A 230,686-nucleotide genomic window follows, 5' to 3' on the forward strand; every position below is an offset into this window, starting at 1 on the left:
CGCAACTGATCGGCCTCGACCCGTTCAATCTCAACCAGTTGCGCGCCATCGTGCAGGCGACCGTTGCCGCGAACAAACCTGCCAGTCTCGCCGGTGCCGAACTCGCGCCCGGTTCTCATGCCAGCAAAGCGGTGAGCAATGCCTATTCGGCGTTCGAAGTGGCGTTTCTCGATTTGCAGGCGCATTACCTGAATGTGCCGCTGGTGGACCTGCTCGGCGGCGCGATTCGCGATGAAGTGCCGTTCAGCGCTTACCTGTTTTTCAAGTACGCGCAGCATGTCGATTCGCCTTACAAACCGGACAATTGGGGCGAGGCGCTCAGCGAGCAGCAAATCGTCGCGCAAGCTGCGCGCATGATCGAGGCGTACGGGTTCAAAAGCATCAAGCTCAAGGCCGGCACGTTGCCGCCGGAGCATGAAGTGGCGTGCATCAAGGCGCTGAAAAAAGCCTTCCCCGGCTACCCGCTGCGCATCGATCCGAATGGCAACTGGTCGCTGCAAACTTCGATTCGCATGGCCGAATTGCTCGGCGATGATCTGCAATATTACGAAGACCCAACCCCTGGCCTCCACGGCATGGCCGAGTTGCACAAGCGCACCGGGCTGCCGCTGGCGACCAACATGGTGGTTACCGATTTCGACGAGTTCCGCCGCAGCGTCGCGCAAAACAGCGTGCAGATTGTTCTCGCCGACCATCATTACTGGGGCGGTCTGCGCGACACGCAGACGCTGGCGAAGATGTGCGATGTGTTCGGCGTGGGCGTGTCGATGCATTCCAATTCCCACCTGGGCATCAGCCTGATGGCGATGGCGCATGTGGCGGCAGCCGTGCCGAATCTGGATTACGCCTGCGATACGCATTACCCGTGGCAGGAACCGGATGAAGAGGTGATCAAGGGCGGCAAACTGCCGATTGTCGATGGTTGCGTGAAGATCACGCGAGCGCCGGGGCTTGGGCTGGAGCTCGATCATGAGCAGTTGGCCAAGCTGCATGATCAGTACCTGACGTGCGGGATTCGTCAGCGTGATGATGTGCGGCAAATGCAGCGCTACAAGCCGGACTGGAAGGCGGTTAAACCACGGTTTTGAGGTGTCTGCATTGACGCCATCGCGAGCAGGCTCACTCCTACAGGGAGGCGCATTCCAACTGTAGGAGTGAGCCTGCTCGCGATGGCGTCCTCACGGTTACAACGTTTCCAGCAGCCAATCCCGAAACGCTTTCAGCGACGGCAGGTTCTCATTGCGCGGCGGATACACCAGGTAGTAGCTGCGCCGGCTGGTAATCGGCTGCCCCAGTTGCAGCAATTCACCGCTGAGCAACTCATCCTCAACCAGAATTCGCGGCACCAACCCCACACCGATATTCGCCCGCACCGCTTGAATCAAGTGCGAGGTCATTTCAAAACTCGGGCCGATGCGCATGCTGCGGTGTGGCAAGCGGTGATGACTGAACCATTCCGCCCACGCCTGCGCATTGCTGCTGACATTGAGCAGCAGTTGCCCGGCGATATGCTGTTCGGCGTCATCGCGCTCAGCATCGGACAGCTGCGCACTGGCGATCACCACCAGTTCTTCCGTGTGCAGGGGCAGGGCGGCCAGCCCCGGCCAGTCACCACCGCCGACACAGATTGCCGCATCGATTTCGCTGGTATCGAAGTCGATTGCGGCGATACGCGAATGCAAGTGCACGGTCATGCCCGGGTGCGCGGTGTAGAAATCCTTCAGCCGTGGCAGCAGCCATTTCGAACCGAACGTTGGCAGCGTCGCCAGGCGCAAGCTGTGAATGCCCGAGCCGAACGCCATGGCCTGCAAGGTCGCACTGCGAATCTGCCCAAGCGCTTCGGCGAGTTCACGTTGATACATGCGCCCGACATCGGTCAGCACCACTTGCCGACCTTCGCGGCTGAACAAGCGCATGCCGAGCATCTTCTCGAGAATCTGCACCTGCCGGCTGACCGCACTCTGCGTCAGCGACAGTTCGTGGGCGGCGCGGGTGTAGCTTTCGTGGCGCGCGGCGGCCTCGAAAGCCAGCAATAACGACATGGAAGGGGTGAGCGTGCGCGGATTCATTCGTAAAAGTCATCAATAGCGGGTCGAATTTACGGTTGTCCCAGGGTCTGCCAGCAATGAACATGGGCACCATTAGATGGCGGAGCCTGACGCAATCATTCGTTGCGTACAACTGTTCACCGCCACGCGGCCCGATTTGACCGAGATAACCTGACCGATGATTGCCCAGCTGTCCCCCGCGAAAGTCCTGACCCGCGATTACCAACAATTCCTCGATGCCCTGAAGAACAGTGGCTTTCGCGGTGAAATCAGCGCCGATTACGCCAGCCGCGTGGTGCTGGCGACCGACAATTCGATCTATCAGCGCCTGCCGCAAGCAGCGGTATTTCCGCTGGATACCGATGACGTGGCCCGGGTCGCACGGCTGATCGCCGAACCGGCGTACCAGCAAGTGGTGATCACGCCGCGCGGCGGTGGCACCGGCACCAACGGCCAATCGCTGACTGACGGCATCGTCGTCGACCTGTCGCGGCACATGAACCGCATCCTCGAAATCAACGTCGAGGAACGGTGGGTGCGGGTGCAGGCCGGGGTGGTCAAGGATCAGCTCAACGCTGCGCTGAAATCCGCCGGGCTGTTTTTCGCCCCGGAATTGTCGACCTCCAACCGCGCCACCGTTGGCGGCATGATCAACACCGACGCCAGTGGCCAGGGCAGTTGCACCTATGGCAAGACCCGCGATCATGTGCTTGAACTCGATATGATTCTGCGCGGCGGTGAGCGTCTGCACGGTTTGCCCCTTGAGGACACTGAGCTTGATGCACTGTGCGCCCGCGAAGACCGCGTCGGTGAAGTCCATCGTTGCGCGCGGCAGATCATCGATGAGCAGGGCGAGCTGATCAAAGCGCGCTTTCCCGATCTCAATCGCTGCCTGACCGGTTATGACCTCGCGCATCTGCGTGAGGCGGACAACCGTTTCAACCTCAACAGCGTGCTGTGCGGCGCTGAAGGCTCGCTGGGTTTCGTGGTCGAAGCGCGGCTGAATGTATTGCCGATCCCCAAACACACGATGCTGGTGAACATCCGCTACGCCGGGTTCATGGATGCACTGCGCGACGCCCGCGCCTTGATGGCGCTCAAGCCGTTGTCGATCGAAACCGTTGACTCGAAAGTGTTGTTGCTGGCGATGCAGGACATCGTCTGGCACGGCGTTGCCGAGTATTTTCCAGAAAGCGCCGAGCGCCCGACCCTGGGTATCAACCTTGTCGAGTTCTGCGGTGATGACCCCGAAGCATTGCAACGCCGGGTCGAGGCGTTCGTCGGCCACTTGAGCAGCGACCGCACTGTCGAGCGTTTGGGCCACACGCTGGCGGTCGGCCACGCAGCGGTGAACAAGGTCTATGGCATGCGCAAACGTGCGGTGGGCTTGCTCGGCAACGTCGCCGGTGAAGCGCGGCCGCAGCCGTTTGTCGAAGACACCGCCGTGCCGCCGCAACACCTGGCCGAGTACATTGCCGAGTTGCGCGACCTGCTCGACAGCCATGGTTTGCAGTACGGCATGTTCGGTCACGTCGATGCAGGCGTGCTGCACGTACGGCCGATCCTTGACATGAAAGATCCGCAGCAAGCGGCGCTGGTACGCCCGGTGTCCGATGGCGTCGCAGCGCTGACCCAGCGTTACGGCGGGCTGTTGTGGGGTGAGCATGGCAAAGGCTTGCGCTCGGAATACGCCCCGGCATTTTTCGGGGAGTTGTATCCGGCCCTGCAAGCGCTGAAGGCCGCATTCGACCCGTTCAATCAATTCAACCCGGGCAAGATCGCCACCCCGGCCAACACCGGCGCGGCGCTGCTGAAGATCGACGAAGTCACTTTGCGCGGTGAACTGGATCGGCAGATCGACGAAAAAGTCTGGCAGGACTACGGCGCGGCCATGCATTGCAACGGCAACGGCGCCTGCTACAACTTCGATCCTGATGACGCCATGTGCCCGTCGTGGAAAGCCACCCGTGAGCGTGCGCAATCACCCAAGGGCCGCGCCTCGTTGATTCGCGAATGGCTGCGCTTGCAGGGCGAGGCGGGCGTCGACGTGTTGTCCGACACGATTCGCAAGCCTGCCTTTTTCAGCACGTTGTGGCAGCGCTGGCGCAACAGCCGTGCGCAGTCCGAGGACTTTTCTCACGAAGTCTATGACGCCATGGCTGGTTGCCTGGCGTGCAAGTCCTGCGCGGGGCAGTGCCCGGTGAAGGTCAATGTGCCGGAGTTTCGTTCGCGCTTTCTCGAGCTGTATCACAGCCGTTATCTGCGTCCGGCGCGGGATTATCTGATCGCTTCGCTGGAGTACAGCATCCCGTACATGGCGCGGATTCCGGCGCTGTATAACGCTTTGATGGGCGCGTCATTCGTTCGCAGCCTGTTGGAACGGGTCGGCGGCATGATCGACGTGCCGCTGCTCAGTCGTTTTGATTTCCATGCGGCGATGGGCCGTTGGCAGGTGCAACCGGCGACGGTTTCGACCTTGTCGGCGCTGACCGAGGCGCAACGTGAGCGCAGCGTGGTGATCGTGCAGGACGCCTTCACGCGTTACTTCGAAGCGCCGCTGTTGGCCGATCTGGTCGAGCTGATTTCGCGCCTCGGCTATCAGGTGTATCTGGCACCGTTCAGCGCCAACGGCAAGCCGTTGCATGTGCAAGGCTTCCTCTCGGCGTTCAACCGCGCAGCGTTGCGCAACGCCCGGCAGCTGCGTGAGTTGGCGGATGTGGGCGTGCCGTTGCTGGGCCTCGATCCGGCGATGACGCTGGTGTATCGCCAGGAATATCTGAAAGTGCCGGGCATGGAGGAATGCCCGGAAGTGGCGCTGGTGCAGGAGTGGTTGCTCAAAGTCATGCCGGAGCGGTTGCCTCAGGACAAGCCCGCGTCGTTCCGCTTGCTTGCCCATTGCACCGAGAAAACCAACGCCCCGGCCGCGACTCGACAGTGGGAGCAGGTCTTCGAGCGCGCAGGTTTGCAACTGGCCACACAAGCCACCGGTTGCTGTGGCATGTCCGGCACTTACGGCCACGAGGCGCGCAATCGCGAAACCTCAGCGCTGATCTATGAGCAGTCGTGGGCCCGTCAGGTAGACGCGCCGGCGCAGAAGGGTGAAGCGCTGGCGACCGGTTATTCCTGCCGCAGTCAGGTCAAGCGCCAGTCGGATCAGGCACTGCGTCATCCGTTGCAGGTGCTGCTTGAGGTTCAGCGTCGCTGAGGTCGCCGCCGGTGTCCTTGTCCCAAATCAGACGCGGATCGAAACTCATCGCCGCCAGCATGGTGAACACCACGACCAGGCCGAAGAACAGAATGCCCGGTCGTGGTTCGATATCGCCCAGCGCCTGAAACTTCACCAATGCTGCGACCAGCGCCACCACCAGCACGTCGAGCATCGACCAATAGCCGATCAGCTCGACGAAGCGGAACAGCTTCGAGCGCTCCTTGCGCGCCCAGGCGCTGTCGCGCTGCACGGTCATCAATAGCAACGTGAGGGCAACGAACTTGACGCCCGGCACGGCGATACTGGCGATGAAAATGATCAGGGCGATGTCCCACGCGCCGTGTTCCCAGAACTCCAGCACGCCACTCATGATCGTGCTGTCGGCGCCGCTGCCGAGCATGGTGGTGTTCATCACCGGCAGCAGATTGGCCGGCACGTAAAACGCCAGCGCCGCGAGCATATAGGCCCAGGTACGGGCCAGTGAGTTGCTCTTGCGCCGGTGCAGTGGCGCATCGCAGCGCGGGCATTCATGTGGCTCGTCGGTCATGTCGCAGGCCAGCCCGCAGCTGTGGCACAGGCACAGATTGAGTTCGCTGGCGGTCGGTGGCCGTTTCATAGAATGTCCCAAAGGTCGCGGATGTCGCGGCCGGCAATTCTGATCATCATCAGGCTCAGCACGGCCAGTGCAAACAGGCCAATGCCGGGCAATACATCAAGCAATCCGGCCAGTTTGAACACCGCCACCATCGCCCCCAGCAGGCACACTTCGAGCATGCTCCACGGCCGCAGGGTTTCCAGCCAGCGCATGCACAGCTTGAAGCCCGGAGCACGTCGGGAGGACAGGGCGAAGCTGAGCACCCAGATCAGCAGCACCAATTGAAACGCCGGGGCAATGATGATCGAAATCGCCGCGACCATCGCCATGAACGTGATCGGTCCCTGACTCAGTGCCAGCACCGAATCCCACAGTGTCGCGCTGTTTTTAAGGCCTTTGAGGCTGATGCTCATCACCGGATAGAAGTTCGCAAACAACCACAGCATCGCCGCCGTGAACGTCAGGGCCAGGCGCTGTTCGACGGTCAAACCGTTGAAGCGCTGGAGGACACCGCCGCAGCGCACGCACGAGGTTTTCTGGTGTTTGGCCAGCACGGCTTTTTCGTACACACAATCGCAGTGCTCGCAAATGATCAGGTGTTCGGTGTTGACCATGGACAACGCTCGACAGCAGGCCGCAAGGGCAGGGGAGACCTGATCACTATAGAAGCCTGAGGCTATTGGGCAAATGGCGCGGCATGATCGGCTGCGGTTTTTCCGGGTATCACTGTCGATCAGGATTGGGATTTTGCTTTTTGATGTTATAAGGTAACGCAAAATTTAAAGGGGAACCCTTGTGGCCCCAGTTGTTTTCCCTTCGATTGCGAAACGCTCATGACGATTGTGCTCCCTCGTTCTGCCCCGTTGACCACTGGCCGCCTGCTGTCCATTGACGCCCTCAGAGGCCTGGTCATTTTGTTCATGCTGTTGGACCACGTGCGTGAAACCTTCTTGCTGCATCGTCAGGTCAGTGACCCGATGGACATCGCCGGCACCGAGCCGGCGCTGTTTTTCAGCCGCACGCTGGCGCATCTGTGCGCGCCGGTGTTTGTGTTGCTGAGCGGATTGTCGGCGTGGTTGTTCGGTGAAAAGTACGCGGGCAAGTCTGATGTCAGCGCCTTTCTGTTCAAGCGTGGTCTGTTTCTGGTGGTGCTGGAATTTACGTTGGTGAACTTCGCGTGGACGTTCCAGTTGTCGCCGAGCGTGATTTATCTGCAAGTGATCTGGGCCATCGGCTTGAGCATGATTGCCTTGTCGCTGCTGGTCTGGCTGCCGCGCGGGCTGTTGCTGACGTTGAGCCTGATGATCATCGGCGGACACAACCTGCTCGACGCGGTGCATTTCCCCGTGGAGTCGGTGCTGCATGTACCGTGGGCGGTTTTGCATGATCGCGGCTGGATCGAGGTCAGCGACAGCCTTCGTCTGCGCACGTCCTATCCGTTGTTGCCGTGGATCGGTGTGATCGGTCTGGGTTATGCGCTGGGGCCGTGGTTTGCTCGCGGCGTTGGGGCGGGGTTTCGGCAACAGCACCTGCTGCTTGCGGGGAGCGCCGGGCTGCTGGGTTTTGTCGGGTTGCGCCTGATCAACGGCTATGGTGAAAAACCATGGGCCGTGGGTGACACGCTGCTGCAGACCCTGATGAGTTTTTTCAACATCACCAAGTACCCACCGTCGCTGCTGTTTATCGCGCTGACGGTGAGCGCCGGGCTGTTGCTGCTACTGGCGTTCGAGCGCTCACAGGATCGTCGCTGGATTCGCGGGTTGAGCGTTTTCGGTTCGGCGCCGATGTTTTTCTACCTGCTGCATTTGTACGCATTGAAGGTTTTGTACCTGATCGGCGTGGCCCTGTTCGGGCTGAATCAGGGCAGCTATTTCGGTTTTTCGTCCGTCTCGGCGATCTGGCTGGCGGCAGTCATTCTCGCGATTGCGCTGTTCCCGGCCGTACGCTGGTTCTCGGCGTTGAAGGCTCGGCGCCGCGACATTGCCTGGCTCAAGTATCTGTAAACGCCTAACGCTTGATTGCGCACGAAGTCGATAAACGCTTTGAGGGCGGCCAGCACATGGCGCCGGTTCGGGTAGTACAGGTGCAGACCCGGATAGTACGGGCACCAGTCAGCCAGTACTTGCACCAGACGCCGCTGCCGCATAAACCCAATGTGGGAGCGAGCTTGCTCGCGAAAGCGGTCAATCATTCAACATTGATGTCGACTGACACGACGCCTTCGCGAGCAAGCTCGCTCCCACAGGTTTTTCCGTTGGCTGGTTTATTTACGATCCAGCCACACGGTTTGCGCGTTGCAGAACTCGCGCACGCCGAAGTGCGACAGTTCACGGCCGAAACCACTCTTCTTCACGCCACCAAAGGTCACGCGCGGGTCGCTGGCGGAGTAGCCGTTGATGAACACGCCGCCCGTGTCCAGTTCGCTGGTCAGTTGCTGAGCCAGTGCCACGTTGGCGGTGTAGATCGTTGCGGTCAGACCGAATTCGCTGTCGTTGGCCAAGGCCACGGCATGCGCACAATCGCGGGCGGTGATGATCGACGCGACCGGGCCGAACAGTTCCTGTTTGAACGAGGTCATGCGGTCGGTGACGTCGGCCAGCACGGTCGGTTCGTAGTAGTTGCCCGGGCCTTGCGACTTGCCGCCGCCGAGCAGCAGGGTGGCGCCTTCTTCCAGGGTGTCGCGCACTTGCTGGTCGAGTTCATCACGCAGATCGAAACGCGCCATCGGGCCGATGTAGGTCTCGGCGGACAATGGATCGCCGACCTTCAACTGACGCGTAGCCTCGACGAACTTGCGGGTAAATTCCTCGACCACGCCTTCTTCGATGATCAGGCGTTTGGCGGCAGCGCAAACCTGGCCGGAGTTCTGGTAGCGACCGATGACGGCGGCTTGTACCGCCTCATCCAGATCGGCGTCGTTGAGCACGATAAATGGATCGGAACCACCCAGTTCCAGCACGCATTTTTTCAACGCGGCACCGGCCTGAGCACCGATGGCCATGCCGGCACGGACGCTGCCGGTCAAGGTCACGGCGGCAATGCGTGGGTCAGCGATGGCGGTGGAAACGCCTTCCGGGGTGACGTTGATCACTTCAAACACGCCATCGGCGAATCCGGCGCGGGTGAAGGCGTCGCGCAACAGATAGGCGCTGCCCATCACGTTCGGCGCATGCTTGAGCACGTAAGTGTTGCCGGCGATCAGCGCCGGAACGGCACCGCGCAGCACTTGCCAGATCGGGAAGTTCCACGGCATTACCGCGAGGATCGGGCCGAGCGGACGGTACTCGATGCGCGCCTTGCCACCTTCGACTTGCGTCGGTTCAGCGTCGAGCATCGCCGGGCCATTCTCGGCGTACCACTCGCAGAGCTTGGCGCATTTTTCGATTTCGCCGCGCGCCTGGGCGATTGGCTTGCCCATTTCCAGGGTGATCATGGTCGCCATGGCGTCGCTGGTTTCACGCAGCGCACCGGCGAGGGCGCTCAACAAGCGCGAACGATCCTGCAACGGCTTGCGCTTCCATTTGCCGAAGCCGAAAGCTGCGCGGGTCAGCGCGGCGTCGAGGGCCGCAGCGGATTCAAACGCGTAGTGGCCGATCTGCTCGCCCGTGGCGGGGTTGATCGAGATGGCGTGGGTCTGGCTGGAAATCTGGCTCATGGCTTCGTCCTGCATGTTCGTCGGATGAGCCTAGAGTAGGGTGGTGTTTGTTTTCTGGAAACTGAATAATAAAGATCGTTTCTTTCACGATTGGAGAATGACTGTGGATCTGGTGCAGCTGGAAATCTTCAAAGCGGTTGCCGAACACGGCAGCATCAGCGCCGCCGCCGCGCAGATCCATCGCGTGCCGTCGAACCTGACCACGCGGATCAAGCAGCTTGAGCAGGATCTGGGCGTTGATCTGTTTATCCGCGAGAAAAGCCGTTTGCGTTTGTCGCCGGCCGGGTGGAGTTTTCTTGAGTACGCGCGACGCATTCTCGACCTGGTGCAAGAGGCACGGGCGACGGTGGCGGGGGAGGAACCGCAGGGCGCTTTTCCATTGGGTTCGCTGGAAAGCACGGCGGCGGTGCGCATCCCCGAGCTGCTGGCGGCGTACAACCAATTGCACCCGAAAGTCGATCTGGACCTGTCTACCGGGCCCTCCGGCACGATGATCGACGGCGTGCTCTCCGGGCGTCTGGCCGCTGCATTCGTCGACGGCCCGGTGTTGCATCCGACGCTGGAAGGCGTGCCGGCATTCGAAGAAGAGATGGTCATCATCGCGCCGATCAACCACGCGCCCGTCGAGCGTGCGGCGGATGTCAACGGTGAGAATATTTATGCCTTCCGTTCCAACTGTTCCTACCGTCACCATTTTGAAAAATGGTTCAGCACCGACGCCGCCGTGCCGGGCAAGATCTTTGAAATGGAGTCGTATCACGGCATGCTCGCCTGCGTCAGCGCCGGTGCCGGGCTGGCCTTGATGCCGCGCAAAATGCTGCAGAGCATGCCCGGCAGTGCGACCGTCAGCGTTTGGCCATTGGCGGCGGATTTTCGCTACCTGACCACTTGGCTGGTGTGGCGACGGGGCACGGTGTCGCGCAGTCTGAGCATGTTTGTGCGCTTGCTCGAAGAGCGCGGGGTGGTGCGTGCAGAAGAGTAATTGACGCTTTGTGTCATGGCTGTATCTTGGTCGACGTTTCGCAATATAAAAAACTATACAGCGTAGCCATGAGGAACAAGGAAATGACCACAGCCCTGGGCGGTAAAGAAGCGGTCGGCGAACGTTTTGTGCTGGAAACCATGCGCCACGCGCAACAGTTGACCTGGAAAGCCGTCGACGCCATCGCCGCCGTGATCAAACCGGGCATGCTCGAATCGGAAGCGACGGCGCGGGGCAAGGAAATCCTCGCTGAGCTGGACATGGACCGGATCTGGCATCCGCTGCTGATCCGCTTCGGTGCCAACACGCTCAAGACGTTCAAACAGCGTTCCGATGGCGATCCGGTGTTGGGCGAAGAGGATATTTTTTTCATCGATATGGGGGTGGTCTGGCAGGGCCATGAAGGTGATGCGGGCGCGACGTTCACCACCGGTGCTGATCCGCAAATGCTCGCTTGCGCGGCGGCGGCCAAGGAATTGTTCGACCGCGTCGAAGCCTTCTGGCGTGAGGGTGTTTCCGGGGTTGAGCTTTATCGTTATGCCAGTGATCAGGCCGAGGCGATGGGCTGGGTACTGAACCTGAATATCAAGGGCCATCGGGTCAGCGATTTTCCTCATGCGATTCACCGGGGCGGCGATCTGGGCGATTTTGATCAGGCGCCGCATGCCGGCGTGTGGATTCTGGAAATCCAGATCGCTCATCCGTCGCGGCCGTTTGGCGCTTTCTATGAGGACCTGCTGATCTGAGCCGTGCTGATCTTCGGGGCGTGCTTTTATGTAGGGGGCGTGACAACAGGGCGCAGCGCTGTAGTTGTTTTTATATAGCGCCAACTTCGATGATGCCCGCCGTTTCCTAACTCCAAAGTCAAAAAAACAGGACGTCCAGCATGAAAGTCAGCGCTCGCAACGTATTCAAAGGCAAAGTCAGCAATGTTCAGGCCGGCGCGGTCAACGCCGAAGTGGTACTGACATTGGCTGGCGGTGAGCAATTGGTGGCCGTCGTGACCATGGAAAGCATCAAGAGCCTCGGCATCGCCGTCGGCAAAGAAGCCGTCGCGCTGGTCAAGGCGCCATGGGTCATGTTGATGACCGAGTCCAGTGACATCCGCCTGTCGGCGCGCAACTGCCTGGAAGGTAAAGTGCTGAGCGTGACCGACGGCGCGGTCAACGCCGAAGTGGTCATCGAGCTGGCTGGTGGTTCCCGGGTCTACTCGATCGTGACCCGTGATGCCGTTGCCGAGCTGGGCCTGGCCAAAGGTGTCAGCGCCACAGCCGTGATCAAGGCTTCGCACATCATTCTGGGTGTTCCGGCCTGACTTGATTTCGCAGTAAACAAAGCCGGGCTCTTGCGACAGAGTCCGGCATTTTTTTGCCCGTCAAAACGCCCCGTCAATACTGCGCGGCAGATTCAGCGGATTACCTTCACGCAATACCTCTGGCAACAACTCATCGGGAAACCCTTGATACGTCACGGGCCGCAAGAAGCGCTCGATCGAGGTCATGCCGACCGAAGTGAAGCGGCTGTCCGATGTAGCGGGAAATGGCCCGCCGTGCACGGTGGCGAAGGTCACTTCCTGTGGGTGGGCGAAGGCGTTGACCACGATGCGCCCGGTGCGCCGTTCGAGAATCGGCAGCAGGCGCCGCGCCAATCCCAGATCGACACTTTCAAGGTGAATCGCCGCGCTGAGCTGACCCTTGAACGAGCGGGCGACTGCCAGCAGCTCGGCTTCATCACTGACCGATACCAACAGTGCCGACGGGCCGAACACTTCGTTCGCCAGTGCCGGTTCGCTGAGCAAATGCTGCCCCTCGATTTCCAGCAAGGCCGCACGTCCGGCGAACGTGGCATCGGCCGGCGTGCCTGCTGCGATCACCTGCGCGCCGGCACCTTCCATCGCCATCAGACCCTCGACGTAGGCGCCATGAATGCCCGGCGTCAGCATTGTCCGCGCCGGTGCCTCGCTGACCCGTTTGCGCATGGCGCTGCGCAGTTCATCAAACCCCGCACCGCGGATGGCAATCAGGATCGACGGACACAGGCAGGCCTGGCCGACGTTGACCAGCATGCGCTCGATAAAGCCGTCGCCGATTTCGGCGCCGCGAGCCGCCAGCGCCTCGGGCAGGATGAAGGTCGGGTTGACGCTGGTCATTTCAGTGAATACCGGGATCGGATCGCAGCGCAATTGCGCGCGGCGATAGAGCGCCATGCCGCCCTGTTCGGAGCCGGTGAAGGTCACAGCCTTGATCAGCGGATGATCCACCAGCGCTTCGCCAATGGCATTGCCGCCGCCACGCACCATCGAAAAAACCCCTTCGGGCAAGCCATGCGCCTGCACGGCTTTACGAATGGCGCGGGCCTGAATTTCCGAGGCCCCGGGATGCGCGTTGTGCGCCTTGAGAATCACGGTGGCCCCGGCCGCCAATGCCGACGCAGTGTCGCCACCCGCCACCGAGTAGGAAATCGGAAAGTTGCTCGCGCCGAAAATCGCCACCGGTCCAATGGCGATTTTTTGCAGGCGATGATCCATCCGTGGGCGCGGTTGACGCTCGGGTTGCGCCGGGTCGATCGCCAGTTGCAGGAAACGGCCCTTGCGCACGACATCGGCGAACTGGCGAAACTGGGTGGCCGCTTTTGCGGCTTCGCCTTCGAGCTGGGCTTGCGGCAGGCCGGTTTCCAGTGCCGCGCGCGCGGCCAGTTCATTGCGCACCTCATCGAGGTTTTCAGCGATGGTTTCGAGAAACGCGGCACGCTCGGCCAGCGAGGTGTGGCTGTAGTGGTCGAACGCAGCATCGGCGAGTGTGGCTGCCTGATCAACTTGTGCCGCACCGCCGAAAGCGAAGTCCGGTTCGATCAGATGATCAGTCGCCGGATTCAGCGCTTTCATCGTGCCTTCGGTGGCCGCAACGTCCGCCGCGCCGATCAGCAAATGGCCGGTCAGATTCATTGCGCTTCACCTTGGGATTTGAGGTTGGTAATCAGTTCGTCGGTGCTGGCAATAACGTGCGCGAATGTCGGGCCGTTGAGTTCGTGGGCGGCGTGCATCATTTCCGCTTTGAAGGCCGCCGTTGCATCGCGCACCAGGGTGACGTGGTAGCCCAGTTCCGAGGCATAGCGCGCGGTCGCTTCGATGCAGGTGTTGGCCAGCAGGCCGACGATGATCACGTGGGTGACGCCTTGCTGCTTCAGGCGAAAATCCAGATCGGTGTTGGCGAAACCACTGGATCCCCAGTGTTCCTGAACCACGATGTCGCCGTCCTTCGGGGCGAAATCCGGGTGCCATTCGCCGCCCCATTCGCCCCGGGCAAAGTGGTGCATGTGCATGATTTTGCATTGGGTCGGGGTCGGGTGGTCCCAGGTTTCGTAGTCGCCTTTTTCCCAGCGATGATGGGGTACGATGACCACCGGAATCTTCAGGTCGCGTACCGTGCGGTCGAGTTTGCGCAGGTTGTCGAGCAGGCCATTCTGTTCGGCCATCGGTTTGATCAGCGGAAAGATCTTGCCGCCGTCCGAGAGAAAATCGTTGTACGGATCGACCAGCAAATAGGCGGTTCTGTCCAGCGGGTAGGAGGTATTCGACATGGCTGTTGGCTCCGGCAATTGAATTGATCGGTGCACAGGGCTTGTCCCGGCATCGTGTAGATATGATAATCATAGTAACTGTAAAAGAGGCAAGCCCTGATGGCAGTAAACGATAGTCGTCCTGACACGCTGTGCCCGATCTCCCGGGCTGAGACGATCGTCGGCGACCGCTGGACCGTGCTGGTTTTGCGCGAATTATTCATGGCCAATCATCGCTATGACGAGATCCAGGCGCAGACCGGCGGTACGCCGCAAATGGTCGCCGCGCGTCTGAAATGTCTGGAAGCGGATGGGCTGGTCGAGCGGCGCTTGTACAACGAGCGACCGAAACGCTACGAGTACCACCTCACCGCGAAAGGCGAGGCGTTCTACCCGGTAATCATTGCGCTGCGGGCGTGGGGAGAGACCTGGTGCAAGGCACCGGAGGAGGGGCTGGCAGTGAACATGACCCACAAAAACTGCAACCACGACGCCGGCCTCGGGCCGCTGTGCGATCACTGTGGCGAACCCTTGCGTCGGGAAGATCTGATCAGCCAGCCACAAGCAGCCTACGCCGCCGAACGGCAGGCGCGGCGAGAGGCGTTCAAAGGCAAATAGCCTCGATCACGGCGTGCCGTTGCGACCGTGCAGCACGTAGCCGGGACGCAAACTCAGGCGTTCGTAATAGGCCCTCACTGCGGGAAAATCCGGGTGAGCCAGTGGCGTTTCGAACCAGCGATTCACCGACAGCCCGATGGGAATGTCCGCCAGGGAAAACTGTTCACCGCTGACGTAGGCGCCGGTCTTTTCCAGTTGTCGATCGAGGATGGCCATGTTCCGCGCCCAGTCGCGGCAACCGGCTGACAGTGCGGTGTTGTCCTGATGCTCCGGTGACTGGCGCACCAGCGATAAAAACGCGTACGACCACGAGCGATTCAGCTCCGACGCTTGCCAGTCGATCCACTGATCAACCCGTGCCCGGGCTTGCGCGTCAGTCGGATAGAGGTGCGAACCGTCATAGCGCGACACAAGATAACGAATGATCGTGTTCGATTCCCACAGCGTGAAATCCCCGTCCTCAATCACCGGCACCATGGCACAGGGATTGAGCGCGAGAAACTCCACATCGTTCGTCGATCTGAATCCTGAACCCCAGTCTTCACGCTCGAAAGGAATCTGCAATTCAGCGCACGTCCACAGCACTTTGCGCACGTTGATCGATGAGGCTTTACCGAGTATTCGCAGCATTGGATGTCCCTTAGCCAACAGTCGTCAGGCCTGAAGTAATACCACACCGCAATAGACAAGGCCCGCACTGGGCGGGCCTTGGTTTTCATCGAGTCAATCTCACAGACTGCTCGCCAGTTTCCCGCCCATCATCCGCCGACGGTAAGACGTGTCGCGGTTGGCCAGCCAGAAATACAGCGGTGAGGTCACCAGCAGTCCCACCAGCCAGGACAGATCCGCGCCGTTGATGTGTGCCGACACCGGGCCGACGTACAGCGGCGTGTTCATGAACGGGATCTGCACGGCAATGCCGATCGCATAAGCCAGCAAGGCCTGCGGGTTGTAGCGGCCGTAGATGCCGCCGTCGACCTGGAAGATCGACTGGATGTCGTACTGGCCTTTGTGGATCGCGTAGAAGTCGATCAGGTTGATCGCCGTCCACGGCACCAGCACCACCAACAACACCAGCACCATGTCAACGAAGTGGCCGATGAAGTCCTTCGAGGCGCCGACGGCGGCAAAGCAGCAGGCCAGCAGCACGATGACCGAGATCACCGCGCGGCTCTTGGCGGTGGGGATCCAGCGGTAGGCGAAGGTTTGCACCAGGGTGATCAGCGACAACACCGCACCGTACAAATTGAGAGCGTTGTGGCTGATCACGCTGAGCAGAAACAGCACCAGCATCAGCGGGCCAATGGAACCTGTGGCGAGTTTGACCGCGTCCATGGTGTCCATGCCCACAGGCGTCGCCAGCACCGCGACGGCGCCGAAAATGAACGCCAGACTCGAGCCCAGCGCCGAACCCAGATACGTGGTCCAGAACGTCGACGAGACTTTCACGTCGGCCGGCAAGTAACGCGAATAATCAGACACGTAAGGCGCAAACGCGATCTGCCACAACGCCGCCAACGACACCGTGGCCAGCCAGCCGGACAGGTTGAAGCTGCCACGGGTGAGGAAGTCATCGGTTTGGATGTGGGTGAAGATATAGCCAAAACCGACGATGATACCGATCCCCAGCACCCAGGTGCCGATGCGATTGAGCACGTGAATGAAGCGGTAGCCGATGATGCCGATGATGCCCGAACCGAACGCACCGATGACGATGCCGACCGGTACTGGAACGCTGTCGACCACACCGTGCAGCGACTTGCCGGCGAGGACGATATTGGAAGCGAAGAAGCCGATGTACATGACGCCGGCGATCAGCACCACCAGCAACGCACCGAGGGAGCCGAACTGCGCGCGGCTCTGGATCATTTGCGGGATGCCCATTTGCGGGCCTTGTGCCGAGTGCAGCGCCATCAGCACGCCGCCGACCAGATGGCCGACGAGAATCGCGACGATGCCCCAGACCAGATTCAAGTGAAACAACTGCACGCCCAGCGCACCGGTGACGATGGGCAACGGCGCGATGTTGCCGCCGAACCAGAGCGTGAACAGATCCCTGACCTTTCCGTGGCGATCTTCGGGGGGCACGTATCCTATCGTGTGTTTTTCAATCAGCGGAGCGGAGGATGCTGCAGGGGTAGCCATGACGAACTCCAAGGCAAGGATGAGTACGTGGACGTACTTCGGCAAGCGCCGGCACGGGCGGCGCATTTCTTGTTGAAGTGATCATGTGCAAAGCGTCGCGAGAGATAAATTAGTAAGTTTGTTGCTTCAGACCTTAAAAAAAATATGCTTCGGCTGGCAGAGCTGTCCGGTATGTTCAAACCCTGATCTGTAGCGCCGTGCTCGTTGTAGGAGCTGCCGAAGGCTGCGATCTTTTGATCTTTTCTGGAGGTGCCCATGGCCGCCTACAACCTGCGCCAGCTCAAATACTTCGTCACCACCGCCGACTGCGGCAGCGTCGCCGAAGCTTCGCGCAAGCTCTACATCGCGCAACCCTCGGTTTCCACTGCGATCAAGCATCTGGAAGAAAGCTTCGGTGTGCAGCTGTTCATCCGCCACCACGCTCAAGGCGTGTCGCTGACACCCAGTGGCTCGCGCTTTTATCGCAAGGCGCTGGAGCTGCTGCGGGTGGCCCATGAGTTTGAGCAGAACGCCCTGGCCGACAATGATGTGGTCGCGGGGCAGATCGATATCGGCTGTTTCGAAACCGTCGCGCCGCTCTATCTACCGCGCCTGATCGCCGGGTTCAAGGCGCGCTGGCCGGGGGTGGAAATCCGTATTCGTGATGGCGAGCAACAAGAACTGGTGCAGGCCCTGACCGCCGGCAGCATCGACATGGCGATGCTGTTCGAACACGACCTGGACAGCACCATTGAAACCACGCCGCTGATGCCGCCGCAGCAGCCTTATGCGTTGCTGCCGGCGAGCCACCGCTTTGCGCAACAGGCGAAAGTCTCGCTGCATGATCTGGTGCTGGAACCGATGATCCTGCTCGACGTGGTGCCGAGCCGCACCTACTTCGTGAGCATCTTCGAAGAGCGTGGCCTGACGCCGAACATCGTCTTCAGCTCGCCGTCGATCGAGATGGTCCGCGGTATGGTCGGCAACGGTTTCGGCTTTTCGATTCTGGTGACCAAACCGTTCAGCGACTACACCTACGACGGCCAGCAAGTCGTGTGTGTGCCGCTGGTGGAAGACGTCACCGGTTCGGGATTGTCCGCAGCCTGGCTGCGTCGGGTACAACTGACCAAACCGGTGCAGTTGTTTGTCGATCATTGCCGCGAGGAGTTGGCCCGGCTGCACCCGTAAGTGCCGTCGAGCCGCTGTTCAGAGGCTGATAAAGCACAGCATCCGTTGCAGCATGGCATCGCACGCCTGCAGTTGACCGAGGCTGACAAACTCGTCGGGTTTGTGCCCCTGGTCCATGCTCCCGGGACCGCAGACCACCGTGGGAATGCCCACCGCATCAAACAGTCCACCTTCGGTACCAAACGCTACAGTGCCGAAATCCTTTGAGCCGCAGAAGGCTGAGATCAACTCCGCCGCCTGGCTTTGCGCATCGGTGGCCAACCCCGGATACGCCGACAAGGCACTGAAACGGATATCACTCTGCGCATTGACCGCTCGCATACGCGGCAACACTTCGCGTTCGGCGTAGGCTTTCAGTGCTTCGGCGACGAGGGCCGGGTCCTGCGAGGGCAGGGCGCGAATCTCGAAATCGAAACGGCAATCGGCAGGCACGATGTTCAAGGCCTTGCCGCCGCTGATCACGCCGGTTTGCACCGTGCTGTAGGGCGGATCGAAGCGCGCATCGTGATGCTCCGGCGCTTTCAACTGCTGGCCGAGCCGACCCAGTTCGCCGATCAGTTCGGCGGCGTACTCAATCGCGTTGACCCCGAGCGGCGCGTACGCCGAATGGCACGGATGGCCCTGCACATCGCAGCGCATCGCCAGTTTGCCCTTGTGGCCGAGCACCGGTTTCAGTTCGGTCGGCTCGCCGATGATGCACAGCAACGGTTTGATCGGGCGCTGCTGCAAGACCTTGAGCAACGAGCGCACGCCGAGGCAGCCGACTTCTTCGTCATAAGACAAGGCAATGTGCACCGGCAGGCGCAGCGGCGCTTTAACCAGCGACGGCACCAGGGCCAGCACGCAGGCGATGTAGCCCTTCATGTCCGCCGTACCACGGCCGAACAGTTTGCCGTCGTGTTCCGTCAGTTCAAATGGCGGCAGCGTCCACGGCTGGCCATCGACCGGCACCACATCGGTGTGCCCGGACAGCACGATGCCCGGTTGATCCACCGGGCCGATCGTGGCGAACAGGTTGGCTTTACTGCGCTCGTCGTTGTAAATCAGCGCACACGGGATGTCGAAACCTTCGAGGTAATCGCGAACGAATTCGATCAGCTGCAAGTTGGATTCTCGGCTGGTTGTGTCGAACGCCACCAGCGCCTTGAGCAACTCGACACTGTTCATCGATCATCCCCGGCGACGCCATAACCCGGTGCCCGGGCCGGATCGAGGGCGCGATCGATGTAGTCCTGAAGCTGCGGCTCATAGGCATTCCAGAGCTTTTGCAACTGGCCGATCGGGTCCTCATCGGCCCAGTCGACACGCAGGTTGACGATCGGCCAGGTCTGCTCGCCGACCACCACGACGGCGGCCGAATGCACCGGGCCGGCTTCACCGCCGAGCGCTTGTGCGGCGTGCAGGGCTTTGAGCAAGCGATCAGCGAGTTGACCTTCGCCGTCCTCAAAGGCGCTGACCATCGCTTCGATGACCGAACGCCCGGCGAGCATGTTGCCGGCGGCGACGCACTGTTCGCCGGTGACGGCGTTGTGCACGCCGAGGGTTTGCGCACCGCTGAAATGCGCAGTCTGGCCAAGGTGGTTGATCGCGGTGATCTGGCGGTACTGGCTGTAGCCGTTGCGGGTCAGGACTTTGTCCAGCGCGTCATCGGGGGCCAGGCCTTGCTCCATCAGCGCAAGGACTTCCGGGCCGAGGGACGGCAGGGTGATGTTCTGGCTCGACACGGCGCCAACACCCGGCAGCAGCCACGGGCAGCGAGCGCCGACGGCGATGCTGGAGGAACTGATGGCGACACCGAACTGGCCGGTTTCGGCGCAGCGGGCTGTGATTGAAAAGGTCATCTGATGAACTCCTTGTGTGTCTGGACTGGCCTCTTCGCGAGCAGGCTCGCTCCTACAGGGGAACGCATTTCAAATGTGGGAGCGAGCTTGCTCGCGAAGGCCGCGACTCGGTGTGATGCCTTACTCAGGAATCACCGCGATCACATCAATCTCCATCAGCCACTGCGGCTGCCCCAGCGCCGACACCACCAGCCCGGTGGAGATCGGGAACACGCCTTTGAGCCACTTGCCCACTTCCCCGTACACCGCTTCGCGATAACGCGGGTCGATCAAGTAAGTGGTGGTTTTGACGATGTGGCTCATGTCGCTGCCGGCTTCTTCCAGCAGTTGTTTGACGTTGCGCATCGCTTGTTCGGCCTGCGCACGCGGGTCACCCAGGCCTACCAGATTGCCGTCGAAATCGGTGCCGACCTGACCGCGCACATACACGGTGTTGCCGGCGCGAACGGCCTGGCACAGGTCGTTGTCCAGCGTCTGGTTCGGGTAGGTGTCTTTGGTGTTGAACATGCGGATGCGAGTGTGGGTTGGCTGGCTCATGTGAAACTCCTGAAGAGGGTGTGCCCCGGCGCAATTGGCGCCGGAGCGAAAAAAAGGCAATCAAGCGTCGACGGTATCGGCGGCTTTGTTGTGGCTGCTCGAATGCAGTGCGGCTTCACGCTGCTCGGCATCGCGGTAGTCCAGATACTTGCGCTGGGTGGCGATGTGATCGGCAACATGCTTGGCGTCGTGCCACACACCCCAGATAAACGACGAGCCACGGCGCGACTGCCATGGCAGGCCGAGGAAATACACCCCCGGTTCGCTCGACACACCACGCTGATGCACAGGCTTGCCCTTGTCGTCGAACGCCGCGACCTGCAACCACGAATAATCCACGGCGAACCCGGTGGCCCAGATGATCGAGGTGACGCCAGCCTTGGCCAGATCCAGATCGACCAACGGATTTTTCACGCACTCAGGGTCCGGATAAGTTTCGCGCGCCTCCGGTTCTTCCGGCAGATCGAGGCCGTTGCGCTCGATGTAGGCGTCTGCAGCATCCAGCAGCGCCAGATAGTTTTCGTCGCCACGCGTGAGGTTGCCGAGCAGATCCTGCTTGAAGGTCACCACGCCGTCATTGAACGACTCGGTGACGCCGACCAGGGTCATGCCGCGATGGGCCAGACCACGGAAATCGATGGTGCGACCGCCATGGGCGCCGCTGACTGCGATGGTCACGTGCTCGCGCCCCGGTTTCATCGCTGCCTGATCCCATTCGCCGAGCACGCCCAGCCACCAGCAGAAATCCCGGTTGCGGTAAGCGCGAGGCGGGCGGTCGTGGGCGCCGACGGACAGGTAAACCTGCTTGCCGGAGCGTTGCAGTTCATCGGCGATCTGCACGCCGGAAGAACCGGCACCGACGACCAGCACTGCGCCAGCCGGCAATTGCTGCGGGTTACGGTAGTCGGCGGAGTGGATTTGCAGCAGACGTTCGTCTTGCGGAGCAATCGCCGGGATCACCGGTTTCTGGAACGGGCCAGTCGCGGCGACCACGCGGTTGGCCTCGATCACACCTTCGGAGGTCTCGACGGTGAAACCCGGGCGACCGACATTGCGCACCACGCTTTTCACGTCAACGCCGGTACGGATCGGCGCATTGAATTTCTTCGCATAGGCTTCGAAATAGTCAGCCACGCGTTCTTTCGGGGCGAAACCGTCGGGATCGACGTCATCGAATTCCAGGCCAGGGAAGCGGTCGTGCCACGCCGGGCCGTTGGCAACCAGCGAGTCCCAGCGTCCGGTGCGCCAGCGTTCGGCAATACGATTGCGCTCCAGCACGAGGTGCGGCACACCGAGTTTGCTCAGGTGCTCGCTCATGGCCACGCCCGCTTGGCCGGCACCCACGATCAGCGTGTCTGTTTTTATTATTTCAGGGGTCATCTCTACATCCTTCCTAGCAAGGCAGTGGGATTCGGGCCGCTGTTGGCTTGTCCGTTTGGCTTGAGGTCAGACTAGGGAGAGGGGGGGTATCGGTAAAATATTATTAAGCTGGGATGTGAAGATAAAATTCTGATGCAGAGCGGCGAAAGCCTTTAAAAATGCGGGCTGCAGCTCTGGGCGCGGGAAGGGAGGGGCAAACCTGGCGGCTAAATTTCACGCTTGCTGTCAGGCGCTGCCCCAGGACCGGTGAGGAGTTTTTTCGCCGTCTCGGGTTCATCCGGCAATTGGCCGCTGAGATCCCAGATCTCGAGCATTTTGGCGTATTCGAAAGCGTGGCGCGGGTCGAGTTGTATCCAGCGCTGGAAGTCCTGGCGTACAGCCGGCGGACAATCGCCATCGTGCAGACGCATGCACCAATCGGCGGCTTGAACAGTGATGTCTTCGTCCATTGCGTTGAGGTCGGAAGGGGGCATGAGCGGGTTCCTGTTATCCGTATAACGCACCCTACTAAGTGAACTGGGAAAAAAATGTCAAAACGACGTGATAATTGTCCGGGCGCGTTTGGATGGCAACCGTCACGTACGTCCGCGCGGGTTGCTTTCATCGGTAAACATTCAAGCGAATGATGGCGCCGCAGTGTTCGGCAATGATGGACAGCCCGGCCGGGACAAACCTGGCTGGGACTGAGGGTAACAAAAAAGTCCGTCAAACGGCGGCTGACGGACTTTTCAATGCTGAATTTTCAGCGTTTGAGAAACGCCAGCAAATCCTCATTCAACGCCTGCGCATGGGTCACCGCAAAACCATGCGGCGCCCCGGCGTACACCTTCAACTCGGCGCCTTTGATTTGTGCAGCCGCCTGTTTGCCGGTGGTTTCGAACGGCACGATCTGATCGCCGTCGCCATGGATCACCAGGGTTGGTACATCAATCTTGGCCATGTCCGGGCGGAAGTCGGTTTCGGAGAACGCGGTGACGCAATCCACGGTGCCTTTGAGCGAAGCCAGCAGGGCGATGTTCAACGTTTGCGTGAGCACACCCTCGGAGACCTTTTGGCCCTGATTGGTGCCGTAGAACGGCGCGGCGAAGTCGGCGATGAACTGCGCACGATCCTGCAGCAGGCCGGCCTTGATGCCGTCGAACACCGAGGTGTCGACGCCTTGCGGGAAATCGGCTTTCTTGCCGAACAGCGGCGTCACCGCGCCCAGCAACACCAGCCCTGCAACGCGCTCGCTGCCATGCCGGGCGATGTAGCGGCTGACGTCGCCGCCGCCCATGGAGAAGCCCACCAGCGTCACGTCGCGCAGGTCCAGGTGATTGATCAGTTGCGCGATGTCATCGGCGAAGGTGTCGTAGTCATAACCAGTCCACGGCTGGTCGGAACGACCGAAGCCACGGCGATCAAACGCGATGGTGCGATAGCCACGGCTGCTCAGGTATTCCATCTGGTATTCCCACATGTCGGCATCCAGCGGCCAGCCGTGGCTGAACAGCACGGGTTTACCGCTGCCCCAATCCTTGTAGTAAATCTCGGTGCCATCTTGCGTGGTGAAGGTGCTCATGGAAACTCCTGCTTCAGGGTTCGATGCCGAAATGGCGGCATTCACTATCAGCGCAAAACGATCCGGCTACTTGTATGCAGGTGCTGGTTTTGCGTCGGCCCGGTCGTGGAACCGCGCCAGAGTTGTATGATGCAACTCAAAGCCGCCCGGCCGCCGACTGAATCGAGGGAGTACGTTTACGTGAAACGCAAAAGTCTGCAGGGCAATGCCTGCCCGGTCGCCCGCACGCTGGACCTGATTGGTGACTGGTGGTCATTGCTGATCATTCGCGACGCGCTGGACGGGATTCGCCGTTTCAATGATTTTCAGAAGAGTCTGGATATCGCCAAAAACATGCTCAGCGCGCGCCTCAAGGGGCTGGTGGAGCAGGGCATTCTGCAAGCGCTGCCAGCGGCCGATGGCGGCGCTTATAAGGAGTACGTGCTGACTGAGCGCGGCAAAGCCTTGCAAACCGTGATTGTCGCGCTGTCACAGTGGGGTGGTGAGTTCATGTACGCGCCGGGTGAGCCGGGTTCGGTGATGGTCGATGCGCAAGATCGGCAACCGATTCGCAAACTGCAATTGATGGCGGCCGATGGGCGTGTGCTGGCGCCTCAGGACGTCGCAACCCGATTGGCTGTTGAGCACTGATGAACGGCGACAACATAGGTTTGACGTCAAAATGATGGCCATCTAATATCGCGCCACTGTTTTGATGTCGCTGCTCAATTCCTGTCCTCAATAGAGAAACCTCCTCCGTGAGTAAACGCGCACTTGTGCCTCTGGCTGTGATTCTGATGCTGGCGGGCTGCCATTCCAATGTTCGGGATTCCTCCCCGAGCCTGCTCAAAGACGGTGTCCAGTTGGGCCAAAAGACCGTGGCTACGGATGACCAGCACGCCAAAGTCATCATGAAAGCCACCGGTGGTACCAATCCGGTGGAGTTCTCCATCAGGCGTGCGGATGACACTGACCGCCGGATGGAAGTGCTCGGCACCGTCGTCGATTCAGGCCGGGGCCAAGTGTTCGGCTGGATCGCCAAGCTTAATGAAGTGGCCAACAGCGCAACGGTCAAGCGCTTCCCGCAATTGGAGGCACAAGCGGATGCGGGCAAGCCTTTTGAGGTTTCGGGGTATTCGAACAGCCGGGTGACAGCGGGTATTTATACCTGTGGACCGCTGACAACGGTGTTCAATCCCGAGCGTGGCAAGGTCTATCAGGTGGAGTTCCAGTTCAGCGGTGAGCATTGCGAACAGCATGTTTATGACGTTACTCAGCCTCGGCAGCGCACGCTCGTAAAAAGTTGAATCGGCATGCACAACGCACTGAATTTATCGAAAAAAAGGAAACACCCTGTGAAACGGAATCTCTCTCTGGCACTTATCGTTCTGGCCGCCACATTGTCTGGCTGCGCCACTAATAAGCCGGTCAATGACCCATCGCTGGTCGGTTCATGGAAAGGTCTGCGCGACGAAAATGGCAAATGCCAGTTCATGTCCTGGAAAAACCAGTTCAACGCCGACGGTACGTTCTCCATCACCTTTTTCCGAGACGCCAGACAGACACAGCAATTGCAGACCGAACATGGCACTTGGGCAGCTGCCAATGGCAAGAATGTGCTGAGAACCAATGGCGTGGCTGTGCCTGATGTTTACACCTACACGTTTAAAGATGCCGATACGGTGCATTACGTCAATGTGGAGAAAGGTCCTACGGCTGATTGCCAGGAAGATTATGCATTTGATGAGCGCCGTGTCCGCGGCTGAGCCAGTCAGAAGCACTGCGGGGCTGCAACGGCCCCGTTTGTTCAATCCCTGATACAAACCCGACAAACGGTCGAAACGATTGTTTGACGTCAAAATGATGGCCATCTAATATCGCGCCACTATTTTGATGTCACTTTCGTCTCGAGGGATCGAACATGTCCTCACCCGCCCTCGTGGCGAGGTTGTGCGTAGCGTTGCTGTGCCTGTCTCCACTCCAGCTTGTCCTTGCGGCCCCCACACCCGGTGACACCGACCTTATTCGTGACCGCCAGAATCGCCTGCTCGAAGAGCAGCAGCGGCGCCTCGAAGAACTCAAGGACCTGCCCGGTAAAGACGCCAAGCCTGCACAACCGGCAGCCCCCACCGATACTCGGTGTTTCCCGATCAAAGACATCGAACTCAAAGGTGCGGACAGTCTTTCCGAGCGCGACAAGACTCGCCTGCTCAAACCCTACATCGGCGAATGCCTCGGTGTACCGCAGCTCAACGAGCTGCTCAAAGTCATCACCGATTACTACATCGAGAAAGGTCTGGTCACCAGCCGTGCCTACTTGCCACAACAGGATCTGTCTGGCGGGCACCTGAAAGTGTTGGTGGTCGAAGGCAAGCTCGAAGGCCTGAAAGGGGCCGAGAACAGCAAGCTTTCGGAACGCGAACTGGCCATGGCTTTTCCCGGTAAGGCGGGTGAGCTGGTTAATCTGCGTGAGATCGAACAGATGGTCGATCAGCTCAATCGCCTGCCTTCCAATCAAGCGAAGATGGAGTTGGCGCCAGGGCAGAACGTCGGTGGCAGCAACGTGCTGGTCACCAATAGCCCGCAGAAACCATGGCGCGCCGGTTTGTCGCGCAGTAACGACGGCCAGCGCAGCACCGGCGAGCAGCAGTGGGGCACCACGTTCGATTGGGACAGCCCGCTCGGCCTGGCCGATCAGTTGAGCCTGCGCGGTGGTCACGATGCGATGACCGACCACCAGCACACCTCCAACAACGCCATGCTCAATTACAACCTGCCGTGGGGCTGGTGGAATTTCACCTACACCTACAGCCAGAGTGAGTACCGCTCGCAAATCGCCGCCAATGGCTACAACTTCAAACAGACCGGCGACAGCGAAAACCATCAGGTTCGCGCCGAGCGGGTGATCCATCGCGACGCCGTCAGCAAGACCTCGCTCAGCGCTGGCCTGTCGTACCTGCGCACCAATAACTTCATCGAAGACAGCAAACTCAAGCTGAGCAGCAACCGCATCAGCGAAGCGCAGTTCGGCTTCAACCACGGTCGGCGTGTCGGCAGTGCCTTCGTCAACTTTGACGCGGGCATGCAAGAAGGAATCGGCGCGTTCGACGCGCAGGGCAGCCACGACCCAGGCCCGGGTGAACCGGATGCCCGCTACCGCAAATACACCGCGACCCTGAGCTATCTGCAACCGTTCAAGGTGTGGGGCGAGTCGTTCAGCTTCAGCAGTTTGATGACCGGTCAGCGCAGTGAAGACGTGCTGTTCAGCCCGCAACGCACCAGCCTCGGCGGCTCATCGTCGATCCGTGGTTACAAGGACCAGTCGCTGTCCGGCGACAGCGGCGGTTACTGGCGCAACGACCTGCGCTGGAGCCGTCCGGTGACTGTCGAGTGGCTGCAGCCGGTGTTCGCCGAATACGGCACCAGCCTCGGTTACGACCAAGGCGTGATCCAGAACAATCAGTACAACGGGGATCAGCACGGGCGCATGTCGAGCAACTCGCTGGAGCTGTTCGCCCGTGGTCAGCACGTGGCCGCCAGCGTGACGTTTGCCCATTCCCTGGAACGGCCGGACGCGCTGACCGAGCGTGAAGCACCGATCTATTTCCGCCTGGATTTCTTCATCTAAAAACAACTCTTCGAGATCATCGACATGGACGTTCGTCAGTACGCCTTTCTTGCGCTCCAACCTTCTGCGGTCGTGAAAGAGCGCGAGCGCTTTTTGGGCATGCCCAAGCGTGGGTTGGCGTTTCTGCTGGCGAACGTCATGTTCTGGCAACCGATGTGGGCGCAGGCTGACGGCATTGTCGTAGCCAACCCCAACACCTCACTGGACCGCGCCGGCAATGGCGTGCCGATCATCAACATTGCCACGCCAAATGCCAGCGGCCTGTCGCATAACCAGTTCCACGACTACAACGTCGGCGCGCAAGGGCTGATCCTCAACAACGGCTCGACGCAGAATAATCTCACCCAGCTGGGCGGGCACATCATTGACAACCCGAACCTGAAGAACAGCGGTTCGGCGCAAGCAATTCTCAACGAAGTCATCAGCGGTAACCCGAGCCAGTTGCGCGGCTACACCGAAGTGGCGGGGCAGTCGGCGCGGGTGATTGTCGCCAACCCGTATGGCATTACCTGCAACGGTTGCGGTTTCATCAACTCGCCACGGGTGACCTTGACCACTGGTAAACCGGTGCTCGACAACGGTCGGCTGGATCGCTTTCAAGTGGATCAGGGTTCTGTGGCCATCGAAGGGGCGGGCCTTAACGCGACCAATGTCGACCGCTTTGAAATCATCACCCGCAGCGCGAAAATCAACGCACAGATTCAGGCACAGAATTTAACGATCGTCGCCGGCCGCAACGATGTCAATGCCGACAATCTCAACGCCACTGCGCGGGCAGAGGACGGCAGCGCCAAACCGCAACTGGCCATCGACTCCTCGGCACTGGGCGGCATGTACGCCGGGGCGATCAAACTGGTCGGCACCGAAGCCGGGGTCGGGGTGAAACTCGACGGCAAATTGATTGCCAGTGGCGGTGATATTCAGCTCGACGCCAACGGCCAACTGAGTCTGGCCGACACCTCGGCCACCGGCGCGGTCAACCTCAAGGCTGCCAGCCTCGACGCACGCGGTCCGGTTTACGCCGGCACCAGCGTTAACGTGCAAACCCAAGGCAACCTGACCAACCGCCAGACTCTCGCGGCCCGCGACAGCATCAATCTCAGCACTGGCGGCCAATTGACCAACGCCGGCGCCATCGACGCCGGCGTTAACGCCGACGGCAGCCGCAATGCCAGCGGCGATCTGAGCCTCACCGCACAGAATCTTGACAACACCGGCAAAACGCTCACCGCCAGCCGCAATCTGACGGTCAGCACCGCGCAAACCCTGAACAATCAGGGCGGCACGCTGAGCGCTCAGAGCACAGCGGTCAGTGCCGGTTCTCTGGACAATCGCAACGCGGGGCATGTGCTTGGCAACGCTACGCTGAGCGTGACCGCCAATCAGGCGCTGAATACTCAAGGTCTGATCCACAGCGCGGGTAACCTGACCGGCAGTTTCGGCCTGCTGGACAACAGCAATGGTGAGCTTTCCAGCAACGCTGTCATCCAACTCAGCGCCGATGGAGTGAATAACCGCAGCGGTCAGATCCTTGGCGACCTGGGGTTGAATATCGATCTGCGTGGTGCGCTGGACAACCGTGACGGAGTGCTCGGCTCCGGCCAGTCGGTGAACCTGCAAGCTGCCAGCCTGGATAACCGCGATGGCGGTGTGCTGGTCAGCGACGGCAGCATGACCGTCCGTGTGCGCGGTGTGCTCGACAACCGCAACAAGGGCGAGATCACCGCCAAGGGCACCATCGACGCGCAAACCGGCAGCCTCGACAACCGCGACGGTAAAGTTATAGGCAAAACCACGCTGGCGCTGCGCAGCGACACGGCGGACAACCGTGCCGGTGTGATTCAGGCTGATCAGCAACTGACGCTCAAGGTCGATCGACTGGATAACCGCGACAAGGGCCAGGTCAGCGGCAAGGCCGGTGTCGCCTATACCGGCACGCGTCTGGACAACAGCGGCGGGCTGGTCAGTGCGGTCGGTCCAGTCAGCATTGAGGCCGGCGAAGTGCAAAACACCGCAGGGCGCATTTCCAGTCAGGGCGACCTGATGGCCACCATCGGTCTGCTACAACAACAGGGTGGTGCGCTGGTCGCTCAAGGCAATCTGAGCCTGACCGGCAAGAGCCTCGACAATCGCAACGGCGGCCTGGTAGGCACCACAAAAGCGCTGACACTGGCGGTTGACGAGATCGACAACCGCAGCGGCGAAATCTCCAGCAATCTGCTGCTCAACATCAAGGGCCAGCGCCTGGACAACAGCGACGGCGGAAAGCTGCTGGCCGGCACCGCTCTTGGCCTCAGTGTGGCGAAGCTGATCAACCTGAGCAAAGGCCTGATCAGTGCCAAGGGCACAACGACGCTGACCGGCAGCAGCCTGGATAACAGTGGCGGACGCTTCGACAGCCTCAATGGTCTGGTGATCACCCTCGACGATGCCTTGATCAACGCTCAAGGCAACATCAGCAGCGAAGGCACGCTGACGGCCACTGTCGGCCGGATCGACAACAGTGCCGGTACGCTGGGCAGCGCCGGTATCCTGCGGATCATCAGCGCCGGAGCACTGCTCAATCAGGCCGGTTCGATCAGCACCGACAGCACATTGACCCTCAAAAGCGGCACGCTGGATAACAGCCGCAAAGGCCTGATCTCGGGGGCGGGTGCAACACGTATCACCACCGGCGATGTCGACAACAGCCAGGGCGGTCGGCTGATCAGTGGCGCGACGCTGGAACTCGACGCGGCGCAGGTCAATAACGCCACCGGGCGGATTGCCAGTCAGCAGGCCCTTACCGCTTCGGTGCGCGGGCTGGATCAGCAGGGCGGTGAACTGTTCAGCAAGTCCGATCTGACCCTTGACCTGAACAACGGACAATTGAACAACCAGAACGGTTTGATCAACGCGCCTGGCACGTTGCTGCTGAAAAACCTCAACGGTGTGAGCAACAAGAACGGCGAGATCTCCAGCCAGCAAGCGTTTACGCTCGCCGCCAACGATCTGGACAACAGCAGCGGCAAATTGATCAGTCAACAGGGGCTGACCCTGCGCATTGCCCAAGCGTTGAACAACGTCAAAGGCGTTATCTCTGCCGCAACGCTGGGCAGCCATTCCGCCAGCCTCGATAACCAGGATGGCTTGATCAGCAGCCGTGGGCTCCTCACGTTGACCACTGACAAGACCCTGAACAACCAGCTCGGCACACTTGTCGCCGACGGTGAAATGACGCTGACCGCCGATGCGCTGGTTAACCAGCAGGGCAGCATCGCCGGCAAGTCTGATGCCAGCGTTCAGGTCAAAAGCCTGAATAACCAGGACGGTCAACTGATCGCCACCGGTGTGCTCAAACTGAACGCCGACACCCTCGACAACCGTCAGGGCGGTTTGCTCGGCTCGACCAAAGCCATGACCCTGACGGTCGATGAGCTGGACAACCGTGGCGGTGAAATCACCTCCAATAGCGAGCTGCTGATTACCGGTAAAAAACTCGATAACAGCGATGGCGGCCAGGTTTTCACTGGCAAGGTCCTGACCCTGACGGTCGATCAATTGCTCAACCGTAACAAAGGCATGATCGACGCGGGCACGCTGTTGAAGCTGCAGGGACGTTCGCTGGATAACAGCGGTGGCGAATTGCTCAGCCAACAGGACATGGGCCTGAGCCTCACTGGCGACTTCGCCAACCGTCTGGGCAAAGTCAGCAGCGAAGGGGGGCTGACCGTCAGCACCGCGCAACTGAGCAACACCGAGGGCAGCCTGTCCAGTGCGGCGGACCTGACCCTGGACAGTACTGGCAACGTCGATAACCAAGGAGGCCGGATCGTCACCGATGGCGCGCTCGTGCTCAACAGCACCGGTCTGGATAATCGCCAGAAGGGCACCCTCAGCGGCAAAGGCGCGGTCACGGTCACGACCGGGGCCTTCGACAACAGCAGCGGTTCGTTGAGTAGCGCCGATACCCTCAACCTCGTCGCCGCTCAGGTCACCAATAGCAACGCAGGCAGTATCGGTAGTCAGGGGGCGTTGACGGCTTCGGTCACAGGCTTCGATCAACAGGGCGGCAAGCTGTTCAGCAACACGCGCCTGAGCCTGGACCTGAACCACGGCCAACTGAACAACATCAACGGTGTGATCAGTGCGCCTGGCACTCTGTTACTCAAGCAACTCAATGGCGTCAACAACCAGGGCGGCACGATTTCCAGCACCGAAGCGTTCACCCTGAGTGCTGAAAACCTGGACAACAGCAACGGCAAACTGCTGAGCAATCAGGGGCTGATCCTGCGCATCGCTAATGCGCTGAATAACGTCAAAGGCCTGATCGGCGCGGCGTCGATCGATGTGCGGGCGGCCAGCCTGAACAGCAGCGGCGGCAATCTGGTCAGCCGAGGCGACCTTGAACTGACGGTCGAGGGCCTGCTGCGCAACGATGCCGGCGGGTTGATCAGTGCTGCACAAGCGTTGAACATCACCAGCGCCGACCTGAACAACCAGAGCGGCACGTTGTTGGGCGTCAGCGCGATCACACTCAATGCGATGGCGCTGAACAACCGCGACAATGGTTTGATCAATAGCAAAGGCAGCCTGACGCTGACCGCCACCGGCCTGGACTCCAGCAATGGCGGCGAAGTCTCCGCTGCCGGCGACATCAATCTTGTCTTGACCTCGTTGACCCAGAACGGTGGGCGCCTGTTGGGCGACAAAGCCGTCACGCTGGACCTGGCCAACGGCGACCTCGACAATCAGAACGGTCTGCTCACCGCCAAAGGTCCGTTGACTCTCAAGCGTCTGCGCGACCTGAACAACCAGCGCGGTGAAATCTCCAGCAACCTGAGTTTCGACGTCATCGCCCGGGCTGTGAACAACAGCGCTGGCAAATTGATCAGCGGCGAAAAACTGTTGCTGCGCGGCACCGCACTGACCAGCCAAAAGGGCTTGTTGTCTGGTTGGCAGGGGTTGAGTGTCAGCGGCGACAGTCTGGACAACCGCGACGGCGGCACGCTCTCCAGCAAGTTCGGTGATGTTTCGGTCGATCTCAAAGGCGCGTTGCTCAACAGCAGTGCCGGTGCGCTGGTTGCCGAGGGCAGCCTGGTGGTCAAGGCCGGCAGCCTCGATAACAGCAACAAAGGCATTCTAAGCAGTGGCGCAGGGCAGAGCCTGACATTGAACGGGGCGCTCAATAACAATCAGGGCGGGCTGATCGCCAGCGATGCGGCGCTGGATCTGGTCAGCATGGCGCTGATCAACGTTGGCGGCGCGATCAATGCGCAGCAGGCGATCAGCGCCACGGTTTCGCGACTGGACAATAGTGGCGGCCAGATCGCCAGTAACGACGCGATCACCCTTAATCTCAGCGGCGATCTCAACAACAACGGCGGCCGACTGGCCGGCGCGGGTCCAGTGCTGATCCAGGGCGTAACTGATCTGAGCAACCAGAATGGCCAACTCGCCAGTCAGAACGCTCTGGAACTGCTGACCGGGTCGCTGGATAACAGCAACAAGGGCACCATCGCTGCCAGAGATCTGTTGCAGATCACCGCCAGCGGCGCAGTGCGTAATAACGCTGACGGTTTGATCTATAGCCAGAACGCAGCTCTGCAACTCAAGGCTGCGAGTCTGAATAACGGCAAAGGCGCGCTGCAAAGCGAAACCGGCCTGACCCTGAATGTCACCGGCGATCTCGACAACCAGAGCGGTAAAGTCATCGCCCAGAACGGCGATGTGAGCATCAGTGCTGCCAACATCGATAACCGTGGCGGGATTCTGTCCAGCATCAAGGGCGCGCTCGAAGCGCGCACCGTCGGTGTGCTGCGCAATGGCTTTGATCTCAACAACAATCGTCAGGGCGGCATCATTCAGGCACAGGGCCTGAAGCTGTCGGCATTGGCCGGGCTGGACAACAACGGCGGGCGAATCTCCGCGCAAGCGGCCGATGCAGTCACCACCACGGCAGGTTTCGATAACCGCAACGGTGTGCTCTATGCAAAAGGCCTGGTGAGCGTCAGCGGCAATGGTCTGGATAACGGCGCCGGGCAGATTGCAGCGGAGCGCATCGACTTCGGTCTCAGCGGCGCGCTGAGCAACGGCGCGGGTGTCATTGAAAGCAACACGCAACTGAGCGTCAGAGCGGCCAGCGTCAATAACCAGAATGGCCGCCTGCGTTCGCTGGGCAACTCTGGCAAGACCGAATTCCAGATCGGCGGGCAACTCGACAACCGCAACGGCGTTCTGGAAACCGCCAACACCGACATGACCGTCAACGTTGGCAGCTTCCTCAATAACGGCGGGCAACTCAACCACGTTGGTCGTGGCAGGTTCGATATCTCCACGGCGAACGTGATGGGTGCCGGCGGCAGCATCACCACCGGCGGATTGCTGGAACTCAATGCCGATACCTGGAATAACAGCAGTGTCATCCAGGCCGGACGTCTGAACGTCAATGTTCGGCAGTTCAGTCAGGCCGCTAACGGCAAGTTGCTCGCTTCGGATCTGTTGCAGGTGCGCGGCGCGAACTGGATCAACGACGGTTTGATCGCCAGTGACGGCTTGATCGATATGCAGTTGAGCGGGGCCTACAGCGGCAATGGCCGGCTGTCGAGTCAGAGTGGGACTTACCTCTCTGCCGCACAGATGAACCTCGGTGCCGCTGGAAGCTTTGCGGCGGGTGCGACCTCGACCATCAGTGTCGGCGGTCAGCTCATCAATGCCGGACGCATCACCTCCAGCGAAGACCTGACCGTCAACGCCGGCAGCCTCGCCAACTACGGCACCCTGGGTGCGGCGCAGAACCTAAACATCAACACGCCTTCATTACTCAATGATCGCGGGCTGATTTTCAGCGGCAACGACATGACGCTCAGCGTAGGCAACCTGACCAACCAGAACGGTGATTTCTACGGGCTGGGGAATGTGACGATCAAGGGTTACGGGACCGCACAGGCCAGTCAGGTGTCGAACCTGTCAGGTTCGATGGAGAGCGGCAAGACCTTCAAGATTGACGCCGCCAACTTCGCCAACCGTACCTCGGGGGACGATGGGACGCAGAGCTTCGCTTTGAACCGTAAACTGGTCTCCGGTTTTATCGGCGTTCAATGCGGCGATTGTTCGGGTGGCACCTACGACGTCAACCTGATCGCCCACGAAGTTTTCGAAGGTGGCCAGGACAATGACACCACGGCTTCATCGTTGCTGACGGCCGGTAGCGATTTCATTTTCAACGGCGGTGAATTCCTCAACAGCAAAAGTACGCTCAGCGCCTCCGGCAACATCACTATCAATGCCAACAACATGAGGAACGTCGGTGCGGTCAGCGGCAGCATCGAGCGCACCCGAATCTTCCGTACCGGTGCGATCGACTCGGGTTCTTTCAATGTTTTCATGCCTGAGGTGGTGGCGTACAACCAGCGCAATAACCCTGACTTTCCGAACGTCTATTACATTGATGGAACGGGGAATTTTGCCCAGGGTGTCGTTACATCGGCAACGGGCCGGGAACCCGGTCACGACGGTGGACTGACACGAGTGGTTGTGATCAAGGACTCGGTGACGAACAAGTCTGTCGGCGATCTTACTCTGTCCGGCTATGCCTGGGGCAACACCAGCCCGCAGTCTCAATACGACCCCAATAACCTGCTCGAAATGCCGACCAGGCTGCAGGGCTTCACGCTGACCTCTGATAAGGAAGTCGCCACTGACGGCACCAGTCCCGTCGCGGGTCGCAATGCGGTCATCCAGGCCGGTGGCAATGTTTCGATCACTGCCACCAAGACTTTGCAAAACAGCGTGATCCACGAAGATTACGGCTCCACCGGAGGCTCAAACAAGGTCGGCAACACCAATGTCGGCAATACTGGCACCACCGTCATCCGTATCAACAGCCAACTGCCGCCGGACCTCGCCCAGCAGCAAGTCAATCCGCTGTCCCTGCCAGGCTTCTCACTGCCAACTGGTGAAAACGGCCTGTTCCGCTTGAGCGGTCAGGGTGCCAGCGATAGTGCGCCCGTGGGCGCCACGGGTCCGGCGCCAACCTGGACCGTGGGCGGGCAAAACGTCACCACAGAAGAGCACGTCGTGGCTGGCAGCAGTGGCGGTCCGCGCAATCTTTTTATTGATGCACCGCCAGCAGTCTCCGACAGCACGCGTGCGGTAGACACCTTCCATCGCACGCCGAGTGTGGTTCAGGCCGTGGCCAGTAAGGTCGACGTCAACGTGCCAGTGAATTCCGCCGGGCCGGGCATGAAAGATCGCGGCAACGACGCCAAGGAGTCGATTGATACCCGGCCGGTTACCCGTGTCACAGGCCTGCCGGATACCAAGGCTCCGTCCAACGCACACAAATACCTGATTGAAACCAACCCGGTACTCACCGACCTCAAGTCGTTCATGAGCTCCGACTACCTGCTGGAAAAACTCGGCTATGACCCCGACCAGAGCGCCAAGCGCCTGGGCGACGGTCTCTACGAGCAGCGCCTGATTCAGCAAGCCGTCACTGCGCGCACTGGTCAGGCTTTCCTCGACGGCCAGACCTCCAACGAGGGCATGTTCAAGTACCTGATGAACAACGCCATCGCCAGCAAGGACGCACTCAACCTGTCGGTCGGCGTCGGTCTCACCTCGCAGCAAGTCGCGGCGCTGACCCACGACATCGTGTGGCTCGAAGAGCACGAAGTGAATGGCGAAAAGGTGTTGGTGCCGGTGGTTTATCTGGCCCAGGCCAACGGCCGTTTGGGCCCGACCGGGGCGTTGATTGCCGGTAATGATGTGACGCTGATTGCGGGGGAGAACCTGGATAACGTCGGGACGTTGAAGGCGACGAATAACCTATTGGCGACGGCTGGAAAGGATCTGGTCAATAGCGGTTTGATTGAGGCGGGTAATCGTCTGGATCTGTTGGCGACCAATGATATCGTCAACAAGTCTGGCGGGATTATTACAGGTCGCGATGTGAGCCTGACTACCCTCAAAGGGGACGTGCTCAACACCCGGACGATAACGACTTCCGCCAATGCCACCCGATTTGGCATCCAGATGCATGACTATGCCGAAAACGCTGCAAGAATCGAAGCCGCGAATGACCTTACCGTTAAAGCTGCTCAGGACATCAACATTCTTGGTGGTGTCATGCAAAGTGGTCGCGACATGGCGCTGAATGCCGGTCGAGACTTGAATATATCCTCGGTGCAAGTATCCAACAGTGTTTACCAGGACGCGAAGCACAACAGCAGCGATGTGACCCAATTAGGCGCTGAAATTGATGCTGGAGGCGATTTCAAAGCTGATGTCAAACGCGATATCAATGTCATTGCCAGTCAAATCGATGCCCAGCGTGATGTGACGATGAAGGCGGTCGGCGATATCGTCATCACGTCGGCTGCGGATGAAGAACACTCACTCTCCAAAAACAAGAAAGTTACCCGTCAGGAAGATCATGTCAGCCAAGTCATGTCTGGAATTTCTGCGGGCGGCGACGTCAAGCTAGACGCAGGCAAAGACCTCAGCGTGATTTCAAGTCGGATTACCGCAGGCGACGAAGCCTATTTGGCGGCGGGCGACGAACTCGAAATACTTGCATTGCAGGACTCTGACTATTCGCTCTATGACAAAAAGAAAAAGGGTAGTTTCGGCAAGCTTCAAACCAAGCGCGACGAAGTTACAAAGAATACTCATATCGGCAGCGAGATCACAGCCGGAGGTGACCTGACCCTGAAAAGCAAAGGTGACCAGCGGTATCAGGTGGCGGAACTTGAAAGTGGCAGGAACATCATTCTGGAAAGCGGTGGCTCCATTACATTTGAAGGTGTGAAGGACCTGCATCAGGAAAGCCACGAGAAAACCAACAATAACGCGGCATGGGTGTCATCGAAAGGTAAGGGTAATACCGATGAAACGCTGCGTCAGACCCATATGACGGCAGGCGGGATAATAACGATCAAAGCAGTTGAAGGACTGAAGATCGATATCAAGGACGTCAACCAGCAATCCGTTAGTCAAACCATCGACACAATGGTCAAGGCCGATCCACAACTGGCGTGGTTGAAAGACGCTGAAGTGCGGGGTGATGTCGACTGGCGGCTGGTGAAGGAAATTCACGAGTCGTTCAAATACAACAACTCCGGTTTGGGCCCGGCTTCGCAAATGATCATCGCGATCGTCATGGCCGCAGTGGTTGGGCCGGCGGTTCTCGGAGCCTTGAGCGGAACAGTGGGAACTGCCTGGGCAGCAGGTATTGCTGCCGTTGCTTCCGGTGCGGCGACAAATGCCTCGGTTAGCTTTATCAATAATGGTGGTGATCTTGGAGCCGTATTTGCTGACATTACTTCTTCCGACGCTCTTCAGGGATATGTTATTTCCGGTCTCACTGCGGGGTTGACCTCCGCCTATTTAAACGACCTGACAGGCATAAAAGTCGACCCGATTACCAATAAAGTGATATCTCCGCCATTGACCACCTGGACGGGGGTGGGGCAATTCGCAGGAAGTCAAGTATTGCAGGGCGGTACGTCTGCACTGATAACCAAGGCACTGGGTGGCGATGCAAATGTCAGCGATGTACTCAAAACTGCGTTGTTCAATACATTGGCGGCCGTCAGCTTCAACCTTGTAGGTGATCTCACCAAGGATGTAATCGATGACGGATCTGCGACCAAGGTTGTCATTCACGCAATGGTAGGGGGGCTCCTGGCCGAGGCCACCGGAGGTGATTTTGCAACCGGTGCGCTGGCCGCTGGTGCAAATGAGGCACTGATTGGTTATCTGGATAACCTGGTCAAAGGTGATCCGAACCTCCTGACGATGAGTTCTCAAATCATTGGAGTACTGGCCGGTTCGGTTCAAGAGAATGTCACTGCTAACACATTGGCAAATGCCGCCTGGGTCACAAAGTTTGCTACGCAGTTCAACCGTCAACTACACAAAGAAGATAAGGACCTTGCCGCTCAATTGGCCGCGCGCAGTGGTGGCAAATACACGGCTGAGCAAATTGAAGCACAACTGCGATTGTCTTCCGTCAAGGGCACGAATATCACTGGGGGAACAGACATTGTCGTGCCAAGTTCCGGGATCTACGATACCGGTGGTAACTGGATTGATTTGGGCAACGGCATGTATTTGCAGAACTTTGCACCTGCCGATAGAGACATTATTGCCTTTATCAAAGAAAGTACTGGTGCATACAGTTGGGCGCTGACGGCCGAGACAGGATTCGGCTCTTTGAACGACAAGCATGATTGGACGAAGACGCCTAACGGATCGGGTAAAAGAGATCCATTGACAGGTTACCCATTGGATGAAAAAGGCGGGTATAGAGTACCTATTGTCATAGACGGCAACGCCTACACCCCGCGCTATTATTCTTGTGCAAGTACCGATTGCCTTACAGCGGGGGCGAACCTCGACTTTGGAGATGCAGCAACCCTTCAGTGGATACGCGCCGCCAATATCGACGCATTGAGCAATGCCGGCTGGTTCATGGGCGCTGCGTCAGTCCCGGCGGCAGGTTTGACGGCCACGCTGCTGTCTAACGGATCAACGCTGGTAGGATTGTTATCAGGCTATTTAAAGGGGCCAGAGGACTTCAATAAGTCGTTGACTAGCGCCGGGTTGAGTGCCGGTTTCGAAAAATTTGCTGTCGCCAGTGGTTTATCGAAGGAGGTAGCCAGCAAGGCATCGAATACTATTGGTATGACCGGTGCGTGGGACAAGCTCGCGGACAAGACGCTCGGCTTTTTTAAGGACTAGTGAATGTTGAGTGAACTCAAACGCTACAAACACGCAATTGGCCTGACATTATTGGTGGTCGCATTGGTTGCTGGCGTTTTACGGTTCAATGGGGACCGGGAGCGTTTCTTTGCGATGGTCTTGGGGCAGATATGGTTTGGTCAAGCGGTCTACAATTACTTGCGCGATGGTTGGGTCACTATTGGACCGGGAGGAATGGCTCCCGAAGATAATCCAAAGCACCGCGCGGTGTTGGCGGGAGTAGCGATGTTTTTGTATGTGCTTGTTTTTTTTCTCTTCTGAAGACAAAGCGAAAAGGGGAGGCTGTCCCTAGGGATCCCTCGTTCAGCTACTCCGATGCGTTCATTGCAACGGTCGTAGGCATGGCGACCCAGGGCAAAGGGTTTGGCGTCACCCTGACGGGCGGATTAGGCGGTGCCTATGTTGGAAGTGTAATCAAAGGAGTGAATAAATGGGGACAGACCACGTTTAGAAAACACTTTGAAACCGTAGTCTGTCCCCGTTTTCCTCCATCAAGCCATCCGACGTAGGTGATCTTGGTGTCGATCTCGGGCGTGGATTTGAACGCGTTGGCGGAAGTAAATTGTCCCCTTCTATGCACGGTGCGCCGAATTTGGTGCAGAACTTGCGCAGCGTTCAGGCAACCTATGAACTTGATAAAGCAAGTAATACATGGCAAACCATTACTATATTTCCAGCTAGGTGACTGCTTATGAACTACTTGCGTGTGGTTAATATTTTGAGGTCGGTATTTTCGGTAGAGGTAGGGCTGAGTGACTCGGAAGCTCAAAGTTTGTTAAGGCGTATGCTGGATGATCCGGAGCAGCGATCGAATATCGAGCGGGAACTTGAATCTCTTTATCAAGATGACTCTGTATCCTGGGTTTTGCTGCTAGACAACGATGACTATGTCGTATATCCGGCAGATGACGAGGCAGATGCCAAGGAATATCTCACATCGATTCTCTGGGATCAGGTTTTTCCAGTTGGTCCAAGTAACTGAGAAGTTAAAGGTGGCAGATTTGTTTTTTCGCGGAAAAGGATCACAAATCCAACCGAAATTAAATCCGCCACCTTTTTTTCCCATTTTTGTATTGTAGTGTAGTCCATCTCACATTATGTGCAGCGCATTTTTAAAGAGCTAAAAGAAGGGCTTTAATTGTGTCATTGTCGGCAATGATCATATCATCAGAAAAGTTGAGCACGGACGATTTTAAAGCCGTGCTCCTAGAACATGGCGGGTTCGTGAGTGCTGGAAAACCTTCTCGCGGTGGCGTTGGTGAGTATGATTCAGATATTTGGTTGGCCCTGCATTCAAGAGATATTCTTGATGAGTTTTATGATGCCGAAGATCAGCAAGAATGGCAGGATGCTCTCGGGGCTACTCCGCAGACAATGATTGAGATTAATCTAGATCATACTGAACACGCGAAGTTAATGTATTTGAAGGTTTTTTTGAGTTTTGCGAAAGCCTGGCCTTGTGTTTTGAATGACGTGGACGATTCCACCCTGTCCAGTAGTTCGGTTTGTGAGAAATACAAGAACCTTCTGGGCGGGTTATAAGAAGTGTCGCGATACAGGTAGCACGTCGCCGCGGGTTCTGGTGACGTTGGTTATTGAGACGTTCAAGTACCTCTTTTAAAGGATGGTGTCCAACTTCAGCAAAAAACGGCAACGCCAGATGCACAACACGCCAAAGTCATCATGAAATCGACAGGCTACACATACCCTGTCGAGTTCTCGGTTCGCCGTGCTGCAGATCCTGATCAACGAATGGAAGTGCTGGGTACTGTGGTGGATTCCGGGCGGGGCAAGGTATTCGGCTGGATCGCCAAAGTTAGCGAAGCGGCCAATAGCGCCACGTTCAAGCACTTCCCTCAGCTGGAAACGCAAGCCAATGCCGACGAACCCTTCGAGGTGTCAGGGCGTTCCAACGGCATGGGCACTGGCAATACTTATAGCTGTGGGCCGCTGAACAGTACTTTTACGCCGGAACGAAGCAAGGTCTACCTGGTGGAGTTTCAGTTTGTCGGGCAGGGTTGCGAGCAGCATGTTTACGATGTTAGCCGGCCGGATCAACGAATTGCTGTGACGTCCAAAAATTGAAAATCCCCCGCACGTAGCGACAAGCGGTCGAAACGTAAGATTGACGTCAAAATGATGGCCATCTAATATCGCGCCACTATTTTGATGTCACTTTCGTTTCAAGGGATCGAACATGTCCTCACCCGCCCTCGCGGCGAGGTTGTGCGCAGCTTTGCTGTGCATGTCTCCATTTCACTTCGCCGCCGCAGCATCGACTTCCGGCTGCGTCACTGATACCCGCTTTTTCCCATCCAGAGCATCGAGCTCAAGGGCGTCGCCAGTGTGACGTTACTTATTCCCCGGAACGGCCGGACGCGCTGACCGTGCGCGAAGCACCGATCTATTTCTGCATCGACTTCTTCATCTAAAGCAACTTCTCGAGATCATTGACATGGACGTTCGTCAGTTCGCCTTTCTTGCGTTCCAACCTTCTGCGGCCGTAAAAGACCGTGAGCGCTTTTTGGGCATGCCCAAGCGCGGGTTGGCATTTCTGCTGGCGAACGTCATGTTCTGGCAACCGATGTGGGCGCAGGCCGACGGTATTGTGGTTGCCAACCCCAACACCTCGCTGGATCGCGCCGGCAACGGCGTACCGATCATCAACATCGCCACGCCCAACGCCAGCGGGCTGTCGCATAACCAGTTCCATGATTACAACGTCGGCGCGCAAGGACTGATCCTCAACAACGGCTCGACCCAGAACACGATCACGCAGTTGGGTGGGCACATTGTCGACAACCCGAACCTGAAGAACAGCGGTTCGGCGCAGGCGATTCTCAACGAAGTCATCAGCGGCAACCCGAGTCAGTTGCGTGGTTACACGGAAGTGGCAGGGCAGTCGGCGCGGGTCATCGTCGCCAACCCTTACGGCATTACTTGCAACGGTTGCGGTTTCATCAACTCGCCGCGTGTGACCTTGACCACCGGTAAACCGGTGCTGGAGAACGGCCGGCTGGATCGCTTTCAGGTTGATCAGGGTTCGGTGGCCATCGAGGGCGCGGGACTCAACGCGACCAATGTCGACCGCTTCGAAATCATCACCCGCAGCGCGAAGATCAACGCGCAACTCCAGGCACAAAACCTGACGATTGTCGCCGGTCGCAACGACGTCAATGCACAAACCCTCAACGCCACCGCACGCGCCGAGGACGGCAGCAGCAAACCGCAACTGGCCATCGACTCCTCGGCACTCGGCGGCATGTATGCCGGGGCGATCAAACTGGTCGGTACCGAAGCCGGGGTCGGGGTGAAACTCGACGGCAAACTGATCGCCAGCGGTGGCGATATCCAGCTCGACGCCAACGGCCAGCTGAGTCTGGCCGATACGTCGGCTACAGGCGCGGTCAACGTCAAAGCCGCCAGTCTCGATGCGCGCGGCCCGGTCTACGCCGGCACCGCGCTCAATGTGCAGACCCAAGGCAACCTGACCAACCGCCAAACCCTCGCGGCCCGCGACAGCCTCAGCCTCAGCGCTGGCGGTCAACTGACCAACGCTGGCGCCATCGAAGCGGGCGTCAACACCGACGGCAGCCGCAATGCCAACGGTGATCTGAGCCTGACCGCGCAGGACCTCGACAACAGCAGCAAAAGTCTCACCGCGAGCCGCAACCTGACGGTCAACGCCGCATCTCTGAATAACCAGAAAGGTTCGCTTAGCGCGCAGAACATCGCCATCACCGGCGGCCTGCTCGATAACCGCAGCGGGCAGATTCTCGGTGACCTGGGCCTGAATATCGATCTCAGCGGTGCGCTGGACAACCGCGACGGCGTGCTCGGTTCGGGACGCACAGTATTTTTGAAAGCTGCCAGCCTGGACAACCGTGAAGCCGGTGCACTGGTCAGCGATGGCAACCTGATTGGCCGCATCAACGCCACGCTCGACAACCGCAACAAAGGCGATATCTCGGCCAAAGGCGCCATCGATCTGCAGGCCGGCACGCTGCTGAATAGCGACGGTAAAGTCATCGGCAAAAGCACGCTAGCCGTGCGCGCCGATGTCGCCGAAAACCGGGGCGGGGTGATTCAGGCCGACCAGCAGTTAACCCTGAATGTCGCGCAACTGGATAACCGCGAAAAAGGCGTGATCAGCAGCAAGGCTGGCTTGACCTACGTCGGCACCCGGCTGGATAACAGCGGTGGCCTGGTCAGTGCGGTCGGCCCCGTCAACCTTACCGCTACGGAAATTCAAAACGCGGCCGGACGGATTGCCAGTCAGGGTGATCTGCTGGCAACCATCGGCCTGCTGCAACAACAGGGCGGTGCGCTGGTTGCCCAAGGCAATCTGAGCCTGACTGGCAAGACCCTCGACAACCGTAACGGCGGGCTGGTCGGCACGACAAAAGCGCTGACACTCTCGGTCGACGACGTCGACAATCGCAGCGGCGAAATCTCCAGCAGTCTGCTGATGAACATCAAAGGCTTGCATCTGGATAACAGTGACGGCGGCAAAATCCTTTCCGCCAGCGACCTTGGTCTGAGCGTCGCCAAGCTGATCAACCAGAGCAAAGGTTTAATCGCCGCCACCAAAGGCGCGGTAACGGTTACCGGCACTACGCTGAACAACAGCGGCGGCAATCTCAGCAGCCTCAACGGTCTGGTGATTACCCTTGATGACGCGCTGATCAATTCGCTCGGCGTGATCAGCAGCGACGGCACGCTGACCGTCAACGCCGCACGCATCGACAACAGCAACGGCAGCCTCGGCAGTGCCGGCAGCCTGAAATTGACCAGCACTGGCGTGTTGCTCAATCAGGCCGGTTCGATCAACAGCGACAGCCTGCTGACCGTCAACAGCGGCAGTCTTGATAACAGCCGCAAAGGCGTGATTTACGGCCAAGGCAGCAGCCGGGTCGAGACCGGCGGATTCGACAACAGCCAGGGCGGCAAACTCAGCAGCGGAGCGGCGCTGACGCTCAAGGCAGGGCAGGTCAACAACGCCGCGGGCCGCATCGCCAGTCAGCAGGCGCTGGATGTTTCGCTCACCGGGCTGGATCAACAGGGCGGTGAACTGTTCAGCAAAACTGATCTGACCCTCGATCTGAACAATGGCCAGTTGAACAACCAGAACGGTTTGATCAATGCGCCCGGCACGCTGCTGTTGAAAAACCTCAACGGCGTGAACAACCAGGGCGGGGAAATTTCCAGCCAGCAAGCCTTCATACTCGCCGCGCATGACCTCGACAACAGCAACGGCAAACTGCTCAGTCAACAGGGGCTGACGTTGCGCATTGCGGCGGCATTGAACAACCTCAAAGGCGTCATCTCCGCCGCCTCGCTGGACAGTCACAGCGCCAGCCTCGACAACCACGAAGGCCTTGTCAGCAGTCGCGGCGTTTTGTTGCTCACCACCGACAAGACTCTGGATAACCAACTCGGCACGGTCATCGCTGACGGCCAACTCACTGTCAACGCCGATGAAGTGGACAACCGTGAAGGCAATATCGCCGGCAAGGCCGATGCCAGCGTGCAGGCAAAATCCGTCAACAACCAGAAAGGTCAGTTGATCGCCACCGGCGTCCTCAAACTGCAGGCCGATCAACTCGATAACCGGCAGAACGGTCTGCTGGGGTCGAGCCAAGACATGACCCTGACCGTCGCCGATCTGGACACCCGTGGTGGCGAGATCAGCAGCAACGGCGATTTGCGCGTTACCGGTAAAAAACTCGATAACAGCGATGGCGGCAAAATCTTCACTGGCAAAGCCCTGACCCTTACCGTCGACGAAGTGCTCAACCGCACCAAAGGCCTGATCGATGCGGGCTCGCAGTTCAACCTGCAGGGGCGCTCGCTGGTGAACGACGGCGGCGAATTGCTCAGTCAGCAAGGCATGCTGTTGAACCTCTCCGGCGCCTTTGATAACACCTCGGGCAAGGTCAGCAGCGAAGGCACGCTGACGGTCAACAATGCGAAACTGACTAACGTAAAAGGCAGCCTGTCCAGTGCTGCGGACTTGATGTTGAACAGCGACGCCAGCATCGACAATCAGGGCGGCGAGATCGTCACCGACGGCGCGCTGCTATTGAACAGCGCCAGCCTCGACAACCGCCAGCAAGGCAAGCTCAGCGGTAAAGGTGCGGTCACGGTCACCACCGGCGCTTTTGATAACAGCAACGGTCGACTGAGCAGCGCCGACACCCTGAACCTCACGGCTGGCCAGGTCACTAACAGTGGCGACGGCAGTATCGGCAGTCAGAACGCGCTGACGGCTTCGGTCAGCGGGCTTGATCAACAGGGCGGCAAGCTGTTCAGCAACACGCAACTAAGCCTGGACCTGAACCACGGCCAGTTGAGCAACATCGGTGGTTTGATCAACGCTCCGGGCGCACTGCTGCTCAAGCAACTCAACGGCGTCAACAACCAGGGCGGCACGATTTCCAGCGCCGAGGCGTTCAGCCTGATCGCGCAAAGCCTCGACAACAGCAACGGCAAACTCTTGAGCAATCAGGGCTTGACCCTGCGCATCGCGGCCGCGCTGGACAACGTCAAAGGCATGATCGGCGCAGCCACCATCGACGCGCGCGCCGCCAGCCTGAACAACAGCGGCGGCAATCTGGTCAGCCGTGGCGACCTCGGCCTGACCGTCGACGGATTGCTGCGCAACGACGCCAAGGGCTTGCTCAGTGCGACGCAGTCCATCGAGATCACCAGCGCCGAGTTGAACAACCGCAACAGTGGTTTGATCAACAGCCAAGGCAACCTGACGCTGACCGCCACCGGGCTGGATTCCAGCGACGGCGGCGAAGTCTCCGCTGGTGGTGACATCGACCTGAAGCTGACGTCCTTGACCCAGAACGGCGGACGCCTGGTGGGTGACAAAGCCGTCACTCTCGATCTGGCCAATGGCGATCTCGACAACCAGCGCGGCGTGCTCACGGCGCAAGGGCCATTGACGCTCAAACGTCTGCGTGACGTGAACAACCAGGGTGGCGAGATTTCCAGCAACCTCGGTTTTGAGCTGATTGCCCGCGCCGTGAACAACAGCGCCGGCAAAATCATCAGCGGTGAAAAGCTGCTGTTGCGTGGCACCGACCTGCTCAACCAGAAAGGCTTGATCTCCGGTTGGCAAGGACTCACCGTCAATGCCAACAGCCTGGACAACCGCAACAGCGGCACGCTCTCCAGCAAGTTCGCCGATGTCTCGGTCGACCTCAAAAATGCGCTGCTCAACAGCGACGCGGGGGCCTTAGTTGCCCAAGGCAATCTGCACGTCAAGGCGGGCAGTCTCGACAACAACAAGGGCAATCTGAGCAGTGGCGCAGGGCAAGTCCTGACGCTGGGCGGTGCGCTCAATAACAGCCAAGGCCTGATCTACAGTGGTGCGGCGCTGGATGTCGTCAGCACGGCGTTCACCAATGCCGGCGGCTCAATCAATGTCGAACAGGCGTTCACCGCCACGGCCTCAGGTCTGGACAACAACGGTGGCCAGATCGCCAGCAACGCCGCGATCACCCTCAACCTGAGCGGAGACTTGAACAACAACGCCGGCAAACTCGCGAGCAGCGGCGCGATGTTGATCAAGGGCGTCACCGATCTGCGCAATCAGAACGGCCAGATCGCCAGCCAGAAAACACTGGAGGCGCGCACCGCTTCGCTGGACAACAGCAACAAGGGCACCCTCGCGGCGAACGACCAGTTGCAGATCACCGCAATGGGCGCCGTCAACAACAGCGCCGACGGTCTGATCTACAGCCAGAAGGCCGGCGTGCAACTGAACGCAGCCAGCCTGCGCAACGGTAAAGGTTCGATCCAGAGCGATGGCGCGTTGACCCTCGAAGTCAGCGGTGACTTCGACAACCAGAGCGGCAAGGTCATCGCGCAAAATGGCAATGTCTTTGTCAACGCGGCCAATATCGATAACCGTGGCGGCACGCTGTCCAGCATCAAAGGTGCCCTGGAAGCGCGCACCGTCGGTGTGCTGCGCAACGGTTTTGACCTCAATAACAATCGCCAGGGCGGCATCATTCAGGCGCAGGGCCTAACCCTGGCGGCACTGGCGGGTCTGGACAACAACGGCGGGCGGATTTCGGCGCAAGCGGCAGACCTCGGCATCACCACTGCGGCGCTCGATAACAGCAATGGCGTGCTGTATTCGAAAGGACTGTTGGGCGTCACCGGCGCAAGCCTGGAAAACGCTGGCGGGCAGATCGCTGCCAACCGCATCGACTTCGGCCTCAGTGGTGCATTACGCAACGGCACGGGTGTCATCGAAACCGATAGCCAACTGAGCGTAAAAGCTGCCAGCGTCGACAATCAGAATGGACGTCTGCGTTCACTGGGCAACACCGGCAAAACCCTGTTCCAGATCGGCGGTTTGCTCGACAACCGCAACGGCGTGCTGGAAACCGCCAACACCGACATGACCCTGGCCGTCGGCGGCCTCCTCAATGCCGGCGGGCAACTCAACCACGTTGGGCGCGGCAAGTTCGACGTCTCTACCGCCAATGTCATTGGCGCCGGCGGCAGCATCGTCACCGGCGGGCTGCTGGAACTCAACGCCGACAGCTGGAGCAACTCCAGCGTCATTCAAGCCGGGCGCCTTAGCGTCAACGTCGGACAATTCAGCCAGACCGCCAGTGGCAAATTATTGGCTTCCGATTCCCTGCAGATCCGTGGCGGCAACTGGAGCAACGATGGCTTGATCGCCAGTGATGGCATCCTCGATATGCAAATCGGCGGAACCTATGCTGGCAGCGGCCGCTTGACCAGTCAGCGCGGCGCTTACCTTTCCGCCGCGCAAATGAACGTAGCGGCGGGTGGCAGTTTTGCGGTAGGCGCCACGTCGACCGTCAATATCGGCGGGCAACTCAGCAACGCCGGACGCATGACCTCCAGCGAAGACCTGACGATCAACGCGGGCAGCGTTGCCAACTACGGCACTCTGGGCGCGGCGCAGAACCTCATCATCAACACGCCTTCGTTGCTCAACGATCGCGGGCTGATTTTCAGCGGCAACAACATGACCCTCAGCGTCAGCACGCTAACCAACCAGAACGGTGATTTCTACGGTCTGGGCGATGTGGTGATCGGCGGGTATGCCGGCGCGGCGCGGGCAGCGGGGGTGTACAACATTTCCGGCTCGATGGAGAGCGGGCGCGGGTTTACGCTCAGTGCCGATGTGTTTGAAAACCGCACGGAAGGGCCGACGGCGTCGGTTGAACGCAAGCTCATCTCCGGATTGATTGCAGCCAGCTGTGGCGACTGTGTTGGCGGCACCTTCAACAACTTCCTCGCCACTCGCGAGACTTACCAATTCTTCGACACCGATACCAGCGCTTCGGCGATGTTCAACGTCGGCAAGGATTTCACTTTCCAGGGTGGCACGTTCCTCAACAGCAAAAGCACGATAGCGGCGGGTGGCAACATCACCATCACTGCCGACAGCTTGAAGAACATTGGCGCCAAGAGCGGGACCGTCGAAGTCACGCGTCAATACAACTTCGAGATGGGCACGGGCACCACGGCGCAATTCATGGCCAACGTGATCTTGCCGTACAACCAGCGTAACAACCCTGATTTCCCTTTTGTGTATTACGTCATCGCGCCGGAAGGCCTGATCCGTAAAGCGATCGCTAAAACCGTGGGCAATGGCATCGTCATCGTCGACGCCGAGACGGGCGAAAACGTCGGTAGCCGCAAGTATGGCCGAGCCATGTCTGGCTATACCGCGGGCTTTGAAACCTCAACGCCTTCGCTGTATGACCCGAATAATCTGATGGCAATACCGAGTGAACTGGCACCGTTCGAAAAAGGCGTTGCTGTCGAGAAGCCGGTGAACAGTACGGGAACCACCGATACCACGAACTCGCGCAATGCAGTGATTCAGGCCGGCGGCAATGTCTCGATCACCGCCACCCGGGAAGTTGAAAACAGCGTTATCCATCAGGATTACAGCTCGACCGGTGGCACCAACAAAGTTGCTGATACCTCGGTCGGCAACAGCGGCACTGTCGTTGTCCACATCAACAGCCAACTGCCGCCGGACCTTGCGCAACAGCAAGTCAATCCGCTGAGCCTGCCTGGCTTCTCTCTGCCGACGGGCGAGAACGGTTTGTTCCGTCTGAGCGGGCAGGGCAGCAGTGGCGCCACAGCCGGCAACACCGGGCCAGCGCCAACGTGGACGGTCGGCAGCGAATCGGTGAATGCCCAGGATCATATGGTCGCCGGCAGCAGCAGCGGGCCGCGCAATCTGTTTATCGATGCGCCTGCGCCGGTGTCCGACAGTACCCGCGCCGTCGATACATTCCACCGTACGCCAAGTATGGTTCAGGCAGTCGCCAGTACCGTCGATACAAAAGTGCCGGAGAGTTCTGCCGGCACGGGCAAGCCCGGCCGCGGTAACGACATCAAAGAGTCGATCGACACCCGTGCGGTCACGCGTGTCACCGGCCTACCAGACACCACGGCGCCGTCAAATCCGCACAAATACCTGATCGAAACCAACCCGGTACTCACCGACCTCAAGTCGTTCATGAGCTCGGATTATCTGCTGGAAAAACTCGGCTACAACCCCGATCAAAGCGCCAAACGCCTCGGCGATGGCCTCTACGAACAACGCCTGATCCAGCAAGCCGTCACCGCCCGCACCGGCCAGGCTTTCCTCGATGGCCAGACCTCCAACGAGGGCATGTTCAAGTACCTGATGAACAACGCCATCGCCAGCAAGGACGCGCTCAACCTGTCGGTTGGCGTCGGCCTCACGTCGCAGCAAGTCGCCGCGCTGACCCACGACATCGTCTGGCTCGAAGAGCACGAAGTGAATGGCGAAAAGGTGTTGGTGCCGGTGGTTTATCTGGCCCAGGCCAACGGCCGTTTGGGCCCGACCGGGGCGTTGATTGCTGGTAACGATGTGACGCTGATCGCCGGTGAAAACCTCGACAACGTCGGCACGCTCAAAGCCACCAACAACCTCTCCGCCACGGCGGGCAAGGATCTGGTCAACAGTGGCTCGATCGAGGCGGGCAACCGTCTGGACCTGCTGGCCACCAACAACATCGTCAACAAGGCCGGCGGCATCATTGCCGGCAAGGACGTCAGCCTGACCACGCGCACGGGCGATGTGATCAACGAACGAACCATCACCTCGATGGACGACCAGTACGGCACCGTCACCCGGCATCAGGACTTTGCCGACAACGCTGCGTGGATCGAAGCCGCCAACGACCTGACCGTCAAAGCGGCCAAGGACATCAACGTCATTGGCGGCGTGATGAAAAGCGGTCAGGACATGGCGTTGAATGCCGGGCGTGATGTCAATGTGTCGTCTGTGCAGGTCAACGACAGTGCCTCGCTGGGCTGGAGGGGAGCTGTCAGCAGTGTCACGCAACTGGGCGCCGATATTGATGCCGGGCGTGATTTCAAGGCTGATGCCAAGCGCGACATCAATGTGATTGCCAGTGAGATTGATGCCAAGCGTGATGTGTCGATAAAAGCCACTGACAACGTGGTCATCACCTCGGCGGCGGACGAGGAGCATTCGCGCTCCAAAAACAAGAACATGACTCGTCAAGAGGATCATGTCACTCAAGTCATGTCAGGTATTACTGCTGGGGGCGACGTCAAGCTGGATGCGGGCAAAGACCTGAGTGTGATTTCCAGCCGTGTTACAGCGGGTGATGAAGCCTACCTGGTTGCAGGAGACCGCCTCGAACTCCTGGCCGCGCAAGATACGGATTACTCGTTGTATGACATGAAGAAAAAAGGCAGCTTCGGCAAGCTTAAGATGCAGCACGATGAGGTGACCGACATTAAGCACATCGGCTCCGAAATCAAGGCCGGTGGCAACCTGACGCTGTCGAGCAAGGGTGATCAGCTATATCAAGTCGCCAAACTGGAAAGTGGCAACAACCTCACGCTGGACAGTGGCGGGGCGATTACTTTTCAGGGGGTCAAGGACCTCCATGACGAAAACCATACCAAGACCAACAACAGCGTTGGCTGGGTGTCCTCCAAAGGTCGCGGCAATACCGACGAGACCTTGCGCCAAACCCAGATGATCGCCAAGGGCAATATCGTTATCAAGGCGGTCGATGGCCTGAAAATCGACATCAAGGATGTGAATCAGCAATCCGTCAGCCAGACCATTGACGCTATGGTCAAGGCTGATCCGCAGTTGGCCTGGTTGAAAGATGCCGAGGCCCGGGGGGACGTGGATTGGCAGCGGGTGAAGGAAATTCACGAGTCTTTCAAATACGAGAACTCGGGACTGGGCCCGGCAGCACAAATAGCAATCGCCATCATGATGTCCTTCGTGATGGGGCCGGCAGGGCTGGGCTTGGTCGGCGGTGGCTTCGGTGGGGCAGTCGCCACAAGTCTGGCAACCACGGGCGTTACCAGCACCATTAATAACAAGGGTGATCTCGGGGCCGCTTTCAAGGAGACCTTCAGTGCCGGGAGCTTGAAAAATGCGGCTATTGCCGGGTTTACGGCGGGCATGCTCGATTATGCAGATACTAACTGGTTTGCGGCTGGTGGCAGTAAAACCGCAAATATCCTGACCAGCAGCAATATTACTGATGTCGCCATCCGCACGACGGGGCGCGCGATTATCTCCAGCGGTATTTCCACCACCATTGGTGGCGGTAGCTTTGGTGACAACTTTGGAGCGGCGTTGCTGGGTGAGGCGAGCAGTGTCGCCATGGCGACCGGGTTCAAATTTGTTGGCGATCAAACGATCAAATTCCCGGAAGGCGGCGTAGTAAAAGTTGTCGCGCATGCGCTGATGGGGGGCTTGCTTTCCGAGGTAACAGGTGGGGATTTTGCTACAGGGGCCGCGGCGGCCGGGCTGAACGAAGCGGCGATGAACGTCCTCGTGAAGTTCGCAGGCGGCAACGACCAAATGCAGGTGATGCTGTCGCAGTTAACAGGTGTGTTGGCGGCCGCTGCTGTGGATGGAGACTCCCAGCTAGGGGCGACCATCGCGGGGAATGCTACGACGTATAACTATCTCTATCACCGTGAGGTGAAAGAGATGCTGGCCGAAATAGACAGCAAAGACACCGATGCGGAAAAGCAAGCTGTTCGAGATAGATACGAAGCGCTTAACAAGCAGCGAGAACTGGATCGCGATGCGGTTTGTAGAGAGTCAATTGAAAGCTGCCGTAAAATTGCGAATGAGCTGGCAGACGATGATCGTAAATTCTCGGACCTGATCAAAGAATTAAGGACTGAAGGAAAGGGGGGAGAAGCTGCCTGGGTTGGTGATATTCAGGCGGGCAATTTGAACTCTACCGGTTCGATGGCTTCTGTCGTGAAGTCACTCAGCGGAGGTGAACTCACACGATTCGTTGCGGATATGGTCAAGCTGGGGATTGGCCTCATACCGGGAAATGCCTCGGCTAAGTCCAAGGAGATCGGAACCATAACGACGAGAATTACAAAAAATGAGACGCGCCTTGGTGGCCAGGGTGGAGAGCCGGGAATAAAAATCGTGTACAAAGACGGTACTGAGTTTGATATGACCCGAACGAGGGTTAAGGAAACGGAGTTAAATCCCTATGTTCCGGGAAAGGCCAGGCCGATAAGGTTCGAGGATGCTGTCAATAATAAGGGAGACAAGCGTGCACCAACCAAAGAGGAACTCGACTGGTTCAACAGTATAAAGTGGGATTGAAAATATGATTGATTCAGTAACTGGTAAGCGGGTTGTGGTGTGCATTGACAACATTTATGGACCCTACATTCGGGTGTCATCATTTCAGGACGGAGGGGCTATGGAAGATCTGCTGGATGAAAAATTCTTCGTCCTCTACTGGAAAGGAACTCCGGACGACTTGAAGGATCTGGGCGGGAATGAATACTATTTTGGTGGTGCGGCTGATCCCGTCAAACTGCAAACAATTCTCGACTCTATCGAATTTGAATAATTGGAATAAATGGGGACAGATCCTGAGGGATCCCCGATTTTTCTTACATAAAATCAAGAAGTTGGAATATTGAAGAGGCCTGCATGAGTCGGCAACTTGGTTTGCACCACACAAATACAAGAAACCGAACCCATGCAGGCCATCCGATTTTTGCACAAAGCGCTCGCTCAAGCACTGCCCTCTATCCATTCTCGTCGCCTGACATCACTGATGAGTTGTGTCAGTTCGTTACTGCATGGACATCGCCTGACACTGACCGCTCTTGGCCGTTTTATGAAGGGGCGTGCTTACCCCAAGCATTCGATCAAGCGCGTGGATCGGTTGCTGGGCAATCAACACTTGAGATCAGAGCGCCCATTATTCTATTGGGTGATGCTTCGTGCATTGCTGGGTTCGCTCAAGCATCCTCTGATTCTGGTCGACTGGTCTCGAATTGACGCCTCAGGCACAGCCTTTTTGCTGAGGATAAATGGGGACAGACCACGTTTAGAAAGCACTCCGAAAACGTGGTCTGTCCCCGTTTTTCCCAGGGACGATTACAAAGTATCAACAGTATTTTGATAAGAATGGCAGTCGTTTGAAATATATCGGCGGAAAGTGGCTGCCTTGGTGAGGTGCATAAAATGAGCGATGTTTTTTGTCCAGATATGGACGCCGACCTGAATCCTGAAGTAAGCGCTGCAGGCTTTCAGTTAGGCGTCAGCCTTTCGTCGGTAATGAAGTTGATAGGTCCTGTAGCTTGGTATGAAGACAACTCCGAGATACATGAGTTGCTTGGTAAAAATTCGGGATGGATTGGGGTAAAGAAAAAATCAGGTTGTCAGGGTAATGATGCTGTCAATCTGACGTTCAAGAATAGCTGCGTTCAACTTGTTTTTGAGCAGCGTGAGATCCTCTATCAGATAGTTGTAGGTGGAGCGTATTCAGGGGCGTTTGCGGGTGTTCGGGTCGGTGATGATTTGCTGGCGCTTCAGACGGATTTTGAAATTGACTTCAACGATATGGATGACGAATTTTTGATACTTGATAAAGGCGAATACATTTCTGGAATTAGTTTTGTTACTGATCATCGGGCATCTCTTTTACATTCGCCAAATCAAATCATAAAGCATATATCGGTACATGACTGGCGGTTTAGATAGTAGGCGGAGGTAAATGGGGGCAGGCCACGTTTAGAAAGTGCTCCGAAAACGTAGTCTGTCCCCGTTTTCCCCCCGGGATACGGACGTGCCAGTGCTTGATCCACCTGTTGCGCCTCCAGTGGTATCGGGTTTTAATCGAGTGGTTATTCAGCAGAAGCTGATTGATAGCCTCGGCGAAAATATCAAGTCGAATCCCTTGCGAAAAGAATATGAGCGGAAAGTCGCTGAACTTTCCTCTTATGCGGAAAGGATACAGCCGAACATGACGCAGGATGAACTCCGCAACCTCGCGACGGAAGCCAACCAGGCCAGGCGCCAGTTGGGTTTGGAATATAAGGACTTAACGCCGGGTCCACTTAAAGAGTTTATTTATGAGTTCGTTCTTGATCGCTACGGCGATGCGCTTGGCCCGACCGGTGATTATTTGATCAAGAACGGTCGCTCGTACACCGATATCATCAAGTCAGCAGTTCGGCCAAACCCGGATGTCGATACTTTGCTCGGAAATTTTGGCGAATGGTTGAGTAAGCAACCTGCCTCATATCTTCAACGCTATCAAGGCTCGGTAGGGCGGGGATGAGAATGGAATATATAGTTTTTCAGCATAAAAATGACCGTCGTTTCGTTTTGTTGTGTGATGAAAATTACAACCCCATCACAGAGGAAAAGTCGGGTCAGAGAGAACCAAGAAACAAGGCTTTGTATGTGAGTTTTCCTGGTGGATTTGCAGGGGTTTATGCATCGATAGAAAGCCCTGTTCTATTTGTTAATCGTAGCAAGGTGCTTTTCAGTGATCCGTCTTGGAGTGTTTCTGTTAGAAAAAATGGAAGTACAAATGAGGTAATATTTTCAGGCTTGAATAGCTCAGCATTTGAATTTGAGTATCCGGCTGTGGTACTTGATCCGATGGATCCTTGGTCTGAAGAACAATTTGACGATTTTTTTATCTGGTTAACGAACAAGCGCCATGATCGTGAGTTTATGAATATGTGGACCGAATAAAATAGAGGGGAAGATAAATGGGGACAGACTCTGAGGGATCCCCACAAATCTACTCCAGGCTCTGCGCCTGATGATGCACCTCAATCACGCAGAGCCGTCTCCAATGTTCCCCAGTCTTCGCTGCCTCCGAACTCTATGCATCTACGCCAATACTCCAGGCCAAGCCGCCACAATGAAAGCACTCGTCGTTCTCTAAAGCTGTTGCTCTGATATCGCCGCTCCAGGTTACTTTTGCGAGCCTGAAGCCCTGTTTATGATTAGCTCATAAAGCATATCGAGAAGTCAGATATAGTGCCCCTTGATTTCAGGAATTTAACTATTGAGAATCAGAGGCTTGTCAAAAGTTGGATTGATAATTTGCCTTCTGTCTCGAAAGATAAAATCATAATTCTGAGGTGATGTATGGGGATGTACATAGCGGTCGCGGATGGGGTCGGGAGGGCCTTAACCACGGGTGTGTTTGACTGTGTAGTTGAAAGTACACGGGCTTGTTATTTAGCGAAGGATAGCGATTGCCTGTTGAAGATTTATGAGCCGCTGGATGAACAGGGTCAAAGCTTTATTTCACTTCGAAACGTTGATGTGCTGTGTTTCAACGTTTTCTATGTCGCCTGTGAAAAAGCGATGAATGCCTTTCCTGAAAGTGAAATGGGACAGAATGTTCCTTTTGATCATCTAGAGGGTATTCTTTGGAATTGGCGCGAATTGTTGGATTTGATCCGCACAGATGTCAGGTACCGAGGATAAAGAGCGACAAGATCATAGTCCGCCAACTTTGTTGTCTACTGCTCCAGAGCGCAGACACGCAATGAGGATAATGGGGCAGGCCACGTTTAAATAAACGTGGTCTGTCCCTGATGGATCCCTGATGGATCCTTTTTCTTACAGCTTCCCGACAACCAAAGATGGGCTTAAAGAATTTATAAAAGGGCTTCGGAAATGAAACCTATCAAAGAGCTTGAAAGTTTGATCGCTTCTGGGTTTGGAACTTACGTTCGATCGATTCGGCATGAGGTATTGGGGGCGGGGCTTTACAAAATAGAGCTTGTTAATTGCAAGCTGTGTATGTTTGAGGATGGGGTGGTTGTCGAGTGGCTTACGACGCAGGAATGTATAATGTATTTGGATATTTTAAATATTAAAAGCCACCTTTCTGTAGATGTTTTTTCCCAGGCGGCTGAAGATAAAGATCTGAATGTTGTTCTGCCGTTGGAACTCATTTGTTCAAATCGGGATTTTGCTCTTGAAGTGCAGTTGCTTGTGTACTCTAGGCTTTTGATTGTTTTGAATAAACTATGGAGAGTAAATGGGGGCGGGCCCTGAGGGATCCTCACAAACCTATCCCAATGCCTGTGCTTGTTGATGTACCTCGTCTCGCAACGCGTGCTCAAGTCTCTCCAAGGTTTTTCGAGACGTTGAGCCACGCCCGCTGCACCAGTATTCCAACCCCAGTCGCCACAGCGACAACACCCGCCGACGTTTAAGGCTATTGCTTTGAAAGCGGAGCTCATGACCTGCTTCGCGTGGGATAAATGGGGACAGACCACGTTTAGAAAGCACTCCGAAAACGTGGTCTGTCCCCGTTTTCCCTCTCTGCGGAGATGGAACAAAAAATTCTGTATGGCCAAAGAGTTGTAAAAAATGGCAATGGAACAAAAAAAATAATAGGTGGCCACAGTGGGTTTATTGATAATTTGCACCCGGATTTTGCAGTGGAAGTGGTGAGCACTTATGCTGACGGTTCAAGGCAGGTGAAATTCGTAACTCAGTTCGAGGACGGTACTCTTTCTAATATAAAAAAGAGTACGCTGTTTCCGGAGAGTTGGACTGATGCGCAAACAATTAACGCCGTCAAGCTTGTTGGGGATACCAAGCCGGTGGCAACAAGGACTTCGGATGGAGCGTCTCTCTATCAATCCACGGTCAATGGCGTTAAGGTTGAGGTTATTAAAGTGGGTGATAACGTGACGGCAGGTTATCCTTGTGGCGCAGGTTGTGCTTCGGCACAAAGTTTTATGGGGCAATAATATGTATAAGAAATATGATGAGTTGATTGGTCGGTTTGCGACAGATGAATTTCCAATCGATTATTGGTCCGATGTCGCAATTGTTGAAGCTTCAGATATGTTGGACGATTTTTCCGAAGATGACTGGTCGATTCTTTTGTCGTCTGTAAGAGATAAGAGCGAGTACTGGGTTTTGCGCATGTGTGAATCAATGGGAGACGTTGCTGAAGAGCGAGCGCTTTATGTGTTGCTTGAGGTAATGTCTCGCGGAAGTGAGGAAGTAACGTGTGCGGCATTGGATGCCATTAGGTCCATGGTGAGCCTCGGTTTGGATGTGTCAAAGTATTCAGTTCCGATTAACGCTGCTATTGAAAGTGCAAAAATGACGAAAAGTAATGTGGGGCTGTTATCTGTGCTGGATCTGGAGAAAATGCTTTTGAAGAGGTGATTTTTTTGGGTGGTAAATGGGGACAGACCCTGAGGGATCCCCGATTTTTCTTACAGAAAATCAAAAAGTTGGAATATTGAAGAGACCTGCATGAGTCGGCAACTTGGTTTGCACCACACAAATACAAGAAACCGACCCCATGCAGGCCATCCGATTTTTGCACAAAGCGCTCGCTCAAGCACTGCCCTCTATCCATTCTCGTCGCCTGACATCACTGATGAGTTGTGTCAGTTAGTTACTGGAGTAAATGGGGACAGACCACGTTTAATCTAATTGGCTGAAACAATACGTTAAATTTCTCCGTCATTTTAGCCATGCGGCCCGCTAAGCTTTCAGTTCGACCAATTGAAAGGATTCAACGATGCCGCGTAGACCCCGAGTTTCGATGCCAGACGTACCACTGCACTTGATTCAGCGAGGTAACAATAGAACTGCCTGTTTTTTTACCGAGGAAGACTACCTTTTTTATTTGGAGCTTTTGGCCGAACAGGCCTCTAAAAATGATTGTGATATTCATGCGTGGTGCTTAATGACTAATCACGTTCATTTGTTAATAAGTCCTCATAATGCCAACAGCGCAAGCCTGCTGATGAAAGGTGTCGGCCAGAGATACGTCCAATATGTAAATCGTACGTATCGTCGCAGCGGAAGTTTGTGGGAAGGCCGATATCGTTCATGTCTTGTTGAGAGTGAACGATATTTGTTGTGCTGTTATCGATACATCGAAATGAATCCAGTCAGAGCGAAAATGGTAGCTCATCCGGCACAATATCGCTGGTCAAGTTACCGTATTAACGCACAATCAGAGCACTCGCACATAGTTACCCCTCATGCTCAGTATTTGGCGCTTGGAGGGCAGGGCGGGCAGCCGGCAGATGCTTACGCGAACTGTTCAAAAATGACTTAGGGGAAATGGGGACAGACCACACTTAGAAATACTCCAAAACGTGGGCTGTCCCCGTTTTACTGGTAGACGGGAAACCCTTGGGTCTTGGCGAAATTGATGCTGAAACGCCTAATTTCATTATCGAAGTGGCGAGCGGTACTAAAGCAGGGAAACAGGAGCAGTTGCTGAAATTCATAAACAATCCAACGCTGGGATAAATGGGGACAGACCACGTTTAGAAAGCACTCTGAAAACGTGGTCTGGCCCCTTTTTACCCTGAGCAAAAAGCCATCGAGGTTAGCAATAGACTGAGTGATCTAGTTCGTAATGCCGATAATCGACCGCCCGGAAAGATCCTTACAGTCAGCGGGGTATTGATTTTGCTAAACAGCTAATAAAGGATGTCGATAATGCTCTTGGCCGATGAGCGCTTCAGAAGTTTTGTTTTGTGGTTGGTTTCTTTGCCCTTCTTTTCCGCTCAAGCGCTGGAAGCTTCATTAAAAGAGTTAGGTGGCGTGGATTGCATTATTGATAAGTCATACTACGTATCCGCGTACGAGTTTTTAGGCAGCACCTTGGTGCAGGAAAATTCATTTGAACGTGTATTGGAATTTCTTCGAGAGTTCGAGTTTCTATTGAGTGAGAACTCTGAGCATCTGTACTATTTTGTTGAGTCTATAGTTGATCATTCTCTTGTCCGTGGTGATGATCTCGAGACTTTAATAAGTGCCGCCCCTGACAGCTACAAAACATTTTTGCGTAGACGGTTTTCGCCAAGATAGATTTATTAGTTGGGGAATAAATGGGGACGAATAAATGGGGTAGACCCTGAGGAATCCCCAATTTTTATTACAGAAAATCAAGAAGTTGTAAATGGGGACAGACCACATTTAGATAAAGGGAGCAAGCCGAGGCTTTAAAATTTATTCAAAAAAACGTCGTCTGCCCCCGTTTTCCCCACCAAGTCTATACGGATGGTCGATATGTTTATAATCCACGGCTATCGTCCAACCCTATTCCTAAAGGGGATTGGGAGCAGCATATTAAAAATATTAACCCGAGCGGAGTGTCGATCTCTGAGATAAATGGGGACAGACCACGTTTAGAAAGCACTCCGAAAACGTGGTCTGTCCCCGTTTTCCCACTCAGAGACATGGCTGGTGACCCAGTTCCGAAGCCTGGTGGAGGCTATTGGGACCACCTCAAAGAGATGAATGATCTACTCCGAGGATTGAGAAATCACACTGAAACTTTGAAAGGCGTAACTGACCCTGTGGCAGCGGCGACACGTCAACGAGCGTTGGATACTATTAGCCGAATCGAATCGGCCCTGAATGGTGCAGGAATATGACATTTCGAGAGTTGGAAAAAAAAATATTCGGTTGCTTGGTCACCAGAAGAGCAGATGTCCTCTTTGAGCGAGTGGTATCTGTCTGTTCGTGATACGGATTTTGGCGATTTTGAGGTCGGCGATGTATGTCGAGCTTTGAGACAGGATTTGTTTGTCGCTAATCTATTAACTATCGCTACGCGTTTTTTGTCAGAAGATGTTCTGGCAGGGGATCGGTATGATGGTGAATTAATTTCTGCACTTGCAGACATCAAGTCAGATTATTGGGTTGTAAATGTTGAAGCCGCCAGGGATACGATTGATGCTTTGCTTCGAGTACCGGGCGTCAGTGAGGATGTTGATTGTCTAAACGACACATCTAGGTTGGTAAAAACTATAAAGGCGGTCATTCCGTCTCTGATGGAACCCCACATATCTAATCGAAAAAAAGGGGGCAGACCCTGAGGTGTAAATGGGTGTAAATGGGGGACAGATCACGTTTAGACGGTATTCCGAAAATGTGGTCTATCCCGGTTTTCCCTTCATAAAACGGCCAAGAGCGGTCAGTGTCAGGCGACGTCCATGCAGTAACGAACTGACACAACTCATCAGTGATGTCAGGCGACGAGAATGGATAGAGAGCAGTGCTTGAGCGAGCGCTCTGTGTAAAAATCGGATGGCCTGCATGGGTTCGCTTTCTTGTATTTGTGTGGTGCAAACCAAGTTGCCGACTCATGCAGGTCTCTTCAATATTCCAACTTCTTGATTTTCTGTAAGAAAAATCAGGGATTTCTCAGGGACAGATTCGTTATTCAGGTCACTAAATTGAGAGGTGTACGTGGCTATTTATATAGAGATGGACAAGGTTTTGGAGACTGAAGAGTATGTGGAATATACGTTTGGCCGGGGCGGCGATGTAGGTCTGATACGGCTAGATAAAATAAAGGAAACTATAAGCGTCATAAAGGAATGCCCGTTGGATGTAAGCGGAAAATGGTCGGAAAGAGCGGGTATGAAGCTCGCTCGGCTCTTCGTAAAAGGCGAGTATCCTGATAAAACCCAGTGGGCTTCTTGAGAATGGATAGAAGGAAAATGGGATAAATGGGTACAAGCCCTGGGGGACTTCCCGTACTAATTGAGTTTGATCCCGGTTTGTTGCGTCTCTGCTGATTAGCGGAATAAGATGATTGATAATTTAAGCCAGCCACATAAGTCTGATTGAAGGTTACGTGGAACAGGTAGGAATGGGGGCGGGGGATCATAATTATGTCATTATCAGCGATAATCATTTCATCAGAAAAGTTGACCACAGACGATTTTAAGGAAATCATCCTGGCACAGGGTGGGTTCGTGAGTTCCGGCATGCCTCATCGGGGCACCTTTGGTCAGGGCGATTCAAGCATCTGGTTGTCCTTGCATTCAAGAGATATTCTTGAAGAGTTTTATGATGCCGAAGATCTGCAGGAGTGGCAGGATGTTTTAGGAGACACTCCGCAGGTAATGATCGAGGTTGATCTGGATCATACTGAGCACGCCAAGTTGATGTATGTGGAGGTTTTTTTGAGCTTTGCGGCGGCGTGCTCCTGTATATTAAATGACGTGGACGATGCTATTCTTTCGCGAAGCGCGGTTTATGCAAAATATAAAAACCTCTTAGGAACGCCATAAGGAAAGTGTCGGATTGGAGGCGGAGGATAAGTGGGGTAGATCACTTTTAGAGAATATTCCGAAAGCGCGCCGTGTCCCCGTTACCCTTTATTGCGTGTAGATTATAAATGACGAAGACTCTTTTCTATTATCAATCGCTTCCTGACTCGATGCCTGTAGAAGATGTGGCAAAGGAGCTACACGAACTGCTCATGGAGAAGTCTTTCTCTGGAAAGTCAAAGCATGATTTTTTAGTGGCTTTGTTAGAGCTCAGTGATCGTCAGTGGCACACCTATGAACCGTTGTGCGAGCCACTAAAGACTCAAATTAAAAAAGTCTTGATCAGTGAGTGGGATGGGTTTGATTTCGAATTTGCTGAGGGATCGATCGTCGTTGCGGCAGACCTTGGGTTGGCTGGACTGTTTGACTTTATATCAAGCCAGAATATCAGTGAGCTGTCCTCAGAAGTGGCTATCGAGATCGAAGAGGCAATTACTGAGTTGGGTGATAATATCGCTGATCCGTACAGTGGTATGAAATAAATGTGGGTAGACCTTGTTTAGCGAATACTTAGAAACGTCGGCTGACCCCGTTTTTCAGCGTTTTTGAGGTCAACGTAGCTTCATCGGAGCCTGAGCCATTTGAAATTACACATTCATTTCCCTGACAACCTCATCTCCGATGATTTGCTCAGACAGCAACGGATTCCCTGCTTTTGCAAGGTTTCAAAGCAGTTCGAAATTTCCTTCTCGGATACGGTCCCTGAATCATCCGGGATAGTATCGGGCTGGAGTCGTGAGGAACTGGAACGACGGGCGGTCGCCGGGGCGGGTGGTCAATACACTCACTATGCCAATAGTCTCATTACGTTAAGTAAAATTAGCGAAAGCCTTTACCAGATCATTGATCTTGAAATGTTCTACCGAAGCTTTGGTTGGTGCACTGTTTTCCGAGATGGACAATACGCACCCGCAGGAAATTTCTGGGACGATGAACCCGCGTAAAACTAAAACGCCCCGAACTTTGCCGGGGCGTTTTCATTTACCGGGCTGAGCCAGTAAGAGTTTACTGAAACGCCGGCACCACGTGCTTGATAAACAACTCCAGCGACTTCTTCTTCTCCTCATGCGGCAAGCTGTTATCACACCAGAAACTGAACTCATCCACCCCCAGTTCCTGGTAGTACTTGATCCGCGGAATGATTTCTTCCGGCGTACCGATCATCGCCGTTTTGTGCAAACTCTCCAGCTCAAACTCCGGACGTCCGGCAAACTTTTCTTCCGGGCTCGGCGCGAGGAAGCCATTGACCGGCGTTTCCTTGTTGCCGAACCACGCATCGAACGTGCGGTAGAACCGTGAGATCGCTTTCGCGCCGACTTTCCAGCCGTCCGGGTTATCAGCGGTGTGCACGTGGGTATGACGCAGCACCATCAATTGCGGACGCGGCACATCCGGGTTGTTATCCAGCGCGGTCTGGAATTTGTTCTTCAAATCGAGGACTTCTTCGTCGCCCTTCATCAACGGCGTGACCATTACGTTGCAGCCATTGGCCACGGCGAAGTTGTGCGAGTCAGGGTCGCGGGCGGCGATCCACATCGGCGGATTCGGCTTTTGGATCGGCTTCGGTACGCTGGTCGAGGTCGGGAATTTCCAGATGTCGCCGTCGTGGGCGTAGTCGCCTTGCCACAGTGCGCGGACCACCGGGACCATTTCGCGCAATGCCTGTCCTCCGGATGAAGCGGGCATGCCGCCGGCCATGCGATCGAATTCAACCTGATAGGCGCCGCGGGCCAGGCCGACTTCCATACGACCGTTGCTGATGACGTCGAGCAACGCGCATTCACCAGCAACGCGCAGCGGATGCCAGAACGGCGCGATGATGGTGCCGGCGCCGAGGTGGATGGTGGTGGTTTTGGCGGCGAGGTAGGCGAGCAATGGCATCGGGCTTGGCGAGATGGTGTATTCCATGGCGTGGTGTTCGCCGATCCACACGGTGCTGAAACCACCGGCCTCGGCCATCAGGGTCAGTTCGGTGAGGTCTTCGAACAGTTGGCGATGGCTGACGCTTTCGTCCCAGCGTTCCATGTGGATGAACAGGGAAAATTTCATGACGCTTCCTCGGATCTTTTGTTGTTGAGGCTACATGTGGGAGCGAGCTTGCTCGCGATTGCGGTGTGTCACGAGACACATCGACATCGGATAAATCGCTATCGCGAGCAGGCTCACTCCTACAGTGGAATTGTCCAGGGCTGACGATCAGGCCAGAACGGGCAGGGCGCCCATCTTGCCGTGGCAGTACACCAGTGGCCCGGCGATCTGCTCGGGGACGATCAGGTTCTTCACCGCGCCGACCATGATGGCGTGGTCGCCGCCTTCGTATTCGCGCCACAGCTCACACTCGATGATAGCTGTCGCATTGGCGAGGATCGGGTTACCCAGTTCGCTCAAGGTCCACTCGATGCCCTGTGCCTTGTCCTTGCCTTTGCGGGCGAAGGCGTAGGCTTCGCTCTGCTGGCCGCCGGACAGAACGTGGATGGCAAAGCGTTTGTTTTTGATCAGCACCGGGTAGGAATCAGAGCTGTAGTTGGGGCAGAACAGCACCAGCGCCGGGTCCATCGACAGCGAGCTGAAGGCGCTGGCGGTCAGGCCGACAATCTGACCGTCATCATCCAGGGTGGTAATAACGGTTACGCCGGACGGGAACGAGCCCATGACTTGTTTGTAGATGGCGGCATCGATCATTGGTCGGTCCTCGGGTGTGGTGCTGCTGTTTTTATGTGTTGTTGGTCTGATGGTATACCAGTATTCGATCTTTGCAAGGGCTTTTCAGCTGAACCGATAAACCTGCCGCGTTCGTCGGAAACTCAGCGTTTACAGGGCTTTCAACTGCGCCGCAGCCCGTGGTTTCAGCGAGGATGGCGGATCAGATAGCGCCGCAAACTACGGATCAGTCTTGTGAATTGTTTGGAATACCATAATATGGTCTGCATCTGAGGGGCGGCCGCAGAGTCCCCCCGGTTTGGCTTCATACAACGATAAGAACAGACAAACTCGAGTTCATGCATATGTCCCAGATGTCCCGGCAAGATCCGTTGATCGAGAACCATACGGTCGACTACGTCCCACTCGCGGAACGCCACGGGAAGGCCCGCGACCTGTTCACCCTGTGGTTCAGCACCAACATTGCGCCACTGCCCATCGTCACCGGCGCCATGGTGGTTCAGGTGTTCCACCTCGATTTGCTCTGGGGGCTGCTGGCGATTGCGCTGGGGCACCTGATCGGCGGTGTGGTGATTGCGCTGGCGTCGGCGCAAGGTCCGCGCATGGGTATTCCGCAAATGGTCCAGAGTCGCGGCCAGTTCGGCCGTTACGGCGCGCTGTTGATCGTGTTCTTTGCGGCGATCATCTACATCGGCTTCTTCATTTCCAACATCGTGCTGGCCGGTAAATCCATCGTCGGCATCGCCCCCTCTGTGCCGGCGCCGTTAAGCATTTTGATCGGTGCGCTGGCGGCCACGGCAATTGGCGTGATCGGCTATAACTTCATCCACACGCTGAACCGCATCGGCACCTGGGTGATGGGCAGCGCGTTGCTGGCGGGCTTCATCTATATCTTTGCCCATGACTTGCCGGCGGACTTTCTCACGCGCGGCAGTTTCAACCTGTCCGGCTGGCTGGCGACGGTGTCGCTGGGGATCATCTGGCAGATCAGCTTTTCGCCGTATGTGTCCGATTACTCGCGTTACCTGCCGGCGGGCATTGGCATTGCCAAACCGTTCTGGGCTACTTATCTGGGCGCGACGCTGGGCACGATTCTGTCGTTCAGCTTTGGTGCAGTTGCCGTGCTGGCCACACCGGAAGGCACCGAAGCGATGGTCGCGGTCAAGCAGTCGACCGGGTGGCTCGGGCCGATTCTGATGGTGTTGTTCCTGCTTAATATCATCAGCCACAACGCGCTGAATCTGTATGGCGCGGTGCTGTCGATCATCACTTCGATCCAGACCTTTGCCAGTCAATGGACGCCGAGCATCAAGGTGCGCGTCGTGTTGTCGAGCGTGGTACTGGCGGGTTGCTGCGTGGTCGCACTGGGCGCGTCGGCGGATTTCATTTCCGAGTTCATTGGTTTGATTCTGGCGTTGCTGCTGGTGCTGGTGCCCTGGGCGTCGATCAACCTGATCGACTTCTACCTGATCAAGCGCGGCTGCTACGACATCACCTCGATCTTCCGCGCCGATGGCGGGGTTTACGGACGCTTCAACCTGCACGCGATCATTGCCTATTTCATTGGCATCCTCGTGCAGTTGCCGTTTGCCAATACCTCGCTGTATGTCGGGCCGTACGCCAATCTGGTCGAGGGCGCGGACTTGTCCTGGCTGGTCGGCCTGGTGGTCACCGTGCCGTTGTATTACTGCCTGGCCACGCGCGGCCAGGCTGAGCAGAGCAGGGCGGCCCGGTTGGGTTACACCGACTGATCTGATCCGCTTCAGCACAATGCCCGGTCATTTGCCGGGCATTGTTGTTTCCGCATCCCGGCGGTCAATCAAATTGGCCACATCGATCCCCTTTTGGCCCATCCCCCACTGTGCTCCGTCTACGCTGTCAGCAAGAATCAAAGCCACAACCAGACGCTGAACCTTTTTTTACCCCGGCTACCTTTACAGCCGCTGCCGTGTACAGAACATAAAAACCATCGAACTCACGCTGCTTTTTGGGGAACAACCATGGTCACGATGAAACGTATTCTGGGTGCCACAGTGTGTGGGCTGACGCTGCTGGCCGGCGCGGTTCAAGCCGAGCAACGCGAATTGCGCGTGTACAACTGGGCGGACTACATCCTGCCGTCCGTGCCCAAGGATTTCGCCGCGAAAAGCGGCATCAAAGTGACCTGGGACACCTTCGACACCAACGAATCCCTGGAAGCCAAACTGCTGACCGGCAACTCCGGTTACGACTTGGTGGTGCCGTCGAACCAGTTCCTTGAAACGCAGATCAAGGCTGGCGTGTTTCAGAAACTGGATAAATCGAAACTGCCGAACTGGAGCCACCAGGATCCGGAACTGTTGAAACTGCTGGGCAAGAACGATCCGGGCAACCAGTACGGCGTCCCGTACATGGTCGGCACCGTATTGATCGGCTTCAACCCGGCCAAGGTCAAAGCGGCACTGGGCGACAACGCGCCGGTAGACAGTTGGGATCTGGTGTTCAAACCGGAGAACATGGAAAAGCTCAAATCCTGCGGCGTGGCGATGCTTGATTCGCCAACGGAAATCCTGCCGCTGGCCCTGCATTACCTGGGCCTCGACCCGAACAGCCAGAACCCCGCCGACTATGAAAAAGCCAAGGAGCTGATGCTCAAGGTTCGCCCCTACGTGACCTATTTCAACTCGGCCAAATACATGACCGACATTGCCAACGGCGACATCTGTGTGGCCATCGGTTACTCCGGCAGCTTCTACCAGTTCGGCAACCGCGCCAAAGAAGCCGGCAACGGTGTAGTCGTTGATTGGCGTCTGCCGAAGGAAGGCGCGCCGATCTGGTTCGACACCTTTGCGATTCCGAAGAGCGCGAAGAACGTCGCCGAGGCCCATGAATTCCTCAACAACCTGCTCGACCCGAAAGTGATCGCACCGATCAGCGACTTCCTCGGCTACCCGAATGCGAACAAGGATTCGATGCCGCTGATCAACAAGGAAATCACCGGCAACCCGAACCTGACGCCGACACCTGAAGCGCTGAAAAACCTCTACGTCGTGCAACCGTTGCCGCAGAAAATCGAGCGTGTACGCACACGCGTGTGGACCAACATCAAGTCCGATAAATAACCCACATCCCCCTGTAGGAGCTGCCGCAGGCTGCGATCTTTTGATCTTGTTTTAGAAAGTCAAAGTCAAAAGATCGCAGCCTGCGGCAGCTCCTACAGAGGTTGTTTCTGGTCTTGTTTGCGAGTAATGGCGAGACTCAACAGGACCGAACCCAGAATCACCCCGCCCACCACCGCCAACGACCATTCCACCGGCATGTGCAGCCACGGCAGCAACACCATCTTGCCGCCGATAAACACCAGCACAATCGCCAGCCCATACTTGAGCAAGTGAAAGCGGTCCGCCATGTCCGCCAGCAGGAAATACAGCGCGCGCAATCCCATGATCGCGAAGATATTCGAAGTGAACACAATGAACGGATCAGTCGTCACGGCGAAGATTGCCGGGATGCTGTCGACCGCAAACATCAGGTCACTGGCCTCAATCAGCACCAGTACCAGGAACATCGGAGTCGCCCAGCGCACGCCGTTCTGCAGGACGAAAAAGCGTTCGCCATGAAAGCTACTGGTGATGCGCATATGTCCGCGCACCCAGCGCAGCAACGGATTCTTGTCCAGGTCCGGCTGGTGCTCGGCAAACACCAGCATCTTGATCCCGGTGAAGATCAGGAACACCCCGAACGCATACAGCAGCCATTCGAACTGGGAAACCAGCCAGACACCGGCAAAAATCATCACCGCGCGCATCACGATGGCCCCGAGCACGCCATACAGCAACACCCGCCGCTGAAGCTCCGGCGGCACGGCGAAGTAGCTGAAGATCATCACGAAGACGAACATGTTGTCGATCGACAGCGATTGCTCGATCAGATATCCAGTGAGGAATTCGAGGGTTTTCTGCCGGGCGGTGTCAGCGCCGAACGCGCCGTGCAGATACCACCAGAGCAGCGCCGCGAAACTCAGTGCCAGCAAGCACCAGGCGATGACCCAGGACAAGGCTTCGCGCACTGACACCCGATGCGCCTTGCGCCCCCCGAAGACGAACAGGTCCAATGCCAGCATGGCAAGCACGAAGACGATGAAGGCGCCCCACATCCACGGTTCGCCGATATTGATGTTTGTGGCTGGCATGTCACGCTCCCTGTCTATTATTGGATTGGGGTCAGACGAGGCCATGCTAGCGACGAGTTTGCGGCAAAGAAAAATCGTTTATTTCTGCGCAACAGTTCGTTAAAAACGAACTATCCGCCCTCGTTAACAGCTCGGGCACTTTTTACGGAGCAATGTTTTCAGCGATGAATACCGACATTCTCGAACCTCAAGCGGTGTGCAGTCCGATTACCAGCAGCGCGATTTTCATTGTCGCGACATTGAATGCAGGAGCTGAAGCCGCGCAAACCGTCAAAGACTGGTGCGGCGATGTCGCCGGGCTGGTGCGTTCGGTTGGCAAGCGCGTACCGACGGGCAATCTGACGTGCATCTGCGGCTTTTCCTCGAATGCCTGGGATCGCCTGTTTGGCAGTCCGCGTCCGGCGTCGCTGCACGGTTTTCGCGAGTTTGGCGGGGAAGGGCGGCACGCTCCGGCAACCCCGGGTGACCTTTTGCTGCACATCCGCGCCGATCAAATGGACCTGTGTTTTGAGCTGGCCACACAGATCATGGCGGCCCTCGGTGAGGCGGTGACGGTGGTCGATGAGGTGCAGGGTTTCCGCTATTTCGACATGCGCAGCATCATTGGTTTCGTCGACGGCACGGAAAACCCGGTCGGGCGCAAAGCGGTCAATTTCACCATCGTCGGTGATGAAGACCCGGACTTCAGCGGTGGCAGTTATGTGCTGGTGCAAAAGTACCTGCACAACATGAGCGTCTGGAACGGCTTGAGCGTCGAGGCGCAGGAGCGGGTGATTGGTCGCACGAAACTCTCCGATATCGAACTGGACGATGCCGTCAAACCGAGCAACTCGCACAGCGCGCTGACCACCATCACCAACGCCCAAGGCGAGGAAGTGAAAATCCTCCGGGACAACATGCCGTTCGGCCGTCCGGGAGCCGGGGAGTTCGGCACCTTCTTTATCGGCTATGCGCGCTCGCCCGAGCCGATGGAGCAGATGCTGGAAAACATGTTCGTCGGCAAGCCGCCGGGCAACTACGACAAGTTGTTGGACTTCAGCACGGCGGTCACCGGAAGTCTGTATTTCGTGCCGTCGGCGGATCTGCTGGAAGAATTGGCGGATCGCTGATCAGCGAAAAAACTCGCCGGGCGTCTCGCCGAACTGTTGGCGAAACGCCGCAATAAACGCCGACGTCGATTCATAACCGCAGGCCAGCGCGACGTCGGTGACGCGCTCCCCTTTCTCCAACGGTGTCAGCGCACCGAGCAGGCGCAAGCGCTGGCGCCAGGCGCGGAAGGTCAGGCCGGTGTCGCGCAGAAACAGGCGCGTAAGGGTCTTTTCGGTGACGCCGAACTTCTCGCTCCAGTGGCTCAGCGTGGTCTGCTGTTCCGGGTGTTGTTCAAGGCTCTGGTAGATCTGCTTTAAGCGGGTGTCTTGCGGCAGCGGCAGCATCAGGTCGATCTGCGGCGCTTCGGCCAGTTGATCGAGGATCACTTGGGCGAGACGTCCGTGCGGGCCACTCGGGTCGTATTCCACCGGGACCTGACTGAACGCGCGGATCAGTTCCCTGAGCAGATCGCTGACGCCGAGCACATGACAGCGCTCGATTGCCCATCCGGCGACGCTGCAATCGATGTAGAGGCTGCGCATTTCCGTGTGCGGCGAGCTGAATACCCGATGCGGCACGCCCGCCGGGATCCACACGGCGCGCTCCGGCGGGGCGACAAAGCGGCCGACGCTGGTCTGGATTTCGAGCACGCCCTGAATCGCATAGGACAACTGTACCCACGGGTGACTGTGACGCCGGGTCAGGGCGCGATTGGGCAGTGATTCGGTGCGCCCGTACAGTGGGCGCGGCAGGCTGGGCAGCCCGGGAATGCTGCGCCGCACGCTTTTGTCATGTCCTTTAGGCGGCATCTTGTGGCCCTTCGGCGTTAGTCGGTAATTGGCAGTCACGTTAGAGTCGTCAGCACGCACTGGCAACCCCCGGATGAACCGACCATGACTCGCCCACGCTTTTTACCCGACAACTTCACCCTTACGCTGATTGGCGTCGTGCTGCTGGCCAGTTTCCTGCCGGCCAGCGGCCAGGTCGCCGTCGGCTTCGGCTGGCTGACCAACATCGCCATCGCCCTGTTGTTTTTCCTGCATGGCGCCAAGCTCTCGCGTGAATCGATCATTGCCGGCGCCGGCCACTGGCGCCTGCATTTGCTGGTGTTCGGCCTGACGTTTGTGCTTTTCCCGTTACTGGGCCTGGCGCTCAAACCACTGCTGTCACCGCTGATCGGCGACAAGCTGTACATGGGCATGCTTTACCTGTGCGCGTTGCCGGCGACAGTGCAGTCGGCGATCGCCTTCACCTCACTGGCGCGGGGCAATATCCCGGCGGCGATTTGCAGCGCGGCGGCGTCGAGCCTGTTCGGGATTTTCCTTACGCCGTTGTTGGTGACGCTGCTGCTCAACGTCCACGGTGACGGCGGTTCGACGCTGGATGCGATTCTGAAAATCAGCGTGCAATTGCTGCTGCCATTTATTGCCGGGCAGATCGCCCGGCGCTGGATCGGTGCGTGGGTGGGGCGCAACAAGAACTGGCTGAAGTTCGTCGATCAGGGCTCGATTCTGTTGGTGGTCTACGGCGCATTCAGCGAGGCGGTCAACGAAGGCATCTGGCATCAGATCCCGGTAGTCGATCTGCTCGGGCTGGTGGTGGTTTGCTGCATCCTGCTGGCGCTGGTGTTGCTGGCATCGACACTGCTCGGCAAGGCCTTCGGCTTCAGCCAGGAAGACCGCATCACCATTTTGTTCTGCGGCTCGAAAAAGAGCTTGGCCACCGGTGTGCCGATGGCGCAGGTGTTGTTTGCCGGCAGCACGATTGGCGTGTTGATTCTGCCGTTGATGCTGTTCCATCAGATTCAACTGATGGTCTGTGCGGTGCTGGCCCAGCGCTACGCCAAACGCCCGGAATCGGTGCCAGAGCTGATGGCGCAAGTCGACCCGTAACACACCGCCCCCATGTAGGAGCTGCCGAAGGCTGCGATCTTTTGATCTTGTCTTTTAAAAAACAAAGTCAAAAGATCGCAGCCTGCGGCAGCTCCTACAGAGTTCCTGCGTATTTCACGGCGGCTGCACGCGAGGGCACGTTCAAGGTGCGCAACAACGACGACACATGAATCCGCACCGTGAACGGGGAAATATCCAGTTCACGGGCGATTTCCTTGTTGGTCTTGCCTTGGGCGATCAAGCGCAGAACGTCTTGCTGACGAGGCGTAAGGGCGGCGCCGGTTTCCAGCGGCAGCAAGCCGGACGGCGCAAACTTCACCAGCACCTCACCTTCACGAATCGCCAGAATCGCCTGACCGATTTCATCGGGGGCAATGTTTTTGCCGATAAAACCGTCAATGCCAGCGGTCATGACTTCGCTGATCAACGACTCATCATCGACCATCGACACCACGATCAGCGTGGTACGCGGCAAGCGTCGACGCAGTTCGGCGAGCTGGCTGACACACGTGAGCCCGGGGAAACGCAGATCGAGAATCAATGTGTCCGGCGCATCACCCAAAGGCAGCAGGGCCAGCACGGCGTCGAGATCGCCGGCTTCGTCGATAACGGCTTCGGGCAGCAACCGCTGAACCGTGCGCAGCATCGCTTCGCGAAACAGCGGGTGATCGTCGGCTATGATAATTCGGCAGGTCATGGCGTGACCCTCCCTGGGTCAAGCGTTGTTCAAGGCTTGCACCTTAGCACCGGGCGCGAAGGTTGCCTGTAGGCTGATTCGGAAACTGACGATTGCCGCACAAGGACGTTTGACCATGAAGTTCGAGAAAAACACCGAACTCGACCAGGCCAATCTGCGCATTATCATTGCCAGCATTGCCGTGGTTTACATGCTCATACTGGGTTTTTTGCCGGGGCAGCGCTTCGATACGTACCTGCCGATCATTACCTACATCATTGTGTTTTTGTTGGCCTCCATCGCCCTGCGTCAGGCGATTGCGCGCTGGCCGGGGCATTACCCGGCGCGACGGATTTTCGGCATGATCCACGATTACACCGGCACCTGCTTTGGTCTGGTGGTGGGTGGCGAGATGGCGCTGCCGCTGTATGCGGTGATCATTTGGGTCAACCTTGGCAATGGCATGCGCTACGGCTCGCGCTATCTGGCGATTGCCACCGCACTGGCGTTGCTGGCATTGCTGTGTGTTTATCGACTGACGCCGGTGTGGCAGGCGCAACCGTTCATGGTGTTGATGCTGATGCTCACCAGCACGGTGATTCCGTTTTATGCGCATTTGTTGCTGGAACGTACGCGCAAGGCCTCCGAAGAAGCGGTTGCGGCGAATCTGGAAAAGTCGCGCTTTCTTGCCCAGGCCAGTCATGACCTGCGTCAGCCGATCCATTCGATTGGCCTGTTTACCGCGTGCCTGCGTGAGTCGCGATTGGGTGATGACGAGCGGCGGTTGGTCGACAACATCGACCGTTCGTTGCTCAACGTGTCGCAGTTGTTTCGCTCGATTCTCGACCTATACACCCTCGATAACGGTCGTGTCTTGCCCAAGCTGCAAAGCGTGAATCTGGGCGAATGGCTGGCGGATTTGATTCGCCAGAACGCTGAAGCCGCTCGTTGGGCCGGCGTTGAGCTGCGTTTGCGTGCTTGCCAGTACTGGGTTCAGACCGATCCGGCGTTGCTGGCGACCATGGTGCAGAACGTGCTGTCCAACTGCTTCAAATACGGTGCGCATCGGCCGGTGTTGATCGGCGTGCGTCGGCGCGGGGCAGGGCTGGCGATCGTGGTTTATGACCGTGGCAACGGTATCGCCGAGGAGCATCTGGGCAAGGTGTTCGAGGAGTTTTACCGGGTGCGGCAAGTGCGCGACAAAGACGTCGAAGGCGTGGGGCTGGGGCTGTCGATCGTCAAGCGTCTGGGGGAGTTGATTGGCGTGGGTGTTGCCCTGCGCTCGCGGCTCGGGCGGGGAACGGCGGTGACCTTGTACGGGTTGCCGATCACCGCGCCGCCGCAGTCGGCGGTCAATCGGGATGAGGTGCGCCAGGTCGGTTTGCTGACCGGCTTGAAGGTGTGTCTGGTGGAGGATGATCGCAATGTGTTGCTTGCGACTTCGGCGTTATTGGAGCGCTGGGGCTGCTCGGTGCAGGCGGAGCTGAGCGGGCAGAATCTGATTACCGACTGCGACATCATCGTTGCCGACTATGACCTCGGCACCCACGCTACCGGTATCGAATGCATCGACGATGTGCGCAGGCAGCGCGGTTGGGCTGTGCCAGCGATGATCATCACCGGACATGACGTCGAAAAAATCCAGGCAGCCCTGCACGACCGCGACATCGCCATCCTGTCCAAACCGGTACGCCCGGCGGAACTGCGCGCGACCTTGCGTACCCTGCGCGAACGTCGACCACAACCCGAAACCCTGTAGGCGCTGCGGCACGCTGCGATCTTTTGATGTTGACGTGAAGAGCAAGATCAAAAGATCGCAGCCTCGTTGCACTCGTCAGCTCCTACAGGGTCAGGCGTCTATCGTTTGCACAGGTAATCCTGGGTGATGGTGGTTTGCAGGCAGTTGTATTGGCCCATGGTGCGGCAGTTGTTTTTCTCGGAACCGGTAACCTCGGCGTTTTTGTAGCCCCAGGTCTTGCAGCGTTGTGCGGCGACGGTCAGGCCTTGTTCGGCGCTGGTCTGGCCGCTTTCGAATTGACCCAGTTCATAGGAGACCTGGACGATGCCATCGTTTTTGCTGCCGCCGGTGGCTTCCCATTGTTTGGGTGTGGCGCAGCCCGTGAGGAACAGGGCGCTGAGGGTGAGTGTTGCGATCAGGGATTTCATGGTGTTTCTTCCTTGGTCTTTTTTGATGTCCAGGCACAACGATCCCGCACGCTGCAAACAGGCAACGTTGAGTAGCATCGGGGGTTGCGTGGGAATATAGCGCCCGGCGACAGGGCGGTCGATTAGCACAAATGTGCTAGTGCGGCGCTCAACAGGCGGCTGGAAGGATCCGCCTGTTGCGCCGAGAGAGGGTTACTGTGGGCTGTTGAACTGGTCGGAATAGCTGCCCGTCATCAATGCTGAGGCAACTCGATCAGAGCCAACGCCGACACGAGAATAGGCCACCCGGTTGACGCCCGTACGATCGGCGCCATCTGCAGCCAATGCGCCTGCACCAACATGGTCGGCACCGTCAGAAGCGACCGCGCCCGCGCCAACATGGTCAGCGCCGTCAGAAGCCACCGCGCCTGCGCCAACATGGTCAGCGCCGTCAGAAGCCACCGCGCCTGCGCCAACATGGTCAGCGCCGTCAGAAGCCACCGCGCCTGCGCCAACATGATCAGCGCCGTCAGAAGCTACCGCGCCTGCGCCAACATGGTCAGCGCCGTCAGAAGCCACCGCGCCTGCGCCAACATGGTCGGCGCCATCAGAAGCGACTTCGCCAGCGCCAACATGATCGGCGCCATCAGAAGCGACTGCGCCAGCGCCAACATGATCGGCGCCATCAGAAGCCACGGCACCCGCACCAACATGATCGGCACCATCAGAAGCCACCGCACCAGCGCCGACATGATCAGCCCCATCGGAAGCCACCGCGCCCGCACCCACATGATCAGCACCATCCGAAGCTACCGCTCCGGCCCCGACATGATCCGATCCATCGGAAGCCAACGCCTGCGGCTGCGCGGCCCAGACATTGGGCACCACAACGGTCGCCACGACCGCCAGAAGCACGCCTGACAACAGCTTGTGTTTCATAGTTTTCTCCATGACCCGGCAGCCACAAAGCGACAAGGCATCGCTCGCCGTATGCTCGCTGGCAGTGCGACTCATTGGCCTGGGTCGTCTGGTGGGCGAAAGGCACGGGCACGCCGTCTGGCGCGCGGGTGTCGACATAAACATAATCGAACTGATTGAGTATAGATCGCGATAGCGCAGCGGTACGGCGGGGGGATCGACGGCCTTTAGGCGCTTCTCTTCCTGCCCGATTCGGGCAAAGCTCAAATCAGTCTAAAAACTCTGATTCAAGTCCACGAGCCTTTGCTAGGCTCAAAGATGTAGGCGAAGACGCAGACTGATGCGCAATCGGATAGCAAGGGGGCGTGGGGCGCGCTCCGAAAGGTACACGGTTAGAAAGATCTCCGCGCTGAGATCCAGCCCTTATGCCGTGTGAAGCAGCCGAGGCACTAACTTTCAATTTGACCCGGTACTGTGGGAAGCCCGATAAACCTTGTAAGCCAGAGACCAGCACTGGCCGCCTACTCGAACACCAAAGCCCGCTTCGTGCGGGCTTTGTCGTTCTTGCAAGGTCAGATCGATTGCAGCGCCTGCGCGAGATCCGCGCGCAGGTCTTCGACGTCTTCAACACCCACCGACAGACGCACCAGGCCATCGCCAATGCCCAGTTTGGCGCGGGTATCGGCCGGGATGGTCGCATGGGTCATGATCGCCGGATGTTCAATCAGGCTTTCCACGCCGCCGAGACTTTCCGCCAGGGCGAAGATCTTCACGTTCTCGAGAAAACGTCGCGCACCGTCCAGGTCACTGTTCAGGTCGACGGAAATCATCCCGCCGAAACCGCGCATCTGGCGCTTGGCCAATTCATGCTGCGGATGCGAGGCCAGCCCCGGGTAGTAAACGCGTTTAACCTGCGGCTGTTGCTCCAGCCACTGCGCCAGATCCAGCGCGTTGCTGCAATGACGCTCCATGCGCAGCGCCAGAGTCTTGACCCCGCGCAGGGTGAGAAACGCATCGAACGGCCCGGAAATCGCACCGACCGCGTTCTGCAAAAAGCCCAGCTTCTCGGCCAGTTCTTCGTTCTGGCCGACCACGGCGATGCCGCCGATCACGTCGGAGTGACCGTTCAAATACTTGGTGGTCGAGTGCAGCACGATGTCGAAACCCAGCTCCAGCGGCCGCTGGATATACGGGCTGGCAAAGGTGTTGTCAGCCACGCTGATGATCCCGCGTGCACGGCAGATGCGCGCAATCGCGGCCAGATCCGACAGGCTCAGCAACGGGTTGGTTGGCGACTCGACGATGACCAGACGCGTGTCGTCCTGCAGCGCCGCTTCGAACGCTGCCAGATCAGTCAGATCGACATAGCTGAAACGATGCCCGGCACTGCGCTGGCGCACCTTGTCGAACAGGCGAAAGGTGCCGCCATAGAGGTCATTGCCGGAGATGACGTGCGAACCGGCATCGATCAGTTCGAGGACGGTGGAGATCGTCGCCAGCCCGGACGCGAAGGCGAACGCGCGGGTGCCACCTTCAAGATCGGCCACACAACGCTCCAACGCAAAACGCGTCGGATTGTGCGAGCGCCCGTAGTCGAAGCCCTTGTGCACGCCAGGGCTGTCTTGCAGGTAGGTGGAGTTGGCGTAGATCGGCGGCATCAGCGCGCCGGTGGTCGGGTCCGGCGTTTGCCCGGCGTGAATCACCCGGGTCGCGAAGCCTTGGGATTTATCGTCGTGCTGACTCATGCGAGGGATCTCCGTAATTGGTTGAGCATGTCGGTGCGCGTGATCAGGCCATGGAAACCCGATGCATCGGCGATGATGGCGACGAGGCCACGGCTGAGCACCGCTTCCAGCTCGGAAAGGCTGGCGCCGGGGGCAAGGGTTTGCAGCTTGTCGGTCATCACGCTGGAGACCGATTGGCTGAAGCGGGATGCATCTTCGTGCACAGGCAGCAGGATGTCCGATTCGTCGATCACGCCGACCAGTTGCTTGCCTTCCACCAGCACCGGCAATTGCGAGACATCGGCCAGGCGCATGCGCTGGAACGCGGTCAGCAGGGTGTCGTCAGGGCCGACGCTGATCACGCGGCCGTCCTCGAAGCGCCGGGCGATGAGGTCACGCAAATCACCGTAACCCTTGCGTTGCAACAGGCCTTGATCGGTCATCCACTGGTCGTTGTAGACCTTCGACAGATAGCGCGTGCCGGTGTCGCAGACAAAGCTGACCACACGTTTCGGCTCGGTCTGTTCGCGGCAATAACGCAGCGCCGCCGCGAGCAGGGTGCCGGTCGACGAGCCGCCGAGAATGCCCTCGGCCTTGAGCAACTGGCGGGCGTGATCGAAGCTCTCTTCATCGCTGATCGAGTAGGCGTGGCGCACGCTGGAGAGGTCGGTGATCGATGGAATGAAGTCTTCACCGATGCCTTCCACCGCCCAAGAGCCGGGCGTCGGCAGGGAGCCGTCGCGGCTGTATTGCGCCATCACCGAACCGACCGGGTCGGCGAGGACCATTTCCAGATCCGGCTGCACGCGTTTGAAGAAGCGGCTCAGGCCCGTCAGCGTGCCGGCCGAACCGACACCCACGACGATGGCGTCCAGATCATGTTCGGTCTGCGCCCAGATCTCCGGCGCAGTACTGCATTCATGCGCCAACGGGTTGGCCGGGTTGTTGAACTGGTCGGCGAAAAACGCGCCGGGAATGTCTTTCGCCAAACGCGCGGCGACGTCCTGGTAATACTCGGGATGACCCTTGCCGACGTCGGAGCGGGTGATGTGCACCTCGGCGCCCATTGCCTTCAAGTGCAGGACTTTTTCGGTGGACATTTTGTCCGGCACGACCAGCACCACGCGATAGCCTTTGGCGCGGCCTACCAATGCCAGGCCCAGACCGGTGTTGCCGGCGGTGGCCTCGACGATGGTGCCGCCGGGTTGCAGGCGTCCATCGCGTTCGGCGGCGTCGATCATCGCCAGGCCGATGCGGTCCTTGATCGAGCCCCCAGGGTTCTGCGATTCAAGTTTGAGAAACAGCGTGCAAGGCCCGGTGTCGAAGCGGGTGACTTGCACAAGCGGAGTATTGCCGATCAGCCCAAGTACGGCAGGGCGTGATTCCTTTGACATTTCTTCACCTCTTGGTGGTGTTGATCGCGTTCCAATCGCGGGGAAAAGACTCGCGTGCAACATAGGCTCAGACCTGCTCTGTCGCAACCATTAGTCCGTCGCAAATACAGCCAATTCGATCTAACGATAGAACCAAATCGGAGGGCTGCAGGGCACGGTTTACCTGGGTTTACATGGAGGCGCCATTGAGTATCCAAAGGGCGTCTTCACGGCCATCAATAGCTTGATTCGTGAAGCAATTTCCTGCAGCGAAAACAGCCCGGTATTTTTGGCAGCGCACAGGGCCGGTGCCTTTCGGGGGGCAGGCAGCGAACGATTGATCATGAGCAATACTTGTGGTGATCAGGATTAAAATGAGTTTGTCTCACCACGTGCTGCTGCCGACAATGACCGCCATCAACAAGACATTGGAGTTGTTTGTTATGGCACTGGCCCATTCCCTTGGATTTCCGCGCATCGGTCGCGACCGCGAACTTAAGAAAGCGCAAGAGGCGTTCTGGAAAGGAGAACTGAACGAGGCAGGCCTGCGTGACGTCGGTCGCGAGCTGCGCAAGGCCCACTGGGACTTGCAGAAAAACGCTGGCATCGAGCTGCTGCCGGTTGGCGATTTCGCCTGGTATGACCAGGTGCTGACGCACTCGCTGATGTTCGGTGTGATCCCCGAGCGCTTCCGCCCGCACGATGGCAAAGCCAATCTGCAAACCCTGTTCGGCATGGCCCGTGGCGTCAGTGACAGTTGCTGCGGCGGTGCGCACGCCGAGGAAATGACCAAGTGGTTCGACACCAACTATCACTACCTGGTCCCGGAATTCAGCGTCGATCAGCAGTTTCAACTGGGCTGGGAGCAATTGTTCGAAGAAGTCGAAGAAGCCCGGGCGCTGGGCCACAAGGTCAAACCGGTGATCATTGGCCCGCTGACTTACCTGTGGCTGGGCAAGGCCAAAGGTGCTGAATTCGACAAGCTGGAATTGCTCGATCGTTTGCTGCCGCTGTACGGGCAGATCTTCGCGCGTCTCGCTGCTCAAGGGGTCGAGTGGGTGCAGATCGACGAACCGATTCTGGTGCTCGATCTGCCGCAGGAATGGAAGAACGCTTTCGAGCGTGCCTATAACCAGATCCAGCGTGACCCGCTGAAAAAACTGCTGGCCACGTACTTCGGTGGCCTGGAAGAAAACCTCGGTCTGGCGGCAAACCTGCCGGTCGACGGCCTGCACATTGATTTGGTGCGTGCGCCGGAGCAGTACCCGACCATTCTTGATCGTCTGCCGGCCTACAAAGTGTTGTCGCTGGGCGTGGTTAATGGCCGTAACGTCTGGCGCTGCGATCTGGAAAACGCCTTGGCGACATTGCGCCATGCCCATGAGCGTCTGGGCGAGCGTTTGTGGGTCGCGCCGTCCTGCTCGCTGTTGCACAGCCCGGTGGATCTCGGCCGTGAAGACCAGCTCGATGCCGAGTTGAAAAGCTGGCTGGCCTTCGCTGTGCAGAAGTGCGAAGAAGTGGCTGTTCTGGCTCAAGCGGTCAATCAACCGGAAGCGCCGAAAGTGCTGCGTGCATTGACTGAAAGCCGCTCGGTGCAGGCTGCCCGCGCGGCCTCGCCGCGCATTCACAAGCCTGCGGTGCAAGCGCGGGTTGCGGCGATTACGGCCAAGGACAGCCAGCGTCAGTCGCTGTTTGCCAAGCGCATCGCCAAGCAACGCGCCGGTCTTGATCTGCCGCTGTTCCCGACCACAACGATCGGTTCGTTCCCGCAAACCGCGTCGATCCGCCTCGCTCGTCAGTCGTTCAAACAAGGCAAGCTGACTGAAGCCGAATACACCGAAGCCATGCACAGCGAGATCCGTCACGCGGTGGAAATTCAGGAGCGTCTGGGCCTCGACGTGCTGGTACACGGTGAAGCCGAGCGCAACGACATGGTCGAATACTTTGCCGAGCAACTGGACGGCTATGTGTTCAGCCGTTTCGGCTGGGTACAAAGTTACGGTTCGCGTTGCGTGAAACCGGCAGTGATCTTCGGCGACCTCAGCCGTCCGAAAGCCATGACTGTCGAGTGGATCCGCTACGCCCAGGGCCTGACCGACAAGGTCATGAAAGGCATGCTGACCGGTCCGGTGACGATGCTGATGTGGTCGTTCCCGCGTGAAGACGTCAGCCGTGAAGTGCAGGCCCGCCAATTGGCGCTGGCGATCCGCGATGAGGTGGTGGATCTGGAAGCCGCCGGCATCAAGATCGTGCAGATCGACGAGGCCGCGTTTCGTGAAGGTCTGCCGTTGCGTCAGGCGCAGTGGCAGCATTATCTGGACTGGGCGACGGAAGTGTTCCGCCTGTGCGCCTCCGGTGTGCGAGACGAAACGCAGATCCACACGCATATGTGCTACAGCGAGTTCAACGACGTGATCGAGTCCATCGCGGCGATGGATGCCGACGTGATCACCATCGAAACCTCGCGTTCCGACATGGAGTTGCTGGATGCCTTTGAAGCGTTCGCTTACCCGAACGAGATCGGCCCGGGCGTCTACGACATCCACTCGCCACGGGTTCCGGATGCTTCGGAAATGGCTAATCTGCTGCGCAAGGCTGCCAAGCGCATTCCGGCCGAGCGTCTGTGGGTCAACCCGGACTGCGGTTTGAAAACCCGTGGCTGGCCGGAGACTGAAGCGGCGCTGGTGCACATGGTCACCGCTGCCCGGCAACTGCGCAAAGAGCTGGCCTGACCCCTTAACCACAGGAATACACACAATCCCCTGTAGGAGTGAGCCTGCTCGCGATAGCGGTGTGTCAGTCAACTAATAGTGACTGATGCGACGCCATCGCGAGCAGGCTCACTCCTACAAGGGTTGTGTATGAAGTTCAGAATCGGGGATTTTCTTGGCATCGCCGTGAGGCTGTTGCTACTGTGCCCAGCCGCAGTCCAGGTGTTTGCCGTTACATGAGTGATCAACCCGTTATCCAGGCCGTGGCCGACGCAGACATTGCTGAAGTACTGGATTTTGTTCTAAAGGCCCGCGCCGAGCTTTTCCCCAAGCTCGGCGCGACCGGCATGCCCGACGATCTGGCGCGTTTTGCCGAGGTTTATCTTCGTGGGGCAGGGCGTTTTCTGATCGCCCGCCATGAAGGGCAGATTGTCGCCTCAATCGGCTATCTCCCTTACGACCGGCGCTTTCCGCACCTGCCCTATCCAGACTTTAAAGTGGTGGAAATCGTCCGTCTGTTCGTCCTGCCCTCGCAGCGACGCTCAGGGCTGGCCGGTGCACTGTATCGATCGCTCAAGGATCTGGCACTCGCCGACGGAGTCGAGTTGATTTACCTGCACACCCATCCGTTTTTACCGGGCGCCATCGCGTTCTGGCAGCGGCAGGGCTTCGAGATCATCGATGTCGACGCTGACCCGGTGTGGCAGACAACTCACATGCACAGCCTCATGAGTGGAATCGAAGAATCTGCGCCCCATCGAACGGGTCCGTCAGGTAATGCGCCCTGACCCCGAAAGTCTCCTGTAACCGCTGCGGCGTCAGCACCGCCAGCGGTTCGCCCAACGCCACCAGTCGCCCGCGCTCCAGCACCGCCAGACGATCACACTTCAGCGCCTGATTGAGATCATGCAGCGCGATCAACGTGGTCACCGGCAACGCCTGTACCACGTTGAGAATGGTCAACTGATGCTGAATGTCGAGGTGATTGGCCGGCTCGTCCAGCAACAGGATTTGCGGTCGTTGCGCCAAGGCGCGAGCGATATGCACCCGCTGTCGTTCACCCCCCGAGAGGCTGCGCCAGAGACGCGTGCGCAGGTGCATCGCGTCAACGTCGGTGAGCGCCTGCTGGACGATGGCGTCGTCGTCCGCCGACCACGGTTGCAGCGCCGACAGCCAGGGCGTGCGCCCTAACGCCACGGCATCAAACACGCGAATGCCGTCGTCGGTGTCGGCCTGTTGTTCGACCACCGCCAGCGTCTGCGCAATGCTGCGTCGGGCCATTTTGCCGAGGCGCTGGCCGTCGAGCAGCACCTCGCCGGCGCTCGGTTCGCGCAACCCGGCGAGCAACTTCAACAGGGTGGATTTGCCCGAGCCATTTGGCCCGACGATGCCGAGGGTTTCGCCACGCTGAACGTCAAGGCTGACACCGTTGAGCAACTCGGCGCCGCGCACCTTGAAGCTCAAACCAGAACAACTCAAAACACTGTTCATCGTGCAGACCTGCGGCCAACCAGAATCAAGGCGAACACAGGCGCACCGACCAGCGCGGTAATCACCCCGACCGGAATCACCTGGCCCTTGATCAGCGTGCGCGACAGCACATCGGCAGCAATCAAAAACACCGCACCGCCCAAGGCACTGGCCGGCAGCAACCGCGCGTGACCGGTGCCAAGCAACAGCCGCGCGGCGTGGGGGATCACCAGGCCGACAAAACCGATCGATCCGACAATCGACACCATCACCGCCGTCACCAGCGCCGCGCAGCCAATCAACAGAATCTGCACACGTCGCACCGCAATGCCCAGCGACGCCGCCGAATCCGCGCCAAAGGTGAACGCATCCAGCGCCCGCCGGTGCCACAGACACACGACCAACCCCAACACGGCCACTGGCACCGCCAGCCACACCGATGGCCAGCGCACGCCGCCCAGATTGCCCAGCAGCCAGAACATGATCCCGCGTGCCTGCTCGGAGCTGGCCGAGCGGGTGATCAGAAACGCCGTCAGCGCGTTGAACAGCTGCGAGCCGGCGATCCCGGCGAGAATGATCTGCCCGGTGCCGCTGGCCGAACCGCTGACTCTCGCCAGCAGAATCACCAGCACGAACGCCGTGACCGCGCCGGCGAAGGCACCGACGGACAGCGAGATCATCCCGGCGCCAACCCCGAGTAGCGCCACCATCACTGCCCCGGTCGAAGCACCGGCAGAAATCCCCAGCAGATACGGATCCGCCAAAGGGTTGCGCAGCAGCGATTGCAGAATCACCCCGCACGTCGCCAGACCGGCACCGCACGCGGCCGCGACCAGGGCGCGCGTCAGGCGGTAATTCCAGACGATGCCTTCATCGATAGGGTCGAGCGTGTACCCGGCGCCCCACAGTTTGTTGGCCAACACCTGCAGCACCACACCCGGTTCAATCGAAGTTTCACCGATGGCCACGCCAGCAACCACTGCCATCAACAGCGTGGCCAAGGCCAGCAACGTACGGATCAGGCTGGCACTCATTGCGACAGGTCATAGCCGTTGATGGCCGTGGCCAGTTGCTCGATGCCGTCGAACATGCGCAGGCTGGCCTGCATGGCCATGGCGTCGAGAATGATGATGCGGTTGTGTTTCACCGCGTCCATGTTGCGCGTCACCGGATCGCTGCGCAGGAAGGCGAGTTTCTTTTCATAGTCGTCAGCGGGGAAGCGGCGACGATCCATGCGCGCGATGACGAGAAAGGTTGGATTGGCCTTGGCGATGGTTTCCCAGCCAACGGTTGGCCACTCCTCATCGGAGTCCACCACGTTGCGCACGCCGAGGGTGCTGAGCATGAAGTCGGGAATGCCTTTGTGCCCGGCCACGAATGGCTCGATGTCCATTTGTGCGCTGGAAAACCAGACCAGCGCGCTGGCGTCCTTGAGCTGTTTACCCTGGGCGGTGGCAATCGATCTGGCGAGGCTGGCCTTGAGTTCGTCGTTGAGCTGCCGGCCACGCTCCTGCACATCGAAGATCTGCGCCAGTTGGCTCACGCTCTTGTAGATCGTATCAATGCGAAACGGCGCCAGCCGCGTGCCATCGGCGCCGACGAGGTTGTCCTTGGCTTCGCAATCGGAGGGCAGCAGGTACGTCGGAATCTTCAGTTCATGAAACTGCTCGCGAGTGCCCACCGCACCTTGCGGGCCGACCATCCATTCCAGCTCCACGGCGACCAGTTCCGGGCGCTTGCCGATCACCGATTCGAAACTCGGCTCGTTGTCAGCCAGACGCTCGATCTTGTCGTCCTGCGCTTTGTACGTGCTCAGCACATTGTTGAACCACAGTGAGGTGCCGACGACTTTGTCGCCCAGACCCATGGCGTAGAGCATTTCCGTGCCGGCCTGGCCGATGGTCACGGTGCGCGTCGGCGCGTGCTGGAAGGTCAGAGTGCTGCCGCAGTTTTCGATCGTCAGCGGATAGACCGTCGGTGCCGCTTGCGCCATGGCGCCAAGGCTCAGGCCGGTGATGAGGGTGGCAACGCGGGGCAGCAGCATGGGGCAGTCTCCAGGGGAACCGTACGGGGAGCGGGAGAGTACGGATCGGAAACACACCATCGAACGCAGTCAGGGCAACCGCGCAAGGCCGGGCATCAAGCATTGATGCGCACGGCACGATGTCCTTCCCGGACACCCCGCCGGTTAGTAGTCACTGTGCCGGCAGGTCTCCTGACTGATGCGTCAGCGCCTGGCTCCGGCCTTCCCGGGGGTCACCCAGTGGCAGTCGTGGAGCAGGCTCAGCACCTACAGTTGCGGGGGCAGTTCCGATCGATGCTGTGCAAGCACCTCGGATTCCCTATTAATCCCGTTTGGAAACCGGCGGCGGCATGGTAGTCGATCGCGCCGCTGAAGGGGAGACGAATCTGTCGCGGCGAGGATTAGTGCTGGCTCATCAAACCGTGCAACACGCCCAGACGCAGGCCCGGTTCCGACGGCAACATTTGCGCGATGCCGAACACTTTGAATGCCGCGAGCATCAACACCAGACCGCCGGGCAGAATGCTCTGACGATGGGCTTGCAGGCCGGCGAGCTTGAGCTGTTGCACATTGTTCACCTTCAACAGCAGCAGCGACAGGCGCAGCAGCCCGCCATAGGTGATGCCGTCCTGACCGAAGTCGTTGAGGTGGTTGGCCTTGAGCACTTTGGCAAGCATGCGCGCGGTGCCGGAAGAGCCGATGGTTTGCTGCCAGCCCTGAGCCCGGTAGCGCCGGGCAACTTTTTCAAACTGCAGGATGGCGAAGCGTTCGGCTTCCTGTAGCGCGCCGGCGGACACCTCGCCGCCGCGGAAAAACCGCGTGCTCAAGGTGCCACTGCCGATGGCGATGCTCTCGGTGAGCAACGGTTGTGAACCCTGGCCGAGAATCAGCTCAGTGGAACCGCCGCCGATGTCGACCACCAGGCGCAGGTCTGCGGCGCTCGGCAAGGCGTGGGTGACGCCGGCGTAGACCAGACGCGCCTCTTCATGGCCGCAAATCACGTCAATGGGAAATCCCAGATGCCGCTCGGCACTGGCCAGAAACAGTTGCGCATTGTCGGCTTCGCGCACCGCGCTGGTCGCCACCGCACGGACTCGGCCGGCTTCGAAACCGCGCAGTTTCTTGCCGAACCTGGCCAAGGCCTGCCAGCCACGATCCAGCGCCAACGCATCCAGCGCGCCGCCGTCAAAGCCTTCGGCAAGGCGCACCGGCTCGCGCAGGGTTTTCACTTCTTGAATCTGCAAGCCTTTTCGACTGCGCACCGATTGGCCGATCATCAGGCGAAAGGCATTCGAACCCAGGTCGATGGCGGCAAACAGCGAGGCGTCTTCTTTCATGGGAATCCTTGCAAAACAGCCGCCGCGCGGCGCAAGACGGTTTGCGAGGATTCTGCCGTGATCTTGATGACAGCCTGATGACGGGGCAGGGGCGGTTCAGTGAATGTGTCGCTGTCATGACACTGTCATTATCCGGCGTCTATGCTGAGCCCAATACATCGCGTGTTCTTAAAGTTTTCGCTGCCATTTTTTGGCAGCTTTTTTTTGCCTGCGATTTGGTCACGGGCTGCATTCCCACGCATGAGCGTGAGAACGATCAGCGTGTGTGTTTGCAATCTTGGTGAGGGCTTGGCTAATATACGATCCATATACACATCGTATCGGATTCATATATGGGCATCGTAAAGATTTCAGAGGACATGCACGAGAACCTGCGGATCTCCAGCAACGCCCTCAGCCGCTCGATCAACGCGCAGGCCGAGCACTGGATGCGCATCGGCATGCTCGCCGAACTGCACCCCAACCTCGACCACAGCGCCATTTGCCGCTTGCTGATCCGCGCCGAACAGAACGGCGGGCTGGATTTGCAACAACTGACTCAGGAAGCCGTCAGCGCATGAGAAACCAGATCAAGATCAACACCCCGGCCGACATCGCACAATCGCGAGCTGCCGGCAAACTCGCCGCTGAAGTGTTGGCAATGCTGGTGCCGCACGTTAAGGCGGGCGTCACCACTGATCAGCTCGATAAACTGTGCAACGACTACATCGTCAACGTGCAGAAAGCGGTGCCGGCCAACGTCGGCTATCACGGCTTTCCGAAAACCGTCTGCGCCTCGGTCAACGATGTCGTGTGCCACGGCATTCCGTCGGGCACGCCGTTGAAGGATGGCGACATCGTCAACCTCGACATCGCGGTAATCAAGGATGGCTGGTTTGGTGACACCAGCCGCATGTACGTGGTCGGCGAGGCGACGCCTGAAGCGCAGCATCTGATCAAGACCACCTACGAGGCGATGTGCGCGGGTATTCGCGTGGTCAAGCCGGGCGCGACCCTGGGCGATATCGGCCATGCGATCCAGAGCCTGGCGGAGAAGGAGGGCTTCAGCGTAGTGCGCGAGTATTGCGGGCACGGGATCGGCAAGGTCTATCACGATGAACCGCAGATTCTGCATTACGGCTTTCCGAATCAGGGCATGAAGCTCAAGGCCGGGATGATTTTTACCGTAGAGCCGATGCTCAATGCCGGTAAACGCCATGTGAAGAACATGCCGGATGGCTGGACTGTGCTGACCAAGGATGGCTCGTTGTCGGCGCAGTGGGAGCATATGGTTGCGGTGACGGAGACTGGGTTTGAAATCCTCACCGCTTGGCCGGACGAAATTGAAGGCTACCGCGCTATTGTCTGATACCGCGTCGACTGGTTCCCTCACCCTAGCCCTCTCCCAGAGGGAGAGGGGACTGATTGGGGGAGATTGGAGAGGGATGCCGACCTGAAAACTGCTCAGTGAATCCATAATCGCCACTGATCTTTCAGGTCGATGTCAGACGCAAGACGCCTCGGTCGGCTCCCTCTCCCTCAGGGAGAGGGCTGGGGTGAGGGGGAGCAGGCGACTCGTTCTCAATGAGAACCGGCAGCCTTGTTGAGGTCGCCTTCGGTCCATTCGGTGTACACGCAAGCATCGGCAGTCGCCCAGCGCACTTGCACCGGGTCGCCGGCCTTGAGCGGCATGCCGGCGGCTGACAAGGCCTTCACCGTCATCGAAGTCCCGCCCGACGTGACCACGCTGCAGGTCTGGCTTTCGCCGAGGAACAGCACTTCCACAACCTTCGCTGACACCTCGTTCCACCCCGACGGTAACGGTTCGCTGATCGCTTGCGCCACGCTCAACGCCAAGGCCTTTTCCGGCCGCACCATCAGCAACACATCCTGATCCGTGTGCAAGCCCGTCGTCAGCCGAATCGACAACGACTGCCCCTCAAAACTCGCCGCCGCATGACCCTGCGCCTTGAGTTTGAGGAAGTTCGAGTTGCCGAGGAACGACGCGACAAACGCATTCGGCGGATTTTGATAAAGGTCATAACCGCTGCCCAGGCCGACAATCTTGCCGTGACTGAAAATTGCAATGCGCTGCGACAAGCGCATGGCTTCTTCCTGGTCGTGGGTCACGTAAACAATGGTAATGCCCAGACGGCGATGCAGTTGGCGCAGTTCATCCTGCAGATCTTCACGCAGTTTTTTATCCAGCGCACCGAGCGGTTCGTCCATCAACAGAATGCGTGGCTCGTAGACCAGCGCGCGGGCGATGGCGACGCGTTGTTGCTGGCCGCCAGACAGTTGCGAAGGGCGGCGATGCGCGAACTGTTCCAGTTGCACCAGTTTCAACATCGCATCGACGCGCTTGTCGCGCTCGGCCGCCGCCAGTTTGCGGATCGCCAAAGGGAAGGCGATGTTGTCGCGCACCGACAAATGCGGGAACAGCGAGTAGCGCTGGAACACCATGCCGATGTCGCGCTTGTGCGGCGGCACATTCACCAGCGACTGACCGTTGACGAGGATCTCGCCGCTGCTCGGCGTTTCAAACCCGGCGAGCATCGACAGCGTGGTGCTCTTGCCCGAGCCGCTGGAGCCGAGGAAGGTGAGGAATTCACCGTCCTTGATGTCCAGCGAGATGTTGTCGACGGCAGCAAAATCGCCGTAGTGCTTGTTCAGGTTGCGCAGGCTGACCAGGGGTTTGTCATTCTGCTGGGAGGCGTCTTTGATCACGGCACTCATGTCGTACTCCTGGCGCTCAGGCGCTGATTTCGTTGCGCCGGCGCAGCGCGGCGGCGATGACCATGACCAACACCGACAAGCCGATCAGCAGCGTCGAAGCGACGGCGATCACTGGCGTCAGGTCCTGGCGCAGGGTGGTCCACATTTTCACGGGAAGGGTTTGCAGGGTCGGGCTTGCCATCATCACGCTGAGCACCACTTCGTCCCACGAAACGAGGAAGGCGAAGAGGGCGCCGGCGACCATGCCCGGACGGATCGCCGGGAACGTCACCTTGAACACCGCTTGCAGGCGTGAAGCACCGCAGATCACCGCCGCGTCCTCAATCGACTGATCGAACAGCTTCAGCGAGTTGATGATCGAGATGATGGTGAACGGCAGCGCGACGATCACATGGCTGACGACGAAGGCGAACATCGTGCCGGTGTAACCGAGCTTGAGAAACAGCGCGTACACCGCCACGGCGATGATCACCAGCGGCACGATCATCGGCAGGGTGAACAGACCGTAGAGCATTTCCCGGCCAGGAAAGCGCCCGCGCACCAGCGCAAACGCAGTCGGCAAACCAAGGGCCACCGCAAAGATCGTCGTTAGCACGGCAACCTTGAGGCTGGCCGCCGCGGCGTTCATCCAGTCCGGGTTGGAGAAGAACTGGCCGTACCATTTCAGCGTCCAGCCCGGTGGCGGAAACACCAGCCACTGGGAGGAGCCGAAGGACAGCAGCACGATAAACACAATCGGCAACAGCAGGAACAGACCGATCAGCCCGGTGGTGGCGTAGAGGCCGAAGCGCATGCGCCGGCTCATCGCGTTGGGAGTCAGGAGCATGTCGGCTTACCTCGCGTTACTGGCGCCAACCGGGGATTCCGGCTGAAGCTTCAGGTAGAAGTAGAACAGCACCAAAGTGATCGCGATCAGCAACGCGGCGCCGGCACTGGCCAGACCCCAGTTGAGGAACGATTGCACCTGCTGAATGATGAACTCCGGCAGCATCATGTTCTGCGCGCCGCCGAGCAGCGCCGGGGTCACGTAGTAACCGAGCGACATCACGAACACCATCAACCCGCCTGACGCCAGACCCGGCCGGCACAGCGGCAGAAACACCCGCCAGAAGTTGGTCCACGGACTCGCGCCGCAGATCGAGCCGGCCTGCAGAATCATCGGGTCGATGGCCTGCATGGTCGCCTGCAACGGCAGGACGATGAACGGGATCATGATGTAGCTCATGCCGATCACCACGCCGGTGAGGTTGTGCACCATCTCCAGCGGCTGATCGATGATGCCCATCGCCATCAAGGCCTTGTTGATCACGCCGGACGCTTGCAGCAGCACCAGCCATGAATAGGTGCGGGCGAGCAGGCTGGTCCACATCGACAGCAGCACGATGTTGAGGATCCAGCGTCCCCAGCCGCGTGGCACCAGAGTGATCGCCCAGGCGAGCGGAAATCCCAGCAGCAGGCTGAACAGCGTCACCAGCCCGGCCACCGAAAAGGTGTTGAGCAGCACTCGCGCATACGCCGAGTTGGCGAACAGTTGTTCGTAGTTGCCAAGGCCCGGGGTCGGTTCGAGCACGCCGCGCAACAGCAGGCCAATCAACGGCGCGAGAAAGAACAGGCCGATGAACAGCAGCGCCGGCGCGAGGTTGCCGGCGCCGCTCCAGCGTTGTCTGAGGGACGGGGCTTGCTGCATCGCAACCGCCTGTGTTCCGTGGGCCGAACCGGCAGCGCTTGCGGCGCTCCCGGTGGCAGTGGAGGGACGGGACGCGGTGGCCGCCATTTTCATTTGACCAGCCATTCGTTCCACCGTGTCGCGATGGCCTGGCCGTTTTTGGCCCAGTACGCGAAATCAAGAGTGATCTGATCCTTAGCGTAGGCAGTCGGCAGGTTGGGGGCCAGCGTCGAATCCAGACGCTGCACACTGTCGAGGTTGACCGGGGCGTAGGCGGTCAGGTTGGAGAAGTCGGCCTGACCTTTGGCGCCGCTGGCGTTGGCCAGGAACTTCATCGCCGCATCCTTGTTTTTCGAGCCTTTTGGAATCACCAGAATGTCGGCCATGACCAGATTCTGTTTCCAGCTCACGCCGACCGGCGCGCCGTCTTCTTGCAGGGCGTGGATACGACCATTCCAGAACTGGCCCATGCTCGCTTCACCGGAGGCCAGCAGTTGCTGCGACTGCGCGCCGCCGCCCCACCAGACGATGTCTTTCTTGATGGTGTCGAGTTTCTTGAAGGCGCGATCCAGATCCAGCGGGTAGAGCTTGTCAGCCGCTACGCCGTCGGCCAGCAGCGCCAGTTCGAGCACGCCTGGACTAGGCCATTTGTACAGGGCGCGTTTGCCTGGGTAGGTTTTGGTGTCGAACAGGGCGCTCCAGTCCTGCGGCTTGTTGGCGCCGAGTTTGCCCTCGTTGTAGCCGAGGACGAAGGAGAAGAAGAACGAGCCGACGCCGTAATCGCTGACGAAACGCGGGTCGATCTTGTCGCGCTGGATGACTTTGAAGTCGAGGGGTTCGAGCAGGCCTTCAGCGGCGGCACGCAGGGCGAAATCGGCTTCGACATCGACCACGTCCCACTGCACGTTGCCGCTCTCGACCATGGCTTTGAGTTTGCCGTAGTCGGTCGGGCCGTCCTGCACGACGGTGATGCCGCTGGCCTTGCTGAACGGATCGGCCCAGGCCTGTTTCTGCGCATCCTGGGTGCTTCCGCCCCAGCTGACGAAGTTCACGCTTTCGGCAGCCATTGCAGCCTGGCCGGTGACGCTGAGCAGTCCCGCAAAAAAGATCGCGGTTGCAGCTTTGTTCAACACCATTTTTACGCCCTCATTGTTGTGTTTTTGAGCGGGCTTGCGTTGTTGCCCGCCTGTCGGGAGCAGTAGCTGGACGTTCGTTGGAGTGTCCGGTCTATGGAATATCATATTATGGTATTCCAAACTTTGTGCAAGCACTTTGCCTTACCGGTTATCTGTTGATTATGGTTTTTTGGATGTGTTCGGCATGAGATGAAGGGTGCACTTCAAATCCAGCCCCTCACCCCAGCCCTCTCCCAATGGGAGAGGGGGAAAGGGAGCCGATCTTCGTGCTGCTCAAAACCTGAGTTCGGCTCGGTATCTCAGGTCGGCGTATAGCGTGCAAACACCTCGGTAGGCTCCCTCTCCCTCCGGGAGAGGGCTGGGGTGAGGGCAGCTTCACTCGGTGAACGGAATACTCTCGACCACTTCCAGGTCATACCCGGTCAGGCCAGCGTATTTCAGAGGAGGGCCCAAGTGACGCAGCTTGCCAACCCCCAGATTCTGCAGAATCTGCGCCCCTGTACCCACCTCCGAATAAATCCGCGATTGCGAACGGCTGAACTGTCGCGGCGGCTGGGTCAGTTGCGGCACGCGTTCCAGCAACGCCTGCGACGATTCATGATTGGCCAACACCACCACAACTCCATGCCCCTCGGCCGCCACTCGTTGCAACGCCGCCCACAGCGTCCAGTTCGTCGGCCCGCTGTATTCGGCACCGACCAGATCGCGCAGCGGATCGATCACGTGCACACGCACCAGCGTCGGTTCTTCACGGCGCAAATCACCCATGACCATGGCCATGTGCACGCCGCCCTCGATGCGATCCTCAAAGGTGATCAAACGGAACGTGCCATGCACCGTCGGCAGCTCGCGTTCGCCAATCCGTTCGATGGTGTGTTCGGTGCTCAGGCGATAGTGGATCAGGTCGGCGATGGTGCCGATCTTGATCCCGTGCTTGCGCGCGAACAGTTCCAGATCCGGGCGACGGGCCATGGTGCCGTCGTCGTTCATCACCTCGACGATAACCGAGGCCGGCGTGAACCCGGCCAATCGGGCCAGATCGCAACCGGCTTCGGTATGACCGGCGCGGGTCAGCACGCCACCTTCCTTGGCGCGCAGCGGGAAGATGTGGCCCGGCTGCACCAGGTCTTCAGCGCGGGCATTCGGCGCGACGGCAGCGGCAACGGTGCAAGCACGATCTGCCGCCGAAATACCGGTGGTCACGCCGACCGCCGCTTCAATCGACACGGTAAACGCGGTGCTGAACACGCTGCCATTGGCCGGCACCATTTGCTCCAGGCCCAAACGCTGGCAGTGTTCGTCGGTCAGCGTCAGGCAGATCAGCCCGCGTGCTTCACGGGCCATGAAGCTGATCGCCTCGGGCGTGCAACGGTCGGCGGCGAGCAACAGGTCGCCTTCGTTTTCGCGGTCTTCGTCATCGACCAGCAGGACCATTTTGCCGAGGCGATAATCTTCGATGATTTCTTCGATGCTGTTGAAGGCCATGCTGGACTCTCAGGGTTCGTTGGAAATATATTGGTATACCATAATACAAAATAAACAAAGAGGTCACTATGAAGGCGTACTGGATTGCTCATGTGGATATAGCCGATGCCGATCACTACAGCCAATACACCCAGCGTGCGCCGGCGGCGTTCGCTGAGTTTGGCGCGAAGTTTCTGGCCAGAGGCGGACGTAGTGAGGCGATGGAGGGGCGCCAGACGCCGCAGCGCAGCGTGGTGATCGAGTTTGAAAACTACGAAACAGCCGTGGCGTGCTACCACTCGGCGGCGTACCAGGAAGCGAAGAGTTATCGCGAGGAATGGGCGAGGGCGGAAATCATCATCGTCGAAGGCATCGCCCCACTCTGAAATGCAGAACCCCTGTAGGAGCTGCCGAAGGCTGCGATCTTTTGATTGATCGTTCCCACGCTCCGCGTGGGAATGCCTCTGCGGACGCTCCGCGTTCGGCTGTTGAAAGGACGCGGAGCGTCCCGGGCTGCATTCCCACGCGGAGCGTGGGAACGATCAATGTGATCAGCGGATGAAGTGAATCTTGCCGCTGTCATCATTGCCCATGTAGATCCCATACACCCCAGCCTGGCGCTCTTCGATATAACGCTCGAGAATCTGCCGGATCGCCGGGTAATAGATCTGCTCCCACGGGATGTCTTCAGGCGCGAAGAACTTGTAATCGAGGGTTTCCGGCCCGTACTGCCCGGTGATCTCCAGCGCGATTGCACGGAAGATGATGTACACCTCGCTGATCTTCGGCACGCTGAAAATCGAATACGGCGAGACGATTTCCGCGCGCACGCCGCTTTCTTCCCAGACTTCGCGCAGCGCCGCCTGCTCGGTGGTCTCGCCGCTTTCCATGAAACCTGCGGGCAGCGTCCAGGTGCCCGGGCGCGGGGGGATCGCCCGTTGGCACAGCAGGTATTTGCCGTCCTGCTCGATGATGCAGCCGGCAATGATCTTCGGATTGACGTAGTGGATGTAGCCGCAGCCGCGGCACATCAGGCGCTCGTGCGTATCGCCCGGCGGTATCTGCTGACCGAGGTCAGGGCCACCGCATTTCGGGCAATAGCTCGGGCTGAACATATCAGTGACCTATACGGGGTTCTTTCAAGGCGATCGGCAGGGTCATGGCCGGCGTGCCTTTAACGACAGAACCGGTCTCTTCCTGCTTGCGCTTGAGGTAATCGAGGGCCACGGCAGCGGCAGCACGAACGTGATCGACGCAGGCCTGATGGGCCGCCAGCGGATCGCCGCTCTTGATCGCCTCGACCATTTTTTCCATTTCCTGATTACTCGCGCCGCGACGGTTTTCCTGCGACACCGAGGTCGCGCGCAGGTAACTGATGCGTGCCTGCAACTGACGCAACTGAGTCGCCGCAACATGGTTGCCCGAACCTTCGAGCAGCACGTCGTAGAAGCCCTGCACCGAGTCGATCACCTGCTGCAACTCGCCGTCCTTCAACGCCTTGCGGTTGTCGTCGAGGGCCTTTTCCAAGGCTTTGATGTCCTTGGCCTTGGCGCGTAGGGTGAACAGCTGCACGATCAAACCTTCGAGCACGCAGCGCAATTCGTAGATATCGACGGCATCGGCGAGGGTGATGATTGCTACGCGCGGGCCTTTGGCATCGGCGAACTCGACCAGACCTTCAGATTCGAGGTGCCGCAAAGCTTCGCGAACGGAGGTGCGGCTGACACCCAGGCGATCGCACAGATCGCGCTCCACCAGACGGTCGCCCGGCAGAAGCTGGAAGTTCATGATGGCGCTACGCAGCTTATCCAGCACGATTTCGCGCAGGGTAACGGGGTTGCGATTGACCTTGAAGCTGTCGTCGAGTGGCAGGCGTTTCATGGGGTCCGCTCTTTCGGTTGGCTGTCCATGCCAGACGGGCATCTAAACAGCCGAGGGGTTAACTGAGGCTTCGGCGTCGGCTTCGGCAAAGGCTTCACGGGCCAGCCGGAAACTGTCCACGGCTGCCGGAACGCCGCAATAAATGCCGACCTGAAGCAGAATTTCGCGTATTTGCTCACGACTCAGGCCGTTACGCAAGGCGCCACGCACATGCAGCTTGAGTTCGTGCGGGCGGTTGAGCGCCGAGATCATCGCCAGGTTGATCATGCTGCGCTCCTTGAGCGACAAACCCTCACGGTCCCAGACATGGCCCCAGCAGTATTCGGTGACCATTTCCTGCAAGGGGCGGGTGAAGTCGTCGGCGTTGTCGATCGAACGCTGCACGTAGGCTTCGCCCAATACCTGAGTGCGGATTTTCAGACCCGTTTCATACTTCTCGTTACTCATAAATCCTCCTGTCACCACAGATCCCTTATGTAGGAGCTGCCGAAGGCTGCGATCTTTTGATCTTGCTCTTGAAAATCAACGTCAAAAGATCGCAGCCTGCGGCAGCTCCTACAGGGGATTTGTGTAAATCCGTCAGGCCAGGGTCGGCAACGGCCCGAGCTTGCCCTTGTGGTAAATCATCGGCGTCACCGGTTGCGCTGGCAGGATCAGGTTTTTCACTGCGCCCACAATAATCGCGTGGTCACCGCCGTCGTACTCCCGCCACAGCTCGCATTCGATGATCGCCGTGGCCTTGGCCAGAATCGGGTTACCGAGTTCGCTCAAATGCCACTCGATGTCCTTGGCCTTGTCCTTGCCTTTACCGGCAAACGCATAGGCCTCAGCTGTCTGGTCGGCGGACAGCAAGTGGATCGCGAACTTCTTGCTGTCGCGCAACACCGGGTAGGTGTCGGAAGCATAGTTTGGGCAGAACAGCACCAGCGCCGGGTCAATCGACAGCGCACTGAAGGCGCTGGCGGTGATGCCGACGATGCCGCCGTCCGGGTCAAGGGTGGTGACCACCGTGACGCCGGACGGGAACGAGCTCATGACGTCTTTGTAAATGCCGGGTTCGATCATTTCGCAGGACTCCTAGCGCATCACAAACGGATCAGGCATCGGTGCCTGAGAGAGGTTGATCCACACCGTTTTCAGTTCGGTGTAGGCCAGCACCGAATCGATGCCGCTTTCGCGTCCATAGCCACTGTTCTTGAAGCCGCCGATCGGTGCCATCGCCGACACCGCGCGGTAAGTGTTGACCCAGATAATCCCCGAGCGCACATCGCGCGCGAGGCGATGAGCGCGACCGAGATCGCGCGTCCAGATGCCGGCCGCAAGGCCGAACTGCGAGTCGTTGGCGATGGCCAGCGCTTCGGCTTCATCTTTAAAGCGAATCACCGAAGCCACCGGGCCGAAGACTTCTTCCTGCATGATCTTCATCGAATTGCGGTCGCATTCGAACAGCGTCGGCTCGTAGAACCAGCCGTCGCCGAGATCGGTCGGACGCTTGCCGCCGGTACGCAAACGCGCGCCTTCAGCGATGGCATCAGCGACCAGACCTTCGACCACCGCCAGTTGCTGCGCGGTGGCCATCGGGCCCATCTCACTGTTGTCTTCCTGCGGGTTGCCGATACGAATGCGCTGGGCGCGCTGGACCAGCCGATTGACGAATTCGTCGTAGATCTCGTCCTGCACCAACAGGCGCGAACCGGACACGCAGCTCTGCCCGGACGCGGCGTAGATCCCGGCAATCGCACCGTTAATCGCGCTGTCCAGATCGGCGTCGGCGAAGATAATGTTCGGCGACTTGCCGCCCAGTTCCAGCGACAGCTTGGCGAAGTTTTCCGCACTGCTGCGCACCACATGCCTCGCCGTCGCCGCGCCGCCAGTGAAGGCAATTTTGCGGATCAGCGGATGGCGGGTGAGGGCGGCGCCGGTGCTCGGGCCATAACCGGTAACGACGTTGACCACGCCCGGCGGAATCCCGGCTTCGAGGGCCAGACGCGCGAGCTCAAGAATCGTTGCCGAAGCGTGTTCGGACGGCTTGATCACAATCGTGTTGCCGGCGGCGAGAGCCGGGGCGAGTTTGATCGCGGTCAGGTACAGCGGGCTGTTCCACGGAATGATCGCCGCGACCACGCCCATCGCTTCATGCACGGTGTAGGCGAACAGATCCGGCTTATCCAGCGGCAGGGTGCCGCCTTCAAGCTTGTCGGCCAAGCCTGCGGTGTAGTGGAAAAACTCTGGCAGATAACTGACTTGCCCACGGGTCTCGCGGATCAGCTTGCCGTTGTCACGGCTTTCCAGCTGCGCCAGTTGTTCTTTATTTTCGGCGATCAAGTCACCGAGGCGGCGCAGCAATTTGCCGCGCGCGGTGGCGGTCAGACCACGCCATGCCGGGCTGTCGAAAGCAGTCTGTGCCGATTGCACGGCGCGTTCGACGTCAGCCTCATCAGCGTCAGGCAGCTCGGCCCAGGCTTGTGCCGTGGCCGGGTTGAGGCTTTCGAAGGTCTTGCCGGAGAGGGCGTCGACCCATTCTCCGCCGATGCACATCTGGAAGCGTGCGAGTGTCATGCAACGATCCCCTTTATCTGGTTTTGTCGGGAGTGTGCGAATTGCAGAAATTCCAGCAGCGTCTGGTTGACCAGTCGCGGTGACTCTACCGGCATCATATGCCGTTGTTCGGGCAGCACGACAACCGTCGCACCGGGGATGCGCCGGGCCAGTTGCTCGGCCATTTCCGGGGTCGAACCCGGATCGAGCTCGCCAGTGGCGATCAGCGTCGGCGCCTGAATGCTGCCCAGGTCGTCAACGCGGTACATGTCTTGGGTGGCGAACAATTCGTAGGTGGTCAGGTAGCCTTGCGGATCATTGCCGGCCAGGGTCTGGCGGATCGCCGCGATCTGCGCCGGATTGGCCGCCTGATATTCGCGGCTGAACCAGCGTGACAACGCAGCTTCGGCGTTGGCGTCCGGGCCATGTTCAGCGGCTTGCGCGGTGCGGGCGATAACGCCGGCACGCTGTTCTTCGCTGCGGTTGAACACGCTGTTCAACACCACCAGGCTTTGCAGGCGCTCCGGGTAATGCAGGGCAAAGGCCCGCGCGACCAGACCGCCCATGGAGAAACCGATCACCGCTGCCTGCGGCAGATTCAGATGATCGAGCAGCTCCAACAACTGATCGGCGTAACCGAGCAGGGCGGTACCGCTGGCCGGTCGCGGGCTGGCGCCATGACCGAGCATGTCGTAGGCGATGACCCGGTATTGGCTGGACAGGCCGACTATCTGGCCGCCCCACATTTCTTTGTTCAGGCCCACGCCGTGGATCAAGACCACGGGCTGGCCTTGGCCGGTCGCCAGGTAACTGGTGCCAGCCGGGGTGAGTTCAGCGGTGAGCCGAATCATGGAGCGCTCCTGCAATGCCTTTTTATTGGGGTTACTGGGCTTTTTCGGCGGCCAGTTCTTCCAGATCGATGTAGCGGTTGCCGATGCGCGGGTGCAGGCGACCACCGTCGGCGCAACCCAGCACCACGACAATTTCGTCGGCACGCGGCGCGTCTTCGATCTGCATTTCCAGGGTGATGTAGTGCGAACGCTGGCCTTCGTCGTCCTTGTGCATCATCGGTATCTGAATCGAGGTGCCCGGGCCACCGCGCTTGTTGGTGAAGCTCAGGTAGCTCTTGGCGTTGACGGCTTCGCGGTAGTGGTTGCCGAAGCGCAGGGTGTGGATCACCGCAGAGGCGTGTTCGATCTCGCCGTCAGCGCCGACCACGGCCGCTTTGCCGTAGGCCTCGATCTTCTCGGCACCGCCGATGATGCCGACCAGACGCTCAACCATCAGGGCACCGAGGTCGGAGCAATTGGCGCGGATCTGCGGCTTGAGGTCTTCAACGAAACCGTTGCCCACCCAAGGGTTCTTCATCACCACGGCGAGGCCGACCATGGTCACCGGCTTGTCAGTGGCTTTGCCGCCTTCGATGAAGGTTTCTTCGACATAGCTGACGATCTTGCGAATTTCGAAACTCATGAGCTGCTCCGTAGGGGGATTGAGAGTGTCTGTGCGTCTGATGGTATACCATAATACCGATCGTGCAAGTCCCCCTCACGAGTTTTGTCGCATCCATCCGGCGAATGGCGATGCATTCACCCGTCACCACAAATCCTGAGATCACCGCTAACCCTGTGGGAGCGAGCCTGCTCGCGAAAGCGGTGGGTCAGCCAATAAACAGGGTGACTGGTGCACCGCATTCGCGAGCAGGCTCGCTCCCACAATGGAAATCAGCGTTAGTAGAGCTCCGCTCGCGGTTAACAAAAGATAACGTGGCGCCGATTGTCAGACGTTTCGAAAGCCCGATAGGATGAGCCAGCTTCCGAAGTGGCTCTGGATTGCGGGTTTCAGGACTATGCTCCTGAGCAGCCATCAACGGAGCACACTTGCGGCGCCCTTGAAGGCCCAATGGCCTAACAATAATAAATAGGGGAAGGTCTATGAGTCGTTGCCGCCCGCCGGCGTTACGCAACACCGCGTTGCTGGCCACAGCACTCTCTCTGCTGGGCTTTGCCACGTTATCGGCCCCGGTGAATGCCGCCGAGGCGCCAGCCGACGTGGTCTACGCCACCGAATCCGCCAAAGCCACGAAAAGCCTGATTCTTGATGTCGTCCACGCCGGTGCGCGTTTGGTCGCGGTCGGGGATCGCGGGCACATTCTCTACTCCGATGACCAAGGCAAAACCTGGACCCAGGCCAAGGTGCCGAGCCGGCAACTGCTGACCGCGGTGTACTTTGTCGACGACAAGCACGGCTGGGCGGTCGGTCATGACGCGCAAATCCTCGCCAGCGCAGACGGCGGTCTGACCTGGACCAAGCAATTCGAAGACCTCAAACGCGAATCGCCACTGCTCGACGTCTGGTTCAAGGACGTCAACAGCGGCCTCGCCGTCGGCGCGTACGGTGCGCTGCTGGAAACCACCGACGGCGGCAAGAACTGGCAAGACGTCAGCGACCGCCTCGACAACGAAGATCAATTCCACCTCAACGCCATCGCCGCGGTGAAAGACGCCGGGCTGTTCATCGTCGGCGAGTCGGGCAGCATGTTCCGCTCCGCCGACTGGGGCCAGACCTGGGAAAAACTCGAAGGCCCGTACGAAGGCTCGCTGTTCGGCGTGATCGGCACGGCGCAACCGCAGACCCTGCTGGCTTACGGCCTGCGCGGCAACCTTTATCGCTCCACGGATTTCGGCAGCACCTGGGAGCAGGTCGAACTGAAAGCTGCGCGCGGATCGCTGGAGTTCGGCCTGTCCGGCGCAACCTTGCTCGAAGACGGCTCGATCGTGATCGTCGGCAACGGCGGTTCGGTGATCAGCAGCAGTGACAACGGCGAAACCTTCAGCGTGTTCAACCGTCCGGACCGCATCTCGCTGTCATCGGTCACTGCGGCTGGCGACGGCAACCTGATTCTGAGCGGGCAGGGTGGCGTTCACACCACGCTGCCAAACGGTGCCGAGATCAATAATAAGAAGGCGGGGCTATGACTTCCTTGATCACTCCTCAGCAGGACAAGGCGACATTTCTTGAGCGCCTGATCTTCAACAACCGCCCGGCAGTGATCCTCATCTGCCTGGTGGTGAGCATTTTCCTGTTCTGGCAGGCGACGTTGATCCGGCCGTCGACCAGTTTCGAAAAAATGATCCCGCTCAAGCATCCGTTCATCGAGAAGATGATGGAGCACCGCAACGATCTGGCGAACCTGGGCAACACCGTGCGCATTTCGGTGGAGGCCAAGGACGGCGACATCTTCTCCAAGGAGTACATGGAGACCCTGCGTCAGATCAACGATGAAGTGTTCTACATCTCCGGCGTTGACCGCTCCGGCCTGAAGTCGCTGTGGAGTCCGAGCGTGCGCTGGACCGAAGTGACCGAAGAGGGTTTTGCCGGCGGTGAAGTGATCCCGCAGAGCTACAACGGCTCGCAGGACAGCCTCGATCTGCTACGCAACAACGTGCTCAAGTCCGGGCAGGTCGGGCGTCTGGTGGCCAATGACTTCAAATCGAGCATCGTCGACATCCCGCTGCTGGAGTCCTATCCGGATCCGGAAGACCAGGGCAAGTTGCTTGCACTGGACTATCGCAAGTTCTCCCATGAACTCGAAGACAAGATCCGCAACAAGTTCGAAGCGCAGAACCCCAATGTCAAAATCCACATCGTCGGTTTCGCCAAGAAGGTCGGCGACCTGATCGACGGTCTGGTGATGGTGGTGCTGTTCTTCGGCATCGCGTTCGTCATCACCCTGATCCTGCTGCTGTGGTTCACCAACTGCGTACGCAGCACCATTGCGGTGTTGAGCACGACGCTGGTGGCGGTGGTCTGGCAGCTCGGTCTGATGCACTTTTTCGGCTTCGGGCTCGATCCGTATTCGATGCTGGTGCCGTTCCTGATCTTCGCCATCGGCATTTCCCACGGCGTGCAGAAGATCAACGGTATCGCCCTGCAATCCAGCGAGGCCGATAACGCACTGACCGCAGCGCGCCGCACCTTCCGGCAATTGTTCCTGCCGGGGATGATCGCGATTCTCGCGGACGCGGTGGGTTTCATCACGCTGTTGATCATCGACATCGGCGTGATCCGTGAACTGGCCATCGGCGCGTCCATCGGCGTGGCGGTGATCGTGTTCACCAACCTGATTCTGCTGCCGGTGGCGATTTCCTATGTCGGTATCAGTAAACGCGCGATTGCCAAGAGCAAGAAAGACGCAAACCGCGAACACCCGTTCTGGCGTCTGCTGTCGAACTTTGCCAACCCGAAAGTCGCACGCATCTCGGTGGTGCTGGCGCTGATCGCCTTCGGTGGCGGCCTCTGGTACAGCCAGAACCTGAAAATCGGCGACCTCGACCAGGGCGCGCCGGAACTGCGTCCGGACTCGCGTTACAACAAGGACAACAACTTCATCATCAACAACTACTCGACCAGCTCCGATGTGCTGGTGGTGATGGTCAAGACCAAGGCTGAAGGCTGTTCACGCTTTGAGGCCATGGCGCCGATCGATGAACTGATGTGGAAGATGCAGAACACCGAGGGCGTGCAGTCTGCGATCTCGCTGGTGACCGTGTCCAAGCAAATGATCAAGGGGATGAACGAGGGCAACCTGAAATGGGAAACCCTGTCACGCAATCCGGACGTGCTGAACAACTCGATTGCCCGCGCTGACGGTCTGTACAACAACAGTTGCTCGCTGGCGCCGGTGCTGGTGTTCCTCAACGATCACAAGGCTGAAACCCTTGATCGTGCGGTGCACGCGGTGCAGGAATTCGCCAAGGACAACAACAAGGACGGTCTGGAATTCATCCTCGCGGCCGGTAACGCCGGGATCGAAGCGGCCACCAACGAAGTCATCAAACAGGCTGAGCTGACCATCCTGATTCTGGTGTACATCTGCGTGGCGGTGATGTGCATGATCACCTTCCGTTCGTGGGCGGCGACCTTGTGCATCGTCCTGCCGCTGGTACTGACCTCGGTACTCGGCAACGCGCTGATGGCGTTCATGGGCATCGGTGTGAAAGTCGCGACGCTGCCGGTGGTGGCGCTGGGTGTGGGGATCGGTGTCGACTACGGCATCTACATCTATAGCCGTCTGGAGAGTTTCCTGCGTGCCGGCCTTCCGTTGCAGGAAGCCTATTACCAGACGCTGAAATCCACCGGTAAGGCGGTGCTGTTTACCGGTCTGTGTCTGGCGATTGGGGTGTGTACCTGGATTTTCTCGGCGATCAAGTTCCAGGCCGACATGGGCCTGATGCTGACCTTCATGTTGCTGTGGAACATGTTCGGTGCGCTGTGGCTGCTGCCGGCACTGGCCAGGTTCCTGATCAAACCGGAGAAGCTGGCGGGGCAGAAGGGCAATTCGCTGTTTGCGCACTGATCTGAAAGGCTGAAACGACAAAGCCGCAACCTTAGGGTTGCGGCTTTTTTTGTGGCTAAAGATCAACAGCCCCTCACCCTAGCCCTCCCGAAACGTCGGACCGCCCGTAGGGAGAGGGAACCGACCGAAGTGTGCGGCTTGATCCATCGACCTGAAATACCGAGTCGATTATGGATTCACAGCAGATCGTTCAAGTCGGCGTAACTCTCGAATATCCCCCAATCGGTCCCCTCTACCTCTGGGCGGTCCGACGTTTCGGGAGGGCTAGGGTGAGGGCAGAAGATCTCAAGCCTTAAGAAAGCTCAGCCCCAAGCACAACACTCAGCGCACTCCGCGCATCGTCCAGCTGTACGAGCGTCGCATGCCGAGCCCCAAGCGCATCACGATTCTCGATAGCGGTAAGAATCGCCTTATGCCGAGGCAACGCCAACTCATGCAGATTCGGCCGCTGATTCGAATGCTTCAACGCCTCGGCAATCGCCACCGACAACATGTTGCACAGATTCGCCAGCAAATCATTATGCGTCGCATCGGCAATCCGGCTATGAAAATCCAGATCCGGCTGCAACAGCGCTTCCGGTGTCGGCGCCGCTTCCATGCGCTGATACGCCTCACCGATGGCGGCGATGTCGGCATCGGTTGCATGTTGAGCGGCGAGGGCAGCAGCGGCGGGTTCGATAATGCTGCGCACACTGGTCAGCACATTGAAGAATTCATTCTGCGGGCTGCTTTGCATCAGCCAGTGCAGCACGTCCGGGTCGAGCATGTGCCACTCGCGGCGCGCCTTGACCACCGTGCCGACACGCGGTTTTGAATACACCAACCCCTTGGCCACCAGCACCCGCGTGGCTTCGCGCAATACCGGCCGACTGACCGCGTACTCCTCGCAGAGCAAGGCTTCGGCGGGCAGTTTGTCGTCGGGCAAAAAGCGTCCGGAGACGATCTGCATGCCCAGTTCCTGGACGATGCGCGAGTGCATGCTTTTACGGTCGGAGGGTTTGCGGTAATCCATGGGGAACGGCGCGATCCTGAGCGATGGAGATGCCGCGCATCATAGCAGGCACGGCACAATCTTGAGGCAGATACACAAGCCAAATGTGGGAGCGAGCCTGCTCGCGAAAGCGGTGGGTCAGGCAACTGTATATTGACTGACACTCCCTCTTCGCGAGCAGGCTCGCTCCCACAGGGGAATGCATTCCAATGTAGGAGCTGCCGCAGGCTGCGATCTTTTGATCTTAATGGGAATGACGGGGGACTTCCGCGCCACGGCAACCCACCAGGAAATCAAAGTCGCAACCCTGATCTGCTTGCAACACGTGATCGATGTACAGCTGACGGTAGCCGCCCACCAGCAACTGCTGCGGTGGTTGCAGATCGGCCATGCGCGCTGCCAGTTCGGCATCCGGAATATCCAGATGCAAGCGCCCGGTGGCGCAATCCAGCTCGATCCAGTCGCCTTCCTGCGCCGTCGCCAGAGGCCCGCCGGCCGCCGCTTCCGGCGCCACGTGCAAAACCACCGTGCCATACGCGGTGCCGCTCATCCGCGCATCAGAAATGCGCACCATGTCGGTCACACCCTGCGCCAACAGCTTGGCCGGCAAACCCATGTTGCCGACTTCGGCCATGCCCGGGTAACCCTTCGGCCCGCAGTTCTTCATCACCAAAATCGAATCTTTATCGACGTCCAGCTCCGGATCGTTGATCCGCGCCTTGTACATGTCGAAGTTCTCGAACACCACCGCGCGGCCACGGTGCTGCATCAGTTCCGGCGTCGCAGCGGACGGCTTGAGCACCGCACCGAGCGGTGCCAGGTTACCGCGCAACACACAGATCCCTCCGTCGGCGCGAATCGGATTGTCGAGGGTGCGGATCACTTCGTCTTCGCCGTAGATCGGCGCGTCCTTGGTGTTCTCGCCGATGGACTTGCCGTTGACCGTCAATGCATTCGGGTTGGGGATCAGATTCGCTTCACCGAGGCGGCGCAGCACCGCTGGCAAGCCACCGGCGTAATAGAACTCTTCCATCAGGAAACGCCCGGACGGTTGCAGGTCGACGATGGTCGGCATGCCGCGCCCGATGCGCGTCCAGTCGTCCAGATCCAGCTCGACGCCGATGCGCCCGGCAATCGCCTTCAAGTGGATCACGGCGTTGGTCGAACCGCCGATGGCGGCGTTCACACGAATAGCGTTCTCGAAGGCTTCTTTAGTCAGAATCTTCGACAGTTTCAAATCTTCGCGCACCATCTCCACCGCCCGCATGCCGGACATGTGCGCCAACACATAACGCCGCGCATCCACCGCCGGAATCGCCGCGTTGTGCGGCAGCGAAGTGCCCAGTGCTTCCGCCATGCAAGCCATCGTCGATGCGGTGCCCATGGTGTTGCAGGTGCCCGCCGAACGCGACATGCCGCCCTCGGCCGCAAGGAAATCGTCAATGGTGATGGTGCCAGCCTTGACCTGTTCGCTGAGCTGCCAGACCACGGTGCCGGAACCGATGTCCTTGCCCTTGTGCTTGCCATTGAGCATCGGCCCGCCGGTGACGACGATGGCCGGCACGTCGCAACTGGCCGCGCCCATCAGCAGCGCCGGGGTGGTTTTGTCGCAACCGGTCAGCAGCACCACGCCGTCAATCGGGTTGCCGCGAATCGCTTCTTCAACGTCCATGCTCGCCAGGTTGCGGGTGAGCATGGCGGTAGGACGCAGGTTCGATTCGCCGTTGGAAAACACCGGGAATTCCACTGGAAAGCCACCGGCCTCGATCACCCCGCGTTTGACGTGCTCCGCGATCTGGCGGAAGTGCGCGTTGCACGGGGTCAATTCCGACCAGGTGTTGCAGATGCCGATGATCGGCTTGCCGTGGAACTGGTGGTCGGCGATGCCCTGATTCTTCATCCAGCTGCGGTACATGAAGCCGTTCTTGTCGGCCGTGCCAAACCATTGGGCGGAGCGCAGGGTGGGTTTCTTATCAGACATGATCGATTCTCTTATTGTATGACTATAGTGTTCCAGTTACGGCCTAACATAAGCTCAAAAACCAATGTTTGGAAGTGTTGTTGGTTAATTAGTATTACTATATAGTCGTTTTCGATGGAGGGATGGCCCTGGCGGTTTTCCGTGAGAGGCGTCCCCCGAGGTTCTATAAAAACAACAATCGGAGACCGATCTCATGAGCCAGGAACTGCGGCTGATACGGCGCATTACGCTGAAACTGATTCCCTTCCTGATCCTGCTGTACCTGATCGCCTATGTGGATCGCTCCGCCGTCGGCTTCGCCAAGCTGCACATGGGCGCCGACATCGGCATCGGCGACGCCGCCTACGGCCTCGGCGCCGGGCTGTTCTTCATTGGTTACTTTCTTTTCGAAATCCCCAGCAACCTGATGCTCGAACGCTTTGGCGCGCGGCGCTGGTTCGCGCGAATCATGATTACCTGGGGCGCGATCACCATCGGCATGGCCTTCGTTCAGGGCCCGCACAGTTTCTACGTGATGCGCTTTCTGCTCGGCGCGGCCGAGGCGGGGTTCTTTCCTGGCGTTCTCTACTACATCACCCAATGGTTCCCGGTGCGCCATCGCGGCAAGATCCTCGGGCTGTTCATCCTCTCGCAACCGATCGCGATGATGATCACCGGCCCGGTGTCCGGCGGTTTGCTCGGCATGGACGGCGTGCTGGGTCTGCATGGCTGGCAGTGGCTGTTCATCGTCATCGGCACCCCGGCGATCCTGTTGACCTGGCCGGTGTTGCGCTGGTTGCCGGATGGCCCGCAGCAAGTGAAATGGCTGGCTCAGGCCGAGAAGGACTGGCTGACCGGCGAGCTGAAAAAGGATTTGCAGGAATACAGCCAGACCCGTCACGGCAATCCGCTGCATGCGCTGAAAGACAAACGCGTGTTGCTGCTCGCACTGTTCTATCTGCCGGTGACGCTGAGCATTTATGGCTTGGGCCTGTGGCTGCCGACGTTGATCAAACAGTTTGGTGGCAGCGATCTGGTCACCGGTTTTGTGTCGTCGGTGCCGTACATCTTCGGGATCATCGGCTTGCTGATCGTGCCGCGCAGTTCTGATCGATTGAATGATCGCTACGGGCATCTCGCCGTGCTTTACGTGCTGGGTGCGATTGGCCTGTTCCTCAGTGCCTGGCTGTCGCTGCCGGTCGCGCAACTGGCGGCGCTGTGTCTGGTGGCGTTCGCGCTGTTTTCCTGCACGGCGGTGTTCTGGACCCTGCCGGGACGGTTCTTCGCCGGCGCGAGTGCGGCGGCGGGGATTGCACTGATCAACTCGGTAGGGAATCTGGGCGGGTACATCGGGCCTTTCGTGATCGGGGCGTTGAAGGAGTACACCGGCAATCTGGCTTCGGGGTTGTATTTCCTCTCTGGAGTGATGGTGTTCGGCTTGATCCTGACTGGTGTCGTCTACCGCGTGCTGGAACGCAAACACGTGCTGCCAGTCGACCAGTTCGCCGCCAGCGCACGCGGCGCTACCCGCACCTGAACTGACCAACACCGGCCCCCTTTAGGAGTGAGCCTGCTCGCGATAGCGGTGTATCAGTCAAAAAGATGTTAACTGACACACCGCTATCGCGAGCAGGCTCACTCCTACAGGGAGCTGCAGTGTTTCGAATAACACAGGAGAAAATCATGCATCTGGTTCAATTCGAATTAAGCAACCGCGAACGCCGCGTCGGCGTGGTCGACAACGGTCTGGTGCGCGAAGTGCAGGACGCCCGCAGCACGCGTGATCTGGCGCTGGCCGCCATCGAGGCCGGCAACACCCTCGAGCAACAAGTGCAAATCCTCGGCCTCGGCATCAGCCACGACTACGCCGAGCTGCTCTCACAACTGCGCGTGCTGCCGCCCCTCGACCATCCGGACCCGGCGCACATGCTGATCAGCGGTACTGGCCTGACGCATCTTGGCAGTGCCTCGGCGCGGGACAAAATGCACCAACAAGTCGGCGACGAAGCGACCATGACCGATACCATGCGCATCTTCAAATGGGGCGTGGAGGGCGGTAAACCGGCGGCGGGGCAGGCCGGTGTGCAACCGGAATGGTTCTACAAAGGCGATGGCAGCATCGTCGTGCGTCCGGGCCAGCCGTTCCCGGTGCCGCCGTTTGCCGAAGACGCCGGTGAAGAACCGGAAATGGCCGGCCTCTACATCATCGGCAACGACGGCAAGCCTTATCGCCTCGGTTTCGCGGTGGGCAACGAGTTCTCCGACCACGTCATGGAGCGCAAGAACTACCTGTACCTCGCGCACTCGAAACTGCGCAGTTGCAGCTATGGCCCGGAACTTCGTACCGGCGAACTGCCTCAACATCTGGCCGGCACCAGTCGCATCCTGCGTGACGGCGAAGTGCTCTGGCAGAACGAGTTTCTCAGCGGCGAGGCGAACATGTGCCACAGCCTCGCCAACCTCGAATACCACCACTTTAAATACAGTCAGTTCCTGCGTCCCGGTGACGTGCACATTCACTTCTTCGGCACCGCGACGCTGTCGTTCGCTGATGGCATCCGCACCCAGCCGGGTGACGTCTTTGAAATCAGCCAGGCCGAATTCGGCGCGCCACTGGTCAACGGCATCGTCCCGGTTCCAGCGGCTTACGAACCGGACAGCATCGGCACCCTTTAAGGAGATCCCATGACTCAGATTCTCGGTCACAACTACATCGGTGGTCAGCGCAGCGCCGCTGGCAACGTCAAACTGCTATCGGTCGACGCAACGACGGGCGAGCAACTGCCGCACGATTTCATCCAGGCCACGATGGAAGAAGTCGACGCCGCCGCCAAAGCCGCCGCTGCCGCGTACCCGGCGTATCGCAGCCTCAGCGCCGAGCGCCGCGCACAGTTCCTCGACGCAATTGCCGATGAACTGGACGCGCTCGGTGATGACTTCGTCGCTGTGGTCTGCCGCGAAACGGCATTGCCGGCCGGACGTATTCAAGGCGAGCGTGGACGCACCAGCGGGCAAATGCGTCTGTTCGCCAAAGTGCTGCGTCGTGGCGATTTCTACGGTGCGCGCATCGATTTGCCACTGCCGGATCGCCAGCCATTGCCGCGTCCGGATCTGCGTCAATACCGCATCGGCCTCGGCCCGGTAGCGGTGTTTGGCGCAAGCAACTTTCCACTGGCGTTTTCCACGGCCGGCGGTGACACCGCTTCGGCACTGGCCGCCGGTTGCCCGGTGGTGTTCAAGGCTCACAGCGGGCACATGGCCACGGCTGAGTTGGTGGCTGATGCGGTAATCCGCGCCGCAGAAAAAACCGCGATGCCGGCCGGCGTGTTCAACATGATCTATGGCGGTGGCGTCGGCGAGTGGCTGGTCAAGCACCCGGCGATTCAGGCAGTCGGTTTCACCGGTTCGCTCAAGGGCGGTCGGGCACTGTGTGACATGGCCGCTGCGCGCCCGCAACCGATTCCGGTGTTCGCCGAGATGTCGAGCATCAACCCGGTGATCGTTCTGCCGCAGGCGCTTGCCGAGCGTTCGGAAACGGTTGCTCGTGACCTGACCGCTTCGGTAGTGCAGGGCTGCGGCCAGTTCTGTACCAATCCTGGTCTGGTCATCGGCATCCGTTCGCCGCAGTTCAGCGCGTTCGTCCAGCAAGTCGCTGGTTTGATCGGCGATCAACCGGCACAAACCATGCTAAACGCCGGCACGCTTGGCAGCTACGGCAAAGGCTTGCAGAAGCTGTTGGCGCATCCCGGCATCGAGCATCTGGCGGGCAATCCACAGCAGGGCAATCAGGCGCAGCCGCAGTTGTTCAAGGCTGATGCACGCTTGTTGATCGATGGCGATGAAGTGCTGCAGGAAGAAGTGTTCGGCCCGACCACGGTGATTGTCGAAGTGGCGGACAAGGCGCAACTGAGCGCTGCGTTGCACGGTTTGCACGGGCAACTCACCGCAACGATTATTGGTGAACTGGCGGACTTCGAGCGCTTCGCAGAGCTGACGCCGCTGCTTGAGCAGAAGGTCGGGCGGATCCTGCTCAACGGTTATCCGACCGGTGTCGAGGTCTGTGATTCGATGGTGCACGGCGGGCCGTATCCGGCGACGTCCGATGCCCGTGGCACCTCGGTTGGCACCTTGGCGATCGACCGCTTCCTGCGCCCGGTGTGCTTCCAGAACTACCCGGACAGCTTGCTGCCGGAGCCGCTGAAAAACGCCAACCCGCTGCGCATCCAGCGTCTGGTCGACGGCAAGCCGTCGCGCGACGCCCTTTAATCCACACCACATGATCGTTCCCACGCTCTGCGTGGGAATGCAGTCCGGGACGCTCTGCCTCCCGGTCTTGAGCTGGAACGCGGAGCGTCCCTCGAGGCATTCCCACGCGGAGCGTGGGAACGATCAAGAGCGGGGCTTTGAGCTATCATTGGCCCTTTCCCCCCTAGAAAGACTGTTTGCCATGACTGCCCAAACCCTTCTCAACGCCCTCGAACACTGCGGCATGGTCGAAATCGACGGCCTGCATGCCTTCGAATTCGCCCTCGACGAAGACGACAACCTGCACATCGAATGCATCGACGGTCGAGCGGCCAAGCATTGGGAGTTCACCCCCGCGCAGGTCGAAGCCGCAACGTTTGATGAAGACCTGCAGAGCTGGCTGGTCATTGGCTATGCCAGCGACACCAAGACCACCGGCGAACATCGCCTGGTCTGCCTCGGCGACGTAGTCAGCAGCAGCGATGATGAGGAAGAATCTGATGAAAATGCGTAAATTCTGGCCGCTGCTGATGGCCGGCAGCGTCGGCGCCATGGGGCTGTCCACGGCCTCTGCCGAGAACTTCCAATTGCTGGTCGGCTCCTACACCGCCGGCACCAGCCAAGGCATTTATCGAATGAATTTCGACAGTGCCACCGGCCAGATCGCCGCCAAGCCGCTGCAAGTGGTCAAGAGCGAAAACCCGTCATGGCTGACCCTGTCCAAAGACCAGCATCGCCTGTTCGTGGTCAATGAAAACGGCCCTGGCCAGAAAGACCCGGTCGGTCGCGTCAGCAGCTATTCGATTGATCCGAAAACCCACGCCCTGACCTTGATCAATCAAGTGCAGAGCCTGGGCAACGAGCCAACTCATTCAAGCCTCAGCGCTGACGCCAGCCACCTGTTCGTCAGCAATTATTCGGTGGTGGAAGATCCGGGCGGAACGCTGGCGGTTTTGCCGGTCGGTGCTGACGGCAAGCTCAAACCCGTCGTGCAGATGAGCGCGCACCCGGCCAGCCGGGTCAATCCCGAGCGCCAGGCGTCGAACCACGTGCACTCGACGGTCTCTTCGCCGGACGGACGCTATGTGTTCTCCAACGACCTCGGTGCGGACAAAGTCTTCATCTACCAATTCGACCCGAAAGCCAACCCGGAGCTGCCGCTGACCCCGGCGAAAACAGCTTCTGTGGCGTTACCTGCCGGCAGCGGCCCACGTCATTTGCTGTTCAGCGCCGATGGCAAACACGCTTGGCTGACCATGGAAATGAGCGCGCAGGTTGCGGTGTTCGACTACAACGACGGCGTGCTGACCCAGACGCAACTGGTCGATCTGGCGGCCGGCCAGCCAACTTCGGACAAGGCCGGCGCCGCGCTGCACGCCTCGGCGGATGGCAAGTTCCTCTACGTCAGCAACCGTGGCACCGCCAATCAACTGGTGGTGTTCGCGATTGATCCGGCAACCGGTCAGCTCAAAGAACTGCAAAAACGTTCGGTGGAAGGTGATCACCCGCGCGAATTCAGCCTCGATCCGAGCGGCAAATTCCTGCTGATTGCCAACCAGAAGAGCAACCAGATTGTCGTCGTTGAACGCGATGGCAAGACCGGTCTGCTCGGCAAAACCGTGCAGAAACTGCCGATGGACGCGCCGAGCGACCTCAAGTTTCTAGTGCGACAATAAGCCACAGGCCCCGGTTTACGGGGCCTGTCTCTTTGTATTAATCGCGCTGATATCCGGTAATGCTACAAAGCATTTCAAGCGATCAACCCTCGAGCGTTAAGTTTGCTTCACAGCCCAACCGGGCAAGCAAGCCAACCGAACACGAGGGTTACCGCCATGAACTTCAATCTCTTCTCCATCATCGCCGCTTCCGCCATCTCCGCCACCGTGGTACTGCCTGCCGGTGCCAACGTTGAAATCGCCAGCAAAAAATCCCACACCCAGAGCTACACCCAAAAATACCTGCAACAGAGCGCCAACTTCTACGCCGCCCTGGATCACAAAGCCCAACACTGAGCGCCTGCACGGCACACTCCTGTAGGAGCTGCCGAAGGCTGCGATCTTTTGATTTTGTTTGATCGTTCCCACGCTCTGCGTGGGAATGCCTCTAGGGACGCTCTGCGTCCAGTGACGCGCAGCGTCACGGGCTGAATGCCCACGCCGAGCGTGGGAACGATCCGCAAAGCAAAATCAAAAGATCGCAGCCTTCGGCAGCTCCTACCTGTGTGTTTTTCGCGGCCTGATAGGTTTCTTCAAACCCGCAAATAGACTGGCTAAATAATCAACGAAGCTGATGTTTACTATGGAAAACCCTGAGTGGTTGCCACGGCTTTTTTGATCGATTCTGTGGGCATCGAAACATGCCCACGGGAGAACACCATGGCCAGCGCAATCATTCATTCAGCCAAACGCGGCGCCTACCTGGCCATTGGTCTTTACCTGGCCGTGGTGGTGTTCGTCAGCATCGCCTCGCAGATGGAACACAGCTTCGACGCCCCGATCCAGGTCGCCCATCCCGGCGTCCAGTTCGAAGTCCGCTCGCAAAGCGTGATGATCGACCGGGCCGAACTCGCGGGAGTCGGCGGCGCATGAAAGGTTACAGACTCTGGGTGATCGCAGGTTTAGCGTTCTTCACCAACGGCGCGTCATTACTGGGAATCGGTCAGGGCTCGGTGGGTGCATTGGCCCGCGCCATAGAGGCCAATCACACCATCGCGCACAACATCGAACGGGCGAATACGTTAGGGCTGATGGCCGGCAATCCACCGGTAAAAGTCTCGGCGGATTTTCTCGGGCCCTTCGAAGTGGATTGCATGGCACTCGGTATGTGCAACGCGCTGGCTTAGACAACGCGATTGATCGTTCCCACGCTCCGCGTGGGAACGCAGCCCCGGACGCTCCGCGTCCGATTGGAACGCGGAGCGTCCCTTGAGGCATTCCCACGCAGAGCGTGGGAACGATCAAGCAAGAAGCCAGGGGTTACTTCTTCATGATCGAGGTGAAGAGGTCGGATTCGAGAAAGCGCTGCAACCAGGCCTGTAGACGGGAGTAGGGCGTCTGCGCAAACCACTCACGGTCAACATGGGCAAACTGGCGAACGAACGGCAGCAGGGCGATATCGGCCAGGCTCGGGTGATCGGTCAGCAAGTAATCGCGATCGGTCAGCAACTCCTCCAGCCGCTGCAAGAACAACGCCCCTTCAGCCCGATAAACCTCCATCGACTGTTCGGGATAACGCTCGGCGTACTTGTAGCGATTCAAATGCACTTTGAACTCTTGATCGTTCGCCTCGATCAGTTCGGCTATCCGCGAATCGCCCGCCAGCAACCAGTCATCCGGATCATTCTGCGCCAACGCCCAGCGCATGATCTCCAGGCTCTCGTCAATGACCCGCCCACCCGCATCCAGCACCGGCACCGTGCCTTTCGGCGAGATCGCCAACATCTGCGCCGGTTTCGCTTTGAGGCTGACCTCGACAATGTCCACCGGCACACCCGAATAACGCAAGGCCATCCGCGCGCGCATCGCATACGGGCAGCGGCGGAAAGAATACAGCGTGTTCATTTCACCTCCAGTGTGCTCAAACCGTTGCCCTGACGCTGTACCTGAATCTGCACCGGGATCCGCTCATGCATTTCCTGCACGTGGGAAATCACCGCGACCTTGCGACCCTGCGCCTGCAAGCCATCGAGCGCATCCATCGCCAGTTGCAGCGACTCCGGATCGAGGCTGCCAAAGCCTTCATCGATAAACAGCGATTCGATCTTCAGCGTACTCGACGCCATCGACGCCAGGCCCAACGCCAACGCCAGCGACACCAGGAACGTCTCGCCGCCGGACAACGAATGCACCGAGCGCAGTTCGTCGCCCATTTCTGTGTCCATCACCAGCAAACCGAGCATGCTGCCGCCGCGTTTCAGGCGATAGCGTTTGACCAGTTGGCGCAGTTGCACGTTGGCGTGGTGCACCAGCAGGTCGAGGTTGTAGGCCTGGGCGATCTTGCGGAAGGTGTCGCCGGTGGCTGAGCCGATCAAGGCACTCAGTCGCGCCCAGCGTTGATATTCGGCATACGCCGAGGCGATCTGCTGGGCCAGCGCCTGATTGGCGTTCTGTCGGCGCTGGTCTTCGACCTGTTCGGCACGCAGTTCGGCGCATTGCTGCTCGCTGACGATGAACTGGTTTTGCAGGTCGGCGAGGGCGCTGGTCAGTTGTTCGGCATCAAGGTTGCCGTTGTGCTGGGCCTGATGATCGAGCAAGCGCTGATCGCGTTCCTGCAACAACACCTTGGCTTGTTCGATGGCTTTTTCATTGTGTTGCAGACGCTGACGCAGCTCGGCGACTTGCGCGTCGTCGACCCGCAACAGGTCTTCGAGGCCACCGTCATCCAGCTCCGGATGGCGGGCGCGCCAGTCGGCAATCTTGCCGGCCAGATCCTGCTCTTCGTTTTGCAGCGCGTGCAAGCGCTCCTGTTGCGCTTTGAGTTCGGCCGCGATCTGCACGAGTTGCGTGCGCACGCTTTGCAGTTCCTGGGCGGTGCCGGTTTCGGCGTTGCGCGCCTGCTCAACCGCTTGCTCGAGTTGCTGCTGCCAGTGCTCGGCGCTGCTGTGCTCGCCGAGCAATTGTGCGAGTTTCTGCTGGCAGGCTTGCTGTTGCTCAGTCAGCGCAGTGAATTGCTGTTCAGCGCTGAGCGACTGCTGCGCGCGGGTCTGTTGGCGGTCCTGCTCTTTCTCCAGAGTCTGTTGCCGCTGTTGCTGCTCGGCCTGTTCTTCCTTCTGCTGATCGACCTGCGCCAGGCGCTCGGCGATCTGCCGGTCAAGCTGCATGAACGTCGCCGCCGGTTCCTGGCGCAAGGCTTCGAGGGTGTCGGCCGGCAGCAGATTGCCGAACGCCGTCAGTTCTTCGTCGAGACGCTGACGGTCGCTGCTCAGTTCACGCTGCTGATTGCTCAGGTGTTGCGCCGCTTGCTGATGCGCTGTCTCCGCCTGACGCAATTGCTGGGTCAGGCGCGCAGCATCCTGTTGCAGGGTGAGCAGGGCGCTCTGGCGTTGTTCGTCCTGAGTGATGCTTTGGTTCAGTTGATCGTTTTGTCGGGCGAGCCAGGCGTCGCGCTTGGCGGCGTCCTGATTGAACAATTGCGTGGCCAGTGGATGCGCCTCGAGACTTGGGGCCAACGCTTGTTGCTGGGCGGCCAGTTGTTCCTGCTGTTGCAGCAATTCTTTCTGCTGAGCAATGACGCCACCGACTTCGGCGCGCAGTTCGATGAGTTTTTCCTTGAGCTGATCGACCACCTGCTGGGCGTTGGCCTGCTCGCTTTCATCATGGCGACCGAGGCTTTGCAGCAACGCTTCCGGCTGATGATACGGATGCTCGTTGCTGCCGCAGACCGGGCACGGTTGGTCGTCCTGCAACTGCGCGCGCAACTCCTCGACACTGGCACTGCGCGCCAGGCGCTGGCGTTCAAGCAGGTCGCGGGTGACGTTGAGGGTTTGCTCGGCGACGGTCAGCTCGGCTTTGGTTTTCACGCCGTCCTGAGTCAGGCGCTCGCGCTCGTGCTGGGCGCTGAGCTGACGCTGTTGCAGCTCGCTGCTGCGCTTGTCCAGATCCTGTTGCGTGGCCCACAGACGTGACAGCTCTTCGAAGGCGCGCAGTTGCTTGCGGTTGTCCTGCAGCAGCGTGCCGAGGATGCCGATCTGTTCGGCAACAGCATCGGGTTCGGCGCCGGCTTCTTTGAACAGCACCTCCAGTTGCTGTTTCTGCGTGGCAAGCTCGGCTGCGCTGCGCGTCGCGTTTTCTTCGAGGCTCGCCAGTTCCGCCTGGCCCTTGTTCAAGCGATTGCCGATCAACATCAGCTGTTGCAGGCGATCGCGGTAGGCATTCCACGCATCGCTCAGCGGCGCCAGATGAGCGCTTTGCTCAAGTTCGGCGGCGATGCGTTGCAGGCGTTCGGCGACTTGGGTCTGTTTTTCCAGCAAGGCTTGAATGGCGTTTTGGCCCTCGGTGCAGGCCTGCTGCGCATTGCGCCTGGTTTCAGCGCTTTGCGCGACCTCCCTGGCCAGACGGGCGAGGGTGCTTTGTTCTTCAAAGGCCTGACGCAACAGTGGCGCGTTTTCGCTCTGCCGTTGTTGCGCTTCGGTCAGCGCAACTTTCGCCGCGTCGAGATTTTGTTCCAGTTGCTTCTGGCGCTCAGTCAGTTCGGCGTGTTGCTGCGTGTGCGTGGCGATTTGTGCGGCCAGTGGCGTCAGCAGCGCATCGAGTTCGGTTTTTCGCGCGAACTGGTGCCGTTGCGGGCCGAGCTGCTCCAGACGTGTCAGCTTCACCCGTTCGCCGGCCAGACCTTCGGATTGCTGCTCAGCGCTGTGCAATTGCTCGGCGGCGGCTTGCTGGGCGTCCTGCAACACACGCAAATCCTTGAGCCAGCCGTGCTGCTGCTCAAGCTGCTTGAGTTGCGCCTGCTGCAACTTCATTTGCTGTTGCGCGGCGTGAAAGCGCTCATCCAGTTCGGCCCGGGCTTCGGGTGCCAGTGGCGTGACGCCGGTGGCCTGATCCTGCAGCAGCTTGTGCGCTTCGCGGGCCTCTTTGGTCTTGTCGAAAGCGCGGCGGCCGAGGCGTGTGTACAGCGCGGTGTCGGTGAGTTTTTCCAGCAGCTCGCTGCGGTCGTTGTCGTCCGCCTTGAGGAACGCACTGAACTCGCTCTGCGCCAGCAGCACGGCGCGGGTGAACTGTTCGAAGTTCAGGCCGAGCGCGGCTTCCAGTTGAGTTTTGTATTCGCCCTTCTGGCTGGCGAGCAGTTGGTCCTGATCGATGTCGCGCAGGCTCTGACGGCTGGCCTGCAACTTGCCGCCAGCTTTCTCGCGGGCGCGGTTGGCTTCCCAGCGCGCCCGATAACGGCGGCCATCGACACCGACAAAATCCACCTCGGCATAACCTTCGCCGGTACCGCGACGCAGCAGGGTGCGCGGGTCGCCAGTGGCGATTTCGCCGTCGGCATCCGGGACTTTGGCGTCACGACCGGTGTTGTTCAGACGCGGCACGGCGCCGAACAGCGCCAGGCACAAGGCGTCGAGCAGAGTACTTTTACCGGCGCCGGTCGGGCCGGTGATCGCGAACAAACCGGCGCTGGCCAACGGCTCAGCGGTGAAATCAATCTCGAACGGACCGGCCAGCGAGGCCAGGTTTTTCAGGCGAATGGCGAGAATCTTCATGGCTGCTCGCCCTCCAGTTGCACGTCCTGCAGCAGTTCGGCGAAGTCCTTCAGCGTCTGCTCATCGACTTCGTTGCCGTAGTTGTCGAACCAGGCGCGGCTGAACAACTCCTGCGGGGTGAGTTGGTCGAGCTCGATCAGTGCAGTGCCATCTTCGACGCCGTCAGCACCCCGATTGCCGGCGTATTCAGCGGCAATGCGCACCAGTCGCACGGCTTTGCCTTGCAGGGCGCTTTCCACTTGATGGCGCAGATCCGGCTGCGGTTCATCGAGGGTTACGCGCACTTCGAGCCACGGTTGACGCTGGGTTTCGGCGAGCAGATCGATGTTCGGCAGATCCGCCAGTTGCAGCAGAATCTCGGCCAGCGGTGCCGGGCCGATGCGCTGCAGATTGACCGAGCGCGGGATCAGTTTCGGCTCGACGCTGACCAGGGTTTCGCCGTCGAGCGTGACGTCGAGAATCTGGTGCTGATAACCGATCTCCGAAAACGACAACGGAATCGGCGAACCGCTGTAGCGGATGCGCTCCTCACCATTGACCTTCTGCGGCTTGTGCAAATGGCCGAGGGCAACGTAGCTGATGCTCGGCCCGAACAGGCTGGCGGGCAGGGCTTCGGCGTTGCCGATGATCAGGCTGCGTTCGGAGTCTTCCGACACGGAACCGCCGGCCATGTGCGCGTGGCTGATGGCAATCAATGCCTGACCGGGTTGGCGCTTGGCGTTGGCCGCTTCGATCAGCCATTCGTGCACCTGACCGATGCCACGCAAATAGTTGTCGCCCAGATGCGCGCCGGTCACTTCCGCCGGACGCAGGAACGGCAACGCTAGGCACCATGCGGCGACTTCCCCGGTTTTATCCGGCAACGGCAGGAGCAGGCGTTCGGCATCCAGTTGCCCGTCATCCAGCCACAACACCCGGCCCAACGCATGGGTGCGCAAACGGCGCATCAACGGCGCGGGCAGTTCAATCCGCGAGCCAGAATCATGGTTGCCGGCAATCATCACGATGGTCAGCAACGGCTGCTGTTCGTGGGCGCTGACGATGAAATCGTAGAGGCGTTCCTGCGCTTTGACCGGCGGATTGACCGTGTCGAAGATGTCCCCGGCAATCAGCAGCACATCCGGCTGCGCCAGTTGCAATTGGCGCAGCAGCCATTCGAGAAAACAGGCGTGCTCGAAATCGCGCTCCTGGCCGTGCAGGTTTTGCCCAAGGTGCCAGTCGGAGGTGTGGAACAGACGCAAGGTGGACTCCGCAACAATTAAAGAGGTGATGGCCGCAGGTGAAATGATGGCGGCGAAAGAGGGGAGAGTTTACAGATTATTGCGGCGGGAGGGCTTGTTGTGCAGGCCAACCACTATTCAGTAGCGCGCGGCTTTACTTCTACCGCTCATCGGGAGCGACACCTCAAGTGATTCAAAAATTGACGCCAAAATAGTGGCCATCTAATATCGCGCCCCTATTTTGATATCAATGCGCTACTACCGGGTGCAACGGGCCGTTTCACGGTCTGCTCCGAGATCGACTTCGTCATTACGTCATCTCCCTTTACCCTTTTTTTGCTCTGATCGCACCCATGTAGGTGCCAATCAGCAGGTAGTGCGCCTGCCGTCAATCCAACTATTACTGCCCGTTGTAAAGAGATCTTCAACATGGACGTTCGCCAGTACGCCTTTCTCGCTCGTCAGCCTGCTGCTGCCGTAAAAAAACGCGAGTCTTTCCTCGGCATGCCCAAACGCGGCTTGGCGTTTCTCTTGGCGAACGTCATGTTCTGGCAACCGATGTGGGCGCAGGCTGACGGCATCGTGGTGGCCAACCCGAATACCTCGCTGGACCGCGCCGGCAACGGCGTGCCGATCATCAACATCGCCACACCCAATGCCGCCGGCCTGTCGCATAACCAGTTCCACGACTACAACGTCGGTGCGCAGGGGCTGATCCTCAACAACGGCTCGACGCAGAACAATCTCACCCAGCTGGGCGGGCATATCATCGACAACCCGAACCTGAAAAACAGCGGTTCGGCACAGGCGATTCTCAACGAAGTCATCAGCGGCAACCCGAGCCAGTTGCGCGGTTACACCGAAGTGGCGGGGCAGTCGGCACGGGTCATCGTCGCCAACCCCTATGGCATCACCTGCAACGGTTGCGGCTTTATCAACTCGCCGCGCGTCACGTTGACCACCGGCAAACCGGTGCTCGACAACGGTCGGCTGGATCGCTTTCAGGTCGATCAGGGGACTGTGGCCATCGAGGGCGCGGGCCTTAATGCGACCAACGTCGACCGTTTCGAAATCATCACCCGCAGCGCAAAGATCAACGCGCAACTGCAGGCGCAGAACCTGACGATTGTTGCCGGTCGCAACGACGTCAATGCACAAACCCTCAATGCCACGGCGCGGGCCGATGACGGTAGCGCCAAACCGCAACTGGCCATCGACTCCTCGGCACTGGGCGGCATGTACGCCGGGGCGATCAAACTGGTCGGCACCGAGGCCGGCGTCGGGGTGAAACTCGACGGCAAGCTGATTGCCAGCGGCGGTGATATCCAGCTCGATGCCAATGGCCAACTGAGCCTGGTCGACACCTCGGCCACCGGCGCAGTCAACGTCAAAGCCACCAGCCTTGATGCTCGCGGCCCGATCTACGCCGGCACCGCGCTCAATGTGCAGACCCAAGGCAACCTGACCAACCGCCAGACCCTCGCGGCCCGGGAAAGCATCAGCCTGAGTGCCGGCGGCCAACTGACCAACGCCGGCGCCATTGAGGCGGGCGTCAACGCCGACGGTAGCCGCAATGCCAGTGGTGACCTGAGCATAACTGCGCAGAACCTCGACAACAGCGGCAAAAGCCTCACCGCCAGCCGCAACCTGACGGTCAACACCGCGCAAACCCTGAACAACCAGGGCGGCACCCTGAGCGCGCAAACCGCCGTCATCACCGCCGGTACGCTGGACAACCGCAATGCCGGCAAGCTGCAGAGCAACGGCACCCTGAACCTCAATGCCGCGCAGGTGCTGAACAGCCAAGGCGTGATCACCAGCAACGCCAGCCTCACCGCCAACATCGGCCAACTGATCAACAGCAACGGCGAACTCAGCAGCCAGACCGACGCGGTCCTCAACGTCACCTCGCTGGACAACGTTGCCGGCCTGATGAGCGCCGGCCGTTTGCTCGATATCAGCGCCCTCGGCGCAATCAACAACCGCACCGGCAAGATCGGCGCCAAACAGAATCTCACGCTGAAAGCCCAACAGCTCGACAACAGCCAGCAGGGCCAGTTGACCAGCGAAGGCACGCTGACCACACGCATCAGCGAGCAACTGAACAACCAGAACAAGGGCCTGATCCAGGCCAACGGCGCCATGGACGTGCAGGCCACGCGCCTGGATAACCGCGCCGGCAAGATTTCCAGCCTGGACGCCCTGACCGTCAGCAGTACCACCACCGACAATCGCGGCGGCACCTTGCGCGCCGATCAGGCAGCCAAACTGCTGATCGACAACCTGGACAACCGTGACAAGGGCCGCCTCGAAAGCAAGACGGCGCTGAGCTTCGACGGCAACACACTCGACAATAGCAATGGCGGCCTGCTGACTTCGACCGGTGTGTTGAGCCTCAAAGCCAAAGCCGTGACCAACGATGGCGGACGGATTTCCGCCAAAGGCGATATCGACGCCAACATCGACAGCCTCAATCAACAACACGGTGAACTGGTCGCCGAAGGCAATCTGCTGCTGACCGGCAAAACCCTCAACAGCCATCAGGACAGCCTGGTTGGTTCGCTCAAGGCCCTGACGGTCAACGTCGAGCAGATCGACAACCGCGCCAGCACGCTTTCCAGCCAACTGGATTTGCACATCAATGGTTCGCGCCTGGACAACAGCGAAGGCGGCAAGGTGCTGTCCGACACCACGCTGGCGCTGAAGGTCGAGCAGATCATCAACGCCACCAACGGCCTGATTTTCAGCAAAGGCGCGAGCACGCTCAGCGGCATCGGCCTGAGTAACGTCGGTGGGCGCATCGTCAGCCAGAACACTCTCGGGCTGACCTTTGACGAGACCATGGACAACCAGCAAGGTCTGATCAGCAGCGAAGGGCAGATGACCCTCAGCGCCGGCAGCCTCGACAACCGTCTGGGCAAACTGTCGAGCCTTGAAGCGATGGCGCTGACCGCCAGCGGTTCCGTGCTGAGTCAGGGCGGCCTGATCGTTTCGCAGAAAGGCCTGACCTTTAAAAGTGGCAGTCTGGATAACAGCGACAACGGCATCATCAGCGCCAAGGCTGATTCGACCCTGACTACCGGTGAGTTGAAGAACCGACAGGGCGGCAGTATCGCCACCGATGGCTCACTATTATTGACCGCCGCGCACCTGGACAACTCCGGCGGCAGCCTCGGCAGTCAGCAGAAACTCGAGGCGTCGCTGACCTCGCTGGAGCAGGATGGCGGTGAGCTGTTCAGCAACGGCGACCTGACCCTGGACATGAACAACGGTCTGCTCAATAACCAGCGCGGCAATATCCATACGCCGGGCCAGTTGCTGCTGAAAAACCTCAAGGACATCAACAACAGCGCCGGCGAAATCTCTGCCGCCAAGGCTTGGGCCGTCAACGCGCAAAATCTGAACAACGACGGCGGCAAATTACTGAGCAATGAAAAACTCAGCCTGGTTATCGACCGTGCCCTGAGCAACGTCAAAGGTGTCATCGCTTCTGCCAGCCTCGATAGTCGCAGCGTCACGTTGAACAACACCAGCGGCGACATTCGCGCGCGCGGCGACATTGATTTCAGCGTCACCGGAATGTTCGATAACCACGACGGCGTGGTCATCGCCGACAACGGCCTGACGATCAAAGCCGCGAGTCTGGATAACCGTCAGGAAGGCCTGATCGGTTCAACAAAAGCGCTGAGCCTCAACGTCGACCGTGTCGACAACCGCAGCGGCGAATTGTCGAGCAAGAGCGACGTGAGTCTGATCGGCGCGTGGCTCGACAACAGCGACAGCGGTTACATGCTAGCCGGCGGCAATCTGGCGCTGACCGTCAATGACGTCATCAACCGCAATAAAGGCCTGCTGTCCGGTGATACCGGGCTGACGCTGAGCGGCAAGATGCTGGAGAACAGTGGTCGCCTGACCAGTCAGAAAGACCTCGCGATCAATCTCTCCGGGGATCTGAACAACGCGCAGGGTAGCCTCGTCAACGAAGGCACCCTGGCGATCAACGCCGCTAGCCTCAACAACGACGCCGGCACGGTCTCCAGCGCCAAAGCGCTGACCGTCGACACGCGCGGCGCCGTCAGCAACCAGGGCGGCAGCCTGCTGACCGATGGCGATATCACCCTCAACAGCAGCGCGCTGGATAACCAGCAAAAAGGTGTGATCAGCAGCAAGGCCAAACTGAACATCAGCACGGGTGCCCTCAACAACAATCAGGCGAGCATTTACGCTGACGACCACGTCGAGATCAGTGCCGGTCAGGTGACCAACAGCGGTGGCAGTCTGGGCGCGGGCAAGACGCTTAACGCCAATGTCCAGGGGCTCGACCAGCAGGGCGGCAAGCTGTTCAGCGGCGCTACCGTCAGCCTCGATCTGAACGGTGGCGCGCTGAACAATCAGGGCGGCGTGATCAACGCGCCGGACCAGTTACTACTGAAAAACCTCACCGACGTGAACAACCGGGGCGGCGAGATTTCCAGCGACCAGGCTTTTGAACTGATCGCCAAGTCGCTGGACAACAGCGGCGGCCAACTGCTGAGCAACCAGAAACTTACCCTGACCCTCGACCACGCACTGACCTCGATCAAAGGCACGATTGCCGCTGCGGCGTTGCAGATTCGGGCGGCGAGTCTGGATAACAGCGACGGCGGTGTATTGCTCAGTGACAGCTTTATCGAGGTCAGCGTCGATGGCCTGTTGAAAAATACCAACAAAGGCAGCATCCGCGCCGCACAACAACTGACCCTGAACAGCACCGGTCTGAACAATCAGGGCGGCACGCTGGTCGGCGTTTCCGGCCTGAATATGGATCTGGGCGCCACCGCGCAGGATCTGAATAACCAGGACGGTGTGATCAGCAGCAAGGGCGGGTTGAGCATTGCTCACCTGCGCGACCTGAATAACCAGAATGGCGTGATCAACAGCAAAGGCGTGCTGAGCATCGCCACCCTGCGTGACCTGAATAACCAGCAAGGCGAAATCTCCAGCGTCAACAGCTTTAGCCTCACCGGCAACCGCCTCGATAACCGTGGCGGCAACCTGATCAGCAACGATCAACTGACCGTAACGGCGGCCGACCTGAAAAACCAGGGCGGTCTGGTCTCCGGCTGGAAGGGCGTGAGCATCAGCGGCGGCAGCCTCGACAACAGCCAGGAAGGCGCCATTTCCAGCCAGCTCGGCAACGTTAACATCGACCTGAGCGGCGCCTTGCTCAACCACAGCATGGGCGGCATCGGCGGCCTCGGCGAAGTGAGTATCACCGCCGCCAGTCTGGATAACAGCGGCGGCACCGTCAGCAGTGAAGGTAAGCAAACCCTGAGCATGAGTGGCGGCGCGATCAATAACGCTGCCGGAGGCTTGATCAAAAGTGGCGAGACCCTCGACATCCGTGCGGCCGGCCTGAACAACAACGCCGGCAACGTCATGGCCAAAAAGGCCCTGACCTTAACCGGCGGCGAGCTGAATAACACGAAAGGCAGGTTGGTCGGTGACGACAGCGTCACCCTCGATTTGCTCGGTGCCCTGATCAACGTCAATGGCGCACTCGGCAGCGGCGGCGCATTACTGATCAAACGCTCGGCCAGCGTCGACAACCAGGACGGCCAGTTGATCAGCCAGACCCTGCTGAGCTTGCTCACCAGTGGCGACCTGAATAACAGCCAACGCGGCACCGTCTCGGCCAACGGCCAACTGGAAATCACCGCCGGCGGCATGCTGCGCAACGACGCTGACGGCCTGCTGTCCAGCCGCGATGCCGGCGTGTCCATCACCGCCGCCGCACTGAACAATGCCCAAGGCGCGGTGCAAAGCATGACCGCGCTGAGCGTGAACACCGGCAGCGGCGCGATCGACAACCAGGGCGGCAAAATCATCGCCCAGAACGGCGACCTGACCCTCAACGCTGCCAGCCTCGACAGCCGTGGCGGGGCGCTTTCAAGTCTTAAAGGTCTGCTGCAAACTCGATTGAACGGCGTATTGCGCAACGGTCAGGGCGGCAAAATTGAAGGCAGTCGCCTTGACTTGCAAGCGCTGGGCGGCATCTACAGCGACGGCGGGCGCATCGCCGCCAACACCGGCAACATCCTGCTCAACGCCGGCGGCAATACCCTCGACAACAGCGGCGGCGGGATCTATGCGCGCGGCGTGGTAAAAACCATCGCCGGCTCGATGAACAACAACAGCGGCCAGATCAGCGGCAGCAGCATCGAGCTGGGTGCCGACGGCAACTTCAGCAACCGCAGCGGCCTGATCGAAAGCGCCAGCACTTTAGCCATTCGCGCGGCCAATCTCGACAACCAGGACGGCAAACTGCGCGCGCTCGGCACCAGCGGCAAAACCGATTTCCAGATCGGCAGCCTGTTTGACAACCGTAATGGTCTGGTGGAAACCGCCAACACCGATTTCACCCTTGCAGCCCCGAGTTTCCTCAACGCTGGCGGTTCCGTGACGCATGTCGGCCTTGGTGAATTAGGCATTTCCACGGCCAACGTGATGAACGCCGGCGGCTCGCTGGTGACCCGTGGCGGACTGACGCTGAACGCGGACAGCTGGACCAACAGTAGCGTGATTCAGGCCGGGCGGTTGACGGTGAATGTCGGCAATTTTGTGCAGACGGCGAGCGGGCAGTTGCTCGCTTCCAATCAATTGGTGGGGCGCGGGGGCAACTGGACCAACGAGGGCTTGATCGCCAGCGATGGCAACATGGATATCCAGCTGTCCGGCAACTACGGCGGCAATGGTCGTGTCAGCAGTCTGGGCGATATGACCTTCAATGCTGCGCAACTGGGCCTGACCAGCGCTTCGAGCATTGGCAGTGGCGGGCAGGGCACGTTCACCATTGGCGGGTTGCTGAACAATGCCGGCGGACGACTGACGTCCAACAATACGATGACGATCAACGCAGGTGGCGTGAGCAACACCGGTACGTTGGGGGCTGCGCAGACCCTGAAGATCAGGACTGCAAGTCTGGTGAACGAGCGCGGCCTGCTCTTCAGCGGCGGCAACATGAATCTGCTGGTTAACGATTTCACCAACCAGAACGGCAATGTGTACAGCCTTGGCAATCTGACGATCACCGGCATGGACGGCGGTCGGGCGAACAACGTTAACAACCGGGCTGCCACGATAAATGTGGACGGTGACTTTTCGTTGTCAGCCAGCAATTTCAGTAACAAAACGGAAGGCGTCCTGGGGCAGGACAAGCTTGTTTCCGGTGATATCACCTACCAGTGCATCGGCGGCGAATGCAAGTGGATGAATTTCTTCGTCGAGGAACAATACGAGTCAGAGTCGACCATCAGTGGCGAGCAGGCTGTTGTCTCCGTTGGCGGCAATGTAAACGCAACCGTCGGCAATTTTTCCAACTTCGCTTCGCTGTTCTCAGCGGGGAAAAATATCAAACTCGACGTCGACACGTTTGATAACACAGGGCTGGAATCCGGAAGCTATACCAAGACCCTAGTCTACGAAGCCAGAAACCGTGATTTCGATTATCTGTTTGATGACGTCACCGGCCTGGTCACGGCTTACGCGAAAAAAAACTCCAAGTACGAGCATGAGTATTCGTTCTATTCGTGCGGCGGGCAGGATTGGCAGGCTTGCGGGTTAGCGCCCATTTCTCGTGGTAATCAGACCAAAACAACACTCAATCCATACTTCGGCCAAGGCCCTGACGTTCCTGTACCGGCGAAACTGCTGGGATATGCGCTAGTACCCGGTGGCGGTATCACTTACACAAGCAAAGGCGGAGCCTCCGCGATCATTCAGGCCGGCCAGGCAGTGGAGGTCAATGCTAAAACGACCATCAAAAACGGTACCTTGCAGGCCTACACCAGCTTCGCCCCGGTTGGTAAGAATGCTCCGCAGACTGGAGTGAATGCCGGAGCGACTATTCCGGTCATTCGCATCAACGCCCAGCTTCCTCCAGACCTGGCCCAGCAACAGGTCAACCCACTGGCCTTGCCGGGCTTCACCCTGCCGACCGGCGATAACGGTCTGTTCCGCCTCAGCCGGAAGGACGGCAGCGAGCAAGCGATCTCGCCGGTCAAAGACTGGGCAATCGGCTCGATCACTGCTGCATCCTCTGGACATACCACCGGAATGCCGGTCAGACATGCCACCGATTTCCAGATCGACAAGAACGATCCGGTCTCGATGAAAAAACGCGACCTGGCGTTGAGTGATGCCGCGTCGCTGAATCTCAACGACAGAACGGCTCAGTTCAACGTGGGTGCAACTGCGGCTGACGGTCCAGTCGGTGTGCTAGTGCCTGGTCGTGGCAGCCCGTCCTTTGACGTACCGCGCGTACAAGGTTTGCCCGACACCAGCGTGCGCTCCAACCCGCACAAATACCTGATCGAAACCAACCCGGTGCTGACCAACCTCAAGCAGTTCATGAGTTCGGACTATCTGCTGGGCAAGCTCGGCTACGACCCCGACACCAGCGCCAAGCGTCTGGGCGATGGTCTGTTCGAGCAGCGCATGGTGCAGCAGGCCGTGGTGGCCCGCACCGGCCAACGCTTCATCGATGGTCAGACCTCTGACGAAGGCATGTTCAAGTACCTGATGAACAACGCCATCGCCAGCAAGGATCAGCTCAACCTGTCGGTGGGCGTTACCCTGACCGCGCAACAAGTCGCGGCACTGACCCATGACATCGTCTGGCTCGAAGAGCACGAAGTGAACGGCGAAAAAGTGCTGGTGCCGGTGCTGTATCTGGCGCAGGCGAATAACCGGTTGGCGCCAAACGGGGCATTGATTCAGGGCGGCGACGTCACTCTGATCGCCGGCGGCAACCTCGATAACGCCGGCACGCTGCGAGCCTCCAACAACCTGTCGGCCGAAGCCGGTAACAACCTCACCAACACCGGTCTGATCGAAGCCGGCGAACGCCTGACGCTGAAGGCCGGCAACGACATCATCAACAAGTCCGGCGGCATTATCTCGGGCAAGGATGTCAGCCTGACGGCCACCAACGGCAGCGTGATCAACCAGCGTGATGTGACCAGTGTCGATTACGGCCGGTTCGGTAATACAAGCCACCGCGACTATCTCGATAACGCTGCTCGGATCGAGGCGGCCAATGATCTGACCATCAAGTCCGGTCAGGACATCAACAATATCGGTGGCGTGCTGCAAAGCGGTCGGGACATGACGCTCGATGCTGATCGCGATGTGAACATCACCTCGGTGCAGAATCGCAGCACCGATGCTCGTGGCGGCAGTTATCTCAATCAGACGATTACCCAGCACGGCGCTGAAGTGACGTCCGGGCGGGATCTGTCGATCAGCGCTGATCGTGACGTGGCGATTGTGGCCAGTCGACTGGATGCCAAGCGCGATCTCAGCGTCGATTCAGGCCATGACATTGTCATTACTTCGGCCGCCGACGAGAGTGACTACGTCTCGCGCAGCAAGAAGCGCGCGAACGAAACCCACAGCATCACGCAGCAGTCGTCGGTATTGAACGCCGGACGCGATATCGCGCTGAATGCGGGTAACGATCTGGGCATCATCGCCAGTCGGATCAAGGCTACGGAAGATGTCAGCCTCGATGCGGCTCAGGACATCACCGTTGCCTCGGCCAAAGACGAAAGTTCTTCTTATTACTACAAGAAGAAAAAGGGCTCGTTCGGGCGCAGCAAAACCACCACGACAGAAAGTTATGAGAGCGAGAACGTAGCTTCCGTGATCGAGGCTGGACGTGACTTGACCGTCAACTCGTCCAAGGACGAAGACGGCGCCGTGAGTCTGGATGGCGGGCGCAATGTCACCATCATCGGTAGTCAATTGAACGCCGGCAAAGACCTCGTCGTCGGTGCGACCAACGATGTGGCTGTTCTTTCCGCTACAGAAGAATCCGGCTCTTACACCAAGAAAACCAAGACAGGTACTTTCGGCCTGTCGAAAAGTGGCAGCAGCCACTTACAGACTGCTGTTACTCAAGTCGGTAGCCAGTTGAACGCCGGGCATGATGCCGTGGTCCTGGCAGGACGCGATGTTCGTCTGAACGCCAGTGAAGTCAACGCTGACAATGATGCTGAACTGCATGCGGGTCTCGTGGACAAGGAGGGTGATATCACCCTGTCGTCTGCGGATGACCAAGCGTACAGCCGAGCCGAGGAATACAAGAAAAAACTGGGTATGTCGCTCAAGGACACCATTGGTGTCTTTGCCGGTACTCCGGGGCTGGGAGCCGATATCACCGTCGGTGCCTCGCACAATGGCGGACGTGAAGTCGTCAGTTCCAACAGCATTGGCAGCCAGGTCAATGCCGGGCACGATGCGATTCTCAATGCATCTCGGGACATCAACATCATTGGCAGTGGAATCAGTGCCGATAACAGCGTTTCGCTCGATGCCGGCCGCGATGTCAACGTGGTTGCCTCGATCGATCAGCAGCGCAGCAATACTTGGGAGACGGACAAAAGCGTCGGGATCAAACAGACCATCGACAGCAATGCCTTCACCACGTTCGTCGGCAGCGAAACCCTTCAACATGGCGTCAACAGCAAGGGCTACACCGCAGCGGGCAGCTCCATCGATGCGGGGATGAACATCAATGTAAACGCCGGTCGCGACATCAACCAGCAAGGTTCCGATCTGACCGCTGAGAACAACATCAAGCTCAAGGCCGACCGCGATATCAATATCGATGCCAAGGAAGAGGCCAGCGAAGTCACCATCCGTGACAGCATCAAGCGCAACGGCATCACCGTGACCACGGCCTACAACATCGGCAACACCATGGATGGCCTCAAAGGCACTGGCAAAGGTGAGGATGGGGTTAGCAAAGGCTCAAGCGTACTGAAGTCGGTTGATACGCTGGATCAGTTCTTCAGTGGACCGAAATTTGACGGACATATCGGTGGATCGAGCGTCAGTTCAAGCCAGACTCAGACGTCGGTCACTCAACGTCCGTCGACACTTTCTGCAGGCAATGACATCTCGCTGGACGCTGGCAATAACGTCAATGTCAGCGGTAGCGAGTTCAATGCCGGCCGTGACATCAACGTCAAAGGCAAGGACATCACCTTTGACGTTGCGCATGGCTCGGAAAGCAGTGACGGGCATTCGACCCAAAGCAAGGGTGGCGTCAAAGGGGGCACCACCGGCGGCTTCAAACTGGGCGTGGGTGTCAGCAATGCCGGCACCGTAGACAAGTCGACTCAAGGCACCTCAACGGCAACTCAGTTGAACGCTGGTGGCAGCATCAACCTTGACGCGGAAAACGATCTGACCCTGATCGGCACCCGGGCCACCGCCGAGCGGGATATCTCCCTCAAGGCCGGTAACGATCTGAATATTCTCTCGGCGCAAAACGCCTACGAGAGTTCGCACGATCGGCGTAGCTGGGGTGCGGAGGGCGGCATCATCGCCGGCCAGGACGGCTTCGGTGTTTATGGTTCGGCGAATGTGGGTATCGGCGATCTCAACCGTGAGGGCGTCAAGCAGCAAGAAGCCTATCTGTATGCCGGCAACAAACTGGGTTTCGAAAGCGGTCGCGATACCAATATCGCTGGCGCGACCCTGCGCGGCGACGAAGTCATCGGTGATGTCGGTCGCAACCTGACCGTGACCTCTGTGCCGAACACCGGCAAGGTCGAAGGCAAGGAGTTCGACGCCAGCCTGACGGTTGCGGTGAGCTTCGGCGCAACGGTCAGCGGTTCGCTGGGTTATGGCGAGACCAACGGCAAGACCAACTGGGTCGACAATCAGACTGTTATCAGTGGCAAAAGCAAAGTCGACATCCGTACCGAAAAACATACGCAACTCGATGGCTCGGTGATCAGCGCTGACAACGGCAACCTGAAACTCGACACTGACACCCTCGGCTACCGCAACATCACCGGCAAGGATAACGAGCACGGTTATTACCTCAATGTCAGCGGCAGTTATGGCGGGGGCGGGGGCGGGGGCGGTGGCGCCCAAGCCGACAAGCCGAACAAGGGCATGGAAGGCGAGAGCAAAAACAGCTGGGCCGTGGAGGGCTACAAGTACGACAAGGACCGTCAGCAGACGCTGAATGCCACCGTGGGTGAAGGTCAGATTGTCGTGCGTAACGACAAGGCTACCGGCCAGGATTCCACGGCGGGTCTTAATCGTGATGTGAACAAGGCCTATGAGATCACCAAGGATGAGGAACATCGCACGACGTTGTATGTAAGCAATACTTCCCTTGATGCCGTTAGCCATCCGTTAGAGACACTCGAGCGATGGGGCGATAACGTTACGAATATTCATAAGACGCTGCTCAACCAAGCGCTTTTTGCCGTGCATGCCGCAAAAAACGTACAGGCAGAAATCGCACTTATACGACTTGACATTGATGACGTGCCTTCATTGGCCCGTGAGAGTCTGGGTGACGAGAAGGCACTGGATGTCGCGAAAAATCTTGTTCGCCGAGGCTTCGATCCTTCCGATTTGAAATCGCTGGATGCAGGAATCTTCCAGGGCTTGAGCAACTTCGCCAACTTGGCGGAGAACTATGACAAGGAAGTGCAGTCGTGTGTCACCAGAGGGGACTGTTCGTTCAGCCTTGAAGATGACGGCAGTGGCGGCAAAAAAGACGTCGTTTATCTTGACCCTTCTTTTGTAGAGGGGACAGGAATCAAAATGGGCAGGCAAGCCCTCGGTCAGTTGCAGGATGTACTGCTGCTCGCTGATAAATTACCTCTTGAGCAGGTTCAAGCGATTGCCGTTGCAGCGCAAGCTGTAATGGGGCCACTGAAATTCATGCTGACCATTACGCTCAACGCTGCCATTAACGCCGCTACGGATGGAAAGATTGAAGAGTACAAGGATGAGGCCGCTGTCAAACTGGCGGCGCTTTTCCTGGGGGTGCCTGAAGATGAAGTGATCGAACTCAATACGGAAGGCAAGGCAGCCCATCAAGAAGATAAAATCCAACATCCTTTCAATGGTGACGGAAACGTTGTAGCGGCACGCTTTTTGGTCGATGCGGTTCTCGGTGAGCTGCAATCGCTGGGTATCAAAGCTGGCAGTAGAGTTCTGGCTGTTCGCGACAGGTCTGGTGAAAGTCATACTGGTGGCGGATCCTCTCCAGACCTGAAGAGAGGTGCCGAATTTAAGGAGGCGGCCGCGCGTTTGGGGTTTGATCGGCGCATTCCCCCTCAGAAGGCACCATTCGACTCCCATGGGCAACCGGTATTCTTTGATGGAAAAAAATACATCACGCCTGATGTGGATGGACATAACGTAACGGGCGGATGGAAAGTATTTGATAAAAAGGGCAGGCGTGTCGGTACGTACGATAAAGATTTGAATTGGGTGAAGGATTAAATAATGAGCTTTGAAATATTGCTGGAAAAAGAGCCTTTCGAGCACTTTGGTACCCAGGCTTTACGTGGATTGATACGACTGGGTGAGGAAGAGGAAAGCTTCTTTGCTCCGATCTCTTTCTGGGGCAGGCAGGAATACTTGAATAGCTGGTACTCATCGCTTTGTCTCGGTCTCGAAAGAAGACAGCATTCAGTATTAGTCACTTCAATGCTTGATCCAGAGTCCGCAAATTTCCTGATGGTCTGGGTTTTGTATTTTGTTGGAGAGTCTGTTCACATTCAGAATAGTGTGGTTTTTCTAGACGACGTTGTTCCTGGGTTTAATGTGGACGATGTCAATACTTACGTCGGTGTGCGCGAGGTCGTTAACGAAGATGGCGACAGGATTTCCGAATGGGTCGTGCCTCTGTCGGAAGTGCTCGGATTCAAAGAAAAGTTGAAGATGGAAGTAGAGTCTTCAAAGACGAAGAGCGACTGAGCTTGGGAAAAAAGGACAGATCCCGTTTAAATAAACGTGGTCTTTCTCGAGGCATCAAAGGTCTTTGATTTGTGACAGTTGAAAATGAAGAAGGCCATCTCCTGACTGTTATTGCTGAAATTGGCGTATTGGAGTGGCAAAAGTATCAACAGCGTTTTCCAAAAGTAAGGGTGGGAATGAAATGCAGCGGGAGGATCATTCTGCACTGCCACCCTTCATCGCTTTCAGGTTTGAGTGTATTAGCAAGGTTGATATCGACAAGTTAAAGGCCGCCGTGGAAGGCTACAAGGGTGCTTTATCATGGGCGCTTGTCGGCCGGTCACGCGAAGGGTTACGTGGGATTAACTGGATGATTGCACCGTCAAGGTTGTGGGAGGTGGGTGGATGTGCTTTGCAAGCAAACATCACGGCAGCGGTCTATTTGTCCACTCATGAACCTTTACTTGGTCCAGTGGCATACGAGGATTTAATTGGACTGACGGAACATGTTCGTTCTGTGCTCGATCACTGAGGGATCCAACCCCACCAAATTCCGGAGGTTATTTAGTGATCACTGAAGATATAAAAATTTTCGAAGAGATTTTCCAATTGGTCGAAGCAGGCATCGTCCATGGCTATGACGCGTTCCGATACGGTGTTGAGCTGGGTGAGGGCTATATAGAAACGGAATTGGCCGTCGAGAAAGACGGGATTGAGGACTGGAACGCCGAAACCGATATAAACGGGGCGAAAATTCTTCGTCTGGTCGATCAGTTGCAGGCAAACGCAGTCAAACGCGGTGAACCATGGAAGGCGTTTGTTCTCTCTTATCGCGAAGGCGAACAGGTGAAAACGAAATTCAAGTATTGATCGGGGACGCCGAATTTTCGCGTTCCGGGAAACGAACGGGTGGCTCTGGCCGCCTGTCGTTTGTCTGAGCGGCGCAGCAAGACAGACCCAGAGTGATGCCTGTCTATCCAGTCCGAAGGGGGAGTTTCGTCGTGCCCTTCGGCAGGCAATCGTCAGCTCGTTGCAAGTCAGACCTGCCAAATACATCCCTCAAGTGTTCGTTGAGGGATTGTGGGTTCACTTCGGATAAAGCGGCGGCAACCCGCTATCACCCACCGGATCCTGCACCCGTTCCGCCGTCGGAATCGTGCGGATCGCCCGCCACAGATCCTCACCTTGCCAATGCTGGCCCGTCTCGCTGTACAGCGCACCATTCAACCCATCCAGCGCATCCGACAAAGGCACAAACCGCGCCGCCATATCCGCCAGCGTCTCCGGCTGCTGCCGCGCCCACGCATCCAGCGCCTGCCGCGTCGCCTGCGGGTCATTTGCCTGACTCGCACGCTTGATGTCGTCCATCAACGTGCGTGGACTCGGGCCGGTTTGGGCGGCGCGATGCACCGCCGGTTGCCAGCGTGCGCGCCACCACAGGCCGAAGCCGAGCAGGGTGGTGCAGGCGAGGATCAGGGTGCTGAGTTTCCACCACCACAGCACATCGTTATCGACGGCGCTCGGTTGCAGATTGCCGGCCGGGGTGTCGACTTGCAGGCTCGGGTTGTTGGCCACTTGCAGGGTACGCGCGGGCAGGCTGCTGTGTTCCAGATGGTCTTCGAAGGTGTTCCACCAGACCACGTCGACGGTCGGTAATTCGATGGCGCCGCTACGGCTCGGCACCAAGGCTTCGCGTTCTTCGCGGCTGCCGACAATGCCCCGGTCGGTGCTCTGGTTGCTTAGCACCGGTTGATCGGGGTAGCGGCGCAGACCGTTGACGTCGGTGGCGGGGAGCGCTGGCAGTTGTGAGCTGGCGAGGCCTTCGACTTTCAGGGTCAGGCTGCGCGTCATCGAATCGCCGACCTGAGTGTGTTCCGGTTCCGGGTTCCAGCTTTCGCTCAGGCTCAGGCTGCGCGCCGGCAGCCACGGCGCGTCGACCGGATAGGTCAGGGGTTTGGGTTTGACGGTCAGGGGGATTTCGGCGGAGCTGACGCGCATCAGTTTGCCCGGTTTCGGCCCCTGCGCATTGGCATCCTGAGAGGGCTGCGTGTCGACCAGTGTGGCGCTGAACGTCTGCGGCGCGATGGTCAGCAAACCGCTGTGCTGCGGGTAGATCGCATAACGCATCTCGATCACGCCATGGCGCACGCCGTTGAGGTCTTTTTCGTATGTGCGCGTGTCACCGAGTTGCTCGATGCGCGCATCGGCGATTTGCAGCGGCGTCAGGCTGCTGTCGTCGTACAGCGACACCGAATGGTAGATGCGCAGGGTCAGGATCGCCTGGGCCTGCACATAGACGCTGGACTGGTCGAGGCTGGCCTCGATGAACACCGGATCAAGGCTGTTCTTGTTCTCGCGGGTGTCGCTTTCGACCACTTGCACGGTGATCGGCTGGCTCTGCGCGTCGCCCAGTTGCAGCGGCGGGATGACCACGCTGCCATTCTCTTTGGGCAGCAGGGTGATGATCCAGCGCGTGGTCGCGCGGTTGTCGCCATTGAGGGTATTGAGCTGGTTGACCTGGCGCGTGCCGCGCACTTCGAACAACGCTTCCAGCGCGGTCAGGTCGGGTTTGCCGAACTGGGTGACATCGCTGGTTTCGAGGGTGAGTTCGACCGTCTCGCCGGAGTTCAGGCGACTGCGATCCACGCTGGCCGTCAACTCGGCCGCCTGGGCGGGGGCCGTGCAGAGCAGCAGGGGCAGCAAGAGAGCGGTGAAGCGAGTCATCGAGTGTTTTCCTGATCCTGATGTTGTTGCTGTTCGTACCAGAATTTGCGTCGCAGCAACTCGCCCGGGTCGTCGGGGATCTTGCCCAGCCATTGTTCCAGTGCCTGACGTTGCTCGCCCTGGAGGTTGTCTTCACTCGGGCGCAGCGTCGGCACGGTGTCCGTTTGTTCTTCCTCGTCGCTGCCCGGCACTTCGTTGGGGCCTGGCTGCGGCGGCGTGGTCGTTGGCGGCTCGCTGGCCGACTCGACAGGCTGCGACGGGCTCTGGGTGTCACTTTTCACAGCGGGCGGCGGCGTGGTCGCGGGCGCTGGTTCGTCGCCCGGCAGACTTTGCTGTGCGCTCGGCTGAGTGTCCGGCTCGGCGGGCGGCGGCGTATTTTTCTGCTTCAGCAGGTTTTCCACCAGCGCCTTGTTGGTCTGCGCCGGACGCAAATCCGGTTGCAGTTCCAGGGCCTGTTCATAGGCGTCGATGGCCGCTTCCAGCTCACCGCTTTTTGCCAGAGCGTTGCCACGATTGTAGTGGGCGCGGGCATCGCTGCCTTCGCCAAAGCGCTGGGCGGCGCCACTGTAGTCGCCGGCCTCGTACAACGCCACCCCTTGCCATTGGTGATCGTCAAAATGCTGCGCGGCTTCGGCCGGACGCTTCTGTTTGAGCAGGTGCAGGCCCTGTTGATCGGGGCGCAGCCACAAATCCTCAAAGTCAAAAGCGTAGCTCGGCTGCGGCAGACACAGTAGTAACGGCAGGCAGAACAACCAGCCGCGACGCCCGGCGCAGGCGGCGAGCAGCAACAGCGGCAACAGCAGCCAGTAACCCTGATCGGCCCAGGTATCGAGGCGCACGGTCTGGCCATCGTCGCGCAGACTGCGCGGGCCGTTGAGCAGACCCAGCGCGCCAAGATCCGCTTCGTCGAGGCGGGCAGGATGGTATTCGCCGCCGACGCTGTTGAGGAATGCGCTCAGGCCCGGACTGTCGAGTTGCGGAACGCGAATCGCGCCTTGCTCGTCCTTGAGGAAACTGCCGTCCTCCTGAGCGATCGGCGCACCTTCGGCGGTGCCGACGCCAAGCATCAGCAACTGCGTCGATTGCCCGCTGAGTGCGCGCCGAATGCCTTGGCGTTCTTCTTCATCGAGCGACGAGCCGATCAGCAGAATCCGTCCCTGACCGAGCGCGCCCTGTTTCAGTAGCGCCAGCGCTTTGCCGATGGCCAGATCGGCTCGGTGGCCGCTTTCCGGCATCAACGACGGTTTGAGCGCATCGAGCAGGTTTCGACTGGTCGCCAGGTCATCCGACAGCGGTACCAGCGTGTGTGCGCTGCCGGCGAAGACGACGATGGCGGTCTGCGCATCGCTGCGCGCCTGCAACAGGTCGAACAGCTTGCGCCGCGCTTGCTCCAGGCGAGTTGGCGGCGAGTCGGTGGCAAGCATTTCCGGAGTCAGTTCCAGCACCACCACCAATGGATCGGCGGGTTTCTGGCTGGTCTGTTCGACGCGCTCCCAACTCGGCCCGAGCAGCGCCAGAATCGTCAGCAACCACGCCACTGCCAGGGCGACCCACGGCAGTTTGCTGTCGCGACCGTTACCGCCGCTGAGCAGGGTGGCATGAAACGCCGGCGGCAAAATCATCTGCCAGCGCCCGGCGCGTTTCTGCCGGTGCCAGAGTAGCCAGATCAGCCAGCCCAGCAGCGGCAGCAACAGCAGCCACCACGGACGGAACCAGTGCGGCCAGAGCGCGATCATCGGCGCCTCCGCAGACGCAGGCGCTTGAGGCGCTCACGCCAGTCAGGCAGTGGACTTTGCAGATACAGTTCCTTGGTGAACAGGCGTTGCAGCGGGTTGTCCGGCCACAATTCGCGCGCGACCAGCAACAGGCTCAACCACAGCGCCAGCGCCAAAGGCCAGTGATACAACGCTTGCGCCGGGCGTGCCTGAGTCGGTTGCTGGGTGACCGGTTCGAGCTGGTCGAGTGTGTCTTTGATGGCTTGCAGTTCTTTGCCGTCGTGAGCACGGAAATATTGTCCGCCCGTGACCTCGGCGATGGCTTTGAGCGCCGGCTCGTCGAGGTCCAGGCTCGGATTGACGCCAAGCAGGCCGGTCGAGCCGCTGTCTTCGGGATTGGCGCCGATGCCGATCGGGTAGATCTTCACACCTTCGCTGGCGGCCAGTTTTGCCGCCGTCAGCGGGTCGATTTCGCCGCCATTGTTGGCGCCGTCAGTGACCAGAATCAGCACACGACTTTGCGCTGGGCGCATGCGCAGACGTTTCAGCGCCAGACCGATGGCATCACCGATGGCGGTGTTCTTGCCGGCAATGCCGATGCGCGCTTCGTCGAGCCAGACACGCACGGTGTGGCGATCAAAGGTCAGCGGCGCTTGCAGATACGCCTGACTGCCAAACAGGATCAGGCCGACCCGGTCGCCATCGCGGCTTTCAAGGAAGTCGCCGAGCAGATGCTGTACCAGCGACAGGCGACTGACTTCTTCGTCCTGCCACTGCATGTCGGGGAAATCCATCGAGCCGGATACATCCACCGCCACCAGCAGATCACGCCCGCTGGCGGCAATCGGCAGCGGTTCGCCGAGCCACTGCGGGCGGGCGGCGGCGGTCAGCAGCAACAGCCACAACAGCATGAACGGTGCCTGTTGACGCCACGCGGGTAAATTGGCGCGGGCACGACGGCGGGCGAGGCCTTCGAGGTCCGACAGGAAACTGACTTTCAAGGCCGGCTCGCCGCTGTCGGCCACCGGCAGCACCAGACGCATCAGCCACGGCAGCGGCAGCAGCACGAAGATCCACGGCCAGGCGAACTCAAACATGTTTGCGAATCCACGTGTCGACCGCTTGGGTCAGGCCGGCGATGGCTTTGTCGTCGAGTTTGCATTCCGGTTTGTACGCGCCTTCGACCAGCACCATCCAGCGCGTCAGGCCGGCGGCCGGGCAGCGGTTGTCGAGAAAGGCCAGCCATTTACGACCGTTGAGGGTGTGGCTCTGGCTGTAGGGATAATGGTTGCGGCACAGGCGTTTGAGCAGACCGTTGAGCTGTTGCAGCCACGCGCCGGCCGGGGCGCCGTCGTAGGGTTTGGGCATTTGCGCCAGTTCCGCGAGGGCGGCAATGCGCACCGGGTCGAGTGGTTGTTCGGCCCGCACGATCGGGCGTTTTTTCATTGGGATGAAACGGCGCAGCTTCCACGCGGCGAAACCGAGCAGCGGCAACAATAGAAGCAGCAGCCACCAGCCCGGCGCCGGCGGCCAGAAGGCAATCGGTGGCGGCGAGATCAGCGGTTGCAGTTGTTCGAGGCCGTTCATCGACCTTTCCCCGGACGCTGCGGATTGAGGAATTCGCGCATCTGCTCAACCATTTCACTTTGCGTGCTCAGCGGCATCAGCAACACCCGCAGCTTTTGCGCGAGCAATTCCCAGCGCGCGATCCGCGCTTCGGCCTGGGCGCGATAGGTCTGGCGCAGGTCGAAATTCAGCGTGTCGAGTTCGAGTTGCGCGCCGCGTTCGGCGAATCTGAGCAGGCCGGCAGCGGGGAGGGCGTGATCCAGCGGATCGGAAATCGGCAACATCAACAGGTCACAATGACGCGATAAGAGGCTGAGCTGTTGTTCGGCGCTGTCCGACAGTGCACGTTCGTCGCAAATCACGATGGCCAGGCTGCCCGGACGCAACACTTCACGGGCACGGCGCAAGGCCACGCCAAACGCATCGCGATCCGGTTCACGCTCGCTATGCAGCGACTGATTGACCTTGACCAGGCGGTTGAGCAATTGCAGCAGGCTCTGTTTGCTGCGCCGAGGCTTGATTTCGTAGTGCTCGTTGTCGCCGAACACCAGTCCGCCAACGCGGTCGTTATGGCCGAGCGCCGCCCAGCCAATCAACGCCGCCACTTGCGCCGCGAGCACCGATTTGAACATCAGCCCGGAACCGAAAAACAGCCGCGTGCTTTGCTCGACCATGATGAAAATCGGCCGTTCGCGTTCTTCATGGAACAGCTTGGTGTGCGGCTCTTGCGTGCGTGCGGTCACCCGCCAGTCGATGGTGCGCACGTCGTCGCCGGCCTGATAGACCCGCACCTGATCGAAGTCGACGCCACGGCCACGGAATTTCGAGTGATGCAGGCCGATCAGCGGGCTGCGCTGGCTCGGCGTGGAAAACAGCTGCACTTCACGCACGCGGTGGCGCATCTCGATCAGCTCGGCGAGGCTGACGCGGATGCCTGGTTCGGACGGCAGGGGGGCGTTCATGGGGGTCAAGCGACGGCTACGACGTCGAGAATCCGCTGCACCACCCGATCCTGATCGATGCCGGCGGCTTCGGCTTCAAACGACAAAATGATGCGGTGACGCAAGACATCGAACAGCACCGCTTGAATGTCTTCCGGGCTGACGAAGTCGCGACCGGCCAGCCAGGCGTGAGCGCGGGCACAGCGGTCGAGGGCGATCGAGCCGCGCGGGCTGGCGCCGTAGGCGATCCACTCGGCCATTTCCGGGTCGAACTTGGCCGGGTTGCGCGTGGCCATGACCAGTTGCACGAGGTATTCCTCCACAGCGTCGGCCATGTACAGACCAAGGATTTCCTTGCGCGCGGCGAAGATCGCCTGTTGGCTCACGCGGCGTTCGGGCTTGGTTTCACCGTTTAAGGCTTCGCCACGGGCCTGCTGGAGGATGCGGCGCTCGACGGCGGCATCCGGGAAACCGATTTTCACGTGCATGAGGAAACGGTCGAGCTGGGCTTCCGGCAGCGGGTAAGTGCCTTCCTGCTCGATCGGGTTTTGCGTGGCCATTACCAGAAACAGCGGCGACAGCTCATAGGTGCTGCGGCCGACACTGACCTGACGTTCGGCCATGGCCTCGAGCAGCGCCGATTGCACCTTGGCCGGGGCACGGTTGATTTCGTCGGCCAGCACCAGGTTGTGGAAGATCGGGCCCTGCTGGAACACGAAGCTGCCGGTTTCCGGGCGATAGATCTCGGTGCCGGTGATGTCGGCCGGCAACAGGTCAGGAGTGAACTGGATGCGATGGAACTGGGCTTCGATGCCCTCGGCGAGTTCTTTGATCGCTTTGGTCTTGGCCAGACCCGGCGCGCCCTCGACCAGCATGTGGCCGTCGGCGAGCAGGGCGATGAGCAAACGCTCGATGAGTTTTTCCTGGCCGAGAATCTGCGTTGAAAGAAAGGTTCGCAGCGCCAGCAGCGCTTCACGATGTTCCATCGATGACTGTTCCTGGAAAGGGGTGGCCACGCGCGTTCGGATAACGCCGGGGCTGGGGGCGTTACTTTAATCCATCGCGGGGGGTGGCGACTAACGGCATTTTGCGCAAAGTGCGGGAAATGACTGGGGGAATTGTTGGGTTTTTGTAGAAGCGGGGAGGGGCAGTGTTCTTTCGGGCCTCTTCGCGAGCAGGCTCGCTCCCACATTTTGAGCGGCGTACATCCGTCAATGTGGGAGCGAGCCTGCTCGCGAAGGGGCCAGCCCAGACGCAATCAAACTTCGTTAATGAAGGTACCCGTCCCGTCAAGGATGTTCGTCAGGGTCTCGACAACCTCATCCATATCCACCATATCCGGGTTGAAGCTGATCTCCAGCACATCATCCCCGTTCAACGCATCGGCATCCGCCGCCGCGATCTCGATCTTCAGCAGAGTCGAGGTCAGGGTGACTTTCACCCCGTCCAGCGTCGAAGGCTCGCCATCCAGGGTGATTTCCAGCTCATCCTCGTCCGGGTAGCGGCTCATCAGAAACATGTCGCCCTTGTCGCTGTGGCAGCAGAGCATGGCCATGTTGTCTTCTTCGTCATCGCATGGGTTGACGATGAGTAGGGCGGTGGTCATTTGCATCTGGGTATTCCTGGTTAGACGGGCGCGACGGATGCGCCAAAGAATTGATTTTGCCAGCCGAACGAATATTTTGCTGCCCTGGCTGCGGGATTTCTTTTTTTTGCTCCACCATTTTTTTACAAAACGGCAGGGAATATAGAGAAAGCAGCGATGCAGCATGAACGGAACCATGAAGTATAGAAAAAACGACATGGCTGAATAATAAATAGAGAAGAAAATTGCATTGAGCCCGAAGAGTCTTCCGTATTTTCCTGTCGCTGTTGCCAAGTCTTTTGAAGTCAGATAAAAACCCCATACATAAAGTATGAAAAGAAGTGTGCCTCCAATGAGAATGGCCAGGTATCGCTTGAGTGTCATTTTGTCAAATTGTGTGGGGTCGAACTCTGTTGTGAAGGCTTGATAGGTTGAGCGGATGGCTAACAATGGCCCGAATATGGCGACATAATTTGCGGCTACCTTCGAGCTGAAGGGGAAAAAAGATGACCAGAACCCGATCATGCCAAATAGCTGGTTATCTATGAATGCATTGATGGTACTGTCCAGTGTGGTTTGAGGGTGCGCGGGCAGTAAGAGACTTATGAGGAAAATTGGAATACAAAAAATCCCGAATGCCAATAGCGGTACCGTTATTTCCGGTGTCTTTTTATTCACAAGGCATTCTCCGATATGTCTTTGCCACCCTAAAAAGTTTTTGCTGCTGCTTCACGCTTTTTCTCTAGAGTTCCACCACCTTTTTAGAATGCGACATGGGATGTAATACAAGAAGCGTTGGACCATAAATGGTACGACGAGAAATGGAAATAAAGACATGGCTACGTTGTGGGCGGAAAAGAAAAAGACATTAAGTCCGAAAAAATTTCCGTATTTGCCTTTGGTTGTTCCGAGGTCTGTTGATGTGAAATAAAAACACCAGATAAAAAGTGCTGAGAGAGCTACGCCTGCAAAAAGCAAGGTCAGATATCGTCCAAGTGTCATTTGATCGAACTGCGTTGAGTCGAACTTTTCCGTGAAGGCATAAAAAGTTGAGACAGCAGCGAGCAGGGGGGCAAAAAGCGCAATATAATTTGCAGTCGCTTTTGAGCTGAAAGGAAATAAGGATGACCAGAAACCAATCAGTCCGAATAGCTGATTGTCCAGAAAGTGATCAATCGCCATATCCAAGTTGGACTGAGGGTGGGCGGGAAGGATCAGGTTAATTAGAAAAATGGGCGTCGCGAACAGTCCGAATGCAATCAAAGGTAAAGGTTGATCTGGTTTTTTACTCGTCATGAACTGCACTCTTTGGAGTCGAGGTTTATGCCGCTTTGGTAATCGGGGTCTGGCTAGGCGTGCTCGACCCCGACAGTGACTTTAGCGCTGATCTTTCAGTGCAGTTTCTAAGTGGTCAGATATGAAAGCGTTTATTTTTTCTACATTATCGGCATTTAAAAGAGATGCGATTGCGGCAATCGCTACGCCAACGGCAACAATACCTATTGCGCTAGCGGCGAAACCCGGACTGATCACTGCGAGCAATGTTGCCACCGCCGCGCCAGCACCCACGCCGAGCGCGATACTCTCAAGCTCCAGAATCAAGGGCTTCCAGTTACCGTCCCGGAAGCCAATGACTGTCTTTTCGATCACCGAATGGGCTTGAACGATTTTTCCGGTCACGCCAAACCCCTTGGCAAGCTTGTTGACACTGTCCATATAGGTCGCTTTATCCAGCGCATTGAGCGCGTCCACAACCGCGCGTGTATCTTGCGGACTGAGCCGCGCATTGGGATTGGTCCGCACTGCCTCGAAAGTCTGCATCGCCTCCGCATAGCTCCTGATCTTCTTCCCCGAAATATCCTTCTGCAGATCCATGACCACCTGGTGCAGATTGGCGCCATATTTCTCAAGGATGTATTTGTTCGCGTCGGCGACGAAAGCCACCGCGCGTTTGTAGTCATCAATGCGTTTGGCTTCTGCTTCGGCCGCTATCCGGTTTCTTTCGTCCTGCTGACGTTTGGCTTCCGCCAGAGCGGCCAAATGTGCTTGTTCTGCCGCGTGTCTCTTAGCTTCTTCAGCACGTCGCGCCGCTTCGGCGGCCTGTTGTTGTGCAAGTGCCTCGGCTTGTCGACGGGCTATCTCGGCATACAGTTGTGCTTGTCTTGATTGAAGGCTGGAAATTTGCTCATTCAACAGCATCGCATCATAAGTCGCTTGCAACTTTGCATGCTGCCGAGAGGTCTGCACGTCTCTCAGCTTTTGCTGCAATGCTGTATTTTTCTGAAAGAGTAATTCGTTGACGGTATTGGTCGCTCTTTCCAGCCATGCTTGCGGTGTTGCCTCTGCCAAGGGTGGTTGTCGGCTGGCTGCCACGTTGAGCTCAACTTGCAAGTTGTGTTCGAGGTTTTGTTTTTGCGCGAGGTAATCGCTTTCGATGGCCAGTGTAAAACCATGCATTGGATTACCAAGCGGGTAATTCTTTAGAATGTCACCGCGAATGGAGCCTGGGTTCAGATTGATTATTTCCCATGTGCCGTCGCCATAAAATACGGTTGTCGGAAGTTCCAGTTGTCGCATGCGCTGACTCCTTTTCCTGATAAAGAACCTGTTCCGTGGTTCGGTCTCATATTAATAGCGCTGCTGGCAGAAATATTCTGTAGGGGCTGGTCTTTTAATTGTGTGAGACGATTCCTGTCGGGTTGTAAGTTTGTGTAAGTGTGATTGGTTGGTCGTTGTTTTTGCTCCGTTTTGTCAATTAAAGCGCTGGTGGTAGGAAAATTCCTGCGTTACGTTCTGATTGTTGGCGATGAAATATCTGACGCAGCTGTAGGACTTTTTATCGTGGTGGAATATCACGGAGGAATTCTGTTTTCAGGCTTGTTTTCGCTACGCGGATACGATTATTTTCGCCGTTCGAACGCAAAGGAGTGCGTATGTAAAACTGAAAAAAGGATCTCTTTTCATGCATCAGTATTTCGCACGTGCCGAAGAAATCGTGCACTTGTCCGACGAACAGATCGAGCTGATTTATCAACGTTATCTGGATGGAGAAAAAACCGCCGTACTCATGACCGAGTTTCAGATTCCGGCGACTGTTCGCAGTTTGCTCAAGGTACTGCCGCCGATTGTCAGCCCGGATCTCACTTGCCCGTATTGCGATTTGCCGATGTGGGTTCGCCGTCACGCCAGAGGCACGCCGATTTCCTTGCGTGATCCGTTTAAATGCGTGCGGTGTGAGCATCGATATATTGCAGCCAGTCTCTATGGACGGCGCTCACCTTGTACGTGCAAGGAATGTTTCAAGGCTCACCAACAACAATTGGCAGCCCAGGCTCAGCGTGATCGCGCCGAACTGGAGATTCGCCACGGCGCACCGTGTCCTGCCGTGCCTTACGCCGCGTTGGGGTTTGTGCAGAAACTGGCGTTATTGGCCTTGCTCGAAGACGGCAATGGCAGCCCCATGGAGTCGATTGCACCACTGAAAGCACCCTCCAGAAGCGAATGCCTGGCTCCCACCGATGAAGCCAGTGAGGAAATCCTGAAGAGTCTTCACGAGGCTGGCGTGTTGGTGGTTGCGACCGACTCTGACATCAAGGCCTTTAATCGGACTGATGGTTGCAGCATCGCCGATTATTCGGCCGTGCGCTGGCTGCCCAACGTCGCGCTGGACGGCCCATCGCGCAGCCCGCGTGACAGTCTGTATCTGAGGCTCTATCAGGAATTGTCCGGGAGTGTTCAGCCCGCGTGGAAAAGTGAGCTCTACGCGCTGATCTTTACCCTCGCGCGGCAAGAGTCGATTCAATACATCCATGTGCTGGCCAATGAAGTGAGTTTTGCCTTTACCGCCGAAGCCCGCGCTGAAACGGTGGTCGGGCAACTGTTGCAGGACTTTTCAGTGAGTCAGCTCTATTACTTTGCCCGTCTGGCAGTCAAAAGCGCCGCGCACTTCTACGCCACCGGCAATTCCAAGGGGCGCAACCACGCTTCAAACACTATCCCGCGCAACATGCTTGGTACGGCGCAGGATGCCCTCACACGAAACTGGCGCAAAAACGCTCATCGCGACTCGCGGGTAGCGCAATCGGCGATGCATCGGTTGTTGTATGACGTCGTGCTCAAGGACAGCGGCGCCGGCTTCTCCAAGTCGCCGGGCATGTACTGGCGCGATGAACTGGTGCCGCATTTCTTTTCCGGCGTAGCGTTCGACAGTGATCTGGCCGGCCACTTGCAGCTCTTCTGCCGCGAGTGCGACTCCAGCAACATCGACGCCAGCATGGACAAGATGACCCTGCAAATGATGTGTTACGACTGCGCCACTGTGAGCAAATTCAAGGCGTACGAAGAATTGCCCGACTGATCCGCGTCAACCGCTCGCGCTGAACCCGATGCCACGCTCAAGGTCGATAAAGCGGCCTTGGGCGTTTTCGTTTCTGGATATGTAGAGGTCAAAGGTCTGCACTTGGGACGGATGTCCCGTAAATACGGGCATGTAACCCGGCGTTTTGCGCCACGAGTGCTAGTGTTTAGCGGTGCCAAACCCTCGGTTTACGTGCCGATGACCGAATATGTCGCAGCACCGCAAGCAGACACATTGTCGCACCCTTTAAGCTGCGCAACGGATGAGCACCCGTAAAGGCATTGTCGGCAGTCCCACAGTCGTTTTTGCAGATGCTCATTCTATGGAAGGTGAATGTGACCTGAGTGTCCCGTCCAGCTTCACCCACCTGTCACCCTGTTTCCTCTGCCCGAGAATCAGGAACAGGGCGACACAGGCCCCGAAAGGGGTGTTGCACGCGACGCTTTCCATCAATAACAAGCTTAAGCGGAGTACCACAGATGGCGTTCTTCACCGCAGCCAGCAAAGCCGACTTCCAGCACCAACTGCAAGCGGCACTGGCGCAGCACATCAGTGAACAGGCACTGCCACAAGTGGCGCTGTTCGCTGAACAATTCTTCGGCATCATTTCTCTGGACGAGCTGACTCAACGTCGCCTCTCCGACCTCGCTGGCTGTACTCTTTCTGCGTGGCGCCTGCTTGAGCGCTTCGATCACGCGCAACCACAAGTGCGCGTTTACAACCCTGATTACGAGCGTCATGGCTGGCAGTCGACCCACACCGCGGTCGAAGTCCTGCACCATGACCTGCCATTTCTGGTCGACTCGGTCCGCACCGAGCTGAACCGCCGCGGCTACAGCATCCATACCCTGCAAACCACCGTGCTCAGCGTGCGTCGTGGCAGCAAGGGCGAGCTGCTGGAAATCCTGCCGAAGGGCAGCACCGGCGAAGGCGTGCTGCACGAATCGCTGATGTACCTGGAAATCGACCGCTGTGCCAACGCCGCCGAACTGAATGTGCTGAGCAAAGAGCTGGAACAGGTTCTCGGTGAAGTCCGCGTCGCGGTCGCCGATTTCGAGCCGATGAAGTCCAAGGTGCAGGAAATCCTCACCAAGCTCGACAACAGCGCGTTCGCCATCGATGCCGATGAAAAGAACGAAGTCAAAAGCTTCCTGGAATGGCTGGTGGGCAACCACTTCACCTTCCTCGGCTACGAAGAATTCGTCGTCACCGATCAGGCCGATGGCGGCCATATCGAGTACGACCAGAACTCCTTCCTCGGCCTGACCAAACTGCTGCGCACCGGCCTGACCTACGATGACCTGCGCATCGAAGACTACGCGGTGAACTACCTGCGCGAACCGACCCTGCTGTCGTTCGCCAAGGCTGCGCACCCGAGCCGTGTACACCGTCCGGCTTACCCGGACTACGTGTCGATCCGTGAAATCGACGCCGACGGAAAAGTCATCAAGGAACACCGCTTCATGGGCCTGTACACCTCGTCGGTGTATGGCGAGAGCGTGCGGGTCATCCCGTTCATCCGCCGCAAGGTCGAAGAAATCGAAACCCGCTCCGGCTTCCAGTCCAAGGCTCACCTGGGCAAGGAACTGGCGCAGGTCCTCGAAGTGCTGCCGCGTGATGACCTGTTCCAGACCCCGGTCGACGAACTGTTCACCACCGTGATGTCGATCGTGCAGATCCAGGAACGCAACAAGATCCGCGTGTTCCTGCGCAAAGACCCGTACGGTCGTTTCTGCTACTGCCTGGCCTACGTGCCGCGCGACATCTACTCCACCGAAGTTCGCCAGAAAATCCAGCAAGTGCTGATGGAGCGCCTGAAGGCTTCCGATTGCGAATTCTGGACGTTCTTCTCCGAATCGGTTCTGGCGCGCGTGCAGTTGATCCTGCGTGTCGACCCGAAAAACCGTCTCGACATCGACCCGGTGCTGTTGGAAAAAGAAGTCGTGCAAGCGTGCCGCAGCTGGCAGGACGACTACGCCGCACTGACCGTCGAAAGCTTCGGCGAAGCCCACGGCACCAACGTGCTGGCGGACTTCCCGAAAGGCTTCCCGGCCGGTTACCGCGAGCGTTTCGCTGCGCATTCGGCTGTGGTCGACATGCAGCACCTGCTGAGCCTCAACGAAAAAAATCCGCTGGTGATGAGCTTCTATCAGCCGCTCGGCCAGGTCTCCGGCCAGCGCGAGCTGCATTGCAAGCTGTACCACGCCGACACCCCGCTGGCGCTGTCCGACGTGTTGCCGATTCTGGAAAACCTCGGTCTGCGCGTACTGGGTGAATTCCCGTACCGTCTGCGTCACACCAATGGCCGCGAGTTCTGGATTCATGACTTCGCGTTCACTGCCGCGGAAGGCCTGGACCTCGACATCCAGCAACTCAACGACACCCTGCAGGATGCCTTCGTCCACATCGTTCGCGGCGACGCCGAAAACGATGCGTTCAACCGTCTGGTACTGACCGCCGGCCTGCCTTGGCGCGACGTCGCGCTGCTGCGTGCTTACGCGCGTTACCTGAAGCAGATTCGTCTGGGCTTCGATCTGGGTTACATCGCCAGCACCCTGAACAACCACACCGATATCGCTCGCGAGCTGACCCGGTTGTTCAAGACCCGCTTCTATCTGGCGCGCAAACTCAGCGACGACGATCTGGAAGACAAGCAACTGCGTCTGGAACAAGCGATTCTGACCGCACTGGACGACGTCCAGGTGCTCAACGAAGACCGCATCCTGCGTCGTTACCTCGACCTGATCAAAGCCACTCTGCGTACCAACTTCTATCAGACTGACGCCAACGGCCAGAACAAGTCGTACTTCAGCTTCAAGTTCAACCCGCACGCGATCCCTGAACTGCCGAAGCCAGTGCCGAAGTTTGAAATCTTCGTTTACTCGCCACGCGTTGAAGGCGTGCACTTGCGCTTCGGTAACGTCGCTCGTGGTGGTCTGCGTTGGTCCGACCGTGAAGAAGACTTCCGTACTGAAGTCCTCGGTCTGGTTAAAGCTCAACAAGTGAAGAACTCGGTCATCGTGCCAGTCGGTGCGAAGGGCGGCTTCCTGCCGCGTCGCCTGCCACTGGGCGGCAGCCGTGACGAGATCGCGGCCGAGGGCATCGCCTGCTACCGCATCTTCATCTCGGGCCTGTTGGACATCACCGACAACCTGAAAGACGGCGCACTGGTACCGCCATTGAATGTGGTTCGCCACGACGATGACGACCCGTACCTGGTAGTGGCGGCGGACAAGGGCACTGCAACCTTCTCCGACATCGCCAACGGCATCGCCATCGACTACGGCTTCTGGCTGGGTGACGCGTTTGCGTCCGGTGGTTCGGCGGGTTACGACCACAAGAAAATGGGCATTACCGCCAAAGGCGCATGGGTTGGCGTACAACGTCACTTCCGCGAGCGCGGCATCAATGTTCAGGAAGACAGCATCACTGTGGTGGGCGTCGGCGACATGGCCGGTGACGTGTTCGGTAACGGCCTGTTGATGTCCGACAAGCTGCAACTGGTCGCTGCCTTCAACCACATGCACATCTTCATCGATCCGAACCCGAACCCGGCCACCAGCTTCGTCGAGCGTCAGCGCATGTTCGACCTGCCGCGTTCGGCCTGGACCGACTACGACACCAGCATCATGTCCGAAGGTGGCGGCATCTTCTCGCGCAGCGCGAAGAGCATCGCGATCTCGCCGCAGATGCAGGAACGCTTCGACATCAAGGCTGACAAGCTGACCCCGACCGAACTGCTGAACGCCTTGCTCAAGGCGCCGGTGGATCTGCTGTGGAACGGCGGTATCGGTACTTACGTCAAGGCCAGCACTGAAAGCCACGCCGACGTCGGCGACAAGGCCAACGATGCACTGCGCGTGAACGGCAACGAACTGCGCTGCAAAGTCGTGGGCGAGGGCGGTAACCTCGGCATGACCCAACTGGGTCGTGTCGAATTCGGTCTCAATGGCGGCGGCTCCAACACCGACTTCATCGACAACGCCGGTGGCGTGGACTGCTCCGACCACGAAGTGAACATCAAGATCCTGCTGAACGAAGTGGTTCAGGCCGGTGACATGACCGACAAGCAACGCAACCAGTTGCTGGCGAGCATGACCGACGAAGTCGGTAATCTGGTGCTGGGCAACAACTACAAGCAGACTCAGGCCCTGTCCCTGGCGGCGCGTCGTGCGTATGCGCGCATCGCTGAGTACAAGCGTCTGATGAGCGATCTGGAAGGCCGTGGCAAGCTGGACCGTGCCATCGAGTTCCTGCCGACCGAAGAGCAACTGGCCGAGCGCATTGCCGAAGGCCACGGTCTGACCCGTCCTGAGCTGTCGGTACTGATCTCCTACAGCAAGATCGACCTCAAGGAGCAGCTGTTGGGCTCCCTGGTGCCGGACGACGATTACCTGACCCGCGACATGGAAACGGCGTTCCCGCCGACCCTGGTCAGCAAGTTCTCCGAAGCCATGCGTCGTCACCGTCTGAAGCGCGAGATCGTCAGCACCCAGATCGCCAACGACCTGGTCAACCACATGGGCATCACCTTCGTTCAACGACTCAAAGAGTCGACCGGCATGAGCCCGGCGAACGTCGCTGGCGCTTACGTGATCGTGCGCGACATCTTCCACCTCCCGCACTGGTTCCGTCAGATCGAAGCGCTGGACTATCAGGTCTCCGCTGATGTGCAGCTGGAGCTGATGGACGAGCTGATGCGTCTGGGTCGCCGCGCTACACGCTGGTTCCTGCGTGCCCGTCGCAACGAGCAGAATGCTGCCCGTGACGTCGCGCATTTCGGTCCGCACCTGAAAGAGCTGGGTCTGAAACTCGACGAACTGCTGAGCGGCGAAATCCGCGAAAACTGGCAGGCGCGTTATCAGGCGTACGTCGAAGCAGGTGTGCCGGAATTGCTGGCGCGTATGGTGGCGGGCACCTCGCACCTGTACACGCTGCTGCCGATCATCGAAGCCTCCGACGTCACTGGCCAGAACCCGGCAGAAGTGGCGAAAGCTTACTTCGCCGTGGGCAGTGCGCTGGACATCACCTGGTACCTGCAACAGATCAGCGCGCTGCCGGTTGAAAACAACTGGCAAGCCCTGGCCCGTGAAGCGTTCCGCGATGACGTCGACTGGCAGCAACGTGCGATCACCATCTCCGTGCTGCAACAGGGCGACGGCACGCTGGACGTGGAAGCACGTCTGGCGCTGTGGATGGAACAGCACGAAAGCATGATCTCGCGCTGGCGCGCCATGCTGGTGGAAATCCGTGCGGCGAGCGGTACGGACTACGCCATGTATGCGGTGGCCAACCGTGAACTGCTGGACCTGGCGTTGAGCGGGCAAGCGGTAGTGCCTGCGGTGGCTGCGAATGCCGAGCTTGAATTGGCATAAGTAGTGGCTGAATGAAAAAACCCCGGTGTCGTGAGATGCCGGGGCTTTTTTATGTCTGTGAAATTCACCCCGCCCCCTGTAGGAGCTGCCGAAGGCTGCGATCTTTTGATCTTTAGAGGCAAAAGATCGCAGCCTTCGGCAGCTCCTACAGGGATTGCGTGTCACCACAAAACTTGTGGGAGCTGCGGTGCGATGATTCGACTTGCCAGCGATAAGGCCCTTACTGTCAATAAAACTTATGTGGTTGTTTACTATCAAGCATCGACACTTTATCTGTCGGTCTGGTCAATAAATTACTGAGCGACTGGTCAAACTTTTGCAGTGCCCTTACTTGCACATCCTGCTGCTGATTAATATCCGCCACAATCTCTTCCGACCGTTTGAAGTCTGCCCACACCGGCGTCAATTCCCGCGCATCCGAACCTTTCGCCGTACCGATATAGTTCAACCGCGCATCATAAAAATCCGCACTTACGTCGGCCTTGATATCGGAGCTGCGCGAGGTGATCAACTGGCTGTGAGTGTCGACAATCGCCACCACATCCGGTCTGGCCGCACGCAGGCTCTGCATGTCCGGGTACACCGTCACCGAGCCGAACTGGCGTTGCAAAGAAGCGTTGACCCAGTCCACCGCCATGTCCGGTTTCGAGCTGGCGACGTAGGCGTCGTGGATCGGTTGCACCAGCAGGCTCTGGCCGAAACCGGTGCCGGCGTTGGCCTGATAGTCGCGAAGGTATTCGCGGTTGGTCTGGGTGCTTGGGCTGTAGATCACGCCGAGCGATACGCCGGGACCACTTTTTACCTGGGCGGCGCTGCTGCGGCCGACCGGTTGGGTGAAGAGTGTGTCGAGGGACGAGACTGCTTTGGGCGCAGTTGGCACCGAGCAGGCGGAAAGTGCTAGAACCGATATCGCCAAGGTGCTGGCAAACGCAAGTTTCATGGTGTTTCTCCCGTGAAACAACATCAGTCGGAAAGTTCGAGTTGTCGTCGTTGACGACCGTTAATTCAGACTAAACCCGCCACGCTGTATGCAACCTGACAATTTGCTGTGTGGTTTGCTGTTGAATAGTTTTATTTGCTTTAACCCGATGCGGTTAATTGCGCCGGGAAATAAAAAGGCGCAAATCGATGATTTGCGCCTTTTTATTTATGGCTGATTAAACATCCATCAGTTTTTCAGCGGGATCAGCACTTGCTCATCCGGCGACAGCACCATGAACACCAGCAACTTGGCCGGTTTGGATTTGCTGGCATTTTTCGAGACCAAATGTTCGGAGCCGGCCGGCTCGTACCAGAACTGGCCCTTTTTGTAGGTGATCGCCTGTTCGCCTTTCACCTGGGAAATCACTTCGCCTTCGAGTACGTAGGCCATCGCGGTGCCGTCGTGTTTGTGGGCGATGGAGGACTGGCCGGGTTTGTAGTCCACTTCGATCATCATGGCTTTTTTTCCGGGGACGTTTTTCAGCATCTGGTCTTGCAGCACAGTGACTTTTTCCGAGGGATCGTGAGCGAAGGCAGCCGAGGTGCAAAGGCTCAAGGCGAGGACGGCGGCGAAGCAGTGCAGGGCTTTCATGGCGGGTTACCTGTGAGGGTTGGGGGTGCAATCACAGTAGTCCGCAGGGCAGGGCATTCAAACGGCCAATATTCGGGAAGATAGGGTGACCAATTCAGGTATCCCCAAAATCAAAAGATCGCAGCCTCCGGCAGCTCCTACAGAGATCGGTGTAGGAGCTGCCGGAGGCTGCGATCTTTTGATCTTGCTTTCAGACGATAGGGAAGCTGTTGAAATCCACGCTATTGGCCAAACGGCTATCGATCAGGTCAATAAACCCCTGCGCCTCGGGCCGGTTGAAATGCGCCTGCATCGCCGCCTCCGACTGCCAGCGGGCACTGACCGTCCAGCGGTGGCTGTCCTCGGGGCAACGGTCGACCAGGTAGGAATCGCAGCCCGGGGTTTCGCGCAAGGTTTCGACGATTTTCTGCAGTTGCCTGCCCAGTTCCTCCGAGCGGCCGGCGGCAGCCTGCACCTGGACCGTATTGATCACTTCGTTGGACATTGCTCACACTCCTGAATCAGGCCGGACGAATCCTGCTCATTGAGGGATAACGCCTGTGCAGAATAGGCCTGCACCTGCCGATCACCAATAACCAATCGGCGGTTAATCGCCCAGACCAATCATTCAGGCAACTTGTTGCAGAATGTCGCGCAGGCGATCCAGGGCGATGTCGATGTCGAGGGTTTCGATGGCGCCGAAGCCGAAGTACAGACCGTTTTTCGGCGCTTGCTGGTAATAGAAACCGTTGATTGAATACAGGCCAACCTCGACTTTTTTCGCCAGTTCGATCACCAACGGCAAGTCGATCGGCACCTTGCAGAACACCGCCATGTGGAAGCCGGCGCTGGCCGGCACCGCGTCCAGCCACGGCGCCAGATCGGTGGCCATGCGCGCGAGAATCCGCTCGCGGCGCTGGGCATAAATCGTGTGGCAGCGGCGGATATGCTTGAGCAGGCAACCCTCGGCGATGAACTTGGCCAAGGCCCATTGTGGGAGGGTTGAGGCGTGCAGATCAGTGAGTTGCTTGGCACGGATCACCGCCTCGAGAATGGCCGGCGGCAGAATTGCATAACCCAGGCGCAACTCCGGCAGGAGGGTTTTCGAGAAGGTGCCGACGTAGGCGACGATGCCACGCTGGTCGAGGTTGAACAGCGAATCGGTGGGCCGACCCTCGTAGCGAAACTCGCTGTCATAGTCGTCCTCGATGATGATTGCGCCCAGCTCATGGGCGCGAGCCAGCAAGGCCTCGCGGCGGGCGTGGCTCATCGGCATGCCCAACGGGAACTGGTGCGACGGCGTGACATAAATCAGCCGCGTGCCGTCGGGAATCTGTTCGACGACAATTCCTTCAGCATCCACCGGCACACCGACGACCTCGGCGCCATGGGTGCCAAACAACAGGCGTGCCGGCGGATAACCCGGGTCTTCCATCGCCACCAGACTGCCCGGGCGGATCAACACGCGAGTGATCAAGTCCAGCGCCTGTTGCGCGCCGTTGCACACGACGATGTCTTCATCCTGACAGTTGATGCCCCGGGAAAACGCGATGTGCCGGGCGATCGCATTACGCAGCGCCGGCAGGCCTTCGGCGACACTGTAGAAACCTTTGGACTGGCCCATCTGCCGCATCGCATGGGCGACGCAGCGGCGCCAGTCGTCCTGCGGAAACTGGCCCTTGCTGGTGGCGCCGCCGATGAAGTCGTAACGCAACGAGCCTTCCAGCGTCGGGTGACGCAGAAACACCGGCAGATTGCGCCAGCTCTCGATCACGTCGGCACTGGCCAGTTCGGTGTGGCTTTGCTTGCGCTGGACCTGCGCCGGGCGCGCGTTGACGTAGGTGCCTTTGCCGATCACCCCGGTGAGGAAGTTTTCGTAGGTCAGTTGCGCGTAGGTGTCGGAGATGGTCTTGCGCGAAATGCCCAGTTGCTCGGCGAGCAGACGGCTGGGTGGCAATTGCGTGCCAGCGGCCAAGCGCCCGGACTCGATGGCGCCGCGCAACTGCTGATACAACTGACCGGCGAGATCCTTGCGGCCGTTGATCACGACGTGAAGTTCCATACCGACGAGGCTCCCGAGACTATTTGGCGTGCCCGCCAGATTACCGCTGTTGCCGGATTGGCAATAGTTGCGCACCACAAAAATCCGAAATTGGCGCAAATCCCCTGTAGGAGCTGCCGAAGGCTGCGATCTTTGATCGTTCCCACGCTCCGCGTGGGAAATGCCTCCCGTGACGCTCTGCGTCACAGTGGACGCGGAGCATCCATGGCTGCGTTACCACGCGGAGCGTGGGAACGATCAGGCAGGATTCAGTGGTGTAGCGGTTTTCCGTGCAATTGGGGCTGTAATGCATCGCTGTCGGCGTTTACGGTGAAGTCATTATTCCGTCTACCGAGACTAGCCCATGTCCCCGCGCCTGGATTACTACAACGCTTCGCCCAAGGCGATGAAAGCGATGATTGCCATGGAGGCGCTGACCAGCAACCTCAGTATCGAGCAGCCGATACTGCAACTGATCCGCATCCGCGCGTCACAGCTCAACGGCTGCGCGTTCTGCACCGACATGCATTCGGTGGATGCGCGGCGGGCCGGGGAGAGTGATCGGCGCTTGTATGCGATTGCGGTGTGGCGCGACAGCAACTTCTTCAACCCGCGCGAACGTGCGGCGCTGGCCTGGGCGGAGGCGGTGACGTTGTTGGCGGACAGTCATGTGCCGGACGAGGTGTATCAGCAGGCGCGCGAGCAATTCAACGAAGGCGAAATGGTCGACCTGACCATGGCCGTGACTACCATCAACAGCTGGAATCGTTTGGCCGTGAGTTTCCGCCAAACGCCTAGCGATTGAAGATCAAAAGATCGCAGCCTTCGGCAGCTCCTACATGGGATTTTGATCGTTTCCCTGTAGGAGCTGCCGAAGGCTGCGATCTTTTGATTTTGACGTTGCCCTAATTCGCCGGCCGTTGCGGTTTTACCGACGTGCCAAAGGTATTGCCCATCCGCGTGCTGGTCGCGGCCGGCGTCGCTAGGCCAACCTGATTCGGCGGTCGTTTGTTCACCGGCACATTCAGTGCTTCCTGATTCTTCTCCGCCGCCACTACGCCTTCCGGGTTGTTGCCCATCTGCTGGCTCAAGCAGTCGTAATTCGGCGCCTTGTAACCGCCGACCGTCACTTCCACACAGCCCAACGGCTGCTCGGCATAAGCGCTCGACAGCGCCATCAACAACAGCCCGCCAAGGCTCAAACGCCACAGTGTATTCATGCTCGCCTCCTGGCCGGCCCGGAGGGGCCGCTCTATGCAACAAGTCTAGTGCAAGCCAAGCGCAATTCCCGTGATGGTTTTTTTGCACCGCCCGTCACACCAGATTCATAAACAGCCCTCAGGATGACGATTTCCAAGGATTCGTCAGCCGTGCAGCGAGGCAATTCCACGGACGGTTTTCAGCGTTCAACGAGGCTTGTGCGCCGGATGTGTCTGGGGTGGCTGCTTGGCTGTGCGGCGAGCCACGCCATGGCTGACGCAGTACCGGCTGACCTGCGCATGACGCTGCACATTCCGGCACAGGATCTGGCCCGCGCGCTGGATCAGTACAGCCACGCCACCGGCGTTGCGGTGCTGGTCGACAGTCAGTTGAGTCGCGGTCGACGTTCGCTCGCGGTGGATGGTGAATACACCGCCGCCGATGCCCTGCGTCGATTGCTCGGCGGCAGTGGTTTGATGGCGCGGTATGCCCGGGACGATGCGTTTACGTTGCAAGTGGCGCAGGTCGAAGACGTGCCGGCGCCGCCACAAAAACAGACGCCCGAGAGCGTAGCGGTCAACCGCAATTACGCCACGGCAGTGCAAGCGGCGATCGAGCGCAATCTGTGCCGTTCGCCGCTGACCCGTCCGGGCAGTTATCGCGCGGTGTTGCAGGTGTGGGTCGGCCGCGACGGCGTGGTGCAGCACAACCGGTTGGTCACTTCGACCGGTGATGTACGGCGCGACAACGCGCTGGTGGAAAGTTTTCGCAATCTCAGGATCGACCGACCGACGCCCAGCGCCTTGCGTCAGCCGGTCACGTTGCTGTTGTTACCGGAGTCGTCAGGGAAACGCATGGAATGCACCAAATGGGAAGGAGTTTCCGGGGGATGAAAGACACCGGACAAGGTTCGATGGTCCAACTGTTCCTGACGTCCTACGAGGACTTTCGGGTGCGCCTGCGCAGGCGTCTCGGTTCGGAAGATCTGGCCAACGACGTGCTGCACGAAACCTACCTGCGGGTCGACCGCATGGAGACGCCGCCGAACGTCCTGCGGCCGAATGCCTACCTCTATCGCATGGCCCTGAACATCGCCGCCGATCGCCGCCAGGCCGACGCGCGCCTGCTCACCGGCGAGGAAGTCGAAGAGCTGCTGCAAATCGGTGACGAAGCGCTGGACCCGGCGCGGGTAGTGGGCGGGCAAAAGGAAATCCAGTCGTTGCTCAGCGCCCTCTACGAACTGCCCGCACGCCGTCGCAAGATCTTCATTGCGGCGCGTCTGGAAGAGGCGCCGCACCTGGAGATTTCCCAGCGTTTCGGCATTTCCACGCGCATGGTCGAGAAGGAAATCAAAGCCGCATTGGGCTTCTGCGCCGCGAAACTGGAAAGAAAAGTGTTTCAGCGGTTCGGTCGCGGGGCCGGAAAACCGTCTTCTGAATAGTGCCCGATCAATTCGTTGAGAATCTGCGCGTTTGAACATCTTTCGACTGACACCTGCCGAGCCATCGGCGGCCGACAATCTGCACAGCGAAGCCCGCGACTGGCTGGTCCTGCTGACCTCCGGCCGCGCCACCGTGGCCGACGCCCGTGCCTTGCGCGAATGGTGCGCGCAGAGCGCCGAGCATGCGCAGGCTTTCGAGCAGGCCAAGGTGTTGTGGCACAACCTGCAACCCGCCGCCGAAGAATTGCAGGCACCGCGTGGGTTTGGTCGTCGTGCCTTTCTGGGTGGGGCGATTGCCGCATCGGCGGCGTTTCTGCTGGTGCGCGGGACGATTCCCGGTGGCTTCGAAGGGCTGGGTGCGGACTTCATCACTGAAGTCGGCCAGCAGCGGCGTTTCGAACCGGCGCAGGGGGTTAGCCTGGAGTTGAACACGCAGACGCGGATCAATCAGCGTGCAGTGTCTGACGGTGTGCAGGGTTTTGAGTTGGTCAGTGGTGAAGTTGAAGTGCAGACCGCGCGTTTGCCGCTGGCGATGCAGGCTGGGGGAGGGTGGTTGCGTGCGAGTCAGGGGCGTTTCAACTTGCGTAATACCGATCAGCAAGTCTGTGTGACCTGTCTCGATGGCGCGGTTGAAGTGGATGTTGAAGGGGGTAGCCTGCGCCTGGAACCGGGGCAGCAGGTGACTTACGACGCGGGGCAGGTTGGCAGTGTGCAGAGTGTCGATACGGCGGCGGTGATGAACTGGCGGCAGCAAGTATTGGTGTTTAACGGCGCTACGCTGAGCCAGATGATTGATGAGATCAATCGGTATCGGCCTGGGATGTTGTTGCTGCTTAATCGTGAGCTTGGGCAGCGGCGGGTGCAGGCGCGGTTCAACCTCTACCAACTTGCTGGCGTTGCACTGCTGATTCGTGATGCCTACGGGGTCAAATGCACCGAGCTGCCGGGTGGTGTTGTAGTTCTGAGCTAGTGGGTTTGATCGAGTACATATCCGTTGCTGCGGTAACGGCTGCTTAGGGTTCCGCCCTGACGGCGGGTCACCTTTTCCAAACGCCGAAAAGGTAACCCAAAAGGCTTGCTCCTACGTGCGGCCCGCTCGCTGAGGCTCGGGGTTCCTTCGCTACGGGATCCATCCGGGTGCATCGCCTACGGTTTGCTTCGCTGCACCTCCTCTCGATGCATTTGGCTGCGCCAAACGGTCGCTGCGCTCCCACCCCCGGATGAACCCCTCCACTCAGCCTTCCGACGTCGCCCGTGGATCAAGATCAAAAGCGGCAGCCGAGCTAACGCTCATCCTTTGAGTGGTGCGGCATTCGCCGCGTGCGGGTGGTACATATCACCCCTGTAGGAGCTGCCGAAGGCTGCGATCTTTTGATCTTGCTGTTGCTTTTGTGTGGGAGCGAGCCTGCTTGCGAAGGCGGCCTGCCAGCCGACCACTCTCTTGCTGATGTACCCGATCCAACTGTAGGAGCGAGCCTGCTCGCGATGACGACCTAACAGCCAACCAATCCCCAATTGACTCCACCCAATCCCACTGTGGGAGCGAGCTTGCTCGCGAAAGCGGCCCTCCAGCTAACCAATCCCTAGCAGACTGCATACGATCCAACTGTAGGAGTGAGCCTGCTCGCGATGCCGGCCTAACAGCCAACCAACCTCCAACTGACTACCCCAATACCAATGTAGGAGCTGCCGAAGGCTGCGATCTTTTGATCTTCAAAATCAAAGTCAAAAGATCGCAGCCTTCGGCAGCTCCTACAGGGATATCCGCATCACAGCCAGTGTCACTCCAACGGCCCAATCACCTGCCGATACTTCTCCACCCCCTGCGCCGTCCCCCGACTCAACCGAATCTCCAACCCCAACGGATCCTCCCGCCGATTCCCACTCAACTGCCGCCACCCCTTATCCACCTCCCAAACCCGCACCTGCACATCACTGACATCGCTCAAAACAGCAACCCCATTCCCAGGCGCCGGCAACGGATACCGACTCCGCGCCTCAGCCACCGCCCGATACAACGTGTCGCCCTTGACCCACCACCGCACCCGCTGCAAAGCCCCCGGCTGATCCGCCGCCGTGCGAATGATTTCCAGCCGAAACCCCTGACTGTCGCTACTACGCACAGTAATCGCGGGCGGGGCAGTGGGTGGCTCATCATCCACCCCAACCTTCTTCGGCTCGGTCAACTCAATCCCTGCCCGCATCTCCACATCCCGCTGCAACTGATTCAACGCCCGCAACAAACCGTCACTCTGCTCACTGCTCGCCTGCAAATGACTGTCCGCCCGCGTCACACTGTCCAGCCCCCGCCAGGCAATCAAACTCACCACCGCCATCAACAAAATCGCGACCATCACCTCAATCAGCGTAAACCCTTGCTGGCGCTTCATTGCAGGCTGATCCTTCCACTGCCATCACGCAGCACACTCAAGCGATTCAACCCATCCGACAACGTCAATTGCAGCGGCGGATTGATCCACTCAGCGTTCAGCACAACCCTCTGTTTCGGCTCCACCCGCACCTCCATCTTCGGACTCTGCCAGGCACGCGGCCGCAACTGCGGATCCTGCGCAAAATGATCAAACCCCTTGCCACTGTCACTGCGCCGACTAAACCGAAAACCCTTGGCATCACTCACCCACACAATCGGCCGACCATCCGCGCGCGCCTCCGCCTGCGCCACCTGCAGCAACTGCGCCACACGCTCGGCATCCTTGCGCAGCAACTGCAACGGATCAGGCTTGATACTCAGGCTGATCGCCGCACTGGCAATGCCGATGATCACCAGCACCACCATCAACTCGATCAGCGTAAAACCCTGTTGCCTGTTCATCGCGCGCGCGCTCCTTTGCGTCCTGCGCCATCGTGCACGGCCAACATGTAAGGCGTGTGAAATAAAACGGAGAGAATTGCCGCGTAGGCTGACAGCAGGGATAAAAAGGAGATTCAACCCATGACCTTCACCGCACGCGTTTCCCCACCCCAAATGGTCCAGGCCCTCGCGCTGCTCGCCGCGCTGGTCGGCGTGGCGACGTGGTCGTCGCTGCTGCTGACCTCCGCCGAATCACACACCCCGGCAGCGGCCCCGCAGTTGTTGGCGGCGCGCAGTGATAGCCCGGCGTTGCAGTGGTTTTCCAATCAAACGGCGCCGATGGACATCAAGGTGAGCGGGGTGATGGCGGGGAGTCGGGGGGCGGTGGCGATACTGAGCCTGAACGATGGGCCGCCGAGGAGTTTTTTGCAGGGGGAGAAAGTTGGGCCTGGGGTGAAGTTGGTGGCAGTGGAGGGGGATGGGGTGGTGATTGAGCAGGGTGGGGAGAGGGTGCGGTTGGGGGTGGAGAAATTAGCGGAGGGGGTGGTGTTGCCTAGGTTGGTGAGGCCGTGATCTGCAAGTTGAAGCTGGATGTTTTTTCCCTTTGATCGGATGTCAGCTAAAAGTGTTTCTGCAAAAGAAGAGAACGAATAAGCAAGGGATGTTCGTGGTTGCCTTCGGTAAAAAACTGCCCTTCACATACGGCCAGGTTTCGGTTTGTGGCAGACACTCGAATATCAACTAACCTTTCGTCAACGAGTCGTACTGGCGACGAGCTATATATCCCTTGCGTAGGGGGGGGGCTTTTTTGATTTATGTTTGGGGCTGAATTTATTGTTTGTAGATGATGTTCTTGATCATGTTTTTGAGCTCCAGTTTTCTGATGGGGCAGTGTGAAAATGTGTTGTTGATGTTGGTAGAGCAGTGTTTAGAAATAATCAGTTCTGTTAGTTAATTGTTGTCTTAAGAAATAGAGTTTTGGTCGTGCAATAGGGGGAGTAAATGGCAAATGTAAAGCCAATGATGAAAATGCCTGAGTTTCTGGTCTTTGTAAGAGCGCTCGTTGTAGGGTTTATTGGTGCAGAAGTATGGAGAGTTGCATCCTATCTTGGTGAAAACTTTGCTCCGCTGTTGCAGGATGTCGCCTTTGTTGTACAGTTGCATATTGTTTTAATCGTGCTAGTGCTTTGTTTTGCATACGCTTTAACGCGAGGGGCATTTCTCGAGTCTGCAAAAGTAGTTCGTAGCTTTCGAGTCGATTTGTTGATAGCAGTTGGTGTCGGCATATGGGTCAACGAACTCATTTCCCCATTGCTGGTAAAGTTTCATATGATATTAAACGCTGTGGATCCATATTGGACACCAGCATTGCTTATCCTACTCTGTACGGTGCTGATGTCGCCCTTGGTACAGCAGTACTGGCCTAGAACTAAGAAAACAATTCCGCAACTTTATTTTATTGCTGATGAGGAAATATTTGACAAAAGCGAGGACGTGCTTTTAAGCGAAACTCAGGCCAAGTCGTTCGCTGAAACGGTGCTCGCAAGTGGTGCCCACGCCGGACTTGTTTTCGGAGTAGATGGCCCATGGGGAGTCGGCAAGACAAGCTTTCTGAACCTCGCAGAGCGACATTGGGAAAATGCTGAAGACAGGGCAATTGTTGTTCGTTTTGAACCTCTTCGTTACGCCTCAGAGCCAGATCTTGCAGAGCGCTTGATAAGGGATTTATCAGCTGCAATCCAGCGTGAGGTATTCGCCCCTGAATTTCGACCTGCCGCTTCCCGGTACTCGCGACTAATAAAGGGCAAAGCAGATATTTCCTTTCTCGGTTTTAAGTTGTCGCTGGAGCCGTCTCAGGAAACCGTAGATGAGCTCCTGGATGATGTTGATGAGGTTCTCAGGCGTATTGATCGTCGGGTGATAATTGTCATTGATGATCTTGATCGTCTAGACGCAAAAACCATAAATTCAGTTCTATTTGCAACGCGACGTACCTTTAAGTTGTCGCAGGCGACTTACGTGCTTTGTTATGATACGGAGATACTTGCTGGTAATCATGAAGAGGATTCAAGAGCTCGCGAGTTTCTAGAGAAATTCGTAACGGTGAAGATTAGTTTATTTGTCGATAGTTCCGGAATTCGGGACTTCTTACTAAGGGACTGGCAGCGTGAGGCTAATCAACTGGGTTCGATCCCTTCTGATACGATGGTAAAGTTGGGGGCAATATTGATTGAATTGGCAAGCATACTTAATGGCAATCTTGCCGCTAGCTATCTCCCTCTTGTTGGAAATCTTCGGAAAATAAAACGTTTCGTTAACGCCATGCTACTCATGCAGCTCGAACGCAGTGATTTAGCTCGGACAGACTTTAATAAACGTGATCTTATTAATCTTATACTTTTACATTTGAGTTATCCTGGGTTGTTCAGGCGTATTTACGCTGAGGAAACGGAGGGGCGGTCAGGGTCTTTCTCGCTTTGTCGTCTCTATGGGCAGTCTGACTACAGTAACTCAGCTGAGTTTTCAAAAGAGCTGGATGGACAACCGGAACCTGCTAAGTTTTTATTAAAACAACTTTTTGATGTGGAGACACTCAATCTCCCCGCTCGTAGAGATGTAGAAGAGGCGGTGTTGGCGACGCGTGCTTGCTTCAATCATGAATCTTTCAGAAATCTAGAGAGCTACCTGAAGCTCATCGTGAGATTCGCCACACCAGAACCTCAGAAGACATATGTTCTGTATCATAATGCGGTTGAGCAGGTTCGCAAGGGTGAAGCAATAGATTCAGTTCTTATGTCCCAGCACTTTCAGCTAGAGCAGGGGCAGCACTCACATGATCAATTCTGGCGAATATTTGTAAATAGAGCTTATGACGTCACCCCGGCTGTCGCAGAGGATGCATTTAATACTCTTGTCGGCTACTTGCCTAGATACTCTACAGTTGGATACAAAGATATAGGTTTACGGCAAAGATCTATTTATTCTTTGATTAGGCTTTTAGACCGTGCGGGTTGGGGGCAGACAGTTGGAAAGAGGACAGACAATTCACCGGAAAACATCGTTGAAATTGCATGGCGAATTTTTGGCGAGCACACTTACGTGGGTAAGGGCTTGTTGCAGCAACTTGTTGGGGCCGGTCGTGGGGTTTTAGGATGGAATGACTTGATGTTGTTCCGGCTTCAGTGCTGCGCTGATCGGCAGGGGCAGGTATATAATCTTCACTCAGCTCTAATAATAAATCAGGATCCAAGTGCGCCTACAAACGGTTCTGTGGAGAAACTTACACTAATGGGCATGAGAAAACTCTCTCAAGAAGTTTTTGCTCTATTTAAAGCCGATTACATTGATGCAAAAGTAAATTTTTTCAAAGCAGTCGACATTACTCCCTCTGAGGATTTTCTCGGTGAAGCTAAATCTATTGTTGATGTGGCTACCTCCACAGGCGAAGAATCACTCAGTAGAAGGGTTTTGTCGGCGCGTTGCGATTTGAAGTCGTTTGTAATCTACCAACTTATTAATTCAGCGCTTCCGCACGGGAAGGGGGTAGGGTGCGGTTATTACGATATGGTCGGCAAAAAGGATACTGCGGACATTGCAAGTTTGATGAATAAATATGTATTTGAATTTTGCTTCAATCCGGATGTTGACGAAGATAACATTTTTCATTTTGTCGATTACTGCTTGGCTAACTTGAGTAGTTCTTTCTTCACTGGTTCGGATGAAGCGGGTTATGTTGCTACGAAAGGAGGACTCTTAGCTGGGTTTGATCCAAAAGAAATGCGCCAATACTGGCTCCAGTATCGAGATATAATCCGTAAAAAAGTTAAAGAGGTCGAAAGTCGATCTGTATTCACATCCGCCTACACTGCCTCCTATAAAGAGGACTTGGATGGAGTTTTTTCTGTGTTGGACGAGTTTGCCGAAGAGCCTGTGGTCGAGGATGTAGTCAAATAACTCAGTCAAATGTTTAATACAGTTGTATTGGCTTGTTTGAGGGGATGTTGAGATCCTTCAGGAACGGATCTGTTTCCTGAGAAATTAATCAGTCCCCTTTGGTTGTTTTTTGAAGAATGGTGTAGCGGAACAATAAACGCATAGCCTTACAGATTTTAATGTTTGCATGTGCACTGGTTTTATCAAGAAAACAGGTAAGTTCACTTATTATGCTTAGAAATATATATCCTCGGTGTGAGGCCAAAGCTTCTAACCATTTTTTGCCACGACTCGACGGCAAGCAGAAATTGTATCGAATTAACTCAGTAATTCTCTGGATCTCGTTTTCAAACACAAACCAGATTACTGCTGCGTCGAACTCTTGATCAAAATCAATTGCGCCTCGCTTGATGAGTTCAACGGCGTCGCGTGACTGTTCAATATTGTAAATTAGCTCGGGGCTAGTTTCCGATATCTTGACTGATATGATCTCCCTATCCTTAAAAAGGTCGGCTACCTCTATACGGTATTTCTTCTTACCTCTCTCCAACGACTGTAGTTGTGTGAGTTGTCGATCTAGAAGCGTATATCCTTGCTCTGCACATTGTTTTTTATTGAAGTAAGATTCGCGATAAATGAGCTTGTCATCGACAGGTTCCTCGGCATCGATCTTACGTTGTTTTTCATCGCGCCAATGTATGTAGTCTGCTTCATCGAGTGGTTCCATTAAAACGGTATCGATCGTATCTAGCGAGTGCTTTAAGTAATCCATGAACGTCTGGTTGAATTTATACCAATCACCATTCCTTAAAAAATAGTGATAGCCGTCGTAAGCAATCGGTAAGTCGAGTATTTCTTTTAGGTCCTGTGTGAATACCCCGTGATCACCGCTTTTAAACTGGACGCTCACAGAGTTGATGTCGTCAATGTCCTCATGTTCCATGAGGAAATCGCTGATTTTATCAACTGTCAGAGAGTTACCGATATGTTTGCGGTGCACTCCTGCTTCACCGGACTTCTTAGCAGAGAGACGATAGTCGTAATCATGGAAGCTAAAGCAAATAGCGACGCCATACACTTGAAATTCGTCAATTTGAACATCGCCCTGTCGATTTTTTAGGGACGTGAACAGTAGTTCATCAAGTTCGTCACGCAACTCATCGGCAACAGCTTCCAGCTTTGGAAGGCGGATAATTTCTTCACCTCTCAGACCGGCCTCTATACGATCAAATATTTCTGAAAGATCAAGTGGATTGCGATCCATATCCATCTGGATTGAGTCAGCAAAAATGATGTTACGCTCACCCCACAACTCTTTGTCCGATGCTCTGAGTTTTAGATGATCGACCGACTCTCCGGGCTCATAGCCATTGGGGTGGAATCGTTGGTAGGAGGATACGTCCTGTCTTTTAGTCCCCGTAAAGTAGCGACTTTTTTTAAGCAAGATCGTGTTTTCATCCGCCATACGCACGGCTAGATCGATTCCGAAATCGTACTGAATTAACTTGGACAGATAAAAATGAGCTTTTCCTAGGCTCACCGCGTAGATTTGTTCTGGTTTTTCAATGTGGTGACTCAGCAGCATCCCAAAATGGAAGGTATTGGTCGGTTTCACGACATCGTCATTGAAAAAATCCTTGTAAGTATCCCACCACCAAATGTCATTTCCCTTCACCTTCTCGGAGAAATAGAAAGTCATCGAATAGCCATTTGAGATGTGGGTTTTCTGCTGGTGAAGCCCAACGCCGGCTATTTTTTCTACTAGCTGAGCGAGCTTGGAGTGCTTGACCTTATAGATATTGTAGGTGTTATTCATGGCAAGTCCCTTTGGGCGCTGGGCGCGAACACAGTCAAAATCCCATCCCGCAAAACCCGCGCAACTCGATCCGGGACAGTTTGGTCGGCTTTGTCGATTGGTTACAAAATCGCATCGCTTTAGCATAGACATGGATGGCTTTTTTTTCCGCCATTGACCCGGTGTTACCTGAACTTCACTCGTCGATGTAGGGATGTGACGCAATGAGGTCTCGATAAACGCCTGTGTTTAAAAAGACATCTCCAGACACTCTCCCAGGCTACACATCCTTGCGCCTTTGCCTACAGCTACGCCAGAATCCGCCGGCTTGTGCGCTTTTGGGTCGGATTCTATTGTGGTCCGGTCGCTGACGAATCAGCGATCGGGTTTGGTAGCCCGGCTTAGACTTGGCGCATAGCGTCGCCCGATACAGGCCTTTTTGGGGCTGTGTATTTATGGTGGCCATGCGCAGGGCGTCTTCGGGCGCGCCGGTTCTCCAAGTCACCGGTCTACCAACCTTCGTATGGCCACCACCCCTTCGTTTGGTAGCGAAAGATGATGGCTCCTTTTCTATGATTTGGAGATTCACTCATGATCAAGCCAACACCCAACCCGCCCGAAACCGCCTCGGTTTCCCCCTACGAATCCATCGATTCCAGAAAACTCCACGAAGCCGCCGACCGCGCGCTCGACCATTACCTCTGCCCGCCCGGCTCCACGCCGCCCCCACGTAAAACCCGCGGGATGTATGCCGTGACCGCGGACAACAAAAACGAAGAGCTGCTGATAGATGCCAGTGAAACACTTGCTTCGGCTCAAACCATTGCGCAGAACGTTGCCAGTCTGTTGCCGGCGTCGCAGCGTCGGGCGTTGTTGGGGATTGCGCAGTTGATCATGCTCGGGGAGTTGGCGGTGAACCGGGTGTTGGATAATTTGCAATTGCCGGGTTGATGCGGGTGCCGGGATCACCTGCTGATTGATCGGGTGTTCATTCTGGCGCCTTCGCGAGCAGGCTCGCTCCCACAGGGTTTTATGCTGATTGCAGGTGTTGTGTGCGACGCTGAAACCTGTGGGAGCAGTCGATTATTACCGCGTAGTCTTCGGGTGGTTATTGGGGCGCCTCGGGACATTCGCGGGTCCATCGCGTCACGGTCATGTCATTGAATTTCTCACCGATGGTATCGACGCGTAGGCAAGTTCCTTTCTTCGCGTAGTAGAAGATGCAACGCGAGCTATCAAACGAGCAGGTATCCAGTTCGAAGAACTCGTGTGCAGCCAGCTCCTTCTCTACGCCGCTGTATTCATAGCCGTCGTTGGTATGCATCCGCGTCGGGTTCCATCCTTGTTTGACTAGCTTGGACTTTGCCGCAGCCAAACGCTCACCGATGGCTATGCCTGCTGGCCCGCGCTTTTCGTTTAGCGCCTGTGAGCCATCGGCAAACGCTGCACTGATACCCATGCAATAAAGTGCGACAAATACGAGGGTTGAAGCCTTCATTTGACAGTTCCTATAGCCAATCTTTAGCTCGACAAAAACTCCGGACATTGGGTGTTCATTCTGGCGCATTCGCGAGCAGGCTCGCTCCCACAGGGTTTTGTGTTGGTCAGGAATGTTGTGTCCGGCGCTGAAACCTTTGGGAACTGGGCCTGAGATATTTGTGTGGGAGCTGCCGGAGGCTCGGGCCACGATCGGACGATCTTTTGATTTTGATTTGAAAAACAAGGTCAAAAGATCGCAGCCTTCGGCAGCTCCTACATGAGGAAAAAGGGACGAATTTATTTTTGAACAATAGATCCGTCCCTTTGAATGTTCCTGACGGGGCACCGTATCAAGATCTGCCTAGTCGCCCAAATCAACGGCATTACCGCTAGCCCGGACATAGTAATTATCGAATTCACCGCTTTCGACGAACACGAAGCCATGGCGAGTGTAAAAACGATTTGAAGCGCTTTCCTTGAGAGCCCCCACCTTGATGGGACGCCCGATCTCATCAGCCTCTCTGAAAACCCGAGTAAGAACTTCAGAGCCGATTCCTGCTCCTTGAGCACTGGGTATCACATACAAGTGGTCAAGCAGAAGCTCGCTCTGATGGTCTTTGATTACGACAAAACCGACCAGATCACCTGATACTTCTATGCGGCGTGTGCTGTTAGCGTCGAACCCGCCAAGAAATCGTTCGCGCGCACGATCCGGGTCAAATCGTCCAAGCCGTTCAAGGCTTTCGCGCATGGCCTCAATCCTGATGGCTACCAGATCTTCCAGGTCGTTATTGGAAGCTGCACATAAAACGACAGTGGAGTTTTGATCAGCGGAGGCTGGCATAACAAGCACCCTAAACATGGCCGGTCAGTGATTATAGAGAACAGAATCCGCATAACCACTACGGCCTCGGTTCAATGGAGGCGATGGCGCCATATCAGCTTCAGGGGGATGTGTTAGCCGGACGCTTACGTCTGTTGGGGAAAGGGGACGGATCTGTCGTGGGATCCGAGACGCAATGAGAATTCCGATAAACGCCAATGTTTAAGAAGACATCTCCAGACACTCTCTCAGGCTACATATCCTTGCGCCTTTGCCTACAGCTACGCCAGAATCCGCCGGCTTGTGCGCCTTGGGGGCGGGTTCTATTGTGGTGCGGTCGCTGACGAATCAGTGATCGGATTTGACCGTCCGCCCAATATCAAGGCGCGCCAGCGTTCTGCACGTGTTCAGGCATTGTCTGAAATCATGTCGCGGTGGCTGTGCGTGGGACACCTTCGGGTGTGCCGGATTCCTTGATGTCCGGTCGGTCAACCCGCGTACAGCTGCCACCCTGTTTGTTTGACCGCGAACAGTGGCGGCTCCAGTCATCAAGGAGCTTCACCATGATCAAACCAACACCCAACCCGCCCGAATCCAACTGCACGTCCCCCTACGAATCCATCGATTCCAGAAAACTCCACGAAGCCGCCGACCGCGCGCTCGACCATTATCTCTGTCCGCCCGGGTCCACGCCGCCGCCACGTAAAAAACGTGGGATGTATGCCGTGACTGCGGACAACAAAAACGAAGAATTGCTGATTGATGCCAGTGAAACGCTTGCTTCGGCTCAAACCATTGCGCAGAACGTCGCCAGTCTGTTGCCGGCGTCGCAGCGTCGGGCGTTGTTGGGGATTGCGCAGTTGATCATGCTCGGGGAGTTGGCGGTGAATCGGGCGCTGGATAATTTGCAATTGCCGGGGTGATGTAGGTGTCGGGATCACCCGGTGATTGATCGGGTGTTCATTCTGGCGCTTTCGCGAGCAAGCTCGCTCCCACAGGGTTTTGTGTTAATTGCAGAAGTTGTGTTTGGCGGTGAGATCTGTGGGAGCGGGTCGGTTACTTTCCAGCAACGTTTTCATTTGGTTTGTTGCTACTTTCGGCATTGCGCCTGGAAAAATCAGCGGCGGATCTATTCAAGAAGGCAGGTGATCGACCACCACCCTCACGGGTGATGGTTCGATGCTTAACGCAGGTTAGATATTCGGGGTGTAAGAGAAACTCTGCGAAGCTTCGGTATCGGTGAATGGCGTAACACGCGGTTTCTTGTTGAACAGGCCATTGACGACCGAGCCTGGGAACATTTCGATGGAGTTGTTGAACAGTTCGACGTTGCGGTTGTAGATGGTGATGGCCGCGCCGACGTTTTCTTGTTGTTCGGCAATCTCGCGCATCGTGTTGTTCGCCACTTCGGATGCTTTCAGGTCAGGGTAGGCCTCGAAGGTAACGCGCAAGCCGCCCATCAGCTCCCGTGAGGCGGTTTCTACTGTGGAGAGGGCATTGCCGTCCGCGCCAGCAGGCAGGCTGTGGATCGCGCTGCGCAGGCCGGCAATTTTTTCGAGGAGGCTGGACTCGAAGACCATGAAGTCTGCGAGTACTTTTTGCAGCTGATCGAGCACTTTTGTCTTCTGGCGTTCGTAAACGAGGACGTCCGACCAGGCACGTTGTACGCGGTTGTGTCCCCCGATGATGCCGTTGTAGATGCTGAAGCCCGCGATGATCATGACGACAGCGATAACAATGGCGAGGGTGAGTGTGATGTCCATGTCTTACTTCTCTTGGCGGCTTGTTAGGGGAGAGGAGGCGAAGTTGTCATCGTGCAGTTCACTGAGTGCATGGCTCCATTGGAGCGCAGACATCAGGCGCGGCAGTGCGACACCCGCAGCAATTTCTTCGTAGAACTCGTTGGGTGAGGACAGCGAGTATTGGGTACCGAATGTGAGTAAGTCGCTGGTCGTGAAGCTGAGGCAGAGCTTTCCACTGTCGGCGAACTCCAGGTTCGGAACCTTGAGTAGGTTGAATACCTTCATCAAGTGCAGCACCGTCGAAGGTTTGATGAACTTCGCACAGGTCATCTCGCTGCGCCCGGTCAAACAGAACGCTTTATTAAAATCCGGAGACGCCGTGTCCATGGAGCTCGGATAGTCGTTCTGCGAGTGTCCATCAGATCTGACCGATATTCCGGTGACCCATGGAAAGTCGATGACCAGACTGTAGCGATCGTAGTGGTCATACACCACTCGAGTCTCTGTTTTGGTGCCTCCCTTGCCGTCGTCAACAGTGGTTTTGACTGTTCGTTTGTCGACGTAGTGCAGCCGGTGATACTCGTAAGGGAGTTTGTGCAGCGGGCCGGCAAACACACCCCGCATCGACTGGACCAACTGGCGGCTGTAGTTGCCTCGCGTGTAATCAGCAAATTGCGCCTCCAGCTTGTTGAGGGTATAGCGCGGGTCTTCTTCCAGGCTGGTCAATCCGTTGTGGAAGTAGGATGACAGGCGAGCGATTTTGCTACTGAGCGAAGGCAAACGATCAGATTTGGATTTCATCCATACCAGACTCCCACCGGTAGAAACGATGCCGAGCACACCAAGGACCACGGCGAACAAGTCGGGGTCAATTTGCAGACGGTAAAAAAAAGAAGCGACGGTATAGGTGTTCGCATACCCAGGAAAGGCCACAGCGCTCGCGATCAATAGCAGGCCCGCGCCGAAAAAACACCATGCGCGTGTGAAACTGAATTTGAGCGAGCCATTGTACAAGGCGAACTCATGGATCACGTTCAATAGGTCGGCGTTGGATTCAGCCCTGTCAATATTGGCTTCGCTCACAGTCAGCAACTCATTCAGTCGCGCGTTCTGCGATGTGTTGGGCCTGTAGACGTCCATCAACGAGAGCACGGGAGAAGACTCACGACAGCATAGGGCGGCTCGAAGCAAGCGGGTCGAAGGTTTGCTGATTCAATTGGATGAGCGGGTGATTCAGGGATGCCGGGTGCGGGAGCGATGGCCCAGATTGTGGATTTGGTTCTATTCATAATCTGTCAGAAATTTGGAAAAGGAGGGGACGATACCATTGTCATGCAATGATGGCTTCTGGCCGGTCTGAGTTTCTGGAAATGATTCTCCTGGGATGGGGGGGCAAAAGCGACCCTCACCCCAGCCCTCTCCCGGAGGGAGAGGGGGCCGACCGAGGTGTCTTGCGGGGTGCATCGACCTGGAAGATCTTGGCGATTATGGTTTTGGTGATTCTTGGGGACGCGAGTACAAGCGACCCTGATCCCAGCTTTCTTCCGGAGGGAGAGGGGGCTGACCGAGTTGTCTTGCGGGGTGCATCGACCTGGAAGATCTTGGCGATTATGGTTTTGGTGATTCTGTGACCTTGCGAGTAGAAGCGACCCTCACCCCAGCCCTCTCCCGGAGGGGGAGGGGGCCGACCGAGGTGTCTTGCGGGGTACATCGACCTGGAAGATCTTGGCGATTATGGCTTTGATGAAGGGCATTCGATTTGGCTTTTGTGAGCTTGGCAATTGTGGATTCAATGAATGGCTTTCAAGTCGGTGTAGCTCGCGAATATCCCCGAATCGGTTCCCTCTACCTCTGGGAGAGGGCTAGGGTGAGGGGCTTTCCGTTCGGGACAACAAAGTCTCAAGCCTGGCCAACGGCGGCGCATCCTGGTTGCGGTCGAATACCTGGATACCGATTTTTAGCAATCGACCATTCTCTGCCGCTGCGATCACCTGTTCGCAGCGCAGCACTAGCCGCCCCTGATCACATTCCTGAGCTTTCATCCCCATCGGCAACTTCCCTTCCAGCCGCAACTCCGCCATCCGACTCTGCGCCGCAATCATCGCCACCGAGCGATCCCTTAAAACCCCGCTGCTCTGCGTCATCAACCCCGCCACGCGCACAGCCGCCGACATCGCCACGGCAATAATCGCCAGCGCCACCAGCACTTCAATCAATGTGAAACCCTGTTCCCGCAAACGCGCACGCATAAACGGCCCAAACCCAAAACCCAGCCCTCGACGCTAACCCGCGTCCTTGACCGCTTGACGACGAAAACACCCGAGGATTTTCAACATCACTGACATATCTTCTTGCAACACTGCGCGTCGAATCGAATCAAGCCAGGGAATGTCGAGATGGATATCGCACCTTTCAAATCGCTTCAGCAACCGATGCGCACGCCGCGTGGGCAGCAGGGTTTTACCCTGATCGAGATCATGGTGGTCGTGGTGATTCTGGGGATTCTGGCGGCGATGGTGGTGCCGAAAGTGCTCGACCGGCCGGATCAGGCGCGGGCGACGGCGGCGAAGCAGGATATTGGTGGGTTGATGCAGGCGTTGAAGTTGTATCGCCTCGATCACGGCACTTACCCGAGCATGAACCAGGGCCTGAAGGTGCTGGTGGAGCGGCCGGCGGATGCGAAGAACAGCAATTGGCGTTCGTACCTGGAGCGTTTGCCGAACGATCCGTGGGGGCGTCCTTATCAGTACCTCAACCCCGGCGCGAATGGCGAGATCGACATCTTTTCCCTCGGTGCCGACGGTCAGCCGGACGGCGACGGCGTGAATGCCGATATCGGTTCCTGGCAGTTGTAAGGCCGGCCATGAACAGCCGCTCGCCTGAGGGGGCGAAGCAACAGGGCATGGCGATTATCAGCGCGTTGTTGATTGCGGCCGTGGTGGCGGTGATTGCGGCGGGCATGTTGACGCGCCAGAGCGTGTCGACACGTGCGTTGGAGGCGGATCAGCAGCGTGTGCAGGGGCGTTGGGTGGTGCAGGGCGGGTTGGAGATCAGCCGTCAATTGCTCTGGGATGCACGTCAGCGCGATCCGTTGACCCGGCTCGATCAGCCATGGGCGCAGCGTCTCTCCGCGCAAGGTTTTGAGGGGCGACTGGAGGATGAGCAGGGCAAGTTCAACCTGCGCAATCTGGTGGCCAATGAGCGGGTCGATGAGGCGCAGGTGGCGGCGTTTCAGCGCTTGTGCGAGTTGGTCGGGGTCAGTGCCGGGTTGAGTCAGCGCATCAGTCAGCGGGTGATCGCGTCCTACCCGCGACTGCTGAATCCGCAGATTGCCGAGACGCCGAAAAGCGGTTTCGACAGTGGTCGCGCGACCTCGCCCAACGCTTCACGCAAACCGCAGAATCCGACGTTGCCAATGCTGCGCAGCATTGATGATTTGCGCAGTGTCGACGGCGTTAATGAGGCGCTGATCGGCAAACTGGCGCCGTACCTGACGGTGATCCCCGCGACGACTTGGCTCAATGGCAACACCGCCACCGCGCCGGTGTTGGCGGCTTATGTGCCGGGGCTGTCGCTGGAGCGTGCCAATGCGCTGATCGCCGAGCGCGATGCCGGGCGCTGGTTTATCAATCGTGGCGATTTCGTTAACCGCTTGCGCATGCCGCAACTGGAGCTGACCAGCGTCAAGGTTGGCATCACCAGTGACTGGTTTCGCCTGCGCGGCGAGGCGCGGCGCGATCAGCGGCGTGTCAGTCTTGAGGCGTTGTTGCATCGCAGCCAGGACCGCTTGCCGCAAGTGATCTGGTCGCGGGTGGGCGTATGAGCCAGTTGAAAGTGGCGTTGCCGCCCTTGGCGGAACTGGATCTGCACAGTGAATTGCACTGCGCCTGGCTGGATCGTCAGGGCCAGGTCACGCGGGAAGAACGCCACACTCTGAGCCAGTTGAGCCAGCAATCGAAACTGCCGCCGCTGGTGTGTTTTCTGCATCCGGCTGACAGCCTGTTGGCGAGTCTCGATTTGCCGCCGTTGCCTGCCAACAAGATTGTCGCGGCGGTGCAGTGTGCGGCGCAGGCGTTGATGCTGGGTGACAGCAGCGAGATGCACATCGCGCACAGCGCGCGGGACGAGGCCGGGCAGGTGCAGATCGCCTGGGCGCCTCGACAACAGTTGTTAGGTTTTGGCCAGTTGCTGAAAAGCGCTGGGCTGAACCTGCGCGGTCTCTATCCGGCGCCGTTCAGTTTGCCGGTGCTGCCCGGCACTGTCGCTTGCGTGCAGGACGGGCATTTATTGCTGCGCGACAGCGTGCAAATAGCGCGGGTGCAGCCGTTGTTCGATGACGGTTTCGACGGTGTTGTGTGGGAACCGGGCGTCACTTTGCACTGGATCGGTGATCAACCTCCGCCGGGCGCTGAACTGCCGATGGCCGATGCGCAGCGCTGGACCGGGCCGCTACCCGGTTGGGGACTGCATGGCGCAGTCCAGCAACAAAAAACCGAGCATCGCGGCTGGGGCAGGGCGATCGCCCTGTCAGCGTTGGCTGTGGCCGTTTGGGTCATTGGTTTGAACCTGTATGCCGCCCGCGAAGCCGGGCAGGGCCAGCAGCTGAAAACCCAAATGAATTTGCGGGTGAAGCAGGCCTTTCCCGAGTTGCCGGTAATCCTTAATCCGTTGCAACAGGCCCGTCAGCAATTGGCGGCGCGGCAGAAGGGTGCGGCAGATGATCCGGCGCAAACCTTCAGTCGTCTGGTGTTGCAGGCGGGCAGCGGGATGCCGTCGATGGCCGGCAGTGTCGAGCGGCTGACATTTGTCGACGGTACCTTGCAACTGAGTCTGCTCAGTGAAGCCCGTCGTGGCGGCAATGATCAGGACTGGCAAAGCACTTTGGCCCAGGCCGGTATCAGCGTGACGGCAGATGACGAGGGCTGGACCTTGCGTCCGGCCACTGAAGCCACCCCAGGCGAGAGCGATGACAGCGGCGGAGCAGATGAAGATGAATAAGGCCTCGCTCGCGCTGTACCGCGCCAAGTGGCAGCGCTTTAACGCTCAGGTGCAGGCGCGCTGGCAGCCGTTGGCCCTGCGCGAAAAACGCATGGTCGGCGGCATGGCCATTGCGCTGCTCGGCCTGCTGCTGTGGGTCGCGCTGATCCAGCCGCCGCTGAAGAAAATCGCTTATTGGCAGGCCGAGACGCCAAAGCTGCGCGCCCAGACTGAAGCGCTGGAAGTGCTGCTGCGCGAAGTCAGCGTGCGCCCGGACGGGCAAAGCGTGGCGCAGTCGCTGGAGCAGACCCTGCAGGCCAGCGGCCTCGCCGGGCACTATCAATTGCAGGCCGGGGAGGCGGGCGCCTGGCAGTTGACCTTCGACGCCGCACCCGCCGACGCCGTGCTCGACTGGCTGTTGAGCAACCCGGCACAACTTTCTCTGCAAGTGGTCGAGGCGCGTTTGCAACGCGCAGACAACCCCTCGACCGAAGTCACTGCCGGCACTTTGTCAGGCACCGTTCGCATGGATCAGGCGCTGGGCGCTAAGGAAGCTTCATGAAGGGGTCAGGATCCAAACCGGCACGTCTGGCGTTGCCGATGTTGCTGATGGCGTTGAGCGCGTGCAGCAACACCACCACACCGCAGAATCAGCCGCCGTTGCTGGTCGACAGTGAGCTGGGCCGGCCGCTGGCCAACACCCAGCGCAGCGGCGACGCGGTGCTCGACCGCGAGCGTGCACAGGCGCAGGCGCGACCCGTGCCGAAGCAATTGCACAACATCAGCAAGAGCGCGCGCAGCGGGACGGCGGCATCGGGCATTGCCTTGCCGAGCAATCCTTTGGGCGAGCAACCGGTGACGCTGAATTTTGTCGACGCCGATATTCAAGCGGTGGTGCGGGCGTTGTCGCGTTCGACCGGGCAGCAGTTTCTGGTCGACCCTCGGGTCAAGGGCACGTTGACGCTGGTTTCCGAAGGTCAGGTGCCGGCGCGGCAGGCTTACGACATGCTGCTGGCGGCGTTGCGCATGCAGGGTTTCAGTGTGGTCGATGTCGGTGGTGTGGCGCAGGTGGTGCCGGAGGCGGATGCGAAGTTGCTCGGCGGGCCGATTTACAGCGCTGATAAACCGGCGGGCAACGGCATGCTCACCCGTACGTTTCGCCTGCAATACGAGAACGCGGTGAACCTGATTCCGGTGCTGCGGCCGATTGTTTCGCCGAACAATCCGATCAACGCCTATCCGGGCAATAACACCATCGTCATCACCGATTACGCCGAGAACCTGACCCGCGTTGCGCAGTTGATTGCGAGCATTGATTCGCCGAGTGCGATTGACACCGATGTGGTGCAGATCCAGAACGGTATTGCCGCCGACATTGCGCCGATGGTGGCGGATCTGCTCGATGCGCCGGGCAATGATCCGACGCAGAAAATCGCAGTGATCGGTGATCCGCGGTCCAACACCATCATCATTCGCGCTGGCAGCCCGGAGCGCACGGAGTTGGCGCGCAACCTGATCTACAAACTCGATAACGCGCAGAGCAATCCGAGCAACTTGCACGTGGTTTATCTGCGCAACGCGCAAGCGGCGAAACTGGCGCAGGCCTTGCGCGGTTTGCTCACGGGCGAGAGCGACAGCGGCACCAGTGACAGTGCGCGTTCGGTGCTCAGTGCCATGGGGGCCAGCACTGGCGGCAACGCTGGGCAGACTGGCCAGAGCGGTACGCAATCCAGCGGCACGACATCGACCACCAACAGCAGCGGAAGTACCGGCGGCAGTTACGCCCAAGGCAGTGGCGGCACCAGTAGCGGCGGTAATCAGGCCAGCGAACAGAACGTCGCCTTCAGTGCCGGCGGTGTGACCATCCAGGCCGACGCCACCACCAACACCTTGCTGATTTCCGCGCCGGAGCCGTTGTACCGCAACCTGCGCGAGGTGATCGATCTGCTCGACCAACGCCGCGCACAAGTGGTGATTGAAAGCCTGATTGTCGAAGTCGGCGAGGACGATGCCAGTGAGTTCGGTGTGCAGTGGCAGACCGGCAATCTCGGCGGTAAAGGCGTGATCGGCGGTGCGAATCTGGGTGGTTCGGGGATCAACACCAACGGCAAAACCAGCATCGATGTGCTGCCGCAGGGTCTGAACCTGGGGTACGTCAGCGGCACCGTCGATATCCCCGGGATTGGCAAGATTCTGGATTTGAAAGTGCTGGCCCGCGCCTTGAAGAGCAAGGGCGGCACCAACGTGCTGTCAACGCCGAACCTGCTGACGCTGGACAACGAAGCCGCGAGTATTTTTGTTGGCCAGACCATTCCGTTTGTCAGCGGTAGCTACGTCACCGGCGGTGGCGGTACCAGCAACAACCCGTTCCAGACCGTGACCCGTGAAGAGGTCGGTTTGAAGCTCAATGTGCGCCCGCAGATTTCCGAGGGTGGCACGGTGAAGCTCGATATCTATCAGGAAGTCAGCAGCATTGATGAACGTGCTTCGGCCAGTGCCAATTCTGCGGGGATTGTCACCAACAAACGCGCCATCGACACCAGCATCCTGCTCGATGACGGCCAGATCATGGTGCTCGGCGGCTTGCTCCAGGACGGTTACAGCCAGAGCAATGACGCGGTGCCATGGCTGGGGAGTATTCCGGGGATCGGCGCGCTGTTTCGCAACGAACGCCGGGCGATCACCAAGACCAACCTGATGGTGTTCCTGCGCCCGTACATCATTCGCGACAGCGAGGCGGGGCGCAGCATCACGCTCAATCGCTACGACTTCATGCGCCGGGCGCAGGGTGGTTTGCAGCCGGAACGCAGCTGGGCGATGCCGGACATGCAGGCACCGCAGTTGCCGACGGCGGCGCAGGGTGTGCCGGCGGTTTTACCTGGGTCGGGTCCGCGCGCGACTATCAAAGCGGTACCGATCCAATGACTCCGCCATCGCCGCTTGATCTGGCAAACGGACCTGTAGGAGCTGCCGAAGGCTGCGATCTGTTGATCTCGCTCTTCAGCGGCATGGAAAAAAGCAAAAGATCGCAGCCTGCGGCGGCTCCTACAGGGATCGGGGAGGGCATTAGATGAGTGTGTTGCCTTACGCCTGGGCCAAGGCGCAGCGGATTTTGTTGTGCGATGGCGTGTTGACCGTGTGCCCGTCGACGCCGGGCTGGTCGATCAGTGAAGCGCGACGGCAGTTCGGCGCGACCACGATTCAGCGCGTGCGCGACGATGAGCTAGATGGTTTGCTGGCCGCGGCTTATGCCGACACCGGCAGCGCGGCGGCGGTGGTTGGCGCCGCAGAAAACGAAGTCGATCTCGACCGCCTGATGCAGGACATGCCGGAAATCACCGACCTGCTCGACACCCAGGACGGCGCGCCGGTGATCCGCATGATCAACGCCTTGCTCACCCAAGCCGCGCGCGACGAGGCCAGCGACATTCACATCGAACCCTTCGAAACCCATTCGGTGGTGCGCTATCGCGTCGACGGCACGCTGCGTGACGTGGTCTCACCGCGCAAGGCGTTGCACGGCGCGCTGGTGTCGCGGATCAAGATCATGGCGCAGCTCGACATCGCTGAAAAACGCCTGCCGCAGGACGGTCGCATCGCTTTGCGCGTGGCCGGGCGGCCGATTGATATTCGTGTTTCAACGGTGCCGACCGGGCATGGCGAACGGGTGGTGATGCGCCTGCTCGACAAACAGGCCGGGCGCCTGCATCTGGAAACCCTCGGCATGGACGCGCAGGTGTTGGCCAAACTCGATCACCTGATCCGCCAGCCCCACGGCATCGTGCTGGTCACCGGCCCTACTGGCAGCGGCAAGACCACCAGTCTCTACGCGGCACTGGCGCGGCTCGATGCGAGTACCAGCAACATCCTCACCGTGGAAGACCCGGTGGAATACGACCTGCCGGGCATCAGCCAGATTCAGGTCAACGCCAAGATCGACATGACCTTTGCCCTGGCACTGCGGGCGATTCTGCGCCAGGACCCGGACATCATCATGATCGGCGAGATCCGCGATCTGGAAACCGCACAAATCGCCGTGCAGGCGTCGCTGACCGGTCACCTGGTGCTGGCGACGTTGCACACCAACGACGCGGTGTCGGCGGTAAACCGCTTGATCGACATGGGCGTCGAGCCGTTTCTGCTGGCCTCGTCGATGCTCGGCGTGCTCGCGCAACGGTTGGTGCGACGCCTGTGCAAGGAATGCAAACAGGAGGACCCGGCGGCACCGGGTACGTGGCGCCCGGTCGGTTGCCCGGCATGTAATCAAACCGGTTATAGCGGCCGCACCGGCATTCACGAATTGTTCTGCATCGACGACGACATCCGCACCCTGATTCACCAAGGGGCAGGGGAGCAGGCTTTGCGCGCATCGGCCGCGAAAGCCGGCATGTTCAGCCTGCGTGAGGACGGTGAGCGCTGGATCCGCAGCGGCGCCACCGCCCCCGAAGAAATCCTTCGTGTGACACGGGACGCCTGATGAATCGCTATCGTTTTGAAGCCGCCAACGCGACCGGCAAGATCGAATCCGGGTACCTTGAGGCGGACAGTCAGGGCGCTGCTTTCAGTGTTTTACGCGGGCGCGGGTTGACCGCGTTGTCGGTGCACAAGGAAAGCAATGTCGCCAGCCATGGCGGCGGCGGATTGTTCAGCGCCAAACTCTCGGACAACGATCTGGCCTGGGCCACCCGACAACTGGCGAGCCTGCTCGGCGCCAGTCTGCCGCTGGAGGCCGCATTGAGCGCGACCGTCGAACAGGCCGAGAAAAAGCACATCGCCCACACCCTCAGTGCCGTACGCGCCGATGTGCGCAGCGGTATGCGTCTGGCGGAATCGCTGGCGGCGCGGCCACGGGATTTTCCGGAGATTTATCGCGCGCTGATTGCGGCGGGGGAAGAGTCCGGGGATCTGGCGCAGGTGATGGAACGTCTCGCCGACTACATCGAGGAGCGCAACAACCTGCGCGGCAAGATTCTTACCGCGTTTATCTATCCGGGCGTGGTTGGGTTGGTCTCGATCGGTATCGTGATTTTTCTGCTCAGTTACGTGGTGCCGCAGGTGGTGAGTGCGTTTTCCCAAGCGCGGCAGGATTTGCCGGGGCTGACCTTGGCGATGCTCAACGCGAGTGATTTCATCCGCAGTTGGGGCTGGCTCTGCGCCGGGATCATGGCCGGCGCGTTTTGGAGCTGGCGCCTGTATTTACGTAATCCGGCGGCGCGGTTGAGTTGGCATCATCGGGTGCTGAAGCTGCCGCTTTTCGGGCGTTTTATTCTCGGGCTGAACACCGCACGTTTTGCCTCGACGCTGGCGATTCTTGGCGGCGCCGGGGTGCCGTTATTAAGAGCACTGGAAGCTGCGCGGCAGACCTTGTCCAATGACCGCTTGAGTTTGAGCGTCACTGAGGCCACGGCCAAGGTGCGTGAAGGTGTGAACCTGGCGGCAGCGCTGCGCGTGGAAAACGTCTTCCCGCCGGTGCTGATTCACTTGATCGCCAGTGGCGAAAAAACCGGGTCGTTACCACCGATGCTTGAGCGAGCGGCGCAAACCCTGTCCCGCGATATCGAACGGCGGGCGATGGGCATGACCGCGCTGCTGGAGCCGCTGATGATTGTGGTGATGGGCGGGGTGGTGCTGGTGATTGTGATGGCAGTGTTGTTGCCGATCATTGAGATCAATCAGCTGGTCCAGTAGTGGTGTGTCTGAAATATTGATGGTGTCTGGGCTGGCCCCTTCGCGAGCAGGCTCGCTCCCACAGGGGAATGCATTTCAAATGTGGGAGCGAGCCTGCTCGCGAAGGGGCCAGTCAGGGCAACAAATAATCAATCTTTTTTCCACGACTTCAGCATCACCCGACCCTCGATTCCGCCATCCTCGGGTTCTCCTTTCTGTCATCTGCAACCACCCGCCAACGCCTCCAGCCCGATTCAACCAAACCCGCGATCCAGACGCTGCGCAGCATCCTCCAAACACCCGAGAAAATCCCTTCAGAAACAGCCCGCACCTCCCGAGGTTTTTTCCTTTATCTGTCACCGGAAACTGCGAATTTCTCAGTGCGACTTAACCAAGGCCAACGCTAGCGAGGGCCAGTTGAGTCCTCCCTGTGTCATGCAAGCCATCCGAAACCCTGTGTTCCCAAAACCAGTTGAAAAGGAGATTCTTCATGTTCAAGCGCACTCTGATCGCAGCTTCCCTGACCGTCGCTGCCCTGGCTTCCGCCCAGGCCATGGCTGCCAACGTAACCGGTGGTGGCGCGACTCTGCCTGCCGCTCTGTACAAAGGCTCTAGCAACAGCATCCTGCCAGCCAACTTCAGCTACGTCGGTACCGGTAGCGGCACCGGCAAGACTGCGTTCCTGACCAACAACTCGGCGCTGTTCAGCACCACCGGTTCGGTTCACTTCGCCGGTAGCGACTCGATCCTCAGCGCTTCGGAAATCAGCACCTACAACGCCAACTTCGGCGCTTCGTACGGCCCGCTGATCCAGCTGCCATCGGTGGCCACTTCGGTTGCCATTCCTTACAAAAAATCCGGTCAGACCGCTCTGAACCTGACCAGCGCTCAGCTGTGCGATGCCTTCTCCGGCGCCAAAACCACCTGGGGCGATCTGCTGGGCACTGCCGACACCACGCCGATCCGCGTTGTTTATCGCAACGTTTCCAGCGGTACTTCGGAAATCCTGACCCGTCACTTGAACTCGATCTGCCCGACCAAATTCGCCACCAACTCCACCTTCACCAGCGCTCGTCTGCCAGCCGGTTCGACCCTGCCTTCGAACTGGGTAGGCGTTGCCGGTACTGCTGACGTGGCCACTCAGGTCAACGCTGTTGACGGCTCCATCGGTTACGTCGGTCCGGACGGTGTGAACGCCGCCAGCAACGCAGTGGTTGCTCGCGTCAACGGCGTACAGCCAACCACCGCCAACGTTTCGCTGGCACTGGGTTCGGCTGCTCTGCCAACCACCCCTTCGAACCCTTCGCAGTGGGTACCGGTCGTTCCTAACCCAGCCAGCGGTTACCCGATCGTGGCTTACACCAACTTCATCTTCGGCCAGTGCTACAAGGACGCAACCGTGGCTGCTGATGTCAAAGCCTTCCTGACCACCCACTACAGCAACCCGGGCAACAACGCTGCCACCATCGCCCACAGCTTCACTCCGGTTCCAACCAACTGGAAAGCGGCTGTGACTGCCAACTTTGTCACCAACACCTCGGGCAACAACCTGGACATCAACAACGCCAGCGTCTGCAACGCTGTCGGTCGTCCTTTGTAAGCCTCGCTTCACGGCAATGAAATGGCAGCAGCCTTCGGGCTGCTGCCATTTTTTTTGGCCGATCTACTCCTCATTCATGAAGTTTGTGTGACATCCGTTCGGTCGCGGCCTTCGCCAACCGCCTATGTCGTAACAGCAGGGGCAAGCCGACCTGCGGCCTCGTGTGGCAAACAAAAAGGATCTCGTAGTGATGCTCGCTCGCCCATCCCGTCGCAGTACCCGTGTTCAGCCTCGGCAGCGCATGGCCGCCGATCCGGCGTTGTGGTTGCTCAAGCCCCTGGCGCAGGCGATTGCCTTGTGCCTGGTGGCGGGCAGTGCCGAGGCGGCGACCGCATTCAGTTCGGGATGGTTTGCCGCCAAGGGGGCGGCGCAACAGGCCGCCGCAGCACGCCCGAGCGTGGGCGGATTACCGGGGATGACGCCACCGCTGGCGCAGCAGCAAAAAGCCAGCCAGCAGTTGCAGCGCTCGATTCAGACTCTGAACAACACCGTAGCTGCGATTGCGGCGCAACAGGCAGCGCAGGCGGCCGGTCGTGCGGCGGCACTGGGCACGGTGCAGTTTGTGCCTGACGGTCTGGGTGAGGGCGGCCTGAAGGTCGACAACAGCCTCACGCAAGGTTGGCAGAACGCCAAAGGCCCGCAGCAGACTCAGGCCGACGGCAAGACTGCGGTGAAGATCGAGCAGACCGCCGACAAGGCGATTCTCAACTGGGAGACCTTCAACGTCGGGCGCAACACCACGGTCGAGTTCGCCCAGCAGTCAAACTGGGCGGTGCTCAACCGGGTCAACGACCCGAGCGCGCGGGCCAGCCAGATTCAGGGCCAGATCAAGGGTGACGGCACGGTGATGCTGATCAACCGCAACGGCATCGTGTTCAGCGGCACCAGCCAAGTCAACGTGCGCAACCTGGTGGCCGCAGCCGCCAACATCACTGATATCCAGTTCCGCGACCGGGGCCTGTATTTCGACAGCACCGGCAGCCAGCCGACGTTCACCGACGCGGCCGGCAAAGTGCTGGTGGAACGCGGTGCGTCCATCGAGACGGCGCGGCCGACCAAATCAACGGATGCCGGCGGCTATGCCTTGCTGCTCGGCAGCGAAGTGCAGAACGACGGCAGCATCAACACCGCCAAGGGCCAAACCGTGCTCGGCGCAGGCGATCGCTTTTACATTCGCAAAGGCTCGGGCACTGAAGGCAACGCCTTTTCCACGACGTTTGGTAACGAAGTCACGCCGGTCTTCAAGACTGGCAGCGCTGCCGGCAAGGTCAGCAACAACGGTCTGATTCAGGCCGCAACCGGCGACATCACCCTGACCGGCCACGAGGTCGAGCAAAGCGGCGTGTTGCTGGCCAGCACTTCGGTCGCGACTCGGGGCACGATCCACTTGCTCAATCCGGCCACCGATAACCAGGGCAGCGTGACGCTGGGGCAGGGCAGCGCGACGGCGATCCTGCTCGACAGCAGCGACCTGACCGCCCTCGACAGTCAGCGTCAGGCCGCCCTGACCGGGGTTACCCCGAACAACAGGATTCGCGGCGATCAGTCGCGTATCGACATCCAGAGCGGCGGCAGCGTCGAGTTCCAGAACGGCTCGATCACCCTGGCCACTGGCGGCCAGGTAGCGGTGGCGGCGCAGCGTCGCAGCCTGGTGCGTGACGGCGCGATGATCGATGTGTCTGGAGCCATCGGCGTGAAAGTCGCGATGGAATCCAACAGCATCAAGATCAACGTCCAGGGCAACGAGCAGCGCGATGCCTCGGTCAACCGCGATAAAGGTGCGCTCAACAGCAATGATGTGTGGGTCGATGTGCGCGAACTGGTCTACGTCCCGGCCGGCACCAACGGCTACGCCACGGATCGCTGGTACACGGCGGGCGGTCTGCTGGAGGTCGGCGGCTATCTCGGCACCCAGGGCCACAGCATCGGCGAGTGGATGGCCCAGGGCGGCATGGTGAATTTTGCCGGCAATGATGTGGTGACCGAAAAAGGTTCGCTGATCAACCTGTCCGGCGGCACGCTGGATGTACAAAGCGGCGAGATTCGCCAGAGCTGGCTGCGCGGTGCCGACGGGCGTCTGTATGAAATCTCCAGGGCCCCGGGAGATCTGCTCTACACCGGGCTGTACAAGGGCTATGAAGACAGCAGTCAGCGCTGGGGCCAGACGAGTTATTACTACAACCCGTTGATTGCGCCGTCCAAGCGTCAGGAATCGGGTTACACCGTGGGTCGCGATGCCGGGCAACTGGTGATCGGCACCCGCAACGCCGTGCTGGAAGGCCAGTTGCTTGGCGAGGTTTACCAGGGCGAACGCCAGACCCAGGCACCGCGTGCGGTACTCGATGGCTATGCGCAGAGTCAGACGGCGCTGGCGCGGCGCGGGCAGTTGATTGTCGGCAGTTACGACCCGGCGTACGTGGCGGCTTCCGGTGGCTTGCTCTATGGGCTCAATCCGCTGCTCGATCAGGTGCAGATCGGCGGTAAACGGCCGGTTGACGGCAATGATCGGGATCTGACCGCTGCGGTGTCCGATGCGCGCAGCGGCAAGCTGTTTCTTGATGCCGGGCAACTCAGCGACTGGCAACTGGGCGCGCTGAAAGTCGCGGCCAGAGAACAGATCGATGTGCAAGGTGCCGTCACCGTCGACAATGGCGGCGACATCACCCTTTACGGGCCGGACGTGCAGGTCAACGCCGACCTGACCGCGCGCGGTGGCAGCCTGCACCTGGGCAACGTGCTCAATCAGCTCAACACTGATCGCCTGACCGACACCCGGCTCGTCGCACCGACCGGCAAGGCCACCCGCGTGAGTGTGGCCGAAGGGGCGCAACTGGACACGCGCGGTCTGTGGAGCAACCTGCGGACCAACCCGGATGATGCCGCGAGCCTGGCGTATCTGGACGGTGGCGTGGTGTCGATCCGCAGTAGCGGTGATATCGAAATCGGTGCCGACAGTCTGCTGGACGTGTCTTCCGGCGGCGCGATTCTGGCCAATGGCAAGACTCGCGGTGGCAAAGGCGGTGATGTGACGCTGGAGTCCAGCGCCTTGTCTGCGCCGGGTGACAGCCACCTGACCCTGGACGGCCAACTGCGCGGTTACGGTGTGTCCGGCGGCGGTCGACTGCTGATTCAGGCGGGCGACATCCTCATCGGCCAGTCCGATAAACCCCTTGCCGACAACACGCTGCAACTGCAGCCGGATCTGTTCGACAAGGGTTTCTCTGCCTACAGCCTTATCGGCCTCAATCGTCTCGACGTTGCGGACAACACCCGCGTTGACGTGTTGATGCCGGTCTACCGTTTTGGTGACGCGGCAGCCAATCTGGTCAGTGGTACCGCGCCGCAGCAGGCGATGGAATTGTGGACGCCCACGCTCTATCAGGAAAACCCGCTCAAGGCGCAACTGACCCAGCGTGGCGGCGCCAGCCTGACTTTGCAGGCCGGTTCCAGCGAGATCGCTTTAGTCGATCCGACTCGTAACACCCTGACCCTTGGGCAGGGCTCGCGCATCAGTGTCGATCCGGGGCAGCGCATCAATCTGCGCAGCGCCGGTCAGCTCACGGTCGATGGCGAGTTGAATGCGTGGGGCGGCACGATCGATATCCGTCAGCAGCAGTTCGGCTCGATCAATGTCGCCGACTCCTCGCAAACGGCAGACAAGCACACTCACAACCGTTCGATCTGGATCGGCGAGCACGCGGTGCTGGATGTGGCCGGTCGTGTGGCCACCGGCATCGATGCGCTGGGAAGGGTGTATGGCCAGGTCGGCAAGGGCGGCTCGATCATCATCGGCGGCGAAAGCGATGCGAAGAAAGCCACGGCCACGTCGGCCGACGCCTATGTGATCGTGCGAAACGGTGCGCGCCTGGAGGCCTCCGGCGCACAAGCGATGCTGGATATCGCCGGACAGGGACCGACGCTGGTTGCCACGGATGGCGGGCGAATTTCGCTGAGTTCCTACAATGGCCTGTTCATCGAAGGTGACCTGCGTGCTGCGGCCGGTGGTGCGGGCGCGGCGGGCGGGAGACTGGACATTGCGCTGGAAACCCCGAGCTATCTGCGCAGCGATGCGAGCAACGACGTTCGCGTGCCGCGCGAAATCGTCATCGGCCAGGATGCCGGCCCGTCGCTGTTGCCGGCCGGCCTGCAAGCGGGGGAAGCCGCGCCTGAGTTGCAATACGGTCGTGCCCGTCTGGGCGCCGATCAGATGATGTCCGGCGGGTTCGACAACCTGAGCGTGCTGAGCAACGGTCTGCTGTCGTTCGACGGCAACGTCGATCTGCACATGAATCAAAGCCTGAGCCTGTATGCCGGGGCCTTGTCGCTGGCCGACGGCTCGCAAGAGAGCGCACGGATCAATCTGTCCGCGCCTTACGTGCGCCTGTCGGGGACGGGCAAATATTTCGATGCCCCCGGCAATATCCGGCCACGGGTGATGAACAATCCGACCACCGCCGTGGCGCTGGCACAGTTCACCGCCACGGCAGACCTGCTGGATCTGGGCAACAGTCTGTCGTTCGGCACGGCCGGGTCAATCGTGCAACTGGGCGGCCCGGCGCTGGAGGTCGGGCGGCGTGGCTTTGAACAGGTCACGCTCGACAGCCGAGGCGATCTGCGCTTTCTGGCACCCACCGGCAACGTCGAGAAAACCGAACTCTGGACACCGGGCGACCTGAACCTGCGTGCTGCGCAGATCTACCCCGCCAGTGATGTCACCGCCGAGGTGCGCGCCGGCTATCAGAGTGTCCAGCGTGACGCCAATCCTGAGCGGACCCTGCGAATCAGCAGTTCCGGGGCCGCGCCTGCCGCGGTGCCTTACTCGGTCTTCGGCAACCTGACGCTGGCGGCCGCCCATATCGAGCAGGGCGGGGTGATCCGTGCGCCTCTGGGCATGATCAATCTGGGCGACAACCTGGTCCTCAATACCCAGACATTGCATCTGTTGCCTGGCAGCATCACCTCGGCCAGCGCCGCCGGGCTGGTCATGCCTTATGGCGGCACCACCGACGGCATCGACTATCGCTACGACGGCAAGTCCGTGCTGCTTCGAGGGATCACCGCCGAAACCGCCGGCGTGACGCTCACCTCGCAGTACGTCGATGTGCAAGGTGGCGCGTTGATCGACCTGTCGGGCGGCGGTGATTTGCGCGGTGCCGGATTCGTTTCCGGGCGTGGCGGTTCCACCGATGCCCGCTACAACCCGCTGGTGCGCAATGCCAGTGAAGGCACCTTCAGCCTGCCGGGCCTGGCCAGCAACCCGGTATACGCCATCGTGCCGGGGAATCAGAGTGCTTATGCGCCGATGCTCGCCGAGGCGGGGGCGGTCGATCCGCGCATCGGCCAGCAGATCACCATCGGGGCCGGCGTGCCGGGGCTGGCGGCGGGCACCTATACGCTGCTGCCTTCGACGTTTGCGCTGTTGCCGGGTGCCTTCCGGGTCGAGGTCAATGGTCAGGCGGCAGCGGGTGCAACCAACGCTGCGCTGCCACTGCGAAATGGTTCGTGGACCAGCTCGGGACAGATGTCGATTGCCAATACCGGCCTGCGTGACAGCCTGGCGAGCCAGGTCATCCTGACATCCGCCGACGTGCTGCGCCGTTACTCGCAGTACAACGAGACCTCTTTCAGTCAGTTCATCCAGAGCGATGCGACACGCCGGGGCGTGCCTCGGGCATTGGCGCCCATGGACGGCAAATCCCTCAGACTGAATCTGTCCCGGGGCGCCGCACCGGGTAACGCGCTGGACTTCAATGGTCAGGCGCTGTTCCAGCCGGCCACGGGCGGTGTCGTCGGGACGGCCGTGGTGCAGGGCGCGGCGAACTTCGAAATTCTCGGCGCGGGGCATTCGAGCATTGAAGGTTTCGCAGGTGTGTCGCTGTATGCCGACAGCCTCAATTCGCTCGGCGCCGGCCGCTTGACCATCGGCGCGCAACCGACGATCGATTACAACACCTCGGGCAACATCATCGCGTTCAGCGGTGATACCGCAACGATCACCCTGCGTGAGGGCGCCGTGTTGTCGGCACCCGAAGTGCTGCTGCGCACCACCCGGACCGATGGTGGTATCACCCTCGAAGCCGGCTCGGGTATCAACACCTTGGGGCGTGGCAATGCACCTTATGATTCCAGCACCGGCTTCATCTACAAACCCGGTGCGGCAGGGCTGCTGGTGGTGTCGAACGGGTGGACCAATGTGCTGGCGCCAGAAGTGTCGGTCAGGACATCCGGCGCGGGTAACATTCTCATTGGCCGTTGCCCGACAACAACGTGCAACAACCCGACGCTGCTCTATTCCAACGGCAGCATTACCGCTGCCACCGACAAGCAATTCGAACTCGACGAAGCGGTACGCTTCGGCACCCGTCATCTGACGCTGGCCGTGGGCTCGGTGAATGCCGGCAGTGCCGAGGCCTTGAGCGCCGCCGGCAGCCGGGTGCCGACCGGTCTGACCCTGAACCAGAATGTCTTGAATCGCCTGTTGCGGGGCGATACACAGTTCGGCGCGCCGGCGCTGGAAACCCTGAGCCTGACCAGCCGCGATGCGTTCAATTTCTACGGCAGTGTCAGCCTCGATACGCTGGATCCGCAGACCGCTGTCAGCAAGCTGCAAAACCTGATCCTCAGCACCCCGGCCATTTACGGCCTGGGTGAAAGCGGCGACGTGGCGTCCATTCGCACCGCCAATCTGATCTGGAACGGTGCGACTCAGGATCCGGGTTCGGTGGTCACGGGCGGCGCCGGCACCGGTCGCGGTTCGCTTGATATTCAGGCGCAACGGATCGAGTTCGGTTACGGCGCCAATCCGCAGGCCAGTGGTCTGGACCAGAACAAGCGGCTGGTGCTGGGCTTTGCCGATGTCAATCTCAGCGCCAGCGAACGCATCACCGCCAACCACAAGGGCAGCCTGGCGGTGTATCAGGCGCAGGGCGCTTTCGATCCGGTCAACGGTTATGCCTACAGCGGCGGCAATCTCACGCTGCGTACGCCATTGCTGACGGGAGAGGCGGGCTCGGTCAACCTGCTCAAGGCCGGTAATGACCTGACCCTGACGGGGGCCGGCACAGCGGCTGCCGCCAATGCGCTGGGGGCGGAATTGACCCTCGATGCGCGCAATGTCTTGCTGGACAGTCGCATCGCCCTGGCCAGCGGCAAGCTGGTGGTCAAGTCCGAGGATGATCTGACCCTCGCCGGTGGCGCGTATCTGGACATGGCGGGGCGCACATTGCCGTTCAACGATGTGAACAAGTACAGCTGGGGCGGTGATGTGGCGCTGTACAGCCGCGACGGCAATATCCGCCAGGTGGCGGGTTCGCGAATCGATCTGTCGGCGCAGAACCATCAGGCCGGTAACCTGAGCGCCGTCGCGCTGGCCGCCGATGCCGGCATGGTCGATCTGCAGGGCGATATCCTCGGTGCCAGCAGCGGCTATTACGATGCCGGCGGCACGCTGGTGCCGTACAGGGCCGGTGGCGTGGATATCCGCGCGCGGCACCTGAATGGCGATCCGAGCCAGCAGTTCGCGGCCCTCAATCAGCGCTTGAACGCAGGGCAGGTCTTTGGTAGCCGCAGCTTGCAGCTCAAGCAAGGCGATCTGTTGATCGGCGACGGGCTCAAGGCTGGCGAGGTCAATGTTTCGGTAGACAACGGCCGGCTGACGGTGGCTGGCCTCATCGATGCCAGCGGCGAGCGAGTCGGCAGTATTCGCCTGTCGGCGCAAAACGGTCTGACCTTGGCAGGCAGTGCGGTGCTTGACGCCCATGGTCGTGTGCTGCGGGTCGACAGCTACGGCAAAATAATCGACGCCCCGAACCGGGCAATCGTCGAACTCGACTCCGGCCAAGGCGTGCTGACCCTCGGCAGCGGTGCGCGCATCGATTTGCGCCATGGCACCGATGCCGTTCGCGGCGTTCTGCCGGGGCAGTCCGACGGGTTGCTGCGCGGCACGCTGGAACTGAACGCGCCACGCCTGGGAGCGGGTGACATTGCCATCGATGCCGGCGGTGCCCTGAGCATTCAGGGCGCGCGCTCGATTGGCCTCAACGCCACGCGCCGCTATACCGATGCCAGCGACGGTACGGATCCGGCGGCCAGCGGACGTCCGTATCAGGTGATCGATCAGGCGTATCTCGATCGCATCCACGGCGACAGCACGGCGTTCATCGACGCGGCGCTGGCCAACAGCAACTTGCTGAATAACAAACTGGCCGGTTTGAACAACGCCACTTATGCCGACGCCTTCCATCTGCGGCCTGGGGTCGAGATCGCCAGCAAAACCGCCGACGGTGATCTGGTGGTGCAGAGTGATGTGGACCTGTCCGGTTACCGCTATGCCAGTCTGAATCCGCACACGCAGAAGACTTCGGTCTACGGCTCGGGCGAGGCGGGTAACCTGGTGATCCGTGCGGGCGGCAACCTCGATATCCACGGCAGCCTCAACGACGGTTTCGCACCGCCGCCGGAGACCGTGGACGATGCCGGCTGGAAATTACTGCCGGGGATTCAGCCGTTCGGCGGCGATCTGATCGTGCCGGGCGCGGGCGTTACGCTCGCGGACGGTACGCTGTTCCCGGTCGGCGCCACATTGAACTACGACCTCCCGTTGCAAGCGACGACGCTGGCCAGCGGCACGCTGCTGCCGACCGAGGCAACGCTGGCGGCGCCTTACACCTTCGGCGCCGGCACGGTGCTCGCCGGCTCGGTTCGCGATGCTTCGGGCAACGTGCTGTATGCCGCTGGCACGCTGCTCGCCGACAGCGTGACCTTGCCGGCGGGCAGTCGGTTGGGAGCGGGTATCCGTTTGAACAACGCAACGGCGCTGCAAGCTCTGCGCTGGCCCAAAGGCGTGCCGTTGCCGGGCAGCGCCGAGGCCGGTGACAACGGGATCAAGGGCGTGCGCCTGAGCGGTTCGCTGGCCCTGTTGCGCGGCTCGCTGATTCCATCGATGACCAATGTCGTGCTGGCGGACGGTACGGCGTTCATCGAGTTGCGGCCATTGACCGGCACGACCCAGGGGCGCAATTGGGCGGTCGCCAGCATGTTGCCGGCCGGCAGCGCGTCATGGTCGATGCGCGTGGTGGCGGGGGCCGATCTGGACGCCGCGGACAACCGGGCGATCAAACCGGTGTCCAGCGATGGCAATCTGCGCCTGGCCGACACCCATTACGGTCTGACCGTGACAGAAAAACCACCGACCCTGGTCTGGGGCGAGGGCAACCTGGGCGGCTTCACGCCGGGCGACCCCGTCCCCGAGGATCAAATGATGTGGTGCGACTGGGCGCCGAACTCCTGTGTGCCGGCGCCGCGTTGGGTCTGGGCACCGGACAACTGGATGGGCATGCCGCCTGGCTCGCCGATGACCGACGATGATGTACTCGCCTGGTGTGGTGCATTCCCGGAACTGTGCGTGGAAAACAAACCGGGTACCACGGTAAAGACCCACACACAGATGTTCAGCGTGCTGCGGACCGGCACCGGCGATCTGGACGTGCTCGCCGCCGGCGACCTGAGCATGGATTCGCCGTACGGCGTGTATACCGCCGGCACTCAGTCGCAAGGCATCGACCCGCGCTTCAATCAGCCTCGCGGAAAACTGTCGGACAACGGCTCGGTGCTGGGCAGTGCCGGCGGCGACTACGAAAAATGGGTCAGAGGCGGCGATAGCCTGTATCAGGCCTGGTACCCGCAAATGGGCGGCAACCTGACTATCAATGCCGGCGGTTCGATTTCGGGCGATGTACTGGGGCGTCGCGGCTTGTCGCAAAACATGGACACCCGTGAGCAGGTTCCGAGTGTGGCCGTGGGCAACTGGCTCTGGCGTCAGGGCACCGGCAACAGTGATGTGCCGACCGCGTGGTGGATCAACTTCGGTAGCTATGCGACGCAACCGTTGCCGGATCAAAGTGTTGATACCGGCCCGTACCTGGTCGGTTTCACCGGTTTCGGCACCTTGGGCGGCGGCAATATCAGCCTGCGCGCGGGGGGCGATGCCGGCATGCTCAAGGCGATGGGAGACGCTAACAAAACCAACCTTTATCCGCGCGGGCAGGGGCTGGTCGTGGCGGTCGGCAGCACCGGGCGGGTGGGCAGCGACGGCAGCCTGCAATTGACCGGTGGCGGCGACATGGACATCCGCATTGGCGGATCGGTGAACCCGTCATTGCAGGCCCGGGCCGGAGAGAGTGGCATCGGTGTCGCACAACACGACCTGCAAGGCGCGTTGATCAACCTGCGCGGTGCTGCGCGACTGGCCGGCGGCGCGCTGGGCGGGATCAATCTGCAATATGGCGCCGCAGCCTCGACACAGGATCCTCGCGAAGTGCGCCCGTTCGACCCGTTCACGTCCACCATGGGCAGCGCCTCCGGTGGGCTGGTGCTGATTCCGGGGGATTCGGGGATGAGCCTCAGCACGCGCGGCGATCTGGTGTTGGGCGGGGCGGCGGACCCGGGTCGGGTGCGGCTGCAGAACTCCACGCCGTTCACCACTGACGATGGTGTCGTCCATGAGGGGGGCGGCTTGACGGGCTTCTCGTTGTGGACCGATCACACCGCCATCGACCTGTTTTCGGCGGGAGGCAACCTGACACCGAGTACTCAACTGGGTGAAGTCACAGGTCAAGGCCCTGTCACCGGCCGTAATACGTCGCCTACCGACGGACGCTTCGTCTACCCGTCGATTCTGCGGGCGGTGGCAGCGCAAGGTTCGATTTATGCCGGACCATCAGCGGTCTACAGCCAGGGCAGTGGAACGGTGCCGGCAACCGGTTATTCGCTGCTGCTGGCACCTTCCAGCACCGGGCAACTGGAGTTGTTGGCGCAGGACTCGATCTACGCGGGCGGCTATGCGATCAATCAGTCGGGCGCCAGTCCGCTGGCCATCGCCACACCGTTCGCGCCGGCCTTTAACGGGTACGGCAACAACACGTCGGCCACGCCGATCATGAGCAATCGCAACAGCGACGGGGTTTTGCCGGACAAAAACCTGCGCTATCCGTTATTCGCTTTCGGCGCCAACAGCTACTCGGGCTTGAGCGGCGTCCAGACACCGGCGCGGTTCTATGCCTTGACCGGCGATCTGGTGGGCGTTCGCAGCGGTGAAACGCTGACGTTCAGCCTTTCGAAACGCACCTGGTACGAAGCAGCAGGCCCTGTCTGGATGCTGGCGGGGCGCGATATCGTGGCGTCCGGTACTTTCCTGGGCAACCCAGCGACCGTGCCGAGTGCCGAGATGGGCATAACGCCAACAGAAAGCATCACCTCGACCGGCAACCTGTTCGTGCATGACGACCCCAGGGACGTTTCGCGGGTATCGGCAGGGCGGGACATCCTCTACAGCAGCTTTGACATCGCGGGCCCCGGCGTCCTGGATATCAATGCCGGTCGCAACATCCTGATGGAAAACCGCGCCAGCATCACCAGCCTCGGCTCGCTGGTGGCAGGCGATAAACAACCGGGCGCCAGCGTGGTATTGCAGGCCGGTGTGGGCGCGCAGGGGCCGGATTACTCGCGGTTCATCGCCCGCTACCTGGACCCGCAGAATCTCGCCGACCCGAATGCGTCACTCAACGGTCAGCCGGGCAAAGTGGTCAAGACCTACCTCAACGAGCTGCAGAGCTGGCTGACCTTGGGCTACGGCTTCAGTGGCAACGCCGAACAGGCGCAAGCGTTCTACGCCGCACTGCCGAGTGCCGAACAAGCGATCTTCGCCCGTCAGGTGTACTTCGCCGAACTGCGTGCCGGTGGCCTGGAATACAACGATACCGACGGCCCACGCAAAGGCAGTTACCTGCGCGGTCGCAATGCCATTGCCACGCTGTTCCCGAGCACCGATGTGGCCGGCAACCCGATACGTTACGACGGCGACATCACGCTGTACGGCGGCGCCGGGGTCAAGACGCTGTTTGGCGGCGACATCCAGATGCTCACACCGGGCGGCGGCCAAGTGTTCGGCATCGAAGGCGCGGCACCGCCATCCACGGCGGGGATCATCACTCAGGGTTCGGGCAACATTCAGCTCTATTCGCAGGGCAGCATTCTGCTGGGGCAGAGCCGGATCATGACCACGTTTGGCGGCTCGATTCTCGGCTGGTCGGCCGAGGGCGACATCAACGCCGGTCGCGGCTCGAAAACCACCGTGGTCTACACCCCGCCGAAACGCGTTTACGACACCTGGGGCAACGTCACCCTGTCGCCATCGGTGCCGAGCACCGGTGCCGGTATCGCCACGCTCAACCCGATCGCCGAAGTGGCACCGGGCGACATCGACCTGATCGCACCGCTGGGCACGATTGATGCGGGCGAGGCGGGGATCCGCGTGTCGGGTAACGTCAACGTCGCCGCGCTGACCGTGGTCAACGCCGCGAACATTTCGGTGCAGGGCAAGGCGACCGGTGTGCCGGTGGTGTCGGCGGTGAATACTGGCGCGATCACTTCGGCCAGTTCCGCCGCGTCGTCGGCCACGCAAGCGGCGGAAGACGTCGCGCGTCAGCAGCAGGCAGCGTCGCGCCAGAATCAGGCGTCGGTGTTCACCGTGCAGGTGCTGAGCTTCGGCAACGAACAACTCGCGCCGTCCCGCGATGGCGCCAGCCGTGCACCGGCCCCGGGTTACAACCCGAACAGTCCGGTGCAGGTGTTGGGCGCCGGGGCGCTGGATGAACAGGCGAAACAGCAGTTGACCGAGGAGGAACGTGGGCAACTGACGTTGTAAAAGACTCTCGTGTAGTACGTTTGGGCGGTCATTTGGCCGCCCTTTTTTTATGTTGATGAGATTCGAGGATATTTTTGTCGGGTGTGGACTAACGTCAGTATTTTGATGCGCCCGTTCACTCGATAGACCAACAAATAGTTTGGAGGAATCACCATTTCGCGAGTGCCGGGTACCCGGCCAGATCGGTATCCATAAGGTATTGACGAAAGTCGCTGTGCTGCTGCACCAACCTTACTCTTCATCGATGTTGAAGCGTTGGAGTTGTGTTGTTCAATGTAATCAATAATGTCAGCCAGATCGTCCAGAGCTTCATGGCTCCATTCAAGCGGCAGCGCGTCGATTCTTGCGTTTCTCTTCTAATAATTGGTCGAGCCGTACCATGGCTTCCTCATGGGGAATACCCGGACTAGGATCATCCATTGCCTCCTGCACCTTGGCACGAAACCAGCGATCGTAGCTCTCGGCCTCTTCTTCGGATTCGAACTCGGAATAAAACGGGGAAAGCAATATGCTCATATGACCTCCGTGATCAATTTCAAGCAGTCTAAGTGGGGAATGGCCCGTTGTCGTCACTGGCTGACGATGCACCCCATGAACCCTTGAGGAACCATGGGATAACGGAGCCCAGTATCTGCAAGCGTCCCCTTAAAATCTGCCAGACGTTTCCCCCTGTTGTCCGGTAATCTCGACCGCCGCTGTAGGCGTATTCCACCCATGCGTTTTTCAGGTTTTCAGGCTACAAATCCAAGTGCGCTTTCCTACAAATGCACTCAGAAAGCGTAGGGGATGCTGACTTTCGCCCACAACATTTCCCCTTCAGGCCGGTTTTCCACATCAAATTCCTTGGCCCAGCGAATCTCCGCGCTGGCGTACTTGAGGAAGGTGAAGTGCAGCGCCGGACCAATCGCGAACACCTTGCCGCGTACGCCGTCGTCGACGTCCTGGCCGGCGAACTGCACGGTGTGGCCGTACTGTTTGTCGTCGGTGGTTTGTTTGAGGTAGTAGCCGTTGACCCCGAGCATCAGGTCGTCGGTGATCTTGTAGCTGGCCGAATAATCGAAGTGGAAGATCTGCCCCGACTTGTAGTCGGTGTCCTTGTTCTTCTCGTTGAAGCTGTAGGTGGTCTTCATCGAGACTTCGGTGTTGTCAGTCGGCAACCAAGTGAACGAGAACAACGGCTTGTAGGTATAGAAATTGTTGCTGGTATTGGCCAGCCGATCGACGCTGTATTCGCCGGTCGGCACGGTGATTTCCACGGCGGCACCGAGGGTCAGGTTCTTGCCCATGTCCCACAGAATGATCGGCGCGATGGTGGTGTCGCCCATGCCTTCGCGGGTGTCGCTGAGGCCGAACACCGAGACTTCCTGTTTCAGCCACGGCTGGGCGATGTAGCCGGCCAGGCGTCCGCCAAATATCCGCACAGGGCTCAGATAATCGAGGCGTGGAATGACGGCGGTGGACTCGATCTCGACATTGGGCACCTTGCCGCCCAGCGAGCTGATGTTGAGCTTGGTCGATTTGTAATGGTTGTAGTAGAGGTTGAACGCGACCATGTTCTCCGGAAGGCTGTCGACTTCCAGCGGCAGCATGAAGAAACCGTCGGTGCCGGGGCCGATGTTGTCGACGCCGGCTTCGGTGGCCAGCGCCGGTACGGTCACGGCGCAACCCAGCAACGAAAGGGCCAGGCGCAGGGTGGGTGTCGCGCGGTTCGGTTGCATATCCGTCCTCATTATTATTGTGTTTTGGGCGCAACGCCGGTACGCAGTACGCCCGGCCCCATAGAAATAAGCGCTTGGCGCCCGGCGGGGCAGGGTATTGGCGGACAGTTAGGGGGACTTCTGCGGACAGTCGGCCCACCCTGTGCTAACTTCCATCGACATAACCGGTTACAAAAATAACAATCAAGCGTGATCCGGAATGTCAGCCCCCATGAACGTAAAAGTCCAAGACCCGACCTTTGAACTGGCGCTGGTCTCGCCGTTCCTCCTGCAAACCCTCGCTGAAGTCGCGCAAAACAAGGGCATCGATCCCCAGAGCTTGTGCCGTGGGCTGGGTTTTACCCTTGAAGATCTGCAGGATCCGGCGCAGCGGATTTCCTATCGTCAGGCCGTGGCGATGATTCAGCGCGCACTCAAAGTGCTGCCCAATCAAGGCTTGGGGCTGTGGGTCGGCGCGCAGAACGTGCTCGGCACGCTGGGCCTGCTCGGGCATGTACTGTCGCTGTGCAAGACCTTGCGCGATGCCTTTGCCCTCGGAATTCGCCATCAACACACCTCGGGCGGGATTGTGGTGTCGAGCGTCGATGTGGTCGCTGGCCAGGTGCATCTCGATGCCGAGTGCCGCTTGCCGTTCGCGGATGTGCAGGTGTTCGCGGTCGAGGAGTTTTTCGCCAGTCTGCTGGTGTACGGGCGGGCGTTGGTCGGGGCTGAGTTCAAGGCGATTGCCGTGGAGTTTGTGCACGCCGCGCCGGATTATCTGAGCGAATACCACCGCCTGCTGGGGCCGGATGTGCGTTTCGGTTGCCTGTACAATCGCATGCTGATCGATGGGCAATGGCTGGACGTGCACCTGCCCAATCATCATTCGCTGGCGTTGCGTCAGGCTGTGGCATTGCTGGAGCTGGAAGCGGCGCAGGTGCATCAGAAACTCGATTTGATTCAGGCCGTGGAACGGGCGATTGCCCGGGACTTGAGCCGTGGTAGCCATATCGAAAAGATTGCCGGTGATTTGAATATGAGCAGCCGTACCTTGCGCCGGCGGTTGACCGAGCATGCACTGACGTTCGAGGCGCTGCTGGAGCAGGTGCGCCAGGCGCGGACCCTGAGTTTGCTGGCCAATCCGGATATGCCGATCGAGCGGATTACCGAAGAGGTTGGCTACAGCGATGTGCGCAGTTTTCGCCGGGCGTTCAAGCGCTGGACGGGGATGAGCCCGAGTGCGTGGCGCAATGACGCTAACCCTCACCCCAGCCCTCTCCCAGAGGGAGAGGGGGCCGAGCGAGGTGTCCTGCGAGTTGCATCGACCTGAAAGATTGTGTCGATTATGGACTTGAGAGAGGGGGCCGACCGAGGTGTCTTGCGTGTTGCATCGACCTGAAAGGTTGTGTCGATTATGGCCTTGGGAGAGGGGGCCGAGCGAGGTGTCTTGCGAGTTGCATCGACCTGAAAGACTGTGTCGATTATGGACTTGAGAGAGGGGGCCGAGCGAGGTGTCTTTCGTCATACAACGACCTGAAAGATTTTGTCGAATTTGGATTCGGTACAGCACTTTCAGGTCGGCGTATCTCCACAGCATCCCCCAATCAGTTCCCTCTCCCTCTGGGAGAGGGCTAGGGTGAGGGGCTTTTGACTCCATCCAAACCCCCACAAATCCTCCGGCCACAGGTAAACTCCCGCGCACTTTCCCAAGGAGTTCACATGAGTTACTACCAGCCGGGCATTCTCGCCACCCCAGTTCCTGCACAAGCACGTCACCTGTTTTTCGCCCTGGAATCGGTTGCAGCACTGCCGCAGGCGATCGACAACCTGATGAATCAGGTGGACGGCCAGTCGGCGGTGGTCGGTTTCGGTGAGTCCCTGGTCAAGGCCCTCAACGTGCAGATCGACGGCCTGCGCAGCTTCCCGGCCATGACTGGTATTGGCGTGGAAAACCCGTCGACCCAGCACGCGCTGTGGGTGTGGCTGCACGGCGTCGACCGTGGTGAACTGCTCAACCGCTGCAACGCCCTCGAAGCCGCACTGGCCCCGGCCCTGCGTCTGGTCGAAATGCAAGAGGCCTTCCGCCACAAGGACGGCCACGACCTCACCGGTTATGAAGACGGCACCGAAAACCCGCACGACGAAGCCGCCATCGCGGCCGCCCTGCAAAGTACCGGCACTGACGGCATGGTCGGCGGCAGCTTCGCCGCCATCCAGCAATGGCAGCACGATCTCAAGGGTTTCCATAAGCTGTCCGCCGAGGACAAAGACAACATCATGGGCCGTCGCCTCAGCGACAACGAAGAAATCGACGACGCCCCGGTCTCCGCCCACGTCAAACGCACCGCGCAGGAAAGTTTTGCGCCGCAAGCCTTCGTCGTGCGCCGTTCGATGCCGTGGATCGAAGGTGATCGCGCAGGCCTTATGTTCCTCGCTTTCGGCTTCTCGCTGGATGCTTTCGAAACGCAACTGCGGCGCATGAGCGGTCTGGAAGATGGCATCACCGATGGCCTCTACCGCATCAGCCGCCCGATCACTGGCGGCTACTACTGGTGCCCGCCGCTCAAGGACGGTCACCTCGATCTGCGCGCCTTGCGCATCGGCTGATCTTCACAATAAAAGGGAGCAACAATGAATGTAGTGCGGTGGGGCATGATCGGTTGCGGTGACGTTACCGAACGCAAGAGCGGGCCGGCCTTTTACAAAGCTCCCGGTTCGGCATTGGTGGCGGTGATGAGCCGACGGCTCGAGGCGGTAACCGATTACGCCGCGCGCCACGGCATTGAACGGGTCTACACCGACGTCGATGCGCTGATCAACGATCCCGAGGTGGACGCGGTGTACATCGCCACACCACCCGACAGCCACCACGCCTACAGCCTGAAAGTCGCCGCCGCCGGCAAACATTGCTGCGTGGAAAAACCGATGGCGCTGCATGCCGGGCAAAGCCGCGAGATGCAGCAGGCGTTTGCCGAGGCGGGTTTGCACCTGTTCGTTTCCTACTATCGCCGTTCGTTGCCGCGCTTTGCGCAGGTGCGGCAATGGTTGGAGGAGGGGCGCATTGGTGATGTCCGGCATTTGAGCTGGACGCTGACCAAGGCACCTTCAGCGGCGGATCTGGACGGCAGCAACAACTGGCGCACCGATCCTGCAGTGGCCGGTGGCGGTTATTTTGCCGACCTCGCCAGTCATGGCTTTGACCTGTTCCAGTACCTGCTCGGCGATATTGTCGAGGTCGCCGGTTTCACCGCGCGTCAGGCTGGTTTGTATGCAGCCGAAGACGCCGTCAGCGCCAGTTGGCGATTTGCCTCCGGGGCGCTGGGGATGGGCTGCTGGAGCTTTGTCGCAGATCGGCGCGAAGATCGGGTCGAAATCATCGGCAGCCTCGGACGGATCAGTTTTTCCGTGTTTGATGAGCATCCCGTGCAGTTGCATGCCGACGAAACCATCAGCCTGGAAATCCCCCATCACGAACACATCCAGTGGCATCACGTGTTGGGCATGAATGCGCACATTTGTGGCGATTCACAACATCCTGCCATCGCCGCACAAGCCTTAAAAACTGACTGGATCATGGATCAAATCCTCAAACGCCAGTAGTACGCAATTCCCCTGTAGGAGTGAGCCTGCTCGCGATAGCGGAGTGTCAGACACCGGATTCGTCTCTGATGCACCGCTATCGCGAGCAGGCTCACTCCTACAAAAAGCGATCATGTTAAGCATCTAAGGTTATGCCCATTCGGTATTTCTCAACCTTGTCATAACAACTCTAAGATCACGTCATAACTCGTTATGACAAGTGATCCCGTGATGACCGATAACGTTCTATCGCTTTCCAGCGTGCCGCTGCACACCCAACTGCGCGATGTCCTCCGTGCACGCATCCTCGACGGCGAATACCCGCAAGACAGCCAGATGCCTTCTGAAAGCGAGCTCGGCGCGCTGTTCAAAGTCAGCCGCATTACCGTGCGCCAGGCACTCGGCGATCTGCAAAAGGAAGGGCTGATCTTCAAGATCCACGGCAAAGGCACCTTCGTCGCCAAACCGAAAACCTTTCAAAACGTCAGCAGCCTGCAAGGCCTCGCCGAGTCGATGACCGGGCGTGGCTACGAGGTGATCAACCGCCTGCGCAGCTTCAAATTCATCCCGGCCGACAAGCGCGTCGCCGAGCGTTTGCAGGTCGCCGAGGGCGAGACCGTGGCGCAGATCAAACGCGTACGCCTGATCAATCGTGAGCCGATCTCGCTGGAAATCACCTACCTGCCCAAAACCGTCGGTGAGCGCCTGGAGAAGGCCGATCTGGTCACCCGCGATATTTTCCTGATCCTCGAAAACGACTGCGGCATCGCCCTTGGCCATGCGGATCTGGCCATCGACGCGGTGCTGGCCGACAGCGACCTGACCCAGGCGCTGAACGTCGAAGCGGGTTCGCCGATCATGCGCATCGAGCGTTTGACTCACGACGCGCAGGGCCAGCCGCTGGACTTCGAACACCTTTACTACCGTGGCGATGCGTTCCAGTACCGCCTGCGGATCGACCGGCAAAAAGGGGAGCAGGCATGACCCGCAACGTTCTCGAACAGGAATACGACATCGTCGTCATTGGTGGCGGCACCGCAGGCCCGATGGCCGCGATCAAGGCCAAGGAAAAGAACCGTGATCTGCGGGTGTTGCTGGTCGACAAGGCCAACGTCAAACGCAGCGGCGCGATCAGCATGGGCATGGACGGTTTGAACAACGCGATCATTCCCGGCCACTCGACACCGGAGCAATACACCAAGGAAATCACCATCGCCAACGACGGCATTGTCAATCAGGCCGCCGTTTACGCCTATGCCACGCACAGCTTCGAAACCATCGAGCAGCTCGACCGCTGGGGCGTGAAGTTCGAGAAGGACGAAACCGGCGATTACGCGGTGAAAAAAGTCCACCACATGGGTGCCTACGTGCTGCCGATGCCGGAAGGGCACGACATCAAAAAAGTCCTCTATCGCCAGTTGAAACGCGCACGGGTGAGCATCACCAATCGCCTCGTTTGCACGCGGTTGCTGACCGACGAGGAGGGCACCGTCAACGGTGTGATGGGCTTCGATTGCCGCACCGCCGATTTCCATGTGATCAAGGCCAAAGCGGTGATCCTCGCCTGTGGCGCGGCCGGGCGCCTCGGTTTGCCGTCGTCGGGCTACCTGATGGGCACCTACGAAAACCCGACCAATGCCGGCGACGGCTACGCGATGGCGTATCACGCGGGCGCTGAACTGGCCAACCTCGAGTGCTTCCAGATCAACCCGCTGATCAAGGATTACAACGGCCCGGCCTGCGCTTATGTCACCGGCCCGCTGGGTGGCTACACCGCCAACAACAAGGGTGAACGCTTCATCGAGTGCGACTACTGGAGCGGGCAGATGATGTGGGAGTTTCACCAGGAACTGGAGAGCGGCAACGGCCCGGTGTTCCTCAAGCTCGATCACTTGGCGGAAGAAACCATCCAGAACATCGAGGAGATTCTGCACAGCAACGAACGCCCGAGTCGCGGCCAGTTTCACGCCAATCGCGGTACCGATTACCGCACCCAGATGGTCGAGATGCACATCTCCGAAATCGGCTTTTGCAGCGGGCACTCGGCGTCCGGCGTGTGGGTCAACGAACGTGCCGAGACTTCGGTGAAAGGCTTGTACTCGGCTGGAGACATGGCGGCCGTGCCGCACAACTACATGCTCGGCGCGTTCACCTACGGCTGGTTTGCCGGGCATAACGCTGCAGACTTTGTCGCCGGTCGCGAGTTTTCTGCGCTGGATGCCGCGCAGATCGAACAGGAAAAGGCCCGGGTCTACGCACCGCTGGATCGTCAACACGGTCTGCCACCGGCGCAGGTCGAGTACAAGTTGCGGCGCTTCGTTAACGACTACCTGCAACCGCCAAAAGTGACCAAAAAAATGCAGATCGGCCTGCAGCGCTTCAGCGACATCGAACGCGATCTCGAGCAGATGAAAGCCAACAACGCCCACGAACTGATGCGCGCGATGGAAACCAGCGTGATCCGCGACTGCGCCGAAATGGCCGCCCGCGCGTCGTTGTTTCGCGCTGAAAGCCGTTGGGGCCTGTACCACTATCGCGTCGATCACCCGCAGCGCAACGACAGCGAATGGTTCTGCCATTGCCACCTGAAGAAGGGCGAGGACGGCCAGATGACCAGTTTCAAGAAGCCCGTCGAGCCTTACATCATCCCGCTCGATGCCGAAGAAATGCAGGCCTACGACCGTTTGCGAGTCGGTGCCTTTGCCGCGTGATGCATCACTGAAAAGAGAGTCCGAACCATGGCCTATCAAGCCCAGGAAATCTTCTTCCGCTCCAATGCCCCCGTCACCGTGGACGAGGACAAATGCATCGCCGAAAAGGGCTGCACCGTGTGTGTCGATGTCTGCCCGATGGACTTGCTGGCAATCAACCCGGCAACGCAGAAGGCCTATATGGCGTTCGATGAATGCTGGTACTGCATGCCGTGCGAGAAGGATTGCCCGACCGGAGCCGTCAAGGTCGACATCCCCTATTTATTGCGTTGAAACCCGATCCCTGTAGGAGTTGCCGAAGGCTGCGATCTTTTGACTTATGTTTTTTCAGATCAAGATCAAAAGATCGCAGCCTTCGGCAGCTCCTACAGGGGATTTGTGGCAAGCCATTAGCTATCCGGCAACCCCGGACGCTGGAAAGACCGAAAACCCCTCGTTTCCCACCGCGCCCTGATCGCGGCGGAGACGAACAGCCAATAAATGATTCGAGGGGAAACAACCATGTTGCGTGCAGCAATCGCCGGTCTGGTACTGGCTTCGTTTACGTTGTCGGCCTCGGCCGAAACCATCCGCATTGCCATCGGCACCCAGGACACCACCATCAACTGCGCCGCCGGCGGGCTGTTGATTCGTGAACTCGGCCTGCTCGACAAGTACCTGCCCCACGACGGCGCCTACAAAGACGCCAAGTACGACGTGCAGTGGAAAAACTTCACCAGCGGCGCACCGCTGACCAACGAGATGGTCGCCGGCAAACTCGACTTCGGCGCCATGGCCGATTTCCCCGGTGCGTTCAACGGTGTCGCGTTCGAAACCGCCGGCAAGCACAGCCTGTTTATCAGCGTGTTGTCGGGCAGCATCAAGGGCAGCGGCAACGGCATCGTCGTGCCGAGCGCGTCGGGCGTGCAGTCGCTGAGCGAACTCAAGGGCAAGACCATTTCCGTGCCGTTCGCTTCGACTGCGCACGGCATGTTGCTGCGTGCCGTGGCGGCGCAGGGCTGGGATCCACTGAAGGATGTGAACATCATCGCCCAGCCGCCGGAAGTTGCCGGCTCCGCGTTGCAGGCCGGCAAGATCGACGCTCACGCCGATTTTGTGCCGTTCGCCGAACTGTTCCCGAGCCGTGGTTTCGCCCGCAAGATCTACGACGGCGCCCAGGCCAATGCGCCGACGTTCCATGGTGCGCTGGTGGATCAGGCGTATGCGAAGAAGTACCCGGAAGTCGTCGTCGCCTATTTGCGCGCGAGCATCGAGGCCAATCAACTGTTGGCCGCTGAGCCGGAGAAGTACAGCGAGCTGATCGCTAAAGTCACCGGCGTCGATGCCGAAGTGAACTACCTGTTTCATGGCCCGCTCGGCGTGCAGACCCGCGACCTGAGCTGGAAGCCTGAATATCGTCAGGCAGTCGGCACGGCTATCGATACGTTGAAGTTGCTGAAGAAGGCTGATCGTGGCCTCGACCTCAACACCTTCATTGACGATCAATACATTCGTGCGGCGTTCAAGGCGTCGGGCCTGGATTACACCGCACAACTGGCCAACTACACGCAGACACCGCTGAAGGCCACGGATGCCGCCACCGGCAAAGCGATCACTGACTTTAGCCATGTCGCCGAAATCTGGGTGCGCGGTGAGGACAAGGTGCGCCAATACGCCTCGGCGGAAGCGGCCTTCACCGCGCTCGCCGCGTTGAAGCAGGAAGGCAAAAGCATCCGTGCGGTGTATGCACAGGCCAGTGACAGCGGGATCAAGTTGCTCGCGGAGCAGGCGTGGTTTGCCAGTGATGCGAAGGGGCGCCTGAGTGCGTTTCTGCTTAAGGGGCAGGCGCAGCAATTTGCCTCGGCGCAGGGTGGCAAGGTTTTCGATTTCACCGATGCCACGACCCAGGCCGTCGCCACCCGCTAATTGAAGATCAAGAGCCCCTCACCCTAGCCCTCTCCCGGAGGGAGAGGGGACTGACCGAGGTGTTTGGGCGAGGTACGCCGACCTGAAATACCGAGCCGAACTCAGGTTTGAAAAGCATGAGGATGGGTTCGTTATTGAGCCGGACTCAGGTTTTGAAAAGCATGAAGATTGGCTCCTTCTTGAGCCGAACTCAGGTTTTGAAAGGCATGAAGATCGGCTCTCTCTTGAGCCGAACTCAGGTTTGCAAGCAACGAAGATCGGCTCCCTTTCCCCCTCGCCCCCCTTGGGGGGAGAGGGCTGGGGTGAGGGGGGTAAATCTCAGCCACAACACAGATCCAGAACCGGAAACCCGATCCATGAAAACACCCACCCTACGCTGGACATCAAGAGCCGCATCCTTGCTGCTCTGCCTGCTGTTCTGGCAACTCGCCGCCAGCCACCACTGGAACCTCGGCCTCGTCACCTTCGCCAACGTGCCAACACCCTTGGCCGTCATCGAAGCCGCACTCGGTTTGGGCGACTCCGGCAAGCTCCTGCAACACCTGACCGCCAGCCTCAGCCGCGTCTTCGCCGGTTACCTCGCCGCATTGCTCATCGGCATCGCCCTCGGTCTGGCCATCGGCCGCTCGAAATGGGCCGAAGACCTGTTACTGCCACCGCTCGAAGTCTTGCGCCCGATCCCGGCTGTCGCGTGGATTCCGCTGGCGATCCTGATGTTCCCGTCCTCCGAACTGTCGATGGTCTTCATTACCTTCACCGGTGCACTGTTCCCGATCCTGCTCAACACCGTGCACGGCGTCGAAGGCGTCGACCCGCGCCTGATCGCCTCAGCGAAAAGCCTAGGGGCAGGGCGCCGCGCGATTCTGCTCGAAGTGATCCTGCCCGGCGCCGCACCCAGCATCATCACCGGCCTGGCGATCGGCATGGGCACGTCATGGTTTTGCCTGGTCACGGCGGAAATGATCTCCGGCCAGTTCGGCATCGGTTACTACACCTGGGAGTCCTACACCATTCAGAACTACGCCGACATCGTCGTCGGCATGCTCCTGATCGGCGTGTTGGGCATGGGCAGCAGTCTGCTGATCAAACGCCTGGGCGGGTTGTTCACGCCCTGGCATCGACCGCGAGGAAAAGCCTGATGAGCGTGATGCAAACCCCCGAAGGGCGGATCGACATTCGCCAACTGTCCATCGTCCTCGGCGCTGGGCGTGAGGCGTTCGAAGCCGTACGCGAACTCGATTGCCAGATCGAACCCGGCCAGTTCGTGTGCATTCTGGGTCCGTCCGGTTGCGGCAAGTCGACTTTGCTCGGGGCGTTGGCCGGGCATTTGGACGCGCATGCCGGCAGCCTGAAAGTCGATGGCGCAGCGGTGTCCGGTCCGTCACCGCAGCGCGGCATGGTGTTCCAGCACCACACGCTGTTTCCGTGGCGCACGGTGCGTGACAACGTGGCGTTCGGCCTGAAAATGCGTGGCATCGGCAAAGCTGAGCGCCATCGTGCGGCCGATGAAATCCTCACGCTGGTTGGCCTCGACGGGTTTGCCGAACGCTGGCCCGATCAGCTCTCCGGTGGCATGCAGCAACGCGTCGAAATCGCCCGGGTGCTGGTCAATCGCCCGCGCCTGTTGCTGATGGACGAGCCGTTTGGCGCGCTGGATGCCTTGACCCGCCTGAACATGCAAGAACTGCTGCTGGACATCTGGACGCGGATCCGCACCACCGTGGTCTTCGTGACCCATGACATTGACGAGGCGCTGTTCCTCGCCGACCGCTTGCTGGTGATGAGCGCGCGGCCGGGGCGAATCATTGAAGACTTGCGCCTGGACTTTGCCCGACCGCGCACCAGCGAACTGGTCACCAGCCCCGAGTTTTCCCGACTCAAACGCCACTGCCTCGACCTGCTGCGCCACGACAACGACCGACCGCTGCCGCGCCTCAATCCGCTCGGCCTGCCTCCCGAAAACCCATTGCCGCGATTTGCCCTATGACCTCTATTTTTGCTGTGACCGATAACGATGAGATCCTCGCCCTGCAACCGCGCCTGACCGCTGACGACGCCGGTGTGCGGCGTATTGCGCTGATTGATCTGGCGGATCTGGAAGAGCCGGATGGCTTGCTTTGGCTGGTTGATCGCCTCGCTCAGGATCCCGCCGAAGAAGTCCGCACTGAAGCCGCGCGGTTGCTGGAGGCCTGGGAAGATCAGCCTGTTGTGCAAGCCTTGTGCGAAGCGCTGACCGACCCGTCGCCTGCCGTGCAAGCCGCCGCAGCCCAAAGCTTGAGCCTGCTCAAGACCGAGGCGGCGGGGCGGGTGATTCTGCCGTGGACCGATCATGCCGACGTCAGCGTACGCATCGCCGCGTTCCGCGCCCTACGTGAATTGCGTTTCGCCGATGCCGCGCCGGCTGCCGTGGCGGCGCTCAACGATGCTGACGCCAATGTGCGCCGCGAAGCCGTAGGCGTACTCGGCTGGCTCAAGCAACTCGATGCATTACCGGCATTGGCACGACTGGCCAGCGACGATCCGGACACCGAAGTCCGCCGCGCTGCCACCGGTGCCCTTGGTCTGGCCTCTGGTGCTGAAGTCCTCCCGGCACTGCGTCAGGCTTTGCAGGACAACGCCTGGCAAGTGCGCGAAGAAGCTGCGACGACTTTGGGCAAGGTCGGCCACAGCGACGCCGGCCCGGCACTGGTTGAAGCCTTGAGTGACGACTACTGGCAAGTGCGCCTGCGCGCCACCCGCAGCCTCGGCCGCTTGCGTTTCGCTCCGGCGCTGGACGCGCTGATTGACACCCTCGGCCATCGCATCAGCAACCTGCGCAAGGAAGCCGCGCTGGCCTTGGGCGAGTTGAATGATCGCGGCGCCGTGGCCGCGTTGCAGGCCGCGCAGGATGACGGCGACCCGGAAGTGCGCAAAGCCGTGCGCATTGCCTTGAGTCAGCTGCAATGAATCCGCTGTCGGTGGGGAACTCGCAGCAGGAGCAGACGCTGCGCCTCGTCTGGCCGGACGGCCGCGAACAGCAACTCAACCACGCCGAACTGCGCCGCCAGTGCCCGTGCTCGCAATGCCGCGCGTTTCGCCTGAAAGGCCTGACGCCACAGGTGGATGATCGCGTGCGCCTGATCGAACTCAACCCACAGGGCTACGGCGTGCAACTGGTCTTCAGCGACGGCCACCAGCGCGGCATTTATCCGTGGGCCTATCTGGCAAACCTCATCCCATAGGTTCACCACATCCCCTTGTAGGCCTTCGCCTGCTCGCGATAGCGGTGTGTCATTCAACATCAACGTTGGCTGATCCACCGCTATCGCGAGCAGGCGAAGGCCTACAAGGGATTTGTGTAACTCCAGGGGTTATTGCGCAGCCGTCATTGAAGGCCTGCACCCATGAAAAATATCCAGCCCCGGCTGATACAGCGAGGTCTTCACCTCAAACAACCCCAGCACCGAGTGAAACAGGTTGTCATGGCTCAGATCCGCCTGCCCGGTCTTGCCTTGCAGGCAGCCGCGATCAATCCCTTCACTGGCCAGCGTGCCATTGCCAAACCACATCACCATTGGCACATGGGTCTGTGCTTCCGGCGCCAGCGCATACGGCGCCGCGTGCAGGTACAAGCCGTTCTCGCCCAGCGATTCGCCGTGGTCGGAGACATAGATCATCGATGTATCCAGGGTCTGCTGATTGCGCTTGAGCAGTTCGATGACCTTGGCAAGGAAATGGTCGGTGTACAGAATCGTGTTGTCGTACACGTTCACCAGTTCATCGCGGCTGCAACTGCCCAGTTGATTGGTGTGGCAGATCGGCTTGAAGCGCTCCATGTCTTTCGGATAGCGCTCGTAGTACTCGGGGCCGTGGCTGCCGTCGGCGTGCAGGACGATGATCGCGTGGCCCTTGAGGCTGTCGATGTAGCCTTGCAGATCGGCCAGCAGTGCTTCGTCGAGGCAGTTGTTGCCGTCGCAGAACGGCCCCGGCTGGTTCTTCGAAATATCGCGATGCGGCACGCGCAGGCAGGTGCCTTTGCAGTCGCTGTTGTTGTCCAGCCACAGCACTTGCACGCCGGCACGCTGGAGAATGTCGAGCAGGCCTTCGTAGGTTTTGCCTTTCTTGTCGCTGTAATCTTCCCGCGGGAACATCGAGAACATGCACGGCACCGAGACCGCCGTCGACGTGCCGCAGGAGTGCACTTGGGTGAAATTGAGAATGTCGAGTTTGCTCAGCTCGGGATTGGTCTCGCGCGCATAACCGTTCAGCGAAAAGTGATCGGCGCGGGCGGTTTCACCGACCACAAACACCATCAGCGATTTCTTCTCGCGGCTGGCCGCCTTGGCGCTCATCACCGCGTCTTCGCCAATGGCCTGCACCACAAAGTGCTTTTTGATGCCCAGGCGTTGCTTGGTGTACTTGCTGATCGCGTAGATGTAGTTGGTCGGGTTGATGAAGTGGGTGAGCTTGTCTTCCTCGCGAAAGATCGGCGCGTAGGTCGAATAGAACGCGCCCACCGACGCGGCGATCACCAGCACACAGGCGACGATCACCAGCACCTTGTTGAGCAGACCGCGCAAGAACGGCCGATAACTGAGCGGCCAACGCCAGATCAACGCCGCTGGCAACACACCGAGCAGCAGCACGTAAGCCAGCAGCTTGCCGTTGAACAGCGCGGTGGCTTCGGCGGGGTTGGTTTCGAAGACATTCTGGATCATCACCGTGTCGATGGTGATGCCGTATTCGTTCATGAAATACGCGGCGCACGCCGAGAGCAGGGCGACCACGGTGAGCACCGGTTTCAGTGTCCAGCGAAACGACACCAGGGTCAGCAGCAGGGTGATCGCGGCCCAGAGAAACAGCCCGAACGAAGCAAAGAACGCCACTTTGTGCGCGCCTTGCAGGGTGATCAGTGTGCCCAGCGCCTTCCAGGTCGCCAGGTTGTACAACGCCACCAGCGCCAGGGAAAACAGCAGCACCAGTCGGGTAGGAGTGATGGACGGTAAACGCAGTCCGTTGCCCAAAGCCATGTCAAACATTCCTCTACATGAATAGAAAACCACGCGGTTGCGCGTGTAACTGTAGAAGAACATTGGTAAAAAATTCGTAAACATCCTGTAACACGTCCACACCTCCCCTGTAGGAGCTGCCGAAGGCTCGGGCCGCGATCGGACGATCTTTTGATGTTGTTCTTAGAAGCAAGATCAAAAGATCGCAGCCTTCGGCAGCTCCTACAGGGAATTTCGGTGGGTCAGAAGGATTTGCTGACGCTGGCGACCACTGTGGCGGTGCACACATCCTTGAAACCCCAATTACTCAGGCACTGGCTCTGCGACAGATCGGTGTCGATATAGCTCAACCCCAGCACCACCCCGGCCAGATTATGGGTAACTTTGACCTCCCATTCGCGGTACGACTCTTCGGCGCTGCCTGACGCCGAATACAAATGCGGATCCTTGAAATCCATATTGCCGTAACGCAGCTTCAGCCCTGAATCGAACGGCAATTGCGTTTCATAACTGACGTAGCTGTACAGCGAACTCTGCTTGCTATCGACTCCCGGCGCATCACTCGAGTAATACGCCGCCACTTTCACCCCGTAGACCCCGAGAATCCCGTAGACCTCGCTCTGGTTGAACTGGCTTTCCTTGGGGTACGCGTACTTGAGGTAGCCCAGATCGAGGCTGACCTCATCAGTGGCCTGCCATAGCCAGCCGGCGTAGTAATCGACTTCCTGACGGGTTTTCAGGCCACCGCCGAAATCGACGTTGGAACTCCAGGCGCCAAGGTACAGACCGCTGCTGTGGGCGAGGGTCAGACCGGCCTGCACGGCAGGGTCATTCTGGGTTTGCGAAATGCCACGGGTGCGGTAGTCGCTGGCCAGGGTCAGATCCACCAGCACGGCGAAGTCGTCGTTCAAGGGGATCGCGAAACTGCTCAACGGCAGCACGCTGAAGAAACTCAGGGCGAACAGGGGCAAGGCTTTCATGTGAAGTCCCGATGTTGTGATTATTTTTGGGCAGAAAGAGAAACCTGTAGGAGCTGCCGCCTTCGGCAGCTCCTACAGGGGGGGATTTTTGTTGTTATTGGGCGGCGGTGTAGACCTGACGACCGCCGAACCAGGTTTGCAGCACCTGGGTGTCATGCAAGGCTTTGTTGTCGACGCTGAACACGTCGCGGTCGAGCACGATAAAGTCCGCCTGCTTGCCCGGCGTCAGCGAGCCGATCTGTTTTTCCAGGCCAATCGTGCGCGCCGCATTAACGGTGTAGGCATAGAACATCGTGTCGCGGTCCAGACGCTCGTCGGCATTGAGCACGCCCAGCGGGCCGACACGAGTAATCGCCTGCGCCATGGCATTGAACGGGTTCGGCGACGACACCGGCCAGTCACTCGCGCCGGCAATCGTCGCGCCTTGTTTGAGCAGTGAATGCGCCGGGTACTGATAGCGGAAGGCGAGGGCGCTGACGTAGGGCTTGATCATGTCGGTGGTGTAGTCGTCGGCGCTGGCCCAGAGCAGTTGCATCGAGGCGATGACGTTGAGCGGCTTGAAACGGGCGAACTCTTTCGGGTTGACCATTTGCAGGTGGGTGATCGAGTGGGTCACGCCGCTCTGCCGATCCTTGCGCGCCTGCGCGATGCCGTTCAGCGATTCGCGCACCGCGCGGTCGCCGATCGCATGGATGTGCACCAGCCAGCCGCGCTGGTCGATGGCGCTGACCAGTTCACCGAAATGCTGCGGATCGATCAGCAATTCGCCCTGTTTGTGCGAGTTGCTGTACGGGTCGATCATCGCCGCGCTCTGCGCCGGGAATTCAATCACGCCGTCGGCAAAGATCTTGATACCGGGCAGGGTCAGGTTGGGAATGCCCTGAAATTGCTGGCGCACCTTGTCCAGCGTATCGAGGTCGGCGGGCACGCTTTTCGGGTTGGCCACCAGCAGCGCCGCGACGTGCACGCTCATGTCGCCGCTTTCCGAGAGGGCTTTATAGGCCGGCAGCACGCCGACGGTTTTCTCGGTGGGTTTGAGGGCAAACACCGCTTCGCCCGGTGCAGCGTTGGCGGCCGGGTCCATCCACGCGGTGATGCCGAGGCTGTTGTTGTAGCGCACCGCTGACTTGGCGGCGTTCAACATGTCGGCGGGGCTTGGCACCGGCATTTTCGAGGCGACCCGATCCCAGCCGGCGTCGACGACAAAGCCGTTCGGCTCACCGTTGGCCCGTTTGCCGATGGTGTCTTTTTCCGCGTCGGGCAGGGTTTTCAGCAGCGCGGCGTCTATGCCGGCGCGCTTGAGCATCACATTGTTGGCCCACGCCGTGTGGTGGTCGCTGCCAATGAACACCACCGGTACATCGGCCCATTCGCCGCTGTTGAAGGTTTTGCCCAAGGCCTCGGCTTGCGCCCAGTAAGCCGAGCTCATGCCGGCAATGCTCAGCACATCACCGTGCCTGGCCTTGCCGTCTTCGCGCCAGTCGCGCAGGCGTTTTTGCAGTTCGTCGAGGTCGACGACTTCGTCTTCCATGTTCGCCGAGACCATTTCCAGTCCACCGAAAATGGCGTGGGAATGGCTGTCGATCAGGCCGGGCATCAACGCTTTGCCCTTGAGGTCGATGACTTGGGTAGCGGGTTCGATCAAGGCTTTGATCTGCGCATCGGTGCCGACTTTCAGCACCTTGCCGTTTTCCACGGCCAGCGCTTGAACTTTGGGTTGAGCGCGGTCGGCGGTGAAAATCTTGCCGTTGAGCAGGATTAGATCGGCGGCGGCCATGGCTTCCATCGAGGCAAAACTTACGGCGAGTACCAACAGCTTTGGAATGAATCTTTTCATTGAAGATTTCCTTGTTATTGCGTCTGATGGCGAGATTAGTGGCTGGCAACGGCTGACAGAACGCCTCCCTCACGAAAAACGTTTTTGCCTGAATGGAAAAAGCATGGACAAGTTGGGTGCATTGAAAATGTTCGTGGTCACCGCGCAGCTCGGCAGTTTCAGCCGCGCCGCCGAGCAGTTGGGCAAGACCCCGTCGGCGCTGACCAAAGCGGTCAATCACCTGGAGTCGGAGCTGGGCGCACGGCTGTTCGAGCGCAGCACCCGGCGGATTCTGCTCACCGAAATCGGTCGGGTGTACCTGGAAACCGCACGCCTGGTGTTGCAGCGGCTGGATGAGGCCAGTGAGGAAATCGAGCAGTTGCAGCACGGCTTGCGCGGCAACCTGAAAATCACCGCGCCGCTGGCCTATGGACGGGCGTTTCTCGATCAGGTGTGTGACGGTTTTTTGCAGCAATACCCGCAGATCAGCCTGCAAGTGGACCTGTGCGATGCGTTCGTCAATCTGCTGGAAAGTGGCTACGACCTGGCGCTGCGTGAGGGCCACGATGATTTGCCGGGGTTGATTGCGCGGGTGGTCGGCAGCAATCGTCTGGCCCTGTGCGGCAGCCCGGAGTATTTGGTGCGCAAAGGCTTGCCGGTCAATCCGCAGACCCTTGAACAGCATGAATGGCTGCTCTATCAGCACCCGTTGCTCAGCCGCGAATTCTGGTGGGCCGAGTGCGACGGGCAGCGCTTGAGCCTGGCGCAACCGGCGGCGCCGCGGTTGCGCAGTGACAATTATGACTTGCTGCTGGCCAGTGCCCTGGCCGGGCGCGGTTTGCTGCACACGCCGCTGTGGAGCGCCGCGCCGTACCTGGCCGACGGGCGACTGGTGCGGGTCATGGCTGACTATGAGATCGACCCGGACAGCTTCGGCCCGCACATTCTGGCGGTGTACCCGAGCCATCGCCGAGCCACGGCCAAGGTCGTCGCCTTCATCGATTACATCGCCGCATTTCTGGCCGAACGCGGTCTTAGCTGACACCCCGCACTGGTCGTTCCCACGCGCAGCAAAGGAATGCAGCCCGTGACGCTCCGCGTCACTGGACGCAGAGCGTCCCTAGAGGCATTCCCACGCAGAGCGTGGGAACGATCAACGTGGGAGCGATCAACGTGGGAGCGATCAACGTGGGGTGGGCCGACCTGCGGCGCTTGTCAGGAAAATCCTACAGGAGTACAAATGTACTCCATGACAAGCCTGACTCCCCGCCGTACCGCCATTCTGACTTTTATCCGCGATCGAATCGCCGAACACGGTCAGCCCCCAAGCCTCGCTGAAATCAGCGAGGCTTTTGGTTTTGCCTCGCGCAGCGTGGCGCGCAAGCACGTGCTGGCGCTCACCGAAGCCGGGTTTATCGAGGTCAATCCGCATCAGGCCCGGGGCATTCGCCTGCTCGGGCAGCCGCCGCGCCCGGAGCTGCTCGACATCCCCGTGCTCGGCCGCGTCGCTGCCGGTGCGCCGATTGGCGCCGATGCCGACATCCATAGCCGCTTGATGCTCGACCCGGCGCTGTTCTCCCGCACACCCGATTACATGCTGCGGGTGCAGGGTGATTCGATGATCGAGGACGGCATTCTCGACGGTGATCTGGTCGGCGTGCGGCGCAATCCCGAAGCGCTCAACGGCCAGATCGTCGTGGCGCGGCTCGACGGTGAAGTCACCATTAAACGCTTCGAACGGGTTGGCGATGAAGTGCGGCTGTTGCCGCGCAACCCGGCGTACCAGCCGATTGTCGTGCGTGACGATCAGGATCTGGCCATCGAAGGGGTGTTCTGCGGTCTGGTGAGGCAAGGCTGATGGGCGCCGTCGTTGCGTTGGATACGCTGTTCAATGGCGGCCAGGTCTGGAGGGGCCGGCCTGCGCCGCCGGCCGCCAGCCCGCAACCCACCGGGCACGCCGCGCTGGACGCAGCATTGCCCAGCGGTGGCTGGCCGGAAGCGGCGCTGAGCGAAATCCTTTTGGCCGGCCCGGGTGTCGGCGAGCTGCAACTGGTGTGGCCGACGCTGGCGCGGTTGGCGGCGGCGGGCGAGCGCATCGTGCTGGTGGCGCCGCCATTCGTGCCGTACCCGCAGGCGTGGGAGAACGCCGGGGTCGATTTGCGCCAGTTGTCGGTGATTCAGGCCAGCGAGCGCGATGCCTTGTGGGCGGCGGAACAGTGCTTGCGTTCGGGCAGTTGCGGCGCGGTGCTGTGCTGGCCGCACAAGGCTGATGACCGCGCATTGCGCCGTTTGCAGGTGGCGGCGGAAACCGGCCAGACCCTGGCGTTTGCGTGGCGTCCGTTGAGTGAAGCGGTCAATCCGTCACCGGCGGCATTACGGATTGCCATCGATGCCAAACCCGCGCAGTTGCGCGTCCTCAAGTGCCGTGGCGGACTCGCGCGTGCGGCGCCGATTGCCTTTGCCGTGGGTCACTGAGGTCGCCATGCGCTGGGTGTGTATTCTGTTCCCGCAATTGGCCCTCGACGCCGTGCTGCGTCAGCGCCCCGATCCCGAGGAGCCGTTGGTGCTGCTCAACGGCCCGGCCCAACGGCGGGTGCTGCAAGCGGTCAACCCGGCGGCGCGCAAACTCGGTTTGCGTCCGGGCCAGTCGATGACCGCTGCGCAGGCCATGAGCAAAGGTTTTGTCACCGCCGATTACGAGGCTGCCGAGGTCGAGCACTGGCAGCAGTTTCTCGCCGCGTGGGCCTACCGTTTCAGTTCGCAGGTCAGCGTGCATTACCCGCGCACCGTGGTGTTCGAGATCGAATCGAGCCTGGGTCTGTTCGGTTCCTGGGCGCAGTTTGAAGCACGATTGCGCAAGGAACTGAGCGATCTGGGCTTTCGCCATCGCATCGTTGCCGCACCGAATCCGGTGGCGGCGCGGGTACTGGCCAATGCTTATGACGGGCTGGTGGTGCCGGACGGCGAAGCCTTGCAGCATCACCTCGGCCAGTTGCCCGTCGACCGTGTCGGCCTGGAGCCGAGCGTGGCCACGGCGTTGTCGCGCATGGGCTTGCGCAACCTCAATCAAGTGCAGAGTCTGCCGCGTCAGGCACTGGCACGGCGCTTCGAAGCGCAGATGCTCAAGCATCTCGACACCTTGTTCGGTGCGCGCCCCTTGGCGCTGGAATTTTACTTGCCGCCGGATCGTTTCGACGTACGCATCGAACTGAATTTCGACGTGCAATCGCATCAGGCATTGCTGTTCCCGTTACGCCGTTTGACCGGTGACCTGTCGGCGTTCCTCTGTGGGCGCGACAGCGGCGTGCAGCGTTTCGACCTGCATCTGGAACACGCCGGGCTGCCGGACAGCGTGATCAAAGTCGGTTTGCTCAGCGCCGAACGTGATCCGGCGATGCTGTTTGAACTGGCACGCGGACGGCTCGAGCAAGTGCAGGTCGAGGCGCCCGTGCGTGGCTTTCGTCTGCGCGCCGAGGACCTGCCGAGTTTCGTGCCGCAGTTTCAGGAACTGTTCGATGACCGTCCACAGCAGACCTTGCCCTGGGAGCAATTGCGCGAACGCCTGCGCGCGCGCTTGGGCGATGACGCGGTGCAGGGGCTGCGTTTTCAGGCCGATCATCGTCCGGAGTGCGCGTGGCAGCACGGCGTCGACAAACAGCGCTGCGCAGGCTTGCCGAGCGTGCAGCGTCCGGGCTGGTTGCTCGGTGAACCGCAGAGCGTGGCGGAGGGTTCGGCGCGGATTCTCATGGGCCCGGAACGTATTGAGTCCGGTTGGTGGGACGGTGACGATGTGCGCCGCGATTATTACCTGATCCAGAACCGCGCCGGCCAACAGGGCTGGGCTTATCGCGCGGTGGGTGAGGGCGGTCCGTTGTGGCTGCAGGGCTGGTTTGCATGAACGACGGTTATGCCGAACTGCACTGCCTGTCGAACTTCAGTTTTCAGCGCGGTGCGTCCAGTGCGCTGGAACTGTTTCAGCGGGCGAAAAAGCACGGCTATCAAGGGCTGGCGATCACCGACGAATGCACGCTGGCCGGGATCGTCCGCGCCTGGCAAGCGGCGAAGTCGGTTGAGTTGCCGCTGATCATCGGCAGTGAAGTGCGCATCGACAACGGCCCGAAACTGGTGTTGCTGGTGGAGAACCTTGCAGGCTATCAGGCGCTGTGCGGTTTGATCACCCGCGCCCGGCGGCGCAGGCAAAAAGGCCAGTATCAAGTGCTGCGCGAGGACTTCGACGCAGCGCTGCCGGGGTTGCTGGTGTTGTGGGTGCCGGATTCGCTTGATCAGCTGGAAGAGGGCCGTTGGCTGCAGCAGACCTTTGGCGAGCGTCTGTGGCTGGCGGTGCAATTGCATCGTGGCCAGGACGATCAGCAGCGGCTGACGGGGTTGTTGCGGCTGGCCGCCGAGTTGCGGATTCCGGCAGTGGCCAGCGGCGATGTGCACATGCACGCCCGTGGCCGGCGCGCCTTGCAGGACACCATGACCGCGATCCGCCATCACGTCCCGGTGGCCGAAGCCGGGCTGCGTTTGCACCCCAATGGCGAGCGACATTTGCGCAGCGTCGAGGTGTTGCGCGAGTTGTATCCGCAGGCCTTGCTGGATGAGTCGGTGAAGCTGGCCCGGCGCTGCACGTTTGATCTGGGCGAGTTGCGTTATCAATATCCCAAAGAACTGGTGCCAGAGGGGCACAGTGCCAGTTCCTGGTTGCGTCATCTGACCGAGGAGGGCATCGCTTGGCGTTGGCCGCAAGGGGCACAAGCCAAAGTGCTCAAGCAGATCGACGACGAGCTGAAACTGATCGCCGAACTTGGCTACGAAAGCTACTTTCTCACCGTGCATGACGTGGTGCGCTTCGCCCGCGAGCAGCAGATTCTGTGCCAGGGCCGTGGCTCGGCGGCCAACTCGGCGGTGTGTTTTGCCTTGGGCATCACCGAGATCGACCCGGACCGCACCACGCTGCTGTTCGAACGCTTCATGTCCAGGGAGCGCAATGAACCGCCGGACATCGATGTCGACTTCGAACACGAACGCCGCGAAGAAGTCCTGCAATACGTGTTCCGCCGTTATGGCCGTGGTCGAGCGGCGCTGACGGCGGTGGTCAGCACTTACCACGCCGCCGGCGCGGTGCGTGATGTGGCCAAGGCCTTGGGCCTGCCGCCGGATCAGATCAACGCACTGGCCGATTGCTGCGGCCACTGGAGCGATGAAACGCCGCCGGTCGAGCGTTTGCTCGAAGGTGGTTTCGACCCGGACAGCCCGGTGTTGCGCCGGGTACTGAGCCTGACCGGGCAACTGATCGGCTTCCCCCGGCACCTGTCGCAACACCCCGGCGGTTTCGTGATTTCCGAACAGCCGCTGGACACGCTGGTGCCGGTCGAAAACGCCGCCATGGCCGAGCGCACGATCATCCAGTGGGACAAGGACGACCTCGACGCCGTTGGCCTGCTCAAGGTGGATATCCTCGCCCTCGGCATGCTCAGTGCAATCCGTCGCTGCTTCGACCTGCTGCGGCGTCACCGTAATCTGGACTTGAGTCTGGCGACGATCCCGGCCGAAGACAAACCGACTTACGAGATGATCAGCCGCGCCGACACTATCGGCGTGTTCCAGATCGAGTCACGGGCGCAGATGTCGATGCTGCCACGTCTGAAACCGGCGAAGTTCTACGATCTGGTGATTGAGGTGGCCATCGTCCGCCCGGGGCCGATTCAGGGCGGGATGGTCCATCCGTACCTGCGCCGCCGGAACAAGGAAGAAGAGGAAACCTATCCGTCGCCGGAACTTGAAGTGGTGCTCAAACGCACCCTCGGCGTGCCGCTGTTTCAGGAACAGGTCATGCAGATTGCCATCGTCGCCGCCGATTACAGCCCCGGCGAGGCTGATCAATTGCGTCGTTCGATGGCGGCGTGGAAACGTCACGGCGGACTGGAACCGCACAAGGAGCGACTCGCCGCCGGCATGAAGAAAAACGGCTACACGCCGGAGTTCGCCGCGCAGATCTTCGAGCAGATCAAAGGCTTCGGCAGTTACGGCTTCCCCGAATCCCACGCCGCCAGTTTCGCCTTGCTGACTTACGCCAGTTGCTGGCTCAAGTGCCACGAACCGGCGGCGTTCGCTTGTGCATTGATCAACAGCTGGCCGATGGGCTTCTACAGTCCGGATCAGATTCTCCAGGATGCGCGCCGCCATCAGTTGCAGATCCGCCCGGTCGACGTGCGCGCCAGTGACTGGGATTGCAGCCTGGAAACCACCACGACGGCGCAACCGGCGATCCGCATGGGCTTGCGCATGATCAAGGGCTTTCGTGAAGACGACGCGCGACGCATCGAGGCGGCGCGGGCGCGTGGGGCGTTTGCCGATGTTGCCGACCTGGGCGAGCGGGCGGCGCTCGACAGTCGGGCACAGGCATTGCTGGCCGATTCCGGGGCGTTGCGCGGCCTGGCCGGGCATCGTCATCGGGCGCGCTGGGAAGTGGCCGGGGTGCAGAAACAGCTGGGCCTGTTTGCCGGGTTGCCGAGTCAGGAGGAGGCGGAAGTGGTGCTGCCCAAACCCAGTGTCGGCGAGGATCTTCACGCCGATTACATCACCGTCGGCACGACGCTGGGGCCGCATCCGCTGGCGCTGTTACGGGGCGAATTGAAGGCGCTGCGCTGCCGCAGTTCGCAGGAGTTGCTCGACGTCGAGCACGGCCGGCCGGTGAGCATCGCCGGGCTGGTGACGGGGCGCCAGCGACCGGGCACTGCCAGCGGTGTGACCTTTGTGACGCTGGAAGACGAGTTTGGCAACGTCAACGTAGTAGTCTGGCGTGATCTGGCCGAGCGTCAGCGCCAGGTGCTGGTGGGCTCGCAATTGCTCAAGGTCGACGGCCGCTGGGAGCGCGAAGGTGAAGTGCGCCACCTGATCGCCGGGCGCTTGAGCGACCTCAGCCCGTTGCTCAATGGCATCCGCGTGCAGAGCCGCGATTTCCATTAGCGCGCTCTGATCTGATCGTTCCCACGCTCTGCGTGGTAACGCCTCCCGTGACGCTCTGCGTCACAGCGGACGCGGAGCGTCCGTGGCTGCATTCCCACGCCGAGCGTGGGAACGATCAAGTCCAGAGCAGTCAATTCACTGGCGTCAAAAAAAGCCTGTCACGAATGATGGCACTTTGTCATAATGCCGCCCCTTTTCAACTCCCGCCGCACATTGCCGTGGTGGGACATCCCCGTTTTTCAAAAGGAATATTCAGTGAGAATGATCTCCCGGATGCTGGTTTCAGGCGTCGCGATTGCTGTGCTCGGCACGATTGCCGGCACACTCGCCGGTTGCGCCACCGAAAGCTCCCGCGCGCTGCCGGTGGCCAAGGTTGAAAGCGCTACACAGGTCTGGACCGGCGTTCGCGTGCCAATGGCCGTGGGCAAGTTCGACAACCGCTCCAGCTACATGCGCGGAATCTTCTCCGACGGCGTCGACCGTCTCGGCGGTCAGGCCAAGACCATCCTCATCACCCACTTGCAGCAAACCAACCGCTTCAGCGTGCTGGATCGCGACAACATGGGTGAAATCCAGCAGGAAGCGGCTATCAAAGGTCAGGCCCAACGCTTGAAAGGCGCTGATTATGTGGTCACCGGTGACGTCACCGAGTTCGGCCGCAAAGAAACCGGCGATCACCAATTGTTCGGCATCCTTGGCCGTGGCAAGACTCAAGTCGCCTACGCCAAGGTCAACCTGAACATCGTCAACATCAGCACCTCCGAAGTGGTGTATTCGACCCAGGGCGCCGGCGAATACGCCTTGTCCAACCGCGAAATCATCGGCTTCGGCGGCACCGCTGCCTACGACTCCACCCTCAACGGCAAAGTACTGGATCTGGCCATGCGCGAGGCGATCAATCGTCTGGTCGATGGCATGAACGCCGGTGCCTGGAAACCGGGCAACTGATCGACGCCCATTGCAAGGAGCAACACTCATGAATCTGACTTTGTCGCGCGCGCTGTTGGCGCTGACGCTGGCCGCCAGCGCCTTGCTGGCCGGTTGTGCCTCCGGCCCGCAAACCCTGTACCAGTGGGAAGGTTACGAGCCCCAGGTCTACGAATACTTCAAAGGCGAAGAGCCGAAAGAAGCCCAGGCCGAAGCACTGGAACGTGACCTGCAGAAAATCCGCTCCACCGGCAAGGCTGTACCGCCCGGTTACCACGCGCACCTTGGCCTGCTCTATCTGAGCATGGGCAAGGACGACCAGATGGTGCAGCAGTTCAAAACCGAGAAAACCCTGTTCCCCGAGTCTGGGACGTACATGGATTTCCTGCTTAAAAACGCCAAGACCGGAGACGCGAAATGATCGCGCGCACCATGAAACTGCTGGCTGCCGGTCTGGCCCTGACCGTGCTGGGTGGCTGCGTTGCTCCCAAGACCGTGGATTACTCGGCCTACAAACAGGCGCGGCCGAAAACCATTCTGGTGCTGCCTCCGCTGAACACTTCGCCGGATGTGAAGGCCTCGTACAGCCTGTTGTCGCAGGTGACCTTCCCACTGGCCGAAGCCGGTTATTACGTGCTGCCGATCGCGCTGGTTGACGAGACGTTTCGTCAGAACGGTCTGACCACCCCGGACGACATCCATCAGGCACCGCCGAGCAAACTGAAGGACATCTTCGGTGCGGACGCTGCGCTGTACATCACCGTGACCGAATACGGTACGCGTTACATGGTGATCAGCAGCGAAACGGCAGTGACCGCGACGGCGAAACTGGTCGACCTGAAAAGCGGCACGACGCTGTGGACCGGTTCGGCGCGGGCGTCGAGCGAAGAGGGCGGCAATAGCAATGCCGGCGGTATCGTCGGCATGCTGATCTCGGCGGCAGTGAAGCAGATCATCAACAGCTCCACCGATGCCGGCTATCCGATTGCCGGTGTGGCGAGCAATCGCCTGCTCTCGGCCGGACATCCGGCAGGCCTGCTGTACGGCCCACGCTCGCCGAAGTACGGCACGGACTGATAGATCAAAAGATCGCAGCCTTCGGCAGCTCCTACAGGGGAATGCATTCCAAATGTAGGAGCTGCCGGAGGCTGCGATCTTTTGTTGTTGGCGCTTATTTGGTGGCAGGCCAAAACCGCTCGCCACCGCCCGGCGCCTCCGTCCACGCTTGCAACGAGCGGGTCGGCAGGTCGAAGTAATCGCGGGTTCGCGCGTACCCATGGCCGCCCATGCGTCCGATCGCATCCAGGCCCAATTGATCGATGTACAGCGTCTGCGGATCGATCAACTCATCGCGCACATGCGCCATCAACACCTCACCAAAAATGATCTCGCGCGACTGACCGATATTCAGCGCCATCATCCGTCGGCACTCCAGCGCCACCGGTGCCTCACCGATGCGTGGGCATTTCACCGTGGTGCCGGCAATCGCCGTCAGGCCCGCCGCAGTCAACTCATCGAAACCCGGCGCAAACGGCACGGCGCAGACGTTCATCGCCTCCACCAGTGCATCGCTGACGATGTTGACGGTGAATTCCTGATTGAGCTGGATATTGCGCGTGGTGTCCTTCGGGCTCTGATCACCGTAATTCTCGACGCCCAGCGCCAGAATCGGCGGATCGGCCGACAGGGCATTGAAAAAGCTGAACGGCGCGGCATTGACCCGGCCTTCGCCATCGATGGTGGTGACCAGCGCGATCGGCCGGGGCACGACGCTGCCGATGAGGATCTTGTATTTTTCCCGTGGGCTGAGCTGGCTGAAATCAAAGCTGTGCATGGCAGTTATCTCTAGGAAAGTGGATCAATGGCGCTCAACGGCGCGTCGGCGCTGTAGTCATCGGCAAACGCAATGGCCGGCTGGAACAGGGTTTTCCAGTCCGGTCGGGCAAAGGCACGGTCGCTGTGGCTGCGCATCAGTTTTTCGTATTGCTGTTGTGCCTGGCGTTGCAGGGCGGGGTAGTCGACAGCGTTGACCTGACCGTCGTGCATCACGCAGCGACCGTCGATGTAACTGGCGATGCAATCGTCGCCGCGCCCGGCCAGCAACAGGTTTTTCAGCGGATCGAACAACGGCCCCAGGTGCAGTCCGCGCAGGCTGAACACGGTGATATCGGCCTTGGCGCCAGGCGCCAGACGACCGAGATCATCACGGCCCAGCGCCCGCGCTCCGCCGAGGGTCGCGGCGTTGTACAGATCGAGGCTGCTGGTCAGCGCCGAGCCGCCTTCCAGCAACCGCGCGATGTTCAAGCCGTGGCGCATGTTTTCCAGCAGATCCGCCGGCCAAGTGTCGGTGCCCAGCGCAAAGTTGATGCCCTTGGCCCGATAGCGACCGAACGAGTTCAGCGCCTCACCGTCACGGGCAAACACCAACGGGCAATGCACCAGGCTCGCGCCGCCATCGATCAGCCGTTGCAAATCGTCGTCGCCAGCGCTGTAGATGCCGTGTGGCAGCAGACTGCGCGGTGTGAGCAAGTCCAGTTGCTGCAACCAGCCCAGCGGCGAAGTGCCGCGCAGTTGCTCGACCATCGCTACTTCACTGAGTGCCTGACAGCAATGCAGGCGCATCGGCGCATTCAGTTCGCGACTCAGCGCCGCGGTGCGTTGCAGCAACGCCGGCGTGCAGGTCTGGATGCGGTCGGGCAGCAGCGCGCCGCGAATCAAACCGTCATGCGCACCGTCGAAATCCTTGAAGAAGCGTTCAGCTGCATTCAATCCCGCCAGTCCTCGTGCCTCATCCCAGTGATGGGCGAGGCTGCCGTCGGCGCGCCAGTAGCTCATGCCGCTCATGTAGCAGGGGCCGAGGTATGTCCTTAAGCCAAGCTCACCGGCAACGCCCGCGACGGCGACGAATTCGTCGTAGGTTTCCGCCCACTCGCGGTAATACATCGAGGTGATCGGCATGGCTGTGGTGATGCCGTTGCGGATCAATTGGGTGAAGGCGTAGCGGTACTTGAAAACCTCTTCTTGCGGGCTGTAAGTCTCACGCGGGCCGGCAGCCAGATACTCGGCAGACCACATGCGGCCCATGCTGCGTTCATCGCCGTTGTCCAGCGTCAGCACGGTGGAATCGAGATCGCCCAGCGCATCCAGATCGATGAAACCGGGGCCGATCAAGGCATTGCCGTAGTCGATCCACTGATCCACCGGTCCCGCATAACCGCGTCCGACAAATTCGATGCGTGATCCGCCAAACACCACTTCGCCGTCACGCCACAGCACATGCTGCGAGCCGTCGAAACCGACCACGCAACTGGCGCGCAGACCGATGCGTTTCACAGGCGGCTTTCCAGCAAGTGACCGCCACTGGCGATCAAGGCGCCGGCGCGATAGACCTGACGCAACGGTCGCGCAACCACCGCTTCGCCCAGTGTCTCGACCGGCATCAGCAAGAAGTCCGCGCGCTGACCGAGCGTAAATCCGTAATCTTCAATGCCCAGCGCCCGCGCGCCGTTGACCGTGGCCGCCGCAAACGCCGCCGCCAGTTCATCGTCCTTGCCCAGATCAAAGCGAAACGCCAGCAACATCGCCCGTTCGAGCATGTCGCCATTGCCCATCGGCGACCACGCATCGCGGATGCCGTCGGACCCCAGGCAGACATTCACGCCGACTTCACGCAACGCCAGAAACGGCGGTACAGCGGTGTCAGCCGGCGCCGAACTCATCAACGAAATCCCAAGTTTCGCCAAACGCTCGGCGACGGGTTTGACCTGGCTCCACGGCAACATGCCCAGGCAATAGGCGTGGCTGATCATCACCCGGTTCTGCAAGCCGAAACGCTCGGTGTAATCAGCGATCAACGCGATTTGCCACAGGCCCAGCTCACCTTTGTCGTGCAGGTGAATATCAACACCCCGGCCAAATTCCGCAGCCAGATTGAAGACGAAATCCAGCTGCGCAATCGGGTCATTGTCGATGCCGCACGGGTCCAGTCCACCGACATTCTCCACGCCCAGCGCCATGGCTTCGCGCATCAGCTCGGCGGTGCCGGGACGGCTGATCAGTCCGGTTTGCGGGAACACCACCAGTTGCAGGTCGATCAGGTCTTTGTAGCGCTCGCGCAATTGCTGCATGGCTTCGACGTGGCGCAGGCCGAATTCCGGGTCGATGTCGACATGGCAGCGCATCGTCAGCGAGCCACGGGCGATGCAGTTTTCCAGCAGCGCGCCGGCGCGTTCGGCGATCGGTGCTGTTACTTCACGCAAGATGCGCCGTTCGTTGCTGATGTAGTCCTTGAGCGTCGGCCCGGCACTGTTCGGGCGCCAGGGTTGGCCGTAGAGGGTTTTGTCGAGGTGGACGTGGCTTTCCACCAGGGCGCTGGTGAGCAGTTGGTTGTGGCCGTCGATGTCGGTGGCTGCGAGCGGCGTATTGGTAGCGGGGCGGCGTTGGCTGAACCGGCCGTTTTCGATGAGCAGGTCTTCGGCGGGGGCGCCGTAGGGGCGTACGTTGCGGAGCCAGTGTGGTTGGGTCATACAAACCTCATAGGTCTTTGAATTTTTTCCCTCACCCTAGCCCTCTCCCGGAGGGAGAGGGGACCGAATGGGAGATATTGAAGATGTACGCCGACCTGAAAGTCTGCCTGTGAATCCAAAGTCGACCGGTTTTAAAGTGCAGCTGTGAATCCAAGGCTGACTGGTTTGAAGCTCGGCGTTGAATCCATAATCGACTCGATTTATCAGGTCGGCGTAGATCGCAAGACACCTCGGTCAGTCCCCTCTACCCCTGGGAGAGGGCTAGGGTGAGGGCAGCGGTCTCGGATCAACCCTTGAGCTTCGACCAGATCCGGTCCTGCAGCTCCCGCGCCTTGTTGCTGCATTCCTTCTCCGGCCGCAACCGCGAGGCGTACGCTTCGGGCATGTTGATCGCGTCCATCACCTTCCACTTCGGATCGAGCAACGAATCGCTCTGAATCCCGTTGGCGTAAGCAATGGCGTTGGACACCGCCGCGGCGTTCTCCGGCTTCATCATCCAATCGATAAAAATCTTCGCGTTACCCGGATGCGGCGCGCTTTTCGGCACGGCGAAGTTGTCCTGAAACATCGCCACGCCTTCACGCGGGTAGACGTATTTGATCGTGCTCTTCTGCAACGTCGCGCGCGCCGTCGAACCGTTCCAGTTCTGCATCATGATCACCTCACCCGAGGCCATGCGGTCGACGGTGTTGTCGGAGCTGTACATCTTCAAAAACGGCTTCTGCTTCTGCAGCAATTCCAGAATGCGCTTGGCGTCCTGCGGGTTTTCGCTGCACTCGTCGACGTTCAGATAGTGGCTGGCGGCGTTGATCACGCTGCTCGACGTATCCAGCGCGGCAAGCTGCCCTTGCAGCTCTTTGCGCGGTTCGAAGAACTCTTTCCACGAGTCATCCAGTTTGCCGCCCGGCACCCGCGCACTGTCGTAGGAGAATCCGGTGGTGCCCCACAGATACGGCGCCGAAAACTTGCGTCCGGGATCGAAACCCGGGTCGCGGAACGGGCCTTTGACGTACTGGAAATTGCTCAGGGTCGGTGTGTCGATTTCCATCAGCAGGTCCTGCTTGATCAGCGTCTGCATGATCGACTGCGACGGTACGATCACGTCATACGCTGCGCCGCCGGCCTGCAGTTTGGCGAGCAGGGTTTCGTTGCTGTCGTAACCGTCCATGGTCACCTTGATGCCGGTTTCCTTTTCGAATTTGGCCAGCAGGTCGACCGGGTAGTAATCGGTCCAGTTGTAGAAAAACAGCTCCTTCGGTTCGGCCGCGTGGGCGCTGAGCGCGGTAAAACAACTCAGGGCCAGACCGGACACAGCCAAACGCATGGTTTTGATGTTCATGAACAGAGCGCTCCAGGTTTATTGTTGTTTGCCGCGCTGGCCCAGCCAGAAGGCCAGCACCACGAGAACGATGGAAATCACCAGCATCAGCGTCGAGATCGCATTGATCTCCGGCGTCACGCCAGCCTTGATTGCCGAGAAGATGTACACCGGCAACGTCGTCGAACCGGGGCCGGCGACGAAGAACGTCATGATGAAATCGTCAAGGCTGACCACGAACGCCAGCACCGCACCGGACAGCACCGCCGGCCACAGCAGCGGCAAGGTCACGCGGCGGAACACCTGCCACGGATTGGCGTAGAGATCGTTCGCCGCCTCCAGCAGGCTCTTGTCCAGATCGTTGAGGCGCGCACGGATCGGCAGGTAAGCGAAGGGGATGCAAAAACCGATGTGCGCAACGATCACCGTCAGCAAACCGAGCTTGATGCCCAGCGCCATAAACAGCAGCAGGGTGGCCACCGCCGTGACGATTTCCGGCAGGATCAGCGGCAGGTTGATCCCGCCCTCGACCATTTTCTGCCCGTAGAACGGCCGATACGTGGCCAGCGCCGCGAGCAGTGCAATCGCCGTGGCGCAGACCGTGGCGATGGTCGCGACGATGATTGAATTCAGCGCCGCCGTCTGAATCGACGGGTTGGCCAGAATCCGCCCGTACCAGGCCAACGAAAACTCGGTCCACACCGTCGCCGAGCGGTTGGCGTTGAAGCTGTAGGCGATCAACACAAAGATCGGCAGGTACAGATAAGCGAGGATCAACAGACTGATTTCGCGGGTTGCCGGGAGTTTTTTCAGGTGCAGAGAAATCATGCTTTCGCCCCCCGATTGATGGTCTTCGCCGCGCGGCGGCTGTACAGCGCGTAGAGCACCAGCGACACCAGCAGAATCGCCAGCAACAGGAACGACAGCGAGCTGCCCAGTGGCCAGTTGCGCGCGGTGCCGAACTGTTGCTGGATCAGGTTGCCGATCATCAAGGTCTTGCCGCCGCCGAGAATCGCCGGGGTAATGAACGCGCCGAGGCTCGGCACGAACACCAGCAACGCCCCGGCAATCACCCCCGGCATCGACAGTGGCAGGATGATCCGCCGCAACGCATGCCAGCGATTGGCGCCAAGGTCATAAGCGGCTTCGACCAGACGCCAGTCGAGTTTTTCCAGGGTCGAGTAGATCGGCAAAATCATGAACGGCAGGAAGCTGTAGACCAGACCGACGCTCACCGCAAAATCGTTGTAGAGCAGGGTGATGCCGCCGGCACTCGGCAACAGCGCGTTAAGGCTTTGTGCAACCCAGCCCTGTTCGCGCAGGATGATCAGCCACGCGTAGTTGCGGATCAGCAGGTTGGTCCAGAACGGAATGGTGATGAGCAAGACCATCAAGTTGCGGCGGCGCGGGGTCAGGCTCGACATCCACAACGCCACCGGAAACCCGAACAGAAAACACAGCGCGGTGGTGCCGCCGGCCTGTAAGACCGAGCGCAACAAGGCTTGGGCGTAGACCCAGTTCAATTCCAGTTCGCCGTCGAAACCTTCCTGGAAAAACAGCTGCACATAGCTTTGCAATTGCCATTGCGCTTGCCAGTCGACGCCGCCGTAAGTATTGCGCGGCAGCAGGCTGATGTAGCCCATGATTCCCAGTGGAATGGCGATCAGGGCGAGCAGGGTCAACACCACCGGGCTGAGCAACAGCGCACGGTTGAGGGCAGGGGAAGTGCTGCTGACGCTCATCTCAGGCCTCCATCAACAGGCAGGCGTGCGGTGGCAGGTGCACGGCGACGCGTTCGCCGACCGCACGGCTCTGGTTCAGGCCTTCGTTGTTTTCGCGCAGCATGACTTTGATGTCATTGTTCAAACGGCACTGGTACAGGGTGGCGGTGCCGACATAGAGCACCGCTTCGATCACCCCGCGCAGGTGATGCGGCTGGCTGGCATCGACCAGCTGCGAACGCTCCGGGCGAAACGCCAGTTGCACGCTGCTGCCGGCAAAGCTTTGTTGCTGACAAGGAATTTCAATCGGCATGCCGTTGGGCACGAAGAGCTTTTCGTTGTGCTCGCCGTGTTTGAGTTGGCCGGGGAGGAAGTTGATGTCGCCGATAAACTGCGCGACAAACCGGTGTTTAGGATGTTCGTAGATATCGGTCGGCGTACCGATCTGCAGGATCTTGCCGGCCGACATCACCGCGATGCGGTCGGACAGGGTCAGCGCTTCTTCCTGATCGTGGGTGACGAAGATGAAGGTGATCCCGGCTTCTTTCTGCACGCGCTTGAGTTCAACCTGCATTTCCTTGCGCAGCTTGAGGTCGAGCGCCGACAGCGGTTCATCCAGCAACAGCACTTTCGGTTTCGGCGCCAAGGCCCGGGCCAGAGCCACGCGTTGCTGTTGGCCGCCTGACAATTCAGCCGGTTTGCGTCCGGCCAAGTGCTCCATTTGCACTAGCGCGAGCATCTCGTTGACGCGATCCGGGATCAACTTGCGATCAAGACCCTGCATCTCGAGGCCGAAGGCGATATTCTGCGCGACACTCATGTGCGGAAACAGCGCGTAACTCTGGAACACCGTGTTGACCCGACGCTTGAACGGCGGCAGGTGATTGACCGTCTCGCCGGCCAGACGAATCTCGCCTTCACTGACGTGTTCGAAGCCGGCGATGGTGCGCAGCAAGGTGGTTTTGCCGCAACCCGAGGGGCCGAGCAGGGTGAAGAATTCGTTGTCGGCGATGTTCACCGAGACATTGTCGAGGGCCGGCGCGAGGCCTGGATCGTCGGAATATCGTTTGGAGACGTTGCGCACTTCAATTGCTATTGGTTGACCCATAATGGTGCAATCCTCTATTTATTGTATGCAATATCTGAATGCAATTTAGAAATACCCGGATTAATCTGCGGGTGCAACCCCCTTTTTCCATGGCCAGGCATCGCCAGGGGCGGGTTGCCCGACGCTAAAGGAGTGTTCGAATGACCGAGAAGAAACTGGAAACCACGGTCGACCGCGTCTACCAAGGGGTTTACGAGGCGATCAGCAAGCGTTCGTTACGCCCGGGGATGAAACTGGGTGAGGCCTCGCTGGCCGAATTATTTAATGTCAGCCGCACGTCGGTGCGCGCCGCATTGAAGCAATTGGAGGCCGATGGACTGGTCACCACCGAGCCCAATAAAGGTGCATCGGTGTCGCTGCCGAGCAACGAAGAAATCCGTTCGCTGTTCGAAACCCGGCGGCTGATCGAGATCGGCATCGTCACTGAATTGTGCCGACGCAAGGACACGGCGGCGATGCAGGACCTGCGTGAACATTTGCTGCTGGAAGACGAAGCCCACGCCGCCGGTGACCACGAACGGCTGATTCATCTGCTCGGCGAGTTCCACATCAAACTGGCGCGCAGCCTGAATAATCCGGTGCTGCTCGACTGGTTCCAGAAGCTGATTTCCCGCGCGTCGCTGTATGCCGCCGCGCTGGACGATGACAGTCACGAGGTGTGCCGCGATGACGAACACCTGCGCCTGATCGAATACATCGAGGCCGGCAATCAGAGCGCCGCCATCGAACTGACCTGCATGCATTTGAACGGCATCGAGAAGGCCATTCTCGACGTCGCCGCGAAGATGAAAACTGGCTACCATCCGCTCAAGCACTTGATCGGGGTCTAGGCCCCGAACGGCGATGAAATCGGCTATACCTCTAATGAAACCAATGCGACGCAAGACACTCGAAACAGTCGGGCGTCGCGTCGTCATGGCGTCGCGATTTACCGGGCAACCACCACAGGACACTGAGTCAGTCGATGCAGTTTTTATCCGATAGCCATGGTTGTGACGGCTGGAAAGGCGAGATGGCCGGGCGTATCAAAGCGTTCGACTGGCGCCATACCGAATTGGGCCCGCTGGAGAGCTGGCCGGCCAGCTTGTGCAGCGCCGTGCAACTGATGCTGGCCTCGCCGCTGCCGATGGTCATGCTCTGGGGCCGTGCCGGCTACATGATCTACAACGACGCCTATTCGATATTCGCCGGCGGTCGCCATCCGTATCTGCTCGGTGTGCCGGTGGAGCTGGGTTGGCCGGAAGTCGCCGATTTCAACCGGCACGTGGTCGATACCTGCCTGGCCGGTGGCACCTTGTCGTTTCGCAATAAAGAGTTGGTGCTGTTGCGCGATGGCGTCCCCGAAGATGTCTGGATGGATCTGTATTACAGCCCGGTGGCCAATGATGACGGCAAGCCGGCCGGGGTAATGGCGATGGTGGTGGAAACCACCGAGTTCATGCACTCCGAACGCCGGCGTCAGGAAGCTGAACGTGCTTACCGCGCCGACAATGAACGGGTGCGTCTGGCGTTGAATGCCGGGGCCTTGCTCGGCTCGTTTGTATGGGACGTGAAAAACAACATCTTGTCGGCAGACGAGCGTTTCGCCCGCACCTTCTCTTATCCGCCGGATCAGGACCTGAGCAACCTGCCCCAGAGCATCGCCGAGTCGCGCATTCATCCCGATGATGCTGCCTGGGTGCAGGAGCGGGTCGTCCACTCCGTGCAGACCGGCGAACCCTATAACGCTGAATACCGGGTGTTGCGCAGCGACGGCAGTTATCTGTGGGTATTGGCCAGCGGCGGTTGCGAATTTGACGAACATGGCGCGCCGTCGCGCTTTCCCGGCGTGTTGATCGACATCCATGAACGCAAGATCGCCGAAGAATCCCTGCTCAAATTTACCCGCAACCTCGAACAGCGCGTGGGCGAAGAGGTCGAGGCGCGGCTGGCGGCTGAAGAACAGTTGCGCCAGTCGCAAAAGCTCGAAGCCATTGGCGGTCTCACCGGTGGCGTGGCTCACGACTTCAATAATCTGCTGCAAGTGATCGCCGGCAATCTGCATCTGCTCGCGCGTCACGAACCGAATAACGCCAATGTGCAGCGCCGGGTCAGCGCCTCGCTGGCGGCGGTCGAGCGCGGTGCCAAGCTGTCCTCGCAATTGCTCGCGTTTGCCCGGCGCCAGCCGTTGACGCCGGCGGTGTGCAACCCGCAGCAGATTTTCGAAGGCTTAGGCGAATTACTCCAGCGCGCGCTGGGCGAAACCATTCAGATCGACGTGCAGTTGCCGCAAAAGCCATGGCACATCAACGTCGACCGCAACCAGTTGGAAAACGCCATTCTCAACCTGGCGATCAACGCCCGTGACGCGATGAAGGGCGAGGGCACCATCGTGCTCAGCGCTGCCAACGTGCGACTCGACCGCGAGTTTTGTGCCGGTAAAGGCATCGTTCCCGGCGAGTTTGTCCGCGTCGCCGTCAGTGACAGCGGCGCCGGCATCGCGCCAGAAATTCTTGAGCAAGTGTTCGAACCGTTTTTCACCACCAAGGCTGATGGCCAGGGCACCGGGTTGGGCCTGAGCATGGTGTTCGGCTTCGTCAAACAGAGCGGCGGGCATGTCGACATTGCCAGTGACGTCGGCGCGGGCACGCGGGTGCAGTTGTACTTCCCGCGCAGCCTGCGCCCGATCCTTGATGAATCGCCCAATCTGCAACGGCAGCAGAGTGGCGGCCACGAGACGATTCTGGTGGTCGAAGACAACGACGCGGTGCGCGCTTCGGCGGTCGAATTGTTGCGCGAGGAGGGCTATCGCGTGTTGACCGCCGGCCACGGCGATGCGGCCATGCAAATGCTGCTGGAAGGCACCGAAGTCGACCTGATCTTCACCGACGTGGTCATGCCGGGGCTGATCAAAAGCTCCGACCTGTTCGCCTGGGCCAAGGTGCAGACGCCGCCGGTGGCGGTGCTGTTCACCTCCGGTCACACCCGCGACATCATCTCGCGCAATCACCAGTTGAGCCCCG

The 230,686-nt window shown here is 59.0% G+C and carries 175 protein-coding genes, 5 pseudogenes and 1 riboswitch (2 of these 181 only partly in view); of the genes and pseudogenes, 98 read left to right on the forward strand and 82 right to left on the reverse strand.

Annotated elements, in window-relative coordinates; all coding sequences use genetic code 11:
* On the forward strand, positions 1-1,088 hold the 3' portion of the coding sequence (locus P3G59_RS12240; protein WP_277761744.1) for a glucarate dehydratase family protein. Its footprint begins 187 nt before the window's first position; the window shows 1,088 of its 1,275 coding nt (coding positions 188-1,275); its start codon lies off the left edge, out of view; its stop codon occupies positions 1,086-1,088.
* Positions 1,089-1,184: 96 nt separating this feature from the next.
* On the opposite strand, the gene P3G59_RS12245 is transcribed toward P3G59_RS12240, so the two are convergent.
* On the reverse strand, positions 1,185-2,069 hold the full coding sequence (locus tag P3G59_RS12245) for a LysR substrate-binding domain-containing protein (protein ID WP_277761745.1): 885 nt from the start codon (positions 2,067-2,069) through the stop codon (positions 1,185-1,187).
* Positions 2,070-2,226: 157 nt separating this feature from the next.
* On the opposite strand from P3G59_RS12245, the gene P3G59_RS12250 reads away from it, so the two are divergent.
* The gene (locus P3G59_RS12250; RefSeq protein ID WP_277761746.1) at positions 2,227-5,253 is read left to right on the forward strand and encodes an FAD-binding and (Fe-S)-binding domain-containing protein; all 3,027 of its coding nucleotides are present in this window, start codon (positions 2,227-2,229) and stop codon (positions 5,251-5,253) included.
* Here P3G59_RS12250 and P3G59_RS12255 read toward each other — a convergent pair.
* Both P3G59_RS12255 and P3G59_RS12260 read right to left on the reverse strand, forming a co-directional pair.
* Positions 5,186-5,872: a paraquat-inducible protein A gene (locus P3G59_RS12255; RefSeq protein WP_277761747.1), complete on the reverse strand. Its 687-nt coding sequence runs from the start codon at positions 5,870-5,872 to the stop codon at positions 5,186-5,188. The two genes, P3G59_RS12250 and P3G59_RS12255, sit on opposite strands and share 68 nt — an antisense overlap.
* A complete protein-coding gene (locus P3G59_RS12260) occupies positions 5,869-6,465 on the reverse strand; it encodes a paraquat-inducible protein A (RefSeq protein WP_077573324.1) in 597 nt (198 codons plus the stop codon). The genes P3G59_RS12255 and P3G59_RS12260 overlap by 4 nt, the downstream gene beginning before the upstream one ends.
* Before the next feature lie 219 nt (positions 6,466-6,684).
* On the opposite strand from P3G59_RS12260, the gene P3G59_RS12265 reads away from it, so the two are divergent.
* Positions 6,685-7,854: a DUF1624 domain-containing protein gene (locus tag P3G59_RS12265; protein WP_277761748.1), complete on the forward strand. Its 1,170-nt coding sequence runs from the start codon at positions 6,685-6,687 to the stop codon at positions 7,852-7,854.
* Positions 7,855-7,868: 14 nt separating this feature from the next.
* On the opposite strand, the pseudogene P3G59_RS12270 reads toward P3G59_RS12265, so the two are convergent.
* Together P3G59_RS12270 and P3G59_RS12275 are read right to left on the reverse strand one after the other, a co-directional pair.
* A pseudogene (locus P3G59_RS12270) lies at positions 7,869-7,985 on the reverse strand (LysR family transcriptional regulator); the annotation flags it as partial.
* A 129-nt stretch (positions 7,986-8,114) separates the two neighbouring features.
* The gene (locus tag P3G59_RS12275; RefSeq protein WP_277761749.1) at positions 8,115-9,506 is read right to left on the reverse strand and encodes an aldehyde dehydrogenase family protein; all 1,392 of its coding nucleotides are present in this window, start codon (positions 9,504-9,506) and stop codon (positions 8,115-8,117) included.
* A gap of 103 nt (positions 9,507-9,609) precedes the next feature.
* On the opposite strand from P3G59_RS12275, the gene P3G59_RS12280 reads away from it, so the two are divergent.
* The 3 genes from P3G59_RS12280 to P3G59_RS12290 all read left to right on the forward strand — a co-directional run bounded on the left by P3G59_RS12280 (position 9,610) and on the right by P3G59_RS12290 (position 11,803).
* Positions 9,610-10,488 (forward strand): LysR family transcriptional regulator, encoded by an 879-nt coding sequence (locus tag P3G59_RS12280; RefSeq protein WP_277762139.1) that lies wholly within the window; start codon positions 9,610-9,612, stop codon positions 10,486-10,488.
* An 83-nt stretch (positions 10,489-10,571) separates the two neighbouring features.
* On the forward strand, positions 10,572-11,234 hold the full coding sequence (locus tag P3G59_RS12285; RefSeq protein ID WP_277761750.1) for a M24 family metallopeptidase: 663 nt from the start codon (positions 10,572-10,574) through the stop codon (positions 11,232-11,234).
* A gap of 140 nt (positions 11,235-11,374) precedes the next feature.
* Positions 11,375-11,803, forward strand: a complete 429-nt coding sequence (locus P3G59_RS12290) for a TOBE domain-containing protein (RefSeq protein ID WP_277761751.1) — start codon at positions 11,375-11,377, stop codon at positions 11,801-11,803.
* Positions 11,804-11,863: 60 nt separating this feature from the next.
* Here P3G59_RS12290 and P3G59_RS12295 read toward each other — a convergent pair whose 3' ends face one another.
* Together P3G59_RS12295 and P3G59_RS12300 are read right to left on the reverse strand one after the other, a co-directional pair.
* Positions 11,864-13,432, reverse strand: a complete 1,569-nt coding sequence (locus P3G59_RS12295) for an aldehyde dehydrogenase (NADP(+)) (protein WP_277761752.1) — start codon at positions 13,430-13,432, stop codon at positions 11,864-11,866.
* Positions 13,429-14,067: an isochorismatase family cysteine hydrolase gene (locus P3G59_RS12300; protein WP_277761753.1), complete on the reverse strand. Its 639-nt coding sequence runs from the start codon at positions 14,065-14,067 to the stop codon at positions 13,429-13,431. Before P3G59_RS12300 ends, P3G59_RS12295 begins: the two co-directional genes overlap by 4 nt.
* Before the next feature lie 99 nt (positions 14,068-14,166).
* Between P3G59_RS12300 and P3G59_RS12305 the strand changes: the two genes are divergently transcribed.
* On the forward strand, positions 14,167-14,664 hold the full coding sequence (locus P3G59_RS12305; RefSeq protein WP_277761754.1) for a helix-turn-helix domain-containing protein: 498 nt from the start codon (positions 14,167-14,169) through the stop codon (positions 14,662-14,664).
* A gap of 6 nt (positions 14,665-14,670) precedes the next feature.
* On the opposite strand, the gene P3G59_RS12310 is transcribed toward P3G59_RS12305, so the two are convergent.
* Together P3G59_RS12310 and P3G59_RS12315 are read right to left on the reverse strand one after the other, a co-directional pair.
* A complete protein-coding gene (locus tag P3G59_RS12310) occupies positions 14,671-15,294 on the reverse strand; it encodes a glutathione S-transferase (RefSeq protein ID WP_277761755.1) in 624 nt (207 codons plus the stop codon).
* Positions 15,295-15,393: 99 nt separating this feature from the next.
* Positions 15,394-16,809 carry a cytosine permease gene (locus tag P3G59_RS12315; protein WP_277761756.1) on the reverse strand — a complete coding sequence of 472 codons (1,416 nt, stop codon included), beginning with the start codon at positions 16,807-16,809 and terminating at the stop codon, positions 15,394-15,396.
* A gap of 255 nt (positions 16,810-17,064) precedes the next feature.
* On the opposite strand from P3G59_RS12315, the gene P3G59_RS12320 reads away from it, so the two are divergent.
* The gene (locus P3G59_RS12320) at positions 17,065-17,976 is read left to right on the forward strand and encodes a LysR family transcriptional regulator (RefSeq protein WP_277761757.1); all 912 of its coding nucleotides are present in this window, start codon (positions 17,065-17,067) and stop codon (positions 17,974-17,976) included.
* Between the two features lie 18 nt (positions 17,977-17,994).
* Here the strand turns inward: P3G59_RS12320 and argE are convergent, their stop codons facing one another.
* The 6 genes from argE to P3G59_RS12350 form a co-directional block, all read right to left on the reverse strand.
* Positions 17,995-19,143 carry an acetylornithine deacetylase gene (gene argE / locus P3G59_RS12325; protein WP_277761758.1) on the reverse strand — a complete coding sequence of 383 codons (1,149 nt, stop codon included), beginning with the start codon at positions 19,141-19,143 and terminating at the stop codon, positions 17,995-17,997.
* Positions 19,140-19,817: a DUF1028 domain-containing protein gene (locus tag P3G59_RS12330; protein ID WP_277761759.1), complete on the reverse strand. Its 678-nt coding sequence runs from the start codon at positions 19,815-19,817 to the stop codon at positions 19,140-19,142. Before P3G59_RS12330 ends, argE begins: the two co-directional genes overlap by 4 nt.
* Positions 19,818-19,937: 120 nt before the next feature.
* Complete coding sequence (locus tag P3G59_RS12335; protein WP_007910844.1) at positions 19,938-20,354, reverse strand: RidA family protein; 417 nt, start codon at positions 20,352-20,354, stop codon at positions 19,938-19,940.
* Between the two features lie 60 nt (positions 20,355-20,414).
* Positions 20,415-21,734, reverse strand: a complete 1,320-nt coding sequence (locus P3G59_RS12340) for an NAD(P)/FAD-dependent oxidoreductase (protein WP_277761760.1) — start codon at positions 21,732-21,734, stop codon at positions 20,415-20,417.
* A 206-nt stretch (positions 21,735-21,940) separates the two neighbouring features.
* Complete coding sequence (locus P3G59_RS12345) at positions 21,941-22,207, reverse strand: DUF4880 domain-containing protein (protein WP_277761761.1); 267 nt, start codon at positions 22,205-22,207, stop codon at positions 21,941-21,943.
* Between the two features lie 269 nt (positions 22,208-22,476).
* Positions 22,477-23,295, reverse strand: a complete 819-nt coding sequence (locus tag P3G59_RS12350) for an alpha/beta hydrolase (protein WP_277761762.1) — start codon at positions 23,293-23,295, stop codon at positions 22,477-22,479.
* A gap of 180 nt (positions 23,296-23,475) precedes the next feature.
* Between P3G59_RS12350 and P3G59_RS12355 the strand changes: the two genes are divergently transcribed.
* The 16 genes and pseudogenes from P3G59_RS12355 to P3G59_RS12430 all read left to right on the forward strand — a co-directional run bounded on the left by P3G59_RS12355 (position 23,476) and on the right by P3G59_RS12430 (position 56,039).
* Positions 23,476-23,925, forward strand: coding sequence for a helix-turn-helix domain-containing protein (locus P3G59_RS12355; protein WP_277761763.1), 450 nt, complete (start codon positions 23,476-23,478; stop codon positions 23,923-23,925).
* 107 nt (positions 23,926-24,032) lie between these two features.
* The gene (locus P3G59_RS12360; RefSeq protein WP_277761764.1) at positions 24,033-24,581 is read left to right on the forward strand and encodes a hypothetical protein; all 549 of its coding nucleotides are present in this window, start codon (positions 24,033-24,035) and stop codon (positions 24,579-24,581) included.
* Positions 24,582-24,629: 48 nt separating this feature from the next.
* Complete coding sequence (locus tag P3G59_RS12365) at positions 24,630-25,040, forward strand: hypothetical protein (protein ID WP_277762140.1); 411 nt, start codon at positions 24,630-24,632, stop codon at positions 25,038-25,040.
* A 155-nt stretch (positions 25,041-25,195) separates the two neighbouring features.
* On the forward strand, positions 25,196-26,902 hold the full coding sequence (locus tag P3G59_RS12370) for a ShlB/FhaC/HecB family hemolysin secretion/activation protein (RefSeq protein ID WP_277761765.1): 1,707 nt from the start codon (positions 25,196-25,198) through the stop codon (positions 26,900-26,902).
* Positions 26,903-26,926: 24 nt separating this feature from the next.
* Positions 26,927-38,626 carry a filamentous hemagglutinin N-terminal domain-containing protein gene (locus P3G59_RS12375; RefSeq protein WP_277761766.1) on the forward strand — a complete coding sequence of 3,900 codons (11,700 nt, stop codon included), beginning with the start codon at positions 26,927-26,929 and terminating at the stop codon, positions 38,624-38,626.
* Positions 38,627-38,629: 3 nt separating this feature from the next.
* Entirely contained in the window at positions 38,630-38,908 is a 279-nt protein-coding gene (locus P3G59_RS12380) for a hypothetical protein (RefSeq protein ID WP_277761767.1), read from the forward strand.
* A gap of 430 nt (positions 38,909-39,338) precedes the next feature.
* Complete coding sequence (locus P3G59_RS12385) at positions 39,339-39,629, forward strand: hypothetical protein (RefSeq protein WP_277761768.1); 291 nt, start codon at positions 39,339-39,341, stop codon at positions 39,627-39,629.
* A 242-nt stretch (positions 39,630-39,871) separates the two neighbouring features.
* Entirely contained in the window at positions 39,872-40,189 is a 318-nt protein-coding gene (locus P3G59_RS12390) for a hypothetical protein (RefSeq protein WP_277761769.1), read from the forward strand.
* Positions 40,190-40,261: 72 nt separating this feature from the next.
* A pseudogene (locus tag P3G59_RS12395) lies at positions 40,262-40,732 on the forward strand (hypothetical protein); the annotation flags it as partial.
* Positions 40,733-41,102: 370 nt separating this feature from the next.
* Positions 41,103-52,319 carry a filamentous hemagglutinin N-terminal domain-containing protein gene (locus tag P3G59_RS12400; protein WP_277761770.1) on the forward strand — a complete coding sequence of 3,739 codons (11,217 nt, stop codon included), beginning with the start codon at positions 41,103-41,105 and terminating at the stop codon, positions 52,317-52,319.
* A 4-nt stretch (positions 52,320-52,323) separates the two neighbouring features.
* Entirely contained in the window at positions 52,324-52,572 is a 249-nt protein-coding gene (locus P3G59_RS12405; protein WP_277761771.1) for a hypothetical protein, read from the forward strand.
* 623 nt (positions 52,573-53,195) lie between these two features.
* Positions 53,196-53,714, forward strand: a complete 519-nt coding sequence (locus tag P3G59_RS12410) for a hypothetical protein (protein WP_277761772.1) — start codon at positions 53,196-53,198, stop codon at positions 53,712-53,714.
* Between the two features lie 85 nt (positions 53,715-53,799).
* Positions 53,800-54,294, forward strand: coding sequence for a hypothetical protein (locus tag P3G59_RS12415; protein WP_277761773.1), 495 nt, complete (start codon positions 53,800-53,802; stop codon positions 54,292-54,294).
* Positions 54,295-54,296: 2 nt separating this feature from the next.
* Positions 54,297-54,716 (forward strand): hypothetical protein, encoded by a 420-nt coding sequence (locus P3G59_RS12420; RefSeq protein WP_277761774.1) that lies wholly within the window; start codon positions 54,297-54,299, stop codon positions 54,714-54,716.
* A gap of 519 nt (positions 54,717-55,235) precedes the next feature.
* Complete coding sequence (locus P3G59_RS12425; protein WP_277761775.1) at positions 55,236-55,463, forward strand: hypothetical protein; 228 nt, start codon at positions 55,236-55,238, stop codon at positions 55,461-55,463.
* Positions 55,464-55,655: 192 nt separating this feature from the next.
* A complete protein-coding gene (locus tag P3G59_RS12430) occupies positions 55,656-56,039 on the forward strand; it encodes a hypothetical protein (protein ID WP_277761776.1) in 384 nt (127 codons plus the stop codon).
* A 15-nt stretch (positions 56,040-56,054) separates the two neighbouring features.
* On the opposite strand, the pseudogene P3G59_RS12435 reads toward P3G59_RS12430, so the two are convergent.
* A pseudogene (locus tag P3G59_RS12435) lies at positions 56,055-56,240 on the reverse strand (IS4 family transposase); the annotation flags it as partial.
* Positions 56,241-56,317: 77 nt separating this feature from the next.
* Between P3G59_RS12435 and P3G59_RS12440 the strand changes: the two are divergent.
* The 5 genes and pseudogenes from P3G59_RS12440 to P3G59_RS12460 form a co-directional block, all read left to right on the forward strand.
* Entirely contained in the window at positions 56,318-56,743 is a 426-nt protein-coding gene (locus P3G59_RS12440; protein ID WP_277761777.1) for an EndoU domain-containing protein, read from the forward strand.
* A 1-nt stretch (position 56,744) separates the two neighbouring features.
* Positions 56,745-57,170 (forward strand): hypothetical protein, encoded by a 426-nt coding sequence (locus P3G59_RS12445; RefSeq protein ID WP_277761778.1) that lies wholly within the window; start codon positions 56,745-56,747, stop codon positions 57,168-57,170.
* Between the two features lie 385 nt (positions 57,171-57,555).
* A complete protein-coding gene (locus P3G59_RS12450; RefSeq protein ID WP_277761779.1) occupies positions 57,556-58,077 on the forward strand; it encodes a transposase in 522 nt (173 codons plus the stop codon).
* A gap of 389 nt (positions 58,078-58,466) precedes the next feature.
* Positions 58,467-58,838: a hypothetical protein gene (locus tag P3G59_RS12455; RefSeq protein WP_277761780.1), complete on the forward strand. Its 372-nt coding sequence runs from the start codon at positions 58,467-58,469 to the stop codon at positions 58,836-58,838.
* A gap of 617 nt (positions 58,839-59,455) precedes the next feature.
* Positions 59,456-59,851 (forward strand): annotated as a pseudogene (locus P3G59_RS12460) (contact-dependent growth inhibition system immunity protein); the annotation flags it as partial.
* 72 nt (positions 59,852-59,923) lie between these two features.
* Here P3G59_RS12460 and P3G59_RS12465 read toward each other — a convergent pair.
* A pseudogene (locus tag P3G59_RS12465) lies at positions 59,924-60,073 on the reverse strand (IS4 family transposase); the annotation flags it as partial.
* A gap of 151 nt (positions 60,074-60,224) precedes the next feature.
* Between P3G59_RS12465 and P3G59_RS12470 the strand changes: the two are divergent.
* The 4 genes from P3G59_RS12470 to P3G59_RS12485 all read left to right on the forward strand — a co-directional run bounded on the left by P3G59_RS12470 (position 60,225) and on the right by P3G59_RS12485 (position 62,037).
* A complete protein-coding gene (locus P3G59_RS12470; RefSeq protein ID WP_150751900.1) occupies positions 60,225-60,461 on the forward strand; it encodes a hypothetical protein in 237 nt (78 codons plus the stop codon).
* A gap of 191 nt (positions 60,462-60,652) precedes the next feature.
* On the forward strand, positions 60,653-61,054 hold the full coding sequence (locus P3G59_RS12475; RefSeq protein ID WP_277761781.1) for a hypothetical protein: 402 nt from the start codon (positions 60,653-60,655) through the stop codon (positions 61,052-61,054).
* A 107-nt stretch (positions 61,055-61,161) separates the two neighbouring features.
* Positions 61,162-61,575: a hypothetical protein gene (locus P3G59_RS12480; protein WP_277761782.1), complete on the forward strand. Its 414-nt coding sequence runs from the start codon at positions 61,162-61,164 to the stop codon at positions 61,573-61,575.
* 99 nt (positions 61,576-61,674) lie between these two features.
* The gene (locus P3G59_RS12485; protein ID WP_277761783.1) at positions 61,675-62,037 is read left to right on the forward strand and encodes a hypothetical protein; all 363 of its coding nucleotides are present in this window, start codon (positions 61,675-61,677) and stop codon (positions 62,035-62,037) included.
* 61 nt (positions 62,038-62,098) lie between these two features.
* Here the strand turns inward: P3G59_RS12485 and P3G59_RS12490 are convergent, their stop codons facing one another.
* A complete protein-coding gene (locus tag P3G59_RS12490) occupies positions 62,099-63,142 on the reverse strand; it encodes an LLM class flavin-dependent oxidoreductase (protein ID WP_277761784.1) in 1,044 nt (347 codons plus the stop codon).
* 147 nt (positions 63,143-63,289) lie between these two features.
* The gene (locus tag P3G59_RS12495; RefSeq protein ID WP_016987069.1) at positions 63,290-63,775 is read right to left on the reverse strand and encodes a flavin reductase family protein; all 486 of its coding nucleotides are present in this window, start codon (positions 63,773-63,775) and stop codon (positions 63,290-63,292) included.
* A gap of 323 nt (positions 63,776-64,098) precedes the next feature.
* On the opposite strand from P3G59_RS12495, the gene P3G59_RS12500 reads away from it, so the two are divergent.
* Both P3G59_RS12500 and P3G59_RS12505 read left to right on the forward strand, forming a co-directional pair.
* Positions 64,099-65,505 (forward strand): cytosine permease, encoded by a 1,407-nt coding sequence (locus P3G59_RS12500; protein WP_277761785.1) that lies wholly within the window; start codon positions 64,099-64,101, stop codon positions 65,503-65,505.
* 249 nt (positions 65,506-65,754) lie between these two features.
* Positions 65,755-66,855 (forward strand): polyamine ABC transporter substrate-binding protein, encoded by a 1,101-nt coding sequence (locus P3G59_RS12505; RefSeq protein ID WP_277761786.1) that lies wholly within the window; start codon positions 65,755-65,757, stop codon positions 66,853-66,855.
* 92 nt (positions 66,856-66,947) lie between these two features.
* On the opposite strand, the gene P3G59_RS12510 is transcribed toward P3G59_RS12505, so the two are convergent.
* Positions 66,948-67,925 carry a TerC family protein gene (locus P3G59_RS12510; RefSeq protein ID WP_277761787.1) on the reverse strand — a complete coding sequence of 326 codons (978 nt, stop codon included), beginning with the start codon at positions 67,923-67,925 and terminating at the stop codon, positions 66,948-66,950.
* A gap of 164 nt (positions 67,926-68,089) precedes the next feature.
* Between P3G59_RS12510 and P3G59_RS12515 the strand changes: the two genes are divergently transcribed.
* On the forward strand, positions 68,090-69,034 hold the full coding sequence (locus tag P3G59_RS12515; protein ID WP_277761788.1) for a Dyp-type peroxidase: 945 nt from the start codon (positions 68,090-68,092) through the stop codon (positions 69,032-69,034).
* Here the strand turns inward: P3G59_RS12515 and P3G59_RS12520 are convergent, their stop codons facing one another.
* Entirely contained in the window at positions 69,035-69,823 is a 789-nt protein-coding gene (locus tag P3G59_RS12520) for a helix-turn-helix transcriptional regulator (RefSeq protein WP_277761789.1), read from the reverse strand. It lies immediately after the preceding gene.
* Positions 69,824-69,907: 84 nt separating this feature from the next.
* Between P3G59_RS12520 and P3G59_RS12525 the strand changes: the two genes are divergently transcribed.
* On the forward strand, positions 69,908-70,906 hold the full coding sequence (locus P3G59_RS12525; protein WP_064587897.1) for a bile acid:sodium symporter family protein: 999 nt from the start codon (positions 69,908-69,910) through the stop codon (positions 70,904-70,906).
* Between the two features lie 94 nt (positions 70,907-71,000).
* Here the strand turns inward: P3G59_RS12525 and P3G59_RS12530 are convergent, their stop codons facing one another.
* On the reverse strand, positions 71,001-71,603 hold the full coding sequence (locus P3G59_RS12530; RefSeq protein WP_277761790.1) for a response regulator transcription factor: 603 nt from the start codon (positions 71,601-71,603) through the stop codon (positions 71,001-71,003).
* Between the two features lie 115 nt (positions 71,604-71,718).
* Between P3G59_RS12530 and P3G59_RS12535 the strand changes: the two genes are divergently transcribed.
* A complete protein-coding gene (locus P3G59_RS12535; protein ID WP_277761791.1) occupies positions 71,719-73,341 on the forward strand; it encodes a hybrid sensor histidine kinase/response regulator in 1,623 nt (540 codons plus the stop codon).
* 98 nt (positions 73,342-73,439) lie between these two features.
* Here the strand turns inward: P3G59_RS12535 and yecR are convergent, their stop codons facing one another.
* The gene (yecR, locus tag P3G59_RS12540; RefSeq protein WP_277761792.1) at positions 73,440-73,748 is read right to left on the reverse strand and encodes a YecR family lipoprotein; all 309 of its coding nucleotides are present in this window, start codon (positions 73,746-73,748) and stop codon (positions 73,440-73,442) included.
* Between the two features lie 233 nt (positions 73,749-73,981).
* On the reverse strand, positions 73,982-74,245 hold the full coding sequence (locus P3G59_RS12545) for a hypothetical protein (protein ID WP_277761793.1): 264 nt from the start codon (positions 74,243-74,245) through the stop codon (positions 73,982-73,984).
* On the opposite strand from P3G59_RS12545, the gene P3G59_RS12550 reads away from it, so the two are divergent.
* Entirely contained in the window at positions 74,244-74,648 is a 405-nt protein-coding gene (locus tag P3G59_RS12550) for a hypothetical protein (protein WP_277761794.1), read from the forward strand. The two genes, P3G59_RS12545 and P3G59_RS12550, sit on opposite strands and share 2 nt — an antisense overlap.
* Before the next feature lie 569 nt (positions 74,649-75,217).
* Here the strand turns inward: P3G59_RS12550 and P3G59_RS12555 are convergent.
* Together P3G59_RS12555 and P3G59_RS12560 are read right to left on the reverse strand one after the other, a co-directional pair.
* Positions 75,218-76,390, reverse strand: coding sequence for a cystathionine gamma-synthase (locus P3G59_RS12555; protein WP_277761795.1), 1,173 nt, complete (start codon positions 76,388-76,390; stop codon positions 75,218-75,220).
* Complete coding sequence (locus tag P3G59_RS12560; protein WP_277761796.1) at positions 76,387-77,763, reverse strand: pyridoxal-phosphate dependent enzyme; 1,377 nt, start codon at positions 77,761-77,763, stop codon at positions 76,387-76,389. Before P3G59_RS12560 ends, P3G59_RS12555 begins: the two co-directional genes overlap by 4 nt.
* A gap of 422 nt (positions 77,764-78,185) precedes the next feature.
* On the opposite strand from P3G59_RS12560, the gene metE reads away from it, so the two are divergent.
* Positions 78,186-80,474, forward strand: a complete 2,289-nt coding sequence (metE, locus tag P3G59_RS12565; RefSeq protein ID WP_277762141.1) for a 5-methyltetrahydropteroyltriglutamate--homocysteine S-methyltransferase — start codon at positions 78,186-78,188, stop codon at positions 80,472-80,474.
* A 215-nt stretch (positions 80,475-80,689) separates the two neighbouring features.
* Complete coding sequence (locus tag P3G59_RS12570; protein WP_277761797.1) at positions 80,690-81,241, forward strand: GNAT family N-acetyltransferase; 552 nt, start codon at positions 80,690-80,692, stop codon at positions 81,239-81,241.
* On the opposite strand, the gene P3G59_RS12575 is transcribed toward P3G59_RS12570, so the two are convergent.
* The 4 genes from P3G59_RS12575 to P3G59_RS12590 all read right to left on the reverse strand — a co-directional run bounded on the left by P3G59_RS12575 (position 81,180) and on the right by P3G59_RS12590 (position 85,283).
* A complete protein-coding gene (locus tag P3G59_RS12575; protein ID WP_277761798.1) occupies positions 81,180-81,944 on the reverse strand; it encodes an ABC transporter ATP-binding protein in 765 nt (254 codons plus the stop codon). The genes P3G59_RS12570 and P3G59_RS12575 overlap by 62 nt on opposite strands.
* Complete coding sequence (locus P3G59_RS12580; RefSeq protein ID WP_277762142.1) at positions 81,941-82,945, reverse strand: iron ABC transporter permease; 1,005 nt, start codon at positions 82,943-82,945, stop codon at positions 81,941-81,943. The genes P3G59_RS12575 and P3G59_RS12580 overlap by 4 nt, the downstream gene beginning before the upstream one ends.
* Before the next feature lie 8 nt (positions 82,946-82,953).
* Positions 82,954-83,967: an ABC transporter substrate-binding protein gene (locus tag P3G59_RS12585; RefSeq protein WP_277761799.1), complete on the reverse strand. Its 1,014-nt coding sequence runs from the start codon at positions 83,965-83,967 to the stop codon at positions 82,954-82,956.
* Between the two features lie 143 nt (positions 83,968-84,110).
* A riboswitch (cobalamin riboswitch) is annotated at positions 84,111-84,305 on the reverse strand.
* Between the two features lie 42 nt (positions 84,306-84,347).
* Positions 84,348-85,283: a Ppx/GppA family phosphatase gene (locus tag P3G59_RS12590; RefSeq protein ID WP_277761800.1), complete on the reverse strand. Its 936-nt coding sequence runs from the start codon at positions 85,281-85,283 to the stop codon at positions 84,348-84,350.
* Positions 85,284-85,615: 332 nt separating this feature from the next.
* Here P3G59_RS12590 and P3G59_RS12595 point away from each other — a divergent pair, with 332 nt between their 5' ends.
* Both P3G59_RS12595 and map read left to right on the forward strand, forming a co-directional pair.
* Positions 85,616-85,843, forward strand: a complete 228-nt coding sequence (locus tag P3G59_RS12595; RefSeq protein WP_007918027.1) for a ParD-like family protein — start codon at positions 85,616-85,618, stop codon at positions 85,841-85,843.
* A complete protein-coding gene (gene map / locus P3G59_RS12600) occupies positions 85,840-86,631 on the forward strand; it encodes a type I methionyl aminopeptidase (protein ID WP_277761801.1) in 792 nt (263 codons plus the stop codon). Before P3G59_RS12595 ends, map begins: the two co-directional genes overlap by 4 nt.
* A gap of 212 nt (positions 86,632-86,843) precedes the next feature.
* On the opposite strand, the gene P3G59_RS12605 is transcribed toward map, so the two are convergent.
* The 5 genes from P3G59_RS12605 to ribBA form a co-directional block, all read right to left on the reverse strand.
* Positions 86,844-87,998, reverse strand: coding sequence for an ABC transporter ATP-binding protein (locus tag P3G59_RS12605; protein ID WP_277761802.1), 1,155 nt, complete (start codon positions 87,996-87,998; stop codon positions 86,844-86,846).
* Positions 87,999-88,014: 16 nt separating this feature from the next.
* Positions 88,015-88,824, reverse strand: a complete 810-nt coding sequence (locus P3G59_RS12610; protein WP_122594265.1) for an ABC transporter permease — start codon at positions 88,822-88,824, stop codon at positions 88,015-88,017.
* 6 nt (positions 88,825-88,830) lie between these two features.
* The gene (locus P3G59_RS12615) at positions 88,831-89,778 is read right to left on the reverse strand and encodes an ABC transporter permease (RefSeq protein WP_277762143.1); all 948 of its coding nucleotides are present in this window, start codon (positions 89,776-89,778) and stop codon (positions 88,831-88,833) included.
* On the reverse strand, positions 89,775-90,800 hold the full coding sequence (locus P3G59_RS12620) for an ABC transporter substrate-binding protein (RefSeq protein ID WP_277761803.1): 1,026 nt from the start codon (positions 90,798-90,800) through the stop codon (positions 89,775-89,777). Before P3G59_RS12620 ends, P3G59_RS12615 begins: the two co-directional genes overlap by 4 nt.
* 375 nt (positions 90,801-91,175) lie before the next feature.
* A complete protein-coding gene (gene ribBA / locus P3G59_RS12625) occupies positions 91,176-92,285 on the reverse strand; it encodes a bifunctional 3,4-dihydroxy-2-butanone-4-phosphate synthase/GTP cyclohydrolase II (RefSeq protein ID WP_277761804.1) in 1,110 nt (369 codons plus the stop codon).
* Positions 92,286-92,353: 68 nt separating this feature from the next.
* Here ribBA and P3G59_RS12630 point away from each other — a divergent pair, with 68 nt between their 5' ends.
* Positions 92,354-92,650 (forward strand): DUF1330 domain-containing protein, encoded by a 297-nt coding sequence (locus P3G59_RS12630; protein WP_277761805.1) that lies wholly within the window; start codon positions 92,354-92,356, stop codon positions 92,648-92,650.
* A gap of 165 nt (positions 92,651-92,815) precedes the next feature.
* Here P3G59_RS12630 and P3G59_RS12635 read toward each other — a convergent pair whose 3' ends face one another.
* The 7 genes from P3G59_RS12635 to P3G59_RS12665 all read right to left on the reverse strand — a co-directional run bounded on the left by P3G59_RS12635 (position 92,816) and on the right by P3G59_RS12665 (position 98,156).
* A complete protein-coding gene (locus tag P3G59_RS12635) occupies positions 92,816-93,379 on the reverse strand; it encodes an NUDIX hydrolase (RefSeq protein WP_150730905.1) in 564 nt (187 codons plus the stop codon).
* Position 93,380: 1 nt separating this feature from the next.
* Entirely contained in the window at positions 93,381-94,145 is a 765-nt protein-coding gene (locus tag P3G59_RS12640; protein ID WP_277761806.1) for a GntR family transcriptional regulator, read from the reverse strand.
* 42 nt (positions 94,146-94,187) lie between these two features.
* Positions 94,188-94,592, reverse strand: a complete 405-nt coding sequence (locus tag P3G59_RS12645; RefSeq protein WP_277761807.1) for a carboxymuconolactone decarboxylase family protein — start codon at positions 94,590-94,592, stop codon at positions 94,188-94,190.
* 132 nt (positions 94,593-94,724) lie between these two features.
* The gene (locus tag P3G59_RS12650; RefSeq protein WP_007917997.1) at positions 94,725-95,210 is read right to left on the reverse strand and encodes a flavin reductase family protein; all 486 of its coding nucleotides are present in this window, start codon (positions 95,208-95,210) and stop codon (positions 94,725-94,727) included.
* 12 nt (positions 95,211-95,222) lie between these two features.
* Positions 95,223-96,704, reverse strand: a complete 1,482-nt coding sequence (locus P3G59_RS12655; protein ID WP_277761808.1) for an aldehyde dehydrogenase — start codon at positions 96,702-96,704, stop codon at positions 95,223-95,225.
* Positions 96,701-97,534, reverse strand: coding sequence for an alpha/beta fold hydrolase (locus tag P3G59_RS12660; RefSeq protein ID WP_277761809.1), 834 nt, complete (start codon positions 97,532-97,534; stop codon positions 96,701-96,703). The genes P3G59_RS12655 and P3G59_RS12660 overlap by 4 nt, the downstream gene beginning before the upstream one ends.
* A gap of 31 nt (positions 97,535-97,565) precedes the next feature.
* Positions 97,566-98,156 (reverse strand): amino acid synthesis family protein, encoded by a 591-nt coding sequence (locus tag P3G59_RS12665; RefSeq protein WP_007917992.1) that lies wholly within the window; start codon positions 98,154-98,156, stop codon positions 97,566-97,568.
* A gap of 461 nt (positions 98,157-98,617) precedes the next feature.
* Here P3G59_RS12665 and P3G59_RS12670 point away from each other — a divergent pair, with 461 nt between their 5' ends.
* Positions 98,618-99,661, forward strand: a complete 1,044-nt coding sequence (locus P3G59_RS12670) for a YCF48-related protein (RefSeq protein ID WP_277761810.1) — start codon at positions 98,618-98,620, stop codon at positions 99,659-99,661.
* Positions 99,658-102,042 carry an RND family transporter gene (locus P3G59_RS12675; protein ID WP_277761811.1) on the forward strand — a complete coding sequence of 795 codons (2,385 nt, stop codon included), beginning with the start codon at positions 99,658-99,660 and terminating at the stop codon, positions 102,040-102,042. Before P3G59_RS12670 ends, P3G59_RS12675 begins: the two co-directional genes overlap by 4 nt.
* A 292-nt stretch (positions 102,043-102,334) precedes the next feature.
* On the opposite strand, the gene P3G59_RS12680 is transcribed toward P3G59_RS12675, so the two are convergent.
* Together P3G59_RS12680 and P3G59_RS12685 are read right to left on the reverse strand one after the other, a co-directional pair.
* Entirely contained in the window at positions 102,335-103,054 is a 720-nt protein-coding gene (locus tag P3G59_RS12680) for a FadR/GntR family transcriptional regulator (RefSeq protein WP_277761812.1), read from the reverse strand.
* A 223-nt stretch (positions 103,055-103,277) separates the two neighbouring features.
* Positions 103,278-105,014 carry an IlvD/Edd family dehydratase gene (locus P3G59_RS12685; RefSeq protein ID WP_277761813.1) on the reverse strand — a complete coding sequence of 579 codons (1,737 nt, stop codon included), beginning with the start codon at positions 105,012-105,014 and terminating at the stop codon, positions 103,278-103,280.
* Positions 105,015-105,207: 193 nt separating this feature from the next.
* On the opposite strand from P3G59_RS12685, the gene P3G59_RS12690 reads away from it, so the two are divergent.
* From P3G59_RS12690 to P3G59_RS12725, 8 genes are all read left to right on the forward strand, one after another.
* The gene (locus P3G59_RS12690; RefSeq protein WP_277761814.1) at positions 105,208-106,530 is read left to right on the forward strand and encodes an MFS transporter; all 1,323 of its coding nucleotides are present in this window, start codon (positions 105,208-105,210) and stop codon (positions 106,528-106,530) included.
* A 146-nt stretch (positions 106,531-106,676) separates the two neighbouring features.
* Complete coding sequence (araD1, locus tag P3G59_RS12695) at positions 106,677-107,669, forward strand: AraD1 family protein (RefSeq protein WP_277761815.1); 993 nt, start codon at positions 106,677-106,679, stop codon at positions 107,667-107,669.
* 9 nt (positions 107,670-107,678) lie between these two features.
* Positions 107,679-109,259 (forward strand): aldehyde dehydrogenase (NADP(+)), encoded by a 1,581-nt coding sequence (locus tag P3G59_RS12700; protein WP_277761816.1) that lies wholly within the window; start codon positions 107,679-107,681, stop codon positions 109,257-109,259.
* Positions 109,260-109,440: 181 nt separating this feature from the next.
* The gene (locus tag P3G59_RS12705) at positions 109,441-109,752 is read left to right on the forward strand and encodes a DUF5629 family protein (RefSeq protein WP_277761817.1); all 312 of its coding nucleotides are present in this window, start codon (positions 109,441-109,443) and stop codon (positions 109,750-109,752) included.
* A complete protein-coding gene (locus P3G59_RS12710) occupies positions 109,739-110,914 on the forward strand; it encodes a lactonase family protein (protein WP_277761818.1) in 1,176 nt (391 codons plus the stop codon). The genes P3G59_RS12705 and P3G59_RS12710 overlap by 14 nt, the downstream gene beginning before the upstream one ends.
* 156 nt (positions 110,915-111,070) lie before the next feature.
* Positions 111,071-111,250, forward strand: coding sequence for a hypothetical protein (locus P3G59_RS12715; protein ID WP_277761819.1), 180 nt, complete (start codon positions 111,071-111,073; stop codon positions 111,248-111,250).
* 363 nt (positions 111,251-111,613) lie between these two features.
* Positions 111,614-111,826 (forward strand): hypothetical protein, encoded by a 213-nt coding sequence (locus P3G59_RS12720; RefSeq protein WP_277761820.1) that lies wholly within the window; start codon positions 111,614-111,616, stop codon positions 111,824-111,826.
* Positions 111,823-112,080: a hypothetical protein gene (locus tag P3G59_RS12725; RefSeq protein ID WP_127652259.1), complete on the forward strand. Its 258-nt coding sequence runs from the start codon at positions 111,823-111,825 to the stop codon at positions 112,078-112,080. Before P3G59_RS12720 ends, P3G59_RS12725 begins: the two co-directional genes overlap by 4 nt.
* Positions 112,081-112,213: 133 nt before the next feature.
* On the opposite strand, the gene P3G59_RS12730 is transcribed toward P3G59_RS12725, so the two are convergent.
* From P3G59_RS12730 to P3G59_RS12740, 3 genes are read right to left on the reverse strand one after another with little or no spacing between them, the layout of a single operon-like run.
* Positions 112,214-112,798, reverse strand: a complete 585-nt coding sequence (locus P3G59_RS12730) for a glutathione S-transferase (protein WP_277761821.1) — start codon at positions 112,796-112,798, stop codon at positions 112,214-112,216.
* Entirely contained in the window at positions 112,795-116,436 is a 3,642-nt protein-coding gene (locus P3G59_RS12735; RefSeq protein WP_277761822.1) for an SbcC/MukB-like Walker B domain-containing protein, read from the reverse strand. Before P3G59_RS12735 ends, P3G59_RS12730 begins: the two co-directional genes overlap by 4 nt.
* Entirely contained in the window at positions 116,433-117,677 is a 1,245-nt protein-coding gene (locus P3G59_RS12740) for an exonuclease SbcCD subunit D C-terminal domain-containing protein (RefSeq protein ID WP_277761823.1), read from the reverse strand. The genes P3G59_RS12735 and P3G59_RS12740 overlap by 4 nt, the downstream gene beginning before the upstream one ends.
* Before the next feature lie 408 nt (positions 117,678-118,085).
* Between P3G59_RS12740 and P3G59_RS12745 the strand changes: the two genes are divergently transcribed.
* The 4 genes from P3G59_RS12745 to P3G59_RS12760 all read left to right on the forward strand — a co-directional run bounded on the left by P3G59_RS12745 (position 118,086) and on the right by P3G59_RS12760 (position 132,278).
* Complete coding sequence (locus P3G59_RS12745) at positions 118,086-130,952, forward strand: hemagglutinin repeat-containing protein (RefSeq protein ID WP_277761824.1); 12,867 nt, start codon at positions 118,086-118,088, stop codon at positions 130,950-130,952.
* A gap of 3 nt (positions 130,953-130,955) precedes the next feature.
* Positions 130,956-131,429, forward strand: a complete 474-nt coding sequence (locus P3G59_RS12750; protein ID WP_277761825.1) for a hypothetical protein — start codon at positions 130,956-130,958, stop codon at positions 131,427-131,429.
* Positions 131,430-131,562: 133 nt separating this feature from the next.
* The gene (locus tag P3G59_RS12755; RefSeq protein WP_277761826.1) at positions 131,563-131,940 is read left to right on the forward strand and encodes a hypothetical protein; all 378 of its coding nucleotides are present in this window, start codon (positions 131,563-131,565) and stop codon (positions 131,938-131,940) included.
* 35 nt (positions 131,941-131,975) lie between these two features.
* Positions 131,976-132,278: a hypothetical protein gene (locus tag P3G59_RS12760; RefSeq protein WP_277761827.1), complete on the forward strand. Its 303-nt coding sequence runs from the start codon at positions 131,976-131,978 to the stop codon at positions 132,276-132,278.
* 216 nt (positions 132,279-132,494) lie between these two features.
* Here the strand turns inward: P3G59_RS12760 and P3G59_RS12765 are convergent, their stop codons facing one another.
* The 9 genes from P3G59_RS12765 to P3G59_RS12805 all read right to left on the reverse strand — a co-directional run bounded on the left by P3G59_RS12765 (position 132,495) and on the right by P3G59_RS12805 (position 142,516).
* The gene (locus P3G59_RS12765; protein WP_277761828.1) at positions 132,495-134,132 is read right to left on the reverse strand and encodes a BatD family protein; all 1,638 of its coding nucleotides are present in this window, start codon (positions 134,130-134,132) and stop codon (positions 132,495-132,497) included.
* Positions 134,129-135,868, reverse strand: coding sequence for a tetratricopeptide repeat protein (locus tag P3G59_RS12770; protein WP_277761829.1), 1,740 nt, complete (start codon positions 135,866-135,868; stop codon positions 134,129-134,131). Before P3G59_RS12770 ends, P3G59_RS12765 begins: the two co-directional genes overlap by 4 nt.
* Positions 135,865-136,944 (reverse strand): VWA domain-containing protein, encoded by a 1,080-nt coding sequence (locus P3G59_RS12775; RefSeq protein WP_064119838.1) that lies wholly within the window; start codon positions 136,942-136,944, stop codon positions 135,865-135,867. Before P3G59_RS12775 ends, P3G59_RS12770 begins: the two co-directional genes overlap by 4 nt.
* Positions 136,937-137,434: a DUF4381 domain-containing protein gene (locus P3G59_RS12780; protein WP_064119837.1), complete on the reverse strand. Its 498-nt coding sequence runs from the start codon at positions 137,432-137,434 to the stop codon at positions 136,937-136,939. Before P3G59_RS12780 ends, P3G59_RS12775 begins: the two co-directional genes overlap by 8 nt.
* Positions 137,431-138,375: a DUF58 domain-containing protein gene (locus P3G59_RS12785; RefSeq protein ID WP_116029096.1), complete on the reverse strand. Its 945-nt coding sequence runs from the start codon at positions 138,373-138,375 to the stop codon at positions 137,431-137,433. The genes P3G59_RS12780 and P3G59_RS12785 overlap by 4 nt, the downstream gene beginning before the upstream one ends.
* Positions 138,376-138,380: 5 nt before the next feature.
* Positions 138,381-139,340: a MoxR family ATPase gene (locus P3G59_RS12790; protein WP_007913915.1), complete on the reverse strand. Its 960-nt coding sequence runs from the start codon at positions 139,338-139,340 to the stop codon at positions 138,381-138,383.
* 272 nt (positions 139,341-139,612) lie between these two features.
* Complete coding sequence (locus tag P3G59_RS12795) at positions 139,613-139,966, reverse strand: hypothetical protein (RefSeq protein WP_064119835.1); 354 nt, start codon at positions 139,964-139,966, stop codon at positions 139,613-139,615.
* A gap of 702 nt (positions 139,967-140,668) precedes the next feature.
* Positions 140,669-141,235, reverse strand: coding sequence for a hypothetical protein (locus tag P3G59_RS12800; protein WP_277761830.1), 567 nt, complete (start codon positions 141,233-141,235; stop codon positions 140,669-140,671).
* Between the two features lie 81 nt (positions 141,236-141,316).
* The gene (locus tag P3G59_RS12805; protein ID WP_277761831.1) at positions 141,317-142,516 is read right to left on the reverse strand and encodes a colicin-like pore-forming protein; all 1,200 of its coding nucleotides are present in this window, start codon (positions 142,514-142,516) and stop codon (positions 141,317-141,319) included.
* 385 nt (positions 142,517-142,901) lie between these two features.
* Between P3G59_RS12805 and P3G59_RS12810 the strand changes: the two genes are divergently transcribed.
* Together P3G59_RS12810 and P3G59_RS12815 are read left to right on the forward strand one after the other, a co-directional pair.
* On the forward strand, positions 142,902-144,296 hold the full coding sequence (locus P3G59_RS12810; protein ID WP_277761832.1) for a hypothetical protein: 1,395 nt from the start codon (positions 142,902-142,904) through the stop codon (positions 144,294-144,296).
* A gap of 479 nt (positions 144,297-144,775) precedes the next feature.
* A complete protein-coding gene (locus P3G59_RS12815; RefSeq protein WP_277761833.1) occupies positions 144,776-149,671 on the forward strand; it encodes an NAD-glutamate dehydrogenase in 4,896 nt (1,631 codons plus the stop codon).
* Positions 149,672-149,897: 226 nt separating this feature from the next.
* On the opposite strand, the gene P3G59_RS12820 is transcribed toward P3G59_RS12815, so the two are convergent.
* The 4 genes from P3G59_RS12820 to P3G59_RS12835 all read right to left on the reverse strand — a co-directional run bounded on the left by P3G59_RS12820 (position 149,898) and on the right by P3G59_RS12835 (position 153,285).
* A complete protein-coding gene (locus P3G59_RS12820; RefSeq protein ID WP_277761834.1) occupies positions 149,898-150,611 on the reverse strand; it encodes an ATPase in 714 nt (237 codons plus the stop codon).
* A 228-nt stretch (positions 150,612-150,839) separates the two neighbouring features.
* Entirely contained in the window at positions 150,840-151,244 is a 405-nt protein-coding gene (locus P3G59_RS12825; RefSeq protein WP_277761835.1) for a cupin domain-containing protein, read from the reverse strand.
* Between the two features lie 190 nt (positions 151,245-151,434).
* Entirely contained in the window at positions 151,435-151,728 is a 294-nt protein-coding gene (locus tag P3G59_RS12830) for a putative quinol monooxygenase (protein ID WP_103307409.1), read from the reverse strand.
* Positions 151,729-151,851: 123 nt separating this feature from the next.
* On the reverse strand, positions 151,852-153,285 hold the full coding sequence (locus P3G59_RS12835) for a PLP-dependent aminotransferase family protein (RefSeq protein ID WP_277761836.1): 1,434 nt from the start codon (positions 153,283-153,285) through the stop codon (positions 151,852-151,854).
* Between the two features lie 343 nt (positions 153,286-153,628).
* On the opposite strand from P3G59_RS12835, the gene P3G59_RS12840 reads away from it, so the two are divergent.
* Positions 153,629-154,069 carry a carboxymuconolactone decarboxylase family protein gene (locus P3G59_RS12840; protein WP_277761837.1) on the forward strand — a complete coding sequence of 147 codons (441 nt, stop codon included), beginning with the start codon at positions 153,629-153,631 and terminating at the stop codon, positions 154,067-154,069.
* Positions 154,070-154,169: 100 nt separating this feature from the next.
* Here P3G59_RS12840 and P3G59_RS12845 read toward each other — a convergent pair whose 3' ends face one another.
* A complete protein-coding gene (locus tag P3G59_RS12845; protein ID WP_277761838.1) occupies positions 154,170-154,484 on the reverse strand; it encodes a hypothetical protein in 315 nt (104 codons plus the stop codon).
* 207 nt (positions 154,485-154,691) lie between these two features.
* On the opposite strand from P3G59_RS12845, the gene P3G59_RS12850 reads away from it, so the two are divergent.
* The 3 genes from P3G59_RS12850 to P3G59_RS12860 are packed head-to-tail and all read left to right on the forward strand — an operon-like array spanning position 154,692 to position 156,875.
* Entirely contained in the window at positions 154,692-155,357 is a 666-nt protein-coding gene (locus tag P3G59_RS12850; protein ID WP_277762144.1) for a secretin and TonB N-terminal domain-containing protein, read from the forward strand.
* Positions 155,354-155,905, forward strand: a complete 552-nt coding sequence (locus P3G59_RS12855; protein ID WP_007913935.1) for an RNA polymerase sigma factor — start codon at positions 155,354-155,356, stop codon at positions 155,903-155,905. The genes P3G59_RS12850 and P3G59_RS12855 overlap by 4 nt, the downstream gene beginning before the upstream one ends.
* Before the next feature lie 31 nt (positions 155,906-155,936).
* The gene (locus P3G59_RS12860; protein ID WP_277761839.1) at positions 155,937-156,875 is read left to right on the forward strand and encodes a DUF4880 domain-containing protein; all 939 of its coding nucleotides are present in this window, start codon (positions 155,937-155,939) and stop codon (positions 156,873-156,875) included.
* 811 nt (positions 156,876-157,686) lie between these two features.
* Here the strand turns inward: P3G59_RS12860 and P3G59_RS12865 are convergent.
* The gene (locus P3G59_RS12865; protein ID WP_277761840.1) at positions 157,687-158,295 is read right to left on the reverse strand and encodes a prepilin-type N-terminal cleavage/methylation domain-containing protein; all 609 of its coding nucleotides are present in this window, start codon (positions 158,293-158,295) and stop codon (positions 157,687-157,689) included.
* Positions 158,292-158,738 carry a type II secretion system minor pseudopilin GspH gene (gspH, locus tag P3G59_RS12870; protein ID WP_008087980.1) on the reverse strand — a complete coding sequence of 149 codons (447 nt, stop codon included), beginning with the start codon at positions 158,736-158,738 and terminating at the stop codon, positions 158,292-158,294. Before gspH ends, P3G59_RS12865 begins: the two co-directional genes overlap by 4 nt.
* 120 nt (positions 158,739-158,858) lie before the next feature.
* Here gspH and P3G59_RS12875 point away from each other — a divergent pair, with 120 nt between their 5' ends.
* Both P3G59_RS12875 and P3G59_RS12880 read left to right on the forward strand, forming a co-directional pair.
* A complete protein-coding gene (locus P3G59_RS12875; RefSeq protein WP_277761841.1) occupies positions 158,859-159,290 on the forward strand; it encodes a type II secretion system protein N in 432 nt (143 codons plus the stop codon).
* Between the two features lie 429 nt (positions 159,291-159,719).
* Positions 159,720-162,671 (forward strand): KAP family NTPase, encoded by a 2,952-nt coding sequence (locus tag P3G59_RS12880; RefSeq protein ID WP_277761842.1) that lies wholly within the window; start codon positions 159,720-159,722, stop codon positions 162,669-162,671.
* Between the two features lie 88 nt (positions 162,672-162,759).
* Here P3G59_RS12880 and P3G59_RS12885 read toward each other — a convergent pair whose 3' ends face one another.
* Positions 162,760-164,466, reverse strand: coding sequence for a DUF6119 family protein (locus P3G59_RS12885; protein ID WP_277761843.1), 1,707 nt, complete (start codon positions 164,464-164,466; stop codon positions 162,760-162,762).
* A gap of 570 nt (positions 164,467-165,036) precedes the next feature.
* On the opposite strand from P3G59_RS12885, the gene P3G59_RS12890 reads away from it, so the two are divergent.
* Complete coding sequence (locus P3G59_RS12890) at positions 165,037-165,396, forward strand: hypothetical protein (RefSeq protein WP_277761844.1); 360 nt, start codon at positions 165,037-165,039, stop codon at positions 165,394-165,396.
* Between the two features lie 157 nt (positions 165,397-165,553).
* Here P3G59_RS12890 and P3G59_RS12895 read toward each other — a convergent pair whose 3' ends face one another.
* Both P3G59_RS12895 and P3G59_RS12900 read right to left on the reverse strand, forming a co-directional pair.
* On the reverse strand, positions 165,554-165,943 hold the full coding sequence (locus P3G59_RS12895; protein ID WP_277761845.1) for a hypothetical protein: 390 nt from the start codon (positions 165,941-165,943) through the stop codon (positions 165,554-165,556).
* A gap of 342 nt (positions 165,944-166,285) precedes the next feature.
* Positions 166,286-166,768, reverse strand: a complete 483-nt coding sequence (locus P3G59_RS12900) for a GNAT family N-acetyltransferase (protein ID WP_277761846.1) — start codon at positions 166,766-166,768, stop codon at positions 166,286-166,288.
* Positions 166,769-167,310: 542 nt separating this feature from the next.
* Here P3G59_RS12900 and P3G59_RS12905 point away from each other — a divergent pair.
* Positions 167,311-167,670 carry a hypothetical protein gene (locus P3G59_RS12905; protein WP_277761847.1) on the forward strand — a complete coding sequence of 120 codons (360 nt, stop codon included), beginning with the start codon at positions 167,311-167,313 and terminating at the stop codon, positions 167,668-167,670.
* A 270-nt stretch (positions 167,671-167,940) separates the two neighbouring features.
* On the opposite strand, the gene P3G59_RS12910 is transcribed toward P3G59_RS12905, so the two are convergent.
* The 3 genes from P3G59_RS12910 to gspI form a co-directional block, all read right to left on the reverse strand.
* Positions 167,941-168,510, reverse strand: a complete 570-nt coding sequence (locus tag P3G59_RS12910; RefSeq protein ID WP_277761848.1) for a LemA family protein — start codon at positions 168,508-168,510, stop codon at positions 167,941-167,943.
* 3 nt (positions 168,511-168,513) lie between these two features.
* A complete protein-coding gene (locus P3G59_RS12915) occupies positions 168,514-169,572 on the reverse strand; it encodes a hypothetical protein (protein WP_277761849.1) in 1,059 nt (352 codons plus the stop codon).
* Positions 169,573-170,351: 779 nt separating this feature from the next.
* A complete protein-coding gene (gene gspI / locus P3G59_RS12920) occupies positions 170,352-170,738 on the reverse strand; it encodes a type II secretion system minor pseudopilin GspI (protein ID WP_277761850.1) in 387 nt (128 codons plus the stop codon).
* Between the two features lie 183 nt (positions 170,739-170,921).
* On the opposite strand from gspI, the gene gspG reads away from it, so the two are divergent.
* The 9 genes from gspG (at position 170,922) to P3G59_RS12965 (ending at position 193,436) form a co-directional block, all read left to right on the forward strand.
* Positions 170,922-171,344, forward strand: a complete 423-nt coding sequence (gene gspG / locus P3G59_RS12925) for a type II secretion system major pseudopilin GspG (protein ID WP_171057322.1) — start codon at positions 170,922-170,924, stop codon at positions 171,342-171,344.
* An 8-nt stretch (positions 171,345-171,352) separates the two neighbouring features.
* Positions 171,353-172,312, forward strand: coding sequence for a type II secretion system minor pseudopilin GspK (gene gspK, locus P3G59_RS12930; protein WP_277761851.1), 960 nt, complete (start codon positions 171,353-171,355; stop codon positions 172,310-172,312).
* Complete coding sequence (gene gspL / locus P3G59_RS12935) at positions 172,309-173,487, forward strand: type II secretion system protein GspL (protein ID WP_277761852.1); 1,179 nt, start codon at positions 172,309-172,311, stop codon at positions 173,485-173,487. The genes gspK and gspL overlap by 4 nt, the downstream gene beginning before the upstream one ends.
* A complete protein-coding gene (gene gspM / locus P3G59_RS12940) occupies positions 173,480-174,028 on the forward strand; it encodes a type II secretion system protein GspM (RefSeq protein WP_277761853.1) in 549 nt (182 codons plus the stop codon). Before gspL ends, gspM begins: the two co-directional genes overlap by 8 nt.
* Positions 174,025-176,391, forward strand: a complete 2,367-nt coding sequence (gene gspD, locus P3G59_RS12945; RefSeq protein ID WP_277761854.1) for a type II secretion system secretin GspD — start codon at positions 174,025-174,027, stop codon at positions 176,389-176,391. The genes gspM and gspD overlap by 4 nt, the downstream gene beginning before the upstream one ends.
* A 145-nt stretch (positions 176,392-176,536) precedes the next feature.
* Entirely contained in the window at positions 176,537-177,943 is a 1,407-nt protein-coding gene (gene gspE / locus P3G59_RS12950) for a type II secretion system ATPase GspE (RefSeq protein ID WP_277761855.1), read from the forward strand.
* Positions 177,943-179,154, forward strand: a complete 1,212-nt coding sequence (gene gspF / locus P3G59_RS12955; RefSeq protein ID WP_277761856.1) for a type II secretion system inner membrane protein GspF — start codon at positions 177,943-177,945, stop codon at positions 179,152-179,154. Before gspE ends, gspF begins: the two co-directional genes overlap by 1 nt.
* A 469-nt stretch (positions 179,155-179,623) precedes the next feature.
* Positions 179,624-180,733 carry a substrate-binding domain-containing protein gene (locus tag P3G59_RS12960; RefSeq protein WP_123530943.1) on the forward strand — a complete coding sequence of 370 codons (1,110 nt, stop codon included), beginning with the start codon at positions 179,624-179,626 and terminating at the stop codon, positions 180,731-180,733.
* Positions 180,734-180,923: 190 nt separating this feature from the next.
* Entirely contained in the window at positions 180,924-193,436 is a 12,513-nt protein-coding gene (locus P3G59_RS12965) for a filamentous haemagglutinin family protein (protein WP_277761857.1), read from the forward strand.
* Between the two features lie 47 nt (positions 193,437-193,483).
* On the opposite strand, the gene P3G59_RS12970 is transcribed toward P3G59_RS12965, so the two are convergent.
* The 3 genes from P3G59_RS12970 to P3G59_RS12980 all read right to left on the reverse strand — a co-directional run bounded on the left by P3G59_RS12970 (position 193,484) and on the right by P3G59_RS12980 (position 195,154).
* Positions 193,484-193,777, reverse strand: coding sequence for a type II toxin-antitoxin system RelE/ParE family toxin (locus tag P3G59_RS12970; protein WP_347276974.1), 294 nt, complete (start codon positions 193,775-193,777; stop codon positions 193,484-193,486).
* On the reverse strand, positions 193,758-193,952 hold the full coding sequence (locus tag P3G59_RS12975; protein WP_277761858.1) for a stability determinant: 195 nt from the start codon (positions 193,950-193,952) through the stop codon (positions 193,758-193,760). Before P3G59_RS12975 ends, P3G59_RS12970 begins: the two co-directional genes overlap by 20 nt.
* Positions 193,953-194,206: 254 nt before the next feature.
* Positions 194,207-195,154, reverse strand: coding sequence for a transporter (locus P3G59_RS12980; protein ID WP_277761859.1), 948 nt, complete (start codon positions 195,152-195,154; stop codon positions 194,207-194,209).
* Positions 195,155-195,365: 211 nt separating this feature from the next.
* Here P3G59_RS12980 and P3G59_RS12985 point away from each other — a divergent pair, with 211 nt between their 5' ends.
* The 11 genes from P3G59_RS12985 (at position 195,366) to P3G59_RS13035 (ending at position 206,549) form a co-directional block, all read left to right on the forward strand.
* On the forward strand, positions 195,366-196,463 hold the full coding sequence (locus P3G59_RS12985; protein ID WP_277761860.1) for an AraC family transcriptional regulator: 1,098 nt from the start codon (positions 195,366-195,368) through the stop codon (positions 196,461-196,463).
* 389 nt (positions 196,464-196,852) lie between these two features.
* Positions 196,853-197,740, forward strand: coding sequence for a Dyp-type peroxidase (locus P3G59_RS12990; RefSeq protein ID WP_277761861.1), 888 nt, complete (start codon positions 196,853-196,855; stop codon positions 197,738-197,740).
* A gap of 24 nt (positions 197,741-197,764) precedes the next feature.
* Positions 197,765-198,733, forward strand: a complete 969-nt coding sequence (locus P3G59_RS12995; protein WP_277761862.1) for a Gfo/Idh/MocA family oxidoreductase — start codon at positions 197,765-197,767, stop codon at positions 198,731-198,733.
* A 210-nt stretch (positions 198,734-198,943) separates the two neighbouring features.
* Positions 198,944-199,696, forward strand: coding sequence for a GntR family transcriptional regulator (locus P3G59_RS13000; RefSeq protein WP_277761863.1), 753 nt, complete (start codon positions 198,944-198,946; stop codon positions 199,694-199,696).
* Positions 199,693-201,423 (forward strand): fumarate reductase/succinate dehydrogenase flavoprotein subunit, encoded by a 1,731-nt coding sequence (locus P3G59_RS13005; protein ID WP_277761864.1) that lies wholly within the window; start codon positions 199,693-199,695, stop codon positions 201,421-201,423. Before P3G59_RS13000 ends, P3G59_RS13005 begins: the two co-directional genes overlap by 4 nt.
* A gap of 27 nt (positions 201,424-201,450) precedes the next feature.
* Positions 201,451-201,696, forward strand: a complete 246-nt coding sequence (locus P3G59_RS13010; RefSeq protein ID WP_003225615.1) for a ferredoxin family protein — start codon at positions 201,451-201,453, stop codon at positions 201,694-201,696.
* A 228-nt stretch (positions 201,697-201,924) separates the two neighbouring features.
* Positions 201,925-203,328 carry an ABC transporter substrate-binding protein gene (locus tag P3G59_RS13015; RefSeq protein ID WP_277761865.1) on the forward strand — a complete coding sequence of 468 codons (1,404 nt, stop codon included), beginning with the start codon at positions 201,925-201,927 and terminating at the stop codon, positions 203,326-203,328.
* A gap of 356 nt (positions 203,329-203,684) precedes the next feature.
* Entirely contained in the window at positions 203,685-204,467 is a 783-nt protein-coding gene (locus tag P3G59_RS13020) for an ABC transporter permease (protein WP_277761866.1), read from the forward strand.
* Positions 204,467-205,315 carry an ABC transporter ATP-binding protein gene (locus P3G59_RS13025; RefSeq protein ID WP_277761867.1) on the forward strand — a complete coding sequence of 283 codons (849 nt, stop codon included), beginning with the start codon at positions 204,467-204,469 and terminating at the stop codon, positions 205,313-205,315. Before P3G59_RS13020 ends, P3G59_RS13025 begins: the two co-directional genes overlap by 1 nt.
* Positions 205,312-206,274, forward strand: coding sequence for a HEAT repeat domain-containing protein (locus P3G59_RS13030; protein WP_277761868.1), 963 nt, complete (start codon positions 205,312-205,314; stop codon positions 206,272-206,274). The genes P3G59_RS13025 and P3G59_RS13030 overlap by 4 nt, the downstream gene beginning before the upstream one ends.
* Entirely contained in the window at positions 206,271-206,549 is a 279-nt protein-coding gene (locus tag P3G59_RS13035; protein ID WP_277761869.1) for a DUF971 domain-containing protein, read from the forward strand. The genes P3G59_RS13030 and P3G59_RS13035 overlap by 4 nt, the downstream gene beginning before the upstream one ends.
* A gap of 129 nt (positions 206,550-206,678) precedes the next feature.
* Here the strand turns inward: P3G59_RS13035 and P3G59_RS13040 are convergent, their stop codons facing one another.
* The 3 genes from P3G59_RS13040 to P3G59_RS13050 form a co-directional block, all read right to left on the reverse strand.
* The gene (locus P3G59_RS13040; protein ID WP_277761870.1) at positions 206,679-208,337 is read right to left on the reverse strand and encodes a phosphoethanolamine--lipid A transferase; all 1,659 of its coding nucleotides are present in this window, start codon (positions 208,335-208,337) and stop codon (positions 206,679-206,681) included.
* 221 nt (positions 208,338-208,558) lie between these two features.
* The gene (locus tag P3G59_RS13045; protein ID WP_277761871.1) at positions 208,559-209,296 is read right to left on the reverse strand and encodes a TorF family putative porin; all 738 of its coding nucleotides are present in this window, start codon (positions 209,294-209,296) and stop codon (positions 208,559-208,561) included.
* 94 nt (positions 209,297-209,390) lie between these two features.
* Positions 209,391-211,133: an amidohydrolase gene (locus P3G59_RS13050; RefSeq protein ID WP_277761872.1), complete on the reverse strand. Its 1,743-nt coding sequence runs from the start codon at positions 211,131-211,133 to the stop codon at positions 209,391-209,393.
* A 103-nt stretch (positions 211,134-211,236) separates the two neighbouring features.
* On the opposite strand from P3G59_RS13050, the gene P3G59_RS13055 reads away from it, so the two are divergent.
* From P3G59_RS13055 to P3G59_RS13090, 8 genes are all read left to right on the forward strand, one after another.
* Complete coding sequence (locus P3G59_RS13055) at positions 211,237-212,154, forward strand: LysR family transcriptional regulator (RefSeq protein ID WP_277761873.1); 918 nt, start codon at positions 211,237-211,239, stop codon at positions 212,152-212,154.
* 198 nt (positions 212,155-212,352) lie between these two features.
* Positions 212,353-212,970 (forward strand): transcriptional repressor LexA, encoded by a 618-nt coding sequence (gene lexA / locus P3G59_RS13060; RefSeq protein ID WP_277761874.1) that lies wholly within the window; start codon positions 212,353-212,355, stop codon positions 212,968-212,970.
* Positions 212,970-213,587, forward strand: a complete 618-nt coding sequence (imuA, locus tag P3G59_RS13065; RefSeq protein WP_277761875.1) for a translesion DNA synthesis-associated protein ImuA — start codon at positions 212,970-212,972, stop codon at positions 213,585-213,587. Before lexA ends, imuA begins: the two co-directional genes overlap by 1 nt.
* A gap of 7 nt (positions 213,588-213,594) precedes the next feature.
* Positions 213,595-215,010: a DNA polymerase Y family protein gene (locus tag P3G59_RS13070; protein ID WP_277761876.1), complete on the forward strand. Its 1,416-nt coding sequence runs from the start codon at positions 213,595-213,597 to the stop codon at positions 215,008-215,010.
* Positions 214,986-218,084: an error-prone DNA polymerase gene (locus P3G59_RS13075; RefSeq protein WP_277761877.1), complete on the forward strand. Its 3,099-nt coding sequence runs from the start codon at positions 214,986-214,988 to the stop codon at positions 218,082-218,084. Before P3G59_RS13070 ends, P3G59_RS13075 begins: the two co-directional genes overlap by 25 nt.
* 261 nt (positions 218,085-218,345) lie before the next feature.
* A complete protein-coding gene (locus tag P3G59_RS13080) occupies positions 218,346-219,032 on the forward strand; it encodes a CsgG/HfaB family protein (RefSeq protein ID WP_161986630.1) in 687 nt (228 codons plus the stop codon).
* Between the two features lie 28 nt (positions 219,033-219,060).
* A complete protein-coding gene (locus P3G59_RS13085; protein ID WP_277761878.1) occupies positions 219,061-219,432 on the forward strand; it encodes a DUF4810 domain-containing protein in 372 nt (123 codons plus the stop codon).
* A complete protein-coding gene (locus tag P3G59_RS13090) occupies positions 219,429-220,088 on the forward strand; it encodes a DUF799 domain-containing protein (RefSeq protein ID WP_277761879.1) in 660 nt (219 codons plus the stop codon). Before P3G59_RS13085 ends, P3G59_RS13090 begins: the two co-directional genes overlap by 4 nt.
* Positions 220,089-220,182: 94 nt before the next feature.
* Here P3G59_RS13090 and P3G59_RS13095 read toward each other — a convergent pair whose 3' ends face one another.
* The 7 genes from P3G59_RS13095 to P3G59_RS13125 form a co-directional block, all read right to left on the reverse strand.
* Entirely contained in the window at positions 220,183-220,845 is a 663-nt protein-coding gene (locus tag P3G59_RS13095) for a flavin reductase family protein (protein WP_277761880.1), read from the reverse strand.
* A gap of 11 nt (positions 220,846-220,856) precedes the next feature.
* A complete protein-coding gene (locus tag P3G59_RS13100) occupies positions 220,857-222,344 on the reverse strand; it encodes an amidohydrolase family protein (RefSeq protein WP_277761881.1) in 1,488 nt (495 codons plus the stop codon).
* On the reverse strand, positions 222,341-223,537 hold the full coding sequence (locus tag P3G59_RS13105) for an amidohydrolase family protein (RefSeq protein ID WP_277761882.1): 1,197 nt from the start codon (positions 223,535-223,537) through the stop codon (positions 222,341-222,343). Before P3G59_RS13105 ends, P3G59_RS13100 begins: the two co-directional genes overlap by 4 nt.
* Before the next feature lie 286 nt (positions 223,538-223,823).
* Positions 223,824-224,876: an extracellular solute-binding protein gene (locus P3G59_RS13110; protein ID WP_277761883.1), complete on the reverse strand. Its 1,053-nt coding sequence runs from the start codon at positions 224,874-224,876 to the stop codon at positions 223,824-223,826.
* Positions 224,877-224,894: 18 nt separating this feature from the next.
* Positions 224,895-225,683, reverse strand: coding sequence for an ABC transporter permease (locus tag P3G59_RS13115; protein ID WP_277761884.1), 789 nt, complete (start codon positions 225,681-225,683; stop codon positions 224,895-224,897).
* On the reverse strand, positions 225,680-226,597 hold the full coding sequence (locus tag P3G59_RS13120; RefSeq protein WP_277761885.1) for an ABC transporter permease: 918 nt from the start codon (positions 226,595-226,597) through the stop codon (positions 225,680-225,682). Before P3G59_RS13120 ends, P3G59_RS13115 begins: the two co-directional genes overlap by 4 nt.
* 1 nt (position 226,598) lies before the next feature.
* On the reverse strand, positions 226,599-227,684 hold the full coding sequence (locus P3G59_RS13125) for an ABC transporter ATP-binding protein (RefSeq protein WP_277761886.1): 1,086 nt from the start codon (positions 227,682-227,684) through the stop codon (positions 226,599-226,601).
* 140 nt (positions 227,685-227,824) lie between these two features.
* On the opposite strand from P3G59_RS13125, the gene P3G59_RS13130 reads away from it, so the two are divergent.
* Together P3G59_RS13130 and P3G59_RS13135 are read left to right on the forward strand one after the other, a co-directional pair.
* Positions 227,825-228,514 carry a GntR family transcriptional regulator gene (locus P3G59_RS13130; protein WP_016985306.1) on the forward strand — a complete coding sequence of 230 codons (690 nt, stop codon included), beginning with the start codon at positions 227,825-227,827 and terminating at the stop codon, positions 228,512-228,514.
* Positions 228,515-228,648: 134 nt separating this feature from the next.
* Positions 228,649-230,686, forward strand: the 5' portion of a protein-coding gene (locus P3G59_RS13135) for a hybrid sensor histidine kinase/response regulator (protein ID WP_277761887.1). Its footprint extends 74 nt past the window's final position; only the first 2,038 of its 2,112 coding nucleotides appear in the window; the start codon lies at positions 228,649-228,651; its stop codon lies beyond the right edge, outside the window.

The organism is Pseudomonas sp. A34-9 (assembly GCF_029543085.1).
Taxonomy (GTDB): Bacteria; Pseudomonadota; Gammaproteobacteria; order Pseudomonadales; family Pseudomonadaceae; genus Aquipseudomonas.

What these genes read in the sequence shown, in the direction of transcription:
- P3G59_RS12245 (WP_277761745.1), bottom strand. Translation starts at nt 2,069, where the DNA reads ATGAATCCGCGCACGCTCACCCCTTCCATGTCGTTATTGCTGGCTTTC.
- P3G59_RS12250 (WP_277761746.1), top strand. Translation starts at nt 2,227, where the DNA reads ATGATTGCCCAGCTGTCCCCCGCGAAAGTCCTGACCCGCGATTACCAA.
- P3G59_RS12255 (WP_277761747.1), bottom strand. Translation starts at nt 5,872, where the DNA reads ATGAAACGGCCACCGACCGCCAGCGAACTCAATCTGTGCCTGTGCCAC.
- P3G59_RS12260 (WP_077573324.1), bottom strand. Translation starts at nt 6,465, where the DNA reads ATGGTCAACACCGAACACCTGATCATTTGCGAGCACTGCGATTGTGTG.
- P3G59_RS12265 (WP_277761748.1), top strand. Translation starts at nt 6,685, where the DNA reads ATGACGATTGTGCTCCCTCGTTCTGCCCCGTTGACCACTGGCCGCCTG.
- P3G59_RS12275 (WP_277761749.1), bottom strand. Translation starts at nt 9,506, where the DNA reads ATGAGCCAGATTTCCAGCCAGACCCACGCCATCTCGATCAACCCCGCC.
- P3G59_RS12285 (WP_277761750.1), top strand. Translation starts at nt 10,572, where the DNA reads ATGACCACAGCCCTGGGCGGTAAAGAAGCGGTCGGCGAACGTTTTGTG.
- P3G59_RS12290 (WP_277761751.1), top strand. Translation starts at nt 11,375, where the DNA reads ATGAAAGTCAGCGCTCGCAACGTATTCAAAGGCAAAGTCAGCAATGTT.
- P3G59_RS12295 (WP_277761752.1), bottom strand. Translation starts at nt 13,432, where the DNA reads ATGAATCTGACCGGCCATTTGCTGATCGGCGCGGCGGACGTTGCGGCC.
- P3G59_RS12300 (WP_277761753.1), bottom strand. Translation starts at nt 14,067, where the DNA reads ATGTCGAATACCTCCTACCCGCTGGACAGAACCGCCTATTTGCTGGTC.
- P3G59_RS12305 (WP_277761754.1), top strand. Translation starts at nt 14,167, where the DNA reads ATGGCAGTAAACGATAGTCGTCCTGACACGCTGTGCCCGATCTCCCGG.
- P3G59_RS12310 (WP_277761755.1), bottom strand. Translation starts at nt 15,294, where the DNA reads ATGCTGCGAATACTCGGTAAAGCCTCATCGATCAACGTGCGCAAAGTG.
- P3G59_RS12315 (WP_277761756.1), bottom strand. Translation starts at nt 16,809, where the DNA reads ATGGCTACCCCTGCAGCATCCTCCGCTCCGCTGATTGAAAAACACACG.
- P3G59_RS12320 (WP_277761757.1), top strand. Translation starts at nt 17,065, where the DNA reads ATGGCCGCCTACAACCTGCGCCAGCTCAAATACTTCGTCACCACCGCC.
- argE (WP_277761758.1), bottom strand. Translation starts at nt 19,143, where the DNA reads ATGAACAGTGTCGAGTTGCTCAAGGCGCTGGTGGCGTTCGACACAACC.
- P3G59_RS12330 (WP_277761759.1), bottom strand. Translation starts at nt 19,817, where the DNA reads ATGACCTTTTCAATCACAGCCCGCTGCGCCGAAACCGGCCAGTTCGGT.
- P3G59_RS12335 (WP_007910844.1), bottom strand. Translation starts at nt 20,354, where the DNA reads ATGAGCCAGCCAACCCACACTCGCATCCGCATGTTCAACACCAAAGAC.
- P3G59_RS12340 (WP_277761760.1), bottom strand. Translation starts at nt 21,734, where the DNA reads ATGACCCCTGAAATAATAAAAACAGACACGCTGATCGTGGGTGCCGGC.
- P3G59_RS12345 (WP_277761761.1), bottom strand. Translation starts at nt 22,207, where the DNA reads ATGCCCCCTTCCGACCTCAACGCAATGGACGAAGACATCACTGTTCAA.
- P3G59_RS12350 (WP_277761762.1), bottom strand. Translation starts at nt 23,295, where the DNA reads ATGAGCACCTTCACCACGCAAGATGGCACCGAGATTTACTACAAGGAT.
- P3G59_RS12370 (WP_277761765.1), top strand. Translation starts at nt 25,196, where the DNA reads ATGTCCTCACCCGCCCTCGTGGCGAGGTTGTGCGTAGCGTTGCTGTGC.
- P3G59_RS12375 (WP_277761766.1), top strand. Translation starts at nt 26,927, where the DNA reads ATGGACGTTCGTCAGTACGCCTTTCTTGCGCTCCAACCTTCTGCGGTC.
- P3G59_RS12380 (WP_277761767.1), top strand. Translation starts at nt 38,630, where the DNA reads ATGTTGAGTGAACTCAAACGCTACAAACACGCAATTGGCCTGACATTA.
- P3G59_RS12385 (WP_277761768.1), top strand. Translation starts at nt 39,339, where the DNA reads ATGAACTACTTGCGTGTGGTTAATATTTTGAGGTCGGTATTTTCGGTA.
- P3G59_RS12400 (WP_277761770.1), top strand. Translation starts at nt 41,103, where the DNA reads ATGGACGTTCGTCAGTTCGCCTTTCTTGCGTTCCAACCTTCTGCGGCC.
- P3G59_RS12405 (WP_277761771.1), top strand. Translation starts at nt 52,324, where the DNA reads ATGATTGATTCAGTAACTGGTAAGCGGGTTGTGGTGTGCATTGACAAC.
- P3G59_RS12410 (WP_277761772.1), top strand. Translation starts at nt 53,196, where the DNA reads ATGAGCGATGTTTTTTGTCCAGATATGGACGCCGACCTGAATCCTGAA.
- P3G59_RS12420 (WP_277761774.1), top strand. Translation starts at nt 54,297, where the DNA reads ATGGAATATATAGTTTTTCAGCATAAAAATGACCGTCGTTTCGTTTTG.
- P3G59_RS12430 (WP_277761776.1), top strand. Translation starts at nt 55,656, where the DNA reads ATGAAACCTATCAAAGAGCTTGAAAGTTTGATCGCTTCTGGGTTTGGA.
- P3G59_RS12440 (WP_277761777.1), top strand. Translation starts at nt 56,318, where the DNA reads ATGGAACAAAAAATTCTGTATGGCCAAAGAGTTGTAAAAAATGGCAAT.
- P3G59_RS12445 (WP_277761778.1), top strand. Translation starts at nt 56,745, where the DNA reads ATGTATAAGAAATATGATGAGTTGATTGGTCGGTTTGCGACAGATGAA.
- P3G59_RS12450 (WP_277761779.1), top strand. Translation starts at nt 57,556, where the DNA reads ATGCCAGACGTACCACTGCACTTGATTCAGCGAGGTAACAATAGAACT.
- P3G59_RS12455 (WP_277761780.1), top strand. Translation starts at nt 58,467, where the DNA reads ATGCTCTTGGCCGATGAGCGCTTCAGAAGTTTTGTTTTGTGGTTGGTT.
- P3G59_RS12475 (WP_277761781.1), top strand. Translation starts at nt 60,653, where the DNA reads ATGTCATTATCAGCGATAATCATTTCATCAGAAAAGTTGACCACAGAC.
- P3G59_RS12480 (WP_277761782.1), top strand. Translation starts at nt 61,162, where the DNA reads ATGACGAAGACTCTTTTCTATTATCAATCGCTTCCTGACTCGATGCCT.
- P3G59_RS12490 (WP_277761784.1), bottom strand. Translation starts at nt 63,142, where the DNA reads ATGAAATTTTCCCTGTTCATCCACATGGAACGCTGGGACGAAAGCGTC.
- P3G59_RS12495 (WP_016987069.1), bottom strand. Translation starts at nt 63,775, where the DNA reads ATGATCGATGCCGCCATCTACAAACAAGTCATGGGCTCGTTCCCGTCC.
- P3G59_RS12500 (WP_277761785.1), top strand. Translation starts at nt 64,099, where the DNA reads ATGTCCCAGATGTCCCGGCAAGATCCGTTGATCGAGAACCATACGGTC.
- P3G59_RS12505 (WP_277761786.1), top strand. Translation starts at nt 65,755, where the DNA reads ATGGTCACGATGAAACGTATTCTGGGTGCCACAGTGTGTGGGCTGACG.
- P3G59_RS12510 (WP_277761787.1), bottom strand. Translation starts at nt 67,925, where the DNA reads ATGCCAGCCACAAACATCAATATCGGCGAACCGTGGATGTGGGGCGCC.
- P3G59_RS12515 (WP_277761788.1), top strand. Translation starts at nt 68,090, where the DNA reads ATGAATACCGACATTCTCGAACCTCAAGCGGTGTGCAGTCCGATTACC.
- P3G59_RS12520 (WP_277761789.1), bottom strand. Translation starts at nt 69,823, where the DNA reads ATGCCGCCTAAAGGACATGACAAAAGCGTGCGGCGCAGCATTCCCGGG.
- P3G59_RS12525 (WP_064587897.1), top strand. Translation starts at nt 69,908, where the DNA reads ATGACTCGCCCACGCTTTTTACCCGACAACTTCACCCTTACGCTGATT.
- P3G59_RS12530 (WP_277761790.1), bottom strand. Translation starts at nt 71,603, where the DNA reads ATGACCTGCCGAATTATCATAGCCGACGATCACCCGCTGTTTCGCGAA.
- P3G59_RS12535 (WP_277761791.1), top strand. Translation starts at nt 71,719, where the DNA reads ATGAAGTTCGAGAAAAACACCGAACTCGACCAGGCCAATCTGCGCATT.
- yecR (WP_277761792.1), bottom strand. Translation starts at nt 73,748, where the DNA reads ATGAAATCCCTGATCGCAACACTCACCCTCAGCGCCCTGTTCCTCACG.
- P3G59_RS12550 (WP_277761794.1), top strand. Translation starts at nt 74,244, where the DNA reads ATGATCAGCGCCGTCAGAAGCTACCGCGCCTGCGCCAACATGGTCAGC.
- P3G59_RS12545 (WP_277761793.1), bottom strand. Translation starts at nt 74,245, where the DNA reads ATGTTGGCGCAGGCGCGGTGGCTTCTGACGGCGCTGACCATGTTGGCG.
- P3G59_RS12555 (WP_277761795.1), bottom strand. Translation starts at nt 76,390, where the DNA reads ATGAGTCAGCACGACGATAAATCCCAAGGCTTCGCGACCCGGGTGATT.
- P3G59_RS12560 (WP_277761796.1), bottom strand. Translation starts at nt 77,763, where the DNA reads ATGTCAAAGGAATCACGCCCTGCCGTACTTGGGCTGATCGGCAATACT.
- metE (WP_277762141.1), top strand. Translation starts at nt 78,186, where the DNA reads ATGGCACTGGCCCATTCCCTTGGATTTCCGCGCATCGGTCGCGACCGC.
- P3G59_RS12570 (WP_277761797.1), top strand. Translation starts at nt 80,690, where the DNA reads ATGAGTGATCAACCCGTTATCCAGGCCGTGGCCGACGCAGACATTGCT.
- P3G59_RS12575 (WP_277761798.1), bottom strand. Translation starts at nt 81,944, where the DNA reads ATGAACAGTGTTTTGAGTTGTTCTGGTTTGAGCTTCAAGGTGCGCGGC.
- P3G59_RS12585 (WP_277761799.1), bottom strand. Translation starts at nt 83,967, where the DNA reads ATGCTGCTGCCCCGCGTTGCCACCCTCATCACCGGCCTGAGCCTTGGC.
- P3G59_RS12590 (WP_277761800.1), bottom strand. Translation starts at nt 85,283, where the DNA reads ATGAAAGAAGACGCCTCGCTGTTTGCCGCCATCGACCTGGGTTCGAAT.
- P3G59_RS12595 (WP_007918027.1), top strand. Translation starts at nt 85,616, where the DNA reads ATGGGCATCGTAAAGATTTCAGAGGACATGCACGAGAACCTGCGGATC.
- map (WP_277761801.1), top strand. Translation starts at nt 85,840, where the DNA reads ATGAGAAACCAGATCAAGATCAACACCCCGGCCGACATCGCACAATCG.
- P3G59_RS12605 (WP_277761802.1), bottom strand. Translation starts at nt 87,998, where the DNA reads ATGAGTGCCGTGATCAAAGACGCCTCCCAGCAGAATGACAAACCCCTG.
- P3G59_RS12610 (WP_122594265.1), bottom strand. Translation starts at nt 88,824, where the DNA reads ATGCTCCTGACTCCCAACGCGATGAGCCGGCGCATGCGCTTCGGCCTC.
- P3G59_RS12615 (WP_277762143.1), bottom strand. Translation starts at nt 89,778, where the DNA reads ATGAAAATGGCGGCCACCGCGTCCCGTCCCTCCACTGCCACCGGGAGC.
- P3G59_RS12620 (WP_277761803.1), bottom strand. Translation starts at nt 90,800, where the DNA reads ATGGTGTTGAACAAAGCTGCAACCGCGATCTTTTTTGCGGGACTGCTC.
- ribBA (WP_277761804.1), bottom strand. Translation starts at nt 92,285, where the DNA reads ATGGCCTTCAACAGCATCGAAGAAATCATCGAAGATTATCGCCTCGGC.
- P3G59_RS12630 (WP_277761805.1), top strand. Translation starts at nt 92,354, where the DNA reads ATGAAGGCGTACTGGATTGCTCATGTGGATATAGCCGATGCCGATCAC.
- P3G59_RS12635 (WP_150730905.1), bottom strand. Translation starts at nt 93,379, where the DNA reads ATGTTCAGCCCGAGCTATTGCCCGAAATGCGGTGGCCCTGACCTCGGT.
- P3G59_RS12640 (WP_277761806.1), bottom strand. Translation starts at nt 94,145, where the DNA reads ATGAAACGCCTGCCACTCGACGACAGCTTCAAGGTCAATCGCAACCCC.
- P3G59_RS12645 (WP_277761807.1), bottom strand. Translation starts at nt 94,592, where the DNA reads ATGAGTAACGAGAAGTATGAAACGGGTCTGAAAATCCGCACTCAGGTA.
- P3G59_RS12650 (WP_007917997.1), bottom strand. Translation starts at nt 95,210, where the DNA reads ATGATCGAACCCGGCATTTACAAAGACGTCATGAGCTCGTTCCCGTCC.
- P3G59_RS12655 (WP_277761808.1), bottom strand. Translation starts at nt 96,704, where the DNA reads ATGACACTCGCACGCTTCCAGATGTGCATCGGCGGAGAATGGGTCGAC.
- P3G59_RS12660 (WP_277761809.1), bottom strand. Translation starts at nt 97,534, where the DNA reads ATGATTCGGCTCACCGCTGAACTCACCCCGGCTGGCACCAGTTACCTG.
- P3G59_RS12665 (WP_007917992.1), bottom strand. Translation starts at nt 98,156, where the DNA reads ATGAGTTTCGAAATTCGCAAGATCGTCAGCTATGTCGAAGAAACCTTC.
- P3G59_RS12670 (WP_277761810.1), top strand. Translation starts at nt 98,618, where the DNA reads ATGAGTCGTTGCCGCCCGCCGGCGTTACGCAACACCGCGTTGCTGGCC.
- P3G59_RS12675 (WP_277761811.1), top strand. Translation starts at nt 99,658, where the DNA reads ATGACTTCCTTGATCACTCCTCAGCAGGACAAGGCGACATTTCTTGAG.
- P3G59_RS12680 (WP_277761812.1), bottom strand. Translation starts at nt 103,054, where the DNA reads ATGGATTACCGCAAACCCTCCGACCGTAAAAGCATGCACTCGCGCATC.
- P3G59_RS12685 (WP_277761813.1), bottom strand. Translation starts at nt 105,014, where the DNA reads ATGTCTGATAAGAAACCCACCCTGCGCTCCGCCCAATGGTTTGGCACG.
- P3G59_RS12690 (WP_277761814.1), top strand. Translation starts at nt 105,208, where the DNA reads ATGAGCCAGGAACTGCGGCTGATACGGCGCATTACGCTGAAACTGATT.
- araD1 (WP_277761815.1), top strand. Translation starts at nt 106,677, where the DNA reads ATGCATCTGGTTCAATTCGAATTAAGCAACCGCGAACGCCGCGTCGGC.
- P3G59_RS12700 (WP_277761816.1), top strand. Translation starts at nt 107,679, where the DNA reads ATGACTCAGATTCTCGGTCACAACTACATCGGTGGTCAGCGCAGCGCC.
- P3G59_RS12705 (WP_277761817.1), top strand. Translation starts at nt 109,441, where the DNA reads ATGACTGCCCAAACCCTTCTCAACGCCCTCGAACACTGCGGCATGGTC.
- P3G59_RS12710 (WP_277761818.1), top strand. Translation starts at nt 109,739, where the DNA reads ATGAAAATGCGTAAATTCTGGCCGCTGCTGATGGCCGGCAGCGTCGGC.
- P3G59_RS12715 (WP_277761819.1), top strand. Translation starts at nt 111,071, where the DNA reads ATGAACTTCAATCTCTTCTCCATCATCGCCGCTTCCGCCATCTCCGCC.
- P3G59_RS12720 (WP_277761820.1), top strand. Translation starts at nt 111,614, where the DNA reads ATGGCCAGCGCAATCATTCATTCAGCCAAACGCGGCGCCTACCTGGCC.
- P3G59_RS12725 (WP_127652259.1), top strand. Translation starts at nt 111,823, where the DNA reads ATGAAAGGTTACAGACTCTGGGTGATCGCAGGTTTAGCGTTCTTCACC.
- P3G59_RS12730 (WP_277761821.1), bottom strand. Translation starts at nt 112,798, where the DNA reads ATGAACACGCTGTATTCTTTCCGCCGCTGCCCGTATGCGATGCGCGCG.
- P3G59_RS12735 (WP_277761822.1), bottom strand. Translation starts at nt 116,436, where the DNA reads ATGAAGATTCTCGCCATTCGCCTGAAAAACCTGGCCTCGCTGGCCGGT.
- P3G59_RS12745 (WP_277761824.1), top strand. Translation starts at nt 118,086, where the DNA reads ATGGACGTTCGCCAGTACGCCTTTCTCGCTCGTCAGCCTGCTGCTGCC.
- P3G59_RS12750 (WP_277761825.1), top strand. Translation starts at nt 130,956, where the DNA reads ATGAGCTTTGAAATATTGCTGGAAAAAGAGCCTTTCGAGCACTTTGGT.
- P3G59_RS12765 (WP_277761828.1), bottom strand. Translation starts at nt 134,132, where the DNA reads ATGACTCGCTTCACCGCTCTCTTGCTGCCCCTGCTGCTCTGCACGGCC.
- P3G59_RS12770 (WP_277761829.1), bottom strand. Translation starts at nt 135,868, where the DNA reads ATGATCGCGCTCTGGCCGCACTGGTTCCGTCCGTGGTGGCTGCTGTTG.
- P3G59_RS12775 (WP_064119838.1), bottom strand. Translation starts at nt 136,944, where the DNA reads ATGTTTGAGTTCGCCTGGCCGTGGATCTTCGTGCTGCTGCCGCTGCCG.
- P3G59_RS12780 (WP_064119837.1), bottom strand. Translation starts at nt 137,434, where the DNA reads ATGAACGGCCTCGAACAACTGCAACCGCTGATCTCGCCGCCACCGATT.
- P3G59_RS12785 (WP_116029096.1), bottom strand. Translation starts at nt 138,375, where the DNA reads ATGAACGCCCCCCTGCCGTCCGAACCAGGCATCCGCGTCAGCCTCGCC.
- P3G59_RS12790 (WP_007913915.1), bottom strand. Translation starts at nt 139,340, where the DNA reads ATGGAACATCGTGAAGCGCTGCTGGCGCTGCGAACCTTTCTTTCAACG.
- P3G59_RS12795 (WP_064119835.1), bottom strand. Translation starts at nt 139,966, where the DNA reads ATGCAAATGACCACCGCCCTACTCATCGTCAACCCATGCGATGACGAA.
- P3G59_RS12800 (WP_277761830.1), bottom strand. Translation starts at nt 141,235, where the DNA reads ATGACGAGTAAAAAACCAGATCAACCTTTACCTTTGATTGCATTCGGA.
- P3G59_RS12805 (WP_277761831.1), bottom strand. Translation starts at nt 142,516, where the DNA reads ATGCGACAACTGGAACTTCCGACAACCGTATTTTATGGCGACGGCACA.
- P3G59_RS12810 (WP_277761832.1), top strand. Translation starts at nt 142,902, where the DNA reads ATGCATCAGTATTTCGCACGTGCCGAAGAAATCGTGCACTTGTCCGAC.
- P3G59_RS12815 (WP_277761833.1), top strand. Translation starts at nt 144,776, where the DNA reads ATGGCGTTCTTCACCGCAGCCAGCAAAGCCGACTTCCAGCACCAACTG.
- P3G59_RS12820 (WP_277761834.1), bottom strand. Translation starts at nt 150,611, where the DNA reads ATGAAACTTGCGTTTGCCAGCACCTTGGCGATATCGGTTCTAGCACTT.
- P3G59_RS12825 (WP_277761835.1), bottom strand. Translation starts at nt 151,244, where the DNA reads ATGAAAGCCCTGCACTGCTTCGCCGCCGTCCTCGCCTTGAGCCTTTGC.
- P3G59_RS12830 (WP_103307409.1), bottom strand. Translation starts at nt 151,728, where the DNA reads ATGTCCAACGAAGTGATCAATACGGTCCAGGTGCAGGCTGCCGCCGGC.
- P3G59_RS12835 (WP_277761836.1), bottom strand. Translation starts at nt 153,285, where the DNA reads ATGGAACTTCACGTCGTGATCAACGGCCGCAAGGATCTCGCCGGTCAG.
- P3G59_RS12840 (WP_277761837.1), top strand. Translation starts at nt 153,629, where the DNA reads ATGTCCCCGCGCCTGGATTACTACAACGCTTCGCCCAAGGCGATGAAA.
- P3G59_RS12845 (WP_277761838.1), bottom strand. Translation starts at nt 154,484, where the DNA reads ATGAATACACTGTGGCGTTTGAGCCTTGGCGGGCTGTTGTTGATGGCG.
- P3G59_RS12850 (WP_277762144.1), top strand. Translation starts at nt 154,692, where the DNA reads ATGTGTCTGGGGTGGCTGCTTGGCTGTGCGGCGAGCCACGCCATGGCT.
- P3G59_RS12855 (WP_007913935.1), top strand. Translation starts at nt 155,354, where the DNA reads ATGAAAGACACCGGACAAGGTTCGATGGTCCAACTGTTCCTGACGTCC.
- P3G59_RS12865 (WP_277761840.1), bottom strand. Translation starts at nt 158,295, where the DNA reads ATGAAGCGCCAGCAAGGGTTTACGCTGATTGAGGTGATGGTCGCGATT.
- gspH (WP_008087980.1), bottom strand. Translation starts at nt 158,738, where the DNA reads ATGAACAGGCAACAGGGTTTTACGCTGATCGAGTTGATGGTGGTGCTG.
- P3G59_RS12875 (WP_277761841.1), top strand. Translation starts at nt 158,859, where the DNA reads ATGACCTTCACCGCACGCGTTTCCCCACCCCAAATGGTCCAGGCCCTC.
- P3G59_RS12880 (WP_277761842.1), top strand. Translation starts at nt 159,720, where the DNA reads ATGGCAAATGTAAAGCCAATGATGAAAATGCCTGAGTTTCTGGTCTTT.
- P3G59_RS12885 (WP_277761843.1), bottom strand. Translation starts at nt 164,466, where the DNA reads ATGAATAACACCTACAATATCTATAAGGTCAAGCACTCCAAGCTCGCT.
- P3G59_RS12890 (WP_277761844.1), top strand. Translation starts at nt 165,037, where the DNA reads ATGATCAAGCCAACACCCAACCCGCCCGAAACCGCCTCGGTTTCCCCC.
- P3G59_RS12895 (WP_277761845.1), bottom strand. Translation starts at nt 165,943, where the DNA reads ATGAAGGCTTCAACCCTCGTATTTGTCGCACTTTATTGCATGGGTATC.
- P3G59_RS12900 (WP_277761846.1), bottom strand. Translation starts at nt 166,768, where the DNA reads ATGCCAGCCTCCGCTGATCAAAACTCCACTGTCGTTTTATGTGCAGCT.
- P3G59_RS12905 (WP_277761847.1), top strand. Translation starts at nt 167,311, where the DNA reads ATGATCAAACCAACACCCAACCCGCCCGAATCCAACTGCACGTCCCCC.
- P3G59_RS12910 (WP_277761848.1), bottom strand. Translation starts at nt 168,510, where the DNA reads ATGGACATCACACTCACCCTCGCCATTGTTATCGCTGTCGTCATGATC.
- gspI (WP_277761850.1), bottom strand. Translation starts at nt 170,738, where the DNA reads ATGCGTGCGCGTTTGCGGGAACAGGGTTTCACATTGATTGAAGTGCTG.
- gspG (WP_171057322.1), top strand. Translation starts at nt 170,922, where the DNA reads ATGCGCACGCCGCGTGGGCAGCAGGGTTTTACCCTGATCGAGATCATG.
- gspK (WP_277761851.1), top strand. Translation starts at nt 171,353, where the DNA reads ATGAACAGCCGCTCGCCTGAGGGGGCGAAGCAACAGGGCATGGCGATT.
- gspL (WP_277761852.1), top strand. Translation starts at nt 172,309, where the DNA reads ATGAGCCAGTTGAAAGTGGCGTTGCCGCCCTTGGCGGAACTGGATCTG.
- gspM (WP_277761853.1), top strand. Translation starts at nt 173,480, where the DNA reads ATGAATAAGGCCTCGCTCGCGCTGTACCGCGCCAAGTGGCAGCGCTTT.
- gspD (WP_277761854.1), top strand. Translation starts at nt 174,025, where the DNA reads ATGAAGGGGTCAGGATCCAAACCGGCACGTCTGGCGTTGCCGATGTTG.
- gspE (WP_277761855.1), top strand. Translation starts at nt 176,537, where the DNA reads ATGAGTGTGTTGCCTTACGCCTGGGCCAAGGCGCAGCGGATTTTGTTG.
- gspF (WP_277761856.1), top strand. Translation starts at nt 177,943, where the DNA reads ATGAATCGCTATCGTTTTGAAGCCGCCAACGCGACCGGCAAGATCGAA.
- P3G59_RS12960 (WP_123530943.1), top strand. Translation starts at nt 179,624, where the DNA reads ATGTTCAAGCGCACTCTGATCGCAGCTTCCCTGACCGTCGCTGCCCTG.
- P3G59_RS12965 (WP_277761857.1), top strand. Translation starts at nt 180,924, where the DNA reads ATGCTCGCTCGCCCATCCCGTCGCAGTACCCGTGTTCAGCCTCGGCAG.
- P3G59_RS12975 (WP_277761858.1), bottom strand. Translation starts at nt 193,952, where the DNA reads ATGAGCATATTGCTTTCCCCGTTTTATTCCGAGTTCGAATCCGAAGAA.
- P3G59_RS12980 (WP_277761859.1), bottom strand. Translation starts at nt 195,154, where the DNA reads ATGCAACCGAACCGCGCGACACCCACCCTGCGCCTGGCCCTTTCGTTG.
- P3G59_RS12985 (WP_277761860.1), top strand. Translation starts at nt 195,366, where the DNA reads ATGAACGTAAAAGTCCAAGACCCGACCTTTGAACTGGCGCTGGTCTCG.
- P3G59_RS12990 (WP_277761861.1), top strand. Translation starts at nt 196,853, where the DNA reads ATGAGTTACTACCAGCCGGGCATTCTCGCCACCCCAGTTCCTGCACAA.
- P3G59_RS12995 (WP_277761862.1), top strand. Translation starts at nt 197,765, where the DNA reads ATGAATGTAGTGCGGTGGGGCATGATCGGTTGCGGTGACGTTACCGAA.
- P3G59_RS13000 (WP_277761863.1), top strand. Translation starts at nt 198,944, where the DNA reads ATGACCGATAACGTTCTATCGCTTTCCAGCGTGCCGCTGCACACCCAA.
- P3G59_RS13005 (WP_277761864.1), top strand. Translation starts at nt 199,693, where the DNA reads ATGACCCGCAACGTTCTCGAACAGGAATACGACATCGTCGTCATTGGT.
- P3G59_RS13010 (WP_003225615.1), top strand. Translation starts at nt 201,451, where the DNA reads ATGGCCTATCAAGCCCAGGAAATCTTCTTCCGCTCCAATGCCCCCGTC.
- P3G59_RS13015 (WP_277761865.1), top strand. Translation starts at nt 201,925, where the DNA reads ATGTTGCGTGCAGCAATCGCCGGTCTGGTACTGGCTTCGTTTACGTTG.
- P3G59_RS13020 (WP_277761866.1), top strand. Translation starts at nt 203,685, where the DNA reads ATGAAAACACCCACCCTACGCTGGACATCAAGAGCCGCATCCTTGCTG.
- P3G59_RS13025 (WP_277761867.1), top strand. Translation starts at nt 204,467, where the DNA reads ATGAGCGTGATGCAAACCCCCGAAGGGCGGATCGACATTCGCCAACTG.
- P3G59_RS13030 (WP_277761868.1), top strand. Translation starts at nt 205,312, where the DNA reads ATGACCTCTATTTTTGCTGTGACCGATAACGATGAGATCCTCGCCCTG.
- P3G59_RS13035 (WP_277761869.1), top strand. Translation starts at nt 206,271, where the DNA reads ATGAATCCGCTGTCGGTGGGGAACTCGCAGCAGGAGCAGACGCTGCGC.
- P3G59_RS13040 (WP_277761870.1), bottom strand. Translation starts at nt 208,337, where the DNA reads ATGGCTTTGGGCAACGGACTGCGTTTACCGTCCATCACTCCTACCCGA.
- P3G59_RS13045 (WP_277761871.1), bottom strand. Translation starts at nt 209,296, where the DNA reads ATGAAAGCCTTGCCCCTGTTCGCCCTGAGTTTCTTCAGCGTGCTGCCG.
- P3G59_RS13050 (WP_277761872.1), bottom strand. Translation starts at nt 211,133, where the DNA reads ATGAAAAGATTCATTCCAAAGCTGTTGGTACTCGCCGTAAGTTTTGCC.
- P3G59_RS13055 (WP_277761873.1), top strand. Translation starts at nt 211,237, where the DNA reads ATGGACAAGTTGGGTGCATTGAAAATGTTCGTGGTCACCGCGCAGCTC.
- lexA (WP_277761874.1), top strand. Translation starts at nt 212,353, where the DNA reads ATGTACTCCATGACAAGCCTGACTCCCCGCCGTACCGCCATTCTGACT.
- imuA (WP_277761875.1), top strand. Translation starts at nt 212,970, where the DNA reads ATGGGCGCCGTCGTTGCGTTGGATACGCTGTTCAATGGCGGCCAGGTC.
- P3G59_RS13070 (WP_277761876.1), top strand. Translation starts at nt 213,595, where the DNA reads ATGCGCTGGGTGTGTATTCTGTTCCCGCAATTGGCCCTCGACGCCGTG.
- P3G59_RS13080 (WP_161986630.1), top strand. Translation starts at nt 218,346, where the DNA reads ATGATCTCCCGGATGCTGGTTTCAGGCGTCGCGATTGCTGTGCTCGGC.
- P3G59_RS13085 (WP_277761878.1), top strand. Translation starts at nt 219,061, where the DNA reads ATGAATCTGACTTTGTCGCGCGCGCTGTTGGCGCTGACGCTGGCCGCC.
- P3G59_RS13090 (WP_277761879.1), top strand. Translation starts at nt 219,429, where the DNA reads ATGATCGCGCGCACCATGAAACTGCTGGCTGCCGGTCTGGCCCTGACC.
- P3G59_RS13095 (WP_277761880.1), bottom strand. Translation starts at nt 220,845, where the DNA reads ATGCACAGCTTTGATTTCAGCCAGCTCAGCCCACGGGAAAAATACAAG.
- P3G59_RS13105 (WP_277761882.1), bottom strand. Translation starts at nt 223,537, where the DNA reads ATGACCCAACCACACTGGCTCCGCAACGTACGCCCCTACGGCGCCCCC.
- P3G59_RS13110 (WP_277761883.1), bottom strand. Translation starts at nt 224,876, where the DNA reads ATGAACATCAAAACCATGCGTTTGGCTGTGTCCGGTCTGGCCCTGAGT.
- P3G59_RS13115 (WP_277761884.1), bottom strand. Translation starts at nt 225,683, where the DNA reads ATGATTTCTCTGCACCTGAAAAAACTCCCGGCAACCCGCGAAATCAGT.
- P3G59_RS13120 (WP_277761885.1), bottom strand. Translation starts at nt 226,597, where the DNA reads ATGAGCGTCAGCAGCACTTCCCCTGCCCTCAACCGTGCGCTGTTGCTC.
- P3G59_RS13125 (WP_277761886.1), bottom strand. Translation starts at nt 227,684, where the DNA reads ATGGGTCAACCAATAGCAATTGAAGTGCGCAACGTCTCCAAACGATAT.
- P3G59_RS13130 (WP_016985306.1), top strand. Translation starts at nt 227,825, where the DNA reads ATGACCGAGAAGAAACTGGAAACCACGGTCGACCGCGTCTACCAAGGG.